Below are 230,686 nucleotides of genomic sequence, written 5' to 3'. Positions count from 1 at the left end.
GCACTGGCCGATGAGAGTTGATTTTCCAACTCTAAACGTCCTAGTCCAAACGTCTGCTTTTGGCCGAAAACAGCCTGTCCGGAAGGTCAATTTTCGCCCCGTCGCAGTCGTTGATAACACCCCTGTCGATTTATGTGGGCGAGCACTTAAACATTGAAAGCAAGTGCCAGGAGTGGGGCGCCGCCAGCAACAACGATTCGTCACAAAAGCTGCACATTCCACAAGCGCTTCAAATTGTTCAGGACAGCGACGTTTGAAGCTGTAGATTCACTTTATCCCCTCATGGCTAGTAGCCCGGTGCCTTGCCCTGGAGGGTGAAGCCAGATTTTCAGCCGTTGCAGCCAAGCTATCGATAAACGCGTCAATCTGCCGGGCACCGCGCAAGTGAACCACAGGAATTTGCGGGCCAATGGCCAAGCGCACGGCCTCGATTCCCGGGCGGTAGCCACGATCAAAGTTCCACACGAAGTCCAGAAAGGTCAGGAACGCCCGGTCGAGTTTCTCTGTACAGCCAGCGGCAAGGTCCGGGCGAGGGCGGTTCATGACGCTGCGCATGATCACCCGGGTGAAGCAGGTGAGCCGCGAGGTATCGAGCCAGATGATCAGGTCGGTACGGGGCAGGCGCAGGTCGAAGGTTCGCCGCGCATAGTTGCCTTCACAAATCCAGGCATCCGCTGCGATCGCTTCGCGAACCCGTGCGCGAAACTGTTCAGCGTCGGGTTCGACCCAGCCGGGCTTCCAGAACAGCGTGTCCAGGTGAACCACCGGCAGGCTGAGGCGCTTGCTGAGGGCGCGGGCGAGGGTAGATTTGCCGCTACCGGCATTGCCCAGAATGACAATCCGTTGCATGAGGGGACTTCCTGTCGCGAAAAAAGCCGGCAATTGTGCAGGTTTCGGAGGGGCAGTGAAAGGCGGCCTCCACAAGCGACGGCTATTGAGCGATATCGATGCGGCCCCTCTCGTCAGTCGGTTTTAGCGCTCGCTAAAAAGTGCGCAACCAACGCGTTGGCATGGCCATGGCCCATGCCGTGTTCAGTTTTGAGCAAGGCCACCATTTCCATATGCTTCTTGCCGCTGACTGTTTTGAGCAGGTTTAACCAGTGGTCTATCGGCTGCCCATACTTTTTTTCGATAGAGGGGAAGTACGACGCAGGTCCTTTTACTTTTGAATCGTCGGTCATGACGCAAACTCCTTTTTGGTTTTATGTGCTGCTTCTGTCATTGGTCGGTCGCTAAAAGCCACGTATTCACCACCCGCCGATCCAGCTCCTCCCAATCCGCCATGCCCAACACCCGCGTGGTATTCAACCCGCGCAAATACCCGCGCAACTGATTGGCGGTGGCCTGCGCCAGCTCCGGGTCGGGCGCGTTTTCGCCTAGTAATACCGTTTCGTACTGCACCAGGTACTCGGCCACCCGGTCACGGAAATCGGGCAGAACGGCGTCGCGGATCAAGTCAAACGTTCGCAAGGAGAGATCCTCATCCATTTTTCCAGTGGTGATTGAGTATGTATCCGCCTGCACGGCGCGCAACTATTGCTAGAGGTAATAGTGACCATCAAGAAACGCAAGTTCTACTTTGACGGCAATACCCGGAAAATCCACTCCAACGACACACCACTCACGAAAACTTGCGTGATTTGATGAACGAACCTTTCAGGATGAGACCGATGCGTCTTTTACATGTGCCTGCCATGGCGATTGGCGTTTTGTTGCTCGCCGGTTGTGCCTCCGCGCCGAACGACCCGACCCTGACCTTGCAGACCAGCAAGACCCCGGCCCAATACGCTGAATGCGTCGTACCGAAATTGCAGGGCAATGCGTTGACCCCGACCGTCTCGCAGACCCAGCGCAGCTACCGGATCGTGGTGCCGAGCAAAATTTCGGCGGACAACGTGCTGGAAGCCTACAAGGCCGGGAACGGCGGCAAGGTGTTCATCTACGAGCGGCACTTGCTGGCCTCGAACTTGTTGCCTTCAAGTTTTGAACGCGCCGCACAGGACTGCATCTAACCCCGGTAGGTAGACGTTTTCTACAGAGCTCCTTTGGTTGGCCGCAACCAACCAATTTTTTGCCCCGCACCGCATTCGGTGGCGGGGCTTTTTTTGTCTGCGAATGAATAAGCAGCTGCCTTTCCACTCGGCTAAATCGAAAGGCTAAACCGATGCTCCTGATCTGTTCCTTCCTGGCAGGGGGCCTGTTCGATCAAGAAGCCACAGCGCTTGAGTACTTTTGCCGAACCGATATTTTCAGCGTACACGTGGGCAACCAGTTGTTTTAAGTTCCAACGCAACTGCGCCTCCCGGATCAGATGCTTCACCGCCTGTGTGGCCAGTCCTTGTCCACAGGCACTTTGAGCAATCCGATAGCCGACTTCTGCCGATCGCCCGGACGTGTCGATGTCTTTCAGGTTCGCCCGACCCACTATTTTTCCGCCAGCGTCTTCGATGACAAAGGGATGCCAGAGGCCGGCGGCGTAATCGGATAAATAAGCCGTGATGTGCCCGGTGACACCCTGCATCGAGTAAAAAGCAGCATCGCGCGCGTCAATGTGGCGCTCGAACCACTCGCGATTGGCCAATTCAAATGTCAGCAACGCCTCAGCATCAGTGCTTTGCAGGGTCCGAATTGTAACGGGCTCCATAAGGACGCTCCCCTCCCTGGTAAAAACGACTTGGATAATTGTGCAGGCGAACACCTGTCGCGCCTGGTCGCCAATATCCTCTCACGAATGACAGACACTGCTAACTAGCGCAAAGACTTGAACGCTGTGCGAAGTTCTTCAGTAAAGAGTTGCGGCTGTTCCCAAGCTGCAAAGTGGCCGCCTTTGTCCGCTTGATGAAAGTAGATCAGGTTGCTGTAGGCGCGTCGGGCCCAGGATTCCGGAGGGTAATAAACGTCATCCGGAAACACCGTGACCGCCACCGGCAGGGAGATCTCGCTCGTCTTCTGTGCGGCGGAGGAAAGAGGGCTGCGTCCCTTGTTTTCCCAATACAGTCGTCCTGCCGAAGCGGCGCTGTTCGTTAGCCAGTACAAGGTGACGTTATCCAGCACTTGATCCTTTGTCGGCAGCTGTTGAGCGTCGGCGCCGTACATCCATTTTGCGAATCCCGGGTGAACGAGCAGGAGCGCGGCGAGAAAGGACGGTGAATCCGTCACGCCATAACCCATCATTTGCGGTCTTGCGGCCATCATCGCGCTGTACGCCAGGTTCCCTTGCTTGATCAGGGTGGCAACGGCGTCGAAGGTTGCGCGTTCCTGCGCGGAGAAGTTCTCCGGTGCCGGCCCACCGGCGGCGAGTGCCGCGCTCGCTTCCGGCGGTATCGTTGCCGGCAGGTTGAGGTGAATGCCGAGCAGTCCGGCCGGTGCCTGGCGCGCCATCGCGCTGGTGATCGGAGCACCCCAGTCGCCACCCTGGGCGACGTAGCGGGTGTACTCGAGGCGTTTCATCAACTGCGCCCAGACCCGTGCAATATGCTCCGGGTCCCAACCAATTCCCGTTGGTTTGCCGGAGAAGCCATAGCCAGGAATGGACGGAATCACCAGATCAAATGCATCCGCCGCGTTACCCCCGTGAGCCGTGGGGTCGGAGAGCGGGCCGACGACATTGATAAACTCGAGGACGGAGCCTGGCCAACCGTGGGTCATGATCATCGGCAGCGCGTTCGGACGGGGAGAGCGCACCCAGATGAAATGGATGTCGACCCCATCGATCGTCGTGACGTACTGCGGCAGGGCGTTGAGTCGGGCCTCCACTTTGCGCCAGTCGTACGCCGTGCCCCAGTAGTGAACCAGCGCCTTCAATTGTTCCAGTTGAGCGCCTTGGGACCGATCGGAAACAGTCTCTTTATCCGGCCAGCGGGTCGCCGCAATCCGGTCGCGCAGATCTGTAAGATCACGGTCAGGAATGTGGACCTGGAAGGGCCGGATGGCTTCGGTGTTTTCGGCGGAGACGGCAATGGCGGGAAGCGATGAGGTGAGCATGACGGCGACTGCGGCAGCGACGAATGCGAGTTTCATTTTCACTTCCTCGAATGAAGGCATGCCGGGCATTTTTGCCAATTTAAGGTTAGCAGTTCAGTCGCGGGTGCTCTGGTTCGAGCTTTGTTGTTACCTGAGGAGGGGCTACAAAAAAAACCTGTTGAATAAAAACTCTATAAGCTTTAAACGCTAAGCTCACTGGCACATTGATAGCAACCATCAAGTGAGTATCGCCAGTTACTGGCTCAGGGAGCGCTGATGAGTGTTCGTCCATTAACCGACTCTGCGCGGCAATCGAACGATTGCCACGTGGTTGCATCTCAACGAAAAGGAAATTCGGAGACTGTCGGCATGGCGTACGCTGGCAACGCGGACACGATCGAGCAATTGCTGGACTCCGCGCGCAACTGGGCGCACACCACCGCATGGGTTGTTTACCGAGCCGGTGAACAAATGCATCTGGTCGGGCAGGGCGATCCACTGGCGCAGTGGCCGTCCAGTGTGGCGAATGAAGCGTTCGACACCTTTTGCCTGAGCCGGCACTTGCACCGCTGGCCGACCGGCAGCGGCGAAAGTGTGCTGGGTTGGCTGCTCGCGCCAATGGCCGATGCCACGGAACCTGCGCTCGCCGGGTTTGCCCAGCGCCTGGGCATTCAGGTACAGACCAATACCCTTGCCCGCGCGCAGATTACCCAGCGTGTGTTGTATGAAATTACTTACCTGGCCAGTTCGACCCGCGACCGGTCAGTGTTTCTGGTGGGGGTTCACCAGCTTCTGGCCAGCCTGATCGACGCCGAGAACTTCTATCTCGCGTTGTATGACCCGCACAGCGGCAAGATCGACTACCCGTATTACGTCGACATCATCGACGTTGATGCCGTGGAGTCCCAGCACTACGAATACCTTGACCCTTCGCACCTGTCGTTGACCGGCCAGGTATTGACCAGTGGCCAGCCGTTGCTGATCGACGCCGCCGGCATTCTCGCGGCTCAGGACGAGAAGCGTTTTTACTGCGTGGGTGATCGTCCGGAATTCTGGATGGGCGCACCGTTGAAAAATGCCTCGGATGACGTGTTCGGCATGCTGGCCATGCAGGTCTACGACGTTTCCCGTACCTACAGCGCCGAGGACCGCGCGCTGTTTCTGGTGGTGGCCCGCCACGTGGCCATGGCGCTGGACCGGATTCTGCACCGCGAGGATCTGGAAGCGACCGTGATGCGTCGCACCCTGGAGCTCTCGGCACTCAACGACGCATTGCGGCAGGAAGTGGCAGAACGAGAGCGCGCCGAACATCTGCAGAGCGCGCTGTTCCAGATCGCCGAACTCTCCAGCCAGCCTGGCGACATGGCCGAGCTGTTCCAAACCCTGCATGGCATCGTCGGTGATCTGCTGTTTGCGCGTAACTTCTACATTGCGCTGTTCGACGACGCGACCGGCGAAGTGACTTTTCCGTATTACGTTGATGAGCGGCAGACGATTTGCCCGGCGGCGCGGCGAGGGCGTCGGGGCCTGACCGAGTACGTTATCCGGCAGCGCCGACCTTGCCTGATTGATCCAGGCGACGCGGACCGATTGTCCGCGCAAGGTGAAATCGAACTGGCCGAAGAGTCCTACCGGTCCTACTCCTGGCTAGGCATTCCATTGTTCGATGGCGATGTGGTGCGTGGCGTGCTGGCGGTGCAAAGCTATACCTCGCAGGTGCGCTATACCCTGCGAGACCAAGAACTGCTGACGTTCGTGTCGCGGCACATCGACACCGCGTTGTCGCGCCGCACGGCCGCCGAAGCGATCCATGCCGCCAACCTCAAGCTGGAAGCCCGGGTGCAGAACCGCACCCGCGAGCTCGATCACGCCAATGCCAAGTTGCAACACGAGAACTCCCACGATGCGCTGACCGGGCTGCCCAATCGTACCTACCTGCAACAGCGCCTCAATCTGGCCTGGTCGCAGTTCGGCAGCGAAGGCGGGCACCTGGCGGTGATGTTCATCGACCTCGACCGTTTCAAACTGGTCAACGACAGCCTCGGCCATCATTTCGGCGACCTGCTGTTGATGCAGGCCGCCCACCGTTTGCGCGGTTGCCTGCGCGACACCGACATGCTGGCGCGCCTGGGCGGCGATGAGTTTTCCGTGCTGGCGCCCGAGGCGCCGCTGGACGTGGTGATCGACATCGCCGAACGGATTCTGGTGGCGTTTGACCTGCCGTTTTTCATCAATGGCTATGAAGTTTTTTCGTCCTGCAGTATCGGTATCGTCAGCGCCGACAGCCAGTTCCATATGGAGCCCGCCGACTTGCTGCGCGATGCCGATGCGGCGATGTACCGGGTCAAGAGTGCCGGGCGCGACAGCTACGCGGTGTTCAATCAGGAAGTGCGTCGTGAAGTCTCGGACCAGGTCGAGCGGGAAGGGGCCTTGCGCAATGCGCTCAAGCGTACCGATGAATTGCTGCCGTATTTCCAGCCGATCGTCAGCGTCGAAAGCGGCGAACTGGTGGCCCTCGAAGCGCTGATTCGCTGGCATCAGCCGGGCGGCCGGGTGATCGCGCCGGGCGAGTTTTTGCCGGACGTCGAGGGTCTGCGCCTGATTGGTCGACTGGACCTGTACATGCTCAACAGCATTGCACTGATCCTCGCACAACCCGAGCACGCCAATTGGCCGCCGGTGCACGTCAATTGCTCCAGCTACAGCATGACGCGCCCGGACTTCGCCAGTGATGTACTTGCACTGCTGGAGCGGCACAAGGTCGAGCCGTCGCGGATCTGCCTGGAGTTGACCGAAGGTGCGCTGGTCGCCGAACCGGCGATTGCCCGGCTGACCATGCAGCAATTGGCCGACAACGGCATGTCGGTGGTGCTCGATGACTTCGGTGCCGGGTTTTCATCCCTGAGCTATGTGCATCAATACCGATTCAGTGGCCTGAAGATCGACAAGTCGTTCATCCTCGAACTGACCGCCAGCCCTCGCAGTCGCGCGATCGTCCGGGCGATTGTGCGGATGGCCGAATCGCTGGACCTGAGCGTGGTGGCCGAAGGCGTCGAGGATGAAGCGACGCTGGACCTGCTGCGCGAAATGGGCGCAGGGCAGGCCCAGGGTTATTACTTTGCCAAGCCGATGGGGTTGGAGGCGTTGTTGGCGAGTTCGTTGATTGGGCGTTAGGGGGTGTTGAGGTATCCGGGCAATGCGGGTTCAGCGGTTTTAATTTACCCCTCCGCCTGCGCACGCAAACGTCGGCCAATCACATCCATCAAGTCACAGCCATCGCGCAACGGGATGGCCAGCAGCTGAGAAAAGTCCTTCAGCACCACCGTGTCGCAACCAAGTTCGGCACGGAAGGCGATGTTTTCCAGTACCTGCGTAACGGTGCGAATTCGGTAGTCTGCTGCGGCTTGCAGGACGTCGAGCGGTGCTTCGGTGTCGATGAGCAAGGAGGCCGGAATCAGGTCGATTCCGGTGAGGGGCATGTATCTAGTCATTTGAAGATCTCAGTTTGATTGGCTCAAAGGCCGTTACTCAGTCTTCTCTGTGGTCAGGTCGCCAAACCCGAATCGCCATTTTGGGCGACGGGGCGGACTATAAGCCGCATCGGAACGGCGGGCGAGGTTAGGGATTCCGAGGTTTTTGTAGGAGGTTTTAGGTGGTCCTAGGACCGTTACACACCTTCCGTGGGTGACTGCTATCGGCTAAAAACGGTCGTTCCTTCTCAAGGGCTTCCCAGATCAAACCTGAGGCATAACCTGATCGTAAACGGGCCAGAAAATAATAATCATATGAACATGCACACCCCATATGGGCTGATCACAATAGTTGACGAGCCTACTTATTCGTTTAAATCCACTGACAACGCGCAGTCCTATACCCTCGACGGCATCATCGGGCCGATGCTGTTTGGCCAATTGATTCAGACCCAGCAGCGCAGCCGTCTGCTGATGAGTTACCTGACAGGCGCCGCGCTGATGTGTGCCGCGGCGGTGGTGCAAGCGGTATGGGGCGTGGCGGCAGAGCGTCGAGCGTTGGAGCAGGTGGCGAGGCCGTTGTCGCAGGCTGGTGATTGACTGGGGACTGCTGGCGAATAAGCAAAGATGTTGGCCCTTTCATCAGGGTTTGCTGTAATTCCTCCAGGGCAGGCAAGGGCTTGCAGGGCGACATGGAACGTTAATCGACCTATTAGTTGGAGGAGTTGCAATGACAACAATCGATGTGAAATCCCGATTCGAAGCAAAGCTTCTTCGTCCGGCAAAACCTGGTGATGATAGGTCGTGGGCGTTCGTGGTGCTGCCAAGAGAGGCGAGTGAACAGCTTCCGAGGCGAGGAAGGACGACAGTCGAAGGCACAATCAACGGGCGGCCTTTCCAGGCAACCCTTGAGCCGGATGGCCAGTTGAGCCATTGGCTGCAGGTAAGTAGAGCGTTACTCGACGCCGCAGGCGCGGTCGTTGGGGACATCGTTACACTGGAACTGGCCCCTGTGAAGAAGGAATCGGAGCCCGACATCCCGGCAGATTTCCAGGAGGCACTGGCTGCCGCTCCTGAGGCCCGTAAAGTCTGGAACGATACGACGACCCTCGCACGAGTGGACTGGATTCACTGGATCACTTCAGCCAAGCAACTCAAGACCCGCACAAAACGAATCGGTGATGCCTGCGATATGCTCGCATCCGGCAAGAAGCACGTTTGCTGTTTCGACCAATCCGGCTACTACAGCAAGGCCTTCCGTGCGCCGGAGGCAGAAAGTTTATAAACGGGACATTGCGTCGTTTCAGCCTCTAGCAAGAGGCAGCATTCGGCCAAAAGCAGTCATTCGGATGGGCCCCAAGACTCAGTGGCAAATCAACCTGCATCCTCTCCTACCCCTGTCAGGAATTACCTTTTTGCAAGCAACCCCAGGAAGATTCGATATTTCGGCATTTATCTGGGTTGGAACCGCACAAGGGAAATTACTGGCGTGGGATGAGGTGATTTGTGAGGTAACGCTGTCGTTCCGAAAAATTTGGGCCCGCCACATTACTTCCTGTCACGCCATCGACCTCGGGCGTGGAGATACGCCGTCAAATCGCTGTAGCCTAGTTGAGCTGCAATCTCCGTAAATGACTCTCCTTGCAATTCAAGATGCAGTTCCAATTCTGCGCGAATCTGATCGAGCAATTGTCTGAAGGTTGTACCTTCCTCTTCCAGTCGTCTCCGTAAGGTCCTTGGCGTCTGGTGCAGCGCCTTCGCCAGATTGTCCAGATTGGGAGTTTCACCTCTCGCTAGAGATCGTCGTGCTCCTTCAGCAACCTTGGCTGACCAACCGCTGAAATTCCGATGCGCGGCGATCCGTCGATCCAGTTCCTGGGTCAATAACTCAAGCATCCCGTGATGACGTGTCTGCATCGGCAGGCTCAAGCTTCGAGCATCGAAATAGAAGCAGTTAATCGGACAATCAAACTCGACACGGCCCCCAAACCATTGGGTGTATTGCTTGTAATACGACGGACGTGAGTGAGTAAATCTTGCCAGGACCGGCTGCACCTGCTGCCCTGTTCCCCGCCGCAACTGCGCGATGGACATTGCGCCGTAGTGCTCAACGACATAGCGCGCCAGCTCACTGGGCGCATCGAGGCACAGCTCGATACCGACGCCGTTCTCATCATTGAGCAGTCTCACCGTGTCCGTGTCCGACGCAAGCCGCGCGTACCGGGACCAAAGCTTCATGGATGATAAAACGTCGGGGCTGTACAAACACAGATAGGCCAGGACGTGCCAGTCCTGAGGCGTGAATAGCGTGAACAGTTTCAACCCGATCGCCGGATCGACGCGCGCCGCCTCGCGCCAAAGCTGATCCAGCTCGATCAGGCTGTAATCCCTGTTTTCTCTCAAGGCCTGGCTATCCAGGAAACGCTCCAGCACCTGTCCCAATTTGCCGCGGTGAAAGCGCTGGGAGGAACGATTGGCCTGTTCTCGCTCAATTCTGTCCGTTTCGCGCATAGGGATGGCTTTCTCGTTAGCTTCTAATGAAATGGCATTGCCCGCAGGGGCCTGAATCGAGAGTGCCATGAATACAATAATGCTCGCCAACAATCCTTCCGTAATAGTGGCCGGGATATTCCTTGCCTTCATCTTGCTGGAACTCGCGTGTTCTTCGCTTCGACACCCGTCGAGCGGAAAGCGTGACGTACTGATCGAAGTCATAGGCTCCGGGATCCTAGTTGCAATCACGTTCCCCAGTGTCATGTGGCTCAGTGGAAAAATCCTGAGCTTGGCTGTTCCGGAAATGAAAGGCGCCCTGGCCACCATTCCTTGGGTCGCAGGGTTCGTGTTGTTTCTAGTACTGGATGACATGACTCAATACTGGTGGCATCGACTGACACATCGGGTCCCGGCACTTTATGCGCTGCACCGCGCTCATCACTCCGCGCCCTACATGAGTGTCCGTATCGTTTATCGAAACAACAGTTTCTACTACATGCTGATGCCCGGCATCTGGCTGTCCGGCATACTGATCTATCTAGGGCTTGCGCATATTTACTATGTTTATCTGATCCTAAAGATGATCGTCATCTTCGCAGCGCACAGCAGCGTTGCGTGGGATGACAAACTGTATGGCATCCGTGTGTTGCGTCCTATTGTCTGGGTTCTGGAGCGAACGATCTCCACCCCTTCCACTCATTCAGCCCATCACGGCTTGACTGCCGAGGATGGTGTCACGCATTACAAGGGCAACTTCGGCAACCTGTTGTTCTTCTGGGACATCCTGTTCGGAACGGCCAAAATTACCCGCCGGCGTCCGCTCTTATACGGAATCGAACACTTGTCACCGATCAGCTGGAAAGAAGAGTTGTTCTGGCCCGTCGTGCGTTCACGCCGTGTCGCCGCCAAAGCACACAACGCTAAACAGAAGGTGGCGCAATGAGCCGTCATATCGTTCTGCTGTCTGGATCGAATAGATCAAACAGCCAATCACTCAAAGTCGCAAAATATTTGCGCGACCGATTAGAGCAACTTGGTCTTTGTGATACAGGTGAACTGCTGAACCTGGCTTCTAGTCGGCTACCGCTGTGGCCAGAAGAAGACATTGATGGAATCTGGAGTGTCCAGCAATCCATCCTCAAAAAAGCAACCGCACTGATCGTGATCAGCCCGGAGTGGAATGGCATGGCTTGCCCGGCGCTGAAAAATTTCTTTTTGTACGCAGGACTCGGTGAGCTTGGACACAAGCCAGCGCTCCTGGTGGGGGTTTCGGCTGGGCTCGGGGGAGCCTATCCTATTACTGAATTGCGTGCTTCGAGCTACAAAAACAGCCGGATCATGTATTTGCCTGAACAACTCATAATAAGAAATGTTGAATCTATGTTGAATAGCGAAATTCCCTCAGAAGAAAATGATATTCGCATCCGCACACGTGCCGACTGGGCTTTGCATTTACTTTGTAAATACGATGATGCCTTACGCACGATACGAACTGCAATCAAATACCCACCTGAGTTCTCTACAGGGATGTAAAACTGTCGCACCTCAACGAGTTGAATAAATAAAACCTTGCGCTACTGTGTGCATTTCAACCAAGTCAATGCAAAAACATTCAATATTGAGCCACAGAGTGTTGCATCGACGGGTTGATCTAAGTCAAACGGATACACGGTTGGCATGGTTAAAAGCCACCATCAACGCACCAGCAAATCAGATGCAGCGATTAACTAAAAATGCGATTTTTACAATTCAACCTTAACCAGCTCATGGCGCTGGAATAATTATTTCGCGACAGACAACCGTCGGCCAATAATTGGCTGCCATGAATGTCCGTTTAGGGTCGTGAACTACCGATCGCGAACGACAGCTAATGGGCCGCTAGCCGTCACTCATCAATGGTGACTAACAGCCCCCCTTACATCATCGTCACACCACCGCAGCTGCAATCGTTCTGGAACGCCAAGCAAAAGCCAACACCATCAGCAGCCCCAGACCCGCCATTGCCGCTCCGGCCAGGGAAATCGCCGGATAACCCAGCCCGGTATTGATCACTGCTCCACCCAGCGCCGCACCAATCGCGTTGCCGAAGTTGAAGGCACCGATGTTCACCGCCGAGGCCAGATTGGGCGCGTCCTTGGCAGCCTCCATGACGCGCATCTGTAGCGGCGGCACCAGGGCGAAGCTGGCGATACCCCATATCAGGATGGCAACGGCGGCCGGCAGCGGCCAACGCATCAGTACGGTGAACGCCAGCAAAACGAGAATCAGCACGCTCAACGAAACGATCAGGGTGCGATCTATCGAGCGGTCGGCGGCCTTGCCGCCCCACATGTTGCCCAGCGTCAACCCCACACCGAACAGCACCAGCATCGCGGTGATGTAGGCGGTGGACGCATGGGTCTCGCTGCTGAGGATCGGCGCGATGTAGGTGAAGACAGTAAACATTGCACCCGAGCCGACTACGGTCAGGGCCAACGCCCCCAGCACCGGGCCACGGCCCAGTACCCGAATTTCGGCCATTACGCCGACGCTTTTCGGCGCCGGCAGGTTGGGGAGGGCGAACCACAACGAGGCCATGGCCACCACGCCGAGACCGGTGATACCCCAGAATGCGGTGCGCCAGCCGAACAGTTCGCCAAACCAGGCGGCCAGCGGCACACCGCCGATGGTCGCCAGGGTCAGGCCCATGAACATCGCCGCAACCGCGCCGGCTCGTTTCTCCGGGGCGACGACGCTGGCTGCGACGATGGAGCCAACGCCAAAAAACGCACCGTGGTTCAGTGAGGTCACCACTCTGGCGACCATGAGGCTGTAGTAATCGGTGGCCAGGGCTGACATCAGATTACCCAGGGTGAAAATCGCCATGAGTCCGATCAGCAGATAGCGCCGGGGAATCCTGCCGGTGGTCAGGGTCATCAGTGGCGCGCCGAGCAATACGCCCAGGGCGTAAGCACTGACCAATAGACCGGCGGCGGGAATGGAAACGCCGAGATCCGCAGCGATGCCCGGCAACATGCCCATGGGGGCGAACTCGGTAACGCCGATGCCAAAGGCACCAATGGCGAGTGCGACAAGTGGTGGATTGATACGCATGGAAGGCTCCTTATCTATGCCGCCAATGCTACGATCCAACTTTTAGAGGCGGTAGATAGCATTTTCGGCAATCACCTTTGCGTAAGGAGCACAAGTGGACTTCAATGGCAGGTCAGGTGAAATGAGCGTGTTCGCCACCGTGGCGCAGGAAGGCAGCCTGTCGGCCGCCGCGCGTGCGTTGGGGCTGACACCCTCAGCGGTCAGTCGAATCATCGCACGTGCCGAACAACGTCTTGGCACCCGCCTGCTGTTGCGCACCACACGAGCGATCACCTTCACCGCCGAGGGTGAAGCTTTCCTGCGGGGTGCCCGGCGTATCCTGGCCGACATGGACGAGGTTGAAGAAGCCATTGCCGACCAGGGCGTACCGAAGGGCCGATTGCGCGTCAGCGCCGCTCTTGGCCATGGACGGCTGGCCATCGTTCCCTTGGTGGCAGCATTCAGCGCCCGTTACCCGAACATCGTCGTCGACCTCACCCTCGGCGACGAAGTGGTCGACATTCTCGGCGGTCAGGCCGACGTCGCAGTACGCTTTGGCCATCTGCCCGACAGCCCGCTGACCGCGCGCAGGATCGGCGACACCGGCCAGGTAGTAGTGGCATCGCCCGAGTATCTGCAGCGCAACGGCATCCCCCAGGAACCGGAAGACCTGCTACGGCACAACTGCCTACGCTTCAACTTCCGGCGTGCCGAACCCAACTGGCCGTTCATCCGCGACGGAAGAGAGTTTTCCCTGAAGGTCAGCGGCAACATCGAATGCAGCAGTGGTGAAGCGCTGGCACAACTCGCGCGAGTAGGTGCCGGCATTGCGCGTATCGGCGAGTTCAGCGTGAGCGAGGATTTACAGCGCGGTGACCTGATACCGCTGCTGGAAGCCTGGAACCCCGGCGACCAGGAACCGATTCATGCGGTGTTCGTAGGTGGCTCGGCAATGCCGGCTCGGGTGCGGTTGTTCGTGGACTTCTTGCTGGAACATCACCGGATGTAAGCGGTGGCGTCACTTGATCCTTCCGGGGGCTCGTGATGCTGTTCGCATTAGGCAAGCAGTGACCAACACATCGTTGGGCGCGCTATCAGTGAGTGGTCTGCCTGACTGGAACAATCGGTAGTCATGGCATTGATGCCTCGTCTGCACGTCGTAAATGGCCGAGATTGGCGGATGGCTATTCGTGAGAGGCCGCTTTCGAAAGTAGTTTTTGCTGACGCCATCGGGACCTCGCTACGCCCCGCCTAGTTCGAGTAGCAGCGTGCAGGTGGGAATCGTCTGAGCCGTTGCGCGTTTGATAGGTCATCGCCATCCTGGGATCGACGATTTCAGAGGAGATTGAAGTGGACACTGGCGGCATTCACCACGGTGGTATTGCCATCGATCGCGCGAGTATGAACGCCTGCATGGTTACCGACGCCAGCGGTCGGCAACGTGTCGTCGAGTATGGGAGGGCCGGCGGACAGTGCATCGTCATTGTTGACCAGAATGCTGACCCCGGCGCCGACGCTGACATTGGTGTCGCCACTGCCACTGGCCTTTGTCCAGATGCCGTTACCACCGAGCAGGGTGATCTGACCGTTACCTTCGTGGGTCAAATTGATCGCACCGCCGCCACTGGCATTCACGTCAATACCGTCGTGTTCGTTGCCCACGACCGAGTTGAGGATGTTAAGCGTGGTGCCTGCACTCACCGTGAACGTCGACAGCCCACTGTTGGCATTGGTGATGGCCAGCGCGTCGAGGCCGCTCCCCCCAACGTTGACGGTGTTGGTGCCGCCATCGACGATCAGGGTCGCACTGCCCGTACCACCGGCACCGATTACATTCGAAAAAACCGCGTTGGCGGCAGCAGGTGGCGTGCTATCGATCGTGGTGCCGCTGAGGGTGACCGTCGAGTTGCTGTTGTTGCCTCGACTGAGGACCGAGGATCCGGCAGTGGTTGTGATAGTCGTCGTCGGTTGGGTGCTGATCGAGGCATCGACACCGGCGGCAGGCGTACACGTTTGCGATACGTTGTATGTCCCGACCCATAGGTGCCGTTCGCGAAAGATCGCATTTCGGCGAAATGCCGATGTCGGGACAGCCAAAGAGTTCATTAAAATGGGTAAAAACTCAGTAATGAATCAGCTGAAACTTTGGAGGCGTCTCACGATATTCTGGGTGGGTCCGTGCGCTTTAGCACAGTCGGTGGGGAAAGGAATAAATATAAAAAATAGCTTGCAATTCTAGAATAATAGTCGCATTGATGCGATTGTTCGTTGGTCTTCAGTAATACGCCTTAAGTCCAATGGAGTTCATGGCGTAAATAAGAGAGGGTGTGGGTGTTCAATAATTAATTTAAATAAAAATTATTGGATAATAACGAGACTTATCAATCAGATATTATTAAGTGTAATGGATATCATACGAATGAATTCGAGCATTTCAACGTTAATTTCATTCTTCGTCTAAACTTAGATTTTGGTGGAAGTTGCCAATAAGAATGGAAGCATTCACGTCTACATGAGGTAGCGCATGAGCACTTTGCCGCCAGCAAGTTCGCAGGTTCCCGAAGCCCTTGCGCAAGTGAGTGACACGTCTGATTTCCTCCGTTGGAGTAAAGCAATTCCCGGTAGGTGGGCGCGCCATGGTTTGATTGCCGTGCTGCTAGTAATTAGCGGCTTTGCGGTATGGTCTTCCATTACCACCGGACGTCTGGGGCAGGCGGCGATCGCCTCGAGCGTTCTGTCTGATCACTACTCAGCGGCTGCGACGGCCGTGCTGGCCGCCGAGTCTATAGAACATAAGTATCGGCTGGATCCCGGGCCGAACATATTGCGTAACTTCAACGATGTCCTGGCGCAACTTGGCACGGCGCTAGAGCGTATTCAGCGCTCCGGATCGCCTGCCGATCATCTGCTTGTCGAGGATGTTCGCACTTCACTGACTCCCTATGTGGAAAGCATCTACAAGATGTTCGATGCCGTAGATCAGGGCGAGGCCTTGCGGGCGCGCCGGATTGACAACGAGGAGGCCGACCCGCTGTTCGAAAAGATTGAAAATGTCGTCCTGCAAGCAGCGGCCGCTCACCACCAGCAGTCGATCGGCGCGCTGGAAAAACTGCGTTCACGGGAGTCCTTCAACGCCAGTACCACGCCCATCGTTTTTATCGCGGGTCTGCTGCTGGCCGGCTTGTTCGCCGAAGTGCTGCGGCGCACACGTTTCGAGCTCGACAGTCAACGCAAGGACGCCTTGCACGCGTCGCTGCATGACAAGCTGACCGGGCTGGCCAACCGAACACTGCTGGCGGACCGTTTCGAGCAGGCGATGCGCCTTGGCCGTCGCCAAGGGTCAACCACGGGCCTGTTGCTGATTGACCTGGATCGGTTCAAGGAAGTCAACGACACCCTGGGCCATCACTATGGGGACCGCCTGCTCGACCTGATCGGCAAGCGGTTGGTCAGTGAAGCGCGAGGGATCGACACGGTCTGTCGGTTGGGTGGTGATGAGTTTGCTATCTTGCTTCCCTCCGTCGAAGGCCTGGAAGGCGCGTTGAAAGCAGCGCAACGGCTGCATACGGCGATTACCGCAGCGTTCGAAATTGATGGGGTCGAACTGGATGTCGAGGCCAGCTTCGGGGTCGTGGTATCGGGGCTGCACGGTGACGATCCATCGACGCTCATGCAGCGTGCCGACATCGCCATGTATGCCGCCAAAAAACAGGGAAAGGGTGTCCTCGCCTACGACCCGGGAACGGATCGGCGTTCTCCGGAACGCCTGGCCATGCTTGGCGAACTGCGGCGAGGTCTGGAGCGCCGCGAATTGTTCCTGGAGTACCAGCCCAAGGTCAGCCTGAGCACGGGAAAAGTGACTGGCGTCGAAGCCTTGGTGCGCTGGCAGCATCCAGTGCGCGGCCTGGTGACTCCGGATGAGTTCATTCCGTTTGCCGAACTGACCGGAATCATCGGTGCCCTGACGCGATACGTGCTGAACCTCGCGCTGTCTCAGGTGCGAGCCTGGGCTGACATCGGTATATGCATACCGGTGGCCGTGAACATTTCTGCGCGCAACTTGTTGGACGACAAATTGGTGGTTCAGATCATCGATCTGCTTGAACACTACAATTTGACGCCGAACATGCTCATGCTCGAAGTGACCGAGTCCGCGATCATGCTCGATTCCTACGCGGCCCGGACCATCCTGAGGCAGTTACATGGGATGGGCATCCACATTGCCATCGATGATTTCGGCGTCGGCTATACGAGTCTGGCTCAGTTGAAGGATTTGCCCATCAGCGAACTCAAGATCGACAAATCCTTTGTACTGGCGATGCAAAGCGATCAAGCCAACGAGCTCATCGTACGGAGCGTCGTCGATCTGGGTCACAACCTTGGCATGACGGTCATTGCTGAAGGCGTAGAAACTGCCGACGTGCTCGATGCGCTGGGCGATTATCATTGCGACATGGTCCAAGGGTTTCATGTCTGCCGACCGGTAAGTGCCGAAGCGTTCACGCAGTGGTATGTACAGCGAGAGCGCAAATAGCTCGATTGCGTTTCACTATTAAAAAATTCTCGCCGATTTCGGCCTGTCACGTCCGACGCATCCGAACGACTCCACTGGTCGAATGTTGCCCATGGCGAAGGGCAGCAATTGGCCGATAACTGCCTGTCGTGCACGGCAACAATCGACCCAAAGCAACCGCTCGAACATCATCCCCAAACATTCACGCTCACACCTGATCCATCGCCTCGGTCACCCCCCGATCCTCACCCAGGAACCCGCCACTCTGATGGTGCCACAGCCGCGCATAGAGGCCGTTCCTGGCGAGCAATTCCGTGTGGGTGCCCTGTTCGAGGATGCGTCCATCATCCATGACGATCAGTCGATCCATCGCCGCAATCGTGGACAGCCGATGGGCGATGGCGATGACGGTTTTGCCCTTCATCATTTCATCGAGACTTTCCTGAATGGCCACTTCGACTTCCGAATCCAGCGCGCTGGTCGCCTCGTCGAGTAGCAGGATCGGGGCGTTCTTGAGCATCACTCGGGCGATGGCGACGCGCTGGCGCTGACCGCCCGACAGTTTGATGCCGCGCTCGCCGACCAAGGTGTCGTAACCGGTGTGGCCTTGGCGGTCGCTCAGTTGGCTGATGAACTCATCGGCCTGGGCGTTGGCCGCGGCACTGCGGATTTGCGCGTCGGTCGCATCGGGTCGGCCGTAGGCAATGTTGTCGCGAATGGAGCGGTGCAGCAGGGAGGTATCCTGGGTGACCATGCCGATCGCGCTGCGCAGGCTGTCTTGTGTCACGTGCGCAATGTCTTGCCCGTCAATAAGGATCTTCCCGCTGTCGACATCATAGAAGCGCAGCAGCAAGTTGATGAGCGTGGATTTGCCCGCGCCGGAGCGGCCCACCAGACCGATTTTTTCGCCCGGACGAATGTTCAGGCTCAGGCCGTCGAGCACCTGGCGTTCGCCATTGTAGTTGAAGCTCACGTTGTCGAAGGTTACCGCCCCGCCGGAGGTCACCAGCACGCCCGCGTCTGGCGCATCCTGCACTTTGGGGCCGCGGGTAAGAGTGGCCATGCCATCCTGCACGGTGCCGATGCTCTCGAACAGCGAGGTCATTTGCCACATGATCCAGTGCGACATGCCGTTGATGCGCAACGCCATGGCGGTAATCGCCGCCACCGCACCTGTGCCGACTTCGCCCAGGTGCCACAGCCAAAGCGCATAACCGCCAGCGGCCATGATCAACGCCACCACCAACGCCTGGTTGACGATCTCGAATTGGCTGACCAGGCGCATCTGGCGAAAGCCGGTCTGCTTGAAGTCTTCCATGGCCGCGCGCGCGAAGTGCGCTTCACGATTGGAATGGGAGAACAGCTTCACGGTCGTGATGTTGGTGTAGGCATCGGAGATGCGTCCGGTCATCGAGGAACGCGCATTGGCCTGTTCCTGTCCGACTTTCCCCAAGCGGGGGACGAAGTAGAGCATGGCCAGCCCGAACAGCACGATCCAGGCAAGGAAAGGCAGCATCAGTTTCAGGGCGAAGCCGCCGGCCAGTGCGATGATCGCGATGAAATACACGCCGATTCCGGGTGCGATCTCGATCAGGGTGAACAGCACGTCGCGCACGGCCAGTGCGGTCTGCATCACCTTGGTGGTGACCCGGCCGGAGAACTCATCGGAAAAGAACGAAAGGCTTTGCCGCAGCATCAGGCGGTGGAAGTCCCATCGCAGCCGCAGCGGTAAGTTAATCGCCAATATCTGGTGTTGCACCATGGTCCGCAACGCCACCAGCCCGATGCTGGCCAGCATCACGATGCCCATGCCCCACAACACGCGGCTTTCCTGAGCCGCCGCATCACCACCGGCCTGCCATGTCGAGAGCAGATCCACGACCTGACCGAGGAAAGAAAACAGCCAGGCTTCGTAGATCGACACCGCGGCACTGAGCAGCGCAAACGCAAGAATATAACCGCGCGCGCCCCGTGTGCATGCCCACAAAAACCGGGCCAGGCCATCGGGTGGCGGCGGTACCTCGTCGGGCGGGAAGGGGTCGAGTCTTTGTTCAAATACGCGAAGCATGCTGGTCACCGAAACGATCAAGTTAAGGGATTCTGCCATCTAAAGGTTGCTTTGAGGGTTATGTGGCGTGGCGGGCATGGTGTTGTTGGCATTTTGCCGGAGGGGGGTGGTCAGCCGACAGGCCGGTGAATTCAGCGTGTGGCTGGAATTAAGATCAAATTGGCACAAAAAAACGCAAACACCTGAACAGGGCTTTTCAATCCTCGTTGCCCTGATTTCATTGGGTGCCAAGCATGGAACCCGATCGGGCTCCTGGATTCACGTGATGCTTGATCTTGAAGCTGCTCACCCGGTCTTTACCACTTATCACCAACGATATAGCTGACTGAGCGGCAGGGGTAAGCGTAAACCGGGCACTGTGCCGGCTGACATGGCTCTGTGATTAACCAGACGTAAAAAAGTCACCGCAGCAAAAGGTGGAGGTCTGCGGTGACCCAAAAAGGATAAATCGGGTTTCGATAGTTGGCTGGAGCGTGATTACGCCTGACGCCCACGTACCAGCGCTGTCGCGATTTCAGCGATGTGGCGTCGAAACGAACGCCCCGCCGACTTTGCCGATCAGTTTGCCTTCAGCCCAAAGCCCGCCGGTCTGGTCCAGGAAGTTTGCCATTTGCGAAGACACCCGGCCGAAACGGGTTGGCGTACCGATAATAATGGCGTCGTAGTCCACCAGTTCACCAGGCGTCGCGATATCGGCACGTTGCTCCAGATTTGCACCCGCTTGGCGTGCCACTTCTTCCGACATCAATTCGGGGACACGTTTAAGCGAAACTTCGGTGCCCGCCGACCGAGCCCCTTCAGCGATCGCTTGTGCCATTGTTTCAGTGTGGCCATAAGTGGAGTAGTACAAGACCAGCACTTTTGTCGACATGGGAGTTTCCTTGAGTGAATGTTCTGTTGTCAGACCTAGCAAGCGACTGATTCTGGTGATCATTGAAACTTTGGGTCGTAAGGGTGCGACATGTTTTTGCCTCACATTTGAGCTGCGATCTTTCGAAGCGACTGCTCGTAGTAATCCGCCGTTTGAGCGCCAGTAATCCCTGCTGTGCCTGGGATTGATCATGTCGTCCGAGAAACTGAAGATGTCGGGTGAAGTGTGGGGCAACCTTGGGCTCAAGCTGTTCATTCATCCGGTGTTGATGTTTGCCGCCACCGTAATGCTCGGCACACATGGGCTTTACGCCCAACAAATGATCCTGCTTTGTGCGCTGCCATCGGCGACGATCCCGGCGATGTTCGCAAACCAGACCGGCGCGTATCAGAGTGAAGCCGCGACCTCCATCCTGGTCAGTACGGTGCTGTCGATCGTGACTTTTTCTTTCGCGATCTACCTGATTGATGGAGGACTGGCCGCAGCCTGTTGTTGATTCCCGAGGCGGGGTATGAGGCACTCGTGTCGAAATACCACGCCTGCTTTTGTTCCGAAGCCAAGTCAGTCTGGAGCACCTATTGTTCCAGCCAGTCAGGATGAATCTTCGGAAAACGCTCTTGCAGCCATTCGACAAAAACCTGCACCTGCGGTGCCAGGTGCGTTCGACTTGGGTACAGCACCGACACAGGGCGAGGGGCTGGCCGATAGGGCGTTAAAATTTCCACCAAAGCACCGCTGTCGAGATACTCGGCCACGGTGATGCCTGGGGCCTGGATTATTCCGAAGCCCGACACGCCGCACTGAACGTACGCATTCGACTCGGTGACGGTGATGCCGGCGTTACTCACAAACGCTCGATCCTGACCTTTGACCGTGAAGTGCCAAGGCAATGTTCTGTTGCTCTGACCGGACAGGAAGTTGACGCCTCGATGGGACACCAGATCGTCGAGTGCCTTGGGTTTCCCGTGCTCGTTCAGATACTCGGGCGCTGCGCACGTCACCATGGTTGCCAGTGCGATGGGGCGAGCGATCAGGGTTGAGTCTGGCAAATCGCCTATGCGCAACGCACAGTCGATGCCTTCACCTATCAGGTCAACGGCTCGATCGGTCACGCCCAGCACCATGTTGATGCCGGGGAAGGTGCCAGTGAATTCTTTCAGGGTTTTGATGAACTCCATCTGCGCGAAAGCGGTCGGGATATCGACGCGAAGTCGGCCCACGAGCGTTGCTCCGGTGCGGTCAAACATCGAGGTCGCGGCAGAAATATCCGCGAGAATTTCCTGCACTCGCTCATAGAACCGTTCGCCCTCGGCGGTGAGCGCCACCTTTCTCGTGGTGCGTTGGAATAGGCGCACGCCCAATGACGTCTCCAGCTCCTGGATGTAACGGGTGACTTGAGGCCGTCCGATGTCCAGCGAATCGGCGGCTTTAGTGAAGCTGCCGAGTTCAGCCAGTCTGGCGAACAGTCGCATTGATTGCAGCAATTCCATGGTGTCTTACCTGGCCGAATACATTGTTGCCTCAGAATAGAATAATCATGTCCTTTTTTACGTATTTATTGCGCGCCCCCAAAGTCGAAAGATGTGCCCCAGGCGAACCCAATGGGGTTTGCAGCCATTGACTCGTTTTGGAGATGCGCAATGAAAGCTTGGCTATTGACAGATTTCGGACTCGACAACCTGCAACTGGGAGAGATCACAACCCCGCAACCCAAGGCCGGCGAGCTGCTCGTAAAGGTCGGTGCTGTGTCGCTCAACTTTCGCGACAAGGCGATCGTTGACGGCATCTACGAACCACACAAGGTGCCCAAACCCCTCATCCCGGTGAGTGATGCAGCTGGCACAGTGGTCGCGATGGGTGACGGCGTCACGCGCTTCAAAGTCGGTGACCGGGTCAACTCGCATCTGTACTCCCGTTGGCTGGATGGCGAGCCAGGGCCGAATGAACCGGATTACTGTTTCGGTTCGCCGTTGCCTGGCGGTCTGGCCGAATACATGATCATCCACGAAGACAGCGCCGTGAGTGCGCCAGACAATATGAGCGATGAAGAGGCGGCGACGCTGCCGATTGCCGCGCTCACGGCGTGGTACTCGTTGGTAGACTTCGGACAAATACAGCCCGGGCAAACCGTGTTGGTTCAAGGCACTGGCGGCGTGTCCATATTTGCCGTGCAGATCGCGACTGCACTTGGCGCGAAGGTGATCGCGACGTCGAGTCGCGACGAGAATCTGCAAGCCGTGAAGGGACTGGGGGCCGTAGCGGGCATCAACTACAGAACGACTCCGAACTGGGCAGACGAAGTGCTGAGGCTGACCGAAGGCAAAGGTGTGGACCTGCTGCTCGATGTGGCCGGCGGCAGCGGCATCAATCAATCGGTCGCAGCGACCAAGGCATCCGGGCGTATTGCGCAGATCGGCTTCTTGACCGGGCAGACCGTTGAACTCAACCTGATGCCGCTCATTTTTCGCCAGACGACCATTCGCGGTATTGCCGTAGCGCCGCGCTCATCGTTCGACCGGATGAATGCATTCCTCAACGAACACAAGATTCGTCCCGTGATCGATCAGGTGTATCCGTTCGAGAAAGCACGAGAAGCTTATGAGCATCTTGCGAAGGGAGCATTTGGAAAGGTTGTAATCAAAATCGCTTGATACTGTTAAGGCGCCCAAAGGGTGCCTTTTTTGAATGTGCTCACCCAGCAGTCTAGCTTCTAAAAGCTCGGGTCTCCCCGAGGATTCTGCCCGCATCTTGTGCGGGAGGAAGGCCGAACACCCGCACGTAATCCCGGCTGAATTGCGTCGCGCTTTCATAGCCGACTTCGAAGGCCGCCGCCATGACGCTCTTCGCGCTGGCCACCATCAGCGTTCTGGCCTGGAGCAGGCGAACCCTTTTTTGGTATTGCAAAGGGCTCAGGTTGGTGACCGCCTTGAAGTGGCGATGAAACGCCGAGACGCTCATCGACGCTCGTTCCGCCAGGCGCTCGACCCTGATGGGCTCGGCAAAGTCACGGCGGATCCATTGGATAGCCATATTCACTCGGGCCATGGCGGTATCCGGCGCGGCCATATCCCGCAGCATCCAGCCATGGGGTCCCTGAAGGACACGGAACAGAATCTCACGTTCGTAAACAGGGGCGAGGGCGGCAATGGCATCCGGATCGCCCATCAGTCGCAGCATGCGCACCCACGCATCCATCAGCTCGGTCGTGACCGACGCCACTGAAAACCCGGCATTGTTTTCGTAGCGTGCGGCAGGTTTGGGCAGGTCGGCGAACAGTGTGGACAACACCGCAGGATCAAGCGTCAGACTGACCGCCAAATAAGGCTCTCCTGACGCGGCTGGGTGCACCGACCCCACCGCTGGCAAACCAATGGACATGACGAAATAGGTCGCCGGGTCATACCGCAGCGTCCGGTCGCCCACCGTCATGCTTTTGCTGCCTTGCAGGATCAGGTTGATCATCGGGTCATAGACCGCCGCCAGCATGTGCTCGGGGATCTTGCCCTGGACCATGGCCACTCGCGGGATGCCCGTCTCGGTGCGGCGATTTTCAGCCTTGGCCGCTAGCGACCTGAGTTCATTCAATTGATTGTCCATGCGCAGCATGTTGAGGGCGGAGCACGACGCCGTGCAAGAAAAAAGCAGAAACAGGCAGGTTTCGAGTAGGAACGGGTACGGCCCTGGCGAGAGGGATGAGTACTGTGGAGGCACGTTTGAACCACAGGGGAATTTGATATGGGTGTAATCGTCATTACGGGCGGCAGCCGTGGCATCGGTGCAAGTACAGCCGAACACGCGGCTCAACGAGGTATGGGGGTCATCCTTACCTACAACTCTGACCCGCAGTCTGCCGCTGCGGTCGTGGGACGCATCGAGCTACACGGTGGCAAGGCTGTTGCGCTCAAGCTCGATGTGTCGGATGTCGGCAGCTTCGAGGCGTTTCGGGAATCAGTGCGCCTGGCGCTTGGGGAAACCTGGGGCTCCACCACGCTGAGTGGCCTGGTCAATAACGCGGGCTACGGCCTGTTCAACCCCTTGGCAACCGTCAGCGAAGCGCAGTTCGATGGCCTGTTCAATGTCCACCTCAAAGGCCCGTTTTTTCTCACCCAGGCTTTGCTTCCCTTGCTGGCGGAACACGCCAGTATCGTCAATCTGAGCAGTGCCACCACCCGCGTAGCCACGGCTGGAGTGGCGCCCTATGCAGCGTTCAAGGGCGGGCTCGAAGTACTGACCCGTTACATGGCCAAAGAGTTTGGCGAGCGCCGCATCCGTGCCAACGCCGTGTCCCCCGGAGCGATCCGGACCGAACTGGGTGGCGGTCTGAATGATGAGTTCGAGGCGATGCTGGCGGCGCAAACAGCGCTCGGCAGGGTCGGCGAGCCGGAAGACGTCGCGCGAGTCATCGCCATGTTGCTGTCCGAGGAGGGCGCCTGGATCAATGCCCAGACCCTCGAAGTCGCGGGCGGCTACACCATCTGAACAAGCGAGGGTTTGACATGCTGGATCATATTTTCCTGTCGGTGAGCGACATCGCACGTTCCATCCGTTTCTACGAGGCTGCCCTGGTGCCATTGGGTATCACCGCGCGCTTGGACTACGACGGCAAGGACGGCCCGCCGGGGCATCCTGACCTGAAAGGCTTCGGCGCCAATGGCCGGGTATTTTTCTGGTTGCGTGAGGGGGTCGTCGAAGGCCGGGCGGTGCACGTGGGATTTGTGGCGAACAGCAAGGCTGATGTTGACGCCGCCTATGCCGCGGCCATGCAACAGGGCGCGGTCGACAACGGCGCGCCTGGCGCACGCTTGCACTATGACCCCGATTACTACGCCGCCAATGTGCTGGACCCGGACGGGTACAGCCTGGAATTCGTCTACAAAAAATGGCAGCACGTCCAATGAGCACGCTTCTGATCTACGGGGCCACAGGCTATACCGGTCGCATGGCAGCAGAACGCGCGAAAGCGCTGGGCCTGAACTTCGAAATCGGCGGGCGCAGTCACCCGCAACTCGCAACGCTCGCCGCGCACCTGGACGTGCCTTTTCGCGTATTTGATGCCGGCCCGGAGGCCGAGAATGCCTTGTCTGGCATCACGGTATTGCTGAACTTCGCGGGGCCATTTGCGCAGACGGCAGAGGCGTTGATGCGCGCCTGCATCAAGGCCGGGATCGATTACCTGGACATTACCGCCGAGATCAACGTTTACCGGCTGGCCGAAAGGCTGGACGCTGAAGCGGCCAGGGCACAGATCATGCTGTTGCCAGGCGTCGGCTGGGATGTCGTCCCTACGGACTCGCTGGCGGTGCACGTCGCTCAGCGGGTCGAACAGCCTCGCGCTCTGAACATCGCGCTTCAGGTCCCAGGGTCGATGTCCCGTGGCTCGGCCAAGAGCGTCAGCGAGATCATCGGTGCCGGCGTGCTCGCGAGGGTCGATGGCGAACTCGTTGCAACGCCTGATGCCCAGCCACGTCACTTTGATTTTGGTGAGGGGCCGGTCCTCTGCGCGCCGCTGTCTTTCGGTGACCTGGTGACGGGCTGGCATTCGACCGGTATCGCGAATATTGCGATGTTTGTGCATCTCTCTGGCGATGCGTTCCCCGAAGGCGACCTGTCGCTACTTCCTGATGGCCCCACCGCAGAGGAAAGGGATGGCCATCGGGCGCGTGCGGTGGTGGAGGTTACTGGAGCAGACGGCGCAATCGCGCGTTCGGTCATTGAAACCGTGAATGGCTATTCCTTCACACCGCTGGCCGCCGTCGAAGCAGCGCGCCGGGTTTTGAAGGGTGAACGGCGGCCGGGTTTTGCAACCCCGGCGCAGGTCTTCGGGGGTGGGTTTGCCCAGAGTATTGCCGGGACGGTCATTACCGATCTACGGCCAACTTAGATACATCAACGCTCTCACGAGCCAGCAGCCACTCCTGAAGTCGTCATTTTCAGCGTTGCTGGTTTTCTCTCCAGGGCGTCCGATCTCGATCAGCGGCTGGAGGTCTTCTGGCACAGGCGAAACGTCGCTTTTGCTGAGGGACTGCACATCGGGCAACTCGATAGAGTTGCCCTTCGTGTCGTGCGTTGCCTGATTGGCCTTATCGCACGCCGACATCCGCGCTTGCCTGGCGGCGCGGCGCGCCGATCCAGTGGATGGCCAACGCAATCAGCCCGAGCGCAATACCGAAGGCCACGATGCCCGGCCAGCCGTAGCGGGTCATCAGCCAGCCGCTGATGGTCACGCCTAGCGCGCCGCCGAGGAAGGTGGCGGTCATATAGAGGCTGTTGATGCGGCCCTGTGCTTTCGGATCGACGGCAAAGGCGCGAGTCTGGTTGGACACCAGTCCCGACTGCACGCCGATATCGAGAACGATAACGCCGATCACCAGGAAAATAATCGAGGACTGCGCCCCGGCGAGGAGCAGGAAAGCCAGGGTAACGATGCCGATACTGGCTCCAATCACAGTCCGCGAACCCAGCCGGTCAGTGGCGCGACCACCCAATGAAGCTGCAAGCGCACCGGCAGCCCCGATGATGCCGAAGCCGCCAGCCCACGCACTGCCAAGGTGCCAGGGACCATCGCTCAGGAGCGCCGCGAGGTTGACCCAAAAGGCGTTGAAACACGCCCACAACAGCGCCTGGACCATCATGGATTCACGGATCGGACGATTGTCGCGCGCCAGTGGCCAGAGCGACGCGAGCAGCTTTCCGTAGGACAGGCTGGTGGTGGGCACGCCCCGCGGCAGGAGCATCGCCGCAGCGATAAACACCGGGATCATGAACGCTGCTTCCACGCCGTAGACCGCGCGCCATCCCCAGGCTTCCCCAACCACGCCGCTGATCGTGCGACCCAGCAGGATGCCAACCATGATGCCGCTGACCACGGTGCCGACCGAACGCCCGCGTTCTTCCGGCCGCGACATCACCGCGGCGAAGGGTACGAGTTGCTGGGGCACGCAACTGACGACGCCAAAGCCAAAAGAAGCAGCGATCAGCGACCAGATGCCGGGCGCAAACGCCGCCGCCAGACCGAATAAAAAGGCGACCGCGATCTGCCCAAGCACCAGCTTGCGCCGATCAAAACGGTCACCCAGCGGCAACAGAAAGGCTAGCCCGAATGCGAAACCGAGCAGCGCTGCGCCGGCGACGAGATCGACCGTCGTCAGGTCGATCCCCAGACCCGACGAGATCAACGGCAGGATCGGTTGAGTGGCGTAGATGTTGGTGATCACCGCGCCGGCGATGATCGCCATCATGATGATCTTGCCGCGCGACGCTACTGCGGGCGCAGGTGAACTAGCAGATATATTGGGCAGGCCGCTCACGGCACTCTCCTTTCAATCTCCCCGGTTTGTGCAGCGGGACGCCGCGGGCGGGAGGTCAGGGTTGAACCTTACCTACTCGTATTTATCAAGAGAATCCCATAGGATCGGGAAGCATCCTTCCGGAATTTGGTAGAGTCTGATGAATCGTCTTGAATCCATGTCTATCCTCATCGCCGTCGTTGATGCGGGCAGTCTGTCGGCGGCCGCGCGTCGCCTCGGCATGCCCCTGACAACCGTCAGCCGGAAGGTGGCGGAACTGGAAGCGCATCTGCACACACGCCTGTTGCATCGGACAACCCGACAGCTTTCGTTGACCGAGGCCGGCGACTCCTACGTGGCGGCCTGCCGGCGCATTCTCGAAGACATTGGCGAAGCCGAACGCGCGGCGACGGGTGAATACGCCAGCCCTAAAGGCGAACTGGTGGTCACCGCCCCGGTCGTGTTCGGGCGCTTGCACGTGGTGCCAGTGGTGGCGGAATTTCTCGCGCACTACCCGGAGATCGACATCAGCCTGGTGCTGACCGATCGCGTCGTGCATCTGATGGAAGAACACGCCGATGTCGCGGTGCGAATTGGCGAACTGCCCGACAGCACGCTCATGGCGACGGAAGTCGGAACAGTGCGCCGGGTTGTCTGCGCGAGTCCGGCCTACCTGGCAACCCATGGCGTGCCGACCACACCCCAAGATCTCGCCGGGCATGACTGCATCACCTTTGAAGTCCTCGCGTCCATGCGCGCCTGGGTGTTTGGCGCCGGCAAGTCAGAGCTGTCCGTGCCCGTGCATTCACGGCTGACCGTCAATACCGCTGAAGCGGCTATCGCAGCGGCGATTCTTGGAGTGGGCTTGATCCGTGTGCTGTCCTATCAGGTCGCAGACTCGGTACGAGACAATGAACTGAGCATCGTGCTCGATGAGTTTGAATCAGCACCGTTGCCGATCAGCCTCGTGCACAAAGGGCAAACGCCGCTACCGTTGAAGCTGCGCGCGTTCTTCGATTTTGTGACGCCGCGGTTGCGGGTTCGAACGTCGCGAGAATTGTCGCAGTCGTAAGCTTCCGGTTTACAACTGCCCAGGCGGGCCGACGTATATGTACTCAATCGATCAATGCACCAGACTGCCTCTTTCATCGATTAGTGTTTTCCAGATACGGCAACTTATGCCACGGATAGCCCTTCGCACTGAGTTGAAAGGCGTAATCGAATAAACGCTTCATGTAATCGCCATCGAATTTTAGATTGTGCGCAAAATCAAAGTCGGAGCCGATGTAGGCTAGATTGAAATCCGCTCCATCCTGTTGCGCCATACGGTAAATACGCTCCAGGTCGCTGATCCCCTGAGTTTGAATCAAGGCACTGATGGCTCGACCGCCGATGCTCAATGTACGGCGCTTGGTCCCGGACCACTGCGGTTCCATTGTCCCGTTACGAATAACGTAGAAATGACGGTCGTGTCGCAAAGGTGCTCCGGTGGCTTTGCTTAGCGCCATCACGGTGGTGGGTGGGTAAAGAAACACTTGAGTGATGACCCCTCCGTCCACGTGCATTTCATGAAACTGTTGGCCGTCCACTTCCACATCGATCATGACCGGGGAGACCGCACCAGGAATACTCATTGAAGCGAGCAGGATGTTGCGAAAGAGGTCGAGCGCTCCGGGTGCTTTGCTTGTGGCAATAGCGCCCATGTTCCAGGTGACGGGTCGCCCTGAATCAAGGTCAGTTGTGCCGATCAGCAGAATTCTTCCCTTGGCGTATTCTGACGCGATCGCCGCAAGAATCTCGGTGGTGACGTATTTGGTGATGAGCCGCGACAGTGGTTTGCTGTCCGCTATTCCGTCGCTGGCAAAGCGGGTCAGCACGTTTCGCGAATGAAAAATGTCTTTTGGGCCGATTGCGTTGGAAACATACCGAATCACGCTGTCGTGCTCAGACCCCAGATAAGCGAACGGTGCGACCAAGGCTCCCGCGCTGATGCCGGTGACGACCTTGAACTGGGGGCGAGTCCCATGCGTCGTCCACCCGGCAATCAGTCCCGCTGCGAATGCTCCCGCATCGCCGCCACCGGAAACCGCCAGCATACTGGCCAGCGGAAGGATATCGTTCGGCTTCCCGGCCTTGGCGAGCACCTCGCTCTCACGTTTGTTGGACTGAACTGCATCCTCAATGAAAGGTGTCAGGTCGTGGTCCAGCCTGTAGCGAGCATCAGGAATGCCCGGGATGACCGCTTTGTCGGTCAAGGTTTGTGGCACAGCGTCACGGCGTGGCAGACACGCTTGAAGAAACAGGTCCAGGGGTGAGGCGCGAGGTCTGGGCGGTAACGGTTTCAAAACGCCTCCTCCAGCCCTGGCCGCAGGGCGCGATTGGCGACAGCCCTCGTGAGACGCTGTTGGCGACTGGAAGCTGAGCGCTGTGTCATTGCCGCGTTACGGGCCGCGCGGTAATGCGAGTTAGAAGCATGGTAAACGTGAATTGCAACGCATCCAAACACTTCAATGGGCGGCCATGCGAATGTCCGTTACTCATCCGTGCGTTCGCCCAGGATGAACGTATGAGCACGGATTTCCAGCAAACCTTTTATGAAACCACGGCTGACATCACCACCTATCCCGCCCAGTCGGGTCGTGTTGATACCAAAGTGTGCATCCTTGGTGGTGGCCTGGCAGGCCTGTCGACCGCACTCGGATTGGCGGAGCGTGGTGTCACTGACGTCGTTGTCCTGGAGTCCCATCGCCTCGGTCATGGTGCCTCGGGTCGTAATGGCGGCTTCGTCTTCGGCGGCTACAGCCTGGGAAACGCTGATCTTTTCGCCACCCTTGGCGTTCAAGAGGCGCAACGCCTTTACCGGCTGACGCTGGATGCCGTCGAGTTGATTCGTCATCGAGTCAAACACTACGGCATCGATTGTGACTTGGTGGACAAGGGTGTGATTCTCGCCAATTGGTTCAACGACCCTTCACGGCTTGAAACACCGCGAAAGCTGATGAGTGACGTCTATGGGGTGGATTGGGAATACCTGCCGCCAGGCCAGTTGAAAGAGCTACTCAAGACTGATCGGTATTTCGGCGGTCTGCTGGAGCGTAACGCGTTCCACTTTCACCCTCTCAAGTACGTGTACGGCATTGCTCGCACCGTGGCGGGATTCGGTGTGCGTATTCACGAGCAATCATCCGCACTGATGATCGAGAAGCGTGGAAAAACCTTTGTGGTGAAAACCGAGAGCGGCGAAGTGCATGCCGAGCATGTCATCTTTTCCTGTGGCGGATACTCGCGCGGCGTCTATCGCCCTGTCGAACGCGCTGTGTTGCCCATCGCCACCTATGTTGTTGCCACCGAACCGCTCGGGGCTCGTTTGAAAGACGCGATTGACTGTGAGTCAGCCATCTACGACACGCGGTTTGCTTTTGATTACTACCGTCCGCTAAGCGACAGCAGGATTCTGTGGGGAGGGCGGATTTCGGTGCTTAATCGGATCCCGGAAACGATCGCCAGTCTGCTAAAGACAGATCTTTTATCCGTGTATCCCCAGCTGGACGGTGTAGAGATCCAATATGCCTGGGGCGGGTTGATGAGTTATGGCCGGCATCAAATGGCCCAGATTGGCCAGGATGAAGCAGGCGTCTGGCACGCCGTTGGTTTTGGTGGGCATGGCATGGCGCCCACGACGGTGGCGGGGGAGGTTCTGGCTGATGTTATCGCCAGGTCCATCCCGATTCCCGACGGTTTCGGCAAGTTCGGGTTGACCCGTACGTTTGGCCTGGCCGGACTGGTCGCCGCACAAATCACCTATAGCGCCTGCCAGGCACGGGATGCTTTCGACGCCCTGCGCCTTAACAGGTAAAGGTTTCGAGCCCATTAATGACTTCCCCGCCATACAAACGTAATCTCGCCAGTTCGCGTTCCAAGACAAGAAAAAAAACCAGGAGTCATTGATGCAACCAATCCGTCTCGGTCTGGTGGGCTACGGCAAGATTGCCCAGGATCAGCACGTCCCCGCTATCAACGCCAACCCCGCCTTCCAGTTGGTCGCTGTCGCAACGCAAGGGCAGCCTTGCGCCGGGGTCGAGAACTTTCAGTCCCTGGAAGAGCTGCTCGACAACGGCCCGCCGGTGGATGCGATTGCGTTTTGCACACCGCCACAAGGACGATTCGCTCTGGTGCAACAAGCGCTGGCCGCTGGCAAACACGTGCTGGTCGAAAAACCGCCATGCGCCACGTTGGGCGAAGCGATGGCGTTGGTGGATCAGGCCGGTGAGCAAGGCGTCAGTGGTCTGTTCGCCTGGCATTCACGCTACGCGCCCGGCATCGAAGCCGCCCGTGACTGGCTGGCCACCTGCACCCTGCAAAGCGTACAGATCGACTGGAAGGAAGACGTGCGCAAGTGGCACCCCGGCCAGGCATGGATCTGGCAACCCGGCGGCCTGGGCGTCTTCGATCCCGGCATCAATGCCTTGTCGATTGCCACCCATCTGCTGGCGCTGCCGCTGTTTGTCGAGTCCGCCGAACTGCGAGTCCCGAGCAACTGCCAGTCGCCTATCGCCGCATCCATCAAAATGTCCGACGCCCGCCACCTCGATGTCCGCGCGGAGTTCGATTTCGACCACGGTCACGATGAACTCTGGAGCATCGAGATCCGCTGCACCGAAGGCATCCTGCGACTGGACAACGGCGGCGCACTGTTGAGTATCGACGGCGTGCGCCAGGCCGTATCGGAGGAGGGCGAGTACGCCGCGGTGTATCGACATTTTCAACAGCTGATCAGCGACAAGGCCAGTGACCTGGATCTCCAGCCGTTGCGATTGGTTGCGGACAGTTTTTTTGTGGGGAGCCGGATGTTGGTTGAGCCGTTTTTTGATTAGTGGCGGCTTGGGTGAGTGATAGTTTTTGGCCGATTGGTGCCTGTCCCAAAGGACAGTCATCGACCCGAAGCTGCCTGTCGCGACCGGCGGAAAATCGGCTTTTTGTTCAAGCCACGAGAGGAGATGTGATTTGCCTCAACGCCTGCAACAGCCAATGCGTCGGACTGCGTTTTTTGCAGACACCACTGCGCTGATCCTGTTTTTCACGGCCACCGGCATCATCAATGAACGTTTCATTGCTGGCATGACGTGGGATCAGGTCCTTCATGCTCGCCTTCTGGGAGCGTGCCTGATGATTCCAGTCGCGAGACCTTACGGCATATGGCGGGATTGGTTGATGAAGCGAGCCAGTCAGAGCCGGGTTTCCTTGGTGCTATGGGACAGTATTGCCCTCGTCAGTTTCCAGGTTCCCATCTATGCGGCGATCATTGCTTTCAGTGGAGCATCGGGAGGCGGCCTGGTGCGCGGCACTTTAGGCGCGGCCCTGATAATGCTCTTTCTGGGACGACCTTATGGAGCGTTTCTTAACGGGGTACGGAAGTTGTTTGGCTTGCCTCCAGGTGGCGATAAACCAATGTCGCTGAACAGCTGAGTGACCGTTCGGCCATAAGCGGGCGTTCGACTACGTCCGCTGACGACCATAACTGCCAGCTAATCAAACAGTGGACGTCCAGTCACCTCCCTCAGCGGTCGCTCGAGCGCAGGTAGTGATGGAATTCCTCACCTATCACTTCGAACGCCTTAACGATCCGTTTGATTTTGCGCAAGTCACTGTGCATCGCGATCCACACATCGACTTCGAAGCCGAAGCTGTCTGGCAGTACATGTATCAACCCGTGGCTTCTGGCGATATGCGTCGGGCAAAGACCGAAGCCCAATCCCGCTTTTAGCGCAGCCAGTTGCGCGAGGTGATGATCCGCGGCAATCGCGAAATGCTGACCGGCTTCACACAGCCCGGCTTCGACCAAACGACGCAAGTCGGCTGAGCGTCTGTCCGGCCCGATTAGCGGCCGCTGGCGCAGCGACGGTAGGCTGACCGGGTTACCATAACGTTCCAGGCACTCGGCACTGGCATGGATGCCGATCCGCAAGCTGCCGACCCGCCGCACCGCGATATCGGCTTCCATGGGACGCATCAGGCGTACGGCTATATCCGATTGCAGCCTGGCGATGTCTTCCAGTGCGTCGCCGATGCTCAACTCAAGCTTCAGCCCAGGGTGGCTGTAATGGAAGCTTCGTAGTAAACCGGGCAGCACCTCCACCCCCAGCAATTCGCCACAGGTCAGCCGCACCGTGCCATGGTCCACCGACGTTTCAGCGCTGGCCGCGCGGTTGAAGGCTTGCGCAGCGAGGTCCATGGCTTCGACATGATCAATGAGGCGCCGCGCCCTACTAGTTGGTGTCAGCCCTGTAGGCGTGCGGGTGAACAGGCTCAGGCCGAGTGCCTGCTCAAGATGATCGAGGCGTCGGCGTGCCGTGGCCTGCGCAATCCCCAGCAACTTCGCAGCGCCGCTCAGGCTGCCAGAGCGCAACACCGCGAGGAACACCTGCTGGCTTTCCCATTCAAGACCGCTCATACATTCTTGACCAACAGTTGCTCCTTTTTTGCTCTTCTGCTCGGGTGTGTGAAGAGGGATCATGCGCCCCGAACTTATCCGGGCGTCATTGTAAGGAGTCAACGCATGAGATTCACCGGTCAGTGTCGATGTGGGCACGTCAGCATCGAAATCGAGGCGCAGCAACTGCCACCGCTGTATGCCTGTCATTGTCTGAACTGCCAGCGCTGGAGCGGTAGCGCGTTCGGCCTGCATTTGCTGTGCGCGGCTCCAGCAGTGCAGGTGACAGGCGAAACGGCGACCTTTGTGCACGAGCACCAAGGGCAAACGTCCACGCAACATGCCTGCGGCGTGTGCCATACCCGGCTGTTCAACGAGACCACCGCCGCGCCCGGCATGCGTGTGGTACGGGCCGGGGTTTTGGAAGGCACGGAGCGCTTCGAGCCGGTGGCGCATATCTGGACGCGACGCAAGCAACCTTGGCTGGTTCTGCCGGAAGCCGTTGCACAATGGGAGGAGAGCCCGACGCCCCAAGCATTCGCCACCGTACTCGGGTAGAGGAACGTACTCCTTAAATATTTGAAACGAAGTGCGGCTTTTTCGCGGCACGCAATGGTGGTTTAACAATGTCCGCTACGAGTCGTCAGCGGACATTGGGGGGGGGCCAGACTCAGTACATATCGGTGTTACATCGATAACCAGTCTCAACGCATCAAAAAATTTGAACCGCAATTGGACGCGCTCGCCTAATGATTAGCTTGTGGGTAATCGCACAGGCAATGTGCCAATACCGGCATACTCCGAGAGGTGATCAACGTGGCTAAAGACGAGAAGAAAGGCAAAGGTGGAGCTTCGAACGCCAGTAAAGATTTGAAAGACAAAAAGTCATCACCGGCAAAGAAATCAGCTGCGGCCTCAACTCTTTCGAAATCTTCCGAAAAGAAAGATAAGAAAAAAGATGCCGAACCAAAGAAATCTGCAAAAAAAGCTGATAGCAAGCCAGAAAAGGCTAAGAAATCAGACAAGGCAGAAAAGCCGGCGAAAAAGAAAAAGTGATATCTCCTATCCGCTAGGGCTTTACGCCCTAGCTTCCTCAGGCCGTATTGCCTTCGATAGCCATCAAACGACCGACGACGCCGCGCCGCACGAGACCATGGTTTCGATGCGGTGCTAATCGCCGATGGTCATACCTGCACGGACACCTCTGCGCTGAAGGCCGAAGAAATTGTCGCTCATCACAACGCGACCCTCGCGGGTCCATTCTGTCGTGTCGTAAACGCTGAGGACTGGTGTTTCTAACCGCCATCGACGGACCGGTCCACGTCAGGCCGATCCGTCCACTCTGAGTTGTTTTCAGCCCTTTGTGAAAGGCAGAAACCAGCCAAAAACAGTCGCTCAGGAGAGACGGTTTTCGAACCAAAGCGGTCATCCGGCGAATCTTGAGGCCGACGCCAAAAGAACTTAGAGGCCTTATGTCCCCTGCCGCAGAACTTGCATCAGCTGCCCAACAACGATGGCTTCGACTGCTCCTTCACTGGCGCCCGTCTCAAAAGCGGCGCAACAAGCCGATGCGTCACCGTCGCAGATACGGTAGACAGCGATGACGCTGCCTGGCCCGCAGCCTGTATGCCCGCATAGGGAATATCCGCCATCAATCGACCCTTGCATCATACCAAGGCCATAGCCCGGGGTGATCCATGGGCGCCCGGGAATCGGGCCGCCCAATGTTCGTGCTGTCTGCATTTCCTGAAGCAAGCTCGAGGAGAGCAGGTCTCCGTCGAGGAGTCGATCCAGAAATAGCGCTGCTTGCGAAATTGGGCCGATCAGCAAGCCATGATAGACCCACGCGGGGTCATAATTTGAGGTGCTTCCAAGATGTGTCGATTGGAAGTCTACTCGCGTTTTAGCAAAGCGGACGTTAGACAGACCTAGAGGGGTAAGTGCACGTTGAATCACTGCATCATCAAGCGTCAGATCAGTTAGCCGCTCAATTAGCCTGCCGATGAGCAAGTAGCCGACATTCGAGTAACGCCAACCGGTTCCGGGACTGTACCGAACTCGAGCACCATCAAGGCGTTGCATCATTTCATCTACCGGCCAGGCTGGCTCACTGTTCGTAACGGCAGCGTGATACTCCGCAAGTTCGCCGTAATCGGCCAGACCCGCCTCATGTCGCAATAGCTGGCGCAACGTGAAAGGCTGATCAAGGATTGGATCGTCCAATCCGATCAGTCCATCACGCACCAACGATAGGGCTGTAGCAGCCAGGACTGTTTTCGTAAAACTCCACCAGGGGACCATCAGTTCTAAACGGTCAGGCGTTTGTGGCTGACCATTTGATACGAGTGAACTGAGCATTGGCTTCCTTGTAAGGTTGAGCGGATCGACAGCTCGTCAAGATATCTCATTCACTCTTCTTCGACAGAGTGAAAAGTCAGCCGGCTGTACTGTCTTGAACGGCTGCTTTTGGCCGGTTTCTGCCCCTTGTGATGGGCAGAAATCGACCCAAATCGGACTCGCCCTGAACACTTCATTTCAAGAGGTTTTTAGCTGTTTGCGGTCGATGCGTGGGCTGCAACTACTCCCCCCACCGCACCGTCAGATTTGATTGGTGCCTGGAATTTACCCCCCCCCTGGAGCGGGGTTTTTTTAAAAATTTGATGGGTTATCGGTTAAATCGCTCGACCAATGAGTACTGAGTTTTAGCGGTCTGGGTCAGTTCCTTGCTCAGCTCTGCCGAATGCCTGGCCTGTTCAGACGTCTGATCCGCCAGGTTGGCAATGGTCGTGATATTGCGGCTGATTTCCTCGGCCACGGCGGTTTGCTCCTCGGTCGCAGCGGCGATCTGGGTGGTCATGTCCGTGATGTTCGCCACCGCTTCACTGATACCGACTAATGCCTTATCTGCCTCAAGCACCCACGCCACGCCTTCTTCGGCCTGGCGTTGACCGCTTTCCATGGTTTTCACCGCGTTGCTGGATGAGACCTGCAACTTGGAAATCAGGTTATGGATTTGGATCGTGGACTCCGTCGTGCGCTGCGCCAACTGGCGCACTTCATCTGCGACCACCGCAAAGCCTCGACCCATGTCGCCCGCCCGCGCGGCTTCGATGGCGGCGTTCAGCGCCAGCAGGTTGGTCTGGTCGGCAATGCCCTTGATCACGTCAACCACCGTGCCGATTTCATTGCTGTCCTTGGCCAGCTGCGCGACGGTCAGCCCGGTTTCACCCACCACCACCGAGAGGCGCTGAATAGCTTCGCGGGTGTCCCGCGCCACGTCGCGTCCGCGTCCGGTCAACACATTGGCTTCCTGAGTAGCGTCAGCGGTGCGCTGGACGTGGCTGGCGACTTCCTGTGTGGTGGCCGCCATCTGATTGACCGCGGCCGACACCTGTTCGGTCTCGACTCGTTGGCGATCAAGCCCACGGGAACTGTCGGTGGCGAGGCTGTCGGATCGGCCGGCAAGGCCGGTCAGTTGCTCAGCCGTATCCTGCAGCCGGGTGAGGCAGGTCTTGAGACGGGAGGCCTGGCTGATAAACGCCGTTTCAAGGCGTCCCTGGGGGCCACGTCCGTCGCTGTACATTTTGGCCAGCAAAGCGTCGCAGGTGGAAGCTTCAGCCATTTCCAGCAGATGCAGCGCGCCGCGGTTTTGCCGACTCGACACCCATAGCCCGAGCGGCACCGATACCCCGACAGCCAGGATCATCGCCTCCGACATGCCGAGGAACACGCCGCCCAATGCACCCACCAGGCCCATGGTCAACACCGGCAGCCAGGCGAGCAGGGCGGGTTGCCATTGATCACTGACCGGGACGGCCGACTTACCCAGTCTGATGCGTTTATAGAGGGCTTCGGCGCGACGGATCTGTTCCGCCGTCGGCTTGACCCTGACCGATTCATAGCCCACAACCTCACGCCCCTCGAAAATCGGCGTGACGTAGGCGTTGACCCAGTAGTGGTCGCCGTTTTTCGAGCGGTTCTTGACGATGCCCATCCACGGCTTGCCAAGCTTGAGCGCGCCCCACATATGGGCAAAGACGGCGGAGGGCACGTCGGGGTGACGAACGATGTTTTGAGGCGCGCCGATCAGGTCGGACTTGTTGAAACCGCTGATTTCGACGAAGGCGTCATTGCAGTACGTGATGACGCCCCGCGCATCCGTTGTCGAGATGAGTTTTTGTTGAGGCCCAAGGGCAACCTCGCGCTGCGTAACCGGTTGGTTGTTTCTCATCTGTATTGCTCCTATGCCCTAAGGTAGGGGCATCGGCTGCAATATGAGAAAGGTTAATGAGTAATTCTAAAAGCGTAGGTCATGCGTCCGAAAAGAAGATGTGGGTCCCTAAAAGGCTACTTCCAGTCAGAATCGGCCTGATTTCTCCATTACTTAAGATCAAAAGCTTGTGGCTAAAGCCCTCCTACAATGGATTGTAGTTCCTGATGGTAGGGACTTTAGTCGCGATATTTTTGAGGGGACAGAGGGGCCGCTTTTGGCCGATTTCTGCCCATCGTGAACGGCGGCAATCGAAGCGGACGTTCACCTCCCGGCATCTCGATATTCGACTTGATCTTTTTGCCCATACTGAATCGCGGCTCGGTCGAGTAACCCAGAGATGATTCATCCCTATGCCTTTTCTGCGGTGCGACGGGTGCACCGCCACCGAGTACAGCCATCCACGATGGCCGTCGTAAGAAGGGATTACCGGGTAGTAGTGCTCCCAATACCCATGTCAAAAAAGCTGATTTTTTACCAGCGGTAGAGTCACCACAAACTCGCTTCCTTTACCGTCGCCCTCGCTCATGCCCGTCACTGTGCCGCCATGGGCTTCGACCAACTCTCGTACCACCGTCAGACCAATACCAAGGCCTGCGCCGTTGAAGCCGATTGCATGCACATCCTGTACAAATGGCTCGAAGATAAACGGCAGCGCCTGGGCGGAAATACCGATGCCGTTGTCGCGGATGCTCATCTTTAGCAGATCGGCTTTGGCCGTAACCGAAAGCATGACGCTGCCGCCAGCTGGCGTGTACTTGGCCGCGTTGCCCAGCAGGTTGCCGAGAATCTGCGTAAGTCGTACGGAATCACCTTCCACCGGGAGCGCGAACTCGGGCAGTTCGGCGGTGAAGTGCAGATGGTGAGACGTCATCAACGGGCTGCACACGTCGATGGCCTGATGGATGATCTGCACCATGTCGACGAGGTGGCAATCCAGACGCAGCTTGCCGGTACTGACACGAGAGACGTCGAGCAAATCGTCCACCAACCGAGTCATGTGTTGCACCTGACCTTCAATCAGCGCCTGCATCCTTGGCAGTTCTTCACTGGGCACCCGCACCAGCCGGCCGGCGATCATGCTGATGGGCGTCAGCGGGTTGCGCAGTTCATGGGCGACCATCGTCAGAATGTTGCGTTGTTGTTCCAGGCTATGCTCGGCCGAAGCTTGCAAGTGTTGCGCACTAAGAGCCGCCAGGATCAGTTGTTCGTTGGCTTCGCGCATCTCCAGATAGCGCTGCTGCTCCTCAGCGGAGTGCCGGGGTTTTTCCGCGTCCGACTGCGCCAACAAAATCGCCAGGACCAATTGCTGATTGGCCTCTAACAGTTGCTCGAGCTGCTGGTTCCGGGCGAGCTGGGTGTTGGCCTCGTTCAATTCCTGATTCAGCGCGGCCAGCACCGCGCGCGCCTCGACGGTTTTCTGGCCAAGCAGGAACAGCTCGCGAGCGGCCGAAGCCATCGCCAGTTCGTTCTTGCCTTTGGCCTCACTCATGATTTTTGCTCATCCGTTTTTATTGCCCAGACGCTGCCGGGTGGGACGGCCCCCGAGCAAACCTTCCTGATCCGGTAACATGTCGCCAATCTGCAAACCGTGATCGTCGATGCGGTACAGGCGCAACTCATCGGAGTGAGCGCTGGCCCGGACTTTGACCACGGCCATGATGCGCAACAAGCGGCTCTGCACTTCTATATAGCGCTGAACGATGATCGCGTCGGTGAGAAATGCCGTGCCGTAAGGACTGAAGCGCAGGTCGGTGTAGCGGTCTTCCAGCTCCGAGGTCAGCAATACACTGACGCCGACACTGGTGAGGGCGGTGACCATACGCGACAGCGATTCGCGAAAATCTTCGCGGAAGGTCGGCGCCAGCGCCAGTTCGAAGCCTGATAAAGAGTCGATCACCACGCGGGTGGCCTTCAACCGGGTGATCTCAATCAAAAGCAACTGCACGATCTCGTCGATGGACAGGTCTGGTGCGCGGCTATCCACCAGGCCCACCTGACCGCTCTGTATCAGGCCCGCGAGAGTGGCGTTCTGGGAATGATTAGGCCGTTGTTCGAACACTGCGATCACACCGGTTTCGCCATTGCGCGCACCCTCTGCGAGAAAGGTCGCGGCCAGAATGCTTTTACCCGAGCCCGACGGCCCGGCCACGAGCAACGAGTAACCACGGGGCAGGCCTCCGCCGAGCATCTCATCGAGCTGTGGCACGCCCATTTTCAGGCGCTTGATCGGGAACTCCAACGGAGCTTCAACCGGGTTGAGTGCTGCTGGCGCAAAGACCTTGATTCCCGACGTGGCGATGCGAAAGGTGTGCAGCCCGGGCAGCGTCGGTTGGCCGCGCATCTTCATGATTTCCATCTTGCGCACCATCGAGTTGCGCTGAACGCTCTGGCGCAGCCAGATGAGGCCATCGGCCACGGTGAAAATCGGGTTGGTGTCGGTTTCAGTGAAATATTCGCCAATCAGGAAGGTCGTCGCCTGCCAGGTGGTCATCAGCATGCCCAGTTGTTGAACAAACTGCGGCAGGTTGTTGTTCGGGTTGTCCTGGGTCTGGCTGGCCAGCACCACCGAACGGAACGAGTCGACGAACACGAGCGCCGGGGAATGCGTCTCCACCTCGCTGACAATACGCCGCAGCACTTCGTCGAGATTCCCGGCCAGCGTATCGGCGGCCAGGTTGATATAGCGGATCGAATGGTTGATCGCTTCGCTGTCGAAAAAGTCGAATTGCTGCTGATAACGCAGCATCTTCAGCGGCGGCTCACCCAGCACGGTAAAGAACAATGCCGGACGCTCGGGCGTTGCGAGGGCGAACATCATTTGATGCGCCAGAGTGGTCTTGCCGCAGCCAGGCGGGCCAGCGATCAGGTTGAACGAAAACTCCGGCAAACCTCCGCCCAGCACCTCGTCCAGTCCTGGCACACCGGTGGCCAGGCGGTTGATAGTCACTTTGGTGCTCATGGCGAAGTTTCCTGCGAAGGGGTGTCGCTCAAAGAAGGGGCCCACACGCCACGCAGCAAACGGGTAGTGAGCGATGGCCCGATCAGCGTGGTTAGCAACTCGTAAAAAGTCATCAGCAACGTTTCGCCGAAAAACAACGCATCGGCTTCGCTTTGCTCAACGATTACTGACTTGAGGGCAATCAGATCCAGGGCGGCCTGAACACTGTCATAGGTTCCGGCCAGGCGCGGATGATGGGAGGCGCACAGTTGAAGGCTGCGGCGATAAAGTGCGGCAACCCCTTGCTGGCCAATGATGGGCGTGAGGGCTGCGTCCATATCCCGCAATACTGAAGCTATCGCCTGTGCAATTGTTGCAATGTCAGCGTTGGGACCAACACGGTGCGCCAGAGAAGCTACGATCTGACGGCTCTCTTCGCTTAGCGTGGACATGGCTAACTGATATCTGAAGGACAGGTATTGATACTACACCCTACAGCGAGCTCCTGAGACTTAATTGGCCACAGCCTTCGAGCTACTGTCATTTATGGGGATGAATCTGCACTCAAATCTTGCCAGGCAGAGCAGTTTGAATGCGACCGAGCAAACGCTTTTGTCCACGCACTGGATTGCGTGAAGACGCGCCAGGTATCAACCCATGGCGGGAGCTTGAAGATGTCCAGAAAGCGTTTTCAAGGGGTAAGACATGACCGCTTCTGGCCAATTTCTGCCTGTCGCGAGAGGTAGGAATCGACCCAGAGCAGCCGTTCAGCGGGGTCTGTTTTCGACCCCAGGGCGGCGCTTGCCGTCTTGCTCATTCCTTGCTCTCAGGAAACATACATCCGCCATTGCGGACCAGCGCCTTCAGCTCTTCGCTCACCTGCGTGGGGCTTTCACTTAATCGGGTAACGAACTCCTCGAGGTCCCGTGCGTACGACTTCGAATCGTGCTTCGCGCTCCAAAGCACGATGTTGAGCACGATGGGAATGAGGTCCAGGCCTTTCTCTGTCAGCGTGTAAAAATCCTTGCGTCTGTCGTCGGGGTTGGGTGCCTTCGAGAGAATTCCTTGCCCCTCAAGAAAGGCAAGGCGGGAAGCAAGGACATTAGACGCGATTCCTTCTTCCGATTTCAGGAACTGGCCATACGTCTTCTTACCAACAAAAACGATGTCGCGAATGATCAAGAGCGACCACCGGTCGCCGAAAATCTCCACGCCATAGTTCACTGCGCAATGGGACCGAACGTCTTCTTTGGATGGTGTTTTCATGGCCGGATCTTAGCATTGCTTGCATGGTGCAAGTAAATTTCCGTCGCGTCACTTGCTTTTTGCAAGTGAAGCGACCAGCATGGGTCGCAGGTTGAACGCAGTCGCCGGATCGAGTCGGCGGTCCTTAAGTGATCACCCCCCATCTGTAAGGAAACTGCACATGAGCACTATCAGCATCATCGGCTCAGGTGGCATGGCCGCATCGATCGGAGGCCTTGCCGCCAAAGCCGGACACACTATCGAGGTGATGAGTCGTGACGCCGCCAAGGCGCGGGCGCTGGCCGAGCAGATCGGAGCCGGCTCTACGACAGGAACGTTCGGCGCAGCCCCGGCCGGGGATATTGTCATCCTGGCGGTTCCCTACTCAGCCGTGCTCGACGTGGTGAAGCAATACGGCGAAGAACTGGCAGGCAAGCTTCTTGTCGACATCACCAACCCCGTCGCCCCTGACTTCACAAGCTTTGTGACCCCTGAGACCAGTTTCGGCGCACAGGAAATTGCCAAAGCAGCCCCTGTCGACGCCAAAGTCGTCAAGGCGTTCAACACCCACTTCTCCCACGTCCTGGCTGCCGGTCCTGTCGAGGGCCACCCGTTGGACGTGTTCATCGCCGGGGACGACGTGCAGGCAAAGGCGCGTGTCTCGGCGTTCATCGAGAGCCTCGGACTGCGCCCGATGGACACCGGGCCGCTGATCATGGCGCGAACGCTGGAGCACGCCTGCCTGCTTTCGCTGGGCCTCATCGCCCACTCCGTCAAACACACCAACTTCTCAATCGGCGTCAGCCTTCTCGGCTGAGTGCACCTGTAGCACCACTTCTCGCATCACATCACTTACAAGGAACACCGACATGCACGTATTCGTCACTGGCGGGACCGGCCATTCCGGTCCGTACATCATCTCCGACCTCATCGCCGCCGGCCACGAGGTCACCGCTTTGGCCCGGTCGGACAGTGCGGCGGAGGCGGTCACTGCGCTCGGCGCAAAGGTGCGTCGCGGTGATCTCGATGATCTCGACGGGCTCAAGGAGGCGGCTGCAGCCGCCGACGGCGTGATCCACGTCGCGCACAGGCAAGACCTGCTTCCGGTCGGCGGGATCGACGCTGTTGCCGCAGCGGAGGTCCGGATCATGCTCGCATACGGTGATGCACTGGCTGGAACGGGAAAGCCGCTGGTCGTGTCGGGAAGCATCGGTTCGCCGACTAACGAGGGTTGGCCGGTTCCTGGGCCGCTCCAGAGCCGTCCGGCGACCGAGGAGGATCCGGCGCTTTCTCCGGCTGGCGATCAATATAAGGGCTCCCTGCGGGTTCGTAACATCGTGGAGCTTACCGTCATCGGTCTCGCAGAGCGGGGCGTGCGGTCTTCGGTCGTGCGCATTTCTGAAATCATGCACAGCTCAACCGACAAGGCCGGTTTCCTTCAGGTCCTGATCGGACAAGCAAAGGAAAAAGGCGTCGTTGGCTTCCCCGGCGACGGCTCCAACCGGTGGGCGGCAGTGCATGCCCGCGACCTCGCTACTCTGTTCCGCCTGGCGCTGGAGAAGGGGCCCGCTGGCAGATCCTGGCATGCGGTTGCCGAAGGATCTATCCCGTACCGCGAGATCGCGGAGGCCATTGGCAGCCGTCTGAACCTTCCCGCCGTGCCCATTCCTGCGGACGTAATGATGGGGCCGGGTTTCTTCGGCTTCCTCGCGAACCTGGTGACGCTGGATACCCCTGCGTCGAACGATATCACGCGCCAGACGCTCGGCTGGACACCCATGCAGCCCGGCCTGTTTGCCGATATGGACAATGGCCACTACTTCCCTGCCGCCTGAGTGAGCCGAGGCTGTTCGCCGGGTCGCAACGAGCCCGGCGAACAGCAACGTCGCGATGCCGTGATCCGTTCGACCCGCAGGGAGGCGGATGCGCCCGGCACTCACGGGATTCTAACCGGGAGAAGCCCGTTCAGAGACTGCGGGCGATGCCCCAACTCATTTGGAGATTACACATGAGCACTATCAGCATCATCGGATCAGGAGGCATGGCCGCGGCGATCGCCGGTCGGACCGCCAAAACTGGATACACCGTTGAGGTGGTCAGCCGCGACCCCGCCAAGGCGCAGGCGCTGGCCGACAAGCTCGCAGCCGGAGCGATCACAGGAACCTACGGGGCCGCGCCCGCCGGCGACATCGTCATCCTCGCCGTGCCGTACAACGGTGCGGCGTCGGTGGTGGCCGATTACGGGGACGCGCTCGACGGCAAAGTGATCATCGACATTACCAACACGGCCTCTCCGGACCTCACGGGCCTCGTCTCTCCCGCCGGCAGTTCTGGTGCGCAGGAGATCGCCAGGATCGTCCCCGCCAGCGCACATGTCGTGAAGGCATTCAACACCCTCTTCGGCCACGTCCTTGCCAAGGGCGGCCCCCTCGACGCGTTCATCGCCGCCGACAATCCGGAGGCCAAGGCACGCGTCTCGACGTTCATCGAAAGTCTCGGGCTGCGTCCGTTGGATGTCGGTGGGCTGCACATGGCCCAGACGCTTGAGGCGCTCGGCCTGATGATGATCGGCCTTGCAAAAAATGGCGCGGGCACTTGGGACATCGCCTTGAACGTCGATATTGGCTGAATCACCGACACCACGACCCTTACCGGCAGGTTCACAAGGCATTTGATTAGAACGGACGCGATCAGATGCGAGAGAAACGGAGAGATTTCGATGAACACACAAAAGAATGTCCAGGTTGTTAAGGACTTCTTTACAGCAATGGGCCGCAGCGATAGGCGAGATCTACTGGCACTGGCTTCCGAAAATATCGAATGGATCATTCCGGGCGAGGACTGGCCGCTGGCTGGCACGCATCGCGGTCACGCGGGACTGGCAGATCTGCTTCAGAAGGCTTCCGAAAAGATGGAAACATCAGTCATGGAGTTCCACGAATACGTGGCGCAGGGTGACCGGGTTCTGGTCGTTGGCTTCGCCAGGGGGAGAATCAAAGCCACGAATAAAACGTGGGAGGACGATTGGGTCTTCGCCATTACCGTTCGAAATGGAAAACTGACGAACATCCGGGAGTATATCGATACACAAGCACTGGCACGGGCCTGCGAGATAGACGCGGGCTCCGGTCCCTGATCCATCGGGATCGATACCGCACGACACTATTCACGTTTGAACAGCGGCAAAGTCTTGCCGAAGCGCCAAACAGCAGGTAACCAACTACGCGGAGGATTGATGATGCTTAACAATAAAGAAATCGTCAGAGAACTGTACGCAGCCGGGGAGGGTAGCGGGAAAGACATCGCGAAGTTTGTCTCCTTCTTCTCGGAAGAGGGATATATGTGCGACATTCCTACAGGATTGAAGTTGCGCGGGCAGGCTATTGGCGATGCGATCGACGCCTTCGCAAGTGCATTTCCTGATGTTCACCGCGAGCTATTCAACATCTATGTCGCGGAGAATGTTGTTGTCGTCGAGCTCGCCATTCGGGGGACGCATAAAGGTGAACTCACACTTGCCTCAGGGACTGTCGCTCCAACGGGCAAGGCGATAGATGTTCCATGCTGCGACGTTTTTCATCTGGAACGTGGAAAGGTTATATCCTTTAATTGCTACAACGCGGCTTCCGTAATGCAGCAACAACTTGGCCTTGCCAGTCTGCATGGAAGGCCAGTTTAGTCGAAAGTTGCTTTCACCTTATGACCGCTTCTGGCCGAAAGCCGACATTGGCCAAGCCCCGGACTCGGCCCACATCGGTGGCGGCCACGCCTCAAATAGCAGCCACCTATGCATCAAGAACATCCGTCAGTTATTCAAGAATTTGACCACCAGAGGATTCAATTCAGCGGAGCACTCCTCCGGCAACCAGTGCCCACAATTGGGCAAGACTTGGCCTTGTACATTGGTCGCGTACTCTTTCATCTGATCCACTTGAAACTGCCCCATTCCTCCGTGCCCTCCACCTCCGATTGCCAGCACGGGCATGTTCAGGGAGGTCTTCGACAGCTCGACGTTTTCAGCGACCGATTGGTTAAGCGCTCGGTAGTATTCGAACGACGCGTTCAGTGTATGGGGCTTGGCGTATGACTTGGCATAAAGATCGAGCAGCTCAGGCGTAAAGGCCTCCTTGTTGGTCGCGTGTTCTTTGATGAAGTGCGAGAGGAACAACTTTTCATGCCCTGTAATCAACTTTTCGGCCAATTGGTTGCCAGCAGCAAAGAAGCTGAAATGCCAGACCAGTGACTCTCCCTGCGGTGAGAATGCCGGGAAATCGTAAATACGCTTGTCGGGAATCGGTGCCTCCATGTACACCAGTTTCCTTATCTGACTTTGGTGGGTTACTGCCATGGGATAGGTGTTCCAGATACCGATGTCATGCGCAACCAAGTCAAACGGCTGGTTGCCGCTTAGCTGAGTCGCGAGGGCGAACAGATATTTCGAGACGTCAGTGCCGGTGTAACTGGTCTTGGGCGGTTCCGACTCGCCCAGGCCCGGTAAATCCACCGCAACGACGGTGTGAGTCTTCGCGAGTTCGGGCATCAAGCTGTGCCACTCATACCAGGCTTGACCAAATCCGTGGACCAGGTAAACCAAAGGCCCGGAACCGCCCTTCACATAGTGGAGTTTGACGCCGTCTATGGTTTTGAATTCACTCTTGAATCCCGCTGGAACAGGAAACTCTGCCGCTTGAGCCAAGCATGGCAAAGCCAGGGTGATTGCGATTGCGGCGAGGGCCAATCTAATGCGCTTTTTCATTTTATTTCTCCATCGAGTTATGACTGAAAATTACGACCATGCGCAGGCACGCTATCCGCCGCTCAATGACTGTGGATCGCCTGGGTGGTGTGCCGCTGACCTTGCGGAAAACCATGCACCCGCGCCCGAAATGCAATGGCCAGGCTGATCAATAGCAACGCCAGCAATACGCCAGGAAATGCACTTGCTCCCCATTGGCCGAGTAACACGCCACCCAGCAGTCCACCGCCGGCAATAGCGCTGTTCCAGACCACTACGTTCATGGAGAGCGCAACGTCAGAGCCCTTGCCTGCGGCATCGGCGAGTGCTGTTTGCAGCAGAGTGGCCGCGCCACCAAAGGTCAGCCCCCAAATGAAGACACCCACGTAAATGGCCGCGACGGAGCCTGAGAACACTCCGAGGAAAATCGAAACCGCGGCGAATGTTGCAAGGCTGGCCAGCACGGTTGTTCGCAGGTGCCGGTCAACCAGTCGGCCCGTTAGCCAGATGCTGGCAAGCGCCGCGACGCCAAATGTGAGCAGTACCAAATCGACGTCACTGTTCAGCCCAGCCTTGGAAACGAAGGGTGCGACATAGGTGTAAAGAATGTTGTGGGCCAGCATCCAGGTGAAGACGACAGCCAATACCGAGCGGACGCCTGGGGTGAAAAACACCTGACGTAACGGCATGCGCTGTGAGGATGATTGGCCTGGGTAATCCGGTACTTTGATCAGCACCCAAACGATCAATACCAGGGTCATGCCGGACATCAATCCAAAGGCCATGCGCCAGCCCATGAATCCACCCAGCCAGGTTCCCATCGGCACACCCAACGACAACGCGATGGGCGTACCCACCATCGCCACCGCCAATGCGCGCCCCTGCATATGTGGGGCGACCATGCGCCGTGCATAGCCCGCGATAAGGCTCCAGGCCAGCCCCGCTGAAACCCCAGCGAAAAACCGTGCAATCAGCGTCACCCAGTAATCGGAAGACAGTGCCGTGAGGGAGTTGAATGCCAGGAAGCCGACAATGGTCACCAGCAGTACCGTTCTGCGGCGCCAGCTTTGCGTGGCAATGGTCAGCGGGATTGCCGCCAGCAACGACCCCAACGCATAGACAGTCACCATCTGTCCGGCCAGAGACGCAGAGACACCCAGGCCACTGCCTATTTCGGGCAGCAAGCCCGCAGGCAAGGTCTCGGTGACAATGCAAATGAAACCCGTCATTGCCAGTGCAAGTAATGCCCCAAGCGGAAGTTTTTCGCTCTGTCGTTCATCTGTAGTCATTTGTCACCTCACATATATACCGATCGGTATAATATGGGGGGTGTGCCGCGATCTAGTCAACGACTTATATATCGATTAGTATCTAAGTGATCGAAAGGAGGTTCATATGGCACAGATGGGACGTCCACGCACCTTTGACCGTGGCGTGGCGATTACTCAGGCGATGCATTTGTTCTGGGAGCACGGCTATGACGCAACATCACTCAGCCAGCTCAAGGCAAATATCGGCGGGGGCATCACCGCACCCAGCTTCTACGCTGCATTCGGCTCAAAGCAGGCGCTGTTCAATGAGGTGATGGAACGTTATCTGAACACCCACGGCAGGGTGACCGATAGCCTGTTTGACACCACGCTCTCCCCAAGAGAGTCGATCGAACTCACGCTGCGGCGCTCCGCGAAAATGCAGTGTGAGCCCGACCACCCCGCAGGGTGCTTGGTGGCGCTGGGTCTGTTGAGTGCCTGCACGGATGAGAGCAAAGCCATCTCGCAGCCGCTGGCTGACGCCAGATCCTTGAACCGTGCCAGGATGGTGGAGTGTGTCGAACGCGCTATCGCATCCGGGGAGCTGCCAACCACGGTCGTGCCAGAGGCATTGGCCACGGTGTTTGACAGCTTTCTGTTGGGGATTTCGGTACTGGCCCGAGACGGTGTGCCCCTCAAACGGATAGATGACGCGGTGACGCAAATCATGACGTTATGGGATGCGTCGTGTATCGGTCGTCTGGCTATTAGTTTGGGCGGTCCGAAAGGGACAGCTTGATCGCGAAGACGTTCACGGCGCCGACGCCCTATTGCATTGGTCTCGCTGATCCCGTCTCGCACCACCCCGAAAGCATGTGAGATCAGGGGGCGGGGGCTGCCGGTGTTGATTCCGTACGTCGCACTATCCGGCCATCGACGTCCAGGCCTTCCCAAGGGCTGCCCTCGCTACAGGTAAACTTGAGGCGTAAAAAAGCCCGCGTTGAGCGGGCATCGGAAATCATCCGAACCAATTCAGGCACCTGATTCAGGGTCACTCGCAGGCATACCGCGAGCTTCCTTATCGTTTTCGTCCTGATCGTCCATCTGTGGGTCGGCGTCAGGGTTATCGACTCGACCGCTCTGTCCAGCTTCTGGATGCTCACTCGACATCGAGTTATTTGCATCCACGTCAGTCATGTCTTCGTCGACAGCAGCCTCGTCGTCTGGAGGCAGCGGAACTTCGCGCTCGTCCTTCTTGGGGTCATGGCCGGTTTCGTTATCCGTCGTGCGCGTTTTCGGGCTGCTGTGATTTGTTGCCAGGTGCGTTCTCGTCAATGTCCATGCTGAACCTCCGTACTGATGCGCGGGATGTCCGTGCTTGAACATGAGAAACGGTAAAGCGTTACAAGTGCAGCGCGGTGGACGAACGGAGAAGAAAAACCCGGCTCACTGGCCGGGCTTTCTCTCCTATCTCCTATCGTCTCTCATCCGCCTCTGGGTTAGTCCTCTCACCAGGATCATTTGCAGCCGACTTGAGCAGCGCACGTGGGAATGACGACCGGCAGAAAACGGCCAGAAGCGGTCATTGGGTTTTGCTAGCAGACGGCACCAAACCAGCGGCAAGTGCCTCCAATAATGCACTGACCTTGGGAAGCGCCTGACGGCTCTTTAGCCAAATCAGATTGATCGCCTGGCCATCGGTTGCCAACTGGGGAAGCACTTCAACCAATGTCCCCTCTTCAAGCTGACGTTTGATCAACCATGACGGTAACTGCGCTATCCCGCATCCCGCCGATACCGCGATTACCAGACCTTCGCCATCTCCCACAACGAACTTTGCGCCTATAGCTCTGCGTTCAATTTCGCCCGGATGCTTTCCTGAAAAACTCCAAGGGCTAACTGTTCCATCCGCCCAGCCGTAAGCGATGCACTGATGATGTTCCAAATCGCGATCGGTCACGGGTGTGCCGTGCTTACTCAAATATGCGGGAGACGCACAGAAGATATGCCACTCACTGCCCAGGTAGCGGTGCTCCAATGTGGCGGGCCAAACGTCTGAACCACCGATACGTACGACGATATCGACACCTTCCTCGATAGGGTCGATGAAACGGTCGGAAAACGAAATGTGCGGTAGCAGCAGCGCATGTTCCTGGGCAAATCGCAGAATGACCGGAAGTGCCTGCAGGCGGCCGAATGCACCTGGAAGGTCAATGCGAATCCTGCCACGAGGCTCAGTGTTTTCGGCAAGTAGGGACAGCTCAGCCTCTTCGAGCTCAGCTAGCACACCTGTACATGTGCGATAGAACGCAATCCCCGCATCCGTCAGTGACAAGCTTCGAGTTGTTCGGTGGAACAACCGAGTCCCAAGCCTGCTTTCTAATCGAGCTATCCCTTTACTGATTGCCGAAGCCGTCAGACTCATCCGCTCGGCAGCGCCTTTGAAGCTCCCGGCGTCGGCGACGCAGACGAATACATCAATGCCCTTTAAACGTTCAGAGGAAAACATGGACGCCCCGCATTCATGAATTGAGTTCTGTCGATCAGATAAAAAACATCATAAATGAGAACACAATTCCCCAGTAAGCTTGATTCGCGCATCAATCAACACTTTGCGACTGACAAACACTATCAAAACAACCTGCTGAACGATGAGGCAAGGATGCTAACCACGCTAAAAAACTATCCGACAACAATAAATTTGCTGCTATCGGCCTCCCTGATATTGACCTTGGCGCGAGCAATCACGCTGCCCTATCTGGTCATTTACCTTTCCGGCAGTTTCAGCTTAAGCGTCGCCGATATCGGCCTGGTTATAGGCAGCACACTGATCATTGGGTCGTTATTGAGTCTTTACGGTGGTTTTCTGGTCGACAAGATGTCCAGTTACCGGCTGATCCTGGCCTTCAGTGGCGTGTTCACGCTGGGGTTTCTCGGGACTTTTCTGGCTCGCGAACTTTGGCTGTTCTACAGCTGCCTGGTACTGATCAACCTGGCTTATGCGGTCATTGATATCGCGGTTAAATCAGGATTTGGCAGCCTGCTTCCCGTCACTGATCGCAGCGAAGTTTTCTCGATCAAATATACTCTGACCAACATCGGGTATGCCGTCGGCCCATTTCTTGGCGCTGGCATGGCCAAACTGGATATCAGCTTGCCATTCCTGTTATCAGCCGGGCTTGGATCAGGATTCTTCTTCATCTATTTCGTTTGGGGCAATCGAGACCTGAACGCCACCGATTCAGCTCAGAAACCAGTACCGTTTCTGGCTGTGGGCAAACTGTTACTCCAGGATTATCGGTTGGTGTGTTTCACCCTCGGTGGGCTGCTCAGTGCGGTGGTTTTTGGCCAGTTCACCGCTTATCTCTCCCAGTATCTGGTGGTCACTACTACACCAGAATCCACCTACCAGATCATCAGTACAGTTGTGGCGACCAATGCGCTGATGGTGATCAGTTTGCAATACTCCATAGGCAGGAAGATCTCTCACAGGCATCTGAATCTGTGGCTGGTCGCGGGACTGAGTATGTTCATGATGGGGTTGGCGGGTTTTGCCCTGTCAACCTCTATCCTGCTCTGGGTCATTTCCATAGCCATTTTTACGGTCGGCGAGATCATCGTATTCCCCGCCGAGTACATGTTTATCGACAAAATCGCTCCGGACAACCTGCGCGGCATGTATTACGGAGCACAAAACCTGTCCAACCTCGGCGCGGCGCTGGGGCCGGTGCTTTGCGGAATCGTATTGGCGACGCAGCCTCCCCACTACATCTTCTACATGCTCGCGCTCTTCATTTTTGCAGGTGGAATGTTTTACTTCCTGGGAGCTTCCAATTTATGCGCTACAACGGATATGAATCCTGATTGAAGGGCAGCAATGAGAAAGACGATGAGGAATCAAAAGTTCACCTTGAAAATGTCCGCTTTTGGTTCGATTTCGATCTGTCGCGACAGGCAGGAATCGACCCATAGCTGACGGTCGGCTTGGCTCAGATTCACATTGAGCAAGCCAGTCGCTCACCCAACCGCTCTACCAGCCTTACGAGATAACCGTCGGGATCCTGAACGATGAATTCGCGTTGGCCTACTTCTATATCGTCAGCCCGATACCAGGTGTCTTTGCATTCTCGATAGAGTGGACATCCAGCCTGAACAAGTTTTTGGATGATGGGTGCGACAGCCTCAACATCAATCTGTAGGTTGATGCCTCTTCCAAACGGTTTGGTCAACGGCGCAGTCAGCCATTGACCCGCGTCCGGATCAACCTGCTCAAGCATTACTTGAGCACCATTCAAATCAAGGTAAGCAAATCCGTCATCCGGACGTTGATAAGCTACTTTGAACCCCAGACGAGAAACCCAAAAAGCCAGGCTGCTATCCAGGTTGGTGACCATTAACTCCGGAACCAGTTTGTTACGTTCGAACATGAGATGACTTCCATTTCAAAATGCTTGTTTTTGTGGGCGGGCAGGTTCTGCACCTACGGCTTCGCTGCCAAGGCGGAATCGTGGTGAGCATGATGATGCACGGTCGGGTGGGAATTATCGAGTCGCGTTGAGTGGCAGCTTTTGGCCGTTTGCTGCCCGTCGCAGATCCATCTGAAGATGATGCCGTGCGGACATGCGGACAGACCTCTGCCAATTACTGCCTGTCACCAAGGGCGAGAATCACCCGGTGGTGGCTTATCGGTGTTGAAAAAAAGTAGGAGCAGAAAATCTTCGATAGAGGAGGGTGACCGCCCGCAACATCAAAGAATTTCTGCTCCTACGAAGCTTGTAAAACAAGACTCAGCGGTATTCGCCCGGTAAATCTGGCCGCGTGCCGTTTCGCGGTTCGTTGATCTGCAACGGCCTGACTGCGCCCGATAATGGACAATCAAGGCGACCGGCAAAACCACAGACATCACAAATCCTAGGTCCGAAAACTGCCCACTAACTGATTCAACCTTCTAGCCTGTTGCTCCAGCTCGGTACAAGCTCGCAATGTCGACTGCAAGTTCTCCACCCCTTGCTGGTTCAGGGTGTTGATCCTTGTGATATCGACGTTCAACGCCTCGACCACCGCGGTCTGTTCCTCGGTGGCGGCGGCGACGGATTGGTTGACGATGTCGATCTCGCCGATGCGCTGGGTCACGCTGTCCAGGCGGGAGCCAGCGAGGTTGGCGATGCTGACGCTTTCTTCGCTGTGGCGCTGGCTCTCGGTCATGGTGGTGACCGACTCCCGTGCGCCCACCTGCAACTCCTCGATCATCTGCTGGATCTCCAGCGTCGAGGTCTGGGTGCGCCCGGCCAGGCTACGCACTTCGTCAGCGACAACGGCGAAACCGCGGCCCGCTTCACCGGCCCGCGCCGCTTCAATCGCCGCGTTGAGCGCCAGCAGGTTGGTCTGCTGGGAGATGCCCTTGATCACTTCGAGGATCTGCCCGATGTTCACGGTCTTGTCGTTCAGCGCTTCGATATTGGCGCACGATTCACTGATTTTGCCGGACAGATCGTTCATCACCTCGATCGTGCGCTGCACCACCTGGCGACCATCCTCGGTTTGCTGCCGTGCTGACGAAGCCTGTTGCGAGGCATCGGAGGCGTTAAGGGCTATCTCCTGTGCCGCCGCGCCGAGCTGGTTGATCGCCGCCGCCACGCTGTTGGTGCGGCTGGACTGATCGTCGAAGTTGCTCAGCGATGAGTTCGAGGCATCCAGTACACGGCGGGCGCCTTCGTTGACGCCTTGGGCCGCTGACGACACTTCGCGGATCGACTTGTGAATGCGTTCGACAAAGCGGTTGAAGGCGGTGGCCAACTGGCCGATCTCATCCCGCGATTGCACTTGCAGGCGTCGGGTCAAGTCGCCTTCGCCGAGGGAAATGTCTTCCATGACCCGCGTCAGCACCAGCAGCGGCCGGGTGATGCGTTGCGCGGTGTACCAGATCAGCAGTAGGCCGAGCAGGGCCGAGCCGCCACCGAGCAGCAGTTCCAGCGCAGTGCTTTGCACGCCTTGCGCATCCAGTTCGTTTTGCAGCGTGGTGACAGGCGCGAGCAGCACCTCCTGCGGCACGCCGACCAGAACGCCCCACGGCACTGCACCGGCAATCGGCGCCAGCGGTTCGAGGACGTTGATCTGTTGCCGGTCGGCGAACACCTTCGGCGAACCCTGACGCAAGGTGTCCATCACCTCGGCATTCTCCAGCGGTTGTCCGAGGCGAGTGACGTCCTGGCTGTTGGCGGAGATCACGCCACGGGGGCTGACGATGCTGATCTGCCCGTTGCCATCGAACAGTTGAAGCGCGCTGGCTACGCTGTTCTGTTGCAGGGCGGCGAGGTTGATGTCGAGGCCGACGACGGCGATGACTTTGTCGTTGTCCATCAACGGAAACGCGATGCTGGTCACCAGTTTGCGGCTGCCGGACGCCTCATCGAAATACGGCTCCAGCACGCAGGCTTTGCGGCTGTCGCGGGCGCAGGTGTAGAAGGCGTTGTACGGCGCACCGCTGGGACCGGGTGAGGTGTTGGCGAGCAGAGCTTCGTCGCCGATCACGGCTTGCAGCTCACCGGGTTTGCTTTGCACCCAGTACTGGGAAAAGCGCCCGGTTTCGTTACTGCCCATGCTGGCCTGATTGACGAAGCTGGCGTCGGCGCCGTCCAGGGCATCGGGTTCGAAAATGACATAAAGCCCGAGCAGGTCGGGCTTGTCGATCAGGGCCTGATGCAGCTGGGTACTCAGCGCCTGGCGCAGTTGTGGGCGGGTCAGGTTGCCCTCGTGTTGCAACTGCCTGAGGTAAAGCAGATAGCGCGACAACCCTTGGCCATATTCGTGAGTCTGCATGAAGGTGCGCTGCACCTGCATCGCCTGCACTTTGCCCAGCGCCTGCATGTGTTCCCTGGCGGCGTTGGCGAGCATTTCGCTGCTGGCCCGGGCCACTTGCTGGCTGCTTTGATGGGTCTGGTACAGCGACAACCCCATTAGCAAACCCACCACCAGCAGCAGGCAGAGGCCGGCGAGCAGGGCGATCTTGCTCTGAATCGTCAGGAATTTCTTGTGCATTGGAAAGGCCCTTTTCCATCGGGGCAGCGGATGCGCCACTGCCCCGGTCTGGCTTAGAAAGTGGTAGCGAAAATCACCTGGCTGTAGAGGTTTCTGTCGTTGTTGCCCAACTGTGTACCGCCCTGATCGGCGCTCTTGTCTGGCTGGAACAGACCGATCAGCGGCATCACGCTCAGGTGTTCGTTGACGTGCCATTCGGCGTACAGATCAACCTCGTGACCATCGGTATTGCCGAGGTTGCGGTCGATGGTGTCGAAGTTGAAGTACAGGGCGCCCACCGTCAGGTTCTCCAGTGGCGAGACCGTGAACTTGACGTTCTGGATGCGCGAGTTGGCGTTGAACGGACCGGCGTAGTTGCCCGCCACTTCACCCTGGAACCAGGTGCCGAAGCCACGGCTGAAACCGTAGAACAGCGTGTCATAGCCTTCCGAGAAACGGCTGTAGCGGTAGCTGGCATACGGCGACCAGGCCACGTCGGAAAAGGTCCAGCCGGCTTCGAGGTACCAGGCGTCTTCGGTCGAGGTGTGAGGCTTGTCCTGTTTGGCGTATTCGCCGGAGAGGAACAGGTCCTTGACCCCGGCATTGCCGGTAGCGCGCAGGCTGTAGGTTTTCATGCCGTCGCGTTCGAGTTGAATCGGCGAGGCGTACTGTTCGTCGATATCGGTGGTGTCGATGTACGTCAAACCGACGGTGCCGACGTCGGACACGTGTTCCAGGGTGCCGACATACATCTCGGTCATGGCTTGTGCGCGGTTGTCCGATTTCAACCACATCAGGTCGCCACGCCAACCTTCCTTGCCCCCGATGCGCAACACGGCCGTCTCGTCGAATGCTTTGCGCGCGGCCAGCCAGTAGGCGCCTCCGCGGTCGAATTCGCCGTCGGCCAGGCCGTTACCCAGGTTGAGCGCGTCACCATTGATCAGGAAGCCATCACCGACCACGATGTTTTGACGACCGAAGGACAGGTCGACGCCATCCTCGCCGAGCACGCCGAACAGCTTGCCCGAACGCCAGCCGAGGTAGGCGTCCTCGAACCTGGTGGTGCGTTCCGACCCATCGGTGAAGCCCGCGGCATCGCCGTCGCCCCAGGTCCCGGAGCTGAGCAGGTTCGCCGCGCCGTACGCGGTGCCCACACCGGCCAAGCCCTTGTCGAAGCTCAAGCCATATTTGATGTAGCCCTCGCGCCACGACGAGCTGCCTTCATTCAGGCGACCGGACAGGGCGTAGTTTTCCTGGCTGTGGAAAATGCCGAATACCGCTTCCAGCGTGGCGTTCAGGTGACTGTCGTCATCGGCGTAGAGTTCGTACGCGCTGGCCTGGCCCGCACTGATCATCAGCGCGAGGGTAGAGAGACGAAGCAAGGGGGACTTGAGCATGGTGTGGCATCCGTTCTTGTTCTTGAGCGCAGGTTTGCGGTCTTTTTCGATACTAAGGCGCGGAACTTTTCCGGCCTTTTGTGTGGTTGCCAAAGAGTTGGTTGTGCTTGCCAAAATGCCCGGTTTGGCAGCCCCGCCAATACGACTGGCACGCAGGGCAAAACCTGCGCGTCACTGACCGCCGACAATCCGTCTCAACCCTGCCGATGCACAGCTGCGTCGGCGCTCCCGTGTTGCCGCTCCATTGACGAGCGCGGATTTCAAGGTCGTTTTCTTATGGTCACCTCGCTGCGTTTGCTGCTTACCGGTTTGCTCTCGATCACCCTGGCGCAGGCCGCGCTGGCCGCTGAATGCACACCTGATCAGGGGCATGGCGCCCAGGTCTTCGCCAATGAATGCGCGGTCTGCCATTCGGTGACCAAGGGCATGACAGGGATGATGGGACCGAACCTGGCGGGGGTGGTCGGGCGCAAATCCGGCTCGCTGGAAGGCTTCAATTATTCCCAGGCCATGCGCAGCAAAGACATCGACTGGCAGGCCGAGAACATCGCGCAACTCATCGCTCAACCCCAGGCGTTCGTGCCGGGGACCTACATGCCCTACATGGGCCTGGCCTCCGCGGACGATCGCCAGGCGGTCGTGTGTTTCCTCAAAGAACAACAGTAATCAGCCCGTTATCCGGTTGAACAACGCGTCTGAACCAAAGGTGATTTATGAGCAACGTTGAAATCCTGCCGCAGGTTGCTGCATTTCTTGACCGCCGCCATGGCTGCTTCATTGACGGCCAGTGGGTGTTCGCCGAAGGGCCGCGCATTGCCGTGGTCAACCCGGCCACCGGGCAAACCCTGTGCGAAACCCTCGACGCGCCGCTGGACGTGGTCGAGCAAGCCGTGCAGTCGTCCCACAAAGCCTTCAAGTCCGGCGTGTGGTCAGGGCTGCGTCCGGCAGACCGTGAACGTATCCTGCTGAACTTCACTGCGCTGGTAGAAGCGCATGCCGAAGAGCTGGCGCAGCTGGAAACCCTGAGCCAGGGCAAGTCGATCAACATGTCCCGCGGACTGGATCTGAATGCCACCGTGGAGTTCATGCGCTACATGTCCGGCTGGGCGACCAAGATCGAAGGGCAGACCTTTGATGTGTCGATTCCACTACCGCCGGGTGCGAAATTCACCGCGTTCACCAAGCGTGAACCGGTGGGCGTGGTGGTCGGGATTGTGCCGTGGAACTTCCCGCTGTTGATTGCTGCCTGGAAGTTGATGCCGGCGCTGGCCACCGGTTGCACGGTGATCATCAAACCGGCGATGGAAACCCCGCTGACCGCCATGCGTCTGGCCGAACTGGCACTGGAAGCGGGCATTCCGGCGGGCGTGTTCAACGTCGTCACCGGCGGCGGCGCCAATGTCGGTGGTGTGCTGACGGCGCATCCACTGGTGAGCAAAGTGTCCTTCACCGGTTCCACGGCGGTGGGCAAAAGCGTCGGCGTGGCGTGCATGGAAAACATGACGCGATTCTCGCTGGAACTGGGCGGCAAAAACCCGATGATCGTGCTGGCCGATGCCGACATCGAAAAAGCCGTCCAGGGTGCAATCCTCGGTGGTCTGCTGAACAACGGTCAGGTCTGCGCGGCGGCTTCGCGCTTCTACGTGCATCGTTCGATCCACGATCAATTCGTTGAAGCACTCGCCGCCGCCGTATCGGCGATGCCCATCGGTGCTGGCATGAACGGCGAAGCGGCGATCAACCCGCTGGTCTCGCGCAAGCAGCAGCAAAGCGTGCTCAAGCACATCGAACTGGCGCGCCGCGAAGGCGCACGGGTGGTGTCCGGTGGCGAGTTGCTGGAAGGCGAGGGCTTCTATGTGCAGCCGACCATTCTGGCCGACATCGACCACAGCATGGCCGTGGCCCGCGAAGAGGTGTTCGGGCCGGTGCTCGGGGTGATGCCGTTTGACGATGAAGACGCCGTGATCGCCCTGGCCAACGACAATCGCTACGGCCTGGCCGCGAGCCTGTGGACCAACGACCTCGGCAAAGCCATGAACCTGGTGCCGCGCATCGAAGCAGGCACCGTGTGGGTCAACGCCCACGTGCTGCTCGACCCGGCGATGCCGTTTGGTGGCGTCAAGCAATCCGGCATGGGCCGCGAGTTCGGGCGTGCGGTGATCGAGGCTTACACCGAGCTGAAATCAGTGTGCATCGCCCACTGATTCACACCGCGGGTGCCGGCTTCGCCAGTTCGATACCCGCGGCACCCAGGCGCTTAAGGATTTCAAACAGCAAGTCGCTTTTGGTCACGCCGACAATTCGCGGGCTGCCGACATAGCCGGTGATGGTCAGCGTGATGCCTTCGGGCGTCAGTTTGCTGAAGCGCACCACCGGTGCCGGTTTGTCGAGAATGGTCTCGTGCTCGCAGTAGGTGTTGTAGAGCAGGTCTTTCACCTGTTCGGGGTCGATGTCCAAAGGGAAGGTCAGTTCGAGCGTCGCCACCCCTTGGGCGCTACCGCCCAGGGTCACGTTGCGCAGGTTCTGCGAGATCAACTGCGAGTTCGGGACGATGACAATCGAGCGGTCACTGAGCTGGATTTCGGTGGCTCTCACGTTGATCCGGCGGATGTCGCCTTCGACTCCGCTGATGCTGATCAGGTCGCCGACTTTCACCGGGCGTTCGGTCAGCAGGATCAGGCCGGACACGAAATTCTTGACGATCTCCTGCAAGCCAAAGCCAATCCCCACCGACAGCGCGCTGACGATCCAGGCCAGGTTGGTCCACTGTACGCCCAACGATGACAGCGTCATCAGGATTACCAACGCATAGCCGATGTTGGCGAACAACGTGGTCAGCGAGGCCCGCATGCCCGGGTCCATTTGGGTCTTCGGCAGGAGCTCCTTGTCCAGCCATCGGCCCAGCGTGCGTATCAGGTAGATGCCGATCAACAAGGCCAGTGCGGCATTGAGCAGGTGACCCGGGATGATGTTCAGTTTGCGCAACCCGGCGCCGCCGAGGATGGAAAAGACATTGGCGAGCAACTGCCCCAGGGTCGTGCCAACCCCCCCGACAAACAGGGTGACGATCGCCAGCAGCAACAGAGCGGCCCGGCCGACCCCCGACAGAATGGTCGAGATCTGCTCCAGGCGCCGATCTTCAATGCCCAGCAGTTGTTTCAGCGACTTGCCGCTGGAGCTTTTGACCGAGAACAGGTATTCGCAGGCATCCTTGAAGCATTGCATCAGCACGTAAAAACCGCAGAGCACGAGGAATCCCCAGACCAGTTCATACGTGATGAACCGGGCCAGGGACACGTAGCCCGTCAACAGAGATAACAGCGTTATCACCATCGAGAGGGTGGCGATTGTGTAAAGCACGCCAGCCATCGTCCTGCCTGCTTCAGGCGCTTCTCCAGCGACCACGACGGCTCTTCGGACCTTACCGGTGCGCAACAACATGTCCAGCAGGACAAAACAAATCATCAACGCAACGATGCCTCGACCGGCGATCACCACTTCGCTGCTCATCCCGGTCGCGTTGATGATCTGGTTCATCGTCACCAGAACCAACAGCACGACGGCCAGCATTCGGGGGTAAGGTTTCAGTGACAGCGCCACGGGGTCGGCGAGCGCCGGCAGACGCCAGGACGGGTGCTTCGTGGATAACAGGGCGCGACTCAGCGAGGTGATCAGGACGCAGGTGTAGGCGACTTTTTCGAACTCCTGGGAAAAGGTGGTCAGCATCGGCGTCAGTGGAGTATGGCGTGTGAAGGTGTAAAACAGCAGTTGCAGGGCGACGCCGACGGTCAATACGGTGGCCAGCACAGAGGCCAGCGCGAGGGAGCTTCGGCGCAGTCGTCCTTCCGGCATCCGGTGAATGCACAGCCAGGTCAACACTCGTTCGGCGAGCCGGCGACCGAGCGTCCAGATGAGCAGGGCCAGTAGCAACAGTGCGCTGGTGGCGAGGCGCTGGCCCGGTTGCCAGGCCGCTCTGGTGACCTCCGTCGCCTGATCGAAGAACGTTCTGAAGCGCAGCCGATCGTCCATCGAAGGAGCCAGGACCGGTGACCAGAAGTCGGGGTTCAGGATGCTTCGGGTGCTCAGGGTCAGTTCGCTTTCCAGCAGGTTGCGACGGATACCGGAGATCTGGCTGATGAGGTCGGTGGCATTCGTTTTCAGCGCGGCCAGGGTTTTCAGGGTGGCGTCGACTTTGTTTTTCTGTTCGGTGAGCGCGGTTCTCTGCGCGGTGATATCGGATTGTTCGGTCGCAGCGTCATCGAGGGGGATGGGCCCCAACACGCCCAGTTGTGCGCGCAGTTGAGTTTGTTGTGGAAGTATTGAGGCGGTGAGGCGATCGACATCCAGCATGAACATCTGGACCAGGTCCTGCGGACCCTCCAGCTGGTTGAAGTTATCGACCAGCGAAATCTGCTGTTTGAGGCTGTCGAGCCGGATTTGCAGTGCCTGGAGATCACTTGGGGAAACGGTGAGGGGCGCGGCTCCCGCCTTGGGCGTTGAAATCTCTGGAGTGTCGGCCGCCAACAGCATTCCGGGTCCCGCCCCGAAAAGCGTGAAAGCGACGAAAATCATGGCTTTCAGTGCATGACGCATAGGAGTGTCCGACTCTGTTGTTAGTCATTCAGCCTATGAGGTTAGGTCATCAGGTAAACCTTCGAGGAATAGTTTGGTCGCCTGCCCCCACTGAGAGGGGGCAGGGTGGGCGTGTCAGACGCGTTCGAACAACACGGCGATGCCCTGGCCGCCGCCGATGCACATGGTTGCCAGGGCATAACGGCCCTGGACGCGGTGCAGTTCGTGAATGGCTTTGGTGGCGATAATCGCACCGGTGGCGCCCACCGGGTGGCCCAGCGAGATGCCCGAACCGTTGGGGTTGACCTTTTCCGGGTCGAAACCCAGTTCCTGGGCCACGGCACAGGCTTGCGCGGCGAAGGCTTCGTTCGATTCGATGACGTCGAGGTCGGCGACGGTCAGGCCGGCTTTTTTGAGCACCAGGCGGGTGGCGGGAATCGGACCGAGTCCCATCAATTCAGGTTCGACCCCGGCGTGAGCGTAGCCGACCAGCCGGGCCATTGGCTTGAGGCCTTGGGCACGCACCATTTCACCGGTGGCCATGATCAACGCGCCCGCGCCGTCATTCAGGCCGGAGGCGTTGCCGGCGGTGACGCTGCCGTCTTTTTTGAAGGCCGGTTTCATCTTGGCCAATTGCTCGGCATTGACCTCGGCGCGCACGTGTTCGTCGGTCGTAAAGGTCACGGTGCCTTTGCGCGACGCCACTTCGATCGGCACGATCTGACCGTCGAAGCGGCCTTCGGCGATTGCCCGTGCGGCGCGCTGCTGGCTGATCATGGCCAGTTCATCCTGGGCCTGACGCGTGATGCCGTAACGCTCGGCGATGTTTTCCGCGGTGATGCCCATGTGGAAACCGGCAAACGGGTCTTGCAGCACGCCGAGCATGTAGTCGATGGCTTGCATGTCGCCCATGCGGGCGCCCCAACGTGCTTGCGGCAACAGATAAGCGCCACGGCTCATGGACTCGACGCCACCGGCCAGCGCCGCGCCCGCATCACCCAACATCAGGCTTTGCGCGGCACTGACAATCGCCTGCAAACCGGAACCGCAGAGGCGGTTGACGTTGAAGGCCGGCGTCTCTTTCGGTAGCCCGGCGTTCATCGCCACCGCCCGGGAAATGTAGGCGTCACGGGCTTCGGTCGGGATCACATGGCCCATCACCGCATGGCCAATGTGTTCCGGCGCCAGGCCGGAGCGCTCGATGGCGGCGCGGCAGACGTCGGTCGCCAGTTGAATCGGCGGCACATCCTTGAGCGAGCCGCCGAAGCTGCCGATGGCGGAGCGGACGGCGCTGATAACGAAAATGTCGGATGGGTTCATGAGGGTTTTCCCTGGTTCAGTCGGGTGCGCGTTTGGCGCTGTTATTGGGGGAAAGAGTCTAGGGGTGGCGGTGTGGTTGGACTATGTCGAAAGTGCTCAAGGGGGGTGGTGTTTTTTGCCATTTCAGAGGGGGTGTTTTAGATCGGCTTATAGAGGTCGGGCGGTGTTTCTGAATCCAGTGTGGGAGCGAGTTTATGGGTTTTTCACTGGGGACATATCCGTTGCTGCGGTAACGGCGGCTATTGGTTCCGCTCTTACAGCGGGTCACTTGGAAGAGCGCCAAGTAACCAAGCGCCAAGCGCCCCTGACGTACGGTGGCTCGCTAATGCTCGCCATTCCCTCGCTCCGGTCCTGCTCCGTGGGCCCGCCGCCATCGGCCATCCATGGCCGGGGGCGGCTAACCCGGCATCCATGCCGGGTTGCCCACTGCGCAGAACCTGCGTTCGGCCTTCCGACGGGGCAGATCAAGATCAAAAACAAAGCGAGGCGGCCTGATAGCCGGCCTGAAGTTCGTCAGGATCATCGGCGGTGAACACCAATGTCACGCCCACCAACAATCCCTGTGGGAGCTGGCTTGCCAGCGATGGACACCCAGACACCGCGTTCATTCAGACAGCACGCGTCATCGTTGACGACCATCGCTGGCAAGCCAGCTCCCACAGGGAACGCGTACGCTTCAATTGACAGGCCGGCCGTTAGGGCGGAACCAATATCAGCCATCACCCAAAAAACGGATATTCACCCAACCAAAAAACCATCCAACGTCACTCACTCACCCACCCGCCGCCCCGGAAAAAACAGCTCAAAACACGTCACCCCCTCAGCGCTGCTAACGCTGTACCCCCCGTGATGCAACTGCATGATCGTCGCCACAATCGACAGCCCCAAGCCATTGGAATGAGCCGAGCGTTCGCGGGATTCATCGACCCGGTAAAAGCGTTCAAACAACCGGGGCAAGTGTTCGGCAGGAATGGTCGTACCCTCGTTGCGCACGATCAACCGGATACCGTCATCCGCAGGCGTGGCACGAATGAACAGCTCGGAATCCGGCGCACCGTATTTGATGGCATTCGCGCACAGATTGGCCAGCGCACGGCGCAGCAGCATCGGCTCCGCCCAGATTACGCCGCTGCCCTGGGCGTCGATGCTGATCCCGACATCCGCCGCCAGCCCTTCGAAGTAATCGGCCATGCGTTCTATTTCGTCGGCGGCGTCCAGTTCCTGACGTTGGCTCAGGGCACTGGCCGGATCGGTGCGCGCCAGAAACAGCATGTTGTCGAGCATCCGCGCCAGACGCTCAAGCTCTTCGACATTGGAGGCAAGCAGCTGCTGATAGGCTTCGACGCTGCGGTTCTGCTGCAACGCGACCTGGGTTTCGCCCAGCAGATTGTTGATCGGTGTGCGCAGTTCATGGGCCATGTCGGTCGACACCTGACCCAGTTGCACGAAGCCCTTGCCCAAGCGGTCGAGCATGGCATTGAGCGCGTCGATCATCGGCAGCAGCTCCCGTGGCGCGCCCTGGCCATCGAGGCGCTCGGTGAGGTTGCCGACGCCGATACCATGGGCTTGCCGGGCCAGGCGCCGCACGGGCAGCAGGCCGCGATGCACCAGCAGATAACCCGACAGCGCCAGCAGAATCGCGGCCACGCTGGCGAACAGGTACACATTGAGCCGGTAGCGGGCGAGCACGGCGGTGCGCTCGGTCATCAGGCGCCCGGTGACCACTTGCAGGCTGCCCATGTCGCCGGAATCGATGGTCGCCGCCAACGCCGCAAACGGTACGCCGTCCACACCGGGGGAGTGCTGCACGTCGGCCAGGCTTAGCGGATGGTCCATCGCCACCGGCGCCAGCGACGGCATGGCAAGGTTGCCGGGATTGACCACCAACAAGGGTTTTTGCCCGGGCGCGCCGATGCTCAACAGCGCTTCGCGATTGCCCAGCATGTTCTGGAACAGCGCCGGTTTGGTCCTGATCAGCTCCAGCGTATTGCTGTCGTTGAGGAAGGTACGCAGCTGATCGATCCGGTTGATCAGCGCGGCGTCGTCACGGCGGATCAACTCGCGCTCCAGGTCGCGATACAGCGCCACGCCCAACAGGGTCAGCGAGACAAACGCCAGCAAGGCAAACACCAGCGCCAGGCGCAGTGTCAGGGAATGGCGAAGGCGGCTCATGGCTGGGTATCGAAGCGGTAGCCGATGCCGCGCACGCTGTGGATCAGCTTGAGCTGGAACGGGTCATCGATTTTCAGGCGCAAACGACGCACGGCGACGTCGACGACATTGGTGTCACTGTCGAAGTTCATGTCCCAGACCCTCGAAGCGATCATCGAGCGCGACAGGACCTGACCCTGATGCGTGGCGAACAGGTGCAGCAGGGCGAATTCCTTGTTGGTCAGGGTGATTTTCACGCCGGCGCGGGTGATGCGGCGCTTGAGCACGTCGATCTGCAGGTCGTCCACTTGCAACTGTTCTTCTTCGCGGGTGGGACCACGGCGGGTCAGGGTACGCAGGCGCGCCACCAGTTCGGCGAAGGAAAAAGGCTTGATCAGGTAATCGTCGGCACCCAGTTCCAGGCCCTTGATGCGGTCGGCGATGTCGTCCCGGGCGGTGAGAAACAGCACTGGCGTGTCGGCTTCCTTGCGCAAGCGGCGCAGGACTTCCCAGCCATCCATTTTCGGCATCATCACGTCCAGCACGATGACGTCGAAGTCGTGCTCCAGGGCCAGGTGCAAACCGTCGGCGCCGTCCCGCGCCAGGCTGACGGAGTAACCGAGTTCCTGCAGGCCGTTGAGCAGGTAATTACCCGCTTTGGGTTCGTCTTCGACTACGAGAATGTTCATGGAGGTGTGCCTCAGACAATTGGCGCCAGTGTAGCCGGATCAATGATCATTGGTGCAGCCGCTGCCTTCGACCTGGTAATCCAGCACATGCTCGCGACCCTGATGGTCCAGGTAGTCGAGTCGCGCCGGAATCACGCCGCACTGCTGCGAAATGTCGGTGCTGGACAGGACTTTATCAACGTCCATGTGCACGAAGAAACCGGTCTTGTCATGGATCACCGGTGCCGTGTTCTGCGTGTCGGCAAAAGCCGAGCCGGTGGCGAGGAGGGCGGCGAAGGCGAAGATAATCTTTTTCATGATGAGTCTCTCTATTCGGGGTTTTGGCTGGCTGCCGGCGGGTGGCCTGACAGTGAGTTCAGGTTAACCAGGCGATCCGGACAGCCGACCAACAGTTCAATGACAAAGTTGTAATGAAACGGCCTCGGCGTTATGGCTGGCGACCGGAGGCTTCGAGGATCAGGTCGGCGATTTCCTTGGAGTGGGAGACCAGGGACAAGTGGCTCGACGGCAGCTCGATGGTGGTCGCGCCCATGCGCTTGGCGAGGAAGCGTTCGAGGTCCGGATTGATGGTCTGGTCGAGGCTGGAGACCGCGTACCACGACGGTTTGCTGTGCCAGGCGGCTGCGGTGGTGCGTTCGGTGAACAGGGTTTTGGCGATCGGTTGCTGCACGGCGAACAGTTGCATCGCCTTGTCGTGGGGCACGTCGCTGGCGAAGTACTTGAGGAAGGCGTCCTGTTTCAGGCTGACGAAACCGTCATGCTCTTCGGTGCCGGCGCGCACGGGCATGGTCGGGTATTTGCCTGACAGCGCGACAAAATCCTCACCGGCATCCGGCGCGCGGGCGGCGACATATACCAGCGAGCTCACCTTGGGATTGACCCCGGCTTCACTGACCACGGTGCCGGCGTAGGAGTGGCCGACCAATACCGTCGGGCCGTCTTGCTGATTGAGTACGCGCTGGGTCGCGGCGACGTCGTCGGCAACCGAGGTCAGCGGATTTTGCACGGCGGTGACGTGCAAACCGGCGGCCTGCAACCGCGAGATCACGTCTGCCCAGCTCGAGCCATCGGCCCAGGAGCCGTGCACCAGCACGACGTTGTCGGCCTTGACCGGCGCGATGTCGCTGGCCATGGCGGAACCGGTGCCGAGCATCAACAGGCTGGCGGCGATCAGGCAGAGTTTGTTCAATGGTTTCATGGTATCGACCCTTGTCATTTTCAGTGGGAGGCGTCACCCGGTGTGGGTGACTGACGACGCCACTGTAGGAAGCGAGGGTGCTGGCTACGCTGACAAGTCGATGACAAGTTTGTAATGCAAGGGCTGCCGTACGTCGGGAGCCCGGAACGGTCATCCGACCACACACTTCCAAACGAAAACAATCCTTGGGAGCTGGACCATGACCGATGATCTGAGACGGGATGCCCTGGCGGCCTGGTACAAACTCCTCGCACAACCCGAGATTCGCATGGATGTGGAGGAGCAGTACGACGAATTGCTCAAGGCTGCCGATGAGATGGAGCGCAAAGGGCTGATCAGCTCCGCGGAATGGCGAACCCTGGTGCGCGAGGCCGGGGTGGCGTTTTCCAATGCGACAGAAGGGATCGGTGGAGGCACATAGGGTTCAATCAGCGTCGGCTTCCTTTTCGGCCTGCTGCGCGAACCATTGCAGAACCAGCGCGCAGGCCGGATGTGCGGCGGCTGAAGGTTGCAGATTCAACGCGTAGACACCTCGTGTTTCCAACGGGCGGCCGAACGGGATGACCAGCACGCCCCGTTCGATCGACTCTCCGGCCAGCGTCCTGTCCGTCATCGCCACACCCAATCCTCGCGCTGCTGCGTCGAGCGCCAGTTCGTCGAGGTTGAAGGGGATGTGGCGGTAATCTTCCAGCGATTTTCCGTCATTGGCAGACAGCCATTGGGTCCAGTCATGCCGGTCCGCCGAGCGGTGCAGCAACGGGAAACTCACCAGGTCCTGCACCGCTGCCAGTGGCCGTGTCGAGGTGCCCAGACCGGGAGCGCACACCGGCACCAACGCTTCCTTGAACAGGGTCAGGCAATCTGGATCGGGGGATGGTTCGGGCAGATAAAGGATGTAGGCATCGCTGTCGATGGCCGGCTCGACCACTTCCGTCGCCACGGTTTCGATCGACAGCGAAACCTCCGGGTGACTTCGATAGAACTCGCTCAATTTCGGCAGCAACCAGCGAACCGCCAGTGACACGTGCATGCGGATGCGGAAAGGGCGTTCCTGCGGGGCGAGGCGGTCTTCCAGTATTTTTAGTTGCGCGAGGATGTTCCGGGCGGTGCCCAGCACCTGCTCACCTTCCGGTGTCAGCCGGACATTGCGGCTGGTCCTCGCGAACATCGGCACACCAAAGTGGCTCTCCAACAGCTGGATTTTTCGACTGACCGCACTTTGGGTCAGGCACAGCTTCTGGGCGGCTTGGGTGAAGCTTCCCGAGTCGGAGACTTCCACCAGCGCCTGCAAGGCCTGGAGCGAGGGAACGTGACGGATTTTATCCATGCGTTTTCTGAATGGCTCAATGATTTTATAACGTTGGTTGTATCACTACGGGCCTTATAGATTCTAGCTCTGGCGAGCATCTTCCGAAAATGCTCATGCAATAACAGCATGTGCTCGCCGAACGACAGTCCAATGAGGTGAGGCATGACCAATGAATGTGGCTGGATTGCGCAGGCGGGAAGTTCACCCGCTCGCCGTCCTCTCAAAGGCACGGAAAAGGCCGACTGGCTGATTATCGGTGCCGGCATCACCGGGTTGAGTGCTGCGCACTCGCTCGCGCAGATGCACCCTCAGGCGCGGATCGTGATCGTTGACCGTCAGCGCGCGGCGCAAGGCGCTTCGGCGCGCAACTCGGGTTTCGTGGTGGGCCACGAACACCCGACCAAGGATGAACTGATCGGCAACCCCGGGTTTGCCGGTTATGAAGTGGACACCGCGATTTCCCGTGCCGCCAGCGATGAAGTTCGTCAGCGCATCGCGCGTCATGGCATCGAATGCGATTTCCGGGATTCCGGCTATTTCTTCGCCGTCAGCGATCCCGGCAAGTTGACCGATGTCGAGGCCAAACTGGCGACTTTGCGCGCCGTCGGCGCCTCTGCGCAATTTCTGCAAGGTGAACAGCTGAACGAAAAACTCGGCACCCGGCATTACCAGGCGGGGATCTGGTGCGGCCACGGCAACGCGCTGCTGCAACCGGCGAAATATGTGAAGGGCTTGCTGGATGCACTCCCGGACAACGTGACCGTCTTCGAGAATACCGACATCACCGGCCTGGAGCGTTCGGGCGTCGGGCGTATTCGCGCCAGAGGCACCGCCGGCAGCATCGAGGTGAAACAGGTCATGGTGTGCCTGAACGCGTTCATTCCCCGTTCGGGGATCGAGGACAGCGGCACCTTCCCGATGGAGCTCAGCGCCAGCCTGACCCGGCCGCTCAGCGATGAAGAGTTCCAGTCCATCGGCGCTGTCGAGCCGTGGGGCGTGCTTTCTACCCGGCCGCTCGGCGCTACCGTGCGACTGACCCCGGATCGTCGCGTGATGATCCGCAATACCGCGGAATACCGTTCCCGCGACCTGACCGACAGCGAGCTGCTGCATCGGCGCAAACACCATGTGCTCGGCCTGCAACGGCGTTTTCCGTTTCTGGGCGAGCAGGACATTCAATACACCTGGACCGGCCACTTAAGCGCCTCACGCACCGGGCAACCTTATTTCGGCAAAGTCGAAGAGGGCGTGTTCGCAGTGGCGGGCTGCAATGGTTCGGGCGTCGCGCGCGGCACGCTGTGGGGTCGATTGCTCGCCGAAATGGCCTCGGGCACCTGCTCGCCAATCCTCGAATCAGTGATGCGCAGGGCGCAACCGGGCTGGCTGCCGCCACGTCCTTTGCTCGATATCGGTGCCATGCTTCGCATGCGCGTGGAGGCGGTCAGGGCCAGGACTGAAATCTAGAAAACCCGCCGATCAAAAAACAACAAAAGCTCATCAACAAGGTGATTGAACATGCGCGTGAACACACTTCCCCTGATGGTTGCGCTGACCACGTTGTCCGCCGCCACTTACGCGGACGAAGTCGTCAATATTTCCAACTGGAACGGCTATATCGCCGACGACACCCTGACCAGTTTCACCAGGGAAACCGGGATCAAGGCGACTTACGACATCCATGACAGCAACGAAGTGCTGGAGTCGAAGCTGATGACCGGCAACACCGGTTACGACGTGGTCAGCCCTTCGAACCACTTCCTGTCGCGCCTGATCAAGGCCGGGGCCATTCAGAAACTCGACAGGAGCCAGCTGCCCAACTGGGAAAACCTTGATCCGGCGTTGATGAAAAAACTCGAAGTCAATGATCCGGGCAATCAGTACGGCTATCCGTACATGTGGGGCACGGCGGGGATTGGCTACAACGTCGAGAAGATCAAGGCGATCTTCGGCAACACCGATGTCACCCACTCGTGGAAGCTGTTTTTTGATGAGGAAAACATCAAGAAGCTCAGCCAGTGCGGCGTGGCGATTATCGACAACCCGACGCAGATCCTGCCGATCACCCTCAATTACCTGGGCTTGCCACCCCATAGCCACGAGCCGGCTGACTACAAGAAAGCCGAGCAGGCGCTGCTGAAAATCAGGCCGTACGTGCAGTATTTTCACGCGTCCAAGTACATCAGCGACCTGGCGAACGGCAATGTCTGCGCGGTGATCGGGTTCAACGGCGACATCGTTCAGGCGGCTGCCAGCGCCAAGGAAGCCAACAACGGCATCGACATCGCCTATTCGATCCCTGATGAAGGCTCGACCCTGTGGTTCGACATGGTGGTCATGCCCAAGAGCGCGCCGCACGAGAAGGATGGCTACGCCTACATGAACTACCTGCTGACGCCGCAAGTCATTGCCAACATCAGCAACAGCATCCACTACGCCAACCCCAACCTCGCGGCGGATCAGTACGTGACCCCGGCCGTAAAGCAGGACCTGGCGATCTACCCACCGAAAAGTGTGCTGGACAAGCTGTTTACCGTCGAGGAATTGCCTGCGTCGATTGCGCGGTTGAGCACGCGTCTGTGGACCAAGTTGAAAACCAATACCTGATCATCAGGTGTAGGCCAGCAGTCGACCGCACAACACCACCGTGAGCCATAACGCGATCGACAGCAGCGCCTGGCATTTTGCGATGCCGGGCGCGGCGACCGCAGTGTTCCAATGATCGACTGAACGATAGACACCGACGTGGAACAGCGCTGCATTGAGGCCCGCCGTCGCAATCAGGCAAAGCTTAAGGATAAAGATGCTGTTGGAGGCGAAATCATGTGGGTGGGCTGAAAACATCATCAGTCCGGCAGGCACGATCAACAGCAGTGCTGCGAGTGACCAGGTCAACAGGTGGCGAGCGAGGTCGGTGACGGCAATGTTTTTCGACAGCCCGAGCACCCGCATATCGAACATCACCACGGAGCCGACCAACACGGCGAACCCGATGATGTGAACCACCTCCACCAGCGGATACAGCCACAGGTCGCCGCGCATGGCAGCGCCCAATTGCGACTCACCCACCCAGTCCAGCCAGCTATCCGCTCCCGGCTCCACACCGGTATTGAGGGTTTGCATCAGCGTAACTCAATGGTTTTGTCGCCGACTGTGATGCGTTCGGCGCGCAGTTCATCCGGTTTGCTGCGATTCTGATAACCGACCACGCTAGCCGTGCTGCCGACACTTAGCATCTCCTTGGAAAGACCACGGTTCTCCATGCGCGAGGGCGGCGCCAATACCACGTTCCAGGTCTTGTCCGGTGTTTTGAGGCGCACGAATCCATGGGGATGGGAGTATCCCGATTCTTCGATCGTGCCGTTCAATTGCAAGGGATTGCCGGAATCGTATTCACTCCAGCCGTGATGAGCGAACGCTGCGGTTGTCGCCAGTATCAGTGACAAACCAATGCCGCCGAGCATGCCTTTCATGACCTGTCTCCTGATGCGCGCCATCAATAAACTCAAGTCGCGAAGTCCAGTTGGTTTTTAGAATAGCTCGGCCATTTTCAGTGTTGCGTCGAGGGCCCCGGGATTAGTGTTTCTGAAAAAGTAACTGCGTGAAAATCAAACGGTTATTCATCCGTTTTTGCTTAGCCGGCGCTCAACAGCCAGCCTGCAACCCCGCAACCGATCACCACCAGCCACGGCGGCAGCTTCCAGAACATCAACGCAACAAGGGCGACCAACGCCAGACCAAAGTCCTGTGCGGTGAAAATTGCACTGGTCCAGACCGGTTGATACAGCGCGGCCAACAACAAGCCGACCACGGCAGCATTCACCCCGATCAATGCGGCTTGCGCGCGTACGCTGCGACGCAACCGTTCCCAAAAAGGCAAGGCACCCAGGATCAACAGGAACGAAGGCGCGAAGATCGCCAGCAGGCAGATCAACCCGCCGAGCCAGCCCGACGGGGCAGGGTTCATGGATGCACCGAGGAATGCGGCGAACGTGAACAGCGGGCCCGGTACGGCCTGCGTGGCGCCATACCCGGCGAGAAACGCTTCATTGCTGACCCAGCCCGAAGGCACCACCTCGGCTTGCAGCAGCGGCAGCACGACGTGGCCGCCACCGAAGACCAGTGAGCCGGCCCGGTAGAAGGCATCCACCAGCGCCAGGGTTTGACTCGGCAAGAGTTGATTCAAGATCGGCAGGCCGATCAGCAGAGCCACAAACAGCGACAACCAGATCGCCCCGACTCGTCGACTGAGGGGGATGGGCAGAGGATCGTGCCCGTCACGCTGTGCGGGTTTGAACAACAGCAGGCCGGCGACACCGGCGGCGGTGATCACGCCGACCTGCGCCCAGGCGGACGGTTCAAGCAGGACAACGCCGGCTGAAATCATCATGAGGGTGACGCGCAGCCCATCCGTGCACAGGTTTCGCGCCATGCCCCACACCGCTTGCGCAACCACCGCGACGGCCACCACTTTGAGTCCGTGCAATGCGCCCGGCGAGAGAATTGCACCGTATCGGGAGAGACCCAGGGCAAACAGGATCAGGGCAACGGCCGAAGGCAACGTAAAACCGGCCCACGCGGCGAGTGCACCACGGTATCCCGCCCGAGACATGCCCAGTGCAATGCCGACCTGGCTGCTGGCCGGCCCCGGCAGAAATTGGCACAGCGCCACCAGATCCGCATAACTGTGCTCCGTCAGCCAGCGCCGGCGTGTGACGAATTCCTCACGGAAGTAGCCCAGGTGGGCGATGGGGCCGCCAAACGAGGTCAGCCCGAGGCGCAGGAAAATGAGGAACACCGACCATGCGTTGTTGCGGTTATCGGCACGAGGGTCGTCCATGCAGGCGTCTTCCTGAAATGAAGTGATTCACTGTTGTATGCCGCCATTCTAACCATGGCCTACGCTTATCCCGAGATGGATGTTCATTGATCGGGGTATTCGCCCTGATCGACGTTCAACCGGTGCCCCATAAAAACAAGAGTCTCGGGAGAAAACGCATGTTTTCATTGTTACGTCGATCCACCCGTTGCCTCGCGGTTGTCGTCACTACCGCTGTGCTTGCAACGCCTGCATTCGCACTGGATACCGTGAAATTCATGGCCCCTGGCTCGGTCGGCGGCGGTTATGACCAGACCGCGCGGGTGCTGGGCAAGGCCTTGATTGAAGCCAAGGCAGCCAAATCCGCCACCTTCGAAAACAAAGGGGGAGCAGGGGGCACGCTGGGGCTGGCGCAATTTGCCAACAGCACCAAGGGCGATCCGAATGCGCTGCTGGTGGTCGGTGCGATCATGGTCGCGGGCATCGAGCAGAACAAACCGCAGATTACCTTGAAGGATGTGACGCCGATTGCCCGGCTCTTTACCGAGTACAACGTGATTGCGGTGCGCAAGGAGTCCGAATTCAAAACTCTGGAGGACCTGCTGAAAGCCTTCAAGGAAAAACCGACCAGTATTTCCTGGGGCGGTGGCTCCAAGGGGTCGATCGATCACATCGGCATTGCCGAATTGGCCGCAAAAATGGGTATTCCGGTCAACAAGGTCAATTACGTTGCCTTTGCGGGCGGGGGTGAAGTGGTTGCCCAGGCATTGGGCGGTCAGATCAAAGCGATCACCGGCGGTTACGCCGAGCTTGGCCAATACATCAGGAGCGGTCAGTTCCGCGTGCTCGCCATCGGTGCACCAGAGCGCGTTGCCGACATCGATGCGCCGACGCTTAAAGAAAGCGGGTATGACGTGATCATCGGCAATTGGCGTGGTGTTTACGGTGCCGCGAATCTCACCTCCGAGCAGCGCAAGGAAGTGACCGACGCCGTGGTCGCCGCCGCCAACAGCAAGGTCTGGAAAGACAATATTGAAACCAACAAATGGTCTGCCAACATTCTGACCGGTGACGAATTCGGCAAATTCGTTGACGAGGAGCATGTGCGGCTGCGTGCGATGCTGGTCGAGGTGGGGCTGGTTGCGAAATGACTCAGGCGCGCAAAATCGTACCGGTGCAACTGGCGATTGGCATCGGTGTGCTAGCCATCAGCGCCGTGCTGGCGTACGGCGCCTTCCTGTTTCCCGAAGAGATGGGCTTCGTCATCCTCGCCGCGTATGTCTACCCCTATGCCGTCGCGGTATTCCTGGGGGGCGTGGGTGCAGTCCTGATCTATCAAGCCCTCACCGGCGGTTTTCGCGAACTGGCTGACCACGAAGACGAATCCGCCAAGGTGTTGCCCGGCGGCAAGGCCGGTGTGGCGTGGGTGACGGGAGGACTGCTGGGGGTGGCCGTGCTGATCAATCTGATCGGATTCGTCCTGGCGGCCGCGCTGTTGTTCGCCTGTTCGGCGCGGGGCTTTGGCAGTCGCCATCCCCTGCGCGATCTCGCCATCGGCATTGCCCTGACGCTACCGATTTACTGGCTGTTCAATGCCGGGCTGGGGGTTTCCCTTCCGCCGCTTGTCAACGCCTGGATCTGATTCAGGCCGAAGGAGATCAACAGGGTGGATATTCTTGCAAGCCTGGCAATGGGTTTTTCCTCGGCCCTGACGCCAATCAATCTGATGTGGGGGTTCATTGGCTGTCTGCTCGGCACTGCCATCGGTGTCTTGCCGGGCATCGGGCCGGCGCTGACGGTGGCGCTGCTGCTGCCGATCACTGCGAAGGTCGACCCCACCGGCGCGCTGATCATGTTTGCCGGTATCTATTACGGCGCTCAGTTTGGCGGCTCCACGACCTCCATTTTGCTCAATACGCCCGGGGAGTCGTCTTCCATGGTGACGGCCCTGGAAGGCAACCTCATGGCCCGCAATGGCCGGGCAGGACCGGCCTTGGCCACGGCGGCCATTGGTTCCTTTGTGGCGGGCACCATTGCGACGGTTCTGCTGACCCTGTTTGCGCCGATCGTGGCCAAACTGGCGCTCAAATTCGGACCTGCGGAGTATTTCGCCATCCTGGTGCTGTCGTTCACGACAGTGTCCGCCGTGCTCGGTGCGTCGATGTTGCGCGGTTTTGCCTCGCTGGGTGTGGGCCTGACCATCGGCTTGATCGGCCTGGACTCGACCTCGGGCATTGCTCGCTACACCCTGGGCGTTCCGGAGCTGGTCGATGGCATCGAAGTCGTGCTGGTGGCGGTGGGGTTGTTTGCGGTGGGCGAGGCGTTGTACAGCCTGCTTTATCAGAAAGAAGAGGCGACCGGCCGGCATCGCCTGACCTCTTTGTGGATGACGCGTGCTGACTGGAAACGCTCGGTTCCGGCGTGGCTGCGTGGAACGCTGATCGGGTTTCCCTTCGGGTCGATCCCGGCCGGTGGCGCGGAGATCCCGACGTTTCTGTCCTATTCCACCGAGCGCAAGCTCAGCAAATACCCGAAAGAATTCGCCGCCAGCAAAGGCGAGGGCGCCATCGAGGGCGTCGCCGGCCCTGAAGCGGCGAACAACGCGAGTGCGACCGGCTCTCTGGTGCCGTTGCTGACCCTTGGTATCCCGACGTCGGCCACGGCAGCCATCCTGTTGGCTGCATTCCAGAACTACAACCTGCAACCGGGACCGCTGCTGTTTGAAACCTCGGGTGAACTGGTCTGGACCCTGGTGGCGTCGCTCTACATCGGCAACGTCATCCTGCTGGTGTTGAACCTGCCGTTGGTGGGGCTCTGGGTGAAGTTGTTGCAGATACCCCGACCGTACCTGAACGCCGGGATCCTGGTGTTCGCCACCATCGGCGTTTACGGCATGCGCCACTCTTCATTCGACCTGTTGCTGATGCTGGCGATCGGGTGGGGCGGGGTGTTGATGCGGCGGTTCGACTTCCCTGTCGCCCCGGTGATCGTGGGCATGCTGCTGGGGCCGATGGCGGAAAAACAACTGCGTAACGCGTTGTCGATCAGCGAGGGCGACTGGACGGTGTTTCTGACACAACCGATTTCCGCTGCGTTTCTCGCATTGACCTTGTTGGTGCTGTTGGTGCCGCATCTGCTGCACGCCAGGGGTATCAAGTTGCATGAGGATGATTGAGCGAGTACCGCGTTCGCATGAAGTTGCCGCTGCCGCTGTTTTATTAACGAATGCACTCGCGTCAGGGTTATGTCTGTTAGGCGATATCTACTGGCTTATTAGCGTTAGTCGGCAATTGGCAGGCGCGTTAGAGTCGAGGCACGCTCTCGCCACCGCCGGATGACACCGATGACTCGCCCCCGTTTCTTGCCCGACAACTTCACCCTGACCCTGATCGGCGTGGTCGTTCTCGCCAGCCTGCTGCCCGCCAGCGGCCAGGTCGCGGTCGGGTTTGGCTGGCTGACCAACCTCGCCATCGCCCTGCTGTTTTTCCTGCATGGCGCCAAACTGTCCCGTGAATCGATCATCGCCGGTGCTGGCCACTGGCGCCTGCATTTGCTGGTGTTCAGCCTGACGTTCATCCTGTTTCCGTTGATCGGCCTGGCGCTCAAACCCTTGCTCTCGCCGCTGATCGGCGACGATCTGTACATGGGCATGCTCTACCTCTGCGCATTGCCCGCAACGGTGCAGTCGGCGATCGCTTTCACGTCCCTGGCACGGGGGAATATCCCGGCAGCGATTTGCAGCGCGGCGGCCTCCAGCCTGTTCGGGATTTTCCTCACGCCGTTGCTGGTGACGCTACTGCTGAATGTGCACGGCGAGGGCGGTTCGACGCTCGATGCGATTCTGAAGATCAGTGTGCAACTGTTGCTGCCGTTCATTGCCGGGCAGATCGCCCGCCGCTGGATCGGCGCCTGGGTGGCGCGCAACAAGAGCTGGCTGAAGTTCGTCGACCAGGGCTCGATCCTGTTGGTGGTCTACGGTGCGTTCAGCGAGGCGGTGATCGAAGGCATCTGGCACCAGATTCCGCTCTGGGAGCTGGCCGGGTTGGTGGTGGTCTGCTGCATCGTGCTGGGCCTGGTATTGCTGGCATCCACCGTGCTGGGCAAAGCCTTCGGCTTCAATCAGGAAGACCGCATCACGATCCTGTTCTGCGGTTCGAAGAAGAGCCTGGCCACCGGCGTGCCGATGGCCCAAGTGTTGTTCGCCGGCAGCACCATTGGCGTGTTGATCCTGCCGTTGATGCTGTTCCACCAGATTCAGCTGATGGTCTGCGCAGTGCTGGCGCAGCGTTATGCCAATCGCCGGGAAACGGTTCCTGAACTCATGGCGCAGGTCGATCCTTGAGGGTTGCGAGCTTACAGACGACCTCTGTTCTCACGGATGTACCCGAAACCCTGTGGGAGCTGGCTTGCCTGCGATGGCGGTTTTTCAGGCGACATAGGTTTTGATGGTGTACATATCCGTTGCTGCGGTAACGGCGGCTATTGGTTCCGCTTTTACAGCGGGTTACTTGGAAAAGCGCCAAGTAACCAAGCGCCTGCGCCCCTGACGTACGGTGGCTCGCTAAGGCTCGCCATTCCCTCACTCCGGTCCTGCTCCGTGGGCCCGCCGCCATCGGCCATCCATGGCCGGGGGCGGCTAACCCGGCATCCATGCCGGGTTGCCCACTGCGCAGAACCTGCGCTCGGCCTTCCGACGGGGCAGATCAACATCAAAAGCCAGATCAAAAGCCAAAGCCAAAGCGAGGCGGCCTGATAGCCGGTCTGAAGTTCGTCAGGAACATCGGCGGTGAACATCAATGTCACACCCCCCAACAACTCCCTGTGGGAGCTGGCTTGCCAGCGATGGACGCCCAGACACCGCGTTATTTCAGACAGCACACGTCATCGTTAACGACCATCGCTGGCAAGCCAGCTCCCACAAGGGACCGACCTGCACGCCGGGACAATGGGCAGGCCAACGCAACGCAGCGTTCAGCGCAAGGTACGGAAGGCTGCGCGCAGTTCCTTGGCGAACAACTCAGGCTGTTCCCACGCGGCGAAATGCATGCAGATGCATTTCAGGGCGTCACCTCCGATAAAGGAGCTGACGTAGACGAGGGCCGGCACGTGGTGTGACTTACCGATCTACTCGATATCACTTGTCCAGTTGAGCCTGGTAAACAAGCAGATTCGTATAGACCAAGGCCAATAGGGGCGCTTCCATACCCTTCGCGGTTGCCCTTTCCAGAAGGTCTCCAATGATCTGATCGGCTTCGATTCCCCGGCCAGCGATCAGATCCCTGTACATCGAAGAGGTTTGCGGGGAGCCTTCCAGTGTGAGAAGGCGATGAGCTTCCGTCAGGAACGGTGCACTTAATGCCCGGCCCACGACGTGGACAATGGACACCACCTCGTCGATAGCGCGCGTCGCGAATTCGCGACCTCCTTTGACTGAGGCGACATCGCCAATGCTGCCTCTCATCAGGCAATTTATGGTTCCCATTGCGGCAAGCAACGTCCATTTTTCCCACATGTCTCTCAAGATCGTCTTCGACGTTTTTGCGTCAAATCCCGCATCCCTCATGAACTCGTGTACGAGAGCGATTCGCTCTGACTCGCTGCCGTCCAGCTCGCCATAGGCGATATCGTTGAACGTGCCCGTTTGTACGATGCGGCCTTCCTCATCAAGACTTGTCGCTACCTTACAGGCGCAGCCCAACAGGCGGTCTGCGCCGTATTTCTCTGCGATCACGTCCATATGCCGCATGCCATTGAGCAACGGCAGGATTACGGTGTCAGGGCCAACGGCCGCGTCCATATCCCGCAGCGCTGAGTCGAGCGCATAGGCTTTCACCGCGACCAGAACGATGTCGAAGGGGCCCTGGATTTGCGTCGAAGTGATGAGCTGCGGCTGGATTTCGATGTCTCCCGCCGGACTTTTTATGCAGAGGCCATGCTGCTGAAGCTGGCTTAGGCGTTGCGATCGCACGAGGAAGGTTACATCCCGACCGGCCTTGGCGAGCTTGGCACCGAAAAATCCGCCGGTCGACCCGGCTCCCACGATCAAAATACGCATTGGTCGGCTCCCGGGTGCAGCATCAAAAAGTTGTGCATCAGTATGGCCTCAGTCCAGGAAGGCATTGGCTTGCGTCACGAAATCGTTGGCGTACTGAAACAACGCACCGTGCCCCGAGTTTGGATAGATCAGCAGCCTGGCGTTCGGAATGTGCTGTTGCAGCGTGTACGAGTTCTGGGTGGGCACCATGATGTCCTTGCTGCCGTTGACCACCAGGGTGGGCTGGCTGATCTTGCTCAGTTGCGAAAAAGTGCCGTCACCGGGAGCGTTCCACTTGCCCAGCGCCGCCCCTTGGGCCGCGATGACTTTCATCGAATTGAGCTTGTCGAGACCTTCCTTGCGTTGGTGGCGTCTTTCCCAGAATTCCCGGGCTGCCAGTTGGCTGGACGGCGCCGGATCGAAGAACAGGTAAGCGGTTTCTTCCAGCGTGGCGATGGATTCGCGCAGTGCGATCTCGGGAACCCGTGAATCATTTCCCGCGATCCCGCCGCGTGGCGATGTTCCCGCCAGGATCAGCCGGCGCACCAGCTGTGGATGGCGCAACGCAACTTCCTGCGCCACCATGCCGCCGATTGAAAAGCCAAGTACGTCGACCTGCTTCAAACCACGGGCGCGGGCAAACGCGGCGACGTGATCGGCCATGCCTTCGAACGAATCGGGTGTTTCGCCGCTACTGAGGCCCACGCCGGCATTGTCGAACAGGTAGACCGGTCGACCCTTTGCCAGGCCATCGGTCACTGCCGGGTCCCAGTAATCCAGATTGCCGCGAAAGTGCTGGAGCAAGATCACGGGAACACCGGTCTGCGCCCCGAATTGGCGATAGGCATAACGCACGCCGTCAGCTTCGACAAATTGATTGGGGGCGTTGTTGTGCGTGGCCGCCGGCGCCGCAAGGGCGCCGCTGACCGCGATGGCAAAGAATGCAGCCCCGAGGGCCAGCCGCTGGAAGAGTTTCACGGTGTGCTCCTTACGCAACGGATTATGGATTCAGGTAAGCCGCTTGCCCGGTGGACAGGCTGGCTTTGATGGCGCGTGTCCCTTCGTCTGCGAGCACTTCTTGCAGTCCTGCTTCCACCCCGTCCAGCGATTGGATCGCGACGTCGGATGGCTGGACTTTCGGTACGTCAAAACCGTGGGTCAGGTCGGTGTCGATGAAGCCGACATGCAGCCCTTGCACGCTGGTGCCCTGGCCATGGAGTTCGATTCGCAGCGAATTGGTGAAGCTCCACGCCGCTGCTTTCGATGCCGCATAGGCGGACAGGAACGGCGCGGCAATCCAGGTGGCATCCGACAGCACGTTGACGATCGCGCCACCGCCGTTGGCTTTCAGTACCGGTGCGAAGGCCAGGCTGACGTGCATGACGCCGTAGTAGTTGGTTTCGAAGATTTCGCGGGCGGCTTCCACCAGGCCAGGATCAAGCATGGAGGGCAGCACGCGGGCGATACCGGCATTGTTGACCAGCAGCGTTACGTCGCCAGCCTGGGCCACCGCTGCGGCGACCGATGCCGGATCGCTGACATCGAGGCGAATGGCGATGACGCCCGGAATGTCGACGCCTTCAGGATTGCGCACCCCTGCGTAGACCTTGCCGGCACCGCGCGCAACGAGTTCTTTTGCGAAGGCAAGGCCAAGACCACGATTGGCGCCGGTAACAAATGCTACGGAGTTCTTGATGTTCATGGTGGTGTGCTCTGGCAGGGGAGCGACTTGCGCTCGTTAAGATTGCGGTTGCAATCAATGTTTTTATAGTGGTAGTCGCAATCATTAAAGTCAAGCAAATACACAAACCATTTTTAACGCCCAGTTGGATGCTGAATTGTCGTTAATTGCGGTTGCAACGATAATGTGCCAGAGTGAGCGCGAAGGAGTCTCATCATGAAAATCTCGAAAGAAAAAGCACAAGCCAATCGCGCCATACTGGTGGAGACCGCAAGCCGCCTGTTTCAACAGAAAGGGATCGACGGGGTGGGCGTTGCCGAAATCAGCAAGTCGGCTGGTTTGACCCATGGCGCGCTGTACGCGCATTTCCCGTCCAAGGAAGCGCTGGCAGCCGAGGCGCTGGCCTGGAGCCTGGAGCAGGGGAATGCCAAGCTCTATACCGGCACCGTTGATGGCGAGCCGGATCTGGACCGTTTCCTGTCCGACTATCTGTCCGTCGACAGGCGCGACGACTACGCCGACCACTGCGCAATGGCCGCGTCCGCCAGTGAAATCGGGCGCCAGGATGTTGCGACCAGCGCAACGTTTACCGAGGGTTATATGGTGCTGGTGCGGGCGTTTGAGCGCAGGGTTGCCGCCAACAATCCCGGCGTCGACGCACTTGATACCGCCATGGGCATCGTTGCGGCAATGGTCGGCGCGCTCTCGGTTGCGCGCGCCACGGCGAAGGCCAGGCCAGAGGTGTCGGCCCAAGTGTTGCGGGGCGTGCGTCACATGATCGACAGCGCACTGGGCAAACCGGTCGAGCCGGGTGTTTAAAAAGCGCCCATCTGTGCAATCCGGGTCATTTGCCACTGAGCAGTGGCAAACGACCCGCTTGGGTTTGTCGGCAGGCGCCTATTGCCCATCCACGAGGCGAGGCAGCTTCAGCGGATTGAAATCACGCAGTGCCTCAGGCAGCAGCGCATCCGGAAAACCCTGGTAAGCCACCGGGCGCAGGAAGCGTTCGATCGACGTCATGCCCACCGAGGTGAAGCGGCTGTCCGAGGTGGCCGGGAACGGGCCGCCGTGAACGGTGGCATAGGTCACCTCTTGGGGATGGGCAAACGCGTTGACGACGATGCGCCCGGTGCGGCGTTCCAGCACCGGCAGCAGGCGCCGACCCAGTGGCAAGTCACTTTCTTCCAGGTGCAGGGCGGCGCTGAGCTGGCCTTCGAGCGAGCGAGCGATGGCGAGCAATTCAGCTTCATCCTCGGCGGTCACCAGCAGGGCGGATGGACCGAAGACTTCCTGCGAAAGTACCGCTTCGCTCAGGAAGCGTTGGCCGTCGACCTCCAGCAGCGCTGACTGGCCGTCAAAGTCTGCGCTGGCCGCCGAGCCTTCAGCGACGCGGCGCGCACCGGCGTTCTCCATCGCGGCCAGACCGTTCAGGTAGGACGCATGAATCCCCGGCGTCAGCATCGTGCGCGCCGAGGCGTCGGCCACGCGTTTCACCATGGCGTCGCGCAGTGCTTCAAGACCTGCGCCTTTGATCGCGATCAGCAGGGCGGGCCTGAGGCAGGCTTGCCCGACATTCACCAGCATGCGCTCGATAAAGCCATCGCCAATCGGCGTGCCACGTTCGGCCAGTGCGGCGGGCAGGATGAACGTGGGGTTGATGCTGGTCATCTCGGTGAACACCGGAATGGGATCGGGCCGTAACTGCGCACGGCGATACAGCGCCATGCCGCCCTGTTCCGAACCGGTAAACGTCACGGCCTTGATCAGCGGATGATCGACCAGGGCTTCACCGATCGTGTTGCCGATGCCGCGCAACATCGAGAAAACACCCTCGTGCAACCCGTGGTCCTGCACTGCTTTTTGGATAGCCCGCGCCTGGATTTCCGAAGCGCCCGGATGGGCGTTGTGCGCCTTCAGAATGACGGTCGCGCCAGCGGCCAGTGCCGACGCGGTGTCGCCACCGGCCACCGAATAGGCGATCGGAAAGTTGCTCGCGCCGAAAATCGCCACCGGGCCGATGGCCATTTTCTGCAGGCGATGGTCCATGCGTGGGCGAGGCTGGCGATCAGGCTGCGCCGGGTCGATGGCCAGTTGCAGGAAGCGGCCTTTGCGCACGACCTCCGCGAATTGGCGAAACTGCGTGGCAGCCCTGGTTGCCTCGCCTTCCAGTTGCGCTTGCGGCAAGCCTGTTTCAAGCGCGGCACGGGCCGCTAACGCTTCGCGGACGGCTTCGAGATTGTCGGCGATGCTCTCGAGAAACGCCGCGCGCACAGCGAGCGAGGTATGGCTGTAACTGTCGAACGCCTCGTCAGCGAGGGTGGCCGCCTGGTGCACTTGCGCCACGCCACCCAGCGCGAACTCCGGCTCGATCAACGTGTTGGTGGCGGGGTTGAGCGCTTTCATCGTCCCTTCAGTGGCCGGGACATCGTGGTCGCCGATGATCAGGTTTCCTGTCAGTTTCATCGGCGTTACTCCTGCTGTGCCAGGGTGGCGACGAGTTCGTCTGTGGTCACAATAGCGTGGGCGAAGGTGGGGCCATTCAGCTCGTGGGCAGCGTGCATCATCTCCGGGCGGAAAGCAGCGGTCGCATCACGCACCAGGGTGACGTGGTAACCCAGTTCCGAGGCATAGCGGGCAGTCGCTTCGATGCAGGTGTTGGCCAACAGGCCCACGATGATCACGTGGGTGATGCCTTTCTGCTTGAGGCGAAAATCGAGGTCGGTGTTGGCAAAACCGCTGGAGCCCCAATGTTCCTGAACGACGATGTCACCGTCCTTCGGCGCGAAATCCGGGTGCCATTCGCCACCCCATTCCCCGCGAGCGAAGTGGTGCATGTGCATGATCTTGTACTGGGTCGGCGTCGGATGGTCCCAGCCTTCGTAGTCGCCGTGTTCCCAGCGATGGTGCGGTACGATGACCACTGGAATGTCGAGGGCACGCACTGCGCGGTCGAGGGTACGAAGGTTGTCGAGCAGGCCGACTTGCTCGGCGATCGGCTTGATCAAGGGAAAGACCTTGCCGTTTTCCGACAGGAAATCGTTGTACGGATCGACCAGCAGGTAGGCGGTCCTGTTGAGCGGGTAAAGGGCGTTCGACATGACGATGTTCTCCACGAAAAGTGAGTGACCGGTGCCGGGGACTTGCCTGGGCATCTTGTTGATATGATAATCATAGTAACTGCGAAAGAGGCAAGTCCGTATGTCGATAAATACCACTGTTCCCGACACCCTGTGCCCGATTTCCCGGGCCGAGGCGATCGTGGGCGATCGCTGGACCGTGCTGGTCCTGCGTGAGCTGATCATGGGGAGTCATCGGTACGACGAGATCCAGGCGCAGACCGGCGGCACCCCGCAAATGGTCGCTGCACGCTTGAAGAGTCTGGAGGCTGACGGCCTGGTCGAACGCCGTCTCTACAACGAACGCCCGCCACGCTACGAATACCACCTGACTGAAAAAGGGCAGGCCTTTTACTCGGTGGTGCTGGCGCTGCGCGCCTGGGGGGAAACCTGGTGCAAGTCGCCGGAGGAAGGCCTGGCGGTGGTGTACACCCACAAAACCTGTGGCGAGCCCGCGGGGTTAGGCCCGCTTTGCGAACATTGCGGTGAGCTGTTGCGTCGGGATGAGCTGATCAGTGAGCAGAGCGAAGCCTACGCCGCAGAACGGCAAACGCGGCGTGAGGCTTTCAAGGGGAGTCGAAGTCAAGCGTAAGGATGGTGTAACCGCCCTCCCTGCGCTTGCAAACGGGGAGGGCGTTGATGAAACAATCGGCGGTATTAGAACTCCGGCGTGTATTTCACGCTGAACATCACGTTGCGCGGATCACCGTAGTTGTTGTTGCCATTGATCTGGTTGTAGGCCGCCGCGAAGTAGGTCTTGTCAAACAGGTTGTTGGCATTCATCGCCAGTTCGATTTTCGGCGTGAGCTGGTAGCCGACACGTGCGTTCCACACGGTGTAACCCGGGACGTTGACGGAGTGGTCGTAACCGATCGTGTGGGTTTGAGCAACGAAGCCCAGGCCCGTGCTGACACGGTTCCAGTCGCCGCTGAACTGGTAGTTGCCCCAGACGCGCAGCATGTGTTTCGGCGTCCACCAGCTGAAGACCTTGCCTTCGTTTTCCGGGTCCTTGATGTACTTGGTGGTGTTGTAGGTATAACCGGCAAACAGTTGCAGACCGTCCAGCACTTCGCCGCTGATTTCAGCGTCGAGACCCTGGCTGCGTACTTTGCCGGAGGCCTTCGAGCAGTACCAACCGTCGCAGATTTGCCCGCCGTCGGTATCGAGAGTGGCTCGGTTTTCCTGGTCGTAACGGAACAGGGCCAGGGACGTATTGACCCGACCGTCCATCAACTCGCCCTTGAGACCCACTTCGTAGTTAGTACCGATAATCGGTTTAACGACCGCGCCGCCGGTATCGCGTTCGGTTTGCGGTGTGAACACGTCGGTGTAGCTGGCATAGACCGCCCATTCGCGGCTCAGGTCATAGACGATACCGGCGTAGGGGGTCACTTCGCCGTTTTCATTGCTGGTGCTTTCAGGAAACTCGCTGAGGCTGGTCGCGTCCTGGCTCCACGATTTGTAGCTGTAGTCGTACCAGCTGACGCGCGAGCCGAGCACCAGGGTCATCGGATCGATCGGCTTGACCCGCCAGCTGCCGTACAGGCCTTTTTGGCGAATGTCATATTTGCTCGGTGTCCCGCGACCTCCGGGGCTATTGAGCAAACCGTCGTAACTGATTTCCGGACGATCGTGATCAATGTCGAAGATATTGTCGGTGCTGTTATTGAAGGTCCGGGCGAATTTGTCATCCGAGGTGTACTTGGAGTAGTTGCCGCCCACCATGATTTCCTGCTGCATGGACAAGGCTTCGAACTTACCGTTGAGGTTCATGTCCAGAGCGACTTTGGTTGAGTCCAGGTCAGTCACGAAGTCAGCGTATTGCACGCCGCTGCCATCGGCATTGATGCCACTGCCGCTGGATTGCACCCGCTGGTTCTTTGCCTTGTTGGTTTCGGTCATGCGCACAGCGCCGACCTTGAAGGCCCAATCGTCATTGAAACGGTGTTCCAGGTCGGTGTAGAGCGTGGTGACATCGATGTCCGAATGGTTCCACTTCGCCCCGGTGTAAGTCTTGCGCGGCAGGTCGACGGGTTTGCCGTCAGCGTAGCGCGGGAAGCCGCGGACATTCGAGCGCGATTCGCCGTCGGACTGGCTGACCGCAAAGCCCAGGGTCGTGGCCTCGCTCAGGTCGAAGTCCAGCGCGCCGTACAGTGAGGTGGTCTCATACCATTCCGAGTCGACGAACGAGTGGCTGTTGTCCTGGTCGGCCACCAGGCGTCCACGCACCGTACCGGCCTGGTTCAGCGGCCCGCCGGCGTCCAGTTGCAGACCGTAGTGATCCCAGGAGCCGGCCTTGCCGGTGAGGGTCACGGTCGGTGCGGCCTGGCCGCGTTTGCGCACTAGGTTGACCGCGCCGCCGGGGCTGCCGGTGCCTTGCAGCAAACCGGACGCGCCACGCAGCACTTCCATGCGATCGAAGAAGATCAGGTCCTGCGTGGCCCAGTTGCCCAGCGCGTAGGTGTTGCGCGGGATCGGCACGCCGTCGTATTGCCAGTCATCGATCTGGAAACCGCGGGAACTGAGGATCAAGCCTCTGCCGACGCCTTGAGCACCGACCAGGCCGGTGGTCTTGTTGGCCGCGTCCTTGAGGTCGACGATATCCTGATCGTCCATTTGCTTGCGGGTCATCACCGTGACCGACTGCGGAATTTCCTTGAGGGTGTGGGTGCCCTTGCCGATGGTCACCGCACGCGCGGCGTAGGAGCCTGAGCCTTCGGTGGTGGCGTCGGTGCTGCGTTCGACGATGCTGGTCACGCCCAGTTGCAACGCTGCGCCGTTGTCCGGGGCGGGCTCGACACTGAAGTTACCTTGGCCGGTCACTCGCAATTGCAGGCCGCTGCCCGCCAACGCCTTCTGCATCGCCTGTTCCGCGGGCATCTGGCCGACCACCGCCGGCGCTTGTTTGCCCCGCACCAGCGAAGGCTCCAATGAAACGATATGGCCGCTCTGGCTGGCGATGGCATTCAACGTGCTGGCGAGTGGGCCGGCCGGCAGGTTGAACGTCAGGTCTTGCGCCTGCGACAGGGCAGGGCTTACCAGGGTTGCCAGGGCGACAGCGGCGGAAAGGGCGTGGGGCCATGGGTTGAACACAGCGTTCTCCTGAAAATGTGGAAGTGTCAGGAGATAGGTGGGACGAGAAATGAAAACCGGACACGAATGAGAGCGATTTGCAAAAAAAACCTTCCAGCGGGACTATTTCGCACGAATCAGCGTTAGCCATGGGCTGTAGCGATCCACGCGAATCGGCAGGGTTTCCGCCAGTGCTGTGAACACCCGATCCGGATCGTTCAACGGGAATACGCCCTGGACACGCAAGCCGCGAACCTCGGGCGCCACGCGGACAAAACCCCGGCTGTAAGGACGTAGCGCGTCGACCACCTGCTCCAGTGGATCGTCCAGCACATTCAATCGGCCGCTGAGCCAATCGGCGCGATGACGCTGATCGCCCGCCACAGGTGCAATCTTCCCTGCATACAGCAAGGCCGATTGACCTTCCTGCAGGTCAAGCGTCGTGCCGTCGAACAGACGGGTTTCGACCGAATGTTGCAGCACCACGACGCGAGTCGCGTCGTGTTCCTGAGCCACCAGGAATCGCGTGCCCAGTGCACGTATTTCACCCTGGGCGGTGCGCACGCGCAGCGGACGCTTGGGGTCGGCTGCGACCTGAATCACCAGCTCGCCATGGCGCAGAATCACCAGCCTTTGCTGGTCATCGAAGCGCAGATCCACCGCGCTGTTGGCATTCAGGCTGAGGCGGCTGCCGTCGGTCAGCGTGAAGTCCTGGCGCTGGCCGCGGACGGTGTGCAGATCCGCCAGCAGCGAGTCACCCAGCGGGCTGCGAACACCCAGCCATGCGCCGCCACCCAGCAGGCCCAGACCCGCGATCACGCGCAACGCATCGCGGCGTGAACCGCGGGGTTGCAGCAGCAGTTGCCGCGCTTCGTCGGCCTGACCGGGCAGACGCCGATCCAGCGCACGAATCGTGTTGAAGGAAGCCCCGAGACGTTCCTGCAAATTCGCCCAGGCCCGGGCGTTTGCGGGATCTATCGCCAGCCATGCGTTGAACCGTTCTTGAAGTGCGGCATCGGGCTTGCCGGCACGAAGGCTTACCATCCAGTCGATGGCCTGCTCGCTGACCGGATCGAGGCGCGGCGCGCTCATGGCGCCAACTCGCTCAGGTAGCACTGACACAGTGCCTGTTTCATGTAACGGCTGACCGTACGCTCCGAAAGCCCCAGTTTTTGCGCAATCGCCACGTAGCTCAGACCGTCCAGCTGGCTGTAGAGGAACGTGGCCTTGACGACCATTGGCAAGCCGTCGAGCGCCCGGTCGATGGCAACCAGGGCTTCGATCAACTGCAATTGCTCTTCCGGGGAAGGGGCGAAGGATTCGGGCAGCGTGGAAAGGCGTTCGAGGTAGGCCAGTTCCAGCTTGCGCCGGCGATGACGGTCAAAGATCAGCCGTCGGGCAATGGTCGAGAGGTACGCGCGTGGCTGTTCGATGGTGTCCGGGTCTACCCGGGCCGTCAGCATCTGGCAAAACGTATCGGCGGCGGTGTCCTCAGCGTCCGCGTGATTGCGCAGGCGCCGCTGGATATGCTGCAGCAGCCAGCGATGATGGTCGCTGAAAAAGAAGCCCAGCTTGCTGGTTGGAGGAAGTTGCACCGGTTGGTTTTCCAGATGTTAGTGTGAATCGTTCTCAATACTACCTTTGAGATGATGGCCACTGCAATCTCTGACTTTGCCAAGGGCGCGGGCACTTCCTGGTTCAACGATCCGCCAGTTCTTCCAGCAGGTCTGCTGAAGGAACGAAGAACAGGCCTCCGGTGACCGCCGTGCTGAAATCGAGCAAACGGTCGTAGTTGCCCGCGGGTCTGCCGACAAACATGTTTTCGAGCATCAGCTCAAGGGGGGCGGGTGAGCGCGCATAGCCGATGAAATACGTGCCGAACTCACCGGCGCCCGGGCGACCGAAGGGCATGTTGTCGCGCAGGATTTTCACTTCCTGCCCGTCTTCGGTAATTGTCGTCAGGGCGCTGTGCGAGGAGGTCGGCTTGACTGCGTCATCGAGTTCGATGTCGGACAGTTTGGTGCGCCCGATAACCCGTTCCTGAGCCTCGACGGACAATGCGTTCCAGGCCGTCATGTTGTGCAGGTACTTTTGCACCAGCACATAACTGCCTGCGGCGAACGACGGATCTTCGTTGCCCACCAGCGTGAAGTCGACCGCCTTGCGACCGACCGGGTTTTCGGTGCCATCTACGAAACCGATGATGCTGCGCATATCGAAATAGCGAAAACCCTGGACTTCATCGACGACCGAAACCGCCTCTCCAAGCGATGACATCAACTGCGTCGCCAGTTCGAAGCAGAGGTCCATCTGGTCTGCACGGATGTGCAGCAAAATATCGCCCGGCGTTGCCACGGCGCGGCGACCCTCTACGCCAAACTCGCGAAAGGCATGCAGTGAGGCCGGACGCGGGTTGCCGAACAAGGTGTCCCACGCTGTGGACCCGAAACCGCAGACACACGACAAATTACCGGAGGGAACGCGTTTGCCAACCGATCGTGTCAGGGCCGCGACATCGGCGCACCAGGCCCGGACTTTTCCGGCAGCGTCACTGCCAGGCGCCAGGGTTGCCACGATAAAAATCGCGCTGCTGGTAATCGGGTTGCAGATGGCTTGAGGCTCAGGCGTTTGGTAATCCATTGGCGTCCACGTTGTCCGGGAGAGTTGCGACACTCTAGCGTTCTCGCCAGTGGAGTGAAACACACGCGTTCGGCCTGTCACCGGGCGCTTTTAATCTATCGTCTGTTCCAAAGGATTCAGGCTCCGTACGGAGGCAGCATGCTGTTCATGATTGATATAAAAGGGGACAGGGCTCCGCATACCCCATCCCCGTCATCACATCACCATCAGAACTTGAACGCCTGGCGTCCAACCAGCAGCCAGTGACCTTTCTGTTTCTGCCAGATCTGGAAGTTTTCGATTTCGGTTGGAATCACTTCCGTGCCTTTCAATGCCTGTGCAGAGAAATGGTTGCGAACCAAGGCAACGTCACCGGACAGGGTGATGGTCTGGTTTTGCATCTCCAGGGTCTTGAAGGCGCTTCGGCCGGTTTCGATGTCGGCGATGTATTCCTGTTTGTTCTGGATCTTCCCGCTGGAATGCCCGTAGGTCAGGTTCTCGGCGGTCAGAGCGTTCAGTTCGGGAATGTTCTTTTTCAACATCGCTTGGGTCAGGTGGTCGACGGCCTGCGCCACGTCTTTCTCAGCGGAGGACGGGGTGGCCGCGACGTAGCCACTGAACAGGCACAGAAAACCAATCAGCACTTTCATTTTTTTCATGGGTGTTTCCTTGTTGTTGTGGGTGATCGAGTGATGGATTTAAGTAGCATTCATCAGTCGTCGTACAACCTAGCATGCGCTGGGGAAAAAACGAACTTGCGGGCCGGGCTTTTCTCGAAGTTATGGAGATGTTCATCCGCGATGGCGCCGGGGGTGCTCTATTGAGCGAGCTGAATCAGATCTACATCGGTTGTGCTGGTTGGAACCTGCCTCGGGATTACTGGCCATCGTTTGCTGCCGATGGCACGCACTTGCAGCGGTATGCATCGCAACTGACGGCCGTTGAAATCAACAGCTCGTTCTACCGCCCGCATCGCCCGCAGACCTATTTGCGCTGGGCGCAGTCGGTCCCGAACGCCTTCCGTTTTTCGGTGAAGATGCCCAAGTTCATCACCCATATTCAGCGCCTGCAGGGCTGTGAGCTGTTGCTGGACGAATTTCTGGCCCAGTGCACCGCGCTGGGTGAGTCTTTGGGTTGCATACTGGTGCAGTTGCCGCCGTCGCTGGCTTACGAGGAGGGCATCGCTTCGGCGTTTTTCGCGGCGCTGCGCCAGCGTTATGCCGGGCCGGTTGTGCTTGAACCCCGGCATGCAAGCTGGCTGGACGCGGAGGCCTTGCTGATCGAACAGAAAGTCGGCCGGGTGGCCGCCGACCCATCGCCCATTACCGGTGGCGACAGACCGGGTGGCTGGTCGGGGATTCAATACTGGCGCTGGCACGGTTCGCCACGCATCTATCACAGTGATTACGACGAAAACCGACTGGAGCTGTTGGCGCAGCAGGTGCGAAATGCGGAGCAGGCGGGCGCCGTCAGCTGGTGCATCTTTGATAACACCGCCAGTGGCTTTGCGCTGGGCAATGCGCTGACCCTGCAAATGCTTATGAGTGGCAAGGCCCAAGCGGTATCCAACCTGTGACGCACTCGAATCATGCAGCTCAACGCACATCCCCGATACGAACGGAGACTGCTACTGGTTTACCTTCGCGGCAAAACGCCAAAAGCGCCGACGATGACCGCATGTCGCAAAAGCACCAGCGGATCGAAATAGCCTTCAATTCCCCCCTGCCGCAGTCGATAGCCTGTTCAGAAGCCATTCGCGAATGGCTGTAGCCAACTGACAGGGGACTCATAGAGTGTCGATAAAATTACGCTTGATCCTGCTGATTGGCACCGGTCTGCTCACGGCTTTGATCATGAGCCTGGTCAGTTACCTGGGAAACTCGCAAATGGCGACCGCGGTGAACGACAACGAGGTCAGCATGGCCGCGCTGCGCAATCACCTCGAGGCCGACATGATGCACGATGCGTTACGCGCCGATGTGCTGTCGGCGATGCTGGTCGGGCTGGGCAAAAGCACCAGCACCCCTGCCGACGTGCGCAGTTCCATTGAGGAACACGCGTCGCGCTTTCGTGAGGTGCTGGGTGAAAACCTCAAGCTGCCGGTCAACGACACCCTCAAGGCCGGCCTCAACCAGATCAAACCCAGCCTCGATACGTACATCAGCGCCGCCGAGCGCATTGTCGGGCAGGCCCTGAACAATCCGGAGGCCGCGCAAAAAGAACTGGGCACGTTCAACACCGCATTCAGCCAACTGGAAGACCAGATGGCCGCCCTCAGCGAGCTGATCGAGAGCAACACTCAACAGACCAGCGCGGGCACTCAGCAGGCCATCAGCGACGCCAATCTCACGCTGGGCATCGTGCTTGCCGCCAGCCTGTTGCTGCTGCTTGTCCAGGGACGTTGGGTGATTCTGAGCATCATGGGGCCGTTGCAGACTGCCAGCCGAATTGCCGAGAGCATCGCTCACGGCAACTTGAGCGAGGCGATTGCCGAGCCGACCCGTCAGGATGAAGCCAGCGCGCTGATCCGCAGCCTCGCGACCATGCAGCGTGATTTGCGTGGCATGATCGAAGTCGTGCGCAGCAACGCCCATGGCGTCAGTGGCATGAGCGAGCAGTTGAGCATTGGTTGCCACGAAGTCGCCGACAGCAGCCAGCAGCAGAGCGCCGCCGCCAGCACCATGGCCGCCGCCGCGAGCGAAATGACCGCGAGCATCGAGGACATCACCCGCCACGCCGAACGTGCGCTGAACATGGCCAACCAGGCCGAGGCATTGGCCAAGGATGGCGGCCGGGTGATCCATCAGGTGGTCAACGACATGGACGGGATTGCCCGTTCGGCGCAGCAGTCGGCTCAGGTCATCCGCACGCTGGACAAGGAATCCGAGGGCATTTTCAGCATCATTCAGGTGATCAAGGGCATCGCCGATCAAACCAACCTGCTGGCGCTGAACGCTGCCATCGAGGCCGCGCGTGCCGGTGAGCAGGGCCGCGGCTTTGCCGTGGTGGCCGACGAAGTCCGCAGCCTGGCGGGACGCACCAGCGCCTCCACCCAGGAAATCGCCACCATGGTCGCGCGCATCCAGCAAAGTACCCGCGAGGCAGTCACCAGCATGGAGGCGGGCGTGGCCCAGGTCGATAAAGGCATGGCAGTGACCGCCGACGTCGAACGCGCCATCCGTGAAATCCTCGAGGCCACGTTGAACACCACGCAACTGGTGAACGACATCTCCCGCACGATCGGCGAGCAGAGCCTGGCCAGCAATGAAATCGCGCATCAGGTGGAGGTGATTGCGGGCATGTCGGAAGGCAACAGCAAGGTCATTGGCCAGACGGCTTCGACCACGGATGATTTGTCGGCGTTGGCGGGGAAGCTGTCGCAGTCGGTGGATCGGTTTCGGCTTTGAGGCGGGTGTTGAGTCATTTGATTTTTTAGTGGCTGCGAAGGCCTCTTCGCGAGCAAGCCCGCTCCCACATTTGATCTGCATCGAACACTAAATGTGTGTACGCCGCTGATCTCATGTGGGAGCGGGCTTGCTCGCGAATGCGTCAGAACAGGCAACGCAAAAAACCGTCAAAGGTACTTATCCGTCACAGCCCCCTCCGAAGCACTCGACACCGTCTTCGCATACTTCGCCAACACCCCGCGTTTGTACTTCGATTCCGGCCGCACCCAGCGGGTCTTGCGCTCGGCCAGCTCAGCATCGGAAACGTCCACGGTGATCTGCCGGCTTTCGGCATCAATGGTGATTCTGTCGCCGTTTTCGATCAACGCAATCGGCCCGCCATCAAAAGCCTCCGGCGTGATGTGCCCCACCACGAAACCGTGCGAACCCCCGGAGAAACGGCCGTCGGTGATCAGCGCAACGTCCTTGCCCAAGCCTTTGCCCATGACCGCCGACGTCGGCGAGAGCATTTCGCGCATGCCCGGGCCGCCCTTGGGGCCCTCGTAGCGAATCACGATCACGTCACCGGCTTTCACCTCACCGTTCAGAATGCCGGCCAGCGCACCTTCCTCGCCGTGATAGACCCGCGCCGTCCCTTCAAAACGCAGGCCTTCCTTGCCCGTGATCTTGGCCACCGCGCCAGTGGGCGAGAGGTTGCCGCGCAGCACGACCAGGTGGGAATCCTTCTTGACCGGCCGGTCGAAGGGCAGGATCACGTCCTGGCCTTCGGGGTAATCCGCCACGTTTTCGAGGTTTTCCGCTAGGGTCTTGCCGGTCACGGTCATGGCATCGCCATGCAACATGCCCGCCGCGAGCATGCGCTTCATCAGCGGTTGAATGCCACCGATGGCGACCAGTTCGCTCATCATGTATTGACCGCTGGGACGCAGGTCGGCCACCACCGGCGACACCTTGCCCAGCTCGACAAAATCATCCAGCGTCAGCTCGACATCCACGGCGTGCGCCATGGCCAGCAGATGCAGCACCGCATTGGTCGAGCCGGCGAGGGCGATCACCACGCGAATCGCATTTTCGAAGGCTTTGCGGGTCATGATGTCCCGCGGTTTGAGGTCCAGCTTCAGCAGCTCCATGACCTGCTGGCCGGCGCGGAAACTGTCCGAGGCCTTGTCGCTGCCGACGGCGTCCTGAGAGCTGGAACCGGGCAGGCTCATGCCCAGCGCTTCAATGGCCGAAGCCATGGTGTTGGCGGTGTACATCCCGCCGCAGGAACCGGGGCCGGGAATCGCCACTTCCTCGATCTGCTTGACCTGGATTTCGTTGATGTCACCGCGCGCATTCTGGCCCACGGCTTCGAACACGGAAATGATGTCGGTGTGGCCGGCACCCGGGCGGATCGTACCGCCATATACGAAGATGGAAGGGCGGTTCAGCCGTGCCATGCCGATCAGGCAGCCCGGCATGTTCTTGTCGCAACCGCCCACCGTCACCAGGCCATCAAAGCCTTCGCACCCGGCGACGACCTCGATTGAATCGGCAATCACCTCCCGCGACACCAGCGAATACTTCATGCCCTCGGTGCCGTTGGCGATGCCGTCGGAAATGGTGATGGTGTTGAAAATCACGCCCTTGGCCCCGGCGGCATTCGCGCCTTTTTCAGCCTCTATCGCCAGCTTGTCGATGTGCATGTTGCACGGTGTCACCATCGCCCAGGTCGAGGCGATGCCGATCTGCGGCTTCTTGAAGTCCTCGTCCGTGAAACCCACGGCGCGCAACATCGAGCGGCCGGGCGCGCGCTCCACGCCGTCGACCACTTGAGAGGAATATTTGCGCAAGTTGTCTTTGTCGCTCATGACTGCTCCCCACCGACTCACCGAGAAAATCACGATGAGTATAGTGGCCTCGGCGTCTATGCTCGGACTATCAGGTCGGGAACAGACGCGCGGGTTTGCGATGTCGTGATATTCTTTGCCACAACTTGGTTTGACCTATTCAGTTTGCGCGTCCTCGAGACGCGCCAGCAGAATCACTGTCGCTCAAGTAGCTGAAGCTAATAAAGATAAAAAGTCAGTTCAGAAGGGACATATAAACTGAGGTCGATGGAACACGTCGGCCTTGTGTGCCCACCCTCTCAGTCTTCATGTGCGAGTACCCACGACATCCTGCCTGAATGCCGTGAAACAAGGGCTTGTGAGTGAAGATGGAAGGGCGGATGGCGTTTTATCAAAGGTGCTACAGATGTTTAAGAAAATGAACACAGCCCTGCTGGGGCTGGCTTTGTCGATGGGGATCACGTCCGTTCACGCGGAAGAGGCAAAGAAAGTCGATGTATTGCTCATCGGCGGCGGCATCATGAGCGCGACCCTCGGTGTCTGGCTCAATGAGCTGGAACCTGGCACTTCGATGGAAATGATCGAGCGCCTCGACGGCGTCGCCCTGGAAAGCTCCAATGGCTGGAACAACGCCGGTACCGGTCACTCCGCCCTGGCCGAGTTGAACTACACCCCGGAAGACGATAAAGGCAACGTATCGATCCCGAAAGCCGTTGAAATCAACGAAGCGTTCCAGATTTCCCGTCAGTTCTGGGCCTGGCAGGTTCAGCAAGGCGTGCTGAAAAACCCGCGTTCGTTCATCAACTCCACGCCGCACATGAGCTTTGTGTGGGGCGATGACAACATCAAGTTCCTGAAGAAGCGCTACGAAGCCCTGCAAGCGAGCCCGCTGTTTGCCGGCATGCAGTATTCGGAAGACCCGGCTGTGATCAAGAAGTGGGTTCCGCTGATGATGGAAGGGCGTGACCCGAACCAGAAAATCGCCGCCACCTGGAGCCCGATCGGTACCGACGTGAACTTTGGCGAAATCACCCGCCAATTCGTTGCGCACCTGCAAACCACCCCGAAATTCGACTTGAAACTGTCTAGCGAAGTGCAAGACATCACCAAGAACGAAGACGGCACCTGGCGCGTCAGCTACAAAAACCTGAAAGACGGCAGCAAATCCGAAACTGACGCCAAGTTCGTGTTCATCGGCGCGGGCGGCGGTGCCCTGCACCTGCTGCAGAAGTCCGGTATTCCTGAAGCCAAGGAATACGCAGGCTTCCCGGTAGGCGGCTCGTTCCTCGTGACCGAGAACCCGACCATCGCCGAGCAACACCTGGCCAAGGCGTACGGCAAGGCCTCCGTTGGCGCTCCGCCAATGTCGGTTCCGCACCTGGACACCCGTGTCCTGGACGGCAAACGCGTCATCCTGTTTGGCCCATTCGCGACCTTCAGCACCAAGTTCCTCAAGGAAGGTTCGTACCTGGACCTGCTGACCACGACCACCACGCACAACGTGTGGCCAATGACCAAGGTCGGCATCAAGGAATACCCGCTGGTCGAGTACCTCGCCGGCCAACTGATGCTGTCGGATGAAGACCGCCTCAACGCCCTGAAAGAATACTTCCCGAACGCCAAGGCTGAAGACTGGCGCCTGTGGCAAGCCGGCCAGCGCGTGCAAATCATCAAGCGTGATGAAGCGGCCGGTGGCGTGCTGAAACTGGGTACTGAAATCGTGGCTTCCGCTGACGGCTCCATCGCCGGTCTGCTGGGTGCCTCGCCGGGTGCCTCGACCGCTGCGCCGATCATGCTGACCGTGCTGCAGAAAGTGTTCAAGGACAAGGTGGCTTCGCCTGCCTGGCAGGAAAAGCTGCACCAGATCGTGCCGAGCTATGGCACTCAGCTGAACGGTAGCCCTGAAAAAGTGGCTGAAGAGTGGGCCTACACCGCCAAGGTGTTGCAGCTGACTCCACCGCCGGCGATCGGTCAGGTAGCGGCTCCGACGGCTGCTCCGGCCGAGGCGCCAAAGGCACCGAAAGCCAACGCAGCGAGCGACATGGCTCTGTAATCAGGGCGTAATCTGAAAGCCCACTGAACCGGTGACGGTCAGTGGGCTTTTTTGTGAACGGAGGTTTCAATCGGAAAGACCGGCATGCCGCTTGCAAACCCCCTGCCTTGATCTTTACTAGTACTGAATCTGCAAGCGTTGCTTCATTAAATATGTCTTCAATATCAAGGTTTAAGCACGCCTCTTGAAGTTCAGCCATGATCTTTTTCTGCTCTGCACAGCAGAAAACCCACAAGGATGACGAAGCAATGAAAGAGAACGTGGCGGCCGTTATCCGAAAACTCATATCGCCTTCAATGCGGTATGAGATTCGAAACGCTGCAAACTGGTGGCAAGACATCCTCGCACGGGCGTGTTTCTGGCGCTGGGAGGTTGCCAGGTTCAGGCTGCAGAAGGACAGCCCGTACGAGATTCTTTATATCGGAAGGAAACAGCAGCGGGAGATGGCCAAGCTGCTCATCGGCGGGAAGAATATCGCTGTGACGGAGGGCGAGCCGACACCCGCCGAGTCGAATCATGTGGTGGTGGTCAGTGAGGTGCGGACCCCGGGGGCTTTGTCTGTCCCCTTGTACCTGAGTGCTGTCGTACCGCTGGGGCGATCCCTCGAGGACATCACCGCGAAATACGATGGTGAGTTGCGTCGAAACATCCGCAAGAACCGACCGCTCTATAACATGCGACCGGCGCTGCTGGATGAAGAAATTGCACAGGCCGACAGGGAAATGCTGCGGCCTTATGCTGAAGCAAGGCAGGGCATTCACACCGCGCAATTTCCCACCGAGGAAGTGTTCAGGATCGCCAGGACGGTCGGGCGGCTTGACCTTATCGAGAGAGAGGGCGAGGTGATTGGCTGTCACCTTGGCTGCGTGGTAACGCGTGGTGGAAAACGCTACTGGAGCACGCTGCGTTTCGGCTACACCGAGGCGGTTTTTTCAGATGCCAAGCGGCTGGGCGAAGTCAACGCGATTACCACCTTCATGGCGCTTGAATCGGCGATCAATGAAGGCTTCGATTATTACGACATCGGTCTTTGCGTGGCACGGCCGGATGACGGACTGCTGAAATGGAAAAGAAGGCGCGGCGGTGACATCGATTCCCTGGGAAACCACGCTTACATGTTTCTGCATCTGCCCAAGACCGGTGTCGCCAGGTTCCTGTGGGACACGCCGCTTTTCGCTGCCGAAGGCAAGGAATTGACCCTTCACCTTGGCTTGCCTGACGGGCCCAGCGATGAGGAAGCCGCCAGCCGCTATCATGAAATGGTGTTCGGCGGGCTGCACAAGATTTATCTCTACTGCGCCCAGAACTCGGGCGAACAGTTCCTCGAGACCTTGCGCAGTCGCTACGCAAACTTGCAGACCCCACCCGTTATGGAAAGGATTCCATCCAGCTGAGTATTTCAGGACACATTGTCCCGAAGGGAGGACTTTTCATGGAAAGCGATGTCTCGGAAATCAGCACTTCGATCGCTGGCAATCGAAGGAAGTGGACCCTTGCCGCCTACAAGCACATGGCAAGAAAAAGACTCGCACACACGGCAGAGATCAACTTGAAAAGCCTGGCGGTGAAGCGCTGGGACGTTGCGCCGGGCGGGGTGTCGCATTCGCCACCGGCGTTCTTCCTGCCCAATCAGATGGAACGGGTGACAGGATGGGAGGCCAAGCGCTTTTATCCTTTCGAGCATCCCGCGCGCACCATGGAAGGGCTGGGTGACGTGGTGCAAGGCCCGACACGGGGTTACTTGCTCGAAAATGTCTGGCTGATCGATGGCGCACTCTACAAGGACAAGGCAAGTTTCTGGCTGTCGCTCAAGCCCGGCAAGTTTCCGCGCATCGTCGTGGAAAACGAGATCGAACGCGGGGCCGTTTTCTGCACGCAAAATGGCAATACCTGGTTTGGAACGCGGTTGATGGAAGACTTCCCGACCTATCCATTGGCCTGCGACGAAGGCGTCCCGGTGACCACCGCGCCCTCCGCCCGGTTTCCCCTGTCTGCGCAGACCCTCGCGTACGAAGACTGGCTGGGCATGAAGCCGGTTCGCTTGAACGGCGCGTTTTTTCATGAGCTTGTGTTGTTCGACGATTTCAGCAACAACCAAAGCAGGCACCAGCGTTACCGGGCCATGGGTGAAAAGTTGCTGTCCCACGTGAGCGATGAGGATCACCCAGGCGTGTTCATTCTTCGCGGCAGCGCCGGCGACTTGCGCCTGTTGCGCAACGAACTCGAGATCGCCGAACACCTGCGCAAGACCCGTGGGTTTCGCGTACTCGATCCTTTGCAAACCGACGTCCCGACTATCGTGGCAACCTGTGCCGGCGCGCGGACCGTGATCGGGGTCGAAGGCAGTCAACTCGTCCATGGCGTCAATGTACTGCAGCAGGGCGGTTCGTTGCTGACGCTGCAGCCACCGAACCGCTTCGTCAGTTATTTCAAATACCTGACGGATCGCGACCAGCAGAATTTCGGCTTTGTGGTCGGAACGCCTGAGGGCGATGGCTTCAGAATCGACATCGAAGAGGTGGAGCGCACACTGGATCTGTTTCCTTCATGACGGCTGCCAAAGCTCGCTGATCCGCAATTTTTTACCCGATCTGCCACTTTCGTAACGATGGGCGCGGATCTACAGTCGAGGACGCCTCTTCAGGGAACCTCTGGTCATGTACAGCCCGCTTGCCCTCCCGGGCACTGCTCGCCACTTCCACGACCGCGTCTACGCCGGCGACATCCTGCTTGCCGCGGACTTACCGCCCATGACAGCGCTGGTCGAATTCACCCGTGCATTTCTCGAAGACGCCCTGCATCCGTGGCTGCCACAACACATCCATCGCCACCTGAGCCACGAACAGCAGACGGTCCTGTTCGCCAAATGCCAGAACGAATTCGCCCGCTCGGCCGAGATCCAGCGTCTATGGCACGCCGTCATCGAACAGCTCGGGTTGACCCCGGAGTCTCTGGCGTGTGATCGATTGCACCTGCGTTTCCAGCCCCATCGAGAACCCGAGCCGTTCACCCCACGCGCCCGCACCACGGCCACCATCGCCTTCCACCGCGATACCTGGGGCTCGAACCTGTATGCGCAGACCAACTGGTGGGCGCCGGTTTATCCGGTCACGGCCGGGCGGACGTTCGCGCTGTACCCCGGCCTGTGGCAGCGGCCGCTGCTCAACTCAAGTATCACTTTCGATATGCGCGCCATTCTGCAGCGCTCCCATCAGGACGGGCGCAATGCGGTGGACGCCGACGAGGCCATCCCGCACCTGCTGGAGGTAGTCGATCCGGAGGAGGGGATTGCCGTCGAGATCGAGCCGGGCAGCCTCATTGCCTTTTCCGGCGCCCATGCCCATGCCGGCGTCGGCAACAGCACCGGCCTGACGCGGATCTCGTTCGAGACACGCTCGGTGCTGATCGCCGACGTGATGGCCGGCATGGGCGCTCCCAATATCGACGGTTATGCGCCGTGGCAAACGCCCGGGTTGTTTCGCCGGATGAGCGATGGGAAGCGCCTGAGCGAAATTCTTGGCTGTGGGATGATCGAGCGCTATTCGCGGCCAGCTTGAAAAAGCGCTGCGAATGGGGCTAGATCCGTCCCACATGCCTCGTCGCCAGGATCTGTTTATGCCGCTGAGTTTTCACAAGATGCACGCCAATGGCGATGACTTCGTTATTGTCGACGCACGAAACTCCGCCAACCCAGTGACCAGTGCCATTGCTCGGCGAATGGGTGATCGCAACCACGGCATCGGATTCAATCAGCTCGCGGTACTGCTCGATTGCAAAGACGCCGCCGCGCGCCTGGAGTTCTGGAACGCCGATGGCTACCCGCTGGATGCGTGCGGCAGCGCAACCCGCGGTGCCGCGGACAGGCTGATGCGCGAGTCTAGTTCGACTTCGATAATGCTCCGCACCAACCGAGGTTTGCTGAGCTGCGAACGGACCGCCATCGGCGCCATTTCGGTCAACATGGGCGCGCCGCTTTTCAGCTGGTCGGATGTTCCTTTGGCTCAGGAAATGGACACGGCTGTTTTGCCCCTGGAGGGCAGCCCGGCCGCGTGCAGCATGGGCAATCCGCACTGCACCTATTTTGTGGAAGACCTGACGGCGATTGATATCGCGACAGTTGGGCCGGCCATTGAAACCGGTCCGTTGTTTCCCCGGAAGACGAATGTGCATTTCGTGCAGATCATTGATCGGAAGCACATTCGGTTGCGTATCTGGGAGCGTGGGGGTGGGATTCCGCTTGGTTCGGGTTCGTGCTGTTGTGGGGCGGTTGTGAACGGGATTCGTCGGGGTTTGTTCGATGAATCCGTGGAGGTTGAATGTGATGGCGGGACCGTAACCGTTCAATGGGATGGGGTGGGAGCGGTGTTTCTTACTGGGCCGGTGGAAGCGATTTTTTCGGGAACGCTTACGGATGTCTAGCAGGACTAATACCTGCTCGTGATCAACAGAGGAGTCAATAAATCTCACCTGGTCGCGGCAATGGCAGGTGTGTTGTTTTAGTTAGCTATGTATCTGGCGGTTCCCTCCTATCCAATAGGGGCGTTAACGAGCAAGCGTTGAATCATGAGGGACAGTAAATAAGCTGCATGTGAAGAAATGATCAAGCGGATTTGAAATTAAAAATACTTTTTTTGTTTCATATGGTTATATTTTCCTGTCATTTATGACAGTGGTCAAGTTAGGCGTGGCGAGTTACTTTATCTGTATTGTTTTACAAAAATGAAACAATGTCGGTCAGCTGTGTAGATCTTTGTATTCGATTGTTTGGCTCCGATCGAAAACTTCAAGGAAGTTTGTTTTGCCCAAGGAATAAATTTGTTGAGTTTCAGTTCTCCTGGGTTGAGTCATAACTAGGCTTGATATCCTATTGGAAGGGTGATTTATGAATCATAATGAATTTATTTCGTTTTCGAATGGCCAGTTCTCATCGGTAGACAGTGTGAAGTGTCTTGTAAGTCACGGCGATAATACACTGAAATATGTAGGTCCCGATGAGCAGGTGAAGAGTAGAGAGGAATTGTTTCGCAGAACAAAGAACTCTCCATTTACAGGTAACGAAGCAGTCTATACGACACAGGTGGTGTGGTTGCCTGAATTGAATGATCCGAACACTAAGGTTTATTTTGACGTTAATCTGGTGGGATCAGAATCGGCCGGTAGACCTACGTTATTCAGGGCCCATGTTGAGCGGACATTAACACCTGGAAACGAGGGCTCATGGGAGTTGTATGAGCATTTAGGGGTGTTGGTACAATCATATACAACCACTGCCTATCTGCATGTTAGGGAGCGCGTGCCTGCAGGCTGGTGGCGGATTAAGGCCTTATTCCCTGATTTGCAGTATGATAATTGTTATCAGCGTCTCGTATGGGCCGCCTATAATCGTCCGGCCAGTTCTTAAGTTGAGCACAATAGGCGAGGTCGATCTTTTTGCTGATGCAGCAGAGTCTGGTTCTGAGCTGCAATTGTAAAAATCCAATTCGGTGAACGTCATAATGCGAGCGCCGAATTGACCGATCTTTTTCGCGGGCTCTCAGCACTGCATAAACGCATTCAAAAGTTACATCTTTCACCCGAGTGTCCGCGCGGCACTCAAACTCGCTTCAACACACTTTCCCCCGCGTCCCTGGGCAATCGAAGCACGTCGACCAACGCCAACAACCCCAACACCGCGACCCCAACAAAAGCAATCCGAAAGTCCCCAACCTGCGCCTGCAGCTCATGCCCCTGCAACGACATCGAAGCCCGCAACAATAACGCGGCAACCGTCACGCCCATCCCCATGGCCAGTTGAAAAAACATACTGAACAACGCCGATGCCTCGCTCATCCGCTCCTTGGGAACATCGGCAAACCCGATGGAGTTGTAGCAAGTGAACTGCATCGATCGCGACAAGCCACCCACAAACAGCACAGCGGCGATCACGGCAAAAGGCGTCTGTGGGGTAAACAGCGCGCAGGCCAGAATGGAAACAACGCCGATAACGCCATTGACCAGCAACACCTTGCGAAAGCCATAACGCTGCATGATTGCCGTGGTAAACGGCTTCATCGCCAGGTTACCGGCGAACACCGCCAACACCAGCAGGCCCGCGTCGACGGGCGATAAACCGAAGCCGACCTGGAACAACAGCGGCAGCAAAAACGGCAAGGCGCTGATGGCCAGGCGAAAGAGTGAGCCGCCGAAGATGCTGACGCGAAAGGTGTTGATGGACACGGTGCCGAGCGGCAACAGCGGGTGGGTGTGATGTCGGCAGTGATGCACGGCCCACACGGCGAGTATCACGCCGGCAGTCACCAGCCCGAATCCCGAGAACATGGCGTTGCCGTGCTGGCTGCCCAGCCATTCCAGGCCGCCCAGAAGGGAGGCGCAGGCGCCGGCCAGTAAAGCGAATCCTTTGCCGTCGAATGGGCGGACGTTTGCTTCTCGTCCTTCGGGCACCAGCCAAAGTGCAGCCACTAGTGCCAGGGCTCCGAGCGGCAGGTTGACGTAGAAGATCCATGGCCATGAGGCGTGGGTGACGATCAGGCCGCCCACCAATGGCCCGAGGATGGGCGCGACCAGGCCGGGCCAGGTAATCACCGCGATCATTTTCACCAGGTCTTTTTTGTCGGTGTTGCGCAGCACGGCGAGGCGTCCCACCGGCACCATCAAAGCGCCACCGATGCCTTGTAGCACGCGGGCGAACACAAACATTTCGATGTTCTGGCTGAGCCCGCACAAGAGCGAGGCTAGGGTGAACACGACGATCGCGCCGGCGAACACTCGCCGCGCACCAAAGCGGTCGGCGATCCAGCTGGAAAGCGGGATGAAGATCGCCACCGCCAGAATGTAGGCGGTGATGCCGACGTTCATGTCGACGGGGGTGATCCCGAAGGCGCTGGCCATGGTGGGCAGCGCGGTGGCGATGACGGTCGCGTCGAGGTTTTCCATGAAAAAGGTCACCGCCACTACCAGTGCGATCAGCCGGGTTTGCAGGCTCAGGCCAGACTCGGCTGTGACACTTGAATCGGGTGTGGCGGGTGACTTCACCGAGGTGATCCTTTTTCGAGACGCTTCAAACAGAAAGTTTCGCGATGAGTTTTACCATCCCGAGTCCGCTCAGTCTCTAGCTGCGGGGCTTGAGACGCTCGACGATTGCCTTGCCCACGTCCAGCGCTGAGCCCGGGTTTTGTCCGGTCACTAACTCGCGGTCGATGACAACGTTGGAAGTCCATGGCGAGGTGTTGCTGCGATAGACGCCGCCCGCTTGTTCCAGCGCCGTTTGCGGATAGAACTTCATGGCGCCGCCATTCAGCAAGCCCTTGGCGAGTTCTTCTTCCTGATTGCTGATGACCGTGAATTTATAGCCCGCGTAGGTCCAGCCTTTTGTCGAGGCTTTGCCGCCGGTTTCAAGTTGTCGGGTGAAAGCGAGAGGATCGGCCAGGGTCGACAGCAGGGCAATCGGGCCGTGGCAGACGAGGGCGGTGGTCTTGCCGTTGTCGTGGAAGTTGTTCAGCAGTTTGCCCAGCGGGGCGCTGTGCAGCAGGTCCTGCATCGGCGCATGACCGCCGGGAACGTAGACGGCATCGAACTGTTCGTAGCCGATCTGTTCGACCCGCGCCAGGCTGATGACCGGCGACTCACCCTTCGAGGTGATTTTCAGTTGATCCAGCAGCGCCTTATGCGCCTGCAAGACCGCCCCGTCATTGTTGAAATACATCTTGTCGTTGGACGATTGGTCCAGCGTCGGCGCCTTGCCGTTCGGGGTGGCGAAGGTCACCGAGTGCCCGGCATCGAGCAGCAGTTTCACCGGTTGCATCAGTTCGTTCAGGTAGAACCCGGTGGCGAAGACCTTGTTGTCCTTGAGGTCGAGGTGGTCGGAGTCTGAGAGCACGATCAGGACATTGCCGGCCTGTGCATTGAAGGCAGCAGCGGAAATGGTCATGGCGAGGGCGAGTCGAGCGATAGGGCGCATGGGGGCTTCCGTGAGTGATCGATCAGCGGGCGCCGATCGTTGATTGACTATATTCATGCCTCCATGGGCGATAAACTCGCTGCAAGGGAAAGCACTTGTTCTTTGGAGGTTAAGGTGAGCCGGCGATTCGATTATCTCGCGGACGTTGAAGTGTTCGTCACCGTGGTGGAAAAGGGCTCGTTGAGCGCCGGGGCGGTGTTTCTGGCAACCACGCCGTCGGTGGTCAGCCGGGCGATTTCGCGTCTGGAAGCGCGCCTCGGCGTTCAGCTGTTGCGACGCACGACCCGGCGCCTGAGCCTGACCGAGGCGGGCCTGCTTTACCTTGAACAATCCCGCGCGGCGTTCGGTTTGATCGATGACGCCGAACGGACGATCCAGGGGCAGGAAGGCGAGTTGACCGGACGGGTGCGGCTCAGTGTGCCGACGACCTACGGGCATTACCGGTTGCCACCGTTGCTGGCTCGCTTTACCCGGCAGTATCCGCAGGTGCGCATCGAGTTGAGCATCAGCAATCGCAATGTGGACCTGGTGGCGGAAGGGTATGACCTGGCGATTCGTCTCGGGCAATTGCCGGACAGTGGCCTGATCGGCCGCAAGCTTGAAGACGCGGGGTTGTGCCTGGTCGCTGCACCGGAGTACCTGAGTCGTGCCGGCACACCGCGCAGTGTCGACGAACTGTCGGCGCATGCCTGCCTGCCGTTTGTGATGCCCAGCAGCGGCCGCGTCGGGCCCTGGCTGTTCTGCGAACAAGGGGTGGATCGGGAGTGGGTACCCGAGGCGGGTGTTCAGGTGTCCGACGACGTGCTGGGCATTGTGTCGCTGGCCGAGCACGGCATGGGGATCTGTCAGAGCTACGACTTCATCGTCCGTGAGCGGATTCAAAGCGGCCGCCTGGTGCCGTTGCTCGAACAGTCGGGCGGACGCTCCCGACCGTTCTCGGTGATCTACCCGCCCCATCGCCAGTTGTCCGCGACAGCGCGGGCCTTGATCGACTTTCTGACCCGGGAAGTGGCGGATGACGTCAGTGCTTTGATCTATGAAAAGTCTTCACAAGTGCAGTGAGCATTGAACGGCTTATTCCGGCGTATCAGCGGGTGTCACCTGTGATATTTTTTCACTAATCAATGAGCGGGAGACAGGCGTGGATAACAGAGCGGGCGAGATGCAGGTTTTTGTGCGGGTCGTCGATGCCGGCAGCTTTTCCCAAGCGGCGCGGCAGATGCTGATGACACCTTCCACGGTCAGCAAACTGATCGTTCGCCTGGAGTTGCGCCTGGGTGTTCGTCTGCTCGAGCGTTCGACCCGCAAGCTGTCGTTGACCGATGAAGGACGCATTTACTACGAGCGCAGTAACGCGTTGCTGGCCGAACTGGACGATGTCGAGCGAGTGTTGGCCCAGGGTGCACAGAAAGCTCGCGGAACCGTGCGCATCAATGCCTCGGTGGCCTTCGGCACGCTGGCGATCGAGCCGAATTTGCCGGCCTTCTGGGAGGCTCATCCGAACGTTCAGATCAACCTGTCCCTGTGCGATGACATCGTCGACATGTACCTGGACCGCACCGACGTTGCCTTTCGCGTCGGCGTGTTGCCCGATTCGACGTTGCGTGCACGGAGCATCGGTGTTGCCCGGCGCAAGATAGTGGCTTCCCCTGATTACCTGGAAAAGTACGGTGTGCCCGAGACCCTTGAAGACCTCGCCGAGCATAATTGCCTGAGCTTCAATTTCCGCCGCTCGAGTCCGGTCTGGCCCATGCATCAGAATGGCCGCATCGTGGATCGCATCGTTCAGGGCAACCTGCAAGCCAACAATGGCGAGACGGTCCGGCGCATGGCCATCGCCGGGGTCGGGATTGCCCGGTTGGCGGATTTTCACATTGATGAAGACTTGGCCTCGGGGCGTCTGGTCGAGGTGCTTGCACAGACCGGGCACGATTGCGAGGAAGTCCATGCGCTGTATCAGGGCGGGCAGCATGTGCCCCAGCGCATCCGGACGTTCCTCGATTTTATGGTGCCGCGTCTGCAGGCGTTCATGAACCGGGGATGAGGCTTTTGCGGGGCTCAGTCCATGGCTTCGACGATGGCTTTTAGGCGCTCCAGACCATTGCGGTAGAGCGTCTCGAGACGCGCGACGACCTGCGCTTCGTCGGCGTCCTCGACCTGGAAGGTGCTCGACCAGGAGGCCAGTGTTTTGCCGGGGCCGTCGCTCCGGGCTGACATCGTGCCGACATAATCGGTGACCGGTGAGGGGCCTTCGAGCAGGGCATAGCTGTAGTATTTTTCATTTTCGTCAAACGTGAGCAGGCGTTCGACAATGACGGCACCGTCAGTAGTTTTCAGATGACGCAGTCGACCGCTGTCGCTTAGGCGGCTGCTGGCGATGACATCGACCCAGCGCGGGAGCCAGTCAAAGCCGCCCAGTAGCGACCAGACTTGTTCGATGGGGCGTTCGATAGCAATCCGGATGTGGACTTCACTCATGTTTTCAGCTGTAGGGGGGAAGGGGTTTCGGGGTGTTTTGACAGCGGTTTGTGGACGTCCGGCCAATCCGCGGCAGACGTGCCAGCACCAGGGTATGAACAAACAGCAGAACCCCTGCCACTGACAGGATGTCCGACAGGTTCCCGCTCAGGCATTGAGCGGACAGCAGGCACACCAGCGCCGCCAATTGGGTCAGCAGACGCTGGGTCAGTGCGGTCCGTAAAGGCTTCGATACCTCGAACAGCCGCCCGGGCCAACCGTCTGGGCGGGCACGCGAGAGCGTTATAGCGGCGATGACCACCACGACGTAGATCCACACGCCGATACTCGCGCTGCCTCCCGCCAGGGTCAGGGCTATCGTGCTGGCCGTCATCAGCAGTAACAGTGCAATACGCGTAGGGCTCATGGTGCTTCGCTCAACCCCATCGGCGCATCCACCCGCAAACGCAGAACATGGAAGGGCGGCAGGCTGTCGTCTTCACCGGCATTGAGGAGTGGGTGTCGGTGCAACTGGTTCGCCGTGATGTACAACCATTTTCCCTGCGCATCGAGCTCGACGCCGTCCGGCCAGGCGAGCAATCGGTCGTCCTGGGCCAGGAGGCGGTAGCCAGCGGGAGACGCGAGCCCGATCGCATTGTTGGCGATGTCCGTCACGTAAACGTTGCCTTGTGCATCGACATCAAACCCGTCGCAATGCGGCTTTTCGCACCAGTATTCCACCACCTCGCTCAACGGTGCATTACCGGCAGGTTGCGCAAGGATTTCGGTGGCGACCCGGTAGACCTTGCGCGCGGACATCGAGCCGAAGTAAACCCAGCGACCCAACGGGTCGATCGCGATCGGATTGAGGCCGTAGCGGTAAGGAATGACCTCGCCGTCCGGTGGGCGTAGCGACAACGGTTTGCCGGCGACCATCAGCGGCACATCGCCAGGCATCAGGCCTGGGTAGCACTCCAGTGAACGCCACGAAAGACCGCTGTTCAGGTCGACCACGACGATGGCCGGATAGTCGCTGGCACCGCTGGTATTCATCGTCATGTCGGCGATGTAAATGCGCTGGCGGCGCCAGTCGATGACGAAGTCCTGGGTGAAGGAACTGGGCCGAAGCACGTTCTGCGGCAGCACGATCAGGCGGTGCAGGCATTGCTCGCGGTCATTCCAGGCGATGAGCCGGGGCTGTTGCTGCGGGCCGCCCATGTCGAGGATCCAGACGATTCCTTCGGGGTCATTGCGGATGCCGATCACGGCGGACATGCCGCGACCGTCAGCGCCGGGTTTGCCGGCCCACACCTCATTGGGGTAGGCGGAATGCTCGCCGTTTTCGGACACGGCGCGCACCGAGATCGCCGGCGCGATAATGGCCGAAACCGACACCAGCACGCGCCCGTCCGGCATCACGGTTGGATTGCCGGGACGCTCGACTGGAAAGGTCGCGAAAATCTCCAGCGCGTTGCTGCTCATGGCTTTGCCTGCACGAACGATTCGGCGGTGCCGCTGGAAGGATCGACAAAAATGATGTCGCTTGGATCGCGACGCGGAGTGTCCACCGACACCATGAACAGCGGGTGTTCGAGAATCTTCGGCATGCCGTGGATGGTGAACTTCTTGAAGAACAGCATCTCGCCCGGACCGACCTCGAACTCTTCACGGTCACCCATGAAAAAGGTTGCGCGCCCGGACAGCACAATCAGGTATTCGTCACAGGTGGCGTGATAGTGCGCGGGCGTCGGGTGATAGACCCGGAAGACGCGTGCACTGGCCTCGTCTTCGTCGGTCAGACGGGTGTCGACCAGCAGGGTTTCGGCGGTTTCGGGGAAGGTCTTGACGATCTCGTCAAGATTGAACGAGGCATGGGGTGCGGCCTCTACCAGTTTTTTCCGGGGGATTGCTTCGGTCATCTTGAAACCCTCATTCAGGCGCCTCTGGGGACGCTGTGATGTTGTTTGCGGGTTCAGGATAAGCACTGGGTTGATGGCAGAGAACGCTGTGGCCGGGCACAAGATTTGAGAATTGAAATAACAATTCAATAAAAAAAACGGCAACCCCGGGGTTGCCGTTTTTTTTTTGCGCACGCTCGAATCCGGTCAGACGATCCCGGTCAGGTAATACACGCCGATCACGAAAAACGCCGCCAGCACCTTGAAAATGGTCATGCCGAAAATGTCTTTATAGGCCTGACGGTGGGTCAATCCGGTGACCGCCAGCAACGTGATGACGGCGCCGTTGTGGGGCAAGGTATCCATACCTCCGGCAGCCATTGCCGCAACGCGATGCATGACTTCCAGAGGGATGTGCGCCGCGTTGGCCGAGGCAATGAAGGTGTCCGACATGGCGGCGAGCGCAATGCTCATGCCGCCGGATGACGACCCGGTGATACCCGCCAGCAAGTTGATGGTGATGGCCTGATTGACCAAGGGATTGGGAATGACCTTCAGAGCTTCAACGACAGCGACGAAGCCGGGCAACGCGGCAATGACCGCACCGAAGCCATATTCCGAGGCGGTGTTGAGGGTGGCAAGCATCGCACCGCTGACGGCGGTACGGCTGCCTTCGGCCAGTTTGCGAGAGATAGTGCGATAGCTGAACAGGAAGACGGTAACGATCCCGACCAGCAACGCTGCCTGCACCGACCAAATGGCGATCATCTTCGACACTTGCGTCTGGATCGGCGCCTTCAAACCTGGCAGATCAATGTCATAAACACTGCCATACCAGTGTGGAATCCAGTGCGTGAAGGCCAGGTTCATCACCCCGACCAACAGCAAGGGCAGCAGCGCCACCAGCGGGTGAGGAAGGGCGATGTCCTGCGGTGTTTCCGGCTCATTGCGCAGATCGGTGCCGTAGCCTTCTCCTGCACGTTGCGCTTTACGCCGCTGACGCTCGAGATACAGCATGCCGCCGATCAACACGAACAACGAGCCCAGCACACCCAGCCAGGGCGCAGCCCAGGAGGTGGTGCCGAAGAAGGTGGTCGGGATGATGTTCTGGATCTGCGGCGAACCGGGCAACGCATCCATGGTGAAGGTGAACGCGCCCAGGGCAATGGTCGCGGGCATGAGTCGCTTGGGAATGTTGCTTTGACGGAACATTTCCGCCGCAAAGGGATAGACCGCAAACACCACCACAAACAGCGAGACGCCGCCATACGTGAGCAACGCGCAAACCAGAACAATCACCAGCATGGCCTGGCTGCCGCCCAGCACGTGAATGACTGATCTGACGATCGAGCGGGAAAAGCCGGACAGCTCGATCAACTTGCCAAACACGGCGCCCAATAAAAAAACGGGAAAGTAGAGCTTTATAAAACCGACCATCTTGTCCATGAAAATATCACTGAACGCCGGGGCTACCGCGCTGGGATCAGTGAGCAAAACGGCAGCAAGTGCAGCGAGAGGCGCGAAGATAATGACGCTGTATCCTCGATAAGCGGCGAGCATTAAGGCGAACAGCGCCAACAAGGCGATGATGACACTCATGGGATGTCCTTCGAGGCTGAGCCTGCAGCGCAGAGGGGGCGAGCGATGGGCTGCGCAGTGGCTGTGATTTTTGTTGTTGGGCCGCGCACGTGTCGCGGCCCTTTTTAGCCAGACTGTTATTACTCGGCGATACCGGCGTACGGCACATCCTTGTGACCGTAGCGACGGACACGGATGTTGGCTTGCTCGCCGTGTCCGGCGAATCCTTCCAGGGCGCACAGGCGTGAGCAGTACTCACCAATCAGGGCCGACGCTTCGTCGGTCGTGACCTTCTGATAGGTGCAGGTCTTGATGAACTTGCCGACCCACAGGCCACCGGTGTAGCGCGCGGCTTTCTTGGTCGGCAGGGTGTGGTTGGTGCCGATGGCCTTGTCGCCGTAAGAAACGTTGGTGCGCGGGCCGAGGAACAGCGCGCCGTAGTTGCGCATGTTTTTCAGGAAGAAGTCCGGGTGATGGGTCATGACTTGGACGTGCTCGAACGCCAGGTCGTTGGCGATGGCCAGCATTTCCTGTTCGTCTTCGGCCACGATCACTTCACCAAAGCTTTCCCAGGCCTGGCGAGCAATACCTGCGGTCGGCAGGATCTGCAGCAGCCGTTCGATTTCAGCCATGGTCTCGCGCGCCAGTTTTTCCGATGTCGTCAGCAAAATCGCCGGCGAATCCGGACCGTGTTCGGCTTGGCCCAGCAGGTCCGTGGCGCAGATTTCACCGTCGACCGTTTCATCGGCGATCACCAGCGTTTCGGTGGGGCCGGCGAACAGGTCGATACCGACTCGACCGAACAGTTGGCGTTTGGCCTCGGCGACAAAAGCGTTGCCCGGGCCGACTAGCATATCGACCGGAGCAATCGACTTGGTGCCCAGCGCCATCGCCCCGATGGCCTGAATCCCGCCCAGGCAGTAGATCTCATCGGCGCCCGCCATGTGCTGCGCAGCGACAATGGCCGGGGCCGGTTTGCCATGGAACGGTGGAGCACAGGTGATGATGCGCGGCACGCCGGCGACCTTGGCCGTAATCACTGACATGTGCGCCGATGCCAGCAGCGGGTACTTGCCGCCCGGCACATAACAACCCGCCGCGTTCACTGGAATGTTTTTGTGGCCGAGGATCACGCCCGGCAGCGTTTCGACTTCCAGATCACTCAGGCTGTTGCGTTGGTGCTGGGCGAAGTTGCGCACCTGGGTCTGGGCGAACTCGATGTCGGAGATGTCGCGTTTGGTCAGTTGCGCCATGCACGCATCGATCTCGGCGCTGGTGAGTCGGTAGTCCTCGCGATCGAGGTTGTCGAAACGAATCGAGAGGTCGCGAATCGCCGCATCGCCGCGCTCTTCGATGTCGGCCAGGGTCTTTTCAACCGTGTCACGCACTTCGCGGGCTGCCGATTTGATGACGGAGGCTTCCGCGCCTTTTTTGAGCCAAGTTGCCATGGGATAAATTCCTGAGCGTTGTTGTTTTTGGTTTTGCATACGTATGCAAGGCGGGGCAATCCTAAGCCATTCCCAAGGAAGTTGAAAAGGGGGGGCCGAAAAAAGATCCGAAGTTTTCCAGGTCAGGGCCAAGCGTTTGCTCGCAGAACAGGCAGGCAGCACACGTCGCAGTCAATGGCAGGTATGATCGGCATTTCTAAAATTGAGCTGAGACGCAATGGCTGATTCCAACGACCAATCCCGGCATCCGGTCACCGCCCATGATGTGGCCAGGTTGGCGGGTGTCTCGCAGTCTGCGGTTTCGCGAACCTTCACCAAGGGCGCCAGTGTTTCGCCGAAGACGCGCCAGAAGGTAGAGGATGCGGCGGCGGCGCTGGGTTACCGCCCCAATCAGTGGGCACGCTCGTTGATCAAACGCCGATCCAACCTGATCGGCGTCGTCGCGCCCAGCATGGAGAACCCTTTTTATTCAGCGGTGCTGGAGGCCTTGTCGGCGGCGTTCGAAGGGCTCGGTTATCGGGTGCTGTTGTTCTCCACCGCGAATCATGAAGACTCCGATCCGGTGCTCGAAGAAGTACTGGGCTACCGCGTTGAAGCCCTGATTCTGGTATCGGCGAGCCTGTCTTCGCGTTTTGCCCAAGAGTGCAAGCAGACAGGTTTACCCGTCGTGCTGCTAAACCGTAGAAATGACAGCAGCAGCATTTCCAGCGTGACCAGTGACAACGCACAAGGCAGCATGGAAATTGCGCAATTCCTGGTGGCGGGTGGTCATCGTCAGCTGGCTTATATCGCCGGCAAGGAAAGCTCTTCAACCAGCCGCGACCGCGAAAGAGGGTTTGTCGACACGCTGCAATGTCTTGGTCATCCCGCGCCACAGCGCGAAGTGGGTCATTACACGTTTGACGGGGCCATGGACGCCACTCGCCGACTGCTGTCGAGCGCCACTCCACCGGACGGCATTTTTTGCGCGAATGACATCATGGCGTTGGGCGCCATCAACGTCGCTCGCGAGGAGTTCGGGCTCGCACCGGGCACCGACATTTCAATCGTCGGTTTCGATGACATCGCCCTGGCAGCCTGGCCCGTCTTTTCGTTGACCACTTACGTTCAACCGGTTGGCGACATGGTCAGTCGTGCGGTCGGCATCATCTGCGCGCAATTGGAAAACCCGGATACACCGGCGATTCAAGAGGTCGTTCGAGGGCGGTTGATCGTGCGCAAAAGCTCGAAGATGCCTGCGTCTGGCGTAAAGCAGGCGCCTGATTGCCTGGTCTGGCAACCGCACGACTAGTCACCCGACAGTGAACCCTGACTTCGAAACCCCCGATCCTTGTCGAGAACGGGATGCGGCTTAAGCACATTCGCCGCGACTGTTCTGCGAATTCAATTCCAAACAGCTAGGCCTGGCGACGTGTTTCTGGCACAGGAAGGCTGCGGCATAGTGATGAGTACTCACTATCGAGTCCAGCTGCGTCGGAGACGAAGGATGCAAGTCAGAGCTGCTGTTCTAAGACACATGAAAGTTGCGCCGCCGTACGCGCAAAGCAAGCCGATCGCGATTGAAACCATCGAGCTGGCGCCACCGGGGCCGGGCGAGGTGCTGGTGCGAATCCGCGCCGCGGGCCTGTGCCATTCCGACCTGTCGGTGATCAATGGCGACCGTCCGCGACCCATGCCCATGGCGCTCGGTCATGAAGCGGCGGGTGTGGTCGAAGCACTCGGTGACGGGGTCAGTGACCTTGAGCCGGGCGACCATGTGGTGATGGTGTTCATGCCCAGTTGCGGCCACTGCCTGCCGTGCGCTGAAGGTCGTCCGGCGCTGTGCGAGCCGGGGGCGAAAGCGAATGCGGCCGGCACGCTGATCAATGGCTCGGTGCGTTTGAGCAGCGCAGCCGGTCACGTCCATCACCATCTCGGCGTTTCGGCATTTGCCGAATACGCGGTGGTGTCGCGCAATTCGGTGGTGAAGATCGACCGCGATTTGCCGTTTGTCGAAGCCGCGCTGTTTGGTTGCGCGGTGTTGACAGGCGTCGGTGCGGTGGTCAACACCGCGCAGCTGCGGGCGGGCTCGACCGCCGTGGTGATCGGGCTGGGCGGTGTCGGCCTGGCAGCGGTGTTGGGGGCGAGGGCCGCCGGGGCGAGCAGAATCATCGCCGTCGACCTGTCACCCGAGAAGCTCGCACTGGCTAAAGAAGTCGGGGCCTCCGCAGTGGTCAATGGCGCCGACCCGGACGCCGTGGAGCAGGTGCGGCAATTGACCGGCGGTGGCGCCGACTATGTGTTCGAAATGGCCGGTTCGATCCGGGCGCTGGACAACGCCATGCAAATGACCAAACGCGGTGGCATGACCGTGACCGCCGGCCTGCCGCCACCCGGTTCCACGTTGCCGGTCAACGTCGTTCAACTGGTGGGCGAAGAGCGCACGCTCAAGGGCAGCTACATCGGCACCTGTGTGCCGCTGCGCGATATTCCGCGCTTCATCGAACTCTATCGTGATGGTCGCCTGCCGGTGGATCGGCTGCTCAGCGGCCGGCTGAAACTGGACGACATCAACGAAGGTTTCGACCGCTTGCACGATGGCAGCGCGGTCCGTCAGGTCATTGAATTTTGAGGGGGAACAGCATGGCCGATACCAACTTCCTGGCAACACTCGACGATCCCACGTTGTTCCGTGAGGCGAACTTCATCAATGGCCAGTGGCTTGAGGTGGGCGAGGGACGCAGCATCACCGTGACCAACCCGGCCACCGGCAAGGTACTGGGGCGCGTGCCTTCATTTGGTGCCACTGAGACCGCCCAGGCCATCGCCGCCGCCAAACGTGCGCAACCGGCGTGGCGAGCGCTTACTGCCAAAGAGCGCGCGGTCAAACTGCGCGCCTTGTTCGAATTGATGATCACCCATCGCGAAGACCTCGCGCAAATCATGACCGCCGAACAAGGCAAGCCGCTGGCCGAAAGTCGTGGCGAGATCACCTACGCTGCGTCCTTCATTGAGTGGTTCGCCGAGGAGGGCAAGCGTGTTTATGGCGATACCATCGCCTCTCATTCAACGACCAGCCGCATCATCGTTCAGAAAGAACCCATCGGCGTGTTTGCCGCGATTACCCCGTGGAATTTCCCGGCGGCGATGATCACCCGCAAGGCCGGGCCAGGCTGGGCAGCGGGTTGCACCGGCGTGTTGCGTCCGGCCAGTCAGACACCGTTTTCGGCGATCGCGATTGCCGTGCTGGCCGAGCGCGCCGGCCTGCCTGCCGGCGTGTGCAATGTGATTACCGGACCGGGCAGTGAAATAGGTGGCGAGCTGACCTCCAGCCCGGATGTGCGCAAGCTGTCGTTCACCGGTAGCACCGAAGTCGGTGCCACGCTACTGGCGCAATGCGCACCCACCATCAAGAAGACCAGCATGGAGCTGGGTGGCAACGCGCCATTTATCGTGTTCGACGACGCCGATCTCGATGCCGCCGTGCAGGGCGCGTTGGCCTCCAAGTACCGCAACGCCGGGCAGACCTGTGTCTGCGCCAACCGCTTGCTGGTGCAGGACGGCATTTACGACGCCTTCGCCGCCAAACTGAAAACCGCCGTCGAAGCGCTGAAGGTCGGTAACGGGTTCGAGGACGGCGTGACGATCGGTCCGCTGATCGACGACAACGCTGTGCGCAAGGCCGAGGAGCATGTCGCCGATGCCGTCGAGCGCGGTGCGTCGGTCTTGACCGGTGGCGAGCGTCATCCGCTGGGTGGCAGCTTCTACCGGCCGACTATCCTGGTGAATGTACCGCGCGAATCGAGGGTGTTTCGTGAGGAAACCTTCGGCCCGGTGGCGCCGTTGTTCCGTTTCAGCACCGAGGCGCAAGCCATCGAGATGGCCAACGACACCGAGTTTGGTTTGGCTGCGTATTTCTACAGCCGCGATATCGGCCGGATCATGCGCGTGGCTGAAGCGCTGGAGTGCGGCATTGTCGGGATCAACGAAGGGCTGATCTCAACGGAAGTGGCGCCGTTTGGTGGGGTCAAATCGTCGGGACTTGGCCGTGAAGGTTCCAAGTACGGCATCGAGGATTATCTTGAGATCAAGTACCTTTGTCTGGGAGGTATTGATCGCTGATAGTTTGTGGAGATGGTCGCCAGGCCATCTCCTTGTTTATTTAAAGTTAAATAACCCTGCCTGCTTCAATCGTCTTGTTTTTTATCCTGCCTCAATAAATGGCATTCGCCCGTCATCAGTGAATACGCTTCACAAGTCATTGTCCCGCGGCGTTGTAACGCCGCGGTAGCGTTTGTATAAGCCTTGTGCTAGAGCGTTCGCTCTTGTCTTTTAGTCAATATTGTTTTCGTATTCCTGCGGTTTATCTTCGGTGAGTGGTACTGGAAAATCCTTTCCATCCTGATCACTACCGAGATTTTTCATCATGACTTGCTTCAAAAAAATCATTGCCCTGTTTGCCACTCTGGCTGCTCTTTCTGGATCTTTTACAGTTCATGCAGAAGAGTCGGGTGCCTTTGTTGATCGTAATAAAACACTGAATGAGCGCGCTGTCGGAAGTTGATTAAACCTGTTCTGGATAAATGAACTTATGTTTTGGTTTTACTCACTTCGGAGAGCACAAAAGTGAACTTGCACACCACGGGGAAACCGGCAGCATCCCCAATCAAATCAAAGTTAATAAAAGGCGCGGCGTTGTCCGCGATCAGCCTTGCGCTGGTGGCTGCCTTGAGCGGTTGTGGCCCGGATCACGCCAGCAGCGCGTCGGCGACCCCGAGCGTCACGGTCAGCCAACCCGTCAAGTCGGTAATCACCGACTGGGACAGTTTTACCGGCCGCTTCGAGGCCACCGATTCAGTCGAAGTTCGTTCGCGGGTCAGCGGTTATCTTGAGAAAGTCGCGTTTCAGGACGGGGCCATCGTCAAGAAAGGCGACCTGCTGTTCGTGATTGATTCGCGCTCCTTCCAGGCTGCCGTGATCCAGGCGCAAGGCAAACTGGCACAGGTGCGCTCGCAACTGGCCCTCGCCGAGCAGGAGTTTGCCCGCGCCAACGTCCTGATCGAATCCAAAACCATTGCGCGCAGCCTCTATGACCAACGTTTGCAAGCGCGTCAGGCCGCGCAGGCCGAGGTCCTCAGTGCCGAAGGGGCGCTGAGCGCAGCGAAGCTGGACCTGGAATTCACCCGCATCACCGCGCCCATGACCGGGCGCATCAGCCGCAAGCTGATCAGCGAAGGAAACCTGGTCAACGGCGGTAACAGCAGCGCCACGTTGCTGACCGCCATCGTCTCGATTGACCCGATTGATATCTACTTCGATATCGACGAGCAGAGCTACCTCAAATACCGCCGCCAGGCGAACACTGCCGCCAATCAGAGTCAGGTGCGCATTGCCTTGCCCGGTGAAGTGGAGCCGAGCATGACCGGGCGCATGGACTTCATCGACAACCGCCTGGATCAGTCGACCGGGACCTTGCGTCAGCGGGCCCGCGTCAGTAACCAAGACCTGCATTTGAGCCCGGGGCAGTTTGGCCGGGTGCAGTTCTCCAGCCAGGCGCCTTACTCGGCACTGCTCCTGCCGGACACCGCTATCGGCGTCGATGCGACGCGCAAAGTCGTCTACGTGCTGAATGCGCAGAACAAGGTCGAAGTTCGCCCGGTGACGCTCGGCAAACTGCATGACGGTTTACGCGAAATCGCCAGCGGCTTGCAGGCGCAGGACCGGGTGATTGTCGATGGCCTGCAACGCGTGCGGGCCGGTGATACGGCGACGGCACAGGAGCGCTCGCTGGTCCAGGCCGCGAAAGCGACGGACAACCAGGAGGCTTCGCTATGAGCCTGGGACGCACGTCCATCGAACAACCGGTATTGGCGATTGTGCTGTCCATTGTCCTGATGATTGTCGGTGGCCTGGCCTATCTGGTGCTGCCGACGTCCGAGTACCCGGACATCGCACCGCCCACGGTGGTGGTCACCGCGACCTATCCCGGCGCCTCGGCGCAGACGGTCGCCGAGACCCTGGCGATCCCCATCGAACAGGAGGTCAACGGCGTTGAAGACATGCTCTACATGTACAGCCAGGCGACATCCGATGGCAGCCTCAACCTGACCGTGACCTTCAAGCCCGGTACCGATGTCGACAAGGCGCAGGTCCTGGTGCAGAACCGCGTGGCGCTGGCCACGCCGCGTCTGCCGGAGCCGGTGCAGCGCAGTGGTGTGACGGTCCGCAAGTCCTCGCCGACGCAGCTGTCGACGATCTTCATCTCGTCACCCAAGGGCACTTACGATCAGCTGTACGTTTCCAACTTCGCGATCCGTAACGTCGCCGACGTGCTCAAGCGTATCGACGGTGTCGGCGACATCAACCCGTTGGGCGCGCGCGAGTATTCGATGCGCATCTGGCTCGACCCGGAGCGCGTGGCGGCTTTCAATCTGACGCCTGCTGACATCATCGCCGCGGTGCGTTCGCAGAACACGCAGGTGGCCGGTGGGGTCATCGCCCAGCCGCCGGTGGCGTCCCAGGCCTTTCAGCCGAACCTGATTTTCGAAGGGCGTCTGAAGGAACCCGCCGACTTCGACAACATCGTCCTCAAGTCGGGTACGGCGGGGCGCCTGGTGCGTCTCAAGGATGTGGCGCGCACGGAAATCGCCGGGCTGGCCTACGTCAACAACACCTATTACCTGCGCAACCCGGCCATCGGCCTGCAAGTGCTGCAACGTCCGGGCGCCAACGCGCTGGCGACGATGAAAGTGGTCGAAGAGACCATGGAAAAAATCGGCAAGGAGTTTCCCGAAGGCATCGAGTACAGCATCGGTTACAACCCGACGGCGTTCATCGCCGACAGTATCGGCGAGCTGGGCAAGACCATCTACGAGGCGGTGATCCTCGTGGTGCTGGTGATCATGATCTTCCTGCAGGGCTGGCGGCCATCGATCATTCCGATTCTGGCGATCCCGGTGTCGCTGGTGGGCACCTTTGCGGTCATGGCGATGCTCGGTTACTCGGTCAACAACCTGACGTTGTTCGGTCTGGTGCTGGCCGTGGGGATCGTGGTCGACAACGCCATCGTGGTGGTAGAGAACGTCGAGCGCCATCTGGCCGACGGCAAGAACCCGCTGGAAGCGACCATCGTGACCATGCAGGAAATCGGTGGTGCGTTGATCGCCATTACCCTGGTGTTGTGTGCGGTGTTCATTCCGACCGCGTTCATTCCCGGCATTTCCGGTGAGTTCTTCCGTCAGTTCGGGGTCACGATTGCAGTGGCCACGGCGATCTCGTTGTTCAACTCGGTGACCCTGTCGCCGGCCCTGGCGGCGATGATCCTGCGCCGACATGACCCCGACGCTCATCAACAGCCGAAAACAGGCGTCTTCGGCGTGCTTAAACGTGCGGCCGACGGCTTCAACCGTGGCTTCCTGAAACTCTCTTCGAGTTATGCCGGCAGCGTGCGCGGCCTGGTCGCCAGAACTCCTTTGATGCTGGCGATCTACGCGGTGCTGATTGCCGCGACCGCTTACCTGTTGGTGTCGACCCCGAAGGGTTTCATCCCGGTTCAGGATCGTGGCTACCTGGTGGTCATCGTGCAACTGCCCGATGGCGCTTCGCTGGAGCGGACCAACGAAATTTCGCAGCAGATCGAGGCGATTGCCCTGGATGTGCCGGGTGTGGACCGGGTACCGACGTTCTCCGGTTTCTCGATGGTGACGGGTACCAGTTCCTCGAACTCGGCCGGTCTGGCGCCGGTGTTCCAGCCGTGGTCCGAGCGAAAAGTGCACGGCCTGACCTCGGACAAAATCGCCGAAGACTTGCGTGAGCGCCTGAAAGTAGTCAGCGGTGCAACGGTGATTGTGGCCACGCCGCCACCGGTTCAAGGTCTGGGCAGTACGGGCGGTTTTTCCATGCGCCTGCAGGATACGGCTGGCCTGGGCACCGAAGCCCTGGCCAAAGCGACCGATGACTTGATTGCCGCCGCCAACGCCACCCAAGGCATGACCGGCGTGTACTCACCGTTCTCGGCCCGGACGCCACAGGTGTTCGTCGAGCTGGACCGCGAACGCGCAGAAATGCTCGGTGTACCCAGCAGCCAGATCAACCAGGCCATCGAGACTTACTTTGGCTCGTCCTATATCAACGACTTCAACCTGGTCGGGCGTACTTATCGGGTGACGGCACAGGCCGACTTGCCGTACCGGGTCACGCCGGAGGATCTGGCGCGGGTCAAGGTGCGCAACGATGCCGGGCAGATGGTCCCGATTGCCGGCGTAACGCGTCTGCATGAGGCGCTGGGAGTGGAGCGGTTCCCGCGCTACAACCTGTTCCCGACCGCAGAAATCAACGGCGACACCTTGCCTGGCCTGGGGTCGGAGTTCGGGATCAAGACCATGGAACGCCTCGCTGAGGAGACACTGCCGGCCGGCATCACTTATCAGTGGACCGATCTCAGTTACCAGCAGACCACTGCCGGCAACATGGGTCTTCTGGTGTTCCCGCTGTGTGTGATCTTTGTCTACCTGGTTTTGGCTGCGCAGTACGGCAGTTGGAGTCTTCCGCTGGCGATCCTGCTGATCGTGCCGATGTGTCTGTTGGCGGCCGCCGGAGGCGTGCGCCTGATGGGGCTCGACATCAACATCCTGACGCAGATCGGTTTCATCGTACTGGTCGGACTGGCGGCGAAGAACGCGATTCTGATCGTCGAAGTGGCGAGGCAGCAGGAGAAGGAAGGGCAGGGCATCGTCGATGCCGTGGTTGAGGCGTGTCGCCTGCGTCTGCGCCCGATCCTGATGACGTCGCTGGCATTTGTCCTGGGTGTATTGCCGTTGGTCATGTCCGAAGGCGCGGGTTCCGAAATGCGTCAGGCCGTCGGTTCGGCGGTGTTCTTCGGCATGATCGGCGTCACCTTGTTCGGTCTGTTGTTCACGCCGGTTTTCTATGTGTTGATCCGTCGCCTCGCGGGTGGCGAGCGTCAGGTCAACGCTCCTACCCTCCATTCTGAACAGGGCGTGGCCCATGAATAACCTTCTTCGTACCCCAAGCCTGGTGTTGGGAGCGGCGTTGCTGAGTGCGTGTGCTTCGCCGGTCATGCCGCCCAACAGCGAGGTGCCGGTCGAGCGTTTTGTCAACGCTCAAACGGCACAGCCGGCAAGCGTAACCGACCTTTGGTGGACGCGTTATCAGGACCCGCTGCTGGACCGTCTGGTCGAGCGCGCCCTGGGGCAAAACCTTGACCTGCAGATTGCCCTGGCGCGGATCGATGCCGGGCGCGCATTGCGCAACATCAGCGCTGCCTCGGGCAGCCCGCAGGTTGATCTGGGAGCGAGCGCGGCACGCCAGCGGATCTCGGCGGATCAAGCCGGTTTCACTGATTCGCTGATCACCGAGCCCGCCTCGATCGGATTGAGCGCGGCCTGGGAAATTGATCTGTTCGGTCGCATCCGCGAAGGCGTGCGTGCGGCTGACGCCGACCTCAACGCAACCGAGGACGAGGCGCGGGGTGTACGCGTGGCGTTGATCACCGAAGTGGTCCAGGCCTATGCCGAGGCGCGAGGACTGGAGGAGCGTCTGGCGATCGTCAAGCAAAGTGCTGCCAGTCAGGCGGAAACCTTGCAGCTGACCGAGCAGTTGTATGCGGCCGGGGACAGTCCTGAAGCAGATGTGCTGCGCGCGCGCTCGCAATCGGATTCCACCGCTGCGCAGGTCCCCGCGTTGCAACTGAACTGGCAACGTTCACTGCATCGCTTGTCGGTGCTGCTCGCCCAGCCGACCGAGACGCTTTATCAGCAGTTCAAGGAGAGTCCGGCGAACGTCTCGACGGTGTCGTCGTTGGACGCCGGTACGCCTGCGGATCTATTACGCCGACGTCCCGATATACGCGCCGCCGAAGCACGCTTGATTGCGGCCTACGCGCGAGTCGGTGTGGCCAAGGCGGACCTGATGCCGCGCCTGAGTCTGTCAGCCGCCCTGGGGTCTTTGATTGACGGTGTGAGCGCCGCCAATCTGGCCAGCTCGACGTTCTGGCTGGCGGGCTTGAATGCCAGCGTGCCGGTGCTCGACGGTGGCCGTCGGCGTAACGTGGTCGATCTTCGGGATGCTGAAGCGCGGCAGGCGTTGTTGAGTTATCGACGCACCGTGCTGACAGCCGTCTCCGAGGTGGAGTCAGCCTTGGCCGCAGCGCAACGCAATGCCGAGCGCCGGACTTTTCTGTCGAGTGCTGCCAGTCAGGCCAGCTCCGCCGCCGAGCAGATTCAGCGGGCCTGGCAGGCGGGTGAGACGCCGTTTCTGGATGTGCTGCAGGCGCAGCGGGTGCAGTTGGCGGCGCAGAATGCGTTGTCCCAGGTCAAGACGGCGCAGTGGCAGAATCAGGCGGCGTTGGTGAATGCTCTGGGTGGGTAGCGGGAGGTTTCGGCGGCGGGGGTTTTTAGGGTGTACATATCCGTTGCTGCGGTAACGGCGGCTAATGGTTTCGCCCTTACGGCGAGTCCCTTTTCCAAACGCCGAAAAGGAACCAAAAGGCTTTGCCCCTGACGTACGGTGGCTCGCTAGTGCTCGCCATTCCCTCACTCCGGTCCTGCTTCGTGGGCCCGCCGCCATCGGCCATCCATGGCCGGGGGCGGCTAACCCGGCATCCCTGCCGGGTTGCCCACTGCGCAGAACCTGCGCTCGGCCTTCCGACGGGGCAGATCAAGATCAAAAGCCAAATCAACAGCAAAAGCGAGGCGGCCTGATAGCCGACCTGAAGTCCGTCAGGATCATCGGCGGTGAACCCCCATGTCATGCCCGCCAACACTCCCCTGTAGGAGCGAGCTTGCTCGCGAAAAACGTCCAGGCGATGCGTTGATCCAGGCAGCACGCATCATCGTTAACGTCCATCGCTGGCAAGCCAACTCCCACAGGGGAATGCGAACACTTGAAGAGCCAGGTCGGCCCGAAGGCCGCCTCACGGTGCTGTGGCGGTGGTCGCCCCCTCGAGAGGCCGAGTGGAGGTTCTGCGCAGTGGACAACCCGGCATGGATGCCGGGTTAGCCGCCCCCGGCCATGGATGGCCGATGGCGGCGGGCCCACGGAGCAGGACCGGAAGGAGGGCATGCCGAGCCTAGGCGAGGCACCGAACGAAAGGGGCAAAAGCCCTTGGTACTTGGGGCTCTTCCAAGTGACTCGCCGTAAGGGCGAAACCACCAGCCGCCGTTACCGAAGAAACGGATATGCCCCCAACCCCCAACCAATCAAAACCCAAATCAGATCTTGTCGATCGGCACCCCGTGGTTGTTCTTCCACATCAACACCACAGCACTGGCAATCACCGCAACCACAATCAGGTAAATGTTGAACATCCACCCAATGTTCTCCGAGTACAACCAGGTCGTCAGGTACGAAGCCGTACCGCCAAACACCGCTACACCCAGAGAAATGCACACCCCAAACATGCGAGTGCGATAGCGGGTCGGAATCTGCTCCGAAATCGAAGCCGGTTTGCAGCCGGTGATAAAGCCCACCAACAGCAAGCCTGCCGTCTGCGCCACCATCAACGTCCACGGCTCATTGGAGATCAAACCCCACAGCGGGAACAGCGTCGCGGCAATCCCCAGCAAGGAAATCAGCGCCGAAATCTTGCGTCCCCACTGATCGGAGATCCAGCCTGAAATCGGCAGGAACACCAGGTAAATCACCTGTGCGATACAGCTCATGGTGAACGCACTGCGCGGGTCCATGCCCTTGACGCTGATGGCGTAGATCGACGCCGAAGTCACCCACGTGTAATACGTCAACGTGGCGCCGGCTTCATAGAGAAACAAGCGAACGCCATGTTGAATGATCGTGCCGCGACTCCACGCAGGTTGTTCGGACGTAGCACCGGCACTGGGGCTGTGCTCGCTTTCCATCATGTTGCGCCGCAGCCACAAGGCAAAAACCGCCAGCAGACCACCGGTGGCGAAGGGGATGCGCCAGCCCCATTCCTGCATTTCACTGACGGACAACAACGACGTCAGCAAGGCCATGTAAAACGTCGCCAGCAATGAGCCGCAGCCCACCGCGAGAAACACCGTGCTCGACCACAGCCCGCGACGCTTGGGCGGGGCGATTTCAGCGATGTAGGCGTAGGACGTGGTGGTTTCGCCGCCATGGGCAAAGCCCTGCACCAGCCTGGCCAGCAACAGGAGCGCTGACGCCCAGCTACCGATCGCGTCATATGAGGGAATGAACGCAATCAGCAGACTCGCGCCGGCCATCAGCAGCATGGTGCTGAGCAACACCACACGCCTGCCCAGCCTGTCGGCGAGGATGCCGAAGAAAATGCCGCCAATAGGCCGTAACAGAAAACCGGCGGCAAACACCGCCAGGGTGTTGAGCAGGGCAGAGGTGGCGTTGCTTTTATCGAAGAGTGCCGCAGCGATGTACACCGATGCGACGGTATAGATCGTCCAGTCGAACCATTCCAGCAGGTTGCCGACGCCGGTGGCCATCAATGACTTTCTGCGCAGGGTGGTACGTGTTTTGGCCTGCCCGATCGAGTAGTCGGGCATGGTCTCGGTGATGTTATTCATTGTTGGCTCCGAGATGTTTCATGAACCACGGGATGTGGTGGGTGACGATGGGTTGCGAAAAAGCTCCTTGAAAAAATGCGGTCTCCAGGCAAACGAATTTCAATGTGGGAGCGAGCTTGCTCGCGAAGGCGATGGGTCAGATGAATTTGATGGTGACTGACACACCGCCTTCGCGGGCAAGCCCGCTCCCACAAGGGTTCAGCGTCAGGCGTTGATGTGCGTCAGCGCCACTTCCTCGATCCCGGCCGCGTCGAGTTTGTAGTGCTCGTACAAGTGAGTCGGCGGGGCAATCAGGCTGTACTCGTCGTAGATACCGTGACGCTTGAGCTTCACGCCGACGCCTTCGTCCGCCAGCACCTCAGCCACAGCGGCGCCAAGGCCACCGAGCACGTTGTGCTCTTCGACGGTCATCATGCGTTTGCTGCGGGCAGCGGCGCGCAGGATGGCGTCACGGTCGATCGGCTTGATCGACGCCATGTCGATCACGCCCACCGAGCGGCCTTCAGCGTTCATCTTGCGAGCAGCGGCGAGCGCCGGATGCACGGTGATGCCGCAGGCGATGATGGTCAGTTCCTCACCTTCAAAGTGTTCATGCGCCTTGCCGAATTCGAAGATCACACCGTCCTCGTAAACGACCGGATCACGGCCGCGGCCGATGCGGAAATACACCGGCTTGTCGTAGGTGGCCGAGGCTTTGATCGCGGCCACCAGCTGTGCGCCGTCCGCCGGCGACACGACCGCCAGATCGGCAATCGAGCGCATCGTGGCGATGTCTTCGGTGGCGTGGTGCGAGGTGCCGTAGAAGCCCAGGGAAATCCCGGTGTGGTGACCGATCAGGCGCACCGGTTGTGCCGAGTAGGCGACGTCCATACGGATCTGTTCGCAGCACAGCAGGCCGAGGAACGAGGCGAAGGTCGCCACGAACGGCATCACGCCGCACGTAGCCAGGCCGGCGGCCGCCGTGACCATGTTCTGCTCCGAGATACCGAACTGCAGGTAGCGCTCGGGGTAGCGGCTGGCGAACTTGTTCAGGCCGTTTGAGTACTGCAAGTCGGCAGAGCCGGCCATCACCGGATAACCGGCCTCGGTCAATTCGATCAGCGCATCAGACAGGTAGGAAAGACCCGGGTTGAGCGCGTTAAGGCCACGGTACTGCCAGGAATTGGGGGAAAGAGGGGCGTTCATGTTCAGATCTCCATGGCTTCAATTTCAGCGATAGCGCGTTTGGCGTCTTCCGGGTCGAGGTAACCGAGGTGCCAGCCGGGTTCGGTTTCCATGTAGGAAACGCCTTTGCCTTTGACGGTCCTGGCGATGATGCACACCGGCTTGTCGCGGGTTTCATCGGCTTTGACGCGGCGCAAGGTTTCGGTCACTTCGGCAATGTTGTGGCCGTCGATGACGTGCACTTCCCAACCGAAGGCGCGCCATTTTTCGTCCAGGGGTTCGATGCCGATCACGTCGTCGACCGAACCGTCGAGCTGGAAGCCGTTACGGTCGACAATCGCGATGAGGTGTTTGGCCTTGTGATGGGCGGCGCTCATCGCGGCTTCCCAGACCTGGCCTTCCTGCATTTCGCCGTCACCGAGCATCACGAACACGTCGTAGACTTCGCCGGTGAAACGCTGGGCCAGGCACATGCCCAGGCCGCCGGAGAGGGCGTGGCCGATGGAGCCGGAAGAGAAGTCGATGCCGGGCACTTTGCGCATATCAGGGTGATCGCCCAGAGGGCTGCCCAGGCGGGTGTATTCATCGAGCCATTCCTTGGGGAACACGCCAAGGTCCGCCAGGATCGGGAACTGGCCCACGGCGGCGTGGCCCTTGCCCATCAGGAAGCGGTCGCGGCCCGGCCACTTCGGTTCGTCGGGGCGAATGGTCATCACGTCGTAGTACAGCGCCGAGAACAATTCGGCGGCGGAAAACACCGAGGTGTAGTGGCCGGTCTTGGCGATTTCAATCAGGCGGATCGTTTCCAGACGGACGAATTTCGCCCGGTCTTTCAACTTGATGACAGTCTCGGCGGAAGGCACAAAGTTACTGGCTTTCCACTGTTCGAGTGTTTTGCGGGGTGCAGACATCTCTACCTCCAATCACAGGCATGAATTTGTTGAAGTTGAATCTCAGTGGCGGGGTTTGAACTTCAACGGGGTGGTTGTGGGTTCAACGGCGCTTTCGAGTCGGTGCTCAGTGGGTCAAGCCTTCCAGCGCGCGCATCGCCCCGATCAGTTCGTCGCAGGTCAATGCGCCACCCGAATCGGAGAAAAAGTTGCGTGCATGTGGGGCTTTCAACGTGGGTTCGGCCACTTGCATGAGCACTGAGTCGTCGACGTTAAGTACGCCCAGTTCGGCCAGGTTGCGAGGCAAACCGATGCGTTGATAGAAGCTCAACATATCGCCCATGAGGTCGGCGTTGCGGTCTTCAAGCACCAGCTGCACGAGCAAGCCATACGCCACTTGAAAACCGTGAACCTGCTGTTGCGCGCCGGGGATTTTTGACAGGCCGCGGGTCATTGCGTGGGCAATGGACAGGCCACCGCTTTCGAATCCCAGGCCACTCATCAACAGCACCGCTTCGATCAAGTGATCGAAGGCGACCGTCACCTCGCCCGTACCGGCCTGGGCCAGTGCCGGTTCGGCGTATTGACGAATGAGGTGATAGCACTCGCGCGCCAGCACCAGCCCCGACAGCGCCGGGCGTGCGCCGAACATGTTCACGCCACCGGATTTGTAACACTGCTCGGCTTCAAACTTTTTGGTCAGCGCATCGGCAATCCCTGCGAGCAAAAACTGCCGCGGTGCCTGGGCAATCAACGAGGTGTCCACCAGCACGTAGCGCGGGCTGACCAGCAAGTGGCCGACTTCGCTCAGTTGGTGATGGGCGTCGTAGACCACGTAGTTTTTCGAGGTGGGTGCATCGTTGGACGCCACGGTCGGCATGGTGATCAGTGCGCGACCCGAGGTGTGGGCGAGGGCTTTGCCGGCGTCGATGCATTTACCGCCACCGACGGCCAGGATCATGTCGAACTCGACCTCTGCGGCGGCCTTTCTCAGGCCGGCAATCCCGTCGGCGGTGATTTCGCCGTCGAAGGTGATGTAGTGCAACTCGACACCTGCTTGGGCGCAGGTGTCATCGAGGCGTTGGCGGATCAGACCCAGCACGTAGCTGTCGATGACCACCACGCCCTGGCGTCCGCAGTGCGCCAGATAAGTTCCCGCCTGGGCGAGCACTTCAGTGCCCTGGACGTACCGTCCGGGCGAGCCGAAAACCAGATTCATTCAGCACCTCTCACTTCACTGCTCATTGTTATTCGAGGCTCGGCGGCAGATGCCGAGTCCTGATCTTGTAGTGATGCATGATATATCATGTTTTTAAACGGTCAAGCACTCAAGCTACGAGATGACGTCAGGCGATCGAATACCCGCCATCAACCGGCAACGTTGTGCCCGTCACGTAACGCGCGTTGTCCGACACCAGGAAGGCGATCACGTTGGCCACGTCTTCGGGCGCACCCCAGGTTTTCATCGGGATACGCGCCATGATGCCTTCGGAGCGTGCCGGGTCTTCGAACGCGCGACGCGACAGGTTGGTCAGAATCCAGCCCGGTGCCACGGCATTGGCCCGCACGCCATCGGTCGCCCAGGCCACGGCCATGCAGCGTGTCAATTCTGAGATGGCCGCTTTGCTCGACGCGTAGGCCGGGGTCTTGGCGGAACCGAAAATCCCATGCATCGAGGCGAAGTTCACCACCGCTCCGCGCGCGGCTTTCAGGCCGGGAAGGGCGGCGTTGGTGATGCGCAACACGGCGGTGAGGTTGACGTCGATGACGCGGCTGAAGCCGTCCAGTTCCCACTCGCGATTGTGGTCAATGATGCCGGCGGCGTTGACGATGGCGTCAACGCGTTCGAACCGCTCGAAGTACCCGGCGACCGCCGCGTCGTTGGTCACGTCCAGTTCCTGGTAATGAATGCCTTCGACGCGTTGCTCGGGTTCGCCGAGGCCCACGGTGAATACGTCATAACCGTCGGCGTGCAGGCGTAGTGCCGTGGCCAGGCCGATGCCGGAGCCGCCGCCGGTGACGATTGCAGTCTTTTTCATGGTCGTTCCTTATACGGAGAAGGGCGTATCAAACGCCGGTTTTGGAAAACAGAAACTCGGCCAGCAGATCGATCTGGCCGGTGATCATGTGCGCGCCTTTGTGGATGACGCAGCCACGCTCGGCGGCGGCGCTCAGCAGCGGGGTGATGTCCGGGTTCATCACCACTTCGCCGACGACCGTACCGGGGGCGAGGGTTTCTACGGGCAGTGGCAACGGGTCCTCGGCTTTGAGACCTAGCGCGGTGCCGTTGATCACCACATCGAAACCCGTGGCGTCGGCGGGGCCGGCATTGATCAGCCGACCCGGGAATAGCTGTCGCAGTTCGCGGGCCAGCTCTTCAGCCTTGGCGGGGGTGCGGTTGCTGATCACCAGTTCTTGAATGGTCTCGGCGAGCAGTGCATGAGCGATTCCAGTCGCCGCGCCCCCCGCACCCAGCAACAGCACACGTTTATTGCTCAGGTCATGGCCTTGTTTTTTCAGGCCACCGACAAAGCCGTCGCCATCGAACATGCGCCCGCTGAAGCGGCCGTCGGGCAGGCGTTTGGCGACGTTGCAGACCTTCAGCACACTGGCAGTGCCTTTGAGCTCATCGCACAATTTCGCCACCTCCAGCTTGTGCGGGACGGTGACAATCACCCCCGCCAGGTTTTCAATCCCGCGCAAACCTTCCCACGCCGTGGCGAGGTTCGCCGGTGAAACCTCCCAGGGCACGAGCACACCGTCGTGGCCGAGTCGTTCCAGCAGCGGGTTGAAAAATTCGGGAGTGCGCAGGTGTTTGGCGGGGTAGGTCAGATGAACCACTACTCGGGTTTTTCCGCTGATGGGCATGTCGACATTCCTCTTTCAAAAATGGGCTGTAGAAGCGGGTAATGCGGCGCGTCCGAGGATCATATCCGCAGCTTTTTCGCCGATCATGATTGACGGCGCATTGGTGTTGCCCGATATCAGGTTGGGCATGATCGAGGCGTCGACTACCCGCAGATTGCGCAGGCCGCGCACACGCAGCTGCGGATCGACCACGGCCATGTCATCGTCGCCCATCTTGCAGGTGCCGACCGGGTGGTAAACGGTCTTGGCCCGTTGGTTGATGTAGCTCAGCAGTGCTTCATCGCTGCGCACGTCCAATCCTGGAAAAACCTCTTCACCGGTGAAGGTGCGCATGGCTGGTTGAGCGAGAATTTCCCGTGACAGGTTCAACCCCTTGATCGCGATACGACGGTCCTCCGGGTGAGCGAAGTAACGAGGGTCAATGCGCGGAGGCGTGTCGACCTTGTTGTCGGCCAGGCGGATTTCGCCACGGCTCATTGGGCGCAGCACGCAGGTGTTGATGGTTGCACCGGGCTTTTTGATGGTCTCCTGATCAAGGTCGAAAAACACGATGGGCACGAAATGCATCTGGGCGTTGGGCCGTTCTTGCGCATTGTCGGTGTTGACGAACGCACAGGCCTCGGTGACGTTCGAGCTGACCGGGCCACTGCCAAACATCAAATACTGCAGACCGTTCTTGACCGTGTTCAAGGCGTTGTCCTGACCGTAGTAACCGTACTTGCCGTGGCAGTAGGCAATGCTGCCGACTTCCGCGTGGTCCTGCAGGTTCTGGCCGACGCCGGGCAGCTCATGCAGCAACGGAATGCCATGGCGTTGAAGTTCTTCGGCGAGACCGATGCCGGACAGCATCAACAGCTTGGGTGACTGAATCGCGCCTGCGCTGAGGATCACTTCCTTGCTGCCCCGCGCCTGCACCCGCTGGCCTTTGTGGACGTATTCAACCCCCACGGCTTGATCGCCTTCGACCAGAATTCGTTGCACCGTGGCGTCAGTGACGACGGTCAGGCGATCGGATTTTTCCGCTGCGCGCAGGTACGCCACGGCGGCGCTGCAGCGACGATTGTTGCGAGCTGTGATCTGATTGAAGCCGACGCCGTTCTGGCGTTCGCCATTGAAGTCGGGCGTGAAGGGGATGCCGGCCTGCTGCGCGGCGCGCACAAACCCACGCGACAACTCGCACACTTGCTTGAGGTCCGAGACACCCAGCGGGCCTCCAGTAGCGTGGTAGCCATTGTCGAAGCGCTCATTGTCCTCGGCCCGCTTGAAGTACGGCAGCACTTCGCGAAACGACCAACCGTCGCAGCCTGCGCTGGCCCAGTCGTCGTAATCCTCGTGCTGGCCGCGGATATAAATCAGCGCATTCACCGAGCTCCCACCGCCCAGCACCCGACCCTGGGGAAGAATGCGCTTGCGCCCGTCCATGGCTGTTTGCGGTTGGGTTTCGTGACGCGACAGCAGCGGGCTGGACAACAGCCGGGTGAATCCGGCGGGGATATGAATCAGCGGATGAGTATCGCGCGGCCCTGCCTCAATCAGCAGGACCGAAGCGCCGGCTTCGATCAGGCGGCCGGTCAACGCGCAGCCCGCAGAACCGCCTCCAATGACAACGTAATCGTGCATGCCTTCCTCCGAACTGTGTTGTTCTTGTTTTCATACATCATATATCTTTGTTCCCCCCAAGCGTCAATCCCGGGTTTTTCACGTTGGGCGTTTCGCAAAAAAACGTTTGGTAGCTGAAAATAAAATATGATATATCATCGATCCGCCGAGAGATGAGCCTCTCGCAAACGTCCTCAAAGCAATAACAAAAAGCCTCCACGATGGGGCCAGGATGACGATGACATGACTCAAATGTTTGCTGCCCCCGGCCGTTATATCCAGGGCTACAAGGAACTCGAACGACTGCACCGGCATGTGGCCTGGTTCGGCCGACGGTTTCTGGTGATTACCACTCAGGGCCGTCTCGACAGCCTGAAACAGACTCTGAGCTCCAGTTTCGATGCCGAGCACACCCAGCTGCACTACGGGATATTTTCCGGTGAAGTGACGCGTCAGGAAATCCAGCGCCTCGCCGCGAGCATCAACGCCTTCGAGTGCGACGGGGTGATTGGTGTCGGCGGCGGCAAGGTGCTCGATGCTGCGAAGGCTGTGGCCAATGGGGCAAAAGTGCCGCTGTGTATCGTGCCCACCATCGTTTCGAACGACGCGCCCACCAGCTCGCTTTCGGTGCTGTACACCGAAGCAGGCGCGTTTGACGACGTGCTTTTTTATGAGCGCAGCCCGGACGTGGTGGTGGTCGATACCTGGATCATCGCCCAGGCCCCCGTGCGGTTGTTGGTGGCCGGAATGGGCGACGCCCTCTCGACTTATTTCGAAGCCCGCACCTGCGTTGAATCGCACCGGGACAATTTTCTCGGTAATGCCGGTGCGGGGCTGAAAGAGGGCGGCGGCGGTGCCAAATCGACGCTGACTTCCATGGCCATCGCCGAGTTGTGCTATCGGGTGCTGCTTGAAGACGGCCTGCAAGCCAGGCGCGCCGCTGAACACCACTGCGTGACCAAAGCCTTCAATCGCGTGGTGGAAGCCAATGCGCTCATGAGCGGCATCGGTTTCGAAAGCAACGGCGTGGCGACTGCCCATGCGGTGTATTGCGGGTTCAGTGAGCTGGGCGCCCGGGCGACGATGTACCACGGCGAATACGTGGCTTTTGGCGTTGTGGTGATGCTGGTGCTTGAAGGCAAATCCAGCCGGGAGCTGGATACGGTGCTGAGGTTCTGCCTGAGTATCGGGTTGCCGGTCACCTTCGAGGATCTTGCGCTGGCCGACATCACTGCGCACGAACTCGACTGCGTCGCACGCACCGCCGCCGATCCCAACCAGACCAGCAACGTCGAACCGTTCGAAGTCACTTTCGATGAAATGAAAGCAGCGCTGATCGCGGCCAGCGACCTTGGCGAATTCTATAAAAAAGGCGGGTCGTTGCTGGTGGACTGAGCCCGTCAGCAGCGTACACGCCATAACAACAGGTGAACTGATGAAAGCATTTCAGGCAAGTCTGCCGCTGACCCTGGATTTTGAAGTCGGCGCGATCAAGCGCATGGGCGAAAAGGTTGAGCCGTTCGGCAAAACAGTCTTTTTGATGGTCGACCCGTTTCTACAGGGCAGTGACCTGGTGGCTCACATTACCGGCAGTTTCGCCGAGCGCGGCATTGGGTTTATCGAATTCTACGACATCGTACCCAACCCCCGGCATACCTCGATCGATCGTGCGGTCGAGCAGGTTCGCGAGGCCGGTTGTGATGTGGTGGTGGCGGTGGGTGGCGGCAGTGCGATCGACTCGGCCAAAGCCGTCGCTTTCGTAGCCGTTCATGGCGGCAGTTGCTGGGACTATACCGAGCGCCTGGGCGAAGCCGTCACCCGCCCGCAAAGCCGTGGGCTGCCGTTGCTGGTGGTGCCGACCACCTCCGGCACAGGCACCGAAGCGACCCCGTTTGCGGTGATCAACAATCCTGAACTGGGTCTGAAATGCGCCATTGTCAACCCGTTCATTTACCCCGATGTCGCCTTGATCGACCCGCAAATACTGGCGTCGAAACCGCCGAAGCTGACCGCGCTGACCGCTGTCGATACCTTCTGTCACGCGCTGGAGGCGTACATCAGCGTTCACTGCACACCGTGGGTGGAAATGGTTGCCCTGGAGTCGATTCGTTTGTTCGCGGCCAATGCCCTGCAGTGCGTGGAGCACGGTGATGATCTGGAGGCTCGCGCGCGCATGGCCTTCGCCTCGACCCTCGGCGGCATGGCAATCGCCAGTGCCGGGGTCACGGTTTCCCATGCCTTGGGTCAGCCGTTGGGGGCGATGACCGACGCGCCCCACGGCGGCACCGTGGCGGCCAGTACCCCTCATGTCATCAGGTGGACACTGCCGGTGGGTGCCGACAAGTTCGCGCGTGTGGCTGGGATTCTCGACCCGTCGACGCTGAGTCTGACGCAGAGTGCACGCGCAGAGCGTCTGCCCGACCTCCTGAAAACCCTGTTCAGCACGTTGGGCGTCACCGACACCTTCCGCAGTTACGGTTTGCGTCCGGAGCAGATCGATGAATTTGCCCAAACAGTCTGGACCAGTTTCAACCAGGACCTGGCCTGTCATCCGAAGAAGATCAACAGCAAGGAGGAAGTCGCCGACATAGTGAGAATGTGTTTCTAACCGAAGTCTCTGTCACAAAGATCTGAAGCAAGTTGTTTGACCGACCCGTCAGTTGGGTTGGCGGGGTTTTGCATGCTCGAAAAATACTAAGACCAACAATAAAAACAGTTTCGGGAACAATAAAAATGACCAACAAAACGCTAGTTGCCGTAGGACTTTTGTGTGCCTGCGCATCACCAAATAGTTATGCAGCCAGTTACTCCCCGAGTGATTTTCTGTTGGGGGATTGGGATGGTGAACGTACCCGCTTGCATGAGCAGGGCGTGGATTTCCAGCTGACCTACGTTAACGAATTGGCCTACAACACCCAGGGCGGCGACGAACACAAAGGGACTTACAGCGATCAGCTCATGATCGATACCAACTTCGATTTGCAGAAGTTGCTGGACTGGCAGGGGGCGAGTTTTCGTATGACCTTCAGCGACCGCAACGGCGAAAACCTCACTGCCAAGGCGGGCACCAACACCTTGCTGGCCGCCCAGGAAATCTACGGTTACGGCAGCGTTACCCGCCTGGTGCAGTTCTATTACCAGCAGGCCTTGCTGGATGATCGGTTGGTGGTGAAGCTCGGGCGCTTGCCGATGAGTGGGGATGTGTTCCCGTTTTCCTGCAAATTTCAAAACCTGACGTTCTGCGGCACCGTGCCCGGTTACATCACGCCCAACTGGTTCACCTGGCCCGTCAGCCAATGGGGGGCCGCAGTGGCAGCTAAGCTGACTGACGAACTGTCCGTCAATGCTTCGCTGTATCAGGTCAACCCGCGCTTTACCGAAAACTCCCAAGGCCTGAACTTTGGCAGCCCTTCCGGCACCACCGGTTATCTGGCGGTCGGCGAGTTGGCCTGGAAGCCAACTCTCAACGGCTTGCCGGGCAGCTATCGGGCAGGTATCTGGCGCAATACCGGTGACTTCAACGATGTGTACCACGACGTCAATGGCCAGCCCATCGGCCTGACTGGCAATGCGCCGGATCAGGACGATCAGGCCAGCGGTTATTACGCCATGGCCGAGCAACGGGTGTATCAGGACCCGAATAACAGTGCCCGTGCCCTGTCCCTGTTCGCCAATTTTATTCAGTCGGATCGCGATGTGTCCTACGTGGAAAAGGTCTTTCACGTCGGCGCGTTTATCAGCGGCCCGTTTGCCGCGCGTCCGCAGGATGAAATCGGCTTGGCGATCGGTCGTCTTGAGGTGAATGAACAATCCGCCAAGCGCGTCCGTCAGCAAAACGCATTCACCCAACCGGCGCCGGACACCGAATACCCGGTGGAGCTTTACTACGGCGTCAGTGTGACGCCGGCCCTGACGCTGCGACCCAACGTGCAGTACGTCGTTAATCCCGGCGGGTTGAGCGGGGATAAAAGCGTGGTGGTGTTCGGCCTGAAAACCGAAGTCAGTTTTTGAGAATTACGCGTTTTTTACGAACAGCAGTTGTGAAGAAAAGACCTTGAATCAGGGCATTCCTTCGCTTGCGATTTTAATAATGCATGATATATCGTCGTTGGGCGCCTACGCCTAAAACAACAACAGGAGACGCAACAGCATGAACACTCTCGTTGATATCGCTGCGGTCCAGCAGCGTGTCGCCGCCCTGAAACTGCCTGGGCAGGCCTTCATTGATGGCCGGTTTGTCGACGCTTTGAGCGGTGCAACCTTCGCCAATATTTCCCCGCGCAACGGCCAGGTACTGAATCACGTAGCGTCCTGCCAGGCTGAAGACGTCGACGTCGCAGTCAAGGTCGCTCGACAGGCGTTCGACAGCGGCGTGTGGTCGCAATTGGCGCCCAAGGAACGCAAGAAAGTCCTGCTGCGCTTCGCTGCGTTGTTCGAGCAGCACATGACTGAACTGGCGTTGCTGGAGACGCTGGACATGGGCAAGCCGGTGTCCGAAAGCGCCGGGTTCGATGTGCATGCGGTGCTTGAGTGCCTGCAGTGGTACGCCGAATGCTGCGACAAGGTTTACGACGAAATCGCCCCTTCAGGTCCGGGCGCGCTGGGCATGATTACCCGCGAAGCCATCGGCGTGGTCGCAGCCGTGACCCCTTGGAATTTCCCGATGTTGATGGCGATGTGGAAGGTCGCGCCGGCGCTGGCGATAGGCAACTCGGTGATTCTCAAACCCGCCGAACAGTCGCCGCTGACGGCGCTGCGCATCGCTGAGCTGGCCGCACAGGCGGGCATTCCGCCGGGCGTATTCAACGTGCTACCGGGGTTCGGTCCGACTGCTGGTCGCGCGCTTGGGCTGCACATGGATGTCGACACGCTGGTGTTCACCGGGTCCGGTGAAGTCGGCAAATTGTTCCTGCAATACGCCGGACAGTCGAACATGAAACGGGTGTGGCTGGAGTGCGGCGGCAAGACCCCGAACATCATTCTCAATGACTGCCGTGACCTGGAAAAGGCGGCCGCCACCGCGGCCAGATCGATGTTTTTCAACCAGGGTGAAGTGTGCGTGGCGCCGTCACGGTTGATCGTGGAAGAGGGCATTCGCCACGAATTGGTTGCCGAAGTGTTGAAAGTTGCCCGAACCATCGCCATCGGCGACCCGCTCGATCCGTCTACACAGTTGGGCGCCATGGTCGACAAGGCACAAATGGATCGGGTGCTGGGTTACATCAGGAAAGGCTCCGAGGAAGGTGCCCGAATCATCCTCGGTGGCGAACGTGCCTCAGGCGCATTGGCCGACGGCTTCTTCATCCCGCCGACGATCTTCGACAACGTCACCAACGACATGACCATCGCCCGCGAGGAGATCTTCGGGCCGGTGCTTTCAGTAATAAGCGCCAAGGACCATCTGGACGCCGTGCGCATCGCCAATGACTCGCCCTATGGCCTGGCCGCCAGTCTCTGGACCAGCGACTTGTCGCGTGCCCACTCGATCATCCGTTCCCTGCGTGCCGGCAGCGTTTGGGTCAACTGCTTCGACGGTGGCGACATCACCATGCCGTTTGGTGGCTACAAGCAATCGGGCAACGGCCGTGACCGGTCACTGCACGCGCTGGACAAGTACTCGGAACTCAAATCTGCCTGGATCGATTTGCAGGACTGAGTCGTCAACGAGAAATCGGTGCTGTTCGAAGCGGCACCTGCATCACAGCTCAAAAATCAGCGCACTGGAGAATAATAATTATGAATCTGTCAGCTGTTCGTTCGATCACTGCATTAGCTCTGGCGAGCCTTATCGGCACCCACGCCTGGGCGGCTCCCAAGCATGAAATCTACAGTTTGATTCCCAACACCGCGTTGTCCGGTGTGATTGACCCCGACATGCCGGATCGCACCTCGATCAACAAAGGCTTGCCGCTAAAAAAGAAGGGCGAGCGCCTGCGTATCGGCTGGACTGAAATCACGTTGGGAAACCCATGGTTCGTCTCAATGATCGACGACGCCAAAACCATCGCCAAACAGTACAACTACGACATTGAACTGCAAGTGGCGGACAGTGATGTCGCCAAGCAGAGTGCGCAGGTCGATAACTTCATTACCTTGGGCGTCGACCTGATCGTGATTGACCCTACCGATGTCCTCGGCTCCGTGTCGGATGTCGAGCGGGCGGTGGCGGCGGGGATCCCGGTGATCACCGTCGGCACTGCGCCAGACGCGCGGTCGCCGGTCATCACCACCAGCACCGGCAACCCGTACGGAAGTGGTTTCGAGGCCGGGCGTTACGTGGCGGCCAAGACCGATCCGGCCAAAGTCATCAATGCCGCCATGGTCATTGGCGTGATGGGCAATTCCACTTCCGAAAGCCGACTCAACGGCATGATTTCCGGAATCGTCTATGCCCGTGCGCAGGAGCGCAAGTTGGGTTTGTCCAAAGAAGACGCGATGCTCAAGGGCTTCAGGCTGTTCCAGCAAGTCAAGGCCAAGGGCAGCTTCAGCTGGCCGGAAGGTGGCTTCAATGTGTTGGCCTGGGGCCGTGGTGACTGGACCGAAGAGGGCGGGTTGGCGGCCACCGAGGACATCCTCTCGTCCCAGGGTGACAAGCTCAATCTGGTCCTGGCAGAGAACGACTTCATTGCCATTGGTGCGATCAACGCCCTTGACAATGCAGGGAAGAAAAACAGCGTGATGGTCGCGTCGGGGGCTGGAAGTTTTCGGGTTGCACTGGACCTGATCAAGCAAGGTAAATTGCTGGTCACCGCCACCAACAGTGGTTCGGAAACCGGTGTGGCCGCCATCGAGTTGATTCACCAGATACTCGACAAGGGCCTGAATGCCAACAACCTGCCATTGGCTTCTTACTTCCCGGTCACGCTGATCACGCCGGACAACGTCGACACCTACATCAAGGCTGACAGCCTGCCGCCGTCTACCGCAACCGTCCCACCTTTCCGCTCCATCGAGCAGATCAAAACCGCGATGAAGTGATTTCACGCGAGTGAAACGGACTGTAGCCGCTGCATTTTTGTCGGCGGCTACAGCTCGAACGGCGACAGTTTATAGACGGTGAACAGTATGAAAGCGATGCACAAACCTGCCGTAGAGATGCTCGACATCTCGAAGCGATTCGGTGGAATCAGCGCGCTGAGCAATGCGAGTTTTTCAGCGCATGCAGGCGAAATTCACGCGTTGATGGGCGAGAACGGCGCCGGTAAGTCTACGTTGATGAAGATCCTTTCCGGGGCCTATGTACGGGATTCCGGGGGAGTGAGCCTGAACGGCGAGACCGTCGAAATTCGCAAACCTGGCGATGCCCTCAAGCTGGGCATTTCGATCATCTATCAGGAGTTCGCCCTGGCGCCGCATTTGTCGGTGGCCGAGAACATATGCATCGACGATCTGGGTCAGCGCAAAGGGTTCGTCCAGTGGGCGGCCATGCGCAAAAAAGCCCGGGGGATTCTGGATGAGCTGGGTTTCAGTGATATCGATGTGCGTCAGCCGGTGGGTAGTCTGCCGGTGGCCTATCAACAAGCCGTGGAGATCTGCAAAGCGCTGTCGCGCAATTCGTCGGTGCTGGTCTTCGATGAGCCGACAGCGGTGCTCACCTCCCACGAGGCGGAAAAACTGTTCAAGATCCTCGATGAGTTGCGCCGCAAAGGGGCGTGCATTATTTACGTCTCGCACCGCATGGATGAAATTTTCCGGATTTGCGATCGCGCCACGGTGCTCAAGGACGGCAAGACGGTCGGCACCCTGGAACTGGCCGACATTACCGAGCGTGGCCTGATCGAGATGATGATCGGTCGTGAACTCAGTGATCTGTTTCCTCCGCGCAACCAGCAGCTTGGTGAGGTGTTGCTCAAAGTCGAACACCTGAATGCCGGACGTCTCGTGCGCGATGTGAGTTTTGAAGTTCGAGCGGGCGAGGTCCTGGGCTTTTGTGGACTAGTCGGCGCCGGTCGGACTGAAACCATGCGGGCGATCTTCGGTGCCGATCGGAAAACCTCCGGCGTCCTGTATCTGGATGGCCGCGAAATCCATAACCGTACCCCCCGTGAAGCGATTGCCAACGGCATTGGCCTGCTGCCTGAAGACCGAAAGCAGCAAGGCGTGCTGCTGGAAATGTCGATCCGGGTCAACGGCGCGCTCCGCCCCGACAGTCCCTATACCGGGCCCATGGGCTGGATTGCCAGTGGCCGGGAAACCCAGGGCATCGAAGCCTTGCGCCAGCAACTGGCAGTCAAGACGCACTCGATCGAGCAGTTGGTGGGTGATCTGTCAGGCGGCAACCAACAGAAAGTCGCCCTGATGAAGTGGGTCGATGCGGGCTGTCGCGTGCTGATTCTCGACGAGCCTACCCGCGGTGTGGATGTGGGGGCGAAAACCGAAATCTACCGGGTCATCAATGGCCTCGCCGAACAAGGCGTGGCAATCATCATGGTGTCCTCGGAAATGATTGAAATCATCGGCATGTGTGATCGCGTGCTGGTGATGCGTGAAGGCGCGATCGCCGGCGAACTGATGGGCGAACGTATTAAAGAACAAGAAATGATTTGCCTGGCAATGGGAGTCGAGCACCATGAATAACCCTAATACCAAGCTGGCTACGGCTGAACTTCTAGAGGAAAACAATCACGCTCAAGAGGGCCGGACAGACCGGCGTTCGTTGCAGCGGCTGTTTCTGCAACACAACGCGCTGGTGATGTTAGTGCTGCTGGCCATCGCCGCCAGTGTGTTGTCGGCGGACTTTTTCACTTACCAGAACATTGGCAACTTGTTGCGCCAATTGACGCCGTTGTTGCTGGTCAGCGTCGGCATGTTGATTGTGATCCTGACGGCTGGCATCGATTTGTCCGTGGCTTCCGTCGCAGCGGTTGGTGGAATCGTGGTGGCGATGACCTTGAATGTGCTGCCGGTTGAAGGTGGTTTTGGTTTGCTGCTGGCTGTCGCGATCGCGGTGGCTTCCGGCGTATTGATGGGGCTGGTGACGGGTACTTTCATCGCCTACTTTCGCATGGCGCCTTTTATCGCGACGCTGGCGATGATGACGGTCGCTCGTGGCCTGGCGTTCATCTTGTCCAACGGCCAGCCACAAAGGCTCGATGACAGACTGGTCAGTGCCCAGCTGTTACGTGATTTCGGTCGGCTGGCCGATGGCGTGCTGGGTATTCCTTGGCCGGTGTGGCTGGCGGGGTTGGTGACGGTCGTGTTTGCCTTGATCCTGCGTTACAACGCTTATGGTCGCCTGACCATTGCCAGCGGTAGCAACGAAACGGCGGTGCGCCTGGCCGGTATTCCAGTGGAGCGCTACAAACTGGCCGCCTATGGCATTTGCGGTGGCCTTGCTGCGTTGGCCGGTGTGGTGATTGCTTCCCGTTCGGGGGTCGCGACGCCCAGCGCCGGCATGGCTCTGGAGCTGGATGCCATCGCTGCATGCGTGATCGGGGGAGCATTACTGTCCGGTGGCAAAGGCACGATTTTTTATACCGTGGTGGGTGTGCTGGTGCTGGGGCTGATCGGCAACATCATGAATTTGCTGAGTGTGCCGGCCTATCCGCAGCAGATTATCAAAGGTGCGATTATCGTCATTGCGGTGTTGCTGCAAGGCGTCGGTCGCCGGGACGCGCGCATTTAGCGCTGATCGTCGGTGGGAGTGGCAGGCGCAATTTGATGATGTATGATGCGTTATCCGCGCTTCAGGTCGGCAGATTCACAAGTCCGATCTTTTACGCACACTAATCGACCATGGAGATCGAGTCACCGTGACCGTGCATAAGCCCATTGATAAAGGCAACTTGAGTGAACGGGTGTATTCCATCATTCGCACCGCGTTGATGGACGGGCAGTACCAACCCGGCGATCGGTTACGCATCAGTACATTGGCCGAGGAGTTCGGTGTTTCGATCACGCCAGTGCGCGAAGCGATTTTCCGCCTGGTCAGCGACCATGCGCTGGACATGAAGGCTGCGACGTCGATCTATGTGCCTGAGCTGACGGTCAGCCAGTTGCGAGAAATCCAGTTGATCCGTCATTTGCTGGAAGGCGAGGCGGCAGGCGTGGCGGCGCAGCGGATCACCAAACCCGAAATCGAAAAGCTCGAAGCCATTCAGGATGCCTTCCAGAAGGCGGTCACCGTCGACTATAGACAGGCCGCCTTGCTCAACCGGGAATTCCATTTCGGTTTGATCTCTGCGGCGCGCATGCCGGTGGTATCGAAAACCCTGGAAAACATGTGGGTCATCATGGGGCCGCTGCTGAGCCGGTTCCATGCCGAGGTTCCCAAGCGCGAGCTGTCCAGCGCCAAGCACAAACACTTCGAGGTGCTGGAAGGTCTGCGCACCCGCGACTCGGCCAGAGCCAAAGACGCGCTGCAGGCAGACATCGCCTGGGGGGAACTGATGATCGATTGGCTGGAGAAAAAAGAAAACCTGGCTGAGGCGTAATCACACCTTCTCCGTCGGATCACGCTGAACCTGTCGCCCGAGCTCCACTCCTGGAGTCTCGGGCGATGTTGTTTTCAGGCCTGGGCGAACGGGTTGGGGTCTGTCTCATCCAAGCGGGCCACCCACTTGCCACCTTCGCCACCTTGCTTGAGCGCATGCAACGCCTGAGGCAGATTGTGGAAATCGAAGACCTGGCTTTTGGGCGTCGTCAGGTTTCCTGACAGTACGTCTTCGAGCAAACGTTCTCCGGCCTGTCTCAGCAACTGCCGATCGCTCAGGCTGGCGTGGGCATGGAAACTGTTGAGCGCCACTTCGTGCAGGGAGATTGCGGTGCTGAAGGCCGGCAGCGGTGCGGTTTCCTGGCGATCCTGAATGCACACCAAATGACCGTTGTAACCCAGCAGCGGGGCCAGTGCGGCAGCATGAGTGCCGCTGACGGTGTCGAACACCGCTTTGAGTCGACGCTCACCGAGGCTGGCCTGGAGGTTTTGCTGCCAGTGACCGTCGCGGTAGTCGAATACGTCAACGGCACCGAATCCCTTCAAACGCTCGTGATGCTTTTTGGCTGCCGTAGCCCACACCCGATAACCGCGCTGTGCGGCCAGTTGCACCAACAGCAGACCGACCGCGCCACCGGCGCCGACCACCAACACATCGCTCGGCCCTGTGCCCGGTATTTTGTCCAGCGCCTGCCAAGCCGTCAGGCCAGGGCAGGGCAACGACGCGGCGGCGGTGTCGTCCAGCGCGGCCGGCACCGTCAGCACGGTCGCGGCATCGAGCAAACAGTATTCGGCAAAGCTGCCATCGCGTTCCAGGGACTGGTGATACGCCACGCGCGTCCCCGGTTTGATCGGCACGCCGGCACCGGCGGCAACCACAACGCCCATGCCATCAACGCCGGGCACGCGGCCAGTGCTCCACGCGGGGTGACCCCACTCGATGATCTTCCAGTCCACCGGGTTCAGCGCCACTGCGCGGTTGGCCACCAGCACTTCCCCGGGGCCAGGTTGCACCAACGGTTTGCGGATCAGTTGCAGACCGTCGATACCTTTGCCGGAGGTCCAGGACCAGGCGGCGTAATCAGTGTGCATTGTATGTCCTCATCAAACATCGAATCAGGCGTAAGGCGTTGAGTCATCAACGGTGCGCCACACGTGAGGGCATCAGTATCCTTGCCGGGCTCCCTGAGCAGAACGGCTGTTTTCGCAAAGGTGTTGTGAACACAAATCAGCAATCTTCCCCACGTAGCGCCAGCAAACGACCCCGCTCAAACCACAGTCTGTGAACGCCCACCCCACGTTTTGCACCTTGAAGGCACACCCCGTCGGCCTAGGATGTCCACAGCGATTGCACCTGGGCGTCGGCCCGCAAATCCGGGCTCACACAGGTGCTCGCCATAACAACAAAGACACGCCTTGACCGGACTGGAGAGAATCTGATGAAACCCCTGATTGGACTTATGCTCGGCGATGTAACCGGCATTGGCCCTGAGTTGGTCGTCAAGCTGTTGTCGACACCTGAGGCACGTGAGCGGGCGGATGTGGTGATCATTGGTGACGAGCGGGTGCTCGAGCTGGGCATGCGCGACGCTGGTCGGCGCATTCCCTACCAGAAAATCACGCACCTGAGCGAGGCCGACCACACCCAGGCGGCCGTGCCGTTGATCGATTTGCACAACGTCGACCCTGCCTTGTATGAACGTGGCGTGGTCAACGCGGAGTCCGGTCGGCTGACCGGTGAAACCCTGAAGATCATGACCGACATGGCCTTGGCCGGTGAGTTGGACGGCATCTGTTTCGCGCCGCTGAACAAGGCCGGCCTGCATCGCGGTGGCTGGAATTATCACGACGAACACCAGATGTTTGCGGCCTGGACCGAGCACGTCGGTTACTTCGGTGAGGTCAACATCATCCCGCAGTTCTCGACCTTCCGCGTGACCTCCCATGTGGCCCTGCGCAAGGCCGTCGACATGGTGCAACCGGATCGCATCGAAGGCGCATTGCAACTGGCCCACGACACCTTGCGTGCACTGGGCAACAACGCCCCGCGAATCGGTGTCGCCGCACTCAATCCCCATGGCGGCGAGAACGGTCTGTTCGGTGACGAAGAGATCACGATCATTCGCCCGACCCTTGAAGCCTTGCGTTTGAAAGGCCTGGCCTGCGAAGGGCCGTTTCCTTCCGACACGGTGTTCATCAAGGCGCGCAACGGCGATTTCGACGCAGTGGTGATCATGTATCACGACCAGGGCCAGATCGCGACCAAGCTGCTGGGCTTCTCGTCCGGCGTGACCCTGACCGGTGGCCTCAAGACCGTCTATGCCACCCCGGCCCATGGCGTGGCGTACGACATCGTCGGCAAAGGCACCGCCGACGTTGGCGCCATGGCCGCGGCATTCCGCGTGGCCACCGATAACGCCGCCGCGCGCAAGCTCAAACGCTGAGCCCTCCACGAACAACAAGAGCAGGGCGTAACGCCCAGGCCAGGCATACCTATCGAGGCTGAGACCATGTTCGAGAATTTCACCAAAACCATCACCAAAACCAGCGGCGCCGACATCGTCACTGTTGTGGGAGGCGAGGGCCCGCCCTTGCTGCTGATGCACGGCAACCCGTTCAATCACCTGTCCTGGCACAAGATCGCACCGCGCCTGGCCAAGGATTTCACCGTGGTCTGCACCGACTTGCGCGGCTATGGCGACAGCTCCAAACCGGAGGGTGGCGGTGATCATTCGGCTTATTCGTTCCGCGCCATGGCCCAGGACCAGGTCGAAGTCATGCAGTCGCTGGGCTTCGAGCAGTTCTATGCCGCCGGCCACGACCGGGGTGCGCGGGTCCTGCATCGCATGTGCCTGGACCACGGCGACAAGGTGCTGAAAGCCGGTTTCGTCGACATGCTGCCGCAGCATTACCTGCTCAACAACGTCACGCGCCAGTGGGGCAAATTCTCCTGGCACTGGTTCTTCATGACCCAGGACGCGCCGACGCCGGAGCGCATGATGAACGCCGATCCGGAGTTCTTCATCCTGCGAAAACTGTCGAAGACCGACCAGGGCACCAGCTTCTTCGGGCCGGAGGCGCTGGCCGATTACATCCGCTGCATCAAGAACCCGGCGACCACCCACGCCATGTGCGAAGACTATCGCGCCACGTTCGGCATCGACCTGGACATGGACACTGCCGACTTCGACGCGGGCCGGCGTATCGACAACCCGGCGCTGATCCTCTGGGGCGAGAAGGGCGGCGTTGGCCGCAACCACAACGCCGCGCAAATCTGGAGCCGCTACGCCACCAACATCGTGCAGACCGCTACGGTGCCTTCGGGGCACTACCTGCAGGAAGAGTGCCCGGACGAGACCTACGAGGTGCTCAGCGGCTTCTTCAAGTAACGCCATGACAGGCGGTCCGGGATGACCGCCTGCCCACTACAACTATAAAAAAAGGTGGAAAAAATGATTCCGACTACGCTTGCGCAAAAACGCAGGGCAACGCTGACCTTCGTGTTGCTGTGCGTCATGGCCTTCATCATGTACGTGGATCGCACCAACCTCGCGGTCGCCGCACCGACGATCAGCAAGGAACTGGGTTTCAGCAACACCAACCTGGGCATGATGTTTTCCGCGTTCGCCATCGCCTACAGCTGCTTCATGATTCCCGGCGGCTGGTTCAGCGACCGGATCGGCTCGCGCAAGGCGATGCTGCTGTACGGCATCATCTGGTCGGTCGCGACCATTGCCACTGGCCTGGTCAGCGGACTGGTGGTGCTGGTGATTGCCCGTTTCGTGGTCGGCATCGGCGAAGCGCCGATCTACCCGACCGCGGCGCGGATGATTGCCCGCGCCATCCCCATCACCCAGCGCGGCACGGCCCAGGGCATGATGCATGCGTCAGGTCGCCTGGCCAACGCACTGGCGCCGTTGATCGTGACGTTCATGATCATCCAGTTTTCCTGGCGCATGACCTTCGTCATTCTCGGCGTGGTGACGCTGATCTACATGTTCGTCATGTATTTCAGCCTCAGCGAGTCGAAGAAACTGGTCGAAGTCACGGCCGCTGCCCCGTTGGCGCCGGTGGCAGTCGTTCCGGTCAACTGGCCGCAAATGCTGCGCAGGGTCTGGCCGGCGGCCGCCACCTGTTTTTGCCACGGCTGGGTGTTGTGGTTTTTCCTCAACTGGATTCCGTCGTTCTTCACCCAGCGCTACGGCATGGACCTGACCCACACCGCCATGTTTTCCACCTTCGTGCTGCTCGGCGGGACGGTTGGCACCGCGGTCGGCGGCATGCTCTCGGACTGGCGTTTCAAGGTCACCGGCAACCGCCTGCGCTCCCGTCGCGACCTGATCATCTTCGGCTTCCTGGCCTCGATCATTGGCCTGATTCCACTGATGTTCACCCACGACCTGATGATCTGCGCCTGTGGCCTGAGCTTCTCGTTCTTCTGCTCGGAACTGGCCGACTCGCCGCTCTGGGTGATTGGCACCGAGGTGTCCCACGCCCACTCCGCGACCTCCAGCGCCTGCACCTTCACCGGCATGGCGTTGGCCGGTGCGGTGTCGCCGGTGGTGATCGGCTGGTTGCTCGACATCACCGGCAATAACTGGTCGGTGGCATTCGGTGCCTCGATCGCCGTGGTGCTGATGGGGCCGATATTGGCCATGTTCATCAAACTGGACGACGAGCCGGCGCCGGAGCCTGTTTCATCGATGCATTCGAGCGCACCTGCTACCCAAAGCTGAAGTCCACGCGCTTCCGAGCGGCTATCTCGATTCGAGATAGCCCTGATCGAATTAATTCGCTTCTTTAGATATCTGCGCCTGCGTAGTGTTGGCCCGTCTTGAAGAGCACTTTCCATTCGATCAAAACGGAACGCCATCGCACGTGAATTACTCCGATCGTAACCAGAGGTACTGGCGCCGAAACCTGGCCGTGTGTGTTTTCGGCTCCTTCACCACCCTTGTCAGCCTGAGCATGTTGTTGCCCTTCTTGCCGCTGTACGTCCAGCAACTGGGCGTTACGGCGCAGGCTGACGTGGTGCAATGGTCGGCGGTGGCCTTCGGCGCGACGTTCTTCGGGACCGCCGTGACGGCGCCGATCTGGGGACGTCTGGCGGACCGTTACGGCCGCAAACCCATGCTGGTCAGAGCGGCCATCGGCATGGCCATTGTGATGTCGCTGATCGGGCTGGCGCGGGATGTGAGCGAACTGGTCGCCCTGCGCCTGTTCGCTGGCCTCATCGGTGGCTACGCGTCCGCTTCGATTGTCATGATTGGTTCCCAGGTTCCGCGGGAACGGGCCGGTTGGGCCTTGGGTGTTTTGTCCACGGGCGCCTTGTCCGGCAACCTGATCGGGCCGTTGGTGGGCGGTTTCCTGCCGGAGTTCGTGGGTATCCGCGGCACGTTTTTCGTCGGTGGCGGGATGATCGCGGTCGCTGCCCTTGCGACCATCCTGTTGGTGCGCGAGGACTTCGATCGTGTGGCCGATGCCAGACAACGGGACAAGAAAAACAAGGCTGAGGGGCAGGGTTCCAAATGGCCGGTCATCGGCGCGCTGCTCGTGACCGCGATGATGGTGCTCCTGGCCAATATGTCGATCGAGCCGATCATTACCGTCTACATCGGCGACCTCGGCGTACTGATGGATCGTCAGGCGCGTGTCGCCGGTTTTGTCATGGCCGCTTCAGCGCTGGGCAGTATTTTGACCGCCGCCAAACTGGGGGCGCTGGCAGACCGGGTCGGCAGCTGGAACGTGATCATCGGCTGTCTGCTGTTGACCGGGCTGGTCATGATCCCTCAGGCCTTCGTCACGCAATGGTGGCAACTGGCGGTTTTGCGCGGTGTCATGGGGATGACCCTTGCAGGCCTGCTGCCGGCGATCGCCAAGCTGATCCGGCATTCGGTCGAAGAGCACAACACCGGGAAAATCCTCGGTTATCTGCAATCGGCGCAGTTTTCCGGGCAGGTGATCGGGCCGCTGATCGGTGGACAGATTGGCGCTCACCTCGGCTTGCATCATGTGTTCCTGGTGACGGCCGCGCTTCTGTTGCTCTGTGCCGGAATGAACGGCTGGATGAGCTATCGCTACGTGGGCGCGAGCGCCGGCACCCCGTCCAGTCGAACGCTGTCCAGAAAGGTCGATAGCGCGCTGGAAAAATAGCCATCGATGCGCCGGACAAACACCGTCTCTACATCGGCGATGTCCGGTGCCAGCTTATGCACGTTGACCAACCCGTCGCGCAGTGCACCGGCGACAACGCCAATGGGTAACAGCGTGACGCCGACGCCGGCGGAAACGCAGGCAACGATGGCTTCGATCGACCCGAACTCAAGGGGCTCGGGCGCCGGGATGCCCAATCCGGTCAGCAGGGAATCCAGGCGCTGGCGATAGGAACAACCGATTCGAAAGACGACCGTCTTCAGGTTGTCGACAGCGGCGACGTCTTCCAGGCGATTGATGGCGGTAGACGTTACTAAAACAAGCTCTTCGCGAAAGGCTTTTTCACTCAGCAGTTCCGGGTGATTGACCGGCCCCACCACGAACGCGCCTTCGAGCTTGCAGTCGATGACCCCCTGGATCAGGCTGCAGGTGGTGCCGGTGCGGATCAGCGGGCGAACGTCCGGGTAGGCCTTGGCGAACCTTGCGATCAGCCGTGGCAAACGCAACGCCAGCGTCGTCTCCAGCGTACCGATCTCGAACACGCCTCGTGGATGTCCATCGTCGCGCGCGGCGCTGGAGGCATCGAAGAGCAGCTTCGACAGGCGCGCGGCGAAGGGCAGGATGCGCCGCCCGGCCGGGGTGACCTGGACACCTCGGGCGCTGCGTTGAAACAGCGCCACCCCCAGCTCTTCTTCCAGTGCTCGAATTCGGGCGGACACGTTCGATTGCACGGTGTTCAGTTCGCTGGCGGCCTTGTTCATGCTGCCGTGGCGCGCCACCGCGTCAACCACCTTGAGATCCGTTACATCCATCGAATTCACCTATCTCTAAAAGCAATAACTGGCTGTAAAGATTCACTGTAAGGAGATTAGGTTTCGCGGGTCGCAAAGGCAAGAAAAGGCGACGTCTGGTTCATCAAAACAGATCGCACACATCATTAATGATCGTTTTACATGATTCAGTGCCAGGCATAGGTTGAGGGTGCAAATACCCCGCAGCCAGTGGCAAATCGAGTCTTCGAATTGAGGCTGTGGAACAACAATAAAACGCTTCCACTGCTACACGGAGTCAACGTGAACCATGCACTCGAATCAGCCAGAATTCGCAATCATCCCCGATATCAGGAGTTGGTCTCAAGGCAGCGAAGATTCGTCGCTTGTCTTGTCGCCGCCACCCTCGTTCCTTACTTCACGTTCATCCTCATCGCCGCGTTCGCGCCGCACGTCCTGGCGCAGAAGCTCTCTGCGACCAGCGTCATCAATATAGGGTGGCCACTCGGCGTCGCCTTCATCGTCGGAGCCTGGTTGTTCACGGGCCTTTACATCCTTCGTGCCAATGGTGAGTTCGACGCGCTCACCACAGAAATTCGCGAAGGAGCCATCGTATGAAAACGTCCCTTCGCTACCTCATTGTTCCCGCTCTCCTGAGTGCGGCAGCCACCTGTGTCTCGGCGGCCGACACCTTGCAGGCGGTTGAAAAGCAACCCCTCAATGTCACCGCGATTGCGATGTTCCTGGTCTTCGTCCTGACGACGTTGGGCATCACTTACTGGGCGGCCAACAAGACGAAATCAATGGACGATTTCTACAACGCCGGCGGCGGCATCACAGGCTTCCAGAACGGCCTGGCGCTCGCCGGGGACTACATGTCGGCGGCTGCGTTACTGGGTGTCACCAGCATGATTTTCTTCAACGGCTTCGATGGGGTGCTGTACTCGATCAGCTTCTTTGTCGCCTGGCCACTGCTGTTGTTCCTGTTCGCCGAGCGCATCCGCAATCTGGGACGGATCACGCTCTCGGACATTGCGTCCTTCCGACTCGATCAAAACCGGATTCGTACCCTGACAGCCTTCGGTTCGTTGACCGTGGTGTGCTTCTATCTGGTGGTGCAAATGGTGGGTGCAGGGCAGTTGATCCAGCTGTTGTTCGGTCTTCCCTACAACTATGCGGTGATCGCGGTCGGGCTGTTGATGGCGGTCTATGTCACGTTTGGCGGGATGGTCGCCACCACGTGGGTGCAGATCATCAAGGCCGGGCTGTTGCTGGTGGGCGGCACCTTGCTGGCGGTATTGGCGCTGAGCAAATTCGGGTTTTCCTTCGAACAGCTGTTCACGCAGGCGGTTGCCGCTCATCACGATGGCGAGCTGATCCTGTTGCCGAGCAAGCTGGTGGCCGACCCGTTGGCGCTGATCTCGCTGTCCCTTGGCCTGGTCTTCGGCACCGCCGGATTGCCGCATATCCTCATGCGCTTTTTCACCGTGCCGGATGCGCGGCAGGCGCGTAAATCGGTATTCATCGCGACGGGCTTCATCGGCTTTTTCTACCTGATCGTAGCGGTGCTCGGGCTGGCGGCGATCGTGATCGTCGGGCGCGATCCGGCGTTCTACGAGTCCGGCATTCTGGGTGGCAAGCTCATCGGCGGGGGCAACATGCCGGTGATGCACCTGGCCAAAGCCGTTGGCGGTGACCTGTTACTGGGCTTCATCTCTGCCGTTGCGTTCGCCACGATCCTCGCGGTGGTCTCCGGGCTGACGATGGCGGGGACCTCGGCGATTTCCCATGACCTCTACGTCATGGTCTTCAAGAAAGGTCGAGCCGAGGCGAAAGACGAACGCCGTGTTTCGCGGATCGCTTCGGTTGGCATCGGCATCGTTGCGGTCGTGCTGGGCATCCTGTTCAAGGACCAGAACATCGCCTTCCTGGTGGCGCTGACGTTTGGCGTGGCGGCCTCGGTCAACTTCCCGATCCTCGCGCTTTCGATGTACTGGAAAGGGCTGACGACACGCGGGGCATTGATCGGTGGCATCGCGGGGCTGGTGAGTTCGGTCAGCCTGGTGATTCTCTCGCCGGCGGTGTGGGTCAAGGTGCTGGGCAATCCCGAGGCGATTTTCCCCTTCGACTACCCGGCGATCATTTCGATGAACGTGGCGTTCTTCTTTACCTGGCTCGGCTCGGTCACCGATCGCAGCAGCGAGGCCGCGCTGGAGCGGGAGCGTTTCGATGACCAGCTCATCCGCGCCCAGACCGGCCTCGGGGCCTCGCAGGCGGTCAGCCATTAAGGCGCGGTCCTTCATTTTCCTATCCTGATTTGCGCACTCTGCCAAAAGGAGTCTGCCATGCAACTTCGAGACAATGGCTTAAGGTTTTCACCCATCACCGTGGCGCTGCACTGGGTCGTGGCACTGTCGCTGCTGGCGATCTTCGGCTTGCAGGTGATGATCGACCAGGCCCCCAGCGATGCCACGCGGATGCCATTCGCTCACCTGCAAAACCTGGTGGGGCTGATTCTGTTCCTGGTGTCGGTCTATCGATTCTGGGCCAGGATCACCTCGTACCATCCGCTGCCCGTGGGCACACCCAATCCCATCGAGGTCATCATCAGCCGTTCGGTCGCGGTGGCGCTCGCCCTGGCGATGGTGCTGCTGCCGGTTGCGGTTTGGGCTTCCCGTTCGGCGGGCGGCGAGGCCGTGGTTTTGCCTGGAGGATTCTCCATTCCAACGCTCTTGCCCATTCACGCCGGACTCAAGCATGTCGTCGATGTGCTGTTCGATATCGGCGCTTCGGCGTTTCTCGCGGGGCTGGCCTTGCATGTCTTCGGTGCGGTCAAGAATCACTTTCTCCTGAAGAACAACACGCTCAAGCGGATGCTTGGAAAACATGTGGAGCTGTGAGTCATGAACGAAGCCAGATTCGATTTTGCAGGAAACGCCATCACACGACTTTGCGGCGTGAAGTACCCGATCTTTCTTGGTGGCATGGCGGCGATTTCCGGTCCTCAACTGGTTGCGGCGGTCGCCAACGCTGGGGGCATGGGCGTCCTTGGCGGCCTGCGCTTGCCGCCGTTGACCTTGCGCCGATGGATACGGGAAACCCGTGCGCTGACCGACAAGCCCTTTGGTGTGAACCTTGTTCCGCAGTTCGGCGGCCCGGACGTATTCGAAGCGCAGTTCCAGGTGGTGCTGGAAGAAAAGCCCCGGCTGCTTTCACTGTTTTATGCCGAGGCCTATTCCGCCGACATGATTCCCCGGGCGAAGGCCGCGGGGCTGACGGTCATGGTGCAAGTGGGGTCGGTGGAACTCGCCAGGATTGCCTTCGCGCAAGGCGCCGACATTATTGTGGCGCAAGGCAGTGAGAGTGGCGGTCATTTGAATCGGGGCACGATCGGCATCATGCCGTTGTTGTCGTCAATCCTGCGCGTCGCGGAGGGGCGACCGGTCCTGGCGGCGGGCGGCATTGTGGCGGGTAACGATGTCCAGGCATTGATGTCGCTGGGTGCGTCAGGCGTGGTGGTGGGCACGGCGTTTATTGCCACCGACGAGTCGAACGCGCACCCGCTCTACAAGCAAAAGATTGTCGAGGCGACGACGGATGACACAGAGTACCGGACCGGTTATTCGTTCGGCTGGACCTACGGCACGCCTCACCGGGTGATTCCCAATCGGGACAAGTGGAACCTGCTGCGGTTGATCGGCGGTGGCGCCCGGGCGATCGACAAACCGCGGATGGCGAAAAAGCTGTCGTTGTACGCGGGGCAGGGGGTGGGCAAGATTCACAGCGTTGTGCCAGCGGCGGAGCGTGTGGCGGAGCTGGCCCTTGGCTTGCCGACGGCACCGGGCTTACGGTCGGCGCAGGAGGGCGGCGCGACAGGCCGGTTCCTGCAGGAGGAGAGAAGGTCACTCGGCTGGCAGTGAGCCAAGCCTCGAATAACCTGTAGGAGCGAAGCTTGCTCGCGAAGGCGGCGGTACATTCAGCTTTAATGTTGAATGTTCTGATGCTTTCGCGAGCAAGCTTCGCTCCTACAGTGGTCGTTTGTCGATGCAGACATTTGCTACGCCACCGCCGGCCGGGCGATCTGGTCTTGTGCCAGGCCGATGAATGCGCTCATGGCCGAAGTGATCATCGTGTCGTTTCGGCGGATGAAGACGGTCGAGACCTTGGCGAATTCCGTCGGCAGTGTGTGGCAGCAAATGGCATGGCGCACACTGCAATTCTCGGCGATGGCCTTGGGCAGCAAGGTCACACCCATGCCGGCGGCGACGCACGACAGGATGCCGTCGAGGGTGCCCAGTTCCATGATCTGGTTGGGGACCAGCCCGACCTGATAGAACCAGTTTTCCAGGGTCGAACGGTAGAAGCAGCCAGTGCGGAAGACCAGGACGGTTTGCTGCGGGATTTTCTCGATCAGCGCGGGCAGCGACTGAAACTGGTTGCTGCTGACCAGCACCAGTTCCTCCTGGAAAACCTCTTCCTGGGTCAACGCCGAATTCTGGTGGAACCCGCCGACGAATGCGCCGTCGAGTCGATGCGCTTCAATCGCCTTGATCAGTTCGGAGGTGGTCCCGGTCAACAGCGACAACTGAACCTCAGGGTATTTCTCGCGGTACTTCGTGAGCACTTGCGGCAAGCGGATGGCGGCGGTGGTTTCCATCGAGCCCAACCGCAGCAGGCCTGCCGGAACACCGGTGTCCATCAGGGCGCTGCGGCTCTCTTCTGTTAGCTGCAAAATGCGCCGCGCATAACCGAGGAAGGTCTGGCCCGCCGAGGTCAGCACTACCCCGGACTTTTTGCGGATGAACAGTTCCCGGTTCAGTTCGGCTTCCAGCTCCTTCACCCGCATGGTGACGTTGGACTGCACCGTATTCACATTGACGGCGGCCGCTGTGAAGCTGCCAAGCTCGGCAACCGCGCAGAAAATCTTCAGTTGGCGCATTTCCATGATCATTGCACCTATCATAAAAAGTGATGGATAGCATCACGAGTCATCATTTTACGGGCTTTATCGAGGGTTAGTAAAGTCAACAAAACAGACGGATGAGCGTGGCCGGACGATGAACCTGACTTCAAACATTGACCATGTATTTGCCGGCGGCATGGGTGTCCTGAAGCCTGAAGGGCAACGTTCGGGCATCTTCAAACAGCAACGCTCGGGGCCTGCTCGCGTCGAACTCCAAGGAATTGTCGGCGATGAACACGCCGATCCCAGGGTGCACGGCGGTCCGGAAAAAGCGGTTCATCACTATGCGGCGGAAAACTATCAGCGCCTGGCGCAGGCCTTTGCGCAGTGCGCCCATGAGTTGATCCCCGGCAGCCTCGGGGAAAACATTTCAGCGTTTGGACTTACTGAAAAAAACGTGCACATCGGCGATGTATTCCAGGTGGGCAGTGCGGTGTTGCAAGTCTCCCAGCCGCGCAGCCCGTGCTGGAAAATCAATCATCGGTTTGATGCCGAGCGCATGTCGATGCATGTCGCCAAGGAGCGGATCACCGGTTGGTATTACCGGGTTCTCCAGCCCGGCGTTATTGAGGCCGGGGACGTCATCGAACTGCTGGACCGGCAGACCCAACGCTTTTCCACCGATGAGTTCTGGCGGGTGCAGCTGTCGCACCGGCCTTTGATCGACGATCTGCTGGCGCTGGCCGCCACCCCTGGCTTGGCCGAAGACTGGAAGCGGCGCCTGTCGGAACGGGCGAAGTGGCTGCAAAAAGCGGTTCATAACAACTAGCTGCACCGACTCATTGTGGCGAGGGGATTTATTTATCCCCGTTGGGCTGCGAAGCGGCCCCAAAAAAGAAGGGCCTGCTGCGCAGTCCAACGGGGCGGTGCGACGTTTCGCTAAATCCCCTCGCCACAGGTTTTCACTCTCACTCATTACGTTCAGGTGCTGTCATGTCCAATCCACTGCTGTCCCTTTTGAACATTCAACTCCCGATTCTTCAATCGCCCATGGTGGGTGTTTCCACCCCGAGACTCGCAGCAGCGGTATCCAATGCCGGCGGCCTGGGTTCCATCGGCATCGGCGCGAGCAACGTCGAGCAGGCGCGGGCCATGATTCAAGAGACGGCAGCGCTGACGGATAAACCCTTCAATGTGAACCTGTTCTGCCACCAGCCTGCCGTGCATGACAGCGCCCGAGAGGCGCAGTGGCTTCACTTCCTGACGCCGTTTTTTGCCGAGTTCGGCGCCGCAGCACCGGCATCGCTGCGTGAGATCTACACCTCGTTCGTCGAAGACCCGGGCATGCTCCAGATGCTCCTGGAAGAAAAACCGGCAGTGGTCAGCTTCCATTTTGGATTGCCCCCACAACCTGCAATCGATGCGCTCAAGGAGGCCGGCATCATCCTGCTGTGTTCCGTGACGAACCTGGCCGAAGCGCAGCAGGCGGAACAGGCGGGTGTACATGCGCTGGTGGCGCAAGGTTATGAAGCCGGTGGGCATCGCGGGGTGTTCGACCCACAGCAGGACACCGAGATGGGCACCTTTGCGCTGGTGCGGGTGCTGGCCAACGCTTGCAAGCTGCCGGTGATTGCGGCGGGCGGCATCATGGACGGCGCAGGCATCAAGTCGGTCATGCAACTGGGCGCCAGTGCAGCGCAGCTGGGCACCGCGTTTATCCTCTGTCCTGAATCCTCCGCCAACGGCGCTTACCGTGACGCCCTGAAGGGGCCGCGTGCGCACCAGACCCAAGTCACCAGCGTGATTTCCGGCCGTCCTGCCCGTGGCATGGTCAATCGCAACTTCACCAGTCTTGAGGCCGCCGGCACGGCGCTGCCCGACTATCCGCTGACCTATGACGCCAACAAGGCGCTCAACGCCGCTGCAACCGCCCAGGCCAACACCGAATTTGCCGTGCAGTGGGCCGGGCAGGGGGCGCCGCTGGCGCGGGAAATGCCGGCCGAGGCGTTGGTGCATCTGTTAGTGGCAGAAATGAAGGCCTGACGTGGATCCGTCTGATCAAGGAGTTTTGTGAGTAGCCGTAAGCAATGTGCCACAATTGCATTCGTCGCAGCATTATGATCAGGCGGATGAAATGGATGGCCTTGGATTGCGGTACGAAACGGAAGATTTAATCGCAAGGCAGGTGCACACGGACCGACTGCACCAGCTGTTCCGCCAGTCGGTTTCAGCGGTATTTGGCAGTTTCCTCGCGGTGCTGATGCTGTGCTGGCTGTGCTGGGAGCGTTTTGATCACACGGTCATTACGTGGTGGATCGCACTGCTGGCGGCCTCGTCGCTGTTGCGGATTTCGATGTTCATTGCCTATTTTCGCTGTGCGACCAGTGAGCGCACCCCGCAACGCTGGGAGCGCACGTATTGGGTCACGCTGATGTTGTCCGCCGGTATCTGGGGCTCCGGTGCACTCGCGGCGATTCCGACCGATGATTTGTTGGCCCAGGCGCTGGTCCTGCTATTTTGCGTCGGGATGTCTGTCAGCGCCGTGTCCTGTTACTCCGCCTATCGCTACATGACGGTGGTGTCCATTTCCCTGGTGTTGTTCCCCTGTACGATCTGGCTGCTGTTTCAACCCTCGTCCCTGCAAGTCGGCATGGGGGCGGCGGTGTTGGTGTTCGCCTCATTTGTATTCAGCGCGACGCGCAGCCTGTCCGACGCACTGGAAACCGCCTTTCGTTTAACCCGTGAAATAGAGCACGCGCACAGTGTTTCCACGCGCGCCGCGCAGACCGACGAACTCACCGGCCTGAAAAACCGCCGGGCTTTTTTCGAACACGCCCAGCAGCTGTATGGCCACTGCAAGGACAACCACTTGCCGCTGTGTGCCGTGATGCTGGACATGGATCACTTCAAGCACATCAACGACACCTACGGGCATCAGGTCGGGGATCAGGTGCTGCGGCAAATGGGAGCGGTCATCAGCCGCTCCTTTCGCGAAACCGACGTTCACGGTCGATTGGGCGGGGAGGAGTTCGCCGTGCTGCTGCCGGACACCTCGATCGAGGTCGCACAGAACATTGCCGAGGAACTCATCCATTCGATCGCCGGCCTGATGTCCGGACCGGTTCACCGCATCTCGGCCAGCGTCGGTGTCGCGTCAATGAATGCCGAGGATCACGACCTGCACAGTTTGATGAACAACGCAGACAAGGCGTTGTATCGGGCCAAGGCGCGCGGGCGGAATCAGGTGGCGGTGTCCGAGTAGGCCGACAGGGAATCAGGACTCTCCCCGATAACGCCCGGGCGTCATGCCGAACCAGCGGATGCAGGCTTTGTGAAAGCTGCTCTGATCGCGAAAACCCAGCAGCGCGCCGATGTACTTCACACTGCGCGCCGAGTTGCGCAGGAAGCTGTGCGCGAGCCTCAATCGCGCTTCATCCTGCAGCGCCGAGAAGTGCATGCCTTCGTTGCTCAAGCGCCGTTGCAGGCTACGCGCACTCACGCCGACCGCCTGGGCAATTCTGTTCAGGTCACTGGGCACGCCTTGGGCCAGGCGCTCGGACAATACCCGTCGAACACGTTCGGTCATCGAGCCGTTGAGCAGCTGTTTCAGGCGAGTGCGGGCGTATTCAACATGCAGAACGTCCAGGGCCGGGTCAGCGGTCGGCAAGGCAATCGAGCAGTCGTCGATGCTGAAAGTCAGGCTGTTGTAAGCCGCGTCGAATGACAGGTTGCGGCCGAGCAAACGCTCCAGCCGGGTAGTGTCCGCAGGCTTTGGGTAAGTGAATGTCGCTGCCACGGGCTGAGGTTTGCGTTTGGGCAGCAGCCAGTGCACCAGTCCCACGGTTTGCGCGGCGCCCGCATCGATGAAGGCGCGGGGTGTCAGCGACGGCTGGGCGCTGATGTCGAAGCCGATCAGTTTCAGCGCCGTCGGTTCCTGGTCCAGGCACATATAGAAGCCATTGCAGATCAACGACTGATACTCCACCAGCCGATGCAGCGCGGAGCTTAGCGTGGCGCAAGACATCACGGCGTAACCCAGCACCTCCAGGTTCGCCGGGTGCGCGCGGGCGTAAGCCAGCAAACCAATGTCCGGGTTGCCGGTTCTTTTTTCCGCTTCTGCCATCACCTTGTAGACCAGCTCCAGTCTGACGCCATCGGGGTTTGCCCAGACCTCCTCATGGCTGCTGTCGAACTCTTTGAGCAAGGCTTCTACGTTGGCGCCGGCGTCGGTCAAGACGTCGGCGAGCACCCGAAAACCGGTGCTGGTCATTCTGTGCATGATTCTTCCCGGCGTGATGGCTAATTGATGTCGCGCAAGCCGGCGCATGATCGCAATAAACAAATGGTCACAGTCGATTAACACAACCGACACGTTTCCAAGGACAAGCGAAAGGTACCCGGGAACACTTCCTGACCGGTTTGGGAGCGTCGATCATGGCCGGCAGTCAACGCTGCAGTTGGTGGAGCGCCGCGTGGCGTCGCCCAATTCACCCGGCGGCAGGACGCCGCTTTGTCTACGGATGTGACATGCACAGAGTCAAAGATTTCTACAACGAATTGGCGCAGGGCAAGTTGGTGTTGGCGTTTCAGCCGGTGGTCTGGTTGCCCGACAGCAGTCGGGTGCTGTACCAGGAAGGGCTGTTGCGACATGTCGATGCGCGGGGCGAAGGGGTCTATCCGTTCTCCATGCTGGAAAAACATCAAATGATGCGTGAGCTCGATCGCAGCGTGGTGCAGGGCGTGATTGAAAGCCTGCTGCAAAACGAACACCTGCGACTGGGCTGCAACATCTCTGCGCAAAGCGCCATCGTCGACCACTTCTGGCAACCGATACTCATGCAATTGCGCGATGCGCCTTCGGTGGCCGCGCGACTGGTGATCGAAGTGACCGAAAGCGCCACACCCCCAAGCACCTCGGCGGCGATTGAATTCGTGTTGTGCCTGCGTGAACTGGGCTGCCGAGTGGCCATCGATGATTTCGGCGCAGGGTTGGGCACGCTGGAATTCATTCGGCAAACCCGACCCGATATCGTCAAGATCGATCAGGGTTACCTCCAGCGCGCACGCCTGGAAACCAACAGCGCGCAGACCCTGGGCCATCTGGTGCAACTGTGCAAAACCCTGGCGCCGTGCGTGATCATCGAGGGGATTGAATCCGAAGCCGATCGCGCCCTCGCCACTGCCTGCGGTAGCGAGTGGGGGCAGGGTTATCTCTTCGGCCGCCCGCAGATCGATGCGCTGGGTGCGCGTTGCCAGGTGCACCCCGGGTCGTCATAACGCAGCACGATGCAACGAATGCCACGTCATGGCCTCATATGAAAACGAGCGGTGCCTTTGGTGCAGAAGGGCGGATGCCATTTTTTCATGACGAGGGGTGATTGTTTCCATGACGGCAGCTGAGAAAAACCATGTGGACTGGCTGGTCGAACAATCGATGCTGCAGGCCGCAAGACAACGGGCCAGGCTCTACTCGGGGCAAGGCCGGTTGTGGCAACAGCCCTATGCGCATACCCGGCCCCGTGACGCCTCGGCCCTCGCTTCGGTGTGGTTCACCGCGTACCCGGCGTCGATTGTCACCCGTGAAAATGGCACGGTGCTGGAAGCCCTGGGGGACGAAACCTTATGGCACGCCTTGTCGAGAATCGGTATCCAGGGCATCCACAATGGCCCGCTGAAAAGGTCCGGCGGCCTTTCGGGCACCCAGCACACGCCCACCATCGACGGCAACTTCGATCGCATCAGTTTCGACATCGATCCGCAGTTGGGCACCGAGGCCCAGCTTCAGGCGCTGACGCGCATGGCCGCCGCGCACAACGCGGTCATCATCGACGACGTCATTCCTTCGCACACCGGCAAAGGCGCGGACTTTCGCCTGGCCGAGATGGCCTATGAAGACTACCCGGGGCTCTACCACATGGTGGAGATCCGCGAGGAAGACTGGCCGCTGCTGCCCGATGTTCTCGAGGGCCGCGACGCGCAGAACCTCAGTCCGCAGCAGGTCGATGTGCTGCGTGACAAGCATTACATCGTCGGCCAGTTGCAGCGGGTGATCTTCTTCGAGCCAGGGGTCAAGGAAACCGACTGGAGCGCGACGTCGATCGTGATCGGGGTCGACGGCAAGCCGCGACGCTGGGTTTACCTGCATTACTTCAAGGAGGGGCAACCGTCGCTGAACTGGCTGGACCCGACCTTCGCCGCGCAGCAGATGATCATCGGCGACGCGCTGCACGCCATCGACGTGATGGGGGCGAAAATCCTGCGTCTGGACGCCAACGGCTTTCTCGGCGTCGAACGCAAGCTCGATGGCACCGCCTGGTCGGAAAGCCATCCGTTGTCGATCACCGGTAACCAGTTGTTGGCCGGTGCGATTCGCAAGGCGGGCGGTTTCAGTTTTCAGGAACTGAACCTGACCGTTGATGACATCGCCGCCATGTCCCACGGCGGGGCCGATCTTTCCTATGACTTCATCACCCGACCCGCTTACCAGCATGCGTTGCTGATGGGCGATACCGAATTCCTGCGTTTGATGCTGCGTCAGATGCACACCTTGGGCATCGATCCGGGCTCGCTGATCCACGCCTTGCAAAACCACGACGAACTGACCCTCGAACTGGTGCATTTCTGGACGCTGCACGCCCATGACACCTTCCTCTATCAGGGCCAGACCTTCCCCGGCAATATTTTGCGCGAGCACATTCGCGAGCAGATGTACGAACGCCTGGCCGGCGAACACGCGCCGTATAACCTGAAATTCGTCACCAACGGCGTGTCCTGCACCACCGCCAGCATCATCACGGCAGCGCTGGGGATTCGCGACCTCGATGCCATTACCTCGGCGGATATCCAGCAGATCCGCCAGATTCATTTGCTGCTGGTGATGTACAACGCGATGCAACCGGGCGTGTTCGCGTTATCGGGTTGGGACCTCGTCGGCGCACTGCCATTGCCGGCAGAGCAGGTCGCGCATCTGATGCTCGACGGCGACACGCGCTGGATTCATCGCGGCGCCTACGATCTCGTTGATCTCAATCCGGAAGCGGAGCTGTCGGAAGGTCAGATGCCGCGCCCGAAAACCCTGTATGGCAGCCTGCCCAGTCAACTGAAAGACCATGACTCGTTTGCCTCGCAACTGAAGCGAATCCTGGCGGCGCGCCGTGCCTACGACATTGCCGCCAGTCGCCAGATCCTGGTCCCGGATGTCGAGCATCCGGGGTTGCTGATCATGGTCCACGAGCTGCCGGCCGGCAAAGGCACCCAGATCACCGCGCTGAACTTCGGCTCGACAGCGATCACCGAAACCCTGCACCTGCCCAATATTGCGCCGGGGCCGGTGGTCGATATCATCAATGAACGGGTCGAAGGCGATCTCACGCCCGAAGGCGAGTTCACCATCACGCTCGATGCCTATGAAGGGTTGGCACTGCGCGTCGTCAGCAGCTCGCCGATGATCTAGTCCGTTTTGCGCACGCCGGGAGGGGCCCTGATGAACCCACACCTGAACTTCGGCATTGAAGAGGAATACTTCATCACTGACCTGCGCACCCGCCGCATGTCGGAGGATCCGCCCGGCGCAGCAATTGAGGCGTGCAAGGCTGAGTTGGGCCCGTGCTTTGCCTATGAGATGTTTAAAGGGCAGGTCGAAGTCGCGTCGCCGATATTTACCGACGTTGCACAAGCAGCGGAGTACCTGGCTAACGTTCGCCAAACCTTGGGAAATGCGCTCAATCCTTATGGCCTGGGACTACTCAGTGTCGGCAGCCATCCGTTGGCGGACTGGCGTCTGCAACAGGCCACCGAGCAGGATCATTTTCTTCAACTGTTCGAAGACTTCCAGCGTGTAGCCCGGCGCAGTCTGCTGTCCGGTCTGCACGTGCATGTTGAGGTGCCGAGGCATCTGGACCGTATCCACGTGATGAACGAAGTCTTGCCGTGGCTGCCGTTTTTGCTGGCCTTGAGCTGCTCTTCACCGTTTTGGGATGGCGCCGACAGCGGCTTCGCGAGTTACCGGCAAACGGCTTGTGATGAATGGCCGCGGATGGGCATTCCGGAGTTCCTTGAGGATCAATCCGCCTATGACGCTTACGTTGCACTGCTGACCCGTACCGGGACGATTCGGCAGGCTGGCGATGTCTGGTGGGGTTTGCGGCCGGCGGTGAAGTATCCGACCCTGGAGTTGCGGATGACGGATGCCTGTCCACGTCTGGATGAAGCGTTGTGCATCGCCTCGTTCTTTCGGCTGGTGGTGGCGTATGCCATGGATCAACCACGTCCCGGTTCTGCGTATTCGCAAACATCGCAATGGGTTCTCAAGGAAAACCGCTGGCGGGCGAAACGCCACGGAACTGGGGCGTCGTTCATTATTGAAGGCTACGACCGGCCGTTCTCCATGGAGCAGTGGCTGTTCATGGCTGAACAGATATTGGGCGATGCGGCGCGAACATTGGGCGCAGAATCGGTTTTTGCTCACATCAGGCAAATGCTTCGTGAAGGCACCAGTGCGCAGCGACAACTTGGTGTTTACCGGCGAGCCTTGGGCAGTGGGGACGATGTTCAGGCTGCACTTTCGCAAGTGGTGGACCAACTGCTGACGGAAACGTCGCAAGCGCCATCTTTCGATCAAAGGATCCCCAGCAGCAGCAATCCCGGCAGGGCGTTGACAGGACAGGTGATCTGATCCGTATTTTTCTGCGTGATCTGCATCTGTTACGCATCAGGCCTGCGCCTCACAATGACAGCACGGTCCGCATTCGCAGTAGCCCTTGCACCGCATTCTCATTCCGTAGGAGGCTCCATGGCCAAGATGTCCCTTTTCCTGGGTGGTTTTCTGCTGTTAACCCTTTTGATCGGTGCCCTGGCGACGATCTCTCCCACTTAGTCCGTTTTGCCAGTCGGCAAAAAGCACAACGCCTCCACTTGGGAGGCGTTGCAGTTTTCAGCCCGATCAGATTTCGGGTTTTGATCAATGCCCGTTCGCAAGCTGGTTCGTGGGTATCCGCAAAGAGCGCCAGGCTATCAATATCGCCATAGATGCCAAACCGAAAGTGACCCACGAAACCAAACCGATACCGCCTTCGAATGCCCATGCCGCCTGCGCCATCAGCTCTCCCGCCTGGGCGCTCGACAAATCTGCGGCCACATTGTGCGCCCCCGATAACGTCTCACTCGCCAGCACGGTCTGCACTTCGTTCAGAAACTCCGGCAGCTGCAATGCACTGCGATAGTAGGCAGTGACAAGCCCGCCAAGTACGGTCGTCCCTAAAACCACACCCACTTCATAGGCCGTTTCGCTAATGGCTGACGCGGCACCTGCACTTGCCGGTGGTGCGGCGGACAAAATCACATCATTGGACACCGTCGCGATCGCACCTACGCCAATGTTCAGCAAGGCAAAAGCCACCACTAGAACGGAAAGGCTACTGCCCATGGTGGCGACCAGCAAAAACGCTGCGCCAGCAAACGCCATCAAAATCGGTATCAGCACATGCACCTGTAATCGCTGTGCAACAGGCACGACCGCCATGCCTACTACAATCGCCATGATCTGACCTGGGACCAACGCGAGGCTGGCACCCAAGGGCGACATCTGAAGAACGATCTGCAGGAACTGAGTGGTAAAGAATACGAAGCCGATGAGGAATGAGAGACTCATCAGATTAATCAGCACTGAACCGCTGAAGGTGCCGTTGCGAAATAAGCTCAGATCCATGAGCGGCACTGGCAGACGCAACTGCCGATGCACAAACACCCAACCCGCCACTGCGCCTGCTGCAAGTGTTGTCAGCGTTATCCAGTCAACACCATTACTGGCGCTGTGTTTAATGCCATAAACAATGGCACCAAGGGCTACCATCGATTGCAGGATGCTTATCGGTTCCAACGGTCCCGAAGCATCTCGCTCGGATTCGGGCAACAACAATGGCCCTAATACCAGCAGTGGCACCAACACAGGTACCGCCAACAGGAAAATCGATCCCCAACTGAAGAATTCCAGCAACACCCCACCCACCAAAGGACCGAGTGCCGAGCCGACCGTCAACGTCGTAGCCCAGATCGCGACTGCTAGTCTGCGTTCTTCTCGATCCTCGAACACCGAGCGTATCAACGCCAACGTCGAGGGCATCAGCATCGCACCGAAAATACCCATACAAGCTCGCCCCACAATCAGTTGCACGGCGGAATCGGAATACGCGGTTAGCACCGACACAATGGCAAAACCCATGGAACCGGCTAGCAACAACTTACGATGACCAATTCGATCTCCCAGGCTACCCATCGAGACCAGCAATCCCGCCAGCACCAGCGAATAGGCATCAATCATCCACAACTGCTGGCTAGCACTCGGACGCAGGGCCTCGGCGATCTTTGGTAACGCGAATCCAAGTACCGTATTGTCAACGGTCACCAGCAACACTGGCAGCATCAGCACGCTTAAGCCTAACCAGCGTTTTGATCTCGATCCGCGGTGTGTCGCATCACTTATTAGTGCCATGGTTAAAACTCCTTACTGGACACAAAAAAATTCACGGGACATTTTTTCAATGCGCCCGTGAAACGTTTCCTACGCGCTTCCCTGGCGAGGACTAATCAGTTCGGCGGCTCCAGAAACCTGAAGAAAACCATGTCTCAACGTGAAAACAGTTTGTTTCTATAACTTCGTGTGACTCCAATTCAAATCACAAATCGTGTCATCTTGTATCAGCGGAATAGCTCGGAATATCACTTAGAGCGAATGTAGGAACTAGACGTCAGATATGAGAAAGAAAAACGCCCCGAACAAGTCGGGGCGTTTGTTTAGGCATTTAGAGTCCGTTGTCTTATTTCAGATCAAACCGATCCAGATTCATCACCTTCGTCCAAGCTGCCACAAAGTCCTTCACAAACTTCTCCTTCGAATCGCTGCTGGCATAGACCTCAGCCAGCGCGCGCAACTGCGCATTCGAGCCGAAGACCAGATCGACCCGCGTGCCGGTCCATTTCACCTCACCGGTTTTGCGATCGCGCCCCTCAAACTCCTCGTTAGCCTCGGACGTCGGTTTCCATTCCACGCCCATGTCCAGCAGGTTCTTGAAGAAGTCGTTGGTCAACGCCTCCTTCTGCTGGGTGAAGACGCCATGCTTCGTTTGTCCGACATTGGTGTTCAACACTCGCAGGCCGCCGATCAGCGCGGTCATTTCCGGCGCAGTGAGGGTCAGTAGTTGCGCCTTGTCGATCAGCAGATGCTCGGCCGGTACGCGGTAGCGGGTTTTGAGGTAATTGCGGAAACCGTCGGCGATGGGTTCGAGGAAGCCGAAGGATTCCACGTCGGTCTGTTCTTGTGAGGCGTCAGCACGCCCCGGTGTGAACGGCACCGTTACGCTGTGACCGGCATTTTTTGCGGCTTGTTCGACACCGACGTTGCCGGCCAGCACGATCAGGTCCGCCAGCGAGACTTTCTTGCCGCCGGTGTTGAACTCGTTCTTGATGCTTTCGAGTTTCGCCAGCACGTTCGCCAGTTGCTCAGGCTGGTTGGCTTGCCAGGACTTCTGCGGTTCCAGGCGCAGGCGACCGCCGTTGGCACCGCCGCGTTTGTCGGAGCCACGGAAGGTCGAAGCCGCCGCCCAGGCCGTGGAGACCAGCTGCGAAACGCTCAGGCCCGAGGCGAGGATTTTGCTCTTGAGCGCGGCCACGTCGCTGTCGTTGACCAGTTCATGGTCGACGTCCGGGATCGGGTCTTGCCACAGCAGTTCTTCGCTGGGCATTTCCGGCCCGAGGTAGCGGGAGAGGGGACCCATGTCGCGGTGGATCAGCTTGAACCAGGCGCGGGCGAAGGCGTCGCTCAATTGATCCGGGTTCTCCAGGAAGCGCCGGGCAATCGGCTCATAGATCGGGTCGAAGCGCAGGGCCAGGTCCGAGGTCAGCATGGTGGGGTTGCGCCGTTTCGACGGGTCGTGTGCATCCGGAATGGTCCCGGCGCCCGCGCCGTTTTTGGCGACCCACTGGTTCGCGCCGGCCGGGCTTTTGCTCAGTTCCCACTCGAAGCCGAACAGGTTTTCCAGGTAGTTGTTGCTCCACCGGGTGGGCGTGGTGGTCCAGGTCACTTCCAGTCCGCTGGTGATGGTGTCCGGGCCTTTGCCGGTGCCGAAGTTGTTTTTCCAGCCGAAGCCCTGTTGTTCAAGTCCGGCCGCTTCCGGCTCGGCGCCCACATTGTCGGCAGGCCCGGCGCCATGGGTTTTACCGAAGGCATGGCCGCCGGCGATCAGCGCCACGGTTTCTTCGTCGTTCATCGCCATGCGGCCAAAGGTTTCACGGATGTCCAGGGCAGACGCGACGGGGTCGGGATTGCCCTCCGGACCTTCCGGGTTCACATAGATCAGGCCCATCTGCACGGCGGCCAGTGGGTTTTCCAGATTGCGCCCTTCATCCGTACGGCTGTCTTCATTTCTACCGGGCTCGGCCACGAGTGGAACATCGCCGGGTGCCTGTACGGGTTTTTGCCCTTTGTCGTAGCGGGTGTCGCCGCCCAGCCATTTGTTTTCCGAACCCCAGTAAACGTCCTCGTCCGGTTCCCAGACGTCGGCACGGCCGCCGGAAAAACCGAAGGTCTTGAAGCCCATGGATTCCAGCGCGACGTTGCCGGTCAGGACGATCAGGTCGGCCCAGGAGATGTTGTTGCCATACTTTTGCTTGATCGGCCACAGCAGCCGGCGCGCCTTGTCGAGGCTGACGTTATCCGGCCAGCTGTTGAGCGGGGCGAAGCGCTGTTGACCGGAACCGGCACCGCCACGCCCGTCACCAGTACGGTACGTGCCGGCGGCGTGCCAGGCCATGCGAATGAACAGCGGGCCATAGTGACCGAAGTCTGCCGGCCACCAGTCTTGCGAATCGGTCATCAATGCGGTCAGGTCTCGCTTGACCGCCCCAAAGTCGAGTTTTTTGAACGCTTCGGCGTAGTCGAAGCCTTCGTCCATGGGGTCAGACAGGGACGAGTGCTGGTGCAGGATCTTCAGATTCAGTTGATTCGGCCACCAATCGCGGTTGGTCGTGCCACCGCCGGCGGCGTGATTGAACGGGCATTTCGATTCATTTGCCATGTGCGAGCTACCTTTTGGTCGTGTTCATCCGGCTATCGGGCCCGGAGCGGGCGTTAAATAGCGACGAGCGAGATCAAGACACAGGCTGCAGGGCCAGCAGTTGGATCAACTGATTGTGGTGACCACACGGGAATTCTGAACAGCGGCAATCAGGTTGCCTGCGCGGTGATCCACGGGCGGCCTAGTCAAGCTTCGGGCTCATTCCTGTCTCCTTTCCAGCGCTAATCCGGCCGGCTTATGACGCCAGCGCAGACTAAGGTTAGACCCGAGTCGGGAAGTCAGCTAATAGGTGGAGTGTTACGCGTCGATAGGCAGAATCTTTCACGGCAACCTTTGAGATGGCCTGCTTGATCAGTCACTGCAAGTGCGCGATCAGGCGGGTTCGTTGAACCAGCAGCTGACGCCATTCAGGGATTGAGATCAAGCATCGGAGGCTACGTCGGGATTGTCCGCCATAGCCTCCGAGCACTCGTGGTTAAAGCAACGGAATGCTGTAGCTGACGATCAGGCGATTCTGGTCCTGGTTTCGGCTCGCTTCACTGTTGGACTTGCCGTTGCGCCAGCCAAACCCGACGCCCTTCAGCGCACCGGACTGAATCGCGTAATCCAGGCCGATATCCCGTTCCCATTCCTTTTGCGTGTCGCCAGTGACGGTCTTGATGTTGTCGCCGCTCAGGTAGATGACCGACGCCTTCAAACCGGGCACGCCCAACCCCGCAAAGTCATACGCATACTGGCCGAAAGCGGTGCGTTCACCTGCGCGGGTGAAGGTCTGGATCAGGCGGTCGGTGTACAGGTAAAGACTCGCGCCACCGGCACCTTTGTCCGGCAGGTTGCCCTGGCTGAGCTGGGTGAAGTTGCTGCCGCTGGAAACGCTTTGGTAGCCGGCGGTGATGGCATGGGCGCCGGCGGTGTAAATCAGTGCGGCGCTCCAGGTCCGGTTGTCGATTTCGCCATCGGCGCCTTCGGTGTAGCCGCTGATTCGGTAGCCCGAAGTGCCCGAGCTGTTTGCGCCGGACGAATCGGTCTTGAAGTAACGCAGGTCGGTTTTCAGCGACTGATTGTCCGAGATCGTCAGCGTGTGCATCAGGCCGAAAAACTGCTGGGTGTAGTAGTCGTCGAGGTTGGCGTAGTAATACTGGGCGGTCAGGTCCTTGGTGATTTTCCAGTCGCCACCGGCGAAGTCGAACGCATTGCTTTCACGGGTGCCGCCCGTAGCCGCGAGCCCGGTCTGATCGCTTGAACCCCTGCCAGTCGCGTGTTCGATGCGGCCGCCGGTGAGGGTCAGGTCCTTGAACTCACTCGAGGTGATCTGCCCGCCTTCGAAGGTCTGCGGCAGCAGGCGGCCGTCGTTGGCCACCAGGATCGGCAGCTTCGGCATCAGCGTGCCCAGGCGCAGTTCGGTTTTCGAGACTTTGACCTTGCCGGTCAGCCCCAACCGGCTCCACTCGTCGACCGCGCTGTTGTCGCTGTCCGAAGGAATCATGCTGCTGCCGACGTGGCGTCCTTTGCCGCTGTCCAGCGTGATCCCCATCAGGCCCAGGGCGTCGACACCAAAACCGACGGCGCCGTCGGTATAGCCCGACCTGTAGTCGAGCATGAAACCCTGCGCCCATTCTTCGGTTTTCGACGGGGCGGCCGGGCCGTCGCGGTTGTCGTTGTTGAAGTAGAAATTCCTCATCCCCAACGTAGCTTTGCTGTCACTCAGGAAGTCGGCGTGCGCCTGGGTGCTGAGTGCAATGGCGCCCAGCGCCAGGGTTACAGCCGTGTTCTTGTTGCTCATGTAAAACGCCCCTATTTATTTTTGTAATTTGAATCGGGAGGGTGGCTCCCGCCGTGACAGGCGGGAGCGTGAGGCGTGAATCAGATACCCAGCACGTTGGCGCCGATGCAGGGATCGATCCCGCGTTCCAGGCGACGCTGATGGACGATCACGGTGATTTCCATCGAACCTGTGGTGACTTCGAAGTCGAGGATGTGGCCGCCGTAGGCCTGGAACGTGGCGTCACCGGCGACGCCGTGCATATGGATCGAAGGCTGATCGTTTTTCCAGGCGACGGAACCGGTGATGCTCGCCATCTCGACGCTGTTCAGGATTTTCGCGTCGAAGTCCTTTTTGTCCTTGTTCCAGAAACCAAACTTGACGTTGCCGAAACCGATACCCGTGATGGACGCGCTGGGGATCTTCTCGGCGATCGCCAGTTTGGTCAGTTCCTTGAACGCGTTGTCGCCCATGCGCAGCACCATGAGGTAACCGGTGGGGGTTTTGGTGTAGCGCGGTGTGGTTTCAGTGGCACATTGCATGGGCGCTGTCGTCGCGGTGGAAGTGGTGTCGGCAACGGCCAGTTGAATGCCGGCCGTGGTGATCATCACGGCAGCGGTCATGGCCAGCATCAGTTGGCACAAGCGGTGTTTCGGGTGACGTTGAACGTGCATGAGACTTCCTCTGTTTTTGTTGTTGTGTGGGTGCAGCGGTTTTCGGGACGAGCGAATCCGACGCCTGTTGTTCAACAGGCGCGGAAGGTGTGGCTATCAGTGGGTGTCAGTTGAAGCCGGGTGACTTACAGCGCGTCGCGGCTGCTGGTGCCGTCAACCAGTCGGGCGATACCCAGCGGGTTGCTGTTTTTCAGGGCGTCCGGCAGCAGGCTGTCGGGACAGTTCTGGAAACACACCGGCCGCAGGAAGCGATCGATCGCCAACGTCCCGACCGAGGTGCCGCGCGCATCCGAGGTGGCCGGGTAGGGGCCGCCGTGCACCATGGCGTCGCAGACTTCCACGCCGGTGGGATAGCCGTTGAACAGCACGCGTCCGACTTTCTGTTCCAGCAGGGCCAGCACCTCGCCCAGCGTGGTGAGATCCGTCTCTTCGACCATCAGCGTGGCAGTCAACTGACCGCGCAAACCGTGCAATGCCTGGATCAACTCGGCGTGGTCAGCGACTTCCACCACGAGGGTGGTCGGGCCGAACACTTCTTCCTGAAGCAATTCATCGCCATTGATCAACAGGCGGGCGTCGGCCTTGAACAGTTGCGGCCGTGCCTGATTGCCCTGTTGCTCGGTGCCGGCCAGGTGCGTGATGCCGGGATGGGCGCGCAGGTTATCCAGACCATGGCAGTAGCTTTTCAGTGCGCCGGCGTTGAGCATCGTTTGCGCCGGTTGCTCGCTCATCAATCCGGCGAAGCGTTCAAGAAACGCCGTGAACTCCGGCGAGCGAATGCCCAGCACCAAACCGGGATTGGTGCAGAACTGACCCGCGCCCAACACCACGGAAGCGCTCAGCTCGGCGGCGATTTTTTCACCACGAGCCTTGAGGGCTTCGGGCATCAGCAACACCGGGTTGATGCTGCTCATCTCGGCGAACACCGGGATCGGCTGAGGACGCGCCGCGGCCATGTCACACAAGGCGCGGCCGCCGCGCAACGAACCGGTGAAGCCGACCGCCTGGATGGCCGGGTGCTTGACCAGCGCTTCACCGATGCTGCCGTAAAGCAGGCTGAACACGCCCTCGGGCATGCCGGTTTTTCGGGCGGCGCGAGTGATTGCGTCGGCCACGTAATCGGCGGTCGCCATGTGTCCGCTGTGGGCCTTGAATACCACCGGGCAACCGGCGGCGAGGGCGGAAGCGGTGTCACCGCCGGCGGTGGAGAAGGCCAGCGGAAAGTTGCTGGCACCGAACACCGCGACCAGACCGAGCCCGGTGCGGTACTGACGCAGATCGGGACGGGGCAGCGGTTGGCGGTCCGGCAGGGCACGGTCGATGCGTGCGCCGTAGAAGTCACCCCGGCGCAGCATCGTGGCGAACAGGCGCATCTGGCCGCTGGTGCGTGCCCGTTCACCTTGAATGCGCCCGGCGGGCAGGGCTGTTTCCCGGCACACGAGGGCGATGAACGATTCATCCAGCGCGTCCAGCTCTGCGGCGATGGCATCGAGAAACCCGGCGCGGCGCGCGGCCGACAGGTTGCGAAAGGTCGGGTACGCCGTGGCCGCAGCTTGTGCAGCCGCATTCACTTCCTCAGTGGTCGCCTGATGGAAGCGATACGGCAGCGCTTCGCCGGTGCTGGCGTCGTGGCTTTGCAAGGTGGTCGTGCCCTGTGCCGAGCGTGCGCCGGCGATGTAGTTGTGGCCTGAAACTTCAAACATGTTGGACTCCTGATGAGCTGTTCAAATCGGGTCAAGCGAGGCGGTAGAGGCGCCGGGCGTTGTCATGAAACAGGGCCAGTCGATCGCTAAGGGAACGTTCCCTGACGATGCTTTTGAAACCGTCGAACACTTCGCTGAGGCTGTTCACCACGCCATCGACCGGGTAATTGCTGGCAAACGCGCAGCGGCTGACGTCGAAGATCGAAATCGCGTCGTTCACCACCCCGCGATTCGCCTCGACCGGCCATGCCTGGCCGGGAATGCAGATGCCGGAAATCTTCAGGGCGACGTTGGGCTCTTGTGCCAGCAGCGCGAGGTTTTTACGCCAACCGGCCAGGCCTTCTTCCGAACGATCTGCCGGTAGCGCGGTGTGATTGACCACGATGGTCACCTCGGGGAAATCCCGGGCCAGTTCGGCGGCTTCCGGCAGATGCCACCACGGCGCCTGCAACTCGAAGTGCAGGCCGTTTTCCGCCAGTCGGGCGTAGCCCTCGCGCCAGCGCGGATCGCGCATGGAGCCCGGCTCGGCGAAATCTTCACGCCAGGCCTCACGGCTAGTCACCGTTGGCTTGTGGCGTATGCCGCGCACCAGCGGGTGATCGCCGTACAGGCGCAGCAGATCGAAGGCGTCTTCACGATCCAGCCAGGCCTGCGCGACCATCGCGCCCAGGGTGGGTTCGGTGCGCGCCAGCGACTCGACGAACGTCACTTCCTCGAACGGCGTCGTCGGGTCCCATTCACCTTCGATGACCACCGTCTGCACAACCCGATGATTTCCGGCCAGCCGGCGATAGTCCGCCGGCAGGAAGTTGCGGCAGATCGACGAGTAATCGCCATACCGAAACGGTCGCAGCGGGCGGTCGTTCAACCACGGGTAGTAATGGGTTTCGATGTCGAAATAGTGTTGATGCGCGTCGACGATGGGCAAGTCCGCGTCATCGCCACTGGCGAGAAAACGCGCGCGCCAATCGATGGCGGACAGGTTATCCATGGGGCGCCTCCAGACGATAAAAGCGCCGAGCGTTGCCGGCGAACACCGCTTCCTGCACGGCGCGCCCCATGGGCGCGAGCATTGCGGCCATGCCGTCGGCAATCGTGTCGTAGGAGGCGCGCAAACCGGCAACCGGAAAGTTGCTGGCGAACATGCAGCGTTCGGGGCCGAAAATCTCCAGGGCGGTCAGGACCACCACGCGGTTATCGTCGTAGTTCCAGGGTGAATCCTTCAGCCCGAACTCCGACAGCTTGATGTGCACGTTGGGCTGCAAGGCGAGCGCTTCCAGGCCTTTGCGCCAGCGCGCCATGCCGGCCGGGCTGCGATCCCAGGCAAAACCGGTGTGATTGAGCGCGATGCGGATCCGCGGAAACATCGCCGCGACTTCGGCCGCTTCGACCAGATGCCACGGTGGCACCCGCAGGTCCCAAGACAGATCGTGGTCAGCCAGCCGGGAAAATCCTTCCAGCCATTTCGGGTCCTGCATCGTGCCCTTGGCCCCGGCAATCGAAACGTCCGGTGAAGCCGAGGTCACCGGTTTCGAACGTATGCCTTTGACCAACGGGCGGGCGGCTTGCTCGGCGAGAATCTGCGCGCTGTCTTCGCGATCGAACCAAGCGTGGGCGACGATGGCATTCGGGAAGCCGTAACGGGCGTTCACCTGTTCCAGCCAGCGTGTCTCGGCGACTTGCTCGTCACGCGCACGTTCGGCCTCGACATGCACGGTGCCCACCAACCGTTGCTTTGCGGTCAGGGCCAGGAACTGTTCCGGCAGGAAATCACCGCGCAGGCTGTGATAGTCGCCGAGGAAAAACTCCTCGTGGTATTCGTCCTGCAGCCACGGATAGCGACCGTTGCCGAGGTCCCACAGATGATGGTGAGCATCGACAACCGGCAGCGCATCCTCGGCGGCAAGGTTCGGCAAACCGTTGCGTTCGTGCAGCGTGATCATGACTCGACCCTTTTTCAGCGCGACGCGGAGAATTGGGAAGGGCTGAGCACGCCGTCTTCGACTTCGCCAGCGGCGGCGGCCTCGGCTTTGGCCTGCACGCGGCTGCGCAGTTTGGCGACGTTCACCACCACCCGGGTATGCGCCGCCGTGGCGACCAGCTCGACGTCATCGCGCACTTCGACGTTGAAGGTGACGCTACGACCTTCGATGCGGGTGACCGTCGCGACGATGCTGACCGACATGCCCAGCAGCGTGGCGCCGACGTGGCGGATATCCACCGCCGCACCCACGGTGTTTTCGCCGTCATCGAGGAAGGTGAGCAGGTAATCGAGGCAGGTCTGTTCGATGTCGTCGACCAGGCGTGGCGTGGCGTAGATGCGCAGGTCCTCGCCGAGAAACGAGATGGTGCGTGGCTGGTCGACGAGCAGTCGACGTTCGGTGGCGGTGCCGGCTTCGAGCGTGGAAAAATTCATGAGAAACCTCGTGTTTGAGTGCTGACAGTCAAAAAGTGATTCAGGCGTTGGGCAGGAAACCGATGGAAATCCACGGCACGGCAATCAATACCCCGAGCGCTACGACCAGCGCCCCGAGATACGGCCAGACCCGGCGCATGGCGCCGCTGGGGTCGACCTTGGCAATGGCGCACGCGGCGTAGAAACCCACGCCAAACGGCGGGGCGAACAAGCCCAGGCCCATGGCGAAGATCGCGACCATGGCGTAATGCACGTCATTGATGCCCAAGGCCTTGGCAATCGGGAACAGCAGCGGTCCGAACAGCACGATGGCCGGGATGCCTTCCAGAAAACTGCCGAGCAGGATGAACGCCACGGCGGAGATGATCAGGAAGCCCATTGCGCCACCCGGCACCGTCGCCATCACTTGCGCCAACTGGTGGGAGAAGCCTGATTGGGTCAATGCCCAGGCCATGGCGGTGGCGCTGCCGATGATGATCAGGATCGCGCCGGACAACGACGCGGTGCTGACCAGGATCGGGTACAGCCGGCGCCAGTCGAAGCAGCGATAGCACAGCAAACCGACGATGAAGGTGTAAGCGACGCCGATGGCAGCGACTTCGGTCGCGGTGGCGACGCCTTCAACCACGGCGGTGCGGATCACGAAGGGCAGGGCCAGCGCAGGGATCGCGACCAGCAGTGAGTGGCCGATTTCCTTGCCGGAGGCGCGTTTGCCGGTGGTGACCTCGCCTTTGCGGTTCTTCCACCAGATCACTGCGGCCATGGCAATCGCTCCCACCACGGCCGGCATGAAACCGCCGGTAAACAGTGCGGAGATCGATACGCCAGTCACCGAACCGATGGTGATCAGCACCAGGCTGGGCGGAATGGTTTCCGACATCGCCCCAGAGGCATTGAGCATCGCCACCAGTTCGTTTTCATCCTCGCCGCGTTTCTTCATTTCCGGAAACAGCGCCGGGGCGATGGCAGCCATATCCGCAGCTTTCGAACCGGAAATGCCCGAGATCAGGTAGATCGCACCGATCAGCACATACGACAAACCGCCGCGCACGTGACCAATCAACGAGCACAGGAAGCGAATCATCGCCCGGGCCATGCCCATGGCTTCGATCAGCGCCCCCAAAAACACGAACAGCGGGATGGCCAGCAGGATCAGGCTCGCCATACCTTCGTCCATCCGCCCGATCACCAGGGTCAGCGGCGTGCTGGTCATGGTCGACAGATACGCCACCGTCGCCAGGCCGAACGCGACCATGATTGGTACGCCGATGACGATCATCGCCATCACGCCGATCATGAAGAAGATCACCAGGTTCCAGTTGCCCATCAGCAGCATCCAGCCTTCGGCCACCCACAACAGCGCGCCGAGGGAGGCGAGCATCGCCACCGACACCGAGAAGTCGATCAACCGTGCACTGGTCAGTAACCGCGCGACGCAGGTCATCAGCATCAGGCTCAGGCCGACGGCGATAGCGGACACGCGAAAGGCGTTGGGGATTTCCAGGGCGGCGGTGGTGATGATCCACTCATCGCTGACGTACTCCCACGCCGGGGTGAACAGCAGGCCGATAAAGGTGATGACGATCACCGCGCCCAAGGTGTCGACAAAGGCGCGTTTTTCCACGGGCAACCGCCCGATGAACGAGGTGAGGCGCATGTGCTCGCCGCGCCGCATCGCCACCACCGAACCGAGCATCGCCAGCCACAGGAACAGCAGCGACGCCAGTTCATCACCCCAGACGATCGGCTGGTTGAGCACGTAGCGAGAGAACACATTGCAGAACAGCAGCGTGACTTCGATCACCACCAGCAACGCTGCGCTGCCTTCGGTCAGCCAGCGCAGGCCGGTGTCCAGTGCGCGACCGAGGCGAAACGTGGTTTGACGCGGGCTGACTCCTTCAGCGGGGGACACATCCGTCATTGGTATTTCAGTTTTCATGACCTTGTCTCCGGCTTAGGACAGTTGACCTGCGTATTGCTCAAGCAAGCTCCAGGCTTCCGGGCCGTACTTTTCCTTCCATTGGGTGTAGAAGCCTTTTGACTGCAGGTCCGCCCTGAACAATGAACGGTCGACTTTGTTGAAGGTGATGCCGTGGGCGGTCAGCGACGGTTCCAGGCTGGCGTTGAGATCGATCACCTGTTGGCGCTGGACCAGCGCGGCGGCGTTGATCTGCCGGGAGACGATTTCCTGTATGTCGGCGGGCAGTTTCGGGAAGGTCTTGCCCGAGGCGACGATCCAGAAACCGCCCCAGATGTGGTCGGTCATCGAGCAGTATTTCTGCACTTCATAGAAGCGTGCGGACTCGACCACCACCAACGGGTTTTCCTGGCCGTCGACTACTTTGGTCTGCAACGCCGAGTAGGTTTCGTTGATGCTGATGCCGGTCGGCGAGGCGCCGAGGGCGCTGAACATCGAGGTCCACAACGGGCTGACCAGTACGCGCAACTTGAAGCCGGCGAGGTCTTGCGGGGTGTTGATGGGTCGCGTCGAGCTGGTGATCTGGCGGAAGCCGTTGTTCCAGACTTTTTCCATCGGGATCAGGCCGACTTTCTCGGTCTTGGCCCGTACGTGCTCGCCCAGTTTGCCGTCCAGGGCGGCCCAGACACTGTCGTAATCCTTGAACGCGAACGGCATGCTTTCGATCGACATGGCCGGTACCAGTGTCGAGAGAATCGCGCCGGGCAACGGAATGAAATCGATCGCCCCGGCACGCACCTGGGACAGCATGTCAGTGTCGCCGCCCATGGCGCCGTTGGCGTACACCTGCAAGTCCACCGCGCCGTTGGTTTCGGCCTTGATCGCGAGTGAGGCTGCTTTCATCTGGATATTCAGCGGATGGGTGTCCGGCAGGCTGCTGGTGTAGCGCAGCACGATGGGTTTGGTCGCGGCGAAGACGCCGGAGGGCAGCAGGTTGGCGGCAAATGCACCACCCACGGTGACGCCGGCAGACACTAGAAATGATCGGCGGCTGACAGACTCGGTCAAGATACGGCTCATGATGTTCACCTTCTTGTTTTTGTTGTAGTTGTTCTGAAAAAACAGCGAATCCGTTAAGCAAACGCTGCTCCTTGTGGGAGCGGGCTTGCTCGCGAAAGCGGTGTGTCAGCTAATGGATATGTTGCCTGGCACACCGCATTCGCGAGCAAGCCCGCTCCCACAGGGTTTTTGCGTTACGCCAGGGCCACCACTGCCTGGCTTCGAATCAACTCGTCGATTTCATCCTCCGCAAAACCGCTTTCCTTCAGCACTTCACGAGTGTGTTCGCCGAGCAGCGGCGCGGGGCGGCTGGTGGCGGGTGGGGCGTTGTCCATGTCGGAGAAGTGAATCGGCAGGCCCATGCCGCGCACCCGGCCTTCGGTAGGGTGTTCGGTCTCGACGACCATGCCGCGAGCCTTGGTTTGTGGGTGGGCGAGGGCGGCGGCAATGTCGAGGACCGGCCCGGCAGGCAGGCCGAGGCTGTCGAACAACACCATCCATTCATCCGTGGTGCGCGCGACCAGGACTTCATTGAGGATTTCCACCAGGGCCAGGCGATGCTCCATGCGCAACGCGTTGCTGGCGAAGCGAGGATCGGCCTTGAGTTGCGGCACGGCCAGCGCTTCGACCAGTCGTTCGTAATTGGCCTGGTTGGCGGCGCCGATATTGATCCAGCCATCCGCCGTGCGGAACACCTGGTACGGCGCGCTGGTGGAATTGGCCGAGCCCATCTTCGGCAGGATGGTGCCATCGGCGAAATACGCCGCGGCCGGCCAGTACATCTGTTGCAGGCCGGCTTCGAACAACGACGTGTCGACCATCTGCCCGAGCCCGGTTTTCTGCTTGGCGGCGTAGGCGGCGGCGATGCCGAGGGCGGCAAGGATGCCGGAGTTGATGTCGGCCACCGGCGAGCCGGCCTTGACCGGTTCACGCCCGGCTTCACCGGTCATGCTCATCATGCCGCTCATGCCTTGGGCGATCAGGTCGAAACCGCCTTTCTCGCCGAATGGCCCGCTGCGCCCGTAACCGGAGATAGCGCAGTAAATCAGGCCAGGGTTGAGGGTTTTCAGGGTGTCGTACCCCAGGCCGAATTTCTCCATGGTGCCGGCGCGGTAGTTTTCCGTGACCACATCGGCGTCCATCAGCAGGCGGCGCAGCACGTCGCGCCCACCCTCGGTTTTCAGGTTCAGGCCGATGCCGCGCTTGTTGCGGTTGACCACCATGAACGAAGCGGATTCGCCGCTGGCCATGATCGGCGAGAAGCGGCGCGAATCATCACCGTCCGGGACTTTCTCGACCTTCACCACGTCAGCGCCCATGTCGGCCAGCATCATGCCGCACACCGGTCCGGACATGATGTGAGCCAGTTCTACCACGCGCATTCCTGTTAGCGGTCCCATGTTATTTACCCTCGAATTGTGGTTTGGCTTTCGCGATGAAAGCGTTCAGTCCGGTCTGAAAATCGTCGGTGTCGTAGCAGGAGTAACTGCTGTCGATCTGTTCGACGGTGGGGGCGACGCCGGCTTCCAGTTGTCGCGCCGCCTGGCGATGCCAGCGAGCAACGAGGGGCGCGCCATTGATGATGCGTTTGGCGGTGGCGAGGGTTTCGGACTCGACCTCGGCATCGGGCACGACGCGGGTCACGAGGTTTTTCACGTAGGCGTCGTTAGCGTCGAGAATCCGGCCTTCCAGAAGAATCTCCAGGGTCGTCGAACGACCGGCCAGCGCAACGAGCCCGGCCATTTCGTCATAGGACATGACCAGCCCGAGCTTGCCGACCGGCGCACCGAAGCGGCTGGACGTGCCGCAGATGCGCAGGTCGCAGAGTGCAGCGATTTCCAGGCCGCCACCGACGCACACGCCGTGGATCATCGCGATCACCGGGTGCGGGCAGTCGACAACCGCGCGCATCGCCTTCGAGGTGACGTCGGCATAGATTCGGGCTTGCGCCTGGTTGGCGCGCACGGCCGGAAACTCGCCGACATCGGCGCCGGCGGCAAAGGCCTGTTCACCCGCGCCGCGCAACACCACGCAGCGCACGCTGAGGTCGGCGGACAATTCGGTCATGACGTCACCCAGGTCCTGCCACATGGACAGGGTCAGGGCGTTCATCTTCCCCGGGTGGCTGAGGGTGACGATGGCAATGGCGTCTTGCCGTTCGATAAGGACGGTGGGCTTCATGATTGTTCCGCTGGCGTCGGCTCGGCCGAAGACGCGGTTGCCTCCTGATTTATTGTTGTTGGATAGCGGCTGCTTACAGCGATTGTTCGAGCATCGACAGGTAGTCCGCAGACGAGGCTTCGCGCGGGTTGGTCTTGTGGCTGTGGTCGTGCAGCGCGCCCTCGACGATGCCGGCGAACAGGCTCTCATCGACACCGATCTCACTCAGGCGGGTGGGCAGGCCCAGGCGTCGGGTCATGTCTTCGATGGCCGCACCGATGTTCGCGTCGGCCCCGAGGCCCATGGCGTGGCGCAGACGTTCCAGTTTGCGCTCGTCACGGACGGTCGGAGCGTTGGCATTGAAGTGCACGACCGCCGGTAGAAAAATCGCGTTCAAGGTGCCGTGGTGAAGTTTCGGATTGATGCCGCCCAAGGCGTGGGACAGGCTGTGCACGCAGCCCAGACCCTTTTGAAAGGCCAGCGCGCCTTGCATGGACGCGCTCATCATGTTCATCCGCGCTTCGCGATCGCCGGGTTCGGCAGTGGCGCGTTCGATGTGTTCCCAGGCGCGCCACAGACCGTCGAGGGCGATGCCGTCGGCGGCGGGGTTGAACGCCGGCGCCATGAAGGTTTCGATGCAATGGGCGATCGCGTCCATGCCGGTGGCGGCGGTCAGCATGGGCGGCAGACCCAGGGTCAGTTCCGGATCGCAGATGGCCACGCGAGGCACGACATACGGCGAGATGACGCCGACCTTGCGACCGTCGTCGAGGATCAGGATGGCGCCGCGGCCGACTTCGCTGCCGGTGCCCGCCGTGGTCGGAATTGCGATCAGCGGTGCGGTAGCGGAAGTGATGCGGTCCAGTCCGCCTTCGATCACCGCAAAGCTGTGCAGAGGACCGTCGTGGGTGGCGCAGACCGCAACGCCCTTGGCCAGATCGATCGAAGAACCGCCGCCCACCGCGATGATGCCGTTGCACTCGCCGCGGTGGTAATGCGCGACAGCTTCACGCACGGCGTGTTCGTTCGGGTTGGGTGGGGTGGCGTCGAAAATCGCTGGAGGCAGACCACCAAGGGCGGCAATGACTTTGTCGACGATGCCGGCATTGCGCACGCCGACGTCGGTGACGATCAGCGGCCGGGTGATGCCGGCGCGCTCGGCTTCGGCCGCCAGGTGCTGCAGGCTGTCATAGCCGAACTGGATTTTGGTGACGTAATTGATGAGTGACATGATTCACCACAAGTTATACAGGATTGTTATTGTTGCAACCGGTCTTGGGCGGGAGGGCCTTCGCTCTCTGGTCAAACCCGTTGCATTGCCTGGTTGTGGGGTGGACTATAGGGCCGTCCTGGCCAGCCTCGATACTGACAACTTTCGATACCTCTATAACTTTTAGTTAACCCTGATGACGCCCTCACTGAACTCGATCATGTCCCGCCTGCACATCAAGCAGCTCCGTTTGCTGATCGCCCTGGATGAGCACGGCTCCTTGCTGGGCGCGGCCAAGCAGGTCGCGCTGACCCAGCCCGGCGCAAGCAAGGCACTGCAGGAAATTGAAACCACCTTTGGCACCTCGCTGTTCACCCGCACTAACCGCGGGCTTGAACCGAACGATGCCGGGCGCTCGGTCATCCGGTACGCGCGGTTGATCCAGACCGACCTCGCGCACCTGCGCGAAGAGATCATCGGCATCATGAGCGGCGAGGGCGGGCGCGTGTCGGTCGGCACCATCATGGGCGCCGTGCCGCTACTGACCACGGCGATCAGCCGGGTGATTGCCGACAACCCGAAGCTGTCCATCGAGATCGTCGAGGACACCAGCGCCGCGCTGCTCAGCCAGCTCGACGCCGGGCGTCTGGATCTGGCGATCTGCCGTACCACCATCAGCACCACTCCGTACTTGTACGAGAGCTCGACCTTCGTCGAGGAAACCCTGGCCGTGATCGCCAGCACCCAACATCCGTTCGCCTATGCCCGGCAGTTATCGCTGAAGGACCTGGTGGATTACCGCTGGGTCGTCTATCGCGCCAACATGCCGATGCGGTTGTTGCTGGAGCGGGAATTTCACGAGGCCGACCTGCGTTTTCCGGTGCACCTGCTGGAAACCACTTCGGCCTTCGCCACCTTGTCGCTGCTTCAGGAAAACCCGACCCTCGTCGCGCTGGTGTCGACCGACGTGGCGAAGTTCTGCTCCGGCTACGGCTTCACCACCACGCTGCCGCTGCCCATCACCTCCCGCAGCGAACCCTATGAACTGGTGTCGCGCAAAGGCGTGCCGGACTCGCCGGCGGCCAGGTTGTTGCGCGAGGCGTTGTTGAATCCTGCCTAGAACCGGTGGTTGGGATAGTGCCCGGCATTGAGGGCGTGCATTCGTGCGATTCAGGCAAAATTGATTTGTGGCGAGTGCGGTGTTTGAAACGAATCCGCCCCGCGATACTCGACGGGATTTTGCCTTTTCCTGAATTGGCCCACGGATGGCCATTGCGAGGTTCGAACCATGACTGTTTCCCGCCGACTGGCGCTGTTGATGACCACTGCCGCGTTGCTCACCGCTTGTGGTGAATCGTCCAAACTGCCGCCCCAGGCCAGCGTCGGCCCGTCGCCGCAGTTGCCTGAACCCACCACTTCGCTGATTCCCACGTTGAAGGTGTCCAAGGCGGTCGGTTGGTCGGGCAGTGACATGCCCAAGGCGCCTGCCGGATTCAAGGTGACTGCCCTGGCGGACGATCTCGACCATCCGCGCTGGATCTATCTGCTGCCCAACGGTGATGTGTTGGTCGCCGAAAGCAATCACCCGCCGATGCCCGAAGGTGCGACGGACGGCGGTAGCGGCCCGCTGGCCTGGGCGAAACGCACGGCGATGGGCATCGTGATGGGACGGGTCGGCGCCGATGTGCCCAGCGCCAATCGCATCACCCTATTGCGCGATGCCGACGGCGACGGTCACGCTGAAACCCGCACGGTCTTCATGAGCGGGCTGACCTCGCCATTCGGCATGGCGTTGGTGGGTAACGAGCTGTTCATCGCCAACGCCGATGCCGTGGTCAAGGTGCCTTACACCACGGGGCAAACCGAAATCAGCGCGACGCCGGTAAAAGTCACCGACTTGCCCGCCGGCATCAACCACCACTGGACCAAAAACGTTCTCGCCAATCCCGAGGGCACCAAGCTTTACGTGACGGTGGGTTCCAACAGCAACGTCGGTGAAAACGGTCTCGATGCCGAAGAAGGTCGCGCGGCGATTTGGGAAGTCGACGTTAAAAGCGCCGACAAGCGCCTGTTCGCCAGCGGCCTGCGCAACCCCAACGGACTGGCCTGGAAGCCGGGTTCGAATGAGTTGTGGACTGTGGTCAACGAGCGTGACGAAATCGGCAGCGACCTGGTGCCGGATTACCTGACCTCGGTGAAAGACGGTGCGTTCTACGGCTGGCCATGGAGTTACTACGGCAACCACGTCGACACCCGCGTAGAACCGCCGCGCCCGGACAAGGTGGCTCAGGCCATCTCCCCGGATTACGCGCTGGGCACCCACGTCGCACCGCTGGGCCTGGCATTCTCCGACGCCCGCGCGATGCCGGCCGGTTTCGCCAATGGCGTGTTTATCGGCGAACACGGCTCGTGGAACCGCAATCCGCAGGCTGGCTATAAAGTGGTGTTCATCCCGTTCAGCGACGGCAAGCCGTCAGGCGTGCCGGTGGATTTTCTCACCGGTTTCCTCAATGCCGATGGCGAAGCGCAAGGGCGTCCTGTGGGTGTGGCGCTTGATCAGGGTGGTGCGTTGCTGGTGGCCGATGATGTCGGTAACAAGGTGTGGCGTGTGGTGGCGGCCAAACAGGGGCAATGAAAACCTGGGCTTGACTCAGTGTTGCAAAACTCACGCAGATGATAGAAGGCGCGCGCCGCGAGGTACGCGCCTTTTTTTTGTTCGACGAGGGCATCTTGTGGATTTTGTGCACTGGCCGGTCCGTGACGTTCTAAAAGAAGTTTGATCTATCCACGAGGGAGAAAAATCGAGGAACGAGGCATTTCCGAGAAAGGTGTAGGACGTCTCCGAGACGCATAAACCGGGTTTTTCTTCGCTTAAGGCTCGCCTATAGTTCGCCCGTCGCCGACGAATCGGTGATCGACTTTAGCCGGTCGTATCAGATGATGCACAAGCGCCCGTATAATCGCGGCGTTTTTTGCTGCCTAGAATCTACATGTCTATGGTGGCTGTGCGTGGGACACCTTCGGGTGTGCCGGGTTCATCTGTCCGGTCGGCTAACCCGCGCATAGCTACCACCCAAATTCGTTTAGCCGCGAAAGGGTGGGAGCTTCACTTATCAGATGAGATTCACGCCATGCCTAAATTCCACCCGCTCCAAGGCAACTTCAGCGTCGGCCCGACGCTGTACATCGACACCGAAGCCCGCGCTTCCGATCTTCTTGAAACCGCCGTCCACCGACTAAAAGCTGCGCGTAATCTGCTCAACAGTGTTTCCTGCCTTTGCGTCAGAGAAGCCGAGGGGCATGACCTGGAGCATTTCGCCAACGCCGCACACATGCTCGTCCAGGACGGCTGTGATGCCTTGGATGTGCTGGGCTGGACGCTGGAAAAAACTGCACGCTGAGAACGAGAAAGCCGCGATATTCGCGGCTTTTTTTTGTGCGTTAAAGTGGCCTGCTCAAACCCCGTTCCTGGTGTTTTGCGGCCCGTAAGACTGCTGTGTTGCATCCGTCACTTCCGCGGTCTTGTCCTGAGTCTCGTGCACCGCCTGGATGATGACCTTGGCCACGTCAGCCGGACGCGACTGCTGCGGCACATGACTGGCCTGGACTTCGGTGACCTGCGCTTTCAACTTTTTGGCAAACGCACGCTGCAGATCGGGTTGGATCATGCGGTCATCGCGGGCGACGACGTACCAGGTCGGTTTACCCTTCCAGGCCGCGGCACTGGTTTTGTCGTCGAATGCCGAGGCGCGAATCGGTCCCTGCGTGGCGGCCATGACGGCGGTCTGTGCGGCGGGAAGATCCTGGGCGAAGCCGGTGGCCATGCCTTGGGGGGTCATGTAGAGAAAACCGTTTTTATCAGCGGCGATGTCTTTCACGCCGGGCGGTGCCGGGAAGTCTTTGCCCAGATCCTTGCTGGCCTGGCCCGCATCCGGGGCGAACGCAGCGACGTACACCAGGCCACGGACTTTCTGGTCAGTACCGGCCTGACTGATGACTGTACCGCCCCAGGAGTGCCCGACCAGCACGACGCCGTTGTCCTGATTGTTCAACACGCGTTGCGTAGCGGCTACGTCATCGGCCAGGGAAGTCAGCGGGTTTTGCACCACGGTAACCTTGATACCTTCGGCCTGCAGCAGCGGAACAACCTTGCCCCAGTCGGAGCCGTCGGCGAAAGCACCGTGTACGATCACCACCGACGGTTGCGGGGCGGCGGCCTGGCTGCCGACGGCGAACAATGAAGTGGTCATGGCGAGTGCGAGGGCGATAGCCTTGGGTTTGAACATGGTTGGAACTCCTGTGGTTGGTGTGACGCAGTTTCAGGAATACGGGGGCGGTCCGGTATCGGTCGTTTATCCGAGGCAGGCCAAAAATCATGCGAAGAAAGGGGAGAGTCATGCGCGAGAGTGACGGTATCGAGCTGGAGAGTGCGATCCTGGCGTTGTCCATGGTCGGGGACCTGAGCATGGGCCAGCCCTTCGACCAGTCACGCCGCACGGCTCGCCTGGTGCAGTTGCTCGCGCAGTCGTGTCACGGTGCCGGTGAACACACCGAGGTCGCACGGCAAGTGGCGTTGCTGCGCTGGTCGGGGTGTACGGCCAATGCCGAGGGTTTCACCCGTTTGCTGGGCGATGACGTCGAGGGCCGCAACGCCATGCTTAGCCAGACACTGGGCGCGGCAGGCCTGCGCGCGATGCGCAAATCGGCGCCGTTGGCCGTGGTGCATTGCGAGGTGTCGGGCGATATCGCACACACGCTTGGCCTGAGCGCGCCGGTCGAACACGGGCTGCGACACGTGTTCGAGCAGTTCGATGGGGAAGGCAAACCCTTTGGCTTGCGCCATCCCGAAGTGCCGGAGGTGGTCTATCAAGTGCTGCTGGCCGGTGATCTGGAAATCCTCTCCCGGGTTCACGGACTGGATGCAGCACTGGAATGGATCGCGACCAAGGGCGATCGTCGCTACCCGGCATCGCTGGCCGCAGAACTTGCGCTAAATGCCAAAGACTGGCTGGAATCGTTGCGCGTGCCGCAAGACGTTCGTTCGCAACCGCATCGAAGCGAGAGGCAGGTTGCGCTGACGCTGGTCGGGGATGTGATCGACCTCAAGCTGCCCTGGCTGGCGGGCTACTCACGCCGGTCGGCAGAACTGGTCAGGGAGGCCGCGAGGTTGTGGGGCTTGTCGGACCCGTCGGCCGACCAGGCCGCGAAAGCGGCGCTGATTCATGGCGTCGGCCGGGCGGCGGTGCCCAACCGAATCTGGAACACGCCCGGCGTATTGCTGGACGGTGATCTCGAACAGGTACGGCTGGTGCCTTACTGGACGTCGCGCACCTGCGGCCAGATCCCTGAACTGTCGGTGCCGGGTCGGCTGGCGGCGAATGCCTATGAACGGCTGGATGGCAGTGGCTACTTCCGTGGCCTTGAGGGCGATGCCTTGTCCGCCGAACAGCGTTTGCTGGCGGCCACGCTGGTCTGGCAGGCATTGCGTTGCGACCGGCCGTGGCGTGCGGCCTTCAGCGACAGTGACGCCGAGCGTCTCTTGCTCGACGAAGCCGCGCTGGGGCGTTTCGACCCTCAGGCCTGTCAGGCGGTCATTGCGGCGGCTCGCGGCGAGAGCGCCGTCGCGCCCAGGGGAAACGCCAGCCCGTTGAGCGACCGCGAGACGCAAATCCTGCAGCGCATCAGCATGGGCGGCAGCAACAAGGAGGTGGCGCGCCAGCTCGGCATCAGCCCGAGCACGGTGCGCACTCATGTCGAGAGTGTGTTCCGCAAATTGCAGTGCACGACCCGTGCGGCAGCAACACTGAAGGCGCTGACCCTCGGATTGATCTGACCCTCAAATGGGGATGTGTGTGGTCGACAACACCTGCCGCAACCCCATGAACGAACGGATCTGCCGAACCCCGGGCAAATACAGCAACTGCTCCGCATGCAGCCGGTTGAAGCTGTTGCTGTCCTTGGTGCGGATCAACATGAAGTAGTCGAATTCCCCTGTCACTACATGACACTCCATGCAGCCGGACACCTTTTGCGCCGCCGCTTCAAAAGCGGCGAAAGATTCCGGCGTCGAGCGATCCAGCACCACGCCGATCAACACCACCATTCCCGCGTCCAGCGCGTCATTGTCCAGCAGCGCGACAATGCCCTTGATCAGGCCCGCCTGCTTGAGGCGTTCGACTCGCCGCAGACAGGCCGGCGCGCTCAGTTTCACCTTCTCGGCAAGCGCCACATTGGAGATCGAGGCGTCGCGTTGCAGGGTCTTGAGAATGGCGCGGTCGGTCCGGTCCAGCGCGAGCGGCTCTGCACCTGGAGTGCCGGGTTTCTTGTGGTTATTTGTTGCGCTCATAGTGATTTATGCACAATAAAAGTATGTTTTAAGGGATAACTGTTGAGCGATGTTTCTTTAATGGATTGAAACTTGCAACACATATTTTCAGCTTTGTTCTTAATATTGAACTCATCGAAGCCGCCCTGAAACAGCCTGGAAATGCAGCCTTTTTTGCCTTTCGGCCTGGCGCTTGGATATCCAATAAACAAGGAGCAGAGTCATGAACCTGAATCGTTTCAAACGCTATCCGCTGACCTTCGGTCCTTCTCCCATTACGCCCTTGAAACGCCTCAGTGAACACCTGGGCGGCAAGGTCGAGCTGTATGCCAAGCGTGAAGACTGCAACAGCGGCCTGGCCTTCGGCGGCAACAAGACACGCAAGCTCGAATACCTGATTCCCGAAGCACTCGAACAGGGCTGCGACACGCTGGTGTCGATCGGCGGTATCCAGTCGAACCAGACCCGTCAGGTCGCGGCCGTCGCTGCCCACCTGGGCATGAAGTGTGTGCTGGTCCAGGAAAACTGGGTGAACTACTCCGACGCCGTGTATGACCGGGTCGGCAATATCGAGATGTCGCGCATCATGGGCGCCGACGTACGACTGGACGCCGCCGGGTTCGACATCGGCATTCGACCGAGTTGGGAGAAGGCCATGAGCGACGTGGTGGAGCGGGGCGGCAAACCGTTCCCGATTCCGGCGGGTTGTTCCGAGCATCCTTATGGCGGCCTCGGCTTCGTCGGTTTTGCCGAGGAAGTCCGGCAGCAGGAACAGGAACTGGGCTTCAAATTCGACTACATCGTGGTGTGCTCCGTGACCGGCAGTACCCAGGCGGGCATGGTTGTCGGTTTCGCCGCCGACGGTCGTTCGAAGAACGTCATCGGTATCGATGCTTCGGCCAAACCGGAAAAGACCAGGGCGCAGATTTTGCGTATCGCCCGGCACACTGCCGAACTGGTGGAACTGGGCCGCGAAATCACCGACGAGGATGTGGTGCTCGACACGCGCTTCGCGTATCCCGAATACGGTTTGCCGAACGAAGGCACGCTGGAGGCCATTCGTCTTTGCGGGAGTCTTGAAGGCGTGCTGACCGACCCGGTGTATGAGGGCAAATCCATGCACGGGATGATCGAGATGGTCCGCCGTGGCGAATTCCCTGAAGGCTCGAAAGTGCTGTACGCGCACCTGGGCGGGGTGCCGGCGCTGAATGCCTACAGTTTCCTGTTCCGCAACGGCTGACGGTGCTCCACCTGTAGGAGCGATCCACTGTGGTGAGGGGATTCTTTGGCGAGGGGATTTATCCCCGTTCGGCTGCGCAGCAGTCGTAAAACCATTGTGTGCGGTGTACCTGGCAGACCGCGGGGGGCCGCTTCGCAGATCAACGGGGATAAATCCCCTCGCCACAAAACTCCCTCACCACAGAGGCTCGTTCCCACAGGGGAGCGGACCGTTCAAACGTCGGGAGTAACGCCATGCATGCGACATCGCAATCCGCAGTCTGGATCAAGGAGCCGTCGGCCGAGGCCGGGGTGGTCATCGTCACCAGTGCTGCGTTGCCCAAATACATGATCGACAAGCTGCACGTGGCGATCGACGACTGGGACCAGGTGGCTTATCTGGCCGTCAAGCAATCCAGGGAATTGATGCTCGACTGGTTGCGGGTCGGGTTCAACCCCGAACAGTCACCGCGGGTCGACGCCTGTGATGCCAGCCAATTGCTGCGCTACGTTTCCAAAGGCAGCTTTTTACTGGACGTCGAAGTCGGCGCGGCCCCTGGCCTGACCTGGCTGGGATCGGTCTGTGGTCACCCGTTGCGCGTCGTCGAACTGGGAGAAATAGCGTCCTCCAACGCGGCGATGGATCGACAGGTGGAAGACGTTTTATCGGCCACCCGGAGTCTGGCGAAAAGCGTGCTGCAGGAGCGCTGCGTCATTTAGCGAATCAACCACTCCCAACAAGAAAGGCAAAGCCTATGAGCCAAACTGCCGACTGTCGTAATAACGCCATGAAGTGGATGCGCGAGCCTTCAAGCGGTACGCGTATCGTGGTCATCGCGTCCGGCCTTGATAGCGATCATATTGACTTGATCCACCAGGGTTTCAGCTGTTTTGACAATGTCGCGCTGATCCAGGTCGAGACGGCGAATGTCGTCTCGGCCGAACGTTTCATCATCGAGGCGGTGGAACAGGTCAAAAACCTCGCCCGAGCCAGCCATTCGCGCCACCTTGAAGTGTTTCCCGACACCTGCAGGAGTTGCCCATGAACCCGTCCGATATTCATGCCCAATTGCCGGGCCAGACCGCTGAAGATGCCCAGGAAATCGCTGAATGGCGGGATGCCTTGCTCTCGGTCATCGCCCATGGTGGTGCCGGGCAAGCCGCGCAGATCATGGACATGCTGGTGACACTGGCCAGCACTGCCGAGATGAACTGGCGGCCGCGCCACGGCACGCCCTACATCAATACCATCAGCGTTGAGCAGCAGCCGGTGTTTCCCGGTGATCTGGCGATGGAAGAACGCCTGGCCTCGATCATGCGCTGGAATGCGCTGGTCATGGTGGCCCGGGCCAACCAGGCCTATGGGGAGCTCGGTGGCCACATCGCCAGTTATGCCAGCGCTGCCGATTTGTTCGAGGTGGGCTTCAACCACTTCTTCAAGGCGCGAACCGAAAGCAGCGGCGGTGATCTGGTGTTTTATCAGCCGCACTCCGCGCCGGGCGTTTATGCACGGGCTTTTCTGGAAGGTCGCCTCGAGGAAAAGGATCTGCAGCATTACCGGCAGGAAATCGGCGCGCGCGCCCAAGGCGCCCGGGGGCTGTCGAGTTACCCGCACCCGTGGTTGATGCCGGACTTCTGGCAGTTCCCGACCGGCTCGATGGGCATTGGCCCGATCAGCTCGATCTATCAGGCGCGCTTCATGCGCTACCTGGAGCATCGCGGCTTGCAAGACACCACCGGACGCACCGTCTGGGGCGTGTTTGGCGACGGTGAAATGGATGAGCCGGAAAGCATGTCGGCCCTGACGTTGGCGGCGCGTGAAGGGCTGGATAATCTGGTGTGGGTGGTCAACTGCAACCTTCAACGGCTGGACGGTCCGGTGCGGGGCAACGGTCGCATCATCGACGAACTGGAGGCGTTGTTCGGCGGGGCGGGCTGGAACGTCATCAAACTGGTCTGGGGATCGGATTGGGACGGCCTGTTTGCCCGGGATCACGACGGCGCGCTGGTCAAGGCCTTGTCTGCCACGGTCGACGGCCAGTTCCAGACCTTTGCCGCCAAAGACGGGCGCTTCAACCGCGAGCAGTTCTTTGGCCAGAACGAAGCCCTGGCGCATCTGGCCCAAGGGCTGACCGATGAACAGATCGACCGCCTCAAACGCGGTGGGCACGACGTGGTGAAGATCTTTTCCGCCTACCACAGCGCCATGCGCGAAGGCAGAAAGCCCACGGTGATTCTGGCGCAGACCAAGAAGGGTTTCGGCATGGGCGACGCCGGGCAGGGCAAGATGACCGTGCACCAGCAGAAGAAACTCGACAAGGACGCCTTGATCGCCTTCCGTAACCGCTTCAATTTGCCGTTGACCGATGAACAGGCCGCTTCGCTGAGCTTCTTCAAACCCGCCGACGACAGTGCCGAAATGCGTTACCTGCATGAGCGTCGCCGTGCCTTGGGCGGGTACATGCCGTCGCGGCCTGTCACGTCGACGTCATTGGCCGTGCCCGACGTCAGCAGCTACGCAGGGTTTGCCATTGCCGCTGAAGGCAAGGAAATGTCCACCACCATGGCGTTCGTGCGGATGCTCAGCGGTTTGCTCCGGGACAAACAACTGGGACCGCGCATCGTGCCGATCGTGGCCGATGAGGCGCGCACCTTCGGCATGGCCAGCCTGTTCAAACAGATCGGCATCTACTCCAGCGTGGGCCAGCGTTATGAACCGGAGGACATCGGTTCGATCCTCAGTTATCGGGAAGCCCTGGATGGCCAGATTCTCGAAGAGGGCATCAGCGAGGCCGGCGCGATCAGTTCCTGGGTCGCCGCGGCGACCAGCTATTCGGTGCATGGCCTGCCCATGCTGCCGTTCTACATCTACTACTCGATGTTCGGCTTCCAGCGCGTCGGCGACCTGATCTGGGCGGCGGCTGACCAGCGGGCGCGAGGGTTCCTGCTCGGCGCCACGGCGGGTCGCACCACGCTGGGTGGCGAAGGCCTGCAGCACCAGGACGGCAACAGCCACTTGATGGCGGCGATGGTGCCGAACTGCCGTGCCTACGATCCGGCGTTCGCCGGTGAGTTTGCGGTGATCCTCGATCACGGCATGCGCCAGATGCTGGAGCGCCAGGTCGACGAGTTCTATTACGTCACGCTGATGAACGAAAACTACCCGCAGCCCAACCTGCCCGACGGTGTCGAACAGGCGATTATCAAAGGCATGTACCTGTTCGCCCGGCATGAAGTCGAGGATGCACGGGGCAGCGTCCAGTTGCTGGGTTCCGGCGCGATCCTGCTTGAAGTGATCGCGGCGGCCGAGTTGCTGGCCAGCGACTGGAACATCGACAGCGAGGTGTGGAGCGTCACCAGTTTCACCGAACTGGCCCGCGATGCCCGCGAAGTGGAACGCTGGAATCGCCTGCATCCCGGGCAACCGGCGCGGCGCAGCCACGTACAGGAATCGCTCAACGATGCGGCGCCGATCATTGCCAGCACCGATTACGTCCGTGCCTTGCCCCAGTTGATCGCGAGTTATCTGCCGGCGCGCTACACCGTGCTTGGCACCGACGGTTTTGGCCGCAGTGACACCCGCGGCAGGCTGCGCGCGTTTTTCGAAGTGGATCGCCATCAGATTGTCTTGAGCGCGCTGACGTCACTGGTTCAGGAAGGGCGCCTCGACGCCAGTGTGTGCGCCGAGGCGATTGCGCGGTACGCCATTGAGGTAGACGCCGTCGCGCCTTGGGAAGCTTGAAGCCGTGCTTCAGTTCGAGTCGAATGTTCAGGAAACGCGTATGAAGAATGTGCATGAAGTGCGAATGCCCGACATTGGCGATGCCAAGGACGTCGGTGTCATAGAAATACTGGTCAAGGCCGGCGATGCGGTGCTCGAAGGGCAGACCTTGATCATTGTCGAGACAGACAAGGCGTCCATGGAAATTCCATCGCCAACGACGGGCGTATTGCACTCGTTGACGGTCGGGCTGGACGACAAGGTCAGCGAAGGATCGCCGATCGCCTTGATCGAAAGTGAAGGGCGCTCACCGGCACCTGCTCCCATCATCGAACCCGTTGCAGCGCTCACAGAACCTCGGCAGGCACCGTCGCCCATCGAAGTGGTTGCCCCGCCGACGCACTTGCCGCTGGCCTCGCCCTCGGTCCGCAAGTTTTCTCGAGAGCTCGGTGTTTCGCTCATGGCCATTCAGGGGACGGGGCTGCGCAATCGCATCACCAAAGAGGACGTGTCGGCCCATGTGAAAGGCGCGCTCACGGCAGCTGAACCCAGTGCCCGGCCGTTGGCTGGCTTGCTGCCCTGGCCGGTGGTTGATTTTGCCCAATACGGGCCGGTGGAAACCCGGGCACTTTCGCGCATCCGCAAAATCAGCGGGGCCAACCTGCATCGCAACTGGGTCATGATTCCCCACGTGACCAATCATGACGATGCGGATATCACGCAGCTCGAACAGTTCCGCGTGCAGGTGAACAAGGAAAAGGCAGAGAGCGGGGTCAAGCTGACGTTGCTGGCCTTGTTGATGAAAGCCTGCGCAGCCGCCCTGAAAAAATTCCCGGAGTTCAATGCCAGCCTCAAGGGGGACGAACTGGTGTTGAAGCGTTATTGCCACATCGGCTTTGCCGCCGATACGCCGCAAGGGTTGGTCGTTCCTGTCATCAAGGACGTCGATCAAAAAGGTGTGCTGGCGATTGCCCGGGAAATGTCGGCGCTGGCTGAAAAGGCACGGGAGGGCAAGTTGAGCGTTGCGGAGATGAGTGGGGGCTGCTTTTCCATCTCGTCCCTGGGCGGCATTGGCGGGACGTATTTCACGCCGATCATCAATGCGCCTGAAGTCGCCATCCTGGGGGTGGGCAAAAGCCGGGAGCGACTCGCGCTGGAGGGTGGGCAGGTGGTCACGCGCCACATGCTGCCGTTGAGCCTGAGTTGGGATCATCGTGTGATCGATGGCGCCGCCGCGGGTCGTTTCAACGCCTATCTGGGCAGTGTCCTGGCGGACTACCGTCGGCTGGTGTTGTAACAGGTCAATCTCGATATTTTTAAAGTATCGAGATCGATTTTTAACGTATTTTTCATTGGTCACCCTCGCTGTTAGGATTCGCAAAAAACAAGAGAAGAGCCTGGCTTCGCGGCCTCGCGGTCCCACCGTCGGTGGGGCGTAAAACGCTTTGACGCGAACACATGCCCATCCTGTTTCCGAACAGCCGCACAACGAAAGGACAGTGGCATCGAGTCGATGCCACACCGTTCGGAGTATCAGCGTAGAGGGTGCCATGTTCTGTATTTTCAAAAGCCTGCAAGCCTCGTTCACCTTTACAAAGTCCATGGCCTCGGTGCTGGGCACGGTGGCCCTGGTCGGGGCGATCACCTCTTCGTCCGTCTCCGAAGCCCAGGGCGAAGTGGCGGGCAAGCGCGTCGACGAAAGATTCCAGACATTGCGTCTGGGCCGCGACGTGGAAGCCTATCCTTTCCGGGTCTACGCCAACGCCGATCTGTATCAGCCACTCAAGCACATCGAGCGTGCCGTGGTGATCCTGCACGGCGTGCAGCGTGATGCCGACCGCTACTTCGAAACCGGTCGCAAGCTGCTGGACAAGGCCGGGCTTTCGGACGACCAGACGCTGTTGCTGGCCCCCAACTTCCTGACACCGACCGATCCCGACGTCGCTGACGACATGCCCCTGTGGCCTCGTGACAAATGGATGCATGGCCTCGAATCGCAGTCAGGCCGCACCGGTATTCCCGGTTTCCAGGTACTGGACGACCTCGTCGCCTACCTGTCTGACCGCCAGCGTTTCCCCGCCCTGAAAGAAATCGTCATGGTCAGCCATTCGGCCGGCGCACAACTGATGCAGCGCTACGCGGTGGTCAATCACCTCGATGCCGGGCTGAAATCCAGTGGCCTGCACATTCGGTACATCATCGCCAGTCCATCGAGCTACTTGTATTTCGATGACAACCGCCTGCAGGTCGGCGGGTTCTCACCGGTGACCACCGTGATATGCCCCAGCTATGGCCGCTATCGCTATGGTCTGGAAGGTGCCCCGGCGTATGTGCAGACGCAGCAACTGTCGCCGCAGCAACTGTTTGCCCGTTACGCCGCGCGTGACGTGACCTATCTGGTCGGTGCAAAGGACAACAACCCCAACAGCCGGGTGATGGACAGTTCCTGCGGCGCCAATTTCCAGGGCCAGACACGGGTTGAACGCCAACTCGTCTACATCGCTTACGAACGCTTCCTCGGCAAAAAATGGCAGACGCCGGTCAATCACCCACAGCACTTGATCCGGGGGCTGGGGCACAGCGCAGCGCAAATGTTCAGTGACGAACAGGTCGCCCGAATCATTTTCCCCTGAGTACGCACGCTGATGCGTCACCGCTGTGCGGCGGGACACTCACGTCCTCGATAAAAATAATAAGAGCGATGTATGAACAAACACGATCTGTTTACCCGGGCGTCCCGAGCCTTCGGGCCTGGCCGCCTGACGTTCCTGGCGGCGGCCTTGATGGCTGCGCAGGTCCAGGCCGATACGTTGCCGTCCGCCGGCACCCTGTTCGATAGCAACCGCGAGGCCCTGCGGCCGACCGAAAGCGTGCAGCCCGCAGCCCCTGGCAGCGTGCGCATCGACAGCCAGGACGCCGAGCCCGAGCCCCGCGCCGATGCGACGGCTTCATCGATAAAGCTTGAGGTCAAAGGCTTCACCTTCAGCGGCAACCATGAAATCAGCGACACCCGGTTGCAAGAGCAACTCAAGCCTTATACCCGACGGGTCCTGGACCTCAACGGCCTGCGCGAAGCGGCGGCGCAGATCACCGAGTTGTACCGGGCCCGCGGTTATCTGGTGGCCCGGGCGTATCTGCCGGCCCAGGAAATCCAGGATGGCCAGGTCACCATTGGCATTCAGGAAGGCGTGATCGGCACGGTCGTCGCGATGCCAGGGCCGAACGTGCGTTTGCGCCCCGGCATGCAGCAACGTTTCGTCGATGCCTTGCAACCGGGCACGATCATTCGCGAACAGGACCTGGAGCGGGTGCTGCTGCGCCTGTCGGACATCGCCGGTGTCGCGGTGCGCGCGATCTTGCGGCCGTCGCAACAGCCGGGTGCTGCGGACATTGTCCTCGAGCTCAACGAGATGACGGCCTTCACTGCCCGAGCGGCCATCGACAACTACGGCAACTACTTCACCGGTTCCAATCGGCTGACCTCCAGCGTCAGCCTCAACGATGCGTTCGGCTTCGGCGAAACCTTTACCGTCAACTCGCAGAACTCATTCGAAGGGCTGGAGATCAAGGGGGTTGGCTTTCAGCAACCCTTGGGCGCCAGCGGGATTTCCATTGGTGCCAATTACGCTGAGCTGGAATACGCGATCGGCAAGAACCTCAAGGCGGTCAACGCCGACGGCACGGCCAAGGTGTCTTCGGTATTCCTCAACAGCTCGCTGCTGCGCTCGCGGGACACCAACATCAGTCTCAACCTGTCCGAAGAGCACCGGCATTTCGAGGACGAAGCCGGCGATTTTGCCGTGAAAAAATCGGCGGTGTTTCGCAGTGCCGCGCTGTATGGCAACTGGCGGGACGGTTGGCAGGGCAGCAACCTGTGGAGCCTGGCCTTCGGTGTCGGCGACCTGGACAAGAACACCGCTGCTGATGCAGCGCTGGACGATTTCACCGCAAAAGCCGCGGGCACCTACAAGAAAACCAACGCCTCGTTCAGTCGTTTGCAGACGTTGGGTTACGGCTATTCGCTGTACGGCTCGATCGCCGGGCAATGGGCCGACAAGAACCTCGATTCCTCGGAAAAACTCAGCCTCGGCGGACCCAATGGCGTGCGCGCCTATCCGGTCGGCGAAGCGGCGGGGGACGAGGGGATTCTGGGGCGTGTGGAATTGCGCAAATACCTGGGCACGTTTCACGGCGCGATTGCCGAGGGCGCATTGTTCGCCGACGGCGGCAAGGTGCGCGTCAACAAGAACCCCTGGGACAACAGCGAAAATGACCTGACCCGCTATGGCTACGGCGTGGGGGTGAACCTGTATCACCGCGAGCTGGTGATGAACGCCAGCCTGGCGTTTTCGCCCGGCGACAACCCCACCAGCGACGATCGCGCGGCGCGGCGCCTGTGGTTCTCGATCTCCGGTTCGCCTCAGGCATTCGCCGGGTTGGCCAGCGACCTGGGTTCCAAGGGCGAGGATTTCGAAGTGCCCGAAACCCAGACCGTGTTCTACGGCTCACTGGGCATCGTCCCCGAATACGTCGACCGTCACGGCGCGACCGCCGCGGCGCCGGCCAACCAGAGCCGACTGGCCACCCCCAACGGACGCAACATGGCCAGTTTCTGGCGGGCCCGTGACAACGTCTCCTACGTCGGTGGACATGGCGGTTATGCGCTGACCGATGACTGGAACCTGTTGTGGCAACTCGAGTACGGCATTTCCCTCAACTACACCGCCAGCGACGACCCTTCGGTGGTGCAGTCGGCGTCGCCGAGCACCAAGCTGCGCAACTCCGGCGCGGCGTTCAACAACGGGCAGTACGGTACGTTGCTGTATGGCATCTGGGACATGCCAATGAAAGAAGCCACCACCAGTCTTGATCCGTTCCACGGCAAGACCAGTGCGGCGTATTACAACATCATCGGTTCGCCCGGCTTCAGCACCAGCCTGGCCACCAACGTCAACGGGCCGTCCGGCACCGCCGAGGAATCGAACAACGATGACGCCGCGTTCAACCGGCGTCAGGCTGGCGTCGTGCAGTACTGGACGCCGGAGTGGTACGGCCTGCAACTGAAACTGGCGTATTCCAACAACGGCACCCGCTCAGCCGAAGACGTCGGCAACGGCTATATCTACGGCGGCAGCCTGACCTACACCCATGGAGGCTTTACCGCGGTGGTCGCTGCCGAACGGCACGTCGATTATTTCGGCGTCGCCTCGCTGGGACGCAATGCCCGGGGCGTCGGCAGCACCACCCACGTCACTGACGGCACGTCTTCGGATGATTTCAGTGTGCGTTACGGCCTGGCCTATGACTTCGGCGACACCAAGCTGTCGGCCATTGCCGATGACTTGTCCTATTCCGAAGACGGCGTGATCAACAACAGCACCACCTCCAGCGACCTGTCGAAATATCGCCGCCGTGCCTATCTGCTCGGCGTCACGCACAACATCGGCGCCTGGCAGTTGCGGGCCAGTTACGCCCAGGCGCTGCCGGGCGAGTGCTCGATGATCGCTGCCCGGGCTATCGACTGCGACACCCACGGCATGGGTGCCACTCAGTACGCCGTGGGTGCTACGTACAAGCTGACCAAAAACACCGACCTGTTCGGTCAGTACGTGATCCTGAAAAACCAGTCCCTGGCCAACTACAACTTCGCGCTGACCGGCGTTTACGCCGCCAGCGGCTACGCACCGGGCGCCGGCACCACCATCAGCGCCATCGGCACTGGCATCAACTATTCGTTCTGAGGAGAAGGCTGTGAGCAACGTTCGAACCCACCGCATCAGTCGCCAGGCGCTACCGCGTCTCAAACCCCTCAGCCATGCCGTGCTCTGTGTGATTTACAGCCTTGCGCCGCTGCCGGCGCTGGCACTGGACAGCAACGCGCTGCCCACCAACGGCCAGGTGGTTGCCGGTAGCGCCACCGTCAACAGCAACGGCAACGTGATGACCGTGAATCAGGGCAGCGACCGGGCGATCATCAACTGGAACACCTTCAATATCGGCAGTGGCGCCCAGGTCAATTTTCACCAGCCGGGCAGTTCATCGGTCGCCCTGAATCGGGTGACCGGCAGCGACGGCTCGCAGATTCTCGGCCAGTTGAACGCCAACGGTCAGGTGTTTCTGATCAACCCGTCCGGGGTGTTGTTTGGTGCGGGCTCGATGGTCAACGTTGGCGGGCTGGTGGCCAGTTCGCTGGATATTTCCAACAGCGATTTTCTCGCCGGGCGCAACGTGTTCTCCGGCAAAAGCCAGGGCGCGGTCATCAACCAAGGGGTGATCACGGCGGGAGACGGCGGCAGCGTCGCGCTGCTCGGTGCCCAGGTGCGCAATGAAGGCACCGTGGTCGCCCGACTGGGCTCGGTCGTGCTGGGTGGCGGCGAGAAGATCACCCTCGACCTCAACGGCGACGGCTTGATCAACCTCGAAGTCAACGACCCGGCGGTGGGCGCCAGCGTGGTCAACCGCGGGCTATTGCAAGCCAACGGTGGCCTGGTGGCGCTCAGCGCGCGGGATTCCCAGGCGATGCTCAGCAATGTGGTGAACAACGAGGGGGTGATCGAAGCGCGCAGCCTGCAGCAACGCAACGGTCGCATCGTGCTCGATGGCGGCAGTCACGGCGTGGTGGCCAACAGCGGTACCCTCGACGTGTCCGGGCGCAACAGTGGCGAGCGCGGCGGCAACGTTAGCATGACCGGGGAGTATGTCGGTCTGTTCGACAGTGGCCGAATCAATGCCGACGGCGATGTCGCGGGCGGCACCGTGCTGCTGGGTGGCGACTATCAGGGCAGCAACGGCGTTCACCAGGCAACGTCCACCTACATGGGCCGCGATGCGCGCATCAGCGCCGATGCCTTGAGCAACGGCAATGGCGGCAAAGTCATTCTCTGGTCGCTGGACAGCACGCAGTTCCACGGCGGCATCAGCGTCAAAGGTGCCGGCAGACAGGGGCGGGGCGGGTTGGTGGAAACCTCAGGGCACGCGCTGGATGTCACCGGTATCGTCGACCTCAGCGCGGTGTCGGGCCAGGGCGGTACCTGGCTGATTGACCCGTTCAACATCAACATCACCGCGCCCGCCAGTGCCGGCGGCGCCACCAGCACCAGTCCGTTCACGTCCAGTGGCGCCAGCAGTTCCAACCTCAGCTCGGCAGTGCTCAACGCGTCGTTGTCCGAAGGGGCGAACGTCATTGTACAAACGACCTCGGTGGGCGGGACTTCCGGCGACATCAACGTGCTGGACAACGTCCGCGGGGTCGGCAACGCGACCCTGACGTTGCAGGCTCACCGCAACATCGTGATGACCAACACCAGCATCAGCAACGGTACGGGCAAGACCCTCAACGTGTCGCTGTACTCGAACTTCAACAACAGCGGCAACGGCTCGGTGGCGCTGAGCAATGCGACCCTCAGCACCAACGGCGGCAACCTGACCATCAGCGGCGCGGTGCAGCCGAACCAGTCTTACGCCAGCACCAACGTCAGCAACGGCAACGGCATTTCCCTGAGCAACGGCACGCGCATCACCACCAGCGGAGGCAACGTCGTCCTGCGCGGCGCCACGTCCGCCACCCTGGCGGCAGGTTCCACGGCAACGGCGGTGAACATCCGTGGCAGCAGCATCGACGCCGGTGGCGGCAACATCAGCATCACCGCGCTGCAAGCGAGCACCAGCGGGACCGGCGACGCCTTCGTCCTGACCGCAGGCAGCAGTTTGCTGACCACGGGCATCGGATCGATCACGGTCGACAGTACCAACCTGGGCAGCGGCAACGCGACACGGATCTTCAGCACCAACAACAGCATCGCCGCCACCGGTTCCGGCGATGTGACACTGCGCGGCACGGCGGCTTCCGGCTATGGCGTGCTGGTCTGCGCGACGGCGGCGTCGTCTTCGCAGAGCCTGACGGTCGGCACCGGAAGGCTCACGGTGCAGGGCAATAGCGACACCGGCAGGGGTGTGTACCTGGCCGCTTCGGGCGATGGCGCCGTCAACCTGGGTTCGGCACAGGGCGGTGACATTGTGCTGAACGGCCATAGCAACGGCAGCTACGGCACGATCCTCAATTCGACCGGTGCCACCTCATCGATCAACCTCGCTACCGACGGCGACATCACCCTGACCGGGACCACCGAAGGCGGCACCACACCGGCTTTGGCACTGATCGCATCGGGCAGCGGCACCGCCGCGACACCCGGCGCGGGGATCAACATCGCCAGCACCGGCGGTGATGTCCTGCTCAAGGCCAACCACAACACCGTGAGCACTGCGAGCGGCTCGTTCAAGGCATTGTCGCTGGACGCCAGCGGTGATTATTCGACGATTCGTGTCGCGACCCGCAGCGGCAACCTGACGCTGGATGGCACCAGCGTTTCCGGGCGCGGCGTCGATATTGCGCCGTCGGGCGCCAACGCCGCCATTGACCTGTCGACCACCAGCGGTGACATCAACATCAGCGGCAACAGCACGACGGCCTCCGGTGGCTATGGGATTTTCTTCAACTCCACGGGCAATTCCAGAGGCGTCAACGTCGCCAGCGATTCCGGCAACATCACCTTGCGCGGCGATTCAGTGGGCACCTCGGATGCCATCGCCCTGGGCGGCAGCACCGGCAACGGCGTTTCCAGCAACCGCATCACCTCCCAGGGCGGCGACATCACCCTGATCGGCAACTTCCACTCGCCCAACAGCGCCGAGCTGGACCACGGTATCGCCATCCTTGCCGTCAACAACATCCTGAAAACCAGCGGTGACGGCAACCTGACCCTGATCGGCAATGCCACCGATTTCGGCAGCGGGATCGAGATCTACGGCAACGGCAAGGCGCAGCTCAGCGTTGAAAACGGTGCGTTGAGCATCAATGGCAGCAGCGGCGCGGGCGACGGCATTGGTCTGCTGACCGGGCAAAACGTGATCCAGGCCACGGGCACCGGCTCGGTCACCCTCGAGGGACAATCCCGGGGCGGCGTCGGCCTCAATATTTATCCGTCGGGCAATAGCAGTTCGCTGACGCTGTCGACCGTCAGCGGCGATCTGTCCCTGACCGGCACCAGCGCCGCCACCTCGTCCGAGGCCGGCCTGAGCATTCGCAGCGGCGCCTCGGGGCCGGGCAACGGAGTAAGGATTGTTTCCGACAGCGGCGACATTCGCCTGGTGGGCACCGCGCAAGGCAGCGGCGACGGGATTGCGTTCAGCGCTTCCAATGCCAACGGCTACAACCGCGTGACCACGGGCGGCGACGGCAACCTGACCCTGATCGGCAGAAGTGCCGGCGGGGCGGCCTTGAGCTTCGACGACGGCAATAACAGCCTGCAGGTCGTTGACGGTTTGTTGCTGGTGGATGTCGACACGCCAACCGGCCAATTCATCACCCACACTGATGACACCACCAGCCTGTCGGCCAGCGGTGACGGCGCCGTGGTGATTTCACGGGGCGGACTGATCAACAGCAGCCTGTTCGACAGCGCAATCGCACCGACCACCCAGTACCTGCACATGCAGATGGCGAACAGCGCCTGGAGCCAACCCCTGACACCCGATTACCACCTCACCGCCATGGGCAGCGTTGCCGACCAGGTGGACATCAAGGTCGCGCCATGGTCCACCGTCGCTGCCGCTGGCACGTCGGGTCCCCGTTCTTCCAGTCAAACCGAGCGAGAGTAACCACCCCAATGAACCACTCCCAATCCCCGCTGCGCCTGGCGATCCACTTCGCACTGTTGCCGCTGGCACTGAGCATGTCCCTGGGCAACGTCCAGGCTGCCGAGAAGAAAGAAGTCCATGACTATTTTTACTACCTGGGCGAAATGAACAAGGCGTCCACGGTGATGGTCATCGAAAACAACATCGTGCCAAAAGATCTGGGCAAGAAGATCGTGTCGGCGGTCGATCAGGTGATCAAGGACGGCGACAAGCCCGGCGCCGAGCGCCCGGCGGATTACCTGGACTACGAGCCGCTGATTCTGAAACTGGCCGGCCCCGATGGTTCGCGCATGCATTCGGGCCGTAGCCGCCAGGACATCCTGTCCACCACGCGCCGGCTGATGCAGCGCGAGCGCGCGCTGAACCTGCTGGACTCGATGAACAAATCCCGGGCCGCGTTCATCGATCTGGCGCAAAACCATATCGACACCATCGTCCCGGCCTACACCAACGGCGTGCAAGCGCAACCGACGACTTACGCCCACTACCTGCTGGGGTTCACCGCCGTGTTCGAGCGCGACACCACACGGCTGCAACAGGCGTATGCGCGCCTCAACCTGAGCCCGTTGGGCAGCGCGGCGCTCGGGACGTCGAGTTTCCCGGTGGACCGCAAACGCCTGTCGGACCTGCTGGGTTTCGACGCACCGGTTGAAAACTCCTATGACGCCACGCAACTGGCGGCCCTCGACACTGGCATGGAGCTGACCGGCGTGTGCAGCAATGCCGCGCAGACCATCGGCCTGTTGGTGCAGGACATGCACATCCAGTATCACCAGCCCTATCCGTGGATCATGATCCAGGAAGGCCATCTGACCGGAACCAGCAGCATCATGCCGCAGAAGCGCAATCCCTACGTGCTCAACCGCTTGCGCCTGCAAGCCAGCGACGTGGTGGGCGGGGCGGTCACGTTCGAGTTCGAAGGCCATAACGTTTCGTCGGGCATGCCGGACTACAAGCGTGATCAGGTCGAGAAAACCCTTGATCAGACCACCCAGGCGTTCGACTTGATGACCGATATGCTGGGCAACCTGATCATCGACAAGAAGCGCGCTTTGCAGGAAGTCGACGCGGACTACTCGACCACCACCGAACTGGCCGATACGCTGCAACGCGAGTCTGATGTACCGTTCCGCGTCGGCCATCACTTCGCATCCGATCTGGTCACCTATGGGCGCCAGAACAAGATCAAGCCGGCCGACATTCCGTTCGATCAGGTGCGGGTGATCTACGGCAAGGCGCTGGAAGCGTTCAACCTGCAAGGCGCACAGTTCCCGCTGACCGAGGCCCGGTTCCGCGAGGCCCTGACGGCGCAGAACATGGTCAGTGCCAGCAAAGGGCTGGGCGGACCGCAGCGGGCCGAAGTCGAGCGGATGCTGGCCGAGGAAAAACTGCGCCTCAAGGGTGATCAGGACTGGCTGACCCAGCAGCGGCAGAAGCTGGCGCAGGCGCAGAATCACCTCGACAGCACGTTTTACGCATTGGGCCGTTGAGGGGTAATGGGCCTGACCCGTGTCGATCGGGCCCATGATCGTCGAAGTCCATTCTCACTCTGGCGTTTGCTATGTCCGATCAAGTGTTTTCCCTCGAGCAGTTCGAGTACCGCTGTTACACCCATGATCACGAGGCGGCTGCCCAGGATCTGGTGCGGCTGCTGCAACTGATCGACCGCCACTACGGCAAATTGTCCGAACAATTCTCCTTGTCCGTGTCGCCGGCGATTACCGCCGGCGAGCTGGAACATCACGTATTGACGCGCCTGACCAGCGCCATCACGGCGCTGTTTTCCGACCCCGGGTTTCGCATCAGTCCCGACGGTTTCGGCCAATTGATCAACCTGCAACGCTGGCTGTCGTCGCTGTTCGCGGCCAGCGCCTTCGTCAATTGCGACCACATCCTGCGCTCGTTGAACCTGCTGGGGCACGACGCCAACGACTACCGGCTCGCGGAACAGGATCTGGTGAAGTTCTGCATCCTTTACTCTCCGGAGTCCGAGCTGCCGCTGGATGTCGAGTTGCTGTGGGCGCGTAACCCGGCGCTGGCCGCCGCGCTGTTCATGGCGCTGCTGTCGCCGCGATTCCTCGGCACGCCGGCCGCGCATTCCAAGCGCGAGGCGTTACTGGCCTGGTTGCCCGATCGCCTGGACCAGCTCGACAGCCTCGACGCGCTGCCGATCAGCGTGTTGCATGACGTGTACATGCATTGCAGTTATGCCGACCTGCCGCAACGGCACCGGATCAAGGCATCGATCAACCGTCTGATCGAGCGCAAGCTGGACAGTGTCGGCATCCAGCCACTGCCGCTGCACCGGGGTGCGGTCGACAACGCATCGCAAAAACCGTTGATGCTGGTGCTGGTGGAGTGGTTTTCCGGCGGGCACTCGATCTACCGCACTCACTCGCGCACCCTGGAGGCGGCGCGGCGTGATTTCCACGTGGTGGGCGTCGGCTACGGGGCCAATGTCGATGACCTGGGACGCGCGGTATTCGACGAGTTTGTCGAGTTCGCCGAGCCTGACGATCTGTTCGCCTGCCTGCGCCAGTTGCGTGACCTCGCGGCGGCGCGAAAAGCACAAGTGTTCTACATGCCCAGCGTCGGCATGTTCCAGATCACGCTGTTCGCCAGCAATCTACGGATGGCGCCGCTGCAAGTGGCGGCGCTCGGGCACCCGGCGACCACCGCTTCACGCCATATCGATTGCATCAGTGTCGAGGATGATTTTGTCGGTGATCCGGAGTGTTTCACCGAGCGGCTGCTGCGCTTGCCCGCCGATGGCCAGCCTTATCGCCCATCAGCGCTTGCGGTGAATCTGCCACGCGTGGCGCGCGACGACGGGCCGGTGGTCAATGTCGCCGTGGCGGCGACCACGATGAAACTCAATCCGGGCTTTCTGGCGAGCTGCCAGGCCATCGCCGTGCAGACCTTGAATCAGTCCGGGAAACGCGTGCATTTCCACTTTCTCGTTGGCCAGGCCCAGGGCTTGTTGTACCCGCAACTGGTGCGCCTGATTGAACGCTACGTGCGCGATGCCACGGTGTATCCGCACCAGCCTTATCAGGATTACATGGCGATTCTCAACCGCTGCGACCTGTTTCTCAGCCCGTTTCCGTTCGGTAATACCAACGGCATTATCGACGCGTTGACGGTGGGGTTGCCGGGCGTGTGCAAGACCGGTCCGCAGGTGTTCGAGCACATCGACGAGGGCTTGTTCCGGCGCGTCGGGCTGCCGTCATGGACCATTGCGCCGACCCGCGAAGCCTACATTCAGGCGGCGGTGCGCATGGCCTCCAGCCATGAAGAACGGTCCGCGTTGTATCGGCATCTGGCCACCGATGAGCCGTTGCGCACCCTGTTTTCCGGGCGGCCGCAGGCGTTGAGCGAGGCGTTGCTCAACGAGCTGGGTTGAGGTTTTTCAGCGACCCAGTTCCTGTTGCAAGCGTTCCCGGTCGATGGCTTTTTCCCAGTGGGCAATGGCGAGGCACGCCACGGCGTTGCCGATCAGGTTGGTCAGTGAGCGGCATTTCATCAGCCGCTCGATGCTCAACAGCAACGCGACGCCCTCCAGCGGCACGATCTGCAGGGCACTGAGGGTCACTGCCAGGGTGATGAACGACGAACCCGCCACAGCACTGGCCCCTTTGGAGGTCAGCATGGCGATCATCAGGAAGGTGATGAGCTGGCCGGTGTTCATGTCGATGTGCGCGGCCTGGGCGATAAACAGGGCGCACACCGCCAGGTAGATGTTGGTGCCGTTGAGATTCAGCGCGTTTCCGGCGGGCAGGACCAGGCGCACGATACTGTGTGCGCAACCCAGGCGTTCCATCTTGACGATCAGCGAGGGCAGGGCGGCGATCGATGAGGTGGTGAGCAATACCACCAGCAACTCTTCCTTGATGTAGCGCAGCAGGCTCGACAAACGCACCCCGGCGATCCGGGTCACGCAACTGAACACGATCACAATGAACAGCGCGCTGGCCAGGTACAGGGTCAACACCAGTTTCGCCAAGGGCAGCATCGACGACAGGCCGTAGCGGCCGACGGTGTAGGCCAGCGTGGCGAAAGCGGCCAGCGGCGCCAGTTTCAGGATCATCGCCATGATGTTGAACATCAGCTGCGCGAGGACATCGATGCCCTTGCGTATCGGGGCGCCATCCTCACCGCAGCGTGCCAGGGCCATGCCGAACAGAATGGCCAGAAACAACACCTGCAGAGTATTGCCACCCTGCATGAAGGCATCGACAAACGTGGTGGGAATGACGCTCAGTACAAATCCGCTGACGTTGAACGAATCATGGAGGCTGCCTGGCAGGTGCTGAGCTGTTGCAGTGTCCAGCGTTGCCAGACCTGCACCGGGTTGCAGCCACAGCGCCGCGGCCATTCCGGCCAGGAGGGAGAACAGCGCGAGAACTTCAAAGTAGATCACGACCTTGCCGCCGATGCGTGCGGACTGGCGGTGGTCATGCAGGCTGGCGATACCCGACACCACCAGCACGAAGACCACCAGGGAGATGTTCATGCTGATCAGTTTGACGAAGCCGTCACCGAGGGGCTTGAGGATGACCGCCAGGTGCGGTTGCGCATACCCCAGCGCCAGGCCGAAAAGCATGGCGGCCAGCATCTGCATAACGCTGCTGTTGAAAAAACGGCCATGCATGGGGGGTTGAGGCTCCTCGCGACACGGGTCGCCAATGACCGCAGGGGGTTCGGCGCCAGATTTTTTTATGGCGTGCAGTGTAACGAGTTTTATCCGCCATCGGCGTCGTTTTGTCGGGTGCAATCCACGCCCCTATACTGCGCCTCCCTACTTACCTTCATGTTCAGGGCCCTATGGAACTCCGACACCTGCGTTATTTCCTGATGGTTGCCGAGGAGCAGCATTTCACTCGGGCCGCCGTCCGCCTGAACATGCAGCAGCCGCCGCTCAGCCAGCAGATCCGTGCGCTGGAAAGCGAGTTGGGGTTCGACCTGTTCCGGCGTCACCCCAAGGGCGTTGACCTGACCCCCGGCGGGGTGATTTTCCTGCAGGAGGCGCGGGACATTCTCAATCGCGTCGAAGACGCTGCACGGCGTTCAGCCAAGGCGGCCCAGGGCTACGAAGGCGCGCTGTCGATCGGCTTCACCAGTTCGGCCGCCGCGCATCCGTTGATCCCCAGCATCATTCGCGCCTACCGCGAGGCGTATCCGGGCGTCAGCCTGTTGCTGAACGAAGGCAGTGCCCGGGAGCTGACCGACGATCTGGTTCAACGCAAGCTCGACATCGGTATCCTTCGCGCCCCCGTGGGCCAGCCGCAGGACATGACGTTCTATCAGTTGCTCGAAGAAGACATGTTGCTGGTACTGCCGGTGGGGCATCCGCTGTTGGGCCGTTCGCGTAAACAGAAGGGGGATGGCGAGGTGCCGATGCCCGTCATATCGATCAAGCACCTGGCGGACGAGCCGTTCATCCTCGTGCGACGCAGCGGTGCCACGGGTATGTATTCGAAGCTGATCGAGGCCTGTGAGAACGCAGGCTTCACGCCGAAAATCGCTTTCGAAGTCGAACGAATGCTCACCAACATCAGTCTGGTGGCGGCCGGTGCCGGCGTTTCCGTGGTGCCGGCGTCGATGAACGGGTTTCATCGTGAGTCCGTGGTGTATTGCCGCCTCAACGCCCGACCACGGCTGGTCGCGCCGATTACCCTGATCTGTCGGGGGGAGGAGGAGGGGCCGGTCCTGAGTAACTTTATCAATCTGGCAAAACGCATCGCGCAGAGCCGGGCTACGTGAACATACAAATCATCCGGTCGCGGACACATTGCAGATACATGAGTGCGGTTTCATTGGACCGTCCCCACACCACAAAGAGACTTCTGCCATGTTCCGTAAACTGCAGCATGCCGCCAAGCTCCTCAGCCAAAGCACGCGCCTGATGGTGGGCGTTCCGGATTACGACAACTACGTGGCGCAGATGGCGCTGAATCATCCCGGCGAGCCGGTCATGAGTTATTCGGCGTTCTTTCGCGAACGTCAGGAAGCGCGCTACGGCAAGCGCAGCTGCACGACGCGGTGCTGCTGAACGCCGGTTGATCGGCGGGCAACAAAAAGCCCCGTCCTCTTCGAGAGGGCGGGGCTTTTTGCTTTTTGGGACGGCCGGGAGTTGTTCGAAGATGTAACAGCTTCAGGGGATCCATTGCCTTTTTTCAGAAATTTTATATTTAAATCAAACAATTAGCGGGTTGTAGCGACGATGTCTAAACGGTTTTGAAAGGATTGCCCTGTTACTGAACACTTGTTTAGTATCGTCAGCAGTTCGTACCTCCAGTCCAACTATAAGAACGACGAGGACCTTTCATGACTTCGCAACCGTCACTGCTCAGCCGGGTTGAAAACGGCATCGCCTGGATCACCCTCAACCGCACCGAGCAACGCAACGCGCTGGACATTCCCACCCTCAAGGCCTTGATCGATCTGCTCGACGGCCATGAAGCCGACCCGGCGATACGGGTGCTGGTGCTGACCGGCAACGGCAAAGGTTTCTGCGCGGGCGCGGACGTGGCCGAATGGGCCGACGCCGAGCGCCGCGGCATTCTTGAAACCTACGGCTGGACCGAAACCGCCCACCAGTTGATGAATCGCCTGCACGGTTTCAGCAAACCCACCATTGCTGCCATCAACGGCATTGCTGTAGGCGCCGGGATGGACCTGACGTTGTGCTGCGACTTCCGACTCGCCGCGCAATCGGCACGGTTCAAGGCCGGTTACACCAGCATGGCTTACTCGCCGGACGCCGGCGCCAGTTGGCACCTGCCACGGTTGATCGGCCTCGAGCAGAGCAAACGCCTGCTGTTCCTCGACGAAATCTGGAGTGCCGACCGCGCGTTGGCCACCGGCTTGGTGAGCGAAGTGTGCGCCGATGAAGCGTTGATCACGCAAACCACCGAGCTGGCGACGCGGCTGGCCAGCGGCCCGACATTCGCCTTCGCCCAGACCAAGGTGCTGCTGCGCGACGGCGCCCGGCGCAGCCTGGCCGAGCAACTCGCGGCCGAACAGGCAGCGGGCTTGCTGTGTGGTCGCAGCCAGGACGGCACTGAAGCCCTCAGGGCCGCCGTGGAAAAACGCACGCCTCATTTCATCGGCCAGTAATCGAACCGCAGGTGCAACCATGAATTTTCAACTGACCCAAGAGCAGGACATGCTGGTTGAGTCCGTGCGCAGCTTCGTCGAAAGAGAACTGCTGCCCCACGAAGACGCCGTCGACCGCGCCGATGCCGTGCCGCCGGAACTGGCTGCGCAGATTCGCGCAAAGGCGATTGCCGCCGGTTTTTATGCGTTCAACATGCCCGAGGAAGTCGGCGGCGGAGGGCTCGATTACCTGTCACAGGCGTTGATCGAGCGTGAGCTGTCCAAGGTGTCCTGGGCGCTGCACGTGTTCGTCGCGCGTCCGTCGAAAATTCTCATGGCTTGCACGGGTGCGCAGATCGAGGACTACCTGCTGCCGTGTGTGCGCGGGGAAAAGGTCGATTGTTTCGCCCTTACCGAGCCGGGCGCCGGTTCCGACGCCAATGCGATCAAGACCCGCGCCGTGCGTGACGGCGATGATTTCGTGCTCAACGGCAGCAAGCATTTCATCAGCCACGCCGGCCATGCCGACTTCGCCATCGTGTTCGCGGTGACGGACACCTACGAGCACAACGGCCGCCAGCGCAACGCCGTGACGTCCTTCCTGGTCGACCGCGACACGCCGGGCATGACCATTCGCCGTGGCCCCAAATGCGTCAGTAACCGCGGTTACCACACCAGCGAAATCTTCTTCGACGACTGCCGCGTTCCAGCCTCCAAAGTGCTCGGTGAAGTCGGCAAGGGCTGGGACGTGGCCAACGCCTGGCTGACGGCCGGGCGGGTGATGGTCGCCGCCAATTGCGTCGGCCAGGCGCAACGGGCACTGGACGTGTCGCTGCAATGGGCGGCCGACCGCAAACAGTTCGGCCATGCCATCGGCACCTATCAGGGTATCTCGTTCAAACTCGCGGACATGGCCACCGAAATCCGTGCCGCCGAACTGCTGGCCCTGCACGCGGCCTGGAAAATGGATCAGGGCACCATGACCGACGGCGAGGCCGGCATGGCCAAGCTGTTCGCCAGTGAAGTGCTGGGCCGCGCGGCGGATCAGGCGGTGCAGATTTTCGGCGGCATGGGCCTGATGGACGAAAGCCCGGTGGAGCGCATCTGGCGCAACGCACGGATCGAGCGGATCTGGGAAGGCACTTCAGAGATCCAGCGCCACATCATTTCCCGCGAGTTGCTGCGGCCACTGCTGCGCTGATTGGCCAAGGAGAATCCCATGTCGATCAGAGACAACCTCAAGCGTCTGCTCGCGCCGCGTCATCTGGCGTTCGTCGGCGGGCGCAGCATGGCGCGGGCGCTCAAGCGCTGCGCCGACGGCGGTTTCCAAGGCCAGATGTGGCTGGTCAATCCGCAACATGCGAGCCTTGAAGGCGTTCCGTGCGTGGCGTCGATTGACGATTTGCCCTGTGGCCCGGACGGCGTTTTCATCGCCACCAACCGCGAGCTGACACTGAACTGCGTCGCCGAACTGGCCGCCAAAGGCGCGGGCGGTGCGATCTGTTATGCCTCCGGCTTCGCGGAAACCGGCGAGCAGGGGCTGGCGTTGCAGGAACAGCTGCTGCACGCCGCCGGCGACATGGCGCTGCTCGGTCCCAACTGTTATGGCTTGCTCGACTACCTGCACGGCGTCGCGTTGTGGCCGGTGGCCCATGGCGGCAAGGTGGTGGAGAAGGGCGTCGCGATCCTGACCCAGAGCGGCAATTTCGCCTACAACCTGTCCATGAGCGATCGCTCGCTGCCGTTGGCCTACATGGCGTCGGTGGGCAATCAGGCGCAACTGGGCGTGGCCGAGTTGATGGACGTGCTGCTCGACGAGCCACGGGTGACCGCTATCGGCTTGCACCTCGAAGGGCTGAAGAACGTGCCCGGTTTTGCCCGCGTCGCGCACAAGGCGCTGGAAAAAGGCATTCCGGTGATCGCGCTGAAAACCGGTGTGTCGCAGATCGGTGCCGAGCTGGCGTTGAGTCACACCAGTTCCCTGGCCGGTTCCGATGCGCTGTACGACAGTCTGTTCGAGCGCCTCGGCGTGATTCGCGTCAGCGGCCCGGTGAGTTTTGTCGAAACCCTGAAGGCCGCGGCTTGCGGCAACTTGCCGGCGGGGCCAAGCCTGATTGCATTGGCCTGCTCCGGTGGCGATGCGGGATTGATCGCCGACTACGCCGAACGCAATCACCTGACCTTGCCGAAACTGGACGACAGCCAGCGTGCGGAACTGGCTCAGGTTCTGCCGAGCTACGCCAATCTGGTCAATCCGCTGGATTTCACCACGGCCATCTGGGGCGACCGCGACGCCCTGGAAAAGATGCTCGAAACGGCCCTAAGCACACCGGCCGATGCGGCGCTGCTGGTGCTCGACTATCCCGCCGAATTCACCGGTGAGCGCAAAGAGTGCGATCTGCTGCTGGAGCTGTATTGCGACCTGCTGGAGCGTCACGGCAAGACCGGTTTTGTGAGCTCGGCGTTCCCCGAACTGCTCCCGGCCACAGCCCGTGAACGCCTGCATGCCCGGGGCGTGGCGGCGCTGCAAGGGATCGAGGATGGCCTGGCGGCCTGGTCACGCATCGCCCATTACCGCGCGCGCCGGGAAGCGTTGTTGGCCGACGGTGAATCGGCGCTGGCCCCGATCTGTCCGGCTGTCTCGGTGGCATCGGGGCGATTGCTCGATGAATGGCAATCGAAACAGGCCTTGCGCGCGTTCGGCCTGCCGTTGCCCGAAGCTCGCCTGTGCCGTCCCGAACAGGCGCTGGACGAGGCACGCAGCCTCGGTTATCCGCTGGTGCTCAAGGTCGTGAGTGCCGACCTGCCGCACAAAACCGAAGCCGGTGGCGTCGCCCTCAACCTGAAAGACGAGGCAGGGTTGAACGCCGCGCTCGACAGCATGCGCAGCAACCTGGCGCGGCATGCGCCGGGGCTGGCGTTCGATCAGGTCCTGCTCGAACGCATGGCGTCGCCGCCCCTGGCTGAACTGATCGTGGGGATCAAACGGGAAACCGGCTTCGGTCTGGCGCTGGTGATCGGCGCCGGCGGGATTCTGGTCGAGCTGCTCAAGGACAGTCGCAGCCTGTTGTTGCCGACCACCGATCAGGCCATTCACGAGGCGCTGCTGAGCCTGCGCTGTGCGCCCTTGCTCACCGGTTTTCGCGGCGGTCCGGCGGTGGATATGCCGACGTTGGTCCGGGCGATTCGGGCGGTGGCGGATTACGCCTGCGAGAACGCCGAGCGACTGCTGGAGCTGGACGTGAACCCTTTGCTGGTCAATGCCGAAGGCGCGGTGGCGGTGGATGCACTGATCCGCCTGGCCTGACCCTTTTAATCGATTGCTATAAGGCTGCCCAAATGAATGTACTGATTCTTCATGCCCATCCCGAGCCGCAGTCGTTTACAGCTGCGTTGCGCGATCAGGCGGTGCAGACCCTGGAGGCTCAGGGGCACGAAGTGCAGGTCTCCGACCTCTACGCGATGAACTGGAACCCTGTCGCCAGCGCCGAGGACTTCTCTGACCGGGATAACCCTGACTATCTGGTGTACGCACTCGAACAGCGTCTGGGCGTGAAGACCAAAAGTCTCGCCCCGGACATTCAGCAGGAGCTCGACAAGCTGTTGTGGGCCGACTTATTGATCCTCAATTTCCCGATCTACTGGTTCTCGATGCCGGCGATCCTGAAAGGCTGGATCGACCGGGTGCTGGTGTCCGGCGTCTGTTACGGCGGCAAGCGTTTCTACGATCAGGGCGGCCTCGCGGGGAAGAAAGCGCTGGTCACCGTGACGCTCGGCGGACGCGAGCACATGTTCGGCGACGGCGCGATTCATGGCCCGCTGGAAGACATGCTGCGACCCCTGTTGCGTGGCACGCTGGCGTACGTCGGACTCGACGTGTTGCCGCCGTTCGTGGCGTGGCATGTGCCGTACATCAGCGCCGAGGCCCGCGAGCAGTTTCTGGTGGATTACCGTCAGCGCCTGGACAACCTTGAGCAGGATTCGCCGCTGGTCTTCCCTCGTCTGGCGCAGTTCGACGAGGCGTTGTATCCCCTGCGCTGACGCAATGTTGTACCGTCAGCCATCGATATCGAAAAGGACAGGAGCACCATGGCCGAGGAAGCGCGTTTTTTGCGTATGGACCCCGAGTTGCGCAAGGCCAATCTGGTGGCCGCAACGCTGACGTGTCTGAAGAAGTACGGTTTTGTCGGCACCTCGATCCGCAAGATTTGCGCCGAGGCCGGCGTGTCGGTGGGGTTGATCAGTCATCACTACGCCGGCAAGGATGAGCTGGTGGCCGATGCCTATCTGCACATTACCGGGCAGGTGATGGGTTTGCTGCGCGAGTCGGTGGCGAGCGCGGGCGATGGCGCGCGACAACACCTGTCAGCGTTCTTCGAAGCGTCGTTTTCCCCGCGCATGCTCGACCCCGAACTGCTCGAAGCCTGGCTGGCGTTCTGGGGCGCGGTGAAAACCGCCGACGCGATCAACCGTGCGCACGATCATTCTTATGGCGAGTACCGAACCATCATGGGCGATGCCTTGAGGTTGCTGGCGCAGGAGGAGGGCTGGGAGGCGTTCGACAGCGGTCTGGCCGCGATCGGATTGAGCGCTTTGCTCGACGGTTTGTGGCTGGAATGCGGGCTCAACCCCAGCACGTTCACCCCGGCCCAGGGCGTGCAGATCTGCGAGGCATGGGTCGATGGCCTGCAAATGGGCGGGTATCAGCGGTTTAGTCAAACGTGACAGCGGCTTGTTGATCAACTGTTCAGTAGTCGCTAGAGTGCATTCACCGCTTCGCACAATTCCAAGAAAAGGAGCCAGGTCATGACGGTGATGCCGTGCGTGCTGATGGTGAGTGACGATCCGCTGAACCGGGAGCAATGGCGTGCTGCGCTGACCCCGCAAGGGTATGAGTTGCATTGCGCCGACACCGTCGATCAGGCCGAGGCTTGCCTGAATCGTTTCCCGGTCGGGCTGGTGTTGCTCGATGCGCAGTTGCCGGACGCCTTGACCCTGACGCGCCAATGGCGCGAGCGTTCGGAGGTCGGGATTATCCTGCTCGGCAATGACGCCGAGCGTCTCCCGGCGTTGGAGTGCGGCGCCGACGATTACCTGATTCAACCCTGGGTCCCACGGGAATTGATAGCACGCGCCCGCAACCTGTTGCGTCGGGTGCACCACGCCCAGCCGCTCGCACACCCCGATGCGCACCTCAAGCGTTTTGCCGACTGGACGCTCGACACCGACCGCCGTCGTCTGAAGGCCTGCGACGGGCGCGAAACCCTGCTCAGCCACGGCGAGTTCCAGTTGCTCAACGTGTTCATCCGCAACAGTGGCCACACCCTGAGCCGCGACCAGTTGATGGACCAGTTGCGCAACCGCGAATGGCTGCCCAACGACCGCTCCATCGATGTGCTGGTGGGACGTCTGCGCCGCAAGCTGCATGACGACCCGGCCGAACCGGAGCTGATCATCACCATTCATGGGGCAGGTTATCTGTTCACCGCCGGTGCATCGCTGGCGGCTTGAATGTTCGAAGATGTAACAGCTTTCTGTATTCGCCAGTTAAATCCTATGTAAAACAAATAGATATCTAGTGTTCGTGATGTGGTTTCACGAGGCGGGAAAGAGTTGCCTCACTGTTGAACGAGTGTTTAATATCGACGCAATCCTCCATCACTCCAAAACAATAAGACGAGGGCTGGCATGAGCTCACAATCGACCCCGCAACCTCCATCCTCGACCCTCACCGGCGGCCAGGCCCTGGTGCGATTGCTGGCGAATTACGGCGTCGACACCGTGTTCGGCATTCCCGGCGTGCACACCCTCGAGCTGTATCGCGGCTTGCCCGGCAGCGGCATCCGGCATGTGCTGACCCGCCACGAACAGGGCGCCGGGTTCATGGCTGACGGCTATGCCCGGGTCAGCGGCAAACCGGGCGTGTGCTTCATCATTACCGGCCCCGGCGTGACCAACGCGGCGACCGCCATCGGCCAGGCTTACGCCGACTCGATTCCGATGCTGGTGATTTCCAGCGTCAACCACACCGCCAGCCTCGGCAAAGGCTGGGGTTGCCTGCATGAAACCCAGGATCAACGGGCGATCACCGCCCCCATCACCGCGTTTTCGGCGGTGGCGTTGAGCACCGACGATTTGCCCGAACTGGTCGCCCGCGCCTTTGCCGTGTTCGACAGCGAACGGCCAAGGCCGGTGCACATTTCGGTGCCGCTGGATGTGCTGGCGGGCGCGATCAGCCGTGACTGGAGCGCCGACGTGGTGCGCCGTCCGGGCCGTGGTCTGCCGGAAGCCACAGCACTGGATGAAGCCGCCCGACGCCTGCAACACGCCAAGCGTCCGATGATTATTGCCGGCGGCGGGGCATTGGCGGCGGGTGCCGAGTTGCAAGCCTTGAGCGAACGCCTCGCCGCGCCACTGTTCACCAGTGTCGCCGGCAAAGGTCTGCTGGCACCGGACGCGCCGTTGAATGCCGGCTCCAGCCTGTGCGTTGAGCCCGGTTGGGACTTGATCGCGCAAGCGGACGTGGTGCTGGCCGTCGGCACCGAAATGGCCGACACCGATTACTGGCGCGAGCGCCTGCCGCTGAGCGGCGAGGTGATCCGGGTCGATATCGATTCGCGCAAGTTCAACGATTTCTATCCGTGTGCCGTCGCCTTGCACGGCGATGCCCGGCAAACCCTCGCCGCGTTACTGACGCGGGTGCCGGCCGAGGCACGGGATTCGACTGAAGCCGTGGCCGCGGTCGCCGGTTTGAAAGCCGCGATCCGAACCGGTCACGGTGAATTGCAAACGATCCATCAACGTATCCTGGACCGCATCACCGCCGCGATGCCCGCCGACACGTTCATCAGCAGCGACATGACCCAACTGGCCTACACCGGCAACTACGCGTTCGCCAGCCAGAATATCCGCAGCTGGTTGCATCCCACCGGCTACGGCACGTTGGGCTACGGCTTGCCCGCGGGGATCGGCGGGAAATTCGGCGCACCGCAACGGCCCGGCCTGGTGCTGGTGGGTGACGGCGGCTTTCTCTACACCGCGCAGGAACTGGCCACCGCCGTCGAAGAACTGGACAGCCCGCTGGTGGTGCTGCTCTGGAACAACGACGCATTGGGGCAGATTCGCGACGACATGCTCAGCCTCGATATCGAACCGGTGGGCGTGCTGCCGCGCAATCCGGATTTTGTACTGCTGGCCAAAGCGTTCGGCTGCACCGTGCACGAGCCGCAAAGCCTCGATCAACTGGAGCGCGATTTGCGCCGTGGTTTTGCCCATCCTGGCGTCACCCTGATCGAGCTCAAGCACGCCTGTGCTTGCCAATAAGACACGAGAAAACCCGTACTGAAAAACGGCTCGACTGTCGTGAAAACGACCTGTTTACGCTGAACGCGAACCCGGACGACTTTTCTATTGAACGACTGTTCAGCTTCGACTATGTTGGCTCCACCACCCCCGGTTGGTTGCGGGCTTGCGTTTCTTCCATTCGAACGAGGCACTGGCATGCGGTTTTCACCCTTTGTTGAGCGGATAGCAGGCGATGGCGTTGCCGCCTGGGATATTCACAACGCAGCGTTTGAAGCCAAGCGCCGGGGCGAGGATGTGATCATTCTCAGCGTCGGCGACCCGGATTTCCCCACCCCCGATTTCATCACCGATGCCGCGATCCACGCCTTGCGCGAGGGCGACACCCACTACACCGAGATCTCCGGTCGCCAGGCCTTGCGCGAAGCCATCGCCGACCGCTACGGCAAGCTGTTCGACCGTGAGCTGCAAGCCTCCAACGTGATCATCGTCGCTGGTGCACAGAACGCCCTGTTCGCCACCTCAATGTGCCTGCTCACTGCCGGCGATGAAGTGATCGCCCTCGACCCGATGTACGTGACCTACGAAGCGACACTCAAGGCTTCCGGAGCAACGCTGGTGCGCGTGCCTTGCTCGGCGGACGCCGGTTTCCGGCTCGATGCGGCGGTACTCGCCAAAGCCATCACCCCGAAAACCCGGGCGATTTTCTTCTCCAACCCGAACAACCCCACCGGCGTCGTGCTGACCCGCGAAGAGCTGCAAGGCATTGCCGACATCGCCATCGCCCACGACCTGTGGGTGGTGGTGGACGAGGTCTATGAGAGCCTAGCGTTCGAGCGCGAACACATCAGTCTGGCGGCCTTGCCCGGCATGGCGGAACGTTGCGTGGTGATCGGCAGCCTGTCGAAATCCCATGCCATGACCGGCTGGCGCACCGGCTGGATCGTCGCCGATCAGGCATTGGTAGCCCACGCCGAAACCCTGGTGCTGAGCATGCTTTACGGCTTGCCGGGGTTTGTCATGGAAGCCGCGCTGAAGGCGGTGCTGGCCCATGACGAAGTCACCCACGGCATGCGTGAAATCTACCGTCATCGCCGCGATCTGGTGGTGAACGGTTTGGCGGGTTGCCCGGGCATTTCCGTGCTCAATCCCGATGCCGGGATGTTCGTGCTGATCGACGTTCGCGAAACCGGACTGACCTCGCTGGAATTCGCCTGGCGCCTGCTGCGCGAGGCGGGCGTGTCGGTGCTGGATGCCGCCGCGTTCGGTGAGCCGGCGCAAGGTTTTGTAAGGCTCTCGTTCACCCTCGGTGAAGAACGGCTGGCCCAGGCCTGCCAGCGCATTCGCGATTTTGTCCTGGTGCTCAAAGGCGAAGCGCCGCGGCCGGTGATCGCCCGTGTTACCAGCAGCGCAGCCGCCGAACCGGTCGCGGCCAAGACCATGATCGAAGTCGAACGGCTGCACAAACGGTTCGGCAATATCGAGGTGCTCAAGGGCGTTTCGCTGACCGCCCGCGAAGGTGATGTGATCTCCTTGATCGGCGCCAGCGGCTCGGGCAAAAGTACCTTGCTGCGCTGCATCAACATGCTCGAAGTGCCGGACCAGGGGCGCATTCTGGTCGATGGCGAAAGCATTCACCTGAACCACTCACGCCCCGGCGCGCCGCTGGTGTCCGACGCCAAGCAACTGGTGCGAATCCGTTCGAGCCTGGGCATGGTGTTCCAGAACTTCAATCTCTGGCCCCATCGCACGGTGCTGGAAAACCTCATCGAAGCGCCGACCCAGGTCCTGCGTGAAAGCCGTGCTGAAGCCACTGAACGGGCCGAAGCCTTGCTGGAGCGCGTGGGGCTTGCGGCCAAACGCAACGAGTACCCGGCGTTTCTCTCCGGGGGACAGCAGCAACGGGTGGCCATCGCCCGCGCCTTGGCCATGCGGCCCAAAGTCATGCTGTTCGATGAACCCACCTCGGCACTCGACCCGGAACTGGTCGGCGAAGTGCTGCGGGTGATCCGCTCTCTCGCGGAAGAAGGCCGGACCATGATCCTGGTGACGCATGAAATGGCTTTCGCACGCGATGTGTCGTCCAAAGTCGCCTATTTGCATCAAGGGCTGATCGAGGAAACCGGCTCGCCGGATGAAGTGTTCGTACACCCACGCAGTGAACGTTGCCGGCAATTCGTCAACGCTCATCAAACTCGCTAACGCATCATAAAAAGACGGGAAAAAATCATGGGAAATCGACGTTTGGCAAACTGGTTGACCGGCGTGGCCTGCGTAATGCTGGCCGGCATGAGCGCGGCGCAAGCTCAGCCGATCAGGTTCGCGGTCGCGGCCGAACCGTATCCGCCGTACACCGAGAAACAGGCCAATGGTGAATGGAAGGGTTTCGAAGTCGACCTGATTCACAAGTTGTGCAGCGAAATGAAAGCGGAGTGCGAGATCAAGGAAGTGGCGTGGGACGGGATCATTCCGTCGCTGCTGGCGAAGAAGATCGACGTGATTTTTTCCTCCATGTCGGTGACCGAAGAACGCGAGAAACAGATCGCTTTCAGCAAGGCGTATTACGACTCGGTGATCGCGATTGTCGGGCCGAAAGACGCTTCGGTGAAAAAGTACCCGGATGACCTCAAGGGCAAGACCATCGGCGTGCAGAACTCGACGGTGAGCGCCAGCTATCTCAAGACCTACTACGAAAAAATTGCCGACGTGAAGTATTACGATACCCAGGATTCGGCCAACGCCGACCTGATTGCCGGTCGCATCGACCTGATGATGGCGGACGGCACGGCCATGGCGGCTTTCGTCAAGACGCCGGATGCCAAGGACCTGGCTTACCTCGGCGCAGTGCCGTATGACCCGATTTTCGGCAAGGGCGTGGGTGCTGGTCTGCGCAAGGATGACACTGAGCTCAAGGCCAAACTCGACAAGGCCATCGCCTCCTTGTTGGCCAGCAAGGACTATGACGACCTCTCCCAGCATTATTTCGGCACCAGCGTGAAACCGGCGTTCTGACCTGTACATAGATCCCTGTGGGAGCGGGCTTGCTCGCGAAGGCGGTGTGTCAGTCGACATCATTGCTGAATGTAAGACCGCCTTCGCGAGCAAGCCCGCTCCCACAAGGGATTGCGTCAGACAGTGATTGCGCTATCTGGAGAGAGAAATGCCAGCCATGTTCGAATTGATCAATTTCAGCGAAACGGGGTGGGGCGGTGCGCTGCTCAAAGGGCTGTGGATGACCCTGCAGATATCCGCTGGCGCCTTTGCACTCGGGCTGGCCATCGGGCTGGTCGTCGCCTGTCTCAAACTGAACGCGCCCCGGCCGATCGCCACGCTGATGCGCGGTTACACCACCTTGTTCCGCGCCGTTCCGGAATTGTTGCTGATCCTGTTGCTGTACTACGTCGGCTCCATGCTGATCAACTCGCTGATGACCGAACTGGGTTACGGCGTGGTCAATGTCAGCGGCCCGCTGGCGGCGATCGTGGTGCTGGGGCTGGTGCAAGGCGCCTACGCCTCGGAAATTTTCCGCGCGGCGATCCAGGCGATTCCGTTCGGCCAGATCGAAGCGGCGAGGGCGTTCGGCCTGAGCGGGTTCGGGCTGTTCCGGCGCGTCACGCTGCCGATCATGGCGCCGTATGCGATGGCAGGGATGGCCAACCTGTGGATCAACCTGATCAAGGACAGTGCGCTGATCAGCGTGGTCGGCACCAACGAGCTGTTGTACACCGCCAAGCAAGGCGCGGGTTCGACACGTCATTACTTGTTGTTCTACCTCACGGCCGCGGCGATGTATTACGCGGTGACGTTGGTGTCCAACTACCTGTCGGGACGGCTTGAGCGACGCATTCGTCGCTGGATGCCATTGGTCGAGTGATTGAAATGATTCCAGCGTGGATAGTTGAATACGCGGCGCTGTTGGGCCGAGGCCTGCAAACGACCATTACCCTGCTGTTGCTGTCCAGTGTGTTCGGTTTCCTGCTGGCCATCCTGGTGGCGCTGGCGCGGATCTCGAAATACAAAGTGATCGCCCGGGCCAGCCTGTTCTACACCAGCGTGTTTCGCGGCACACCGTTGCTGATCCAGATCTACATCTTCTATTACGGGCTCGGCAGTCTGTTTGCGCAGTTCCCGCTGATTCGCGGCAGCTTCCTCTGGCCCTATTTGCGTGACGGTTACTGGTACATCGTGTTTGCCCTGGTGGTGTCGATGGGCGCCTACGTCGGCGAAGTGATTCGCGGCGGCCTGCTGGCGGTGCCCAAAGGTGAAATAGAAGCGGCGTCGGCGTTTGGCATGACCTCGCGCCAGTCCCTGTTGCGCGTGCGGTTGCCCCGCGCCATGCGCTTGCTGTTGCCGACACTGGCCGGGGAGACCGTGATGTTGCTGAAGTCCACGGCGCTGGCGTCGACCATCGCGGTGATCGATCTGCTGGGCGCCGCCAACGTGGTCCGGGCGCAGACCCTGCAAGTGTACGAGCCGCTGCTGTTGGTGGCCGGTGTCTACGTTTGCCTGACCTTCCTGATCGAGGCGCTGTTTGCCTTCGTCGAACGGCGCGGGACACCCGTGCGCAGGTCGGTGTAAATGAATGCGCCACGGATCGTCGACCGCTCGTTGCAGGGCATTGGCCTGTGCACGTTGGGCTACGCGTTCCTGGCGTTGCAGGACGCCGGCATCAAATGGCTGGTTGCCGATTATTCGGTAGTCAGCATTCTGTTCTGGCGCAGCCTTGTCGTGGTCGTCGCTTGCTTGCTCGCCGGGCGTTTACGACTGGTGCAGCGCGCCTGGCGTTCACCGAGCCGACGCTTGCTGGTGGTGCGCGGTTTGCTGTCGATTGTGGCGTGGCTGCTGTATTACACGGCGGCCCGGGACCTGACGCTTGCGGAAATGACCACGCTGTATTTTTCCGCGCCGATCATGGTCACGGTGCTGGCGGCGGTGATCCTCAAGGAACGGGCCAGCGGCTGGCAATGGTTCAGCCTGGTGCTCGGCTTTATCGGCGTGATCATCGCCTGTCGCCCGAGCAACATGGCCGACCCGTTGCCGATCGTGCTGACGTTGCTGGCGGCGATGTGCTGGGCGTTCACCTACATCCAGTTGCGGCAGGTCGATGACCAGACGTCGGTGCTGGAGCAGATGCTGATCACCAACGTGGTGTTTGTCATCTGCATGACGGTCGCGTTGCCCTGGACTCACACCCCGGCGCCGACCCCGACCTGGCTGGGCATGCTCGGCGCCGGGCTGGTGGGCGGCATTGGTCAGTTCCTGCTGTTCGCCAGTTTCCAGCGCGCCACCGCGACCGTGCTGGCGCCGTTCGAGTACACCGGGCTGATCTGGGCGTTCCTGCTGTCGAGCCTGATCTGGGGCACGTTGATGGATGTGTCACTGATGATCGGTGCGGGTCTGATTGCGGTCAGCGGCACCCTGGCCATGATCTTCGGTCGGCATCCGTCACAGGACGTCGTCGGTGCTGAATGCTCCGTGACGCAGCCCCTTTACCCAGCAACGACTGATGTGCAGGCCGTTGGCGGGGCTGAAAGTCTCGGGGTTGAGGCACCACTCGAGCCAGAGTCCGTCGAGCATCGCCGATAAACCAATGGCGGCCAGGCGCGTGTCGTGGATCACGAAGCCTTCGCTGACGGCCAGGTCATCGAGCAGCGTGCGCAGCAGATCGAGGTAGTCGCGGTAGCTCTTTTCGTGGGACTGGCTGACGTAGTCCGAATGACGAATCAGGCTCCAGAACACCACCCAGACGCCGAGCAGTTTCGGGTCCATGACCCGGGGCGAAAACGAGCCGACGAGGAAGGTGTCCATTTTTTCCGCGGGTGTACCGACCTGCTGGATTTCCTGGAGCAGGGCAGCGGTCAATTCGCTGGCGAGCTTCTGGTAGGTGTCGGCGATCAGCGCATCGATGCTGCCGAAATGGTGATTGAGCAGGCCGACGGACACCCCGGCCTCGGTGGCGATACGACGCACGGAAATCCCGGCGTGGCCGTCGCGGGCCAGGCAACGCAGGGTGGCTTCCACCAGCAGTTCGCGACGTTCGTCAGGTTCAACGCGGCGGTATTTTGGAGAGTCGGTGGTCACAACGAAATCCTTGAGTGCGGTGCCAGGTTGGCGAGCTTAGTTGAACGTGCGTTCAAGATCCAGTGTTGGCAACAGCGGTTTTTAATGATCAGGACGGGAGGGCAGGCAGATGGCGCAGGATATTTCGTTCAGTGTTCGCAACAATAACGGCGACGCGGTGCGGGTGGGTGCCTGGCGTTTCGAAGGCGACGGCAGCGGGCCGACCGTGCATTTGCAGGCGGGGGTGCATGCCGATGAAATCGCCGGGATGCTGGTGCTGCACTTGCTGATGCAGCGGCTGCAGGTCGCAGAATCCGAAGGCCGCCTCAAGGGCTATGTGACCGTGGTTCCCCAAGCGAATCCGCTGGGTATCGGGCAATTTCGCCAGGGGCGGATTCTCGGACGCTTTCACGACGCCACCGGCCATAACTTCAATCGCGGCTTCGATCAGTCGGCAGCGATGGCCCAGCCTTCAACCAATGTCCAGGAATGGCAAAAAAGCCTGGTGCGACTGGCCGCCACGGCGGACGTGATGCTCGATCTGCACACCGATGACGAAGCGTTGCCCTATCTTTACGTTCATCGCAGCTTCTGGCAGCGGGGCCGCGAACTGGCGGCGGCGATGAAGATGGACGTGGCGATCATCTGGGATGACGGCGGCGACGGCTCCTTCGAGGAAACCATCATTGCCCCCTGGCTGCGCAACGGCATCACCGACCGGCACATGGCCGCGACCCTGGAGCTGCGCGGGCAGGGCGACGTCAGCGATCGGTTCGCCGAGCAGGATGCCGAGGGGCTTTATGTCTGGCTGTGCAGCTGCGGGGTGATCGATGAGCCGTTGGCGGTCGGTGAGTGGCCGGTAGAGGTCAAGGAGATGGGGCAAATGGAGACCTTTCTAGCGCCGCAGCCAGGCGTGTTGATCTTTGAAAAAGAGCTTGGCGATTTCGTCGAGGAAGGCCAGCGCTTTGCGCGCATTCTCGGGCGTCCCGGCGATCCGTCCTCCGAAGTGGTGCTGCACGCGGAACAAGCGGGGCGCATGGTCACGCGCTATCGCGATCGCCTGGTTTCCCAAGGCATGGTGGTGGCGAAATTCACTGGCAGCCGCACGTCACGCAACTGGAGCGGTGGCTTGCTCGACCCGAACTGAGGTCGAGCATTCCGAGTGCTAGAACGAGCAGACCGCGCCCTGAAACACCACGCGCCCGAACTGCGCATGCTCCTCCAGTGGCGTCACGGCCAGCAGTTGATCCAGGCGGATCTCCTGTTGGCCGTCAGCCGTTTCAACGCAGAGAAATTCTTCCTTGTCGCTGGAAGTCCGCGTCGTCAGCGCTTTGGCCATCAGGCTATTGCCATCCATCAACTCGACATGCAGTTGATAACCGCGCAGACAGGCGATCTCCAGATAGTCGTGCAGATCACAATCCAAAGGCTGATACGTGTTCATGTCATTTGTCCTCACAGCCTTGCAGCTTGATGATGTAGTGACCTTGCTTGCTGATCGCCTCGGCCACCACCGGATTAGTGGGTTCAACATGGCAGAACCGGCATTCATTCTGGGAAATATCTTCGTCCTGAACGCCCTGTTCCTCAAGGAATCGACGGGCGTACGACTTCGCCAGGTCGGCGTCGTTGCTGTCGATCAACACATCGAAATGCAGGTAGCGACCGTCTTTGGTGCGCACGTGGGTGTCGAACACTTTAACGTTCATCATTTGCTTCATTCCTTTTTTGGAGACTGGTTTCGGATCGCTACTAATCCTATAAGGCCTGAGGCCATTGTTAAATAGTTTTTATTCGATACTATCTATCGATGTTCTTGATCAGGAAATTTCCGTGCTATTTGATCTGCTGGAAAGGCTGTCGAGCCTGACCCGTGTCTGGTTCCGCGAGCACCCGAAACTGACCGAACTACAGCCGATTCAGTTGAGTGCGCTGATGTACCTCGGGCGCTGCAATCGATACTCCAACACACCGTTGGCGGTCACCGAATACCTCGGGTTAACCAAGGGCACGGTGTCGCAGTCGCTCAAGGCGCTCGAAACCAAAGGCTTGTTAGTCAAAACCCAGGACACCCGGGACAAACGCAGCGTGCATCTGGAATTGACGGCCTCGGCCCGGGCGCTTCTGGACACGGTGACGCCGCCGGACTTTCTGGTCGCTGCTGCACAGCGCATGGGTGCACGTTCAGAAGATCTGGAAGGGTTGTTGCTGGAACTGCTGAGGAACATTCAGCAAGGGCAAAACGTGCCGAGTTTCGGGCTGTGCCGGACTTGCCGGTTTCATCAGACGGTGGCCGCCGGGGCGTTTTGTGGATTGACGCAGGAACCGTTGGAGTCCCTCGAGATCGATTTGATCTGTCGGGAACATCAATTGCTTCAGGCCGCAGAGCATTGAGTAAAGCGGCGCGAAGAGGCGCTATCAAACAAAGAAAGTTCTGGCCCCGCCTTCAGTTTTCCCCGCGACTAGACTAACCAGGGTTATCGAACGGCAGGAGCGACAGCTGTGGGGCAATTCAAATGGACTCGTTGATCACCGCCGCAGCGCGGGCGCTGGCGGCGGGTGATCCGCTGGGTGCACTGGACCGGATTGCGTTGCGTGACGACGCGCCGGCACTCGCCCTGCGCGGCATTGCGATGGCGCAGCTCGGCGATCTGGTTCGGGCGAAAGCGTTGGTGAAAAGTGCAGCGCGTGCATTCGGGCCAAAGGAGGCGTTGGCGCGGGCGCGGTGCGTAGTGGCCGAGGCCGAGATCGCCCTGGCTTCGCGCGACCTCGGCTGGCCGGTGAAAGCCCTGGAGGCGGCGCGGGTCACGCTTGAAGCGCACGGTGATCGGATCAACGCCGCCCATGCGCAGTATTTGCAGATTCGTCGATTGCTGCTGATCGGGCAGCTCGACGAGGCGGATGTTCTGCTGGCCGCGCTGGACCCTGCACCGTTGCCCCCGGCTCTGCGCGCTGCCCATGAATTGGTGGTTGCGGGGATTGCCATCCGGCGACTGCAACCGCAAACGGCTCGGCATGCTCTGACGAGGGCCGGGCATGCTGCGCATGAGGCCGGTATTCCGGCGCTGACTGCAGAAGTCGAAAACGCATTCCTCATTCTCGACACCCCGGTGGCGCGCCTGATCGTCCATGGCGAAGAGCGGCCTTTACTGCTGGAAGAAGTCGAAGCCTTGCTCGGTTCAACCTCGCTGGTGGTCGACGCCTGCCGGTATGTCGTGCGCGGCGCCGGCATGTCGGTGTCCCTCGCCACGCGCCCGGTGTTGTTTACCCTTGCTCGCGCGTTGGCCGAAGCCTGGCCGGGCGACGTGTCGAGGGAAACCCTGATCCGCCGGGCGTTCCGCCTGAAGCTCTCGGACGAATCCCACCGGGCACGACTGCGCGTTGAAGTCGGGCGTCTGCGCGCGGCGCTGAAACCCTTGGCTGGCGTCATCGCCACTCAACACGGTTTTGCCCTGGTGGCATTGGTTTCATCCGACGTCGTGGTGCTGGCGCAACCGGTTGAAGAGCAGTATGCGGCGCTGTTTGCCTTCCTCGCCGATGGTGAATCCTGGTCGAGTTCAGCGCTGGCGTTGGCCCTCGGCACCAGTCAGCGCACCGTGCAGCGCTCGCTCGACACACTGGCGGCGGCCGGCAAGGTGCAGTCATTCGGGCATGGACGGGCGCGTCGCTGGATGACCCCGCCGATGCCGGGTTTCGCGACGACCTTGTTACTCCCGGCGCCGCTGCAGAGTGACTAGGATGGACCTCACGAACCCCTGATGAGGAAACCGAAATGAAACACTCAACCGCAGAAATCCTCCGCGAATACGGTCCGTTCACCGGTGTCGATAGCGTGCATGGCGTGACCTGGGACGGTGAGCGCGTCTGGTTCGCCAGTGGCGAAAAACTCATCGCTCTCGACCCGCAAAGCGGCAAGACCTTGCGTTCAATCGATGTCACCGCGGATGCGGGCACGGCCTTCGACGGTCAGCACCTGTTCCAGATCGCCGCCGACCGCATCCAGAAAATCGACCCGCAGACCGGCAAGGTGCTCAATACCATTGCGGCACCGGGCGGTGGCAATGATTCCGGGCTGACCTGGGCTGAAGGCACACTGTGGGTGGGTCGGTATCGCGACCGGAAAATTCATCAGATCGATCCCGAGACCGGCGCGATTTTGCGCACGATCGAGTCCAACCGCTTCGTGACCGGAGTGACCTGGGTTGAAGGGCAGCTGTGGCATGGGACGTGGGAAGGGGAGGAAAGCGAGCTACGCCACGTTGATTCCGAAACCGGGGAAGTGCTGCATAGCGTCAAGATGCCGACCGGAGTCGGCGTGTCGGGACTGGAGTCAGATGGCGGCGATCAGTTTTTCTGCGGCGGCGGTGGCAGCGGAAAGGTGAGGGCGATACGCCGGCCTGCATGACGCTCGCTGCGTTACCGCCTCAAGGCGCTCCGAACAACATCGTCCAGTAAACCCCTTCGTCACTGCGCGAGTCCGTCGCGTAGGCGGCTCCCACTTGGGTGAACAGCGGGCTCATCAAGTTGGCGCAATGTCCGGGGCTGGCGAGCCAGCCTGCCATTGCCTTGCTCGGTGAGCCTTGGCCCGCGGCGATGTTTTCGCCGATCTGGCGGCCACGGAATCCGGCAGCTCTTGCACGGTCGGCGGGCGTATCACCGTCGGGATCGCGGTGTGCGAAGTAATTTCCGTAGGCCATTGCCTTGCTGTGGCCCTGCGCTGCGGCCCCGAGGCTGGCATTCCAGGCAAGTGGTCGGGCGGCGGCGAAGCGCTGGCGCCCGCAGAGGCGCGGTTTCGCCCGCGCAGCGTTGACCTGGGCGAGCAAGGCCCGGCTGACGGCGCGCGTGTCGTCCATCTGGCTATCCAGTACCGGCCGCGCCAGCACCACTTGCCATTCGCTGCGGCTGCGACTGACGCCGATATCGGCGTATTGGCTATCCAGCAATGCCGTGCAGTAGTCGCTCTGCAGCAGGTCGAAGGCCTCCTCGGCATCTTGCGCGCCGACCACACGCAGGGTGCGCACGGTCACCGCCTGATAACCGGACGCTTTCAACCGGTCCCGTAAGCCGCCGCCGTAGCCGATCGGCAAGGCCAGACTGGATTTCAGCGTCAACGGTGACAAACGTTGGGCGGGACGCCGCTCGCAGCGCTGAGGGTGTGCACGGTAATCGTTGATGGCTTCCACCAGTTGCCGTTCCGCGCCGGCGTGGGCGGGGCGGGTGGTAAAAGAAAGCAGGGTGAACAGGCACAGCGAAGTCAGGCGCAAGGCGGAGGCGGTTTGGCGCATGGAGGGACAACTCTGAAGAGATGACAACGATTAGGGAAGGAATTGGCGCCGCTGTAAGACTGGGGAGTTTAAACAAGGTTCACGGCGCAGGAGGGCATATTTGCCGGCACCGCCGCGCGTCCGACGGATGTACTTTCACCGCTACATCGTCAGATGCAAGGATTGCCGGCGATGGCGATAGCACAAGTGCCTTCGCGGGCAAGCCACGCTCCCACAGGATTGGGTTGAAACGCTACTGAGTGAACGACACCACCCTTGTGGGAGCGTGGCTTGCCCGCGAAGGCGGCAGCACAAACACCGACGAAATCCGCGCCGCTTTCACACGCCCCAACCCTCCCGCACCGCTCTGCGTATCCCCTCCAGCAACATCGCAAACGCCGGGTTGTCGTTGTTCTCTCGCCAGATCAGATGCAACTCGCTTTGCACGCCTTCGCCCAGGTCGATATCGCGAAACACCACGTTCTTGAACACCACACTGCTGGCGCAACGCGGCACCAGCGCCAGGCCCATGCCGGCGTTGACCAGCGCCAGGATCGTCAGCGACGAACCGAGCCACTGCACGTATTCCGGGGCGACGCGGGCCGAGCGCAGCATACCGGTCAGCAGTTCGTTGAACGGCGGATAAGCGGCGTGGGAGTACATTAGAAACGGTTGTGCATCGAGGTCGTTGACCGACACGGTTTCAGCGTTGGCCAATCGGTGATTGCTGGGCACAGCGAGGACAAACGGCTCGCGCACCAGGCATTCGGTGGCGTAGCCCGGTTCCAGCAACGGCGCACGGACGATGCCCAGATCGATACGGCGCGCACGCAGGGCTTCGTGTTGCTGGTAAGTGTTCATTTCCGACAGGTCGATTTTCACATGCGGCTGTTTGAGCCGGGCTTCGGCAATCACCTTGGGCAGGAACTCGTACACCGCGCTGCCGACGAAACTGATGTTCACCGTGCCGATATCGCCTTCGGCAAAACGCCGGGCGGTGGTGGCAGCTTGTTGGGCGCGCTCCAGCAGGTTCTGCGCTTCGATAAAGAATGCACGGCCGGCGGCGGTCAGGGCGACGCTGCGGGTGGTGCGGGTGAACAATTCGACGCCCAAGTGGTGTTCCAACAGTTGAATCTGTCGGCTGAGCGGCGGCTGGGTCATGTTCAACCGTTCGGCGGCGCGGCGGAAATTGAGCTCGGTCGCCACCGTGGTAAAGCAGCGCAGTTGGGTCAGTTCGAACATTGATCTAATCCAGGTATCAATCGAATGCCAAGTTAGATTAGACGGGATCAATGTCCGCGTCCATGATCGGCGCGTCCCTAAAAAAACAATGAACGGGAGTCGCCCCTTGAATACCCTCCAGAGTCCGCCGGACCCGACTGTGCTCGCCCGCGCAGCGGCCAAGGTCAAGCGCCACGTGCTGCCGCTGTTCGTGGTGATGTTCATCGTCAACTATATCGACCGGGTCAACATCGGCTTCGTGCGCAGCCACATGGAAACCGACCTGGGCATCGGCGCCGCCGCCTATGGCCTGGGCGCCGGGCTGTTCTTCATCGGTTACGCGATCTTCGAAGTGCCCTCGAATATGTTGCTGCAGCGCTACGGCGCCCGCGCCTGGCTGACGCGCATCATGTTCACCTGGGGCGCAGCGGCCATGGCCATGGCGTTCGTACGCGGCGAAACCAGCTTCTATGTGCTGCGCTTCATTCTCGGCGCGGCAGAGGCGGGTTTCTTCCCTGGCATCATTTATTACTTCACCCAATGGCTGCCGTCGACCGAACGCGGCAAGGCCATGGCGATCTTCCTCAGTGGCTCGGCCATTGCCTCGGTGATTTCCGGGCCGGTGTCCGGTGCCTTGCTGAACGTCAGCGGTTTCAGCCTGCACGGCTGGCAGTGGATGTTCCTGATCGAAGGCTTTGCCTCGATCGTGCTCTGCGGGTTTGTCTGGTTCTGGCTGCAGTCCCATCCGCGTGAGGCGAACTGGCTGAGCACGGAAGAAAAGGACGCGCTGGTGAACGCCATCGCGCTGGAACAGCAAGCCCGCGAAGCCACGCAGACGGTCAAGCCGTCGATGTTCAAACTGCTCGCCGACAAACAGATCGCGCTGTTCTGCTTCATCTATTTCTCCATCGCCCTGACCATCTACGGCGCCACGTTCTGGCTGCCGAGCATGATCAAGAAAATGGGCAACCTCGGTGACTTCCAGGTCGGCCTGTTCAACTCGATTCCGTGGCTCATTTCCATCGTCGCGATGTATGGCTTCGCCGCCATGGCCAGCAAATGGAAACACCAGCAAGCCTGGGTTGCGTTGACCCTGGTGATAGCCGCGTTCGGCATGTTCATGTCCACCACCGGCGGACCGATTTTCGCCTTCGTCGCCATCTGCTTTGCGGCGATTGGCTTCAAAGCCGCCTCGGCGTTGTTCTGGCCGATCCCCCAGGGTTATCTGGACGCACGCATCGCCGCGGCAGTGATTGCCCTGATCAACTCCATCGGTAACCTGGGCGGTTTTGTGGCGCCGACGGCGTTCGGTTTCCTCGAGCAGAAAACCGGCTCCATCGAAGGCGGCCTCTACGGTCTGGCGGCCACTTCACTGGTGGCGGCGGTGGTGATTTTCTTTGCCCGCACGGCACCGCGTGGCGATGCACACAGCGTTCTGAAGGGGAAACCGGTCGATACCGCAACAGCGCCCACTTCTTTAAGTCACCCCGCATTGAAACCTGATCCAAAGGGAGCAGCCTCTTGAAAATCAAACGTGTCACCGTCACCCCCATCGCTTTCCGCGATCCGCCGCTGCTCAATGCCAGCGGGATTCACGAGCCTTTCGCGCTGCGCTCGATCATCGAAATCGAAAGCGACACTGGCTACATCGGTCTGGGTGAAAGCTACGGCGATGCGCCGGCGCTGTTGATCCAGCAACAACTGCAATCGCAACTGATCGGCCTCGACCCGTTCGACCTCAATCAGCTGCGCCGTATCGTCCAGGCCACGGTGGCGGCGAACAAACCCGCGAGCATTGCCGGTGCCGAACTGGCGCCGGGCTCTCACGCCAGCAAAGCGGTGAGCAACGCGTATTCGGCGTTCGAAGTGGCGTTCCTGGATTTGCAGGCGCACTCGTTGAACGTGCCGTTGGTGGACCTGCTGGGCGGGGCGATCCGCGATGAGATTCCGTTCAGCGCCTACCTGTTTTTCAAGTACGCGCAACATGTCGATTCACCTTACAAGCCCGACAATTGGGGCGAGGCCCTGAACGAAGAGCAGATCGTCGCCCAGGCGCGACGGATGATCGAGGCTTATGGCTTCAAGAGCATCAAGCTCAAGGCCGGCACGTTGCCGCCGGAGCATGAAGTGTCGTGCATCAAGGCACTGAAAAAAGCCTTCCCCGGTTATCCGTTGCGCATCGACCCGAACGGCAACTGGTCACTGGAAACCTCGATCCGCATGGCCGAACTGCTGGGCGATGACCTGCAATATTACGAAGACCCGACGCCGGGTCTGGAGGGCATGGCCGAGTTGCACAAACGCACCGGCCTGCCGCTGGCGACTAACATGGTCGTCACCGATTTCGACGAGTTCCGCCGTAGCGTGGCGTTGAACAGCGTGCAGATCGTCCTCGCCGACCACCATTACTGGGGTGGTCTGCGTGACACTCAGGCGCTGGCGAAAATGTGCGACACCTTTGGTCTCGGCGTGTCGATGCATTCCAATTCGCACCTGGGCATCAGCCTGATGGCGATGGCGCATGTGGCGGCGGCGGTGCCCAATCTGGATTACGCCTGCGACACCCATTACCCGTGGCAGGAGCCGGATGAAGAAGTGATCAAGGGCGGCAAACTGCCGATCGTCGATGGCTGCGTGAAAATCACGCGTGCACCGGGGCTGGGCCTCGAATTGGATCAGGATCAGCTCGGCAAGCTGCATGATCAGTACCTGACCTGCGGCATTCGCCAGCGCGATGACGTGAAACAGATGCAGCGCTACAAACCGGACTGGAAGGCAGTCAAACCGCGCTTTTGAGTGCGCTCAGCAAACGCTCGATCTGCGCCAGCTCCCAGCCGCTGAGCAAACTTACCGGATCGGTGCCATAACGTTGCCAACTGTCGAAGGTGCCTTCGCGGCCATCGGGACTCTGGCAACGCTGGCAGTGGCGCAGGTGAGTGCCGTCGACATCGAGGGTCAGGCGCCAGCCCTCGATGGCGACCTGCACCACGCCGGACTCGGACTGTTCGCCCGATAGTCGCAGCGGGCGAACCTCCAGAGCGGCGTCGCGCAGTACCTGGTAAATCTCGCGAGTGGTCAAGGGCGGCACAGCGGTCTCCGGCGAGTGGGTGGCGGTGGTGTTTGCGTGGTTTACGGCGAAATGATCCCGTGATCGATCGCGTATTTCACCAGCGCCGCCGGTTTGTCGATGTTGAGTTTGCGGCGGATGCTCAGGCGATGGGTTTCTACGGTGCGCACGCTGATGTCCAGGTCGCGGGCCATTTCCTTGTTGTTCATCCCTTGCGCCA

The 230,686-nt window shown here is 60.1% G+C and carries 199 protein-coding genes and 9 pseudogenes (1 of these 208 only partly in view); 112 read left to right on the top strand and 96 right to left on the bottom strand.

Going from position 1 to position 230,686, the window contains the following annotated elements; translation table 11 throughout:
- Window positions 1-267 precede the first annotated feature (267 nt).
- From J2Y86_RS06650 to J2Y86_RS06640, 3 genes are all read right to left on the bottom strand, one after another.
- A complete protein-coding gene (locus J2Y86_RS06650; protein WP_253429010.1) occupies window positions 268-849 on the bottom strand; it encodes an AAA family ATPase in 582 nt (193 codons plus the stop codon).
- Between the two features lie 113 nt (window positions 850-962).
- On the bottom strand, window positions 963-1,181 hold the full coding sequence (locus J2Y86_RS06645) for a DUF4287 domain-containing protein (RefSeq protein ID WP_253429008.1): 219 nt from the start codon (window positions 1,179-1,181) through the stop codon (window positions 963-965).
- Window positions 1,182-1,218: 37 nt separating this feature from the next.
- Complete coding sequence (locus J2Y86_RS06640; protein ID WP_253429006.1) at window positions 1,219-1,470, bottom strand: hypothetical protein; 252 nt, start codon at window positions 1,468-1,470, stop codon at window positions 1,219-1,221.
- 200 nt (window positions 1,471-1,670) lie between these two features.
- Between J2Y86_RS06640 and J2Y86_RS06635 the strand changes: the two genes are divergently transcribed.
- Window positions 1,671-2,012 (top strand): hypothetical protein, encoded by a 342-nt coding sequence (locus tag J2Y86_RS06635; RefSeq protein ID WP_253429005.1) that lies wholly within the window; start codon window positions 1,671-1,673, stop codon window positions 2,010-2,012.
- A 131-nt stretch (window positions 2,013-2,143) separates the two neighbouring features.
- Here the strand turns inward: J2Y86_RS06635 and J2Y86_RS06630 are convergent, their stop codons facing one another.
- A complete protein-coding gene (locus tag J2Y86_RS06630) occupies window positions 2,144-2,644 on the bottom strand; it encodes a GNAT family N-acetyltransferase (protein WP_253429003.1) in 501 nt (166 codons plus the stop codon).
- A 104-nt stretch (window positions 2,645-2,748) separates the two neighbouring features.
- Window positions 2,749-4,020 carry an epoxide hydrolase family protein gene (locus J2Y86_RS06625; RefSeq protein ID WP_253429001.1) on the bottom strand — a complete coding sequence of 424 codons (1,272 nt, stop codon included), beginning with the start codon at window positions 4,018-4,020 and terminating at the stop codon, window positions 2,749-2,751.
- A 219-nt stretch (window positions 4,021-4,239) separates the two neighbouring features.
- On the opposite strand from J2Y86_RS06625, the gene J2Y86_RS06620 reads away from it, so the two are divergent.
- Window positions 4,240-7,137, top strand: coding sequence for a sensor domain-containing phosphodiesterase (locus J2Y86_RS06620; protein WP_253428999.1), 2,898 nt, complete (start codon window positions 4,240-4,242; stop codon window positions 7,135-7,137).
- Window positions 7,138-7,181: 44 nt separating this feature from the next.
- Here J2Y86_RS06620 and J2Y86_RS06615 read toward each other — a convergent pair whose 3' ends face one another.
- A complete protein-coding gene (locus tag J2Y86_RS06615) occupies window positions 7,182-7,454 on the bottom strand; it encodes a hypothetical protein (protein WP_253428998.1) in 273 nt (90 codons plus the stop codon).
- Window positions 7,455-7,838: 384 nt separating this feature from the next.
- Between J2Y86_RS06615 and J2Y86_RS06610 the strand changes: the two are divergent.
- Together J2Y86_RS06610 and J2Y86_RS06605 are read left to right on the top strand one after the other, a co-directional pair.
- Window positions 7,839-8,033: pseudogene (locus tag J2Y86_RS06610) on the top strand (MFS transporter); the annotation flags it as partial.
- 130 nt (window positions 8,034-8,163) lie between these two features.
- Entirely contained in the window at window positions 8,164-8,718 is a 555-nt protein-coding gene (locus J2Y86_RS06605; protein ID WP_253428997.1) for a YdeI/OmpD-associated family protein, read from the top strand.
- Between the two features lie 263 nt (window positions 8,719-8,981).
- Here the strand turns inward: J2Y86_RS06605 and J2Y86_RS06600 are convergent, their stop codons facing one another.
- The gene (locus tag J2Y86_RS06600; RefSeq protein ID WP_253440152.1) at window positions 8,982-9,944 is read right to left on the bottom strand and encodes an AraC family transcriptional regulator ligand-binding domain-containing protein; all 963 of its coding nucleotides are present in this window, start codon (window positions 9,942-9,944) and stop codon (window positions 8,982-8,984) included.
- Window positions 9,945-10,011: 67 nt separating this feature from the next.
- Between J2Y86_RS06600 and J2Y86_RS06595 the strand changes: the two genes are divergently transcribed.
- The gene (locus J2Y86_RS06595) at window positions 10,012-10,869 is read left to right on the top strand and encodes a sterol desaturase family protein (RefSeq protein WP_253428996.1); all 858 of its coding nucleotides are present in this window, start codon (window positions 10,012-10,014) and stop codon (window positions 10,867-10,869) included.
- The gene (locus J2Y86_RS06590) at window positions 10,866-11,459 is read left to right on the top strand and encodes an NADPH-dependent FMN reductase (protein ID WP_253428995.1); all 594 of its coding nucleotides are present in this window, start codon (window positions 10,866-10,868) and stop codon (window positions 11,457-11,459) included. Before J2Y86_RS06595 ends, J2Y86_RS06590 begins: the two co-directional genes overlap by 4 nt.
- Window positions 11,460-11,852: 393 nt before the next feature.
- Here J2Y86_RS06590 and J2Y86_RS06585 read toward each other — a convergent pair whose 3' ends face one another.
- Window positions 11,853-13,019, bottom strand: a complete 1,167-nt coding sequence (locus J2Y86_RS06585) for an MFS transporter (RefSeq protein ID WP_253428994.1) — start codon at window positions 13,017-13,019, stop codon at window positions 11,853-11,855.
- 94 nt (window positions 13,020-13,113) lie between these two features.
- On the opposite strand from J2Y86_RS06585, the gene J2Y86_RS06580 reads away from it, so the two are divergent.
- Entirely contained in the window at window positions 13,114-14,007 is an 894-nt protein-coding gene (locus tag J2Y86_RS06580) for a LysR family transcriptional regulator (protein WP_253428993.1), read from the top strand.
- Between the two features lie 326 nt (window positions 14,008-14,333).
- Here the strand turns inward: J2Y86_RS06580 and J2Y86_RS06575 are convergent, their stop codons facing one another.
- Window positions 14,334-15,095, bottom strand: coding sequence for a hypothetical protein (locus J2Y86_RS06575; RefSeq protein WP_253428992.1), 762 nt, complete (start codon window positions 15,093-15,095; stop codon window positions 14,334-14,336).
- Window positions 15,096-15,522: 427 nt separating this feature from the next.
- Here J2Y86_RS06575 and J2Y86_RS06570 point away from each other — a divergent pair, with 427 nt between their 5' ends.
- Window positions 15,523-17,532, top strand: coding sequence for a putative bifunctional diguanylate cyclase/phosphodiesterase (locus tag J2Y86_RS06570; protein ID WP_253428990.1), 2,010 nt, complete (start codon window positions 15,523-15,525; stop codon window positions 17,530-17,532).
- 187 nt (window positions 17,533-17,719) lie between these two features.
- On the opposite strand, the gene J2Y86_RS06565 is transcribed toward J2Y86_RS06570, so the two are convergent.
- Window positions 17,720-19,579 (bottom strand): ABC transporter ATP-binding protein, encoded by a 1,860-nt coding sequence (locus J2Y86_RS06565; protein ID WP_253428988.1) that lies wholly within the window; start codon window positions 19,577-19,579, stop codon window positions 17,720-17,722.
- Between the two features lie 526 nt (window positions 19,580-20,105).
- Window positions 20,106-20,450: pseudogene (gene wrbA, locus J2Y86_RS06560) on the bottom strand (NAD(P)H:quinone oxidoreductase); the annotation flags it as partial.
- 169 nt (window positions 20,451-20,619) lie between these two features.
- Here wrbA and J2Y86_RS06555 point away from each other — a divergent pair.
- Window positions 20,620-20,946: an AEC family transporter gene (locus J2Y86_RS06555; RefSeq protein WP_367399727.1), complete on the top strand. Its 327-nt coding sequence runs from the start codon at window positions 20,620-20,622 to the stop codon at window positions 20,944-20,946.
- Between the two features lie 79 nt (window positions 20,947-21,025).
- Here J2Y86_RS06555 and J2Y86_RS06550 read toward each other — a convergent pair whose 3' ends face one another.
- Entirely contained in the window at window positions 21,026-21,940 is a 915-nt protein-coding gene (locus tag J2Y86_RS06550) for a LysR family transcriptional regulator (protein WP_253428984.1), read from the bottom strand.
- 150 nt (window positions 21,941-22,090) lie between these two features.
- On the opposite strand from J2Y86_RS06550, the gene J2Y86_RS06545 reads away from it, so the two are divergent.
- The gene (locus J2Y86_RS06545; RefSeq protein ID WP_253428983.1) at window positions 22,091-23,101 is read left to right on the top strand and encodes a zinc-dependent alcohol dehydrogenase family protein; all 1,011 of its coding nucleotides are present in this window, start codon (window positions 22,091-22,093) and stop codon (window positions 23,099-23,101) included.
- 52 nt (window positions 23,102-23,153) lie between these two features.
- Here the strand turns inward: J2Y86_RS06545 and J2Y86_RS06540 are convergent, their stop codons facing one another.
- A complete protein-coding gene (locus tag J2Y86_RS06540; RefSeq protein WP_253428981.1) occupies window positions 23,154-24,047 on the bottom strand; it encodes an AraC family transcriptional regulator in 894 nt (297 codons plus the stop codon).
- 138 nt (window positions 24,048-24,185) lie between these two features.
- Here J2Y86_RS06540 and J2Y86_RS06535 point away from each other — a divergent pair, with 138 nt between their 5' ends.
- The 3 genes from J2Y86_RS06535 to J2Y86_RS06525 are packed head-to-tail and all read left to right on the top strand — an operon-like array spanning window position 24,186 to window position 26,331.
- Window positions 24,186-24,929 carry an SDR family NAD(P)-dependent oxidoreductase gene (locus J2Y86_RS06535; RefSeq protein WP_253428979.1) on the top strand — a complete coding sequence of 248 codons (744 nt, stop codon included), beginning with the start codon at window positions 24,186-24,188 and terminating at the stop codon, window positions 24,927-24,929.
- A gap of 17 nt (window positions 24,930-24,946) precedes the next feature.
- Window positions 24,947-25,348: a VOC family protein gene (locus J2Y86_RS06530; protein ID WP_253428977.1), complete on the top strand. Its 402-nt coding sequence runs from the start codon at window positions 24,947-24,949 to the stop codon at window positions 25,346-25,348.
- Window positions 25,345-26,331: a saccharopine dehydrogenase family protein gene (locus J2Y86_RS06525; RefSeq protein ID WP_253428975.1), complete on the top strand. Its 987-nt coding sequence runs from the start codon at window positions 25,345-25,347 to the stop codon at window positions 26,329-26,331. Before J2Y86_RS06530 ends, J2Y86_RS06525 begins: the two co-directional genes overlap by 4 nt.
- A 199-nt stretch (window positions 26,332-26,530) precedes the next feature.
- Here J2Y86_RS06525 and J2Y86_RS06520 read toward each other — a convergent pair whose 3' ends face one another.
- The gene (locus J2Y86_RS06520) at window positions 26,531-27,757 is read right to left on the bottom strand and encodes an MFS transporter (RefSeq protein WP_253428973.1); all 1,227 of its coding nucleotides are present in this window, start codon (window positions 27,755-27,757) and stop codon (window positions 26,531-26,533) included.
- A gap of 157 nt (window positions 27,758-27,914) precedes the next feature.
- On the opposite strand from J2Y86_RS06520, the gene J2Y86_RS06515 reads away from it, so the two are divergent.
- Complete coding sequence (locus tag J2Y86_RS06515) at window positions 27,915-28,808, top strand: LysR family transcriptional regulator (RefSeq protein WP_253428971.1); 894 nt, start codon at window positions 27,915-27,917, stop codon at window positions 28,806-28,808.
- 73 nt (window positions 28,809-28,881) lie between these two features.
- Here the strand turns inward: J2Y86_RS06515 and J2Y86_RS06510 are convergent, their stop codons facing one another.
- Window positions 28,882-30,081, bottom strand: coding sequence for a patatin-like phospholipase family protein (locus J2Y86_RS06510; RefSeq protein WP_253428969.1), 1,200 nt, complete (start codon window positions 30,079-30,081; stop codon window positions 28,882-28,884).
- Between the two features lie 221 nt (window positions 30,082-30,302).
- Between J2Y86_RS06510 and J2Y86_RS06505 the strand changes: the two genes are divergently transcribed.
- The 3 genes from J2Y86_RS06505 to alaE all read left to right on the top strand — a co-directional run bounded on the left by J2Y86_RS06505 (window position 30,303) and on the right by alaE (window position 33,202).
- On the top strand, window positions 30,303-31,592 hold the full coding sequence (locus tag J2Y86_RS06505) for an NAD(P)/FAD-dependent oxidoreductase (protein WP_253428967.1): 1,290 nt from the start codon (window positions 30,303-30,305) through the stop codon (window positions 31,590-31,592).
- Window positions 31,593-31,683: 91 nt separating this feature from the next.
- Window positions 31,684-32,610: a Gfo/Idh/MocA family protein gene (locus J2Y86_RS06500; RefSeq protein WP_253428965.1), complete on the top strand. Its 927-nt coding sequence runs from the start codon at window positions 31,684-31,686 to the stop codon at window positions 32,608-32,610.
- A gap of 130 nt (window positions 32,611-32,740) precedes the next feature.
- On the top strand, window positions 32,741-33,202 hold the full coding sequence (gene alaE / locus J2Y86_RS06495; RefSeq protein WP_253428963.1) for an L-alanine exporter AlaE: 462 nt from the start codon (window positions 32,741-32,743) through the stop codon (window positions 33,200-33,202).
- A 91-nt stretch (window positions 33,203-33,293) separates the two neighbouring features.
- Here alaE and J2Y86_RS06490 read toward each other — a convergent pair whose 3' ends face one another.
- Entirely contained in the window at window positions 33,294-34,187 is an 894-nt protein-coding gene (locus J2Y86_RS06490) for a LysR family transcriptional regulator (protein ID WP_253428961.1), read from the bottom strand.
- A 105-nt stretch (window positions 34,188-34,292) separates the two neighbouring features.
- Between J2Y86_RS06490 and J2Y86_RS06485 the strand changes: the two genes are divergently transcribed.
- From J2Y86_RS06485 to J2Y86_RS06475, 3 genes and pseudogenes are all read left to right on the top strand, one after another.
- Window positions 34,293-34,724, top strand: coding sequence for a GFA family protein (locus J2Y86_RS06485; RefSeq protein ID WP_253428959.1), 432 nt, complete (start codon window positions 34,293-34,295; stop codon window positions 34,722-34,724).
- Window positions 34,725-34,973: 249 nt separating this feature from the next.
- Window positions 34,974-35,222, top strand: coding sequence for a hypothetical protein (locus J2Y86_RS06480; protein WP_253428956.1), 249 nt, complete (start codon window positions 34,974-34,976; stop codon window positions 35,220-35,222).
- Window positions 35,223-35,291: 69 nt separating this feature from the next.
- Window positions 35,292-35,465 (top strand): annotated as a pseudogene (locus J2Y86_RS06475) (cysteine hydrolase); the annotation flags it as partial.
- A 171-nt stretch (window positions 35,466-35,636) separates the two neighbouring features.
- Here J2Y86_RS06475 and J2Y86_RS06470 read toward each other — a convergent pair.
- The 8 genes and pseudogenes from J2Y86_RS06470 to J2Y86_RS06440 all read right to left on the bottom strand — a co-directional run bounded on the left by J2Y86_RS06470 (window position 35,637) and on the right by J2Y86_RS06440 (window position 42,643).
- Complete coding sequence (locus J2Y86_RS06470) at window positions 35,637-36,524, bottom strand: serine hydrolase domain-containing protein (protein ID WP_253428954.1); 888 nt, start codon at window positions 36,522-36,524, stop codon at window positions 35,637-35,639.
- 307 nt (window positions 36,525-36,831) lie between these two features.
- The gene (locus J2Y86_RS06465) at window positions 36,832-37,872 is read right to left on the bottom strand and encodes a methyl-accepting chemotaxis protein (RefSeq protein WP_437180681.1); all 1,041 of its coding nucleotides are present in this window, start codon (window positions 37,870-37,872) and stop codon (window positions 36,832-36,834) included.
- A 258-nt stretch (window positions 37,873-38,130) separates the two neighbouring features.
- Window positions 38,131-38,397 (bottom strand): annotated as a pseudogene (locus tag J2Y86_RS30370) (PAS domain-containing protein); the annotation flags it as partial.
- A 320-nt stretch (window positions 38,398-38,717) separates the two neighbouring features.
- Window positions 38,718-38,866: pseudogene (locus tag J2Y86_RS06460) on the bottom strand (GNAT family N-acetyltransferase); the annotation flags it as partial.
- A 27-nt stretch (window positions 38,867-38,893) separates the two neighbouring features.
- Window positions 38,894-39,928, bottom strand: a complete 1,035-nt coding sequence (locus J2Y86_RS06455; protein WP_253428950.1) for a sensor histidine kinase — start codon at window positions 39,926-39,928, stop codon at window positions 38,894-38,896.
- Between the two features lie 9 nt (window positions 39,929-39,937).
- Window positions 39,938-41,398, bottom strand: a complete 1,461-nt coding sequence (locus J2Y86_RS06450) for an ATPase domain-containing protein (protein WP_253428948.1) — start codon at window positions 41,396-41,398, stop codon at window positions 39,938-39,940.
- On the bottom strand, window positions 41,395-41,829 hold the full coding sequence (locus J2Y86_RS06445) for a hypothetical protein (protein ID WP_253428946.1): 435 nt from the start codon (window positions 41,827-41,829) through the stop codon (window positions 41,395-41,397). The genes J2Y86_RS06450 and J2Y86_RS06445 overlap by 4 nt, the downstream gene beginning before the upstream one ends.
- A gap of 361 nt (window positions 41,830-42,190) precedes the next feature.
- Window positions 42,191-42,643 (bottom strand): winged helix-turn-helix transcriptional regulator, encoded by a 453-nt coding sequence (locus J2Y86_RS06440; protein ID WP_253428944.1) that lies wholly within the window; start codon window positions 42,641-42,643, stop codon window positions 42,191-42,193.
- Window positions 42,644-42,803: 160 nt separating this feature from the next.
- Here J2Y86_RS06440 and J2Y86_RS06435 point away from each other — a divergent pair, with 160 nt between their 5' ends.
- From J2Y86_RS06435 to J2Y86_RS06415, 5 genes are all read left to right on the top strand, one after another.
- Window positions 42,804-43,439, top strand: a complete 636-nt coding sequence (locus J2Y86_RS06435) for an NADPH-dependent F420 reductase (protein WP_253428942.1) — start codon at window positions 42,804-42,806, stop codon at window positions 43,437-43,439.
- Between the two features lie 52 nt (window positions 43,440-43,491).
- Window positions 43,492-44,457, top strand: a complete 966-nt coding sequence (locus tag J2Y86_RS06430) for an SDR family oxidoreductase (RefSeq protein ID WP_253428940.1) — start codon at window positions 43,492-43,494, stop codon at window positions 44,455-44,457.
- A 173-nt stretch (window positions 44,458-44,630) separates the two neighbouring features.
- Complete coding sequence (locus J2Y86_RS06425) at window positions 44,631-45,251, top strand: NADPH-dependent F420 reductase (RefSeq protein WP_253428938.1); 621 nt, start codon at window positions 44,631-44,633, stop codon at window positions 45,249-45,251.
- 90 nt (window positions 45,252-45,341) lie between these two features.
- Entirely contained in the window at window positions 45,342-45,758 is a 417-nt protein-coding gene (locus J2Y86_RS06420) for a nuclear transport factor 2 family protein (RefSeq protein WP_253428936.1), read from the top strand.
- A gap of 99 nt (window positions 45,759-45,857) precedes the next feature.
- Window positions 45,858-46,301 (top strand): ester cyclase, encoded by a 444-nt coding sequence (locus J2Y86_RS06415; RefSeq protein WP_253428934.1) that lies wholly within the window; start codon window positions 45,858-45,860, stop codon window positions 46,299-46,301.
- A gap of 126 nt (window positions 46,302-46,427) precedes the next feature.
- Here the strand turns inward: J2Y86_RS06415 and J2Y86_RS06410 are convergent, their stop codons facing one another.
- Window positions 46,428-47,378: an alpha/beta fold hydrolase gene (locus J2Y86_RS06410; RefSeq protein WP_253428932.1), complete on the bottom strand. Its 951-nt coding sequence runs from the start codon at window positions 47,376-47,378 to the stop codon at window positions 46,428-46,430.
- Between the two features lie 62 nt (window positions 47,379-47,440).
- The gene (locus J2Y86_RS06405; protein WP_253428930.1) at window positions 47,441-48,646 is read right to left on the bottom strand and encodes an MFS transporter; all 1,206 of its coding nucleotides are present in this window, start codon (window positions 48,644-48,646) and stop codon (window positions 47,441-47,443) included.
- A gap of 106 nt (window positions 48,647-48,752) precedes the next feature.
- Between J2Y86_RS06405 and J2Y86_RS06400 the strand changes: the two genes are divergently transcribed.
- Window positions 48,753-49,406 (top strand): TetR/AcrR family transcriptional regulator, encoded by a 654-nt coding sequence (locus J2Y86_RS06400; protein WP_253428928.1) that lies wholly within the window; start codon window positions 48,753-48,755, stop codon window positions 49,404-49,406.
- A gap of 233 nt (window positions 49,407-49,639) precedes the next feature.
- On the opposite strand, the gene J2Y86_RS30365 is transcribed toward J2Y86_RS06400, so the two are convergent.
- Together J2Y86_RS30365 and J2Y86_RS06390 are read right to left on the bottom strand one after the other, a co-directional pair.
- Window positions 49,640-49,993 (bottom strand): hypothetical protein, encoded by a 354-nt coding sequence (locus J2Y86_RS30365; protein ID WP_437180652.1) that lies wholly within the window; start codon window positions 49,991-49,993, stop codon window positions 49,640-49,642.
- 196 nt (window positions 49,994-50,189) lie between these two features.
- Complete coding sequence (locus tag J2Y86_RS06390) at window positions 50,190-51,116, bottom strand: LysR family transcriptional regulator (protein ID WP_253428926.1); 927 nt, start codon at window positions 51,114-51,116, stop codon at window positions 50,190-50,192.
- 153 nt (window positions 51,117-51,269) lie between these two features.
- Between J2Y86_RS06390 and J2Y86_RS06385 the strand changes: the two genes are divergently transcribed.
- Entirely contained in the window at window positions 51,270-52,475 is a 1,206-nt protein-coding gene (locus tag J2Y86_RS06385) for an MFS transporter (protein WP_253440150.1), read from the top strand.
- 127 nt (window positions 52,476-52,602) lie between these two features.
- Here J2Y86_RS06385 and J2Y86_RS06380 read toward each other — a convergent pair whose 3' ends face one another.
- From J2Y86_RS06380 to J2Y86_RS06370, 4 genes and pseudogenes are all read right to left on the bottom strand, one after another.
- Window positions 52,603-53,034: a bleomycin resistance protein gene (locus tag J2Y86_RS06380; RefSeq protein ID WP_253428924.1), complete on the bottom strand. Its 432-nt coding sequence runs from the start codon at window positions 53,032-53,034 to the stop codon at window positions 52,603-52,605.
- 484 nt (window positions 53,035-53,518) lie between these two features.
- Window positions 53,519-54,115 (bottom strand): annotated as a pseudogene (locus J2Y86_RS30360) (methyl-accepting chemotaxis protein); the annotation flags it as partial.
- A gap of 261 nt (window positions 54,116-54,376) precedes the next feature.
- A pseudogene (locus tag J2Y86_RS30355) lies at window positions 54,377-55,426 on the bottom strand (HAMP domain-containing protein); the annotation flags it as partial.
- Window positions 55,427-55,698: 272 nt separating this feature from the next.
- Window positions 55,699-57,021: an alginate export family protein gene (locus tag J2Y86_RS06370; protein ID WP_253428919.1), complete on the bottom strand. Its 1,323-nt coding sequence runs from the start codon at window positions 57,019-57,021 to the stop codon at window positions 55,699-55,701.
- 276 nt (window positions 57,022-57,297) lie between these two features.
- Here J2Y86_RS06370 and J2Y86_RS06365 point away from each other — a divergent pair, with 276 nt between their 5' ends.
- Entirely contained in the window at window positions 57,298-57,687 is a 390-nt protein-coding gene (locus tag J2Y86_RS06365; protein ID WP_253428917.1) for a c-type cytochrome, read from the top strand.
- A 47-nt stretch (window positions 57,688-57,734) separates the two neighbouring features.
- Window positions 57,735-59,225 carry an aldehyde dehydrogenase family protein gene (locus J2Y86_RS06360; RefSeq protein ID WP_253428915.1) on the top strand — a complete coding sequence of 497 codons (1,491 nt, stop codon included), beginning with the start codon at window positions 57,735-57,737 and terminating at the stop codon, window positions 59,223-59,225.
- A 1-nt stretch (window position 59,226) separates the two neighbouring features.
- Here J2Y86_RS06360 and J2Y86_RS06355 read toward each other — a convergent pair whose 3' ends face one another.
- The 6 genes from J2Y86_RS06355 to J2Y86_RS06330 all read right to left on the bottom strand — a co-directional run bounded on the left by J2Y86_RS06355 (window position 59,227) and on the right by J2Y86_RS06330 (window position 66,951).
- Entirely contained in the window at window positions 59,227-61,614 is a 2,388-nt protein-coding gene (locus tag J2Y86_RS06355; RefSeq protein ID WP_253428913.1) for a DUF3772 domain-containing protein, read from the bottom strand.
- Window positions 61,615-61,728: 114 nt separating this feature from the next.
- Window positions 61,729-62,913: an acetyl-CoA C-acyltransferase family protein gene (locus J2Y86_RS06350; protein WP_253428911.1), complete on the bottom strand. Its 1,185-nt coding sequence runs from the start codon at window positions 62,911-62,913 to the stop codon at window positions 61,729-61,731.
- A 768-nt stretch (window positions 62,914-63,681) separates the two neighbouring features.
- Window positions 63,682-65,085, bottom strand: a complete 1,404-nt coding sequence (locus J2Y86_RS06345; protein WP_253428909.1) for a heavy metal sensor histidine kinase — start codon at window positions 65,083-65,085, stop codon at window positions 63,682-63,684.
- Complete coding sequence (locus J2Y86_RS06340; RefSeq protein WP_253428907.1) at window positions 65,082-65,753, bottom strand: heavy metal response regulator transcription factor; 672 nt, start codon at window positions 65,751-65,753, stop codon at window positions 65,082-65,084. The genes J2Y86_RS06345 and J2Y86_RS06340 overlap by 4 nt, the downstream gene beginning before the upstream one ends.
- A gap of 39 nt (window positions 65,754-65,792) precedes the next feature.
- Window positions 65,793-66,050, bottom strand: coding sequence for a DUF2790 domain-containing protein (locus tag J2Y86_RS06335; RefSeq protein ID WP_253428905.1), 258 nt, complete (start codon window positions 66,048-66,050; stop codon window positions 65,793-65,795).
- Between the two features lie 130 nt (window positions 66,051-66,180).
- Window positions 66,181-66,951 carry an alpha/beta hydrolase gene (locus tag J2Y86_RS06330; RefSeq protein ID WP_253428903.1) on the bottom strand — a complete coding sequence of 257 codons (771 nt, stop codon included), beginning with the start codon at window positions 66,949-66,951 and terminating at the stop codon, window positions 66,181-66,183.
- Window positions 66,952-67,150: 199 nt separating this feature from the next.
- Here J2Y86_RS06330 and J2Y86_RS06325 point away from each other — a divergent pair, with 199 nt between their 5' ends.
- Complete coding sequence (locus J2Y86_RS06325) at window positions 67,151-67,372, top strand: hypothetical protein (protein WP_253428902.1); 222 nt, start codon at window positions 67,151-67,153, stop codon at window positions 67,370-67,372.
- Between the two features lie 3 nt (window positions 67,373-67,375).
- Here the strand turns inward: J2Y86_RS06325 and J2Y86_RS06320 are convergent, their stop codons facing one another.
- A complete protein-coding gene (locus J2Y86_RS06320) occupies window positions 67,376-68,278 on the bottom strand; it encodes a LysR substrate-binding domain-containing protein (RefSeq protein ID WP_253428900.1) in 903 nt (300 codons plus the stop codon).
- Between the two features lie 144 nt (window positions 68,279-68,422).
- On the opposite strand from J2Y86_RS06320, the gene J2Y86_RS06315 reads away from it, so the two are divergent.
- Both J2Y86_RS06315 and J2Y86_RS06310 read left to right on the top strand, forming a co-directional pair.
- On the top strand, window positions 68,423-69,724 hold the full coding sequence (locus J2Y86_RS06315) for an NAD(P)/FAD-dependent oxidoreductase (protein ID WP_253428898.1): 1,302 nt from the start codon (window positions 68,423-68,425) through the stop codon (window positions 69,722-69,724).
- Window positions 69,725-69,775: 51 nt separating this feature from the next.
- Window positions 69,776-70,864, top strand: a complete 1,089-nt coding sequence (locus J2Y86_RS06310; protein ID WP_253428895.1) for a polyamine ABC transporter substrate-binding protein — start codon at window positions 69,776-69,778, stop codon at window positions 70,862-70,864.
- A 3-nt stretch (window positions 70,865-70,867) separates the two neighbouring features.
- Here the strand turns inward: J2Y86_RS06310 and J2Y86_RS06305 are convergent, their stop codons facing one another.
- The 3 genes from J2Y86_RS06305 to chrA all read right to left on the bottom strand — a co-directional run bounded on the left by J2Y86_RS06305 (window position 70,868) and on the right by chrA (window position 73,097).
- Window positions 70,868-71,380 carry a DUF6644 family protein gene (locus J2Y86_RS06305; protein ID WP_253428893.1) on the bottom strand — a complete coding sequence of 171 codons (513 nt, stop codon included), beginning with the start codon at window positions 71,378-71,380 and terminating at the stop codon, window positions 70,868-70,870.
- Window positions 71,380-71,730 (bottom strand): DUF6152 family protein, encoded by a 351-nt coding sequence (locus J2Y86_RS06300; RefSeq protein WP_253428891.1) that lies wholly within the window; start codon window positions 71,728-71,730, stop codon window positions 71,380-71,382. The genes J2Y86_RS06305 and J2Y86_RS06300 overlap by 1 nt, the downstream gene beginning before the upstream one ends.
- Before the next feature lie 161 nt (window positions 71,731-71,891).
- Window positions 71,892-73,097 (bottom strand): chromate efflux transporter, encoded by a 1,206-nt coding sequence (gene chrA / locus J2Y86_RS06295; protein WP_253428889.1) that lies wholly within the window; start codon window positions 73,095-73,097, stop codon window positions 71,892-71,894.
- Between the two features lie 158 nt (window positions 73,098-73,255).
- Here chrA and J2Y86_RS06290 point away from each other — a divergent pair, with 158 nt between their 5' ends.
- From J2Y86_RS06290 to J2Y86_RS06275, 4 genes are all read left to right on the top strand, one after another.
- The gene (locus tag J2Y86_RS06290; protein ID WP_253428887.1) at window positions 73,256-74,227 is read left to right on the top strand and encodes a Bug family tripartite tricarboxylate transporter substrate binding protein; all 972 of its coding nucleotides are present in this window, start codon (window positions 73,256-73,258) and stop codon (window positions 74,225-74,227) included.
- Complete coding sequence (locus J2Y86_RS06285) at window positions 74,224-74,718, top strand: tripartite tricarboxylate transporter TctB family protein (RefSeq protein ID WP_253428885.1); 495 nt, start codon at window positions 74,224-74,226, stop codon at window positions 74,716-74,718. The genes J2Y86_RS06290 and J2Y86_RS06285 overlap by 4 nt, the downstream gene beginning before the upstream one ends.
- Before the next feature lie 24 nt (window positions 74,719-74,742).
- A complete protein-coding gene (locus tag J2Y86_RS06280) occupies window positions 74,743-76,251 on the top strand; it encodes a tripartite tricarboxylate transporter permease (RefSeq protein ID WP_253428883.1) in 1,509 nt (502 codons plus the stop codon).
- 168 nt (window positions 76,252-76,419) lie between these two features.
- Complete coding sequence (locus J2Y86_RS06275) at window positions 76,420-77,418, top strand: bile acid:sodium symporter family protein (RefSeq protein WP_253428881.1); 999 nt, start codon at window positions 76,420-76,422, stop codon at window positions 77,416-77,418.
- A gap of 629 nt (window positions 77,419-78,047) precedes the next feature.
- Here J2Y86_RS06275 and J2Y86_RS30170 read toward each other — a convergent pair.
- The 4 genes from J2Y86_RS30170 to J2Y86_RS06260 are packed head-to-tail and all read right to left on the bottom strand — an operon-like array spanning window position 78,048 to window position 80,812.
- Window positions 78,048-78,182, bottom strand: coding sequence for a hypothetical protein (locus J2Y86_RS30170; RefSeq protein WP_301308662.1), 135 nt, complete (start codon window positions 78,180-78,182; stop codon window positions 78,048-78,050).
- Between the two features lie 28 nt (window positions 78,183-78,210).
- Window positions 78,211-79,131 carry a ketopantoate reductase family protein gene (locus J2Y86_RS06270; protein WP_253428879.1) on the bottom strand — a complete coding sequence of 307 codons (921 nt, stop codon included), beginning with the start codon at window positions 79,129-79,131 and terminating at the stop codon, window positions 78,211-78,213.
- Between the two features lie 48 nt (window positions 79,132-79,179).
- Window positions 79,180-80,088, bottom strand: coding sequence for an alpha/beta fold hydrolase (locus tag J2Y86_RS06265; protein ID WP_253428877.1), 909 nt, complete (start codon window positions 80,086-80,088; stop codon window positions 79,180-79,182).
- Window positions 80,089-80,110: 22 nt separating this feature from the next.
- A complete protein-coding gene (locus J2Y86_RS06260) occupies window positions 80,111-80,812 on the bottom strand; it encodes an SDR family oxidoreductase (RefSeq protein ID WP_253428875.1) in 702 nt (233 codons plus the stop codon).
- Between the two features lie 195 nt (window positions 80,813-81,007).
- Here J2Y86_RS06260 and J2Y86_RS06255 point away from each other — a divergent pair, with 195 nt between their 5' ends.
- Window positions 81,008-81,610 (top strand): TetR/AcrR family transcriptional regulator, encoded by a 603-nt coding sequence (locus J2Y86_RS06255; RefSeq protein WP_253428873.1) that lies wholly within the window; start codon window positions 81,008-81,010, stop codon window positions 81,608-81,610.
- Window positions 81,611-81,688: 78 nt separating this feature from the next.
- Here J2Y86_RS06255 and J2Y86_RS06250 read toward each other — a convergent pair whose 3' ends face one another.
- The gene (locus J2Y86_RS06250) at window positions 81,689-83,254 is read right to left on the bottom strand and encodes an aldehyde dehydrogenase (NADP(+)) (protein ID WP_253428870.1); all 1,566 of its coding nucleotides are present in this window, start codon (window positions 83,252-83,254) and stop codon (window positions 81,689-81,691) included.
- A 5-nt stretch (window positions 83,255-83,259) separates the two neighbouring features.
- Window positions 83,260-83,889 (bottom strand): isochorismatase family cysteine hydrolase, encoded by a 630-nt coding sequence (locus J2Y86_RS06245; RefSeq protein WP_253428869.1) that lies wholly within the window; start codon window positions 83,887-83,889, stop codon window positions 83,260-83,262.
- Between the two features lie 100 nt (window positions 83,890-83,989).
- Here J2Y86_RS06245 and J2Y86_RS06240 point away from each other — a divergent pair, with 100 nt between their 5' ends.
- Complete coding sequence (locus tag J2Y86_RS06240; RefSeq protein WP_253428867.1) at window positions 83,990-84,499, top strand: winged helix-turn-helix transcriptional regulator; 510 nt, start codon at window positions 83,990-83,992, stop codon at window positions 84,497-84,499.
- A 65-nt stretch (window positions 84,500-84,564) separates the two neighbouring features.
- On the opposite strand, the gene J2Y86_RS06235 is transcribed toward J2Y86_RS06240, so the two are convergent.
- The 5 genes from J2Y86_RS06235 to J2Y86_RS06215 form a co-directional block, all read right to left on the bottom strand.
- The gene (locus tag J2Y86_RS06235) at window positions 84,565-87,000 is read right to left on the bottom strand and encodes a TonB-dependent siderophore receptor (RefSeq protein WP_253428865.1); all 2,436 of its coding nucleotides are present in this window, start codon (window positions 86,998-87,000) and stop codon (window positions 84,565-84,567) included.
- A gap of 102 nt (window positions 87,001-87,102) precedes the next feature.
- A complete protein-coding gene (locus tag J2Y86_RS06230; RefSeq protein ID WP_253428863.1) occupies window positions 87,103-88,071 on the bottom strand; it encodes a FecR domain-containing protein in 969 nt (322 codons plus the stop codon).
- On the bottom strand, window positions 88,068-88,574 hold the full coding sequence (locus J2Y86_RS06225; RefSeq protein ID WP_253428861.1) for a sigma-70 family RNA polymerase sigma factor: 507 nt from the start codon (window positions 88,572-88,574) through the stop codon (window positions 88,068-88,070). Before J2Y86_RS06225 ends, J2Y86_RS06230 begins: the two co-directional genes overlap by 4 nt.
- 103 nt (window positions 88,575-88,677) lie before the next feature.
- The gene (locus J2Y86_RS06220) at window positions 88,678-89,619 is read right to left on the bottom strand and encodes a Dyp-type peroxidase (RefSeq protein WP_253428859.1); all 942 of its coding nucleotides are present in this window, start codon (window positions 89,617-89,619) and stop codon (window positions 88,678-88,680) included.
- A 206-nt stretch (window positions 89,620-89,825) separates the two neighbouring features.
- Window positions 89,826-90,257 (bottom strand): nuclear transport factor 2 family protein, encoded by a 432-nt coding sequence (locus J2Y86_RS06215; protein WP_253428857.1) that lies wholly within the window; start codon window positions 90,255-90,257, stop codon window positions 89,826-89,828.
- Between the two features lie 161 nt (window positions 90,258-90,418).
- On the opposite strand from J2Y86_RS06215, the gene J2Y86_RS06210 reads away from it, so the two are divergent.
- The 3 genes and pseudogenes from J2Y86_RS06210 (at window position 90,419) to J2Y86_RS30345 (ending at window position 93,005) form a co-directional block, all read left to right on the top strand.
- On the top strand, window positions 90,419-91,174 hold the full coding sequence (locus J2Y86_RS06210) for a DUF72 domain-containing protein (protein ID WP_437180651.1): 756 nt from the start codon (window positions 90,419-90,421) through the stop codon (window positions 91,172-91,174).
- 217 nt (window positions 91,175-91,391) lie between these two features.
- Window positions 91,392-92,147, top strand: a pseudogene (locus J2Y86_RS30350) (MCP four helix bundle domain-containing protein); the annotation flags it as partial.
- Complete coding sequence (locus J2Y86_RS30345) at window positions 92,142-93,005, top strand: methyl-accepting chemotaxis protein (protein ID WP_437180680.1); 864 nt, start codon at window positions 92,142-92,144, stop codon at window positions 93,003-93,005. The pseudogene J2Y86_RS30350 and the gene J2Y86_RS30345, both read left to right, overlap by 6 nt.
- Before the next feature lie 167 nt (window positions 93,006-93,172).
- Here the strand turns inward: J2Y86_RS30345 and ilvD are convergent, their stop codons facing one another.
- Window positions 93,173-94,855 carry a dihydroxy-acid dehydratase gene (ilvD, locus tag J2Y86_RS06200; protein WP_253428851.1) on the bottom strand — a complete coding sequence of 561 codons (1,683 nt, stop codon included), beginning with the start codon at window positions 94,853-94,855 and terminating at the stop codon, window positions 93,173-93,175.
- A gap of 385 nt (window positions 94,856-95,240) precedes the next feature.
- On the opposite strand from ilvD, the gene mqo reads away from it, so the two are divergent.
- From mqo to J2Y86_RS06170, 6 genes are all read left to right on the top strand, one after another.
- On the top strand, window positions 95,241-96,887 hold the full coding sequence (mqo, locus tag J2Y86_RS06195) for a malate dehydrogenase (quinone) (protein ID WP_253428850.1): 1,647 nt from the start codon (window positions 95,241-95,243) through the stop codon (window positions 96,885-96,887).
- Between the two features lie 248 nt (window positions 96,888-97,135).
- On the top strand, window positions 97,136-98,281 hold the full coding sequence (locus J2Y86_RS06190; protein WP_253440147.1) for a GNAT family N-acetyltransferase: 1,146 nt from the start codon (window positions 97,136-97,138) through the stop codon (window positions 98,279-98,281).
- 38 nt (window positions 98,282-98,319) lie between these two features.
- Window positions 98,320-99,438: a glycosyltransferase 61 family protein gene (locus tag J2Y86_RS06185; protein ID WP_253428848.1), complete on the top strand. Its 1,119-nt coding sequence runs from the start codon at window positions 98,320-98,322 to the stop codon at window positions 99,436-99,438.
- Window positions 99,439-99,544: 106 nt separating this feature from the next.
- Entirely contained in the window at window positions 99,545-100,444 is a 900-nt protein-coding gene (locus tag J2Y86_RS06180; protein WP_253428846.1) for a hypothetical protein, read from the top strand.
- A gap of 58 nt (window positions 100,445-100,502) precedes the next feature.
- Complete coding sequence (gene dapF / locus J2Y86_RS06175) at window positions 100,503-101,306, top strand: diaminopimelate epimerase (protein WP_253428844.1); 804 nt, start codon at window positions 100,503-100,505, stop codon at window positions 101,304-101,306.
- A gap of 463 nt (window positions 101,307-101,769) precedes the next feature.
- Complete coding sequence (locus J2Y86_RS06170) at window positions 101,770-102,288, top strand: hypothetical protein (protein ID WP_253428843.1); 519 nt, start codon at window positions 101,770-101,772, stop codon at window positions 102,286-102,288.
- A 191-nt stretch (window positions 102,289-102,479) separates the two neighbouring features.
- On the opposite strand, the gene J2Y86_RS06165 is transcribed toward J2Y86_RS06170, so the two are convergent.
- Together J2Y86_RS06165 and J2Y86_RS06160 are read right to left on the bottom strand one after the other, a co-directional pair.
- Window positions 102,480-103,919 carry a DHA2 family efflux MFS transporter permease subunit gene (locus tag J2Y86_RS06165; RefSeq protein ID WP_253428842.1) on the bottom strand — a complete coding sequence of 480 codons (1,440 nt, stop codon included), beginning with the start codon at window positions 103,917-103,919 and terminating at the stop codon, window positions 102,480-102,482.
- 76 nt (window positions 103,920-103,995) lie between these two features.
- Complete coding sequence (locus J2Y86_RS06160) at window positions 103,996-104,844, bottom strand: type 1 glutamine amidotransferase domain-containing protein (protein ID WP_253428841.1); 849 nt, start codon at window positions 104,842-104,844, stop codon at window positions 103,996-103,998.
- A gap of 114 nt (window positions 104,845-104,958) precedes the next feature.
- On the opposite strand from J2Y86_RS06160, the gene J2Y86_RS06155 reads away from it, so the two are divergent.
- Complete coding sequence (locus J2Y86_RS06155) at window positions 104,959-105,906, top strand: LysR family transcriptional regulator (RefSeq protein WP_253428840.1); 948 nt, start codon at window positions 104,959-104,961, stop codon at window positions 105,904-105,906.
- A 79-nt stretch (window positions 105,907-105,985) separates the two neighbouring features.
- Window positions 105,986-106,888: a LysR family transcriptional regulator gene (locus tag J2Y86_RS06150; protein ID WP_253428839.1), complete on the top strand. Its 903-nt coding sequence runs from the start codon at window positions 105,986-105,988 to the stop codon at window positions 106,886-106,888.
- 14 nt (window positions 106,889-106,902) lie between these two features.
- On the opposite strand, the gene J2Y86_RS06145 is transcribed toward J2Y86_RS06150, so the two are convergent.
- The 6 genes from J2Y86_RS06145 to hisD all read right to left on the bottom strand — a co-directional run bounded on the left by J2Y86_RS06145 (window position 106,903) and on the right by hisD (window position 112,225).
- On the bottom strand, window positions 106,903-107,322 hold the full coding sequence (locus tag J2Y86_RS06145) for an SRPBCC family protein (protein ID WP_253428838.1): 420 nt from the start codon (window positions 107,320-107,322) through the stop codon (window positions 106,903-106,905).
- Between the two features lie 4 nt (window positions 107,323-107,326).
- Entirely contained in the window at window positions 107,327-107,728 is a 402-nt protein-coding gene (locus J2Y86_RS06140) for a hypothetical protein (RefSeq protein WP_253428837.1), read from the bottom strand.
- On the bottom strand, window positions 107,725-108,783 hold the full coding sequence (locus J2Y86_RS06135) for a major royal jelly family protein (protein ID WP_253428836.1): 1,059 nt from the start codon (window positions 108,781-108,783) through the stop codon (window positions 107,725-107,727). Before J2Y86_RS06135 ends, J2Y86_RS06140 begins: the two co-directional genes overlap by 4 nt.
- Window positions 108,780-109,220 carry a cupin domain-containing protein gene (locus J2Y86_RS06130; RefSeq protein ID WP_253428835.1) on the bottom strand — a complete coding sequence of 147 codons (441 nt, stop codon included), beginning with the start codon at window positions 109,218-109,220 and terminating at the stop codon, window positions 108,780-108,782. Before J2Y86_RS06130 ends, J2Y86_RS06135 begins: the two co-directional genes overlap by 4 nt.
- Window positions 109,221-109,406: 186 nt before the next feature.
- On the bottom strand, window positions 109,407-110,798 hold the full coding sequence (locus tag J2Y86_RS06125) for a GntP family permease (protein ID WP_253428834.1): 1,392 nt from the start codon (window positions 110,796-110,798) through the stop codon (window positions 109,407-109,409).
- A 119-nt stretch (window positions 110,799-110,917) separates the two neighbouring features.
- On the bottom strand, window positions 110,918-112,225 hold the full coding sequence (hisD, locus tag J2Y86_RS06120) for a histidinol dehydrogenase (RefSeq protein ID WP_253428833.1): 1,308 nt from the start codon (window positions 112,223-112,225) through the stop codon (window positions 110,918-110,920).
- 217 nt (window positions 112,226-112,442) lie between these two features.
- On the opposite strand from hisD, the gene J2Y86_RS06115 reads away from it, so the two are divergent.
- The 7 genes from J2Y86_RS06115 to J2Y86_RS06085 all read left to right on the top strand — a co-directional run bounded on the left by J2Y86_RS06115 (window position 112,443) and on the right by J2Y86_RS06085 (window position 122,593).
- Window positions 112,443-113,516: a LacI family DNA-binding transcriptional regulator gene (locus tag J2Y86_RS06115; protein WP_253428832.1), complete on the top strand. Its 1,074-nt coding sequence runs from the start codon at window positions 112,443-112,445 to the stop codon at window positions 113,514-113,516.
- Window positions 113,517-113,711: 195 nt separating this feature from the next.
- Window positions 113,712-114,836, top strand: a complete 1,125-nt coding sequence (locus J2Y86_RS06110) for a zinc-dependent alcohol dehydrogenase family protein (RefSeq protein WP_253428831.1) — start codon at window positions 113,712-113,714, stop codon at window positions 114,834-114,836.
- Window positions 114,837-114,847: 11 nt separating this feature from the next.
- Window positions 114,848-116,326, top strand: a complete 1,479-nt coding sequence (gene gabD, locus J2Y86_RS06105) for an NADP-dependent succinate-semialdehyde dehydrogenase (protein WP_253428830.1) — start codon at window positions 114,848-114,850, stop codon at window positions 116,324-116,326.
- Window positions 116,327-116,630: 304 nt separating this feature from the next.
- Window positions 116,631-116,768 (top strand): hypothetical protein, encoded by a 138-nt coding sequence (locus tag J2Y86_RS06100; protein WP_253428829.1) that lies wholly within the window; start codon window positions 116,631-116,633, stop codon window positions 116,766-116,768.
- 101 nt (window positions 116,769-116,869) lie between these two features.
- Window positions 116,870-118,039 (top strand): efflux RND transporter periplasmic adaptor subunit, encoded by a 1,170-nt coding sequence (locus J2Y86_RS06095; RefSeq protein WP_367399726.1) that lies wholly within the window; start codon window positions 116,870-116,872, stop codon window positions 118,037-118,039.
- A complete protein-coding gene (locus J2Y86_RS06090) occupies window positions 118,036-121,218 on the top strand; it encodes an efflux RND transporter permease subunit (RefSeq protein WP_253428827.1) in 3,183 nt (1,060 codons plus the stop codon). Before J2Y86_RS06095 ends, J2Y86_RS06090 begins: the two co-directional genes overlap by 4 nt.
- On the top strand, window positions 121,211-122,593 hold the full coding sequence (locus J2Y86_RS06085) for an efflux transporter outer membrane subunit (protein ID WP_253428826.1): 1,383 nt from the start codon (window positions 121,211-121,213) through the stop codon (window positions 122,591-122,593). Before J2Y86_RS06090 ends, J2Y86_RS06085 begins: the two co-directional genes overlap by 8 nt.
- Window positions 122,594-123,435: 842 nt before the next feature.
- Here J2Y86_RS06085 and J2Y86_RS06080 read toward each other — a convergent pair.
- From J2Y86_RS06080 to J2Y86_RS06050, 7 genes are all read right to left on the bottom strand, one after another.
- Complete coding sequence (locus tag J2Y86_RS06080; protein ID WP_253428825.1) at window positions 123,436-124,743, bottom strand: MFS transporter; 1,308 nt, start codon at window positions 124,741-124,743, stop codon at window positions 123,436-123,438.
- A gap of 204 nt (window positions 124,744-124,947) precedes the next feature.
- Window positions 124,948-125,928, bottom strand: coding sequence for a transketolase family protein (locus J2Y86_RS06075; RefSeq protein WP_253428824.1), 981 nt, complete (start codon window positions 125,926-125,928; stop codon window positions 124,948-124,950).
- 2 nt (window positions 125,929-125,930) lie between these two features.
- Complete coding sequence (locus tag J2Y86_RS06070) at window positions 125,931-126,818, bottom strand: transketolase (protein WP_253428823.1); 888 nt, start codon at window positions 126,816-126,818, stop codon at window positions 125,931-125,933.
- Between the two features lie 106 nt (window positions 126,819-126,924).
- Window positions 126,925-128,016: a glycerol dehydrogenase gene (locus J2Y86_RS06065; RefSeq protein ID WP_253428822.1), complete on the bottom strand. Its 1,092-nt coding sequence runs from the start codon at window positions 128,014-128,016 to the stop codon at window positions 126,925-126,927.
- 127 nt (window positions 128,017-128,143) lie between these two features.
- Entirely contained in the window at window positions 128,144-128,836 is a 693-nt protein-coding gene (locus tag J2Y86_RS06060; protein ID WP_253428821.1) for an SDR family NAD(P)-dependent oxidoreductase, read from the bottom strand.
- Between the two features lie 28 nt (window positions 128,837-128,864).
- Entirely contained in the window at window positions 128,865-129,665 is an 801-nt protein-coding gene (locus J2Y86_RS06055) for a shikimate dehydrogenase family protein (RefSeq protein WP_253428820.1), read from the bottom strand.
- A 15-nt stretch (window positions 129,666-129,680) separates the two neighbouring features.
- Window positions 129,681-131,285 carry a GMC family oxidoreductase gene (locus J2Y86_RS06050; protein WP_253428819.1) on the bottom strand — a complete coding sequence of 535 codons (1,605 nt, stop codon included), beginning with the start codon at window positions 131,283-131,285 and terminating at the stop codon, window positions 129,681-129,683.
- A gap of 222 nt (window positions 131,286-131,507) precedes the next feature.
- Here J2Y86_RS06050 and J2Y86_RS06045 point away from each other — a divergent pair, with 222 nt between their 5' ends.
- The 8 genes from J2Y86_RS06045 (at window position 131,508) to J2Y86_RS06010 (ending at window position 141,697) form a co-directional block, all read left to right on the top strand.
- Window positions 131,508-132,659, top strand: coding sequence for a glycerol dehydrogenase (locus J2Y86_RS06045; protein WP_253428818.1), 1,152 nt, complete (start codon window positions 131,508-131,510; stop codon window positions 132,657-132,659).
- A 40-nt stretch (window positions 132,660-132,699) separates the two neighbouring features.
- Entirely contained in the window at window positions 132,700-133,872 is a 1,173-nt protein-coding gene (locus J2Y86_RS06040; RefSeq protein ID WP_253428817.1) for an iron-containing alcohol dehydrogenase, read from the top strand.
- Between the two features lie 125 nt (window positions 133,873-133,997).
- Window positions 133,998-135,275, top strand: a complete 1,278-nt coding sequence (locus J2Y86_RS06035; RefSeq protein WP_253428816.1) for a carbohydrate porin — start codon at window positions 133,998-134,000, stop codon at window positions 135,273-135,275.
- 139 nt (window positions 135,276-135,414) lie between these two features.
- Window positions 135,415-136,920, top strand: coding sequence for an aldehyde dehydrogenase (locus tag J2Y86_RS06030; RefSeq protein WP_253428815.1), 1,506 nt, complete (start codon window positions 135,415-135,417; stop codon window positions 136,918-136,920).
- Between the two features lie 80 nt (window positions 136,921-137,000).
- Window positions 137,001-138,242, top strand: a complete 1,242-nt coding sequence (locus tag J2Y86_RS06025; protein ID WP_253428814.1) for a sugar ABC transporter substrate-binding protein — start codon at window positions 137,001-137,003, stop codon at window positions 138,240-138,242.
- Between the two features lie 87 nt (window positions 138,243-138,329).
- Complete coding sequence (locus J2Y86_RS06020; RefSeq protein WP_253428813.1) at window positions 138,330-139,841, top strand: sugar ABC transporter ATP-binding protein; 1,512 nt, start codon at window positions 138,330-138,332, stop codon at window positions 139,839-139,841.
- Window positions 139,834-140,889 (top strand): ABC transporter permease, encoded by a 1,056-nt coding sequence (locus tag J2Y86_RS06015; protein WP_253428812.1) that lies wholly within the window; start codon window positions 139,834-139,836, stop codon window positions 140,887-140,889. The genes J2Y86_RS06020 and J2Y86_RS06015 overlap by 8 nt, the downstream gene beginning before the upstream one ends.
- Window positions 140,890-141,016: 127 nt before the next feature.
- Window positions 141,017-141,697, top strand: coding sequence for a GntR family transcriptional regulator (locus J2Y86_RS06010; RefSeq protein WP_253428811.1), 681 nt, complete (start codon window positions 141,017-141,019; stop codon window positions 141,695-141,697).
- A 74-nt stretch (window positions 141,698-141,771) separates the two neighbouring features.
- On the opposite strand, the gene J2Y86_RS06005 is transcribed toward J2Y86_RS06010, so the two are convergent.
- Window positions 141,772-142,788, bottom strand: coding sequence for a zinc-binding dehydrogenase (locus J2Y86_RS06005; RefSeq protein ID WP_253428810.1), 1,017 nt, complete (start codon window positions 142,786-142,788; stop codon window positions 141,772-141,774).
- A 347-nt stretch (window positions 142,789-143,135) separates the two neighbouring features.
- On the opposite strand from J2Y86_RS06005, the gene J2Y86_RS06000 reads away from it, so the two are divergent.
- The 4 genes from J2Y86_RS06000 to J2Y86_RS05985 all read left to right on the top strand — a co-directional run bounded on the left by J2Y86_RS06000 (window position 143,136) and on the right by J2Y86_RS05985 (window position 147,849).
- Window positions 143,136-144,140 carry a PdxA family dehydrogenase gene (locus tag J2Y86_RS06000; protein WP_253428809.1) on the top strand — a complete coding sequence of 335 codons (1,005 nt, stop codon included), beginning with the start codon at window positions 143,136-143,138 and terminating at the stop codon, window positions 144,138-144,140.
- Between the two features lie 66 nt (window positions 144,141-144,206).
- On the top strand, window positions 144,207-145,085 hold the full coding sequence (locus J2Y86_RS05995; protein ID WP_253428808.1) for an alpha/beta fold hydrolase: 879 nt from the start codon (window positions 144,207-144,209) through the stop codon (window positions 145,083-145,085).
- A gap of 63 nt (window positions 145,086-145,148) precedes the next feature.
- Entirely contained in the window at window positions 145,149-146,432 is a 1,284-nt protein-coding gene (locus tag J2Y86_RS05990) for an MFS transporter (RefSeq protein WP_253428807.1), read from the top strand.
- A gap of 142 nt (window positions 146,433-146,574) precedes the next feature.
- Window positions 146,575-147,849: an MFS transporter gene (locus J2Y86_RS05985; RefSeq protein ID WP_253428806.1), complete on the top strand. Its 1,275-nt coding sequence runs from the start codon at window positions 146,575-146,577 to the stop codon at window positions 147,847-147,849.
- Here the strand turns inward: J2Y86_RS05985 and J2Y86_RS05980 are convergent.
- Window positions 147,774-148,661 carry a LysR family transcriptional regulator gene (locus J2Y86_RS05980; protein WP_253428805.1) on the bottom strand — a complete coding sequence of 296 codons (888 nt, stop codon included), beginning with the start codon at window positions 148,659-148,661 and terminating at the stop codon, window positions 147,774-147,776. The two genes, J2Y86_RS05985 and J2Y86_RS05980, sit on opposite strands and share 76 nt — an antisense overlap.
- 261 nt (window positions 148,662-148,922) lie before the next feature.
- On the opposite strand from J2Y86_RS05980, the gene J2Y86_RS05975 reads away from it, so the two are divergent.
- From J2Y86_RS05975 to J2Y86_RS05960, 4 genes are read left to right on the top strand one after another with little or no spacing between them, the layout of a single operon-like run.
- Window positions 148,923-149,237, top strand: coding sequence for a DUF485 domain-containing protein (locus J2Y86_RS05975; RefSeq protein ID WP_253428804.1), 315 nt, complete (start codon window positions 148,923-148,925; stop codon window positions 149,235-149,237).
- A complete protein-coding gene (actP, locus tag J2Y86_RS05970) occupies window positions 149,234-150,907 on the top strand; it encodes a cation/acetate symporter ActP (protein WP_253428803.1) in 1,674 nt (557 codons plus the stop codon). The genes J2Y86_RS05975 and actP overlap by 4 nt, the downstream gene beginning before the upstream one ends.
- Before the next feature lie 57 nt (window positions 150,908-150,964).
- Window positions 150,965-151,519 carry a cytochrome b gene (locus J2Y86_RS05965; RefSeq protein ID WP_253428802.1) on the top strand — a complete coding sequence of 185 codons (555 nt, stop codon included), beginning with the start codon at window positions 150,965-150,967 and terminating at the stop codon, window positions 151,517-151,519.
- A gap of 3 nt (window positions 151,520-151,522) precedes the next feature.
- Entirely contained in the window at window positions 151,523-152,539 is a 1,017-nt protein-coding gene (locus tag J2Y86_RS05960; RefSeq protein ID WP_253428801.1) for an NAD(P)H-dependent flavin oxidoreductase, read from the top strand.
- Between the two features lie 137 nt (window positions 152,540-152,676).
- Here J2Y86_RS05960 and J2Y86_RS05955 read toward each other — a convergent pair whose 3' ends face one another.
- On the bottom strand, window positions 152,677-153,564 hold the full coding sequence (locus tag J2Y86_RS05955) for a LysR family transcriptional regulator (RefSeq protein WP_253428800.1): 888 nt from the start codon (window positions 153,562-153,564) through the stop codon (window positions 152,677-152,679).
- A gap of 112 nt (window positions 153,565-153,676) precedes the next feature.
- Between J2Y86_RS05955 and J2Y86_RS05950 the strand changes: the two genes are divergently transcribed.
- From J2Y86_RS05950 to J2Y86_RS05940, 3 genes are all read left to right on the top strand, one after another.
- Window positions 153,677-154,351: an MOSC domain-containing protein gene (locus J2Y86_RS05950; protein ID WP_253428799.1), complete on the top strand. Its 675-nt coding sequence runs from the start codon at window positions 153,677-153,679 to the stop codon at window positions 154,349-154,351.
- Window positions 154,352-154,515: 164 nt separating this feature from the next.
- Complete coding sequence (locus J2Y86_RS05945; protein WP_253428798.1) at window positions 154,516-155,565, top strand: NAD(P)H-dependent flavin oxidoreductase; 1,050 nt, start codon at window positions 154,516-154,518, stop codon at window positions 155,563-155,565.
- 91 nt (window positions 155,566-155,656) lie between these two features.
- Entirely contained in the window at window positions 155,657-156,784 is a 1,128-nt protein-coding gene (locus J2Y86_RS05940; protein ID WP_253428797.1) for a GGDEF domain-containing protein, read from the top strand.
- A gap of 12 nt (window positions 156,785-156,796) precedes the next feature.
- On the opposite strand, the gene J2Y86_RS05935 is transcribed toward J2Y86_RS05940, so the two are convergent.
- Window positions 156,797-157,801 (bottom strand): AraC family transcriptional regulator, encoded by a 1,005-nt coding sequence (locus J2Y86_RS05935; protein ID WP_253428796.1) that lies wholly within the window; start codon window positions 157,799-157,801, stop codon window positions 156,797-156,799.
- Window positions 157,802-158,049: 248 nt separating this feature from the next.
- Between J2Y86_RS05935 and J2Y86_RS05930 the strand changes: the two genes are divergently transcribed.
- The 3 genes from J2Y86_RS05930 to J2Y86_RS05920 all read left to right on the top strand — a co-directional run bounded on the left by J2Y86_RS05930 (window position 158,050) and on the right by J2Y86_RS05920 (window position 162,196).
- Window positions 158,050-158,799, top strand: coding sequence for an EAL domain-containing protein (locus J2Y86_RS05930; RefSeq protein WP_253428795.1), 750 nt, complete (start codon window positions 158,050-158,052; stop codon window positions 158,797-158,799).
- A gap of 109 nt (window positions 158,800-158,908) precedes the next feature.
- On the top strand, window positions 158,909-160,975 hold the full coding sequence (treS, locus tag J2Y86_RS05925; RefSeq protein ID WP_253428794.1) for a maltose alpha-D-glucosyltransferase: 2,067 nt from the start codon (window positions 158,909-158,911) through the stop codon (window positions 160,973-160,975).
- Between the two features lie 30 nt (window positions 160,976-161,005).
- The gene (locus J2Y86_RS05920; protein ID WP_253428793.1) at window positions 161,006-162,196 is read left to right on the top strand and encodes a carboxylate-amine ligase; all 1,191 of its coding nucleotides are present in this window, start codon (window positions 161,006-161,008) and stop codon (window positions 162,194-162,196) included.
- Between the two features lie 285 nt (window positions 162,197-162,481).
- Here J2Y86_RS05920 and J2Y86_RS05915 read toward each other — a convergent pair whose 3' ends face one another.
- From J2Y86_RS05915 to J2Y86_RS05855, 13 genes are all read right to left on the bottom strand, one after another.
- Window positions 162,482-164,011: an MFS transporter gene (locus J2Y86_RS05915; RefSeq protein WP_253428792.1), complete on the bottom strand. Its 1,530-nt coding sequence runs from the start codon at window positions 164,009-164,011 to the stop codon at window positions 162,482-162,484.
- A 325-nt stretch (window positions 164,012-164,336) separates the two neighbouring features.
- Window positions 164,337-166,592, bottom strand: coding sequence for a catalase/peroxidase HPI (katG, locus tag J2Y86_RS05910; RefSeq protein ID WP_253428791.1), 2,256 nt, complete (start codon window positions 166,590-166,592; stop codon window positions 164,337-164,339).
- 475 nt (window positions 166,593-167,067) lie between these two features.
- Window positions 167,068-168,375, bottom strand: coding sequence for an OprD family porin (locus tag J2Y86_RS05905; RefSeq protein WP_253428790.1), 1,308 nt, complete (start codon window positions 168,373-168,375; stop codon window positions 167,068-167,070).
- 80 nt (window positions 168,376-168,455) lie between these two features.
- Window positions 168,456-169,028 (bottom strand): PPC domain-containing DNA-binding protein, encoded by a 573-nt coding sequence (locus J2Y86_RS05900; RefSeq protein WP_253428789.1) that lies wholly within the window; start codon window positions 169,026-169,028, stop codon window positions 168,456-168,458.
- 125 nt (window positions 169,029-169,153) lie between these two features.
- Window positions 169,154-170,731: an aldehyde dehydrogenase (NADP(+)) gene (locus J2Y86_RS05895; RefSeq protein WP_253428788.1), complete on the bottom strand. Its 1,578-nt coding sequence runs from the start codon at window positions 170,729-170,731 to the stop codon at window positions 169,154-169,156.
- Between the two features lie 31 nt (window positions 170,732-170,762).
- Window positions 170,763-171,722, bottom strand: a complete 960-nt coding sequence (locus J2Y86_RS05890; RefSeq protein WP_253428787.1) for an amidohydrolase family protein — start codon at window positions 171,720-171,722, stop codon at window positions 170,763-170,765.
- On the bottom strand, window positions 171,715-172,674 hold the full coding sequence (locus tag J2Y86_RS05885; protein ID WP_253428786.1) for an amidohydrolase family protein: 960 nt from the start codon (window positions 172,672-172,674) through the stop codon (window positions 171,715-171,717). The genes J2Y86_RS05890 and J2Y86_RS05885 overlap by 8 nt, the downstream gene beginning before the upstream one ends.
- A gap of 14 nt (window positions 172,675-172,688) precedes the next feature.
- A complete protein-coding gene (locus tag J2Y86_RS05880) occupies window positions 172,689-173,147 on the bottom strand; it encodes a thioesterase family protein (protein WP_253428785.1) in 459 nt (152 codons plus the stop codon).
- 40 nt (window positions 173,148-173,187) lie between these two features.
- Window positions 173,188-175,086 (bottom strand): TRAP transporter large permease, encoded by a 1,899-nt coding sequence (locus tag J2Y86_RS05875; protein WP_253428784.1) that lies wholly within the window; start codon window positions 175,084-175,086, stop codon window positions 173,188-173,190.
- A 15-nt stretch (window positions 175,087-175,101) separates the two neighbouring features.
- The gene (locus J2Y86_RS05870) at window positions 175,102-176,145 is read right to left on the bottom strand and encodes a TRAP transporter substrate-binding protein (protein ID WP_253428783.1); all 1,044 of its coding nucleotides are present in this window, start codon (window positions 176,143-176,145) and stop codon (window positions 175,102-175,104) included.
- A gap of 173 nt (window positions 176,146-176,318) precedes the next feature.
- On the bottom strand, window positions 176,319-177,524 hold the full coding sequence (locus J2Y86_RS05865) for a CaiB/BaiF CoA transferase family protein (RefSeq protein WP_253428782.1): 1,206 nt from the start codon (window positions 177,522-177,524) through the stop codon (window positions 176,319-176,321).
- 1 nt (window position 177,525) lies between these two features.
- A complete protein-coding gene (locus J2Y86_RS05860) occupies window positions 177,526-178,305 on the bottom strand; it encodes an enoyl-CoA hydratase-related protein (RefSeq protein ID WP_253428781.1) in 780 nt (259 codons plus the stop codon).
- Between the two features lie 73 nt (window positions 178,306-178,378).
- Window positions 178,379-179,515: an iron-containing alcohol dehydrogenase gene (locus J2Y86_RS05855; RefSeq protein WP_253428780.1), complete on the bottom strand. Its 1,137-nt coding sequence runs from the start codon at window positions 179,513-179,515 to the stop codon at window positions 178,379-178,381.
- A 175-nt stretch (window positions 179,516-179,690) separates the two neighbouring features.
- Here J2Y86_RS05855 and J2Y86_RS05850 point away from each other — a divergent pair, with 175 nt between their 5' ends.
- From J2Y86_RS05850 to J2Y86_RS05840, 3 genes are all read left to right on the top strand, one after another.
- Window positions 179,691-180,614: a LysR family transcriptional regulator gene (locus tag J2Y86_RS05850; RefSeq protein WP_253428779.1), complete on the top strand. Its 924-nt coding sequence runs from the start codon at window positions 179,691-179,693 to the stop codon at window positions 180,612-180,614.
- A gap of 168 nt (window positions 180,615-180,782) precedes the next feature.
- Window positions 180,783-182,129, top strand: a complete 1,347-nt coding sequence (locus J2Y86_RS05845; protein WP_253428778.1) for a PQQ-dependent sugar dehydrogenase — start codon at window positions 180,783-180,785, stop codon at window positions 182,127-182,129.
- A gap of 496 nt (window positions 182,130-182,625) precedes the next feature.
- On the top strand, window positions 182,626-182,895 hold the full coding sequence (locus J2Y86_RS05840) for a hypothetical protein (RefSeq protein WP_253428777.1): 270 nt from the start codon (window positions 182,626-182,628) through the stop codon (window positions 182,893-182,895).
- A gap of 54 nt (window positions 182,896-182,949) precedes the next feature.
- Here J2Y86_RS05840 and J2Y86_RS05835 read toward each other — a convergent pair whose 3' ends face one another.
- Entirely contained in the window at window positions 182,950-183,780 is an 831-nt protein-coding gene (locus J2Y86_RS05835) for an alpha/beta hydrolase (protein ID WP_253428776.1), read from the bottom strand.
- A 110-nt stretch (window positions 183,781-183,890) separates the two neighbouring features.
- Between J2Y86_RS05835 and J2Y86_RS05830 the strand changes: the two genes are divergently transcribed.
- Window positions 183,891-185,327 carry an HD domain-containing phosphohydrolase gene (locus J2Y86_RS05830; RefSeq protein ID WP_253428775.1) on the top strand — a complete coding sequence of 479 codons (1,437 nt, stop codon included), beginning with the start codon at window positions 183,891-183,893 and terminating at the stop codon, window positions 185,325-185,327.
- A gap of 3 nt (window positions 185,328-185,330) precedes the next feature.
- On the opposite strand, the gene J2Y86_RS05825 is transcribed toward J2Y86_RS05830, so the two are convergent.
- On the bottom strand, window positions 185,331-185,840 hold the full coding sequence (locus tag J2Y86_RS05825; protein WP_253428774.1) for an Lrp/AsnC family transcriptional regulator: 510 nt from the start codon (window positions 185,838-185,840) through the stop codon (window positions 185,331-185,333).
- 202 nt (window positions 185,841-186,042) lie between these two features.
- Between J2Y86_RS05825 and J2Y86_RS05820 the strand changes: the two genes are divergently transcribed.
- From J2Y86_RS05820 to J2Y86_RS05775, 10 genes are all read left to right on the top strand, one after another.
- The gene (locus tag J2Y86_RS05820; protein WP_253428773.1) at window positions 186,043-187,059 is read left to right on the top strand and encodes a 1-aminocyclopropane-1-carboxylate deaminase; all 1,017 of its coding nucleotides are present in this window, start codon (window positions 186,043-186,045) and stop codon (window positions 187,057-187,059) included.
- Window positions 187,060-187,292: 233 nt separating this feature from the next.
- The gene (locus J2Y86_RS05815) at window positions 187,293-187,757 is read left to right on the top strand and encodes a transketolase (protein ID WP_253428772.1); all 465 of its coding nucleotides are present in this window, start codon (window positions 187,293-187,295) and stop codon (window positions 187,755-187,757) included.
- A 35-nt stretch (window positions 187,758-187,792) separates the two neighbouring features.
- Window positions 187,793-188,083, top strand: a complete 291-nt coding sequence (locus J2Y86_RS05810) for a transposase (RefSeq protein ID WP_253428771.1) — start codon at window positions 187,793-187,795, stop codon at window positions 188,081-188,083.
- The gene (gene mdeB / locus J2Y86_RS05805; RefSeq protein WP_253428770.1) at window positions 188,080-190,779 is read left to right on the top strand and encodes an alpha-ketoglutarate dehydrogenase; all 2,700 of its coding nucleotides are present in this window, start codon (window positions 188,080-188,082) and stop codon (window positions 190,777-190,779) included. Before J2Y86_RS05810 ends, mdeB begins: the two co-directional genes overlap by 4 nt.
- A gap of 40 nt (window positions 190,780-190,819) precedes the next feature.
- A complete protein-coding gene (locus tag J2Y86_RS05800) occupies window positions 190,820-192,055 on the top strand; it encodes a dihydrolipoyllysine-residue acetyltransferase (protein ID WP_253428769.1) in 1,236 nt (411 codons plus the stop codon).
- 253 nt (window positions 192,056-192,308) lie between these two features.
- On the top strand, window positions 192,309-193,391 hold the full coding sequence (locus tag J2Y86_RS05795) for a hypothetical protein (RefSeq protein WP_253428768.1): 1,083 nt from the start codon (window positions 192,309-192,311) through the stop codon (window positions 193,389-193,391).
- A 72-nt stretch (window positions 193,392-193,463) separates the two neighbouring features.
- Window positions 193,464-196,499: a porin gene (locus J2Y86_RS05790; protein ID WP_253428767.1), complete on the top strand. Its 3,036-nt coding sequence runs from the start codon at window positions 193,464-193,466 to the stop codon at window positions 196,497-196,499.
- 10 nt (window positions 196,500-196,509) lie between these two features.
- The gene (locus J2Y86_RS05785; RefSeq protein ID WP_253428766.1) at window positions 196,510-200,415 is read left to right on the top strand and encodes a beta strand repeat-containing protein; all 3,906 of its coding nucleotides are present in this window, start codon (window positions 196,510-196,512) and stop codon (window positions 200,413-200,415) included.
- A gap of 8 nt (window positions 200,416-200,423) precedes the next feature.
- Window positions 200,424-201,944, top strand: a complete 1,521-nt coding sequence (locus J2Y86_RS05780; RefSeq protein ID WP_253428765.1) for an argininosuccinate lyase — start codon at window positions 200,424-200,426, stop codon at window positions 201,942-201,944.
- Window positions 201,945-202,015: 71 nt separating this feature from the next.
- Entirely contained in the window at window positions 202,016-203,857 is a 1,842-nt protein-coding gene (locus J2Y86_RS05775) for a peptide transporter (protein ID WP_253428764.1), read from the top strand.
- A gap of 6 nt (window positions 203,858-203,863) precedes the next feature.
- On the opposite strand, the gene J2Y86_RS05770 is transcribed toward J2Y86_RS05775, so the two are convergent.
- Window positions 203,864-205,105 (bottom strand): cation:dicarboxylate symporter family transporter, encoded by a 1,242-nt coding sequence (locus J2Y86_RS05770; protein WP_253428763.1) that lies wholly within the window; start codon window positions 205,103-205,105, stop codon window positions 203,864-203,866.
- A gap of 173 nt (window positions 205,106-205,278) precedes the next feature.
- Here J2Y86_RS05770 and J2Y86_RS05765 point away from each other — a divergent pair, with 173 nt between their 5' ends.
- From J2Y86_RS05765 to J2Y86_RS05695, 14 genes are all read left to right on the top strand, one after another.
- On the top strand, window positions 205,279-206,217 hold the full coding sequence (locus J2Y86_RS05765; RefSeq protein ID WP_253428762.1) for a LysR family transcriptional regulator: 939 nt from the start codon (window positions 205,279-205,281) through the stop codon (window positions 206,215-206,217).
- A gap of 88 nt (window positions 206,218-206,305) precedes the next feature.
- Window positions 206,306-206,506, top strand: coding sequence for a YbdD/YjiX family protein (locus J2Y86_RS05760; RefSeq protein ID WP_253428761.1), 201 nt, complete (start codon window positions 206,306-206,308; stop codon window positions 206,504-206,506).
- Between the two features lie 275 nt (window positions 206,507-206,781).
- Window positions 206,782-207,573: an enoyl-CoA hydratase/isomerase family protein gene (locus J2Y86_RS05755; protein WP_253428760.1), complete on the top strand. Its 792-nt coding sequence runs from the start codon at window positions 206,782-206,784 to the stop codon at window positions 207,571-207,573.
- Window positions 207,574-207,592: 19 nt separating this feature from the next.
- Window positions 207,593-208,753, top strand: a complete 1,161-nt coding sequence (locus J2Y86_RS05750) for an acyl-CoA dehydrogenase family protein (protein WP_253428759.1) — start codon at window positions 207,593-207,595, stop codon at window positions 208,751-208,753.
- A gap of 18 nt (window positions 208,754-208,771) precedes the next feature.
- Entirely contained in the window at window positions 208,772-210,859 is a 2,088-nt protein-coding gene (locus tag J2Y86_RS05745; protein WP_253428758.1) for an acetate--CoA ligase family protein, read from the top strand.
- A gap of 32 nt (window positions 210,860-210,891) precedes the next feature.
- Window positions 210,892-211,593, top strand: coding sequence for an NAD(P)H-dependent oxidoreductase (locus J2Y86_RS05740; protein WP_253428757.1), 702 nt, complete (start codon window positions 210,892-210,894; stop codon window positions 211,591-211,593).
- Window positions 211,594-211,641: 48 nt separating this feature from the next.
- On the top strand, window positions 211,642-212,277 hold the full coding sequence (locus J2Y86_RS05735) for a TetR family transcriptional regulator C-terminal domain-containing protein (RefSeq protein ID WP_253428756.1): 636 nt from the start codon (window positions 211,642-211,644) through the stop codon (window positions 212,275-212,277).
- Window positions 212,278-212,364: 87 nt separating this feature from the next.
- Entirely contained in the window at window positions 212,365-213,063 is a 699-nt protein-coding gene (locus tag J2Y86_RS05730; protein ID WP_367399725.1) for a winged helix-turn-helix domain-containing protein, read from the top strand.
- A gap of 177 nt (window positions 213,064-213,240) precedes the next feature.
- Window positions 213,241-214,875: a 5-guanidino-2-oxopentanoate decarboxylase gene (locus J2Y86_RS05725; RefSeq protein ID WP_253428754.1), complete on the top strand. Its 1,635-nt coding sequence runs from the start codon at window positions 213,241-213,243 to the stop codon at window positions 214,873-214,875.
- Window positions 214,876-215,052: 177 nt separating this feature from the next.
- Window positions 215,053-217,056, top strand: coding sequence for an aminotransferase class I/II-fold pyridoxal phosphate-dependent enzyme (locus tag J2Y86_RS30165; RefSeq protein WP_301308658.1), 2,004 nt, complete (start codon window positions 215,053-215,055; stop codon window positions 217,054-217,056).
- A 27-nt stretch (window positions 217,057-217,083) separates the two neighbouring features.
- Window positions 217,084-217,866, top strand: a complete 783-nt coding sequence (locus tag J2Y86_RS05710; RefSeq protein ID WP_253428753.1) for a transporter substrate-binding domain-containing protein — start codon at window positions 217,084-217,086, stop codon at window positions 217,864-217,866.
- Window positions 217,867-218,014: 148 nt separating this feature from the next.
- Window positions 218,015-218,728: an ABC transporter permease gene (locus J2Y86_RS05705; RefSeq protein WP_253428752.1), complete on the top strand. Its 714-nt coding sequence runs from the start codon at window positions 218,015-218,017 to the stop codon at window positions 218,726-218,728.
- Between the two features lie 5 nt (window positions 218,729-218,733).
- A complete protein-coding gene (locus tag J2Y86_RS05700; protein ID WP_253428751.1) occupies window positions 218,734-219,432 on the top strand; it encodes an ABC transporter permease in 699 nt (232 codons plus the stop codon).
- Window positions 219,433-220,440 carry a DMT family transporter gene (locus tag J2Y86_RS05695; RefSeq protein ID WP_253428750.1) on the top strand — a complete coding sequence of 336 codons (1,008 nt, stop codon included), beginning with the start codon at window positions 219,433-219,435 and terminating at the stop codon, window positions 220,438-220,440. It abuts the gene before it with no gap.
- Here the strand turns inward: J2Y86_RS05695 and J2Y86_RS05690 are convergent.
- Window positions 220,396-220,824: pseudogene (locus J2Y86_RS05690) on the bottom strand (TetR family transcriptional regulator C-terminal domain-containing protein); the annotation flags it as partial. The gene J2Y86_RS05695 and the pseudogene J2Y86_RS05690 overlap by 45 nt on opposite strands.
- Before the next feature lie 220 nt (window positions 220,825-221,044).
- Between J2Y86_RS05690 and J2Y86_RS05685 the strand changes: the two are divergent.
- On the top strand, window positions 221,045-222,061 hold the full coding sequence (locus J2Y86_RS05685) for a succinylglutamate desuccinylase/aspartoacylase domain-containing protein (RefSeq protein WP_253428749.1): 1,017 nt from the start codon (window positions 221,045-221,047) through the stop codon (window positions 222,059-222,061).
- A gap of 18 nt (window positions 222,062-222,079) precedes the next feature.
- Here J2Y86_RS05685 and J2Y86_RS05680 read toward each other — a convergent pair whose 3' ends face one another.
- Both J2Y86_RS05680 and J2Y86_RS05675 read right to left on the bottom strand, forming a co-directional pair.
- Complete coding sequence (locus tag J2Y86_RS05680) at window positions 222,080-222,358, bottom strand: Rho-binding antiterminator (RefSeq protein ID WP_253428748.1); 279 nt, start codon at window positions 222,356-222,358, stop codon at window positions 222,080-222,082.
- Window position 222,359: 1 nt separating this feature from the next.
- On the bottom strand, window positions 222,360-222,623 hold the full coding sequence (locus tag J2Y86_RS05675; RefSeq protein WP_253440145.1) for a DUF2024 family protein: 264 nt from the start codon (window positions 222,621-222,623) through the stop codon (window positions 222,360-222,362).
- 124 nt (window positions 222,624-222,747) lie between these two features.
- Between J2Y86_RS05675 and J2Y86_RS05670 the strand changes: the two genes are divergently transcribed.
- The 3 genes from J2Y86_RS05670 to J2Y86_RS05660 all read left to right on the top strand — a co-directional run bounded on the left by J2Y86_RS05670 (window position 222,748) and on the right by J2Y86_RS05660 (window position 225,319).
- Window positions 222,748-223,308 carry a MarR family winged helix-turn-helix transcriptional regulator gene (locus tag J2Y86_RS05670; RefSeq protein WP_253428747.1) on the top strand — a complete coding sequence of 187 codons (561 nt, stop codon included), beginning with the start codon at window positions 222,748-222,750 and terminating at the stop codon, window positions 223,306-223,308.
- Window positions 223,309-223,430: 122 nt separating this feature from the next.
- Window positions 223,431-224,651, top strand: coding sequence for a helix-turn-helix domain-containing protein (locus tag J2Y86_RS05665; protein WP_253428746.1), 1,221 nt, complete (start codon window positions 223,431-223,433; stop codon window positions 224,649-224,651).
- A gap of 35 nt (window positions 224,652-224,686) precedes the next feature.
- Window positions 224,687-225,319 (top strand): Vgb family protein, encoded by a 633-nt coding sequence (locus J2Y86_RS05660; protein WP_253428745.1) that lies wholly within the window; start codon window positions 224,687-224,689, stop codon window positions 225,317-225,319.
- Window positions 225,320-225,338: 19 nt separating this feature from the next.
- Here the strand turns inward: J2Y86_RS05660 and J2Y86_RS05655 are convergent, their stop codons facing one another.
- Both J2Y86_RS05655 and J2Y86_RS05650 read right to left on the bottom strand, forming a co-directional pair.
- On the bottom strand, window positions 225,339-226,199 hold the full coding sequence (locus J2Y86_RS05655; protein ID WP_253428744.1) for a CAP domain-containing protein: 861 nt from the start codon (window positions 226,197-226,199) through the stop codon (window positions 225,339-225,341).
- A 318-nt stretch (window positions 226,200-226,517) separates the two neighbouring features.
- The gene (locus J2Y86_RS05650; RefSeq protein ID WP_253428743.1) at window positions 226,518-227,420 is read right to left on the bottom strand and encodes a LysR substrate-binding domain-containing protein; all 903 of its coding nucleotides are present in this window, start codon (window positions 227,418-227,420) and stop codon (window positions 226,518-226,520) included.
- 106 nt (window positions 227,421-227,526) lie between these two features.
- On the opposite strand from J2Y86_RS05650, the gene J2Y86_RS05645 reads away from it, so the two are divergent.
- Window positions 227,527-228,924: an MFS transporter gene (locus J2Y86_RS05645; RefSeq protein WP_253428742.1), complete on the top strand. Its 1,398-nt coding sequence runs from the start codon at window positions 227,527-227,529 to the stop codon at window positions 228,922-228,924.
- Window positions 228,921-230,195 (top strand): glucarate dehydratase family protein, encoded by a 1,275-nt coding sequence (locus J2Y86_RS05640; RefSeq protein WP_253428741.1) that lies wholly within the window; start codon window positions 228,921-228,923, stop codon window positions 230,193-230,195. The genes J2Y86_RS05645 and J2Y86_RS05640 overlap by 4 nt, the downstream gene beginning before the upstream one ends.
- On the opposite strand, the gene J2Y86_RS05635 is transcribed toward J2Y86_RS05640, so the two are convergent.
- Entirely contained in the window at window positions 230,179-230,487 is a 309-nt protein-coding gene (locus tag J2Y86_RS05635; RefSeq protein ID WP_253428740.1) for a DUF7693 family protein, read from the bottom strand. The genes J2Y86_RS05640 and J2Y86_RS05635 overlap by 17 nt on opposite strands.
- Window positions 230,488-230,528: 41 nt before the next feature.
- A protein-coding gene (locus J2Y86_RS05630; protein ID WP_017339266.1) for a response regulator crosses the window boundary here: on the bottom strand, window positions 230,529-230,686 show its final stretch. Its footprint extends 475 nt past the window's final position; only the last 158 of its 633 coding nucleotides appear in the window; the start codon falls outside the window, past its right edge; it ends in the stop codon at window positions 230,529-230,531.

It is taken from the genome of Pseudomonas migulae, from assembly GCF_024169315.1.
In the GTDB taxonomy this organism is placed as follows: Bacteria; Pseudomonadota; Gammaproteobacteria; order Pseudomonadales; family Pseudomonadaceae; genus Aquipseudomonas; species Aquipseudomonas migulae_B.
The sequence above is the reverse complement of the archived record's forward strand: the minus strand, read 5'-3'. Positions and strand labels throughout refer to the sequence as shown.

Excerpts from the sequence above, each read along its gene's own strand:
- J2Y86_RS05705 (WP_253428752.1), top strand. The coding sequence starts at position 218,015 with ATGCCAGCCATGTTCGAATTGATCAATTTCAGCGAAACGGGGTGGGGC.
- J2Y86_RS06315 (WP_253428898.1), top strand. The coding sequence starts at position 68,423 with ATGACCAATGAATGTGGCTGGATTGCGCAGGCGGGAAGTTCACCCGCT.
- J2Y86_RS05850 (WP_253428779.1), top strand. The coding sequence starts at position 179,691 with ATGACGCCCTCACTGAACTCGATCATGTCCCGCCTGCACATCAAGCAG.
- J2Y86_RS06170 (WP_253428843.1), top strand. The coding sequence starts at position 101,770 with ATGAATCATAATGAATTTATTTCGTTTTCGAATGGCCAGTTCTCATCG.
- J2Y86_RS06115 (WP_253428832.1), top strand. The coding sequence starts at position 112,443 with ATGGCTGATTCCAACGACCAATCCCGGCATCCGGTCACCGCCCATGAT.
- J2Y86_RS05765 (WP_253428762.1), top strand. The coding sequence starts at position 205,279 with ATGGAACTCCGACACCTGCGTTATTTCCTGATGGTTGCCGAGGAGCAG.
- J2Y86_RS06050 (WP_253428819.1), bottom strand. The coding sequence starts at position 131,285 with ATGCACGATTACGTTGTCATTGGAGGCGGTTCTGCGGGCTGCGCGTTG.
- J2Y86_RS05960 (WP_253428801.1), top strand. The coding sequence starts at position 151,523 with ATGAACGAAGCCAGATTCGATTTTGCAGGAAACGCCATCACACGACTT.
- J2Y86_RS06625 (WP_253429001.1), bottom strand. The coding sequence starts at position 4,020 with ATGAAACTCGCATTCGTCGCTGCCGCAGTCGCCGTCATGCTCACCTCA.
- J2Y86_RS06380 (WP_253428924.1), bottom strand. The coding sequence starts at position 53,034 with ATGTTCGAACGTAACAAACTGGTTCCGGAGTTAATGGTCACCAACCTG.
- J2Y86_RS06005 (WP_253428810.1), bottom strand. The coding sequence starts at position 142,788 with ATGCACACTGATTACGCCGCCTGGTCCTGGACCTCCGGCAAAGGTATC.
- J2Y86_RS06035 (WP_253428816.1), top strand. The coding sequence starts at position 133,998 with ATGACCAACAAAACGCTAGTTGCCGTAGGACTTTTGTGTGCCTGCGCA.
- J2Y86_RS06070 (WP_253428823.1), bottom strand. The coding sequence starts at position 126,818 with ATGTCTGCACCCCGCAAAACACTCGAACAGTGGAAAGCCAGTAACTTT.
- J2Y86_RS06550 (WP_253428984.1), bottom strand. The coding sequence starts at position 21,940 with ATGGAATTGCTGCAATCAATGCGACTGTTCGCCAGACTGGCTGAACTC.
- J2Y86_RS06630 (WP_253429003.1), bottom strand. The coding sequence starts at position 2,644 with ATGGAGCCCGTTACAATTCGGACCCTGCAAAGCACTGATGCTGAGGCG.
- J2Y86_RS06385 (WP_253440150.1), top strand. The coding sequence starts at position 51,270 with ATGCTAACCACGCTAAAAAACTATCCGACAACAATAAATTTGCTGCTA.
- mdeB (WP_253428770.1), top strand. The coding sequence starts at position 188,080 with ATGAACCCGTCCGATATTCATGCCCAATTGCCGGGCCAGACCGCTGAA.
- J2Y86_RS05815 (WP_253428772.1), top strand. The coding sequence starts at position 187,293 with ATGCATGCGACATCGCAATCCGCAGTCTGGATCAAGGAGCCGTCGGCC.
- J2Y86_RS06190 (WP_253440147.1), top strand. The coding sequence starts at position 97,136 with ATGAAAGAGAACGTGGCGGCCGTTATCCGAAAACTCATATCGCCTTCA.
- J2Y86_RS06145 (WP_253428838.1), bottom strand. The coding sequence starts at position 107,322 with ATGAGTGAAGTCCACATCCGGATTGCTATCGAACGCCCCATCGAACAA.
- J2Y86_RS06390 (WP_253428926.1), bottom strand. The coding sequence starts at position 51,116 with ATGTTTTCCTCTGAACGTTTAAAGGGCATTGATGTATTCGTCTGCGTC.
- J2Y86_RS05655 (WP_253428744.1), bottom strand. The coding sequence starts at position 226,199 with ATGCGCCAAACCGCCTCCGCCTTGCGCCTGACTTCGCTGTGCCTGTTC.
- J2Y86_RS05800 (WP_253428769.1), top strand. The coding sequence starts at position 190,820 with ATGAAGAATGTGCATGAAGTGCGAATGCCCGACATTGGCGATGCCAAG.
- J2Y86_RS05930 (WP_253428795.1), top strand. The coding sequence starts at position 158,050 with ATGCACAGAGTCAAAGATTTCTACAACGAATTGGCGCAGGGCAAGTTG.
- J2Y86_RS06220 (WP_253428859.1), bottom strand. The coding sequence starts at position 89,619 with ATGGATTACCAAACGCCTGAGCCTCAAGCCATCTGCAACCCGATTACC.
- J2Y86_RS05790 (WP_253428767.1), top strand. The coding sequence starts at position 193,464 with ATGAACAAACACGATCTGTTTACCCGGGCGTCCCGAGCCTTCGGGCCT.
- J2Y86_RS05860 (WP_253428781.1), bottom strand. The coding sequence starts at position 178,305 with ATGAAGCCCACCGTCCTTATCGAACGGCAAGACGCCATTGCCATCGTC.
- J2Y86_RS06340 (WP_253428907.1), bottom strand. The coding sequence starts at position 65,753 with ATGAACATTCTCGTAGTCGAAGACGAACCCAAAGCGGGTAATTACCTG.
- J2Y86_RS05760 (WP_253428761.1), top strand. The coding sequence starts at position 206,306 with ATGTTCCGTAAACTGCAGCATGCCGCCAAGCTCCTCAGCCAAAGCACG.
- J2Y86_RS06215 (WP_253428857.1), bottom strand. The coding sequence starts at position 90,257 with ATGAAAAAAATGAAAGTGCTGATTGGTTTTCTGTGCCTGTTCAGTGGC.
- J2Y86_RS05900 (WP_253428789.1), bottom strand. The coding sequence starts at position 169,028 with ATGCACGTTCAACGTCACCCGAAACACCGCTTGTGCCAACTGATGCTG.
- J2Y86_RS06635 (WP_253429005.1), top strand. The coding sequence starts at position 1,671 with ATGCGTCTTTTACATGTGCCTGCCATGGCGATTGGCGTTTTGTTGCTC.
- J2Y86_RS05875 (WP_253428784.1), bottom strand. The coding sequence starts at position 175,086 with ATGAAAACTGAAATACCAATGACGGATGTGTCCCCCGCTGAAGGAGTC.
- J2Y86_RS05650 (WP_253428743.1), bottom strand. The coding sequence starts at position 227,420 with ATGTTCGAACTGACCCAACTGCGCTGCTTTACCACGGTGGCGACCGAG.
- J2Y86_RS05965 (WP_253428802.1), top strand. The coding sequence starts at position 150,965 with ATGCAACTTCGAGACAATGGCTTAAGGTTTTCACCCATCACCGTGGCG.
- J2Y86_RS05830 (WP_253428775.1), top strand. The coding sequence starts at position 183,891 with ATGCGCGAGAGTGACGGTATCGAGCTGGAGAGTGCGATCCTGGCGTTG.
- J2Y86_RS06025 (WP_253428814.1), top strand. The coding sequence starts at position 137,001 with ATGAATCTGTCAGCTGTTCGTTCGATCACTGCATTAGCTCTGGCGAGC.
- J2Y86_RS06285 (WP_253428885.1), top strand. The coding sequence starts at position 74,224 with ATGACTCAGGCGCGCAAAATCGTACCGGTGCAACTGGCGATTGGCATC.
- J2Y86_RS06230 (WP_253428863.1), bottom strand. The coding sequence starts at position 88,071 with ATGAGCGCGCCGCGCCTCGATCCGGTCAGCGAGCAGGCCATCGACTGG.
- J2Y86_RS06065 (WP_253428822.1), bottom strand. The coding sequence starts at position 128,016 with ATGAATCTGGTTTTCGGCTCGCCCGGACGGTACGTCCAGGGCACTGAA.
- J2Y86_RS05835 (WP_253428776.1), bottom strand. The coding sequence starts at position 183,780 with ATGTTCAAACCCAAGGCTATCGCCCTCGCACTCGCCATGACCACTTCA.
- J2Y86_RS05880 (WP_253428785.1), bottom strand. The coding sequence starts at position 173,147 with ATGAATTTTTCCACGCTCGAAGCCGGCACCGCCACCGAACGTCGACTG.
- J2Y86_RS06245 (WP_253428869.1), bottom strand. The coding sequence starts at position 83,889 with ATGTCGAACGCCCTTTACCCGCTCAACAGGACCGCCTACCTGCTGGTC.
- J2Y86_RS06440 (WP_253428944.1), bottom strand. The coding sequence starts at position 42,643 with ATGAAAACACCATCCAAAGAAGACGTTCGGTCCCATTGCGCAGTGAAC.
- J2Y86_RS05855 (WP_253428780.1), bottom strand. The coding sequence starts at position 179,515 with ATGTCACTCATCAATTACGTCACCAAAATCCAGTTCGGCTATGACAGC.
- J2Y86_RS05710 (WP_253428753.1), top strand. The coding sequence starts at position 217,084 with ATGGGAAATCGACGTTTGGCAAACTGGTTGACCGGCGTGGCCTGCGTA.
- J2Y86_RS05675 (WP_253440145.1), bottom strand. The coding sequence starts at position 222,623 with ATGAACGTTAAAGTGTTCGACACCCACGTGCGCACCAAAGACGGTCGC.
- mqo (WP_253428850.1), top strand. The coding sequence starts at position 95,241 with ATGTTTAAGAAAATGAACACAGCCCTGCTGGGGCTGGCTTTGTCGATG.
- J2Y86_RS06080 (WP_253428825.1), bottom strand. The coding sequence starts at position 124,743 with ATGAATAACATCACCGAGACCATGCCCGACTACTCGATCGGGCAGGCC.
- J2Y86_RS06335 (WP_253428905.1), bottom strand. The coding sequence starts at position 66,050 with ATGAAAAAGATTATCTTCGCCTTCGCCGCCCTCCTCGCCACCGGCTCG.
- J2Y86_RS05820 (WP_253428773.1), top strand. The coding sequence starts at position 186,043 with ATGAACCTGAATCGTTTCAAACGCTATCCGCTGACCTTCGGTCCTTCT.
- J2Y86_RS06615 (WP_253428998.1), bottom strand. The coding sequence starts at position 7,454 with ATGACTAGATACATGCCCCTCACCGGAATCGACCTGATTCCGGCCTCC.
- J2Y86_RS06565 (WP_253428988.1), bottom strand. The coding sequence starts at position 19,579 with ATGCTTCGCGTATTTGAACAAAGACTCGACCCCTTCCCGCCCGACGAG.
- J2Y86_RS06270 (WP_253428879.1), bottom strand. The coding sequence starts at position 79,131 with ATGCGTATTTTGATCGTGGGAGCCGGGTCGACCGGCGGATTTTTCGGT.
- J2Y86_RS05735 (WP_253428756.1), top strand. The coding sequence starts at position 211,642 with ATGGCCGAGGAAGCGCGTTTTTTGCGTATGGACCCCGAGTTGCGCAAG.
- J2Y86_RS06085 (WP_253428826.1), top strand. The coding sequence starts at position 121,211 with ATGAATAACCTTCTTCGTACCCCAAGCCTGGTGTTGGGAGCGGCGTTG.
- J2Y86_RS06405 (WP_253428930.1), bottom strand. The coding sequence starts at position 48,646 with ATGACTACAGATGAACGACAGAGCGAAAAACTTCCGCTTGGGGCATTA.
- J2Y86_RS05885 (WP_253428786.1), bottom strand. The coding sequence starts at position 172,674 with ATGATCACGCTGCACGAACGCAACGGTTTGCCGAACCTTGCCGCCGAG.
- J2Y86_RS06240 (WP_253428867.1), top strand. The coding sequence starts at position 83,990 with ATGTCGATAAATACCACTGTTCCCGACACCCTGTGCCCGATTTCCCGG.
- J2Y86_RS06160 (WP_253428841.1), bottom strand. The coding sequence starts at position 104,844 with ATGCGCCCTATCGCTCGACTCGCCCTCGCCATGACCATTTCCGCTGCT.
- J2Y86_RS06415 (WP_253428934.1), top strand. The coding sequence starts at position 45,858 with ATGATGCTTAACAATAAAGAAATCGTCAGAGAACTGTACGCAGCCGGG.
- J2Y86_RS05940 (WP_253428797.1), top strand. The coding sequence starts at position 155,657 with ATGGATGGCCTTGGATTGCGGTACGAAACGGAAGATTTAATCGCAAGG.
- J2Y86_RS06530 (WP_253428977.1), top strand. The coding sequence starts at position 24,947 with ATGCTGGATCATATTTTCCTGTCGGTGAGCGACATCGCACGTTCCATC.
- J2Y86_RS06125 (WP_253428834.1), bottom strand. The coding sequence starts at position 110,798 with ATGAGTGTCATCATCGCCTTGTTGGCGCTGTTCGCCTTAATGCTCGCC.
- J2Y86_RS06325 (WP_253428902.1), top strand. The coding sequence starts at position 67,151 with ATGACCGATGATCTGAGACGGGATGCCCTGGCGGCCTGGTACAAACTC.
- J2Y86_RS06500 (WP_253428965.1), top strand. The coding sequence starts at position 31,684 with ATGCAACCAATCCGTCTCGGTCTGGTGGGCTACGGCAAGATTGCCCAG.
- J2Y86_RS06310 (WP_253428895.1), top strand. The coding sequence starts at position 69,776 with ATGCGCGTGAACACACTTCCCCTGATGGTTGCGCTGACCACGTTGTCC.
- J2Y86_RS06605 (WP_253428997.1), top strand. The coding sequence starts at position 8,164 with ATGACAACAATCGATGTGAAATCCCGATTCGAAGCAAAGCTTCTTCGT.
- J2Y86_RS05755 (WP_253428760.1), top strand. The coding sequence starts at position 206,782 with ATGACTTCGCAACCGTCACTGCTCAGCCGGGTTGAAAACGGCATCGCC.
- J2Y86_RS06320 (WP_253428900.1), bottom strand. The coding sequence starts at position 68,278 with ATGGATAAAATCCGTCACGTTCCCTCGCTCCAGGCCTTGCAGGCGCTG.
- J2Y86_RS06275 (WP_253428881.1), top strand. The coding sequence starts at position 76,420 with ATGACTCGCCCCCGTTTCTTGCCCGACAACTTCACCCTGACCCTGATC.
- J2Y86_RS05660 (WP_253428745.1), top strand. The coding sequence starts at position 224,687 with ATGAAACACTCAACCGCAGAAATCCTCCGCGAATACGGTCCGTTCACC.
- J2Y86_RS06430 (WP_253428940.1), top strand. The coding sequence starts at position 43,492 with ATGCACGTATTCGTCACTGGCGGGACCGGCCATTCCGGTCCGTACATC.
- J2Y86_RS06345 (WP_253428909.1), bottom strand. The coding sequence starts at position 65,085 with ATGAGCCGCCTTCGCCATTCCCTGACACTGCGCCTGGCGCTGGTGTTT.
- J2Y86_RS06540 (WP_253428981.1), bottom strand. The coding sequence starts at position 24,047 with ATGGACAATCAATTGAATGAACTCAGGTCGCTAGCGGCCAAGGCTGAA.
- J2Y86_RS05795 (WP_253428768.1), top strand. The coding sequence starts at position 192,309 with ATGTTCTGTATTTTCAAAAGCCTGCAAGCCTCGTTCACCTTTACAAAG.
- J2Y86_RS06465 (WP_437180681.1), bottom strand. The coding sequence starts at position 37,872 with ATGATCCTGGCTGTCGGGGTATCGGTGCCGCTCGGGCTATGGGTGTCG.
- hisD (WP_253428833.1), bottom strand. The coding sequence starts at position 112,225 with ATGGCAACTTGGCTCAAAAAAGGCGCGGAAGCCTCCGTCATCAAATCG.
- J2Y86_RS06040 (WP_253428817.1), top strand. The coding sequence starts at position 132,700 with ATGAAAGCATTTCAGGCAAGTCTGCCGCTGACCCTGGATTTTGAAGTC.
- J2Y86_RS06535 (WP_253428979.1), top strand. The coding sequence starts at position 24,186 with ATGGGTGTAATCGTCATTACGGGCGGCAGCCGTGGCATCGGTGCAAGT.
- J2Y86_RS06455 (WP_253428950.1), bottom strand. The coding sequence starts at position 39,928 with ATGAGTGAGGCCAAAGGCAAGAACGAACTGGCGATGGCTTCGGCCGCT.
- J2Y86_RS06100 (WP_253428829.1), top strand. The coding sequence starts at position 116,631 with ATGACTTGCTTCAAAAAAATCATTGCCCTGTTTGCCACTCTGGCTGCT.
- J2Y86_RS06585 (WP_253428994.1), bottom strand. The coding sequence starts at position 13,019 with ATGCGTATCAATCCACCACTTGTCGCACTCGCCATTGGTGCCTTTGGC.
- J2Y86_RS05990 (WP_253428807.1), top strand. The coding sequence starts at position 145,149 with ATGATTCCGACTACGCTTGCGCAAAAACGCAGGGCAACGCTGACCTTC.
- J2Y86_RS06330 (WP_253428903.1), bottom strand. The coding sequence starts at position 66,951 with ATGAAACCATTGAACAAACTCTGCCTGATCGCCGCCAGCCTGTTGATG.
- J2Y86_RS06250 (WP_253428870.1), bottom strand. The coding sequence starts at position 83,254 with ATGAAACTGACAGGAAACCTGATCATCGGCGACCACGATGTCCCGGCC.
- J2Y86_RS06140 (WP_253428837.1), bottom strand. The coding sequence starts at position 107,728 with ATGAGCCCTACGCGTATTGCACTGTTACTGCTGATGACGGCCAGCACG.
- J2Y86_RS06595 (WP_253428996.1), top strand. The coding sequence starts at position 10,012 with ATGAATACAATAATGCTCGCCAACAATCCTTCCGTAATAGTGGCCGGG.
- J2Y86_RS06420 (WP_253428936.1), top strand. The coding sequence starts at position 45,342 with ATGAACACACAAAAGAATGTCCAGGTTGTTAAGGACTTCTTTACAGCA.
- J2Y86_RS06525 (WP_253428975.1), top strand. The coding sequence starts at position 25,345 with ATGAGCACGCTTCTGATCTACGGGGCCACAGGCTATACCGGTCGCATG.
- J2Y86_RS05770 (WP_253428763.1), bottom strand. The coding sequence starts at position 205,105 with ATGCATGGCCGTTTTTTCAACAGCAGCGTTATGCAGATGCTGGCCGCC.
- J2Y86_RS06300 (WP_253428891.1), bottom strand. The coding sequence starts at position 71,730 with ATGAAAGGCATGCTCGGCGGCATTGGTTTGTCACTGATACTGGCGACA.
- actP (WP_253428803.1), top strand. The coding sequence starts at position 149,234 with ATGAAAACGTCCCTTCGCTACCTCATTGTTCCCGCTCTCCTGAGTGCG.
- J2Y86_RS06650 (WP_253429010.1), bottom strand. The coding sequence starts at position 849 with ATGCAACGGATTGTCATTCTGGGCAATGCCGGTAGCGGCAAATCTACC.
- J2Y86_RS06425 (WP_253428938.1), top strand. The coding sequence starts at position 44,631 with ATGAGCACTATCAGCATCATCGGATCAGGAGGCATGGCCGCGGCGATC.
- J2Y86_RS05870 (WP_253428783.1), bottom strand. The coding sequence starts at position 176,145 with ATGAGCCGTATCTTGACCGAGTCTGTCAGCCGCCGATCATTTCTAGTG.
- J2Y86_RS06355 (WP_253428913.1), bottom strand. The coding sequence starts at position 61,614 with ATGCGTCATGCACTGAAAGCCATGATTTTCGTCGCTTTCACGCTTTTC.
- J2Y86_RS06090 (WP_253428827.1), top strand. The coding sequence starts at position 118,036 with ATGAGCCTGGGACGCACGTCCATCGAACAACCGGTATTGGCGATTGTG.
- J2Y86_RS05915 (WP_253428792.1), bottom strand. The coding sequence starts at position 164,011 with ATGGCACTAATAAGTGATGCGACACACCGCGGATCGAGATCAAAACGC.
- J2Y86_RS06000 (WP_253428809.1), top strand. The coding sequence starts at position 143,136 with ATGAAACCCCTGATTGGACTTATGCTCGGCGATGTAACCGGCATTGGC.
- J2Y86_RS06350 (WP_253428911.1), bottom strand. The coding sequence starts at position 62,913 with ATGAACCCATCCGACATTTTCGTTATCAGCGCCGTCCGCTCCGCCATC.
- J2Y86_RS06450 (WP_253428948.1), bottom strand. The coding sequence starts at position 41,398 with ATGAGCACCAAAGTGACTATCAACCGCCTGGCCACCGGTGTGCCAGGA.
- J2Y86_RS05995 (WP_253428808.1), top strand. The coding sequence starts at position 144,207 with ATGTTCGAGAATTTCACCAAAACCATCACCAAAACCAGCGGCGCCGAC.
- J2Y86_RS30345 (WP_437180680.1), top strand. The coding sequence starts at position 92,142 with ATGCAGCGTGATTTGCGTGGCATGATCGAAGTCGTGCGCAGCAACGCC.
- J2Y86_RS05865 (WP_253428782.1), bottom strand. The coding sequence starts at position 177,524 with ATGGGACCGCTAACAGGAATGCGCGTGGTAGAACTGGCTCACATCATG.
- J2Y86_RS06055 (WP_253428820.1), bottom strand. The coding sequence starts at position 129,665 with ATGCCCATCAGCGGAAAAACCCGAGTAGTGGTTCATCTGACCTACCCC.
- J2Y86_RS05845 (WP_253428778.1), top strand. The coding sequence starts at position 180,783 with ATGACTGTTTCCCGCCGACTGGCGCTGTTGATGACCACTGCCGCGTTG.
- J2Y86_RS06470 (WP_253428954.1), bottom strand. The coding sequence starts at position 36,524 with ATGCTCAGTTCACTCGTATCAAATGGTCAGCCACAAACGCCTGACCGT.
- J2Y86_RS05725 (WP_253428754.1), top strand. The coding sequence starts at position 213,241 with ATGAGCTCACAATCGACCCCGCAACCTCCATCCTCGACCCTCACCGGC.
- J2Y86_RS06570 (WP_253428990.1), top strand. The coding sequence starts at position 15,523 with ATGAGCACTTTGCCGCCAGCAAGTTCGCAGGTTCCCGAAGCCCTTGCG.
- J2Y86_RS05980 (WP_253428805.1), bottom strand. The coding sequence starts at position 148,661 with ATGGATGTAACGGATCTCAAGGTGGTTGACGCGGTGGCGCGCCACGGC.
- J2Y86_RS06435 (WP_253428942.1), top strand. The coding sequence starts at position 42,804 with ATGAGCACTATCAGCATCATCGGCTCAGGTGGCATGGCCGCATCGATC.
- katG (WP_253428791.1), bottom strand. The coding sequence starts at position 166,592 with ATGGCAAATGAATCGAAATGCCCGTTCAATCACGCCGCCGGCGGTGGC.
- J2Y86_RS05680 (WP_253428748.1), bottom strand. The coding sequence starts at position 222,358 with ATGAACACGTATCAGCCTTTGGATTGTGATCTGCACGACTATCTGGAG.
- J2Y86_RS05750 (WP_253428759.1), top strand. The coding sequence starts at position 207,593 with ATGAATTTTCAACTGACCCAAGAGCAGGACATGCTGGTTGAGTCCGTG.
- J2Y86_RS05955 (WP_253428800.1), bottom strand. The coding sequence starts at position 153,564 with ATGGAAATGCGCCAACTGAAGATTTTCTGCGCGGTTGCCGAGCTTGGC.
- J2Y86_RS06045 (WP_253428818.1), top strand. The coding sequence starts at position 131,508 with ATGACTCAAATGTTTGCTGCCCCCGGCCGTTATATCCAGGGCTACAAG.
- J2Y86_RS06075 (WP_253428824.1), bottom strand. The coding sequence starts at position 125,928 with ATGAACGCCCCTCTTTCCCCCAATTCCTGGCAGTACCGTGGCCTTAAC.
- J2Y86_RS06490 (WP_253428961.1), bottom strand. The coding sequence starts at position 34,187 with ATGAGCGGTCTTGAATGGGAAAGCCAGCAGGTGTTCCTCGCGGTGTTG.
- J2Y86_RS06060 (WP_253428821.1), bottom strand. The coding sequence starts at position 128,836 with ATGAAAAAGACTGCAATCGTCACCGGCGGCGGCTCCGGCATCGGCCTG.
- J2Y86_RS06030 (WP_253428815.1), top strand. The coding sequence starts at position 135,415 with ATGAACACTCTCGTTGATATCGCTGCGGTCCAGCAGCGTGTCGCCGCC.
- J2Y86_RS06135 (WP_253428836.1), bottom strand. The coding sequence starts at position 108,783 with ATGAGCAGCAACGCGCTGGAGATTTTCGCGACCTTTCCAGTCGAGCGT.
- J2Y86_RS06290 (WP_253428887.1), top strand. The coding sequence starts at position 73,256 with ATGTTTTCATTGTTACGTCGATCCACCCGTTGCCTCGCGGTTGTCGTC.
- J2Y86_RS06365 (WP_253428917.1), top strand. The coding sequence starts at position 57,298 with ATGGTCACCTCGCTGCGTTTGCTGCTTACCGGTTTGCTCTCGATCACC.
- J2Y86_RS05895 (WP_253428788.1), bottom strand. The coding sequence starts at position 170,731 with ATGTTTGAAGTTTCAGGCCACAACTACATCGCCGGCGCACGCTCGGCA.
- J2Y86_RS05905 (WP_253428790.1), bottom strand. The coding sequence starts at position 168,375 with ATGAGCAACAAGAACACGGCTGTAACCCTGGCGCTGGGCGCCATTGCA.
- J2Y86_RS06545 (WP_253428983.1), top strand. The coding sequence starts at position 22,091 with ATGAAAGCTTGGCTATTGACAGATTTCGGACTCGACAACCTGCAACTG.
- J2Y86_RS05935 (WP_253428796.1), bottom strand. The coding sequence starts at position 157,801 with ATGCACAGAATGACCAGCACCGGTTTTCGGGTGCTCGCCGACGTCTTG.
- J2Y86_RS06515 (WP_253428971.1), top strand. The coding sequence starts at position 27,915 with ATGTCTATCCTCATCGCCGTCGTTGATGCGGGCAGTCTGTCGGCGGCC.
- dapF (WP_253428844.1), top strand. The coding sequence starts at position 100,503 with ATGCCGCTGAGTTTTCACAAGATGCACGCCAATGGCGATGACTTCGTT.
- ilvD (WP_253428851.1), bottom strand. The coding sequence starts at position 94,855 with ATGAGCGACAAAGACAACTTGCGCAAATATTCCTCTCAAGTGGTCGAC.
- J2Y86_RS06645 (WP_253429008.1), bottom strand. The coding sequence starts at position 1,181 with ATGACCGACGATTCAAAAGTAAAAGGACCTGCGTCGTACTTCCCCTCT.
- J2Y86_RS05780 (WP_253428765.1), top strand. The coding sequence starts at position 200,424 with ATGAACCACTCCCAATCCCCGCTGCGCCTGGCGATCCACTTCGCACTG.
- J2Y86_RS05695 (WP_253428750.1), top strand. The coding sequence starts at position 219,433 with ATGAATGCGCCACGGATCGTCGACCGCTCGTTGCAGGGCATTGGCCTG.
- J2Y86_RS05945 (WP_253428798.1), top strand. The coding sequence starts at position 154,516 with ATGTCCAATCCACTGCTGTCCCTTTTGAACATTCAACTCCCGATTCTT.
- J2Y86_RS06015 (WP_253428812.1), top strand. The coding sequence starts at position 139,834 with ATGAATAACCCTAATACCAAGCTGGCTACGGCTGAACTTCTAGAGGAA.
- J2Y86_RS05950 (WP_253428799.1), top strand. The coding sequence starts at position 153,677 with ATGAACCTGACTTCAAACATTGACCATGTATTTGCCGGCGGCATGGGT.
- gabD (WP_253428830.1), top strand. The coding sequence starts at position 114,848 with ATGGCCGATACCAACTTCCTGGCAACACTCGACGATCCCACGTTGTTC.
- J2Y86_RS06020 (WP_253428813.1), top strand. The coding sequence starts at position 138,330 with ATGAAAGCGATGCACAAACCTGCCGTAGAGATGCTCGACATCTCGAAG.
- J2Y86_RS06360 (WP_253428915.1), top strand. The coding sequence starts at position 57,735 with ATGAGCAACGTTGAAATCCTGCCGCAGGTTGCTGCATTTCTTGACCGC.
- J2Y86_RS06260 (WP_253428875.1), bottom strand. The coding sequence starts at position 80,812 with ATGAACATCAAGAACTCCGTAGCATTTGTTACCGGCGCCAATCGTGGT.
- J2Y86_RS06305 (WP_253428893.1), bottom strand. The coding sequence starts at position 71,380 with ATGCAAACCCTCAATACCGGTGTGGAGCCGGGAGCGGATAGCTGGCTG.
- J2Y86_RS06410 (WP_253428932.1), bottom strand. The coding sequence starts at position 47,378 with ATGAAAAAGCGCATTAGATTGGCCCTCGCCGCAATCGCAATCACCCTG.
- J2Y86_RS06600 (WP_253440152.1), bottom strand. The coding sequence starts at position 9,944 with ATGCGCGAAACGGACAGAATTGAGCGAGAACAGGCCAATCGTTCCTCC.
- J2Y86_RS05665 (WP_253428746.1), top strand. The coding sequence starts at position 223,431 with ATGGACTCGTTGATCACCGCCGCAGCGCGGGCGCTGGCGGCGGGTGAT.
- J2Y86_RS06110 (WP_253428831.1), top strand. The coding sequence starts at position 113,712 with ATGCAAGTCAGAGCTGCTGTTCTAAGACACATGAAAGTTGCGCCGCCG.
- J2Y86_RS06445 (WP_253428946.1), bottom strand. The coding sequence starts at position 41,829 with ATGTCCACGCTAAGCGAAGAGAGCCGTCAGATCGTAGCTTCTCTGGCG.
- J2Y86_RS05825 (WP_253428774.1), bottom strand. The coding sequence starts at position 185,840 with ATGAGCGCAACAAATAACCACAAGAAACCCGGCACTCCAGGTGCAGAG.
- chrA (WP_253428889.1), bottom strand. The coding sequence starts at position 73,097 with ATGGACGACCCTCGTGCCGATAACCGCAACAACGCATGGTCGGTGTTC.
- J2Y86_RS05810 (WP_253428771.1), top strand. The coding sequence starts at position 187,793 with ATGAGCCAAACTGCCGACTGTCGTAATAACGCCATGAAGTGGATGCGC.
- J2Y86_RS05685 (WP_253428749.1), top strand. The coding sequence starts at position 221,045 with ATGGCGCAGGATATTTCGTTCAGTGTTCGCAACAATAACGGCGACGCG.
- J2Y86_RS06590 (WP_253428995.1), top strand. The coding sequence starts at position 10,866 with ATGAGCCGTCATATCGTTCTGCTGTCTGGATCGAATAGATCAAACAGC.
- J2Y86_RS06370 (WP_253428919.1), bottom strand. The coding sequence starts at position 57,021 with ATGCTCAAGTCCCCCTTGCTTCGTCTCTCTACCCTCGCGCTGATGATC.
- treS (WP_253428794.1), top strand. The coding sequence starts at position 158,909 with ATGACGGCAGCTGAGAAAAACCATGTGGACTGGCTGGTCGAACAATCG.
- J2Y86_RS06505 (WP_253428967.1), top strand. The coding sequence starts at position 30,303 with ATGAGCACGGATTTCCAGCAAACCTTTTATGAAACCACGGCTGACATC.
- J2Y86_RS06400 (WP_253428928.1), top strand. The coding sequence starts at position 48,753 with ATGGCACAGATGGGACGTCCACGCACCTTTGACCGTGGCGTGGCGATT.
- J2Y86_RS05775 (WP_253428764.1), top strand. The coding sequence starts at position 202,016 with ATGTCCGATCAAGTGTTTTCCCTCGAGCAGTTCGAGTACCGCTGTTAC.
- J2Y86_RS30365 (WP_437180652.1), bottom strand. The coding sequence starts at position 49,993 with ATGTTCAAGCACGGACATCCCGCGCATCAGTACGGAGGTTCAGCATGG.
- J2Y86_RS06180 (WP_253428846.1), top strand. The coding sequence starts at position 99,545 with ATGTACAGCCCGCTTGCCCTCCCGGGCACTGCTCGCCACTTCCACGAC.
- J2Y86_RS05890 (WP_253428787.1), bottom strand. The coding sequence starts at position 171,722 with ATGGATAACCTGTCCGCCATCGATTGGCGCGCGCGTTTTCTCGCCAGT.
- J2Y86_RS05840 (WP_253428777.1), top strand. The coding sequence starts at position 182,626 with ATGCCTAAATTCCACCCGCTCCAAGGCAACTTCAGCGTCGGCCCGACG.
- J2Y86_RS30165 (WP_301308658.1), top strand. The coding sequence starts at position 215,053 with ATGCGGTTTTCACCCTTTGTTGAGCGGATAGCAGGCGATGGCGTTGCC.
- J2Y86_RS06620 (WP_253428999.1), top strand. The coding sequence starts at position 4,240 with ATGAGTGTTCGTCCATTAACCGACTCTGCGCGGCAATCGAACGATTGC.
- J2Y86_RS06255 (WP_253428873.1), top strand. The coding sequence starts at position 81,008 with ATGAAAATCTCGAAAGAAAAAGCACAAGCCAATCGCGCCATACTGGTG.
- J2Y86_RS05740 (WP_253428757.1), top strand. The coding sequence starts at position 210,892 with ATGAATGTACTGATTCTTCATGCCCATCCCGAGCCGCAGTCGTTTACA.
- J2Y86_RS05920 (WP_253428793.1), top strand. The coding sequence starts at position 161,006 with ATGAACCCACACCTGAACTTCGGCATTGAAGAGGAATACTTCATCACT.
- J2Y86_RS06485 (WP_253428959.1), top strand. The coding sequence starts at position 34,293 with ATGAGATTCACCGGTCAGTGTCGATGTGGGCACGTCAGCATCGAAATC.
- J2Y86_RS05700 (WP_253428751.1), top strand. The coding sequence starts at position 218,734 with ATGATTCCAGCGTGGATAGTTGAATACGCGGCGCTGTTGGGCCGAGGC.
- J2Y86_RS06130 (WP_253428835.1), bottom strand. The coding sequence starts at position 109,220 with ATGACCGAAGCAATCCCCCGGAAAAAACTGGTAGAGGCCGCACCCCAT.
- J2Y86_RS05745 (WP_253428758.1), top strand. The coding sequence starts at position 208,772 with ATGTCGATCAGAGACAACCTCAAGCGTCTGCTCGCGCCGCGTCATCTG.
- J2Y86_RS06185 (WP_253428848.1), top strand. The coding sequence starts at position 98,320 with ATGGAAAGCGATGTCTCGGAAATCAGCACTTCGATCGCTGGCAATCGA.